This is a genomic window from Lentzea sp. NBRC 102530, from assembly GCF_030269365.1.
Taxonomy (GTDB): domain Bacteria; phylum Actinomycetota; class Actinomycetes; order Mycobacteriales; family Pseudonocardiaceae; genus Lentzea.
In genome coordinates this window covers 1-223811 of the sequence record NZ_BSTF01000011.1, presented here as the reverse complement: position 1 = coordinate 223811, position 223811 = coordinate 1, and the positions used below count along the sequence as shown (strand labels likewise).

Annotated in this window: 228 protein-coding genes, 2 tRNA genes and 1 pseudogene (1 of these 231 running past the window's edge); 124 read left to right on the top strand and 107 right to left on the bottom strand. The window is 68.4% G+C overall.

The genetic code is table 11. The features are described 5' to 3' along the window. On the top strand, positions 1 to 61 hold the final stretch of the coding sequence (locus QSK25_RS28495) for a CapA family protein (RefSeq protein WP_285642785.1). It extends 1031 nt beyond the left edge of the window; only the last 61 of its 1092 coding nucleotides appear in the window; its start codon lies off the left edge, out of view; it ends in the stop codon at positions 59 to 61. A gap of 44 nt (positions 62 to 105) precedes the next feature. Beyond that, complete coding sequence (locus QSK25_RS28490; RefSeq protein ID WP_285642784.1) at positions 106 to 651, top strand: Uma2 family endonuclease; 546 nt, start codon at positions 106 to 108, stop codon at positions 649 to 651. Here the strand turns inward: QSK25_RS28490 and QSK25_RS28485 are convergent. The 4 genes from QSK25_RS28485 to QSK25_RS28470 form a co-directional block, all read right to left on the bottom strand. After that, entirely contained in the window at positions 641 to 1558 is a 918-nt protein-coding gene (locus QSK25_RS28485; RefSeq protein WP_285642952.1) for an o-succinylbenzoate synthase, read from the bottom strand. The genes QSK25_RS28490 and QSK25_RS28485 overlap by 11 nt on opposite strands. Positions 1559 to 1566: 8 nt before the next feature. After that, positions 1567 to 2298: a GerMN domain-containing protein gene (locus QSK25_RS28480; RefSeq protein ID WP_285642783.1), complete on the bottom strand. Its 732-nt coding sequence runs from the start codon at positions 2296 to 2298 to the stop codon at positions 1567 to 1569. A 206-nt stretch (positions 2299 to 2504) separates the two neighbouring features. Next, a complete protein-coding gene (locus QSK25_RS28475; RefSeq protein ID WP_285642951.1) occupies positions 2505 to 3860 on the bottom strand; it encodes an ATP-binding protein in 1356 nt (451 codons plus the stop codon). A gap of 26 nt (positions 3861 to 3886) precedes the next feature. Next, positions 3887 to 4570: a response regulator gene (locus QSK25_RS28470; protein WP_285642782.1), complete on the bottom strand. Its 684-nt coding sequence runs from the start codon at positions 4568 to 4570 to the stop codon at positions 3887 to 3889. Between the two features lie 129 nt (positions 4571 to 4699). Between QSK25_RS28470 and QSK25_RS28465 the strand changes: the two genes are divergently transcribed. Next, entirely contained in the window at positions 4700 to 6205 is a 1506-nt protein-coding gene (locus QSK25_RS28465; RefSeq protein WP_285642781.1) for a trypsin-like serine protease, read from the top strand. Here QSK25_RS28465 and QSK25_RS28460 read toward each other — a convergent pair. After that, the gene (locus QSK25_RS28460; RefSeq protein WP_285642779.1) at positions 6129 to 6728 is read right to left on the bottom strand and encodes a PhnE/PtxC family ABC transporter permease; all 600 of its coding nucleotides are present in this window, start codon (positions 6726 to 6728) and stop codon (positions 6129 to 6131) included. The two genes, QSK25_RS28465 and QSK25_RS28460, sit on opposite strands and share 77 nt — an antisense overlap. 63 nt (positions 6729 to 6791) lie before the next feature. On the opposite strand from QSK25_RS28460, the gene QSK25_RS28455 reads away from it, so the two are divergent. Next, on the top strand, positions 6792 to 7340 hold the full coding sequence (locus QSK25_RS28455; RefSeq protein ID WP_285642778.1) for an HAD hydrolase-like protein: 549 nt from the start codon (positions 6792 to 6794) through the stop codon (positions 7338 to 7340). Here QSK25_RS28455 and QSK25_RS28450 read toward each other — a convergent pair. Both QSK25_RS28450 and QSK25_RS28445 read right to left on the bottom strand, forming a co-directional pair. After that, positions 7302 to 7730, bottom strand: a complete 429-nt coding sequence (locus QSK25_RS28450) for a hypothetical protein (RefSeq protein WP_285642775.1) — start codon at positions 7728 to 7730, stop codon at positions 7302 to 7304. The two genes, QSK25_RS28455 and QSK25_RS28450, sit on opposite strands and share 39 nt — an antisense overlap. Further along, positions 7727 to 9367, bottom strand: coding sequence for a DNA repair helicase XPB (locus QSK25_RS28445; protein ID WP_285642773.1), 1641 nt, complete (start codon positions 9365 to 9367; stop codon positions 7727 to 7729). Before QSK25_RS28445 ends, QSK25_RS28450 begins: the two co-directional genes overlap by 4 nt. Positions 9368 to 9476: 109 nt before the next feature. On the opposite strand from QSK25_RS28445, the gene QSK25_RS28440 reads away from it, so the two are divergent. From QSK25_RS28440 to QSK25_RS28425, 4 genes are all read left to right on the top strand, one after another. After that, entirely contained in the window at positions 9477 to 10058 is a 582-nt protein-coding gene (locus QSK25_RS28440; protein ID WP_285642772.1) for a hypothetical protein, read from the top strand. A 50-nt stretch (positions 10059 to 10108) separates the two neighbouring features. Then, the gene (locus tag QSK25_RS28435; protein WP_285642771.1) at positions 10109 to 10591 is read left to right on the top strand and encodes an LppU/SCO3897 family protein; all 483 of its coding nucleotides are present in this window, start codon (positions 10109 to 10111) and stop codon (positions 10589 to 10591) included. Between the two features lie 55 nt (positions 10592 to 10646). After that, positions 10647 to 11156, top strand: coding sequence for an LppU/SCO3897 family protein (locus tag QSK25_RS28430; protein WP_502881903.1), 510 nt, complete (start codon positions 10647 to 10649; stop codon positions 11154 to 11156). Positions 11157 to 11511: 355 nt separating this feature from the next. Continuing rightward, positions 11512 to 12393 (top strand): LppU/SCO3897 family protein, encoded by an 882-nt coding sequence (locus QSK25_RS28425; protein WP_285642767.1) that lies wholly within the window; start codon positions 11512 to 11514, stop codon positions 12391 to 12393. Between the two features lie 58 nt (positions 12394 to 12451). On the opposite strand, the gene QSK25_RS28420 is transcribed toward QSK25_RS28425, so the two are convergent. Further along, on the bottom strand, positions 12452 to 13429 hold the full coding sequence (locus QSK25_RS28420) for an ABC transporter substrate-binding protein (protein WP_285642765.1): 978 nt from the start codon (positions 13427 to 13429) through the stop codon (positions 12452 to 12454). 484 nt (positions 13430 to 13913) lie between these two features. Here QSK25_RS28420 and QSK25_RS28415 point away from each other — a divergent pair, with 484 nt between their 5' ends. From QSK25_RS28415 to QSK25_RS28400, 4 genes are all read left to right on the top strand, one after another. Beyond that, on the top strand, positions 13914 to 17258 hold the full coding sequence (locus tag QSK25_RS28415; protein WP_285642763.1) for a sensor histidine kinase: 3345 nt from the start codon (positions 13914 to 13916) through the stop codon (positions 17256 to 17258). After that, on the top strand, positions 17255 to 17674 hold the full coding sequence (locus QSK25_RS28410) for a roadblock/LC7 domain-containing protein (RefSeq protein ID WP_030470879.1): 420 nt from the start codon (positions 17255 to 17257) through the stop codon (positions 17672 to 17674). Before QSK25_RS28415 ends, QSK25_RS28410 begins: the two co-directional genes overlap by 4 nt. A gap of 216 nt (positions 17675 to 17890) precedes the next feature. Continuing rightward, entirely contained in the window at positions 17891 to 18475 is a 585-nt protein-coding gene (locus QSK25_RS28405) for a DUF742 domain-containing protein (protein ID WP_285642758.1), read from the top strand. After that, positions 18456 to 19061 (top strand): GTP-binding protein, encoded by a 606-nt coding sequence (locus QSK25_RS28400; protein ID WP_030470877.1) that lies wholly within the window; start codon positions 18456 to 18458, stop codon positions 19059 to 19061. Before QSK25_RS28405 ends, QSK25_RS28400 begins: the two co-directional genes overlap by 20 nt. Before the next feature lie 145 nt (positions 19062 to 19206). Here QSK25_RS28400 and QSK25_RS28395 read toward each other — a convergent pair whose 3' ends face one another. Together QSK25_RS28395 and QSK25_RS28390 are read right to left on the bottom strand one after the other, a co-directional pair. Continuing rightward, positions 19207 to 20016 (bottom strand): hypothetical protein, encoded by an 810-nt coding sequence (locus tag QSK25_RS28395; RefSeq protein ID WP_285642752.1) that lies wholly within the window; start codon positions 20014 to 20016, stop codon positions 19207 to 19209. A gap of 119 nt (positions 20017 to 20135) precedes the next feature. Beyond that, positions 20136 to 22382, bottom strand: a complete 2247-nt coding sequence (locus QSK25_RS28390; protein ID WP_285642751.1) for a helicase-associated domain-containing protein — start codon at positions 22380 to 22382, stop codon at positions 20136 to 20138. Between the two features lie 85 nt (positions 22383 to 22467). Between QSK25_RS28390 and QSK25_RS28385 the strand changes: the two genes are divergently transcribed. From QSK25_RS28385 to QSK25_RS45615, 4 genes and pseudogenes are all read left to right on the top strand, one after another. After that, complete coding sequence (locus tag QSK25_RS28385; protein ID WP_285642749.1) at positions 22468 to 22653, top strand: hypothetical protein; 186 nt, start codon at positions 22468 to 22470, stop codon at positions 22651 to 22653. Between the two features lie 102 nt (positions 22654 to 22755). Then, positions 22756 to 24138 carry an NAD-dependent malic enzyme gene (locus QSK25_RS28380; protein ID WP_285642747.1) on the top strand — a complete coding sequence of 461 codons (1383 nt, stop codon included), beginning with the start codon at positions 22756 to 22758 and terminating at the stop codon, positions 24136 to 24138. 48 nt (positions 24139 to 24186) lie between these two features. After that, positions 24187 to 24660 (top strand): cyclic pyranopterin monophosphate synthase MoaC, encoded by a 474-nt coding sequence (gene moaC / locus QSK25_RS28375; RefSeq protein ID WP_285642746.1) that lies wholly within the window; start codon positions 24187 to 24189, stop codon positions 24658 to 24660. Continuing rightward, a pseudogene (locus tag QSK25_RS45615) lies at positions 24657 to 25549 on the top strand (molybdenum cofactor biosynthesis protein MoaE). Before moaC ends, QSK25_RS45615 begins: the two are co-directional and overlap by 4 nt. 612 nt (positions 25550 to 26161) lie before the next feature. Here the strand turns inward: QSK25_RS45615 and QSK25_RS28365 are convergent. Next, positions 26162 to 26803: a transglycosylase family protein gene (locus tag QSK25_RS28365; protein WP_285642744.1), complete on the bottom strand. Its 642-nt coding sequence runs from the start codon at positions 26801 to 26803 to the stop codon at positions 26162 to 26164. A gap of 545 nt (positions 26804 to 27348) precedes the next feature. Here QSK25_RS28365 and QSK25_RS28360 point away from each other — a divergent pair. After that, complete coding sequence (locus tag QSK25_RS28360; RefSeq protein ID WP_285642743.1) at positions 27349 to 29790, top strand: ATP-binding protein; 2442 nt, start codon at positions 27349 to 27351, stop codon at positions 29788 to 29790. Here QSK25_RS28360 and QSK25_RS28355 read toward each other — a convergent pair. After that, a complete protein-coding gene (locus QSK25_RS28355) occupies positions 29754 to 30020 on the bottom strand; it encodes a MoaD/ThiS family protein (protein ID WP_285642742.1) in 267 nt (88 codons plus the stop codon). The two genes, QSK25_RS28360 and QSK25_RS28355, sit on opposite strands and share 37 nt — an antisense overlap. Further along, the gene (gene moaA, locus QSK25_RS28350; RefSeq protein ID WP_285642741.1) at positions 30017 to 31075 is read right to left on the bottom strand and encodes a GTP 3',8-cyclase MoaA; all 1059 of its coding nucleotides are present in this window, start codon (positions 31073 to 31075) and stop codon (positions 30017 to 30019) included. The genes QSK25_RS28355 and moaA overlap by 4 nt, the downstream gene beginning before the upstream one ends. Positions 31076 to 31190: 115 nt before the next feature. On the opposite strand from moaA, the gene QSK25_RS28345 reads away from it, so the two are divergent. Continuing rightward, positions 31191 to 31637, top strand: coding sequence for a MarR family winged helix-turn-helix transcriptional regulator (locus QSK25_RS28345; RefSeq protein ID WP_285642739.1), 447 nt, complete (start codon positions 31191 to 31193; stop codon positions 31635 to 31637). Positions 31638 to 31641: 4 nt separating this feature from the next. Further along, complete coding sequence (locus tag QSK25_RS28340; RefSeq protein ID WP_285642737.1) at positions 31642 to 32430, top strand: HAD-IIA family hydrolase; 789 nt, start codon at positions 31642 to 31644, stop codon at positions 32428 to 32430. Here QSK25_RS28340 and QSK25_RS28335 read toward each other — a convergent pair. Continuing rightward, complete coding sequence (locus QSK25_RS28335) at positions 32427 to 32699, bottom strand: hypothetical protein (RefSeq protein WP_285642736.1); 273 nt, start codon at positions 32697 to 32699, stop codon at positions 32427 to 32429. The genes QSK25_RS28340 and QSK25_RS28335 overlap by 4 nt on opposite strands. A 310-nt stretch (positions 32700 to 33009) precedes the next feature. Between QSK25_RS28335 and QSK25_RS28325 the strand changes: the two genes are divergently transcribed. From QSK25_RS28325 to QSK25_RS28315, 3 genes are all read left to right on the top strand, one after another. Continuing rightward, on the top strand, positions 33010 to 33795 hold the full coding sequence (locus QSK25_RS28325; protein ID WP_285642950.1) for a metallophosphoesterase: 786 nt from the start codon (positions 33010 to 33012) through the stop codon (positions 33793 to 33795). A 14-nt stretch (positions 33796 to 33809) separates the two neighbouring features. Continuing rightward, positions 33810 to 35405, top strand: a complete 1596-nt coding sequence (locus QSK25_RS28320) for an AMP-binding protein (protein WP_285642735.1) — start codon at positions 33810 to 33812, stop codon at positions 35403 to 35405. 100 nt (positions 35406 to 35505) lie between these two features. After that, complete coding sequence (locus QSK25_RS28315) at positions 35506 to 35892, top strand: VOC family protein (RefSeq protein WP_285642734.1); 387 nt, start codon at positions 35506 to 35508, stop codon at positions 35890 to 35892. A gap of 3 nt (positions 35893 to 35895) precedes the next feature. Here the strand turns inward: QSK25_RS28315 and QSK25_RS28310 are convergent, their stop codons facing one another. Further along, positions 35896 to 36270 carry a YccF domain-containing protein gene (locus QSK25_RS28310; protein ID WP_285642733.1) on the bottom strand — a complete coding sequence of 125 codons (375 nt, stop codon included), beginning with the start codon at positions 36268 to 36270 and terminating at the stop codon, positions 35896 to 35898. 22 nt (positions 36271 to 36292) lie between these two features. Between QSK25_RS28310 and QSK25_RS28305 the strand changes: the two genes are divergently transcribed. Further along, complete coding sequence (locus tag QSK25_RS28305; protein WP_285642732.1) at positions 36293 to 37246, top strand: Gfo/Idh/MocA family protein; 954 nt, start codon at positions 36293 to 36295, stop codon at positions 37244 to 37246. Here the strand turns inward: QSK25_RS28305 and QSK25_RS28300 are convergent. Further along, a complete protein-coding gene (locus QSK25_RS28300) occupies positions 37225 to 38430 on the bottom strand; it encodes an Nramp family divalent metal transporter (RefSeq protein WP_285642730.1) in 1206 nt (401 codons plus the stop codon). The genes QSK25_RS28305 and QSK25_RS28300 overlap by 22 nt on opposite strands. Before the next feature lie 50 nt (positions 38431 to 38480). Next, positions 38481 to 39023, bottom strand: coding sequence for a TetR/AcrR family transcriptional regulator (locus tag QSK25_RS28295; RefSeq protein ID WP_285642729.1), 543 nt, complete (start codon positions 39021 to 39023; stop codon positions 38481 to 38483). Between the two features lie 52 nt (positions 39024 to 39075). Here QSK25_RS28295 and QSK25_RS28290 point away from each other — a divergent pair, with 52 nt between their 5' ends. Then, a complete protein-coding gene (locus QSK25_RS28290; RefSeq protein ID WP_285642728.1) occupies positions 39076 to 39693 on the top strand; it encodes an HAD family hydrolase in 618 nt (205 codons plus the stop codon). Here the strand turns inward: QSK25_RS28290 and QSK25_RS28285 are convergent. Beyond that, positions 39665 to 39868 carry a hypothetical protein gene (locus tag QSK25_RS28285; RefSeq protein ID WP_285642727.1) on the bottom strand — a complete coding sequence of 68 codons (204 nt, stop codon included), beginning with the start codon at positions 39866 to 39868 and terminating at the stop codon, positions 39665 to 39667. The two genes, QSK25_RS28290 and QSK25_RS28285, sit on opposite strands and share 29 nt — an antisense overlap. Positions 39869 to 39993: 125 nt before the next feature. Between QSK25_RS28285 and QSK25_RS28280 the strand changes: the two genes are divergently transcribed. Continuing rightward, entirely contained in the window at positions 39994 to 40383 is a 390-nt protein-coding gene (locus QSK25_RS28280; RefSeq protein WP_285642948.1) for a cold-shock protein, read from the top strand. Between the two features lie 301 nt (positions 40384 to 40684). After that, complete coding sequence (locus QSK25_RS28275; protein WP_285642726.1) at positions 40685 to 41269, top strand: HD domain-containing protein; 585 nt, start codon at positions 40685 to 40687, stop codon at positions 41267 to 41269. On the opposite strand, the gene QSK25_RS28270 is transcribed toward QSK25_RS28275, so the two are convergent. Genes QSK25_RS28270 through QSK25_RS28260 form a run of 3 tightly spaced genes read right to left on the bottom strand, consistent with a single transcriptional unit; the run spans position 41270 to position 43980 of the window. Continuing rightward, positions 41270 to 41704, bottom strand: a complete 435-nt coding sequence (locus QSK25_RS28270; protein ID WP_285642725.1) for a DUF2771 family protein — start codon at positions 41702 to 41704, stop codon at positions 41270 to 41272. Between the two features lie 31 nt (positions 41705 to 41735). Beyond that, positions 41736 to 43223 (bottom strand): MFS transporter, encoded by a 1488-nt coding sequence (locus QSK25_RS28265; protein ID WP_285642724.1) that lies wholly within the window; start codon positions 43221 to 43223, stop codon positions 41736 to 41738. A 4-nt stretch (positions 43224 to 43227) separates the two neighbouring features. Continuing rightward, positions 43228 to 43980 carry a glutaminyl-peptide cyclotransferase gene (locus QSK25_RS28260; protein WP_285642723.1) on the bottom strand — a complete coding sequence of 251 codons (753 nt, stop codon included), beginning with the start codon at positions 43978 to 43980 and terminating at the stop codon, positions 43228 to 43230. Positions 43981 to 44038: 58 nt separating this feature from the next. On the opposite strand from QSK25_RS28260, the gene QSK25_RS28255 reads away from it, so the two are divergent. Further along, positions 44039 to 44866, top strand: coding sequence for a DUF3027 domain-containing protein (locus QSK25_RS28255; RefSeq protein WP_285642722.1), 828 nt, complete (start codon positions 44039 to 44041; stop codon positions 44864 to 44866). Next, positions 44863 to 47637, top strand: coding sequence for a sacsin N-terminal ATP-binding-like domain-containing protein (locus QSK25_RS28250; RefSeq protein ID WP_285642721.1), 2775 nt, complete (start codon positions 44863 to 44865; stop codon positions 47635 to 47637). Before QSK25_RS28255 ends, QSK25_RS28250 begins: the two co-directional genes overlap by 4 nt. Positions 47638 to 47993: 356 nt before the next feature. On the opposite strand, the gene QSK25_RS28245 is transcribed toward QSK25_RS28250, so the two are convergent. From QSK25_RS28245 to QSK25_RS28235, 3 genes are read right to left on the bottom strand one after another with little or no spacing between them, the layout of a single operon-like run. Next, entirely contained in the window at positions 47994 to 49259 is a 1266-nt protein-coding gene (locus tag QSK25_RS28245; RefSeq protein ID WP_285642720.1) for an MFS transporter, read from the bottom strand. A gap of 58 nt (positions 49260 to 49317) precedes the next feature. Beyond that, positions 49318 to 49743, bottom strand: a complete 426-nt coding sequence (locus tag QSK25_RS28240) for a MarR family winged helix-turn-helix transcriptional regulator (protein ID WP_285642719.1) — start codon at positions 49741 to 49743, stop codon at positions 49318 to 49320. Positions 49744 to 49783: 40 nt separating this feature from the next. Continuing rightward, the gene (locus tag QSK25_RS28235) at positions 49784 to 51217 is read right to left on the bottom strand and encodes an NCS2 family permease (protein WP_285642718.1); all 1434 of its coding nucleotides are present in this window, start codon (positions 51215 to 51217) and stop codon (positions 49784 to 49786) included. 16 nt (positions 51218 to 51233) lie between these two features. Between QSK25_RS28235 and QSK25_RS28230 the strand changes: the two genes are divergently transcribed. Beyond that, the gene (locus QSK25_RS28230; protein WP_285642716.1) at positions 51234 to 51500 is read left to right on the top strand and encodes a DUF2530 domain-containing protein; all 267 of its coding nucleotides are present in this window, start codon (positions 51234 to 51236) and stop codon (positions 51498 to 51500) included. 6 nt (positions 51501 to 51506) lie between these two features. After that, on the top strand, positions 51507 to 52271 hold the full coding sequence (locus QSK25_RS28225) for an ABC transporter permease (protein WP_285642714.1): 765 nt from the start codon (positions 51507 to 51509) through the stop codon (positions 52269 to 52271). Positions 52272 to 52408: 137 nt separating this feature from the next. Here the strand turns inward: QSK25_RS28225 and QSK25_RS28220 are convergent, their stop codons facing one another. Further along, positions 52409 to 53035 (bottom strand): superoxide dismutase, encoded by a 627-nt coding sequence (locus tag QSK25_RS28220; protein ID WP_285642712.1) that lies wholly within the window; start codon positions 53033 to 53035, stop codon positions 52409 to 52411. 86 nt (positions 53036 to 53121) lie between these two features. Between QSK25_RS28220 and QSK25_RS28215 the strand changes: the two genes are divergently transcribed. The 3 genes from QSK25_RS28215 to QSK25_RS28205 all read left to right on the top strand — a co-directional run bounded on the left by QSK25_RS28215 (position 53122) and on the right by QSK25_RS28205 (position 55495). Beyond that, positions 53122 to 54774, top strand: a complete 1653-nt coding sequence (locus tag QSK25_RS28215) for an ABC-F family ATP-binding cassette domain-containing protein (protein WP_285642711.1) — start codon at positions 53122 to 53124, stop codon at positions 54772 to 54774. Then, positions 54771 to 55181, top strand: coding sequence for a hypothetical protein (locus tag QSK25_RS28210; RefSeq protein ID WP_285642710.1), 411 nt, complete (start codon positions 54771 to 54773; stop codon positions 55179 to 55181). Before QSK25_RS28215 ends, QSK25_RS28210 begins: the two co-directional genes overlap by 4 nt. Before the next feature lie 62 nt (positions 55182 to 55243). Next, positions 55244 to 55495, top strand: coding sequence for a hypothetical protein (locus QSK25_RS28205; RefSeq protein ID WP_285642709.1), 252 nt, complete (start codon positions 55244 to 55246; stop codon positions 55493 to 55495). On the opposite strand, the gene QSK25_RS28200 is transcribed toward QSK25_RS28205, so the two are convergent. Further along, entirely contained in the window at positions 55492 to 56988 is a 1497-nt protein-coding gene (locus tag QSK25_RS28200; RefSeq protein ID WP_285642707.1) for a glutamate-cysteine ligase family protein, read from the bottom strand. The two genes, QSK25_RS28205 and QSK25_RS28200, sit on opposite strands and share 4 nt — an antisense overlap. A 209-nt stretch (positions 56989 to 57197) precedes the next feature. Between QSK25_RS28200 and QSK25_RS28195 the strand changes: the two genes are divergently transcribed. Further along, the gene (locus QSK25_RS28195) at positions 57198 to 57989 is read left to right on the top strand and encodes a TrmH family RNA methyltransferase (RefSeq protein WP_285642704.1); all 792 of its coding nucleotides are present in this window, start codon (positions 57198 to 57200) and stop codon (positions 57987 to 57989) included. A gap of 30 nt (positions 57990 to 58019) precedes the next feature. Here QSK25_RS28195 and QSK25_RS28190 read toward each other — a convergent pair whose 3' ends face one another. The 3 genes from QSK25_RS28190 to QSK25_RS28180 form a co-directional block, all read right to left on the bottom strand. Further along, positions 58020 to 58619 carry a DUF2537 domain-containing protein gene (locus QSK25_RS28190; protein WP_285642702.1) on the bottom strand — a complete coding sequence of 200 codons (600 nt, stop codon included), beginning with the start codon at positions 58617 to 58619 and terminating at the stop codon, positions 58020 to 58022. Positions 58620 to 58989: 370 nt separating this feature from the next. Continuing rightward, positions 58990 to 60831 carry an ABC transporter ATP-binding protein gene (locus QSK25_RS28185; protein WP_285642700.1) on the bottom strand — a complete coding sequence of 614 codons (1842 nt, stop codon included), beginning with the start codon at positions 60829 to 60831 and terminating at the stop codon, positions 58990 to 58992. Beyond that, complete coding sequence (locus QSK25_RS28180) at positions 60828 to 62567, bottom strand: ABC transporter ATP-binding protein (RefSeq protein WP_285642699.1); 1740 nt, start codon at positions 62565 to 62567, stop codon at positions 60828 to 60830. The genes QSK25_RS28185 and QSK25_RS28180 overlap by 4 nt, the downstream gene beginning before the upstream one ends. A gap of 157 nt (positions 62568 to 62724) precedes the next feature. On the opposite strand from QSK25_RS28180, the gene QSK25_RS28175 reads away from it, so the two are divergent. Further along, positions 62725 to 62949 (top strand): hypothetical protein, encoded by a 225-nt coding sequence (locus QSK25_RS28175; protein WP_285642697.1) that lies wholly within the window; start codon positions 62725 to 62727, stop codon positions 62947 to 62949. Here QSK25_RS28175 and QSK25_RS28170 read toward each other — a convergent pair. The 8 genes from QSK25_RS28170 to QSK25_RS28135 all read right to left on the bottom strand — a co-directional run bounded on the left by QSK25_RS28170 (position 62936) and on the right by QSK25_RS28135 (position 67882). Next, positions 62936 to 63358: a hypothetical protein gene (locus QSK25_RS28170; protein ID WP_285642695.1), complete on the bottom strand. Its 423-nt coding sequence runs from the start codon at positions 63356 to 63358 to the stop codon at positions 62936 to 62938. The two genes, QSK25_RS28175 and QSK25_RS28170, sit on opposite strands and share 14 nt — an antisense overlap. Before the next feature lie 45 nt (positions 63359 to 63403). After that, positions 63404 to 63802 (bottom strand): hypothetical protein, encoded by a 399-nt coding sequence (locus QSK25_RS28165; RefSeq protein ID WP_285642693.1) that lies wholly within the window; start codon positions 63800 to 63802, stop codon positions 63404 to 63406. Next, positions 63796 to 64206, bottom strand: a complete 411-nt coding sequence (locus tag QSK25_RS28160; protein ID WP_285642689.1) for a hypothetical protein — start codon at positions 64204 to 64206, stop codon at positions 63796 to 63798. The genes QSK25_RS28165 and QSK25_RS28160 overlap by 7 nt, the downstream gene beginning before the upstream one ends. 42 nt (positions 64207 to 64248) lie before the next feature. After that, positions 64249 to 64641 carry a hypothetical protein gene (locus QSK25_RS28155; RefSeq protein ID WP_285642688.1) on the bottom strand — a complete coding sequence of 131 codons (393 nt, stop codon included), beginning with the start codon at positions 64639 to 64641 and terminating at the stop codon, positions 64249 to 64251. 14 nt (positions 64642 to 64655) lie between these two features. Then, positions 64656 to 65018, bottom strand: a complete 363-nt coding sequence (locus tag QSK25_RS28150) for a hypothetical protein (RefSeq protein WP_285642687.1) — start codon at positions 65016 to 65018, stop codon at positions 64656 to 64658. A gap of 16 nt (positions 65019 to 65034) precedes the next feature. Then, positions 65035 to 65967: a septation protein SepH gene (gene sepH, locus QSK25_RS28145; protein ID WP_285642685.1), complete on the bottom strand. Its 933-nt coding sequence runs from the start codon at positions 65965 to 65967 to the stop codon at positions 65035 to 65037. Positions 65968 to 66068: 101 nt separating this feature from the next. Further along, on the bottom strand, positions 66069 to 67226 hold the full coding sequence (locus tag QSK25_RS28140; protein ID WP_285642683.1) for a sensor histidine kinase: 1158 nt from the start codon (positions 67224 to 67226) through the stop codon (positions 66069 to 66071). Then, positions 67223 to 67882: a response regulator transcription factor gene (locus QSK25_RS28135; RefSeq protein WP_285642682.1), complete on the bottom strand. Its 660-nt coding sequence runs from the start codon at positions 67880 to 67882 to the stop codon at positions 67223 to 67225. Before QSK25_RS28135 ends, QSK25_RS28140 begins: the two co-directional genes overlap by 4 nt. A gap of 89 nt (positions 67883 to 67971) precedes the next feature. Between QSK25_RS28135 and QSK25_RS28130 the strand changes: the two genes are divergently transcribed. Genes QSK25_RS28130 through QSK25_RS28120 form a run of 3 tightly spaced genes read left to right on the top strand, consistent with a single transcriptional unit; the run spans position 67972 to position 70174 of the window. After that, entirely contained in the window at positions 67972 to 68478 is a 507-nt protein-coding gene (locus QSK25_RS28130; RefSeq protein ID WP_285642681.1) for a hypothetical protein, read from the top strand. Continuing rightward, positions 68475 to 69527, top strand: a complete 1053-nt coding sequence (locus tag QSK25_RS28125; RefSeq protein WP_285642680.1) for a peptidoglycan-binding protein — start codon at positions 68475 to 68477, stop codon at positions 69525 to 69527. The genes QSK25_RS28130 and QSK25_RS28125 overlap by 4 nt, the downstream gene beginning before the upstream one ends. Further along, positions 69524 to 70174, top strand: a complete 651-nt coding sequence (locus QSK25_RS28120) for an ABC transporter ATP-binding protein (protein WP_285642679.1) — start codon at positions 69524 to 69526, stop codon at positions 70172 to 70174. Before QSK25_RS28125 ends, QSK25_RS28120 begins: the two co-directional genes overlap by 4 nt. 6 nt (positions 70175 to 70180) lie before the next feature. On the opposite strand, the gene QSK25_RS28115 is transcribed toward QSK25_RS28120, so the two are convergent. Continuing rightward, positions 70181 to 71389 carry an RNA-guided endonuclease InsQ/TnpB family protein gene (locus tag QSK25_RS28115; RefSeq protein WP_285642678.1) on the bottom strand — a complete coding sequence of 403 codons (1209 nt, stop codon included), beginning with the start codon at positions 71387 to 71389 and terminating at the stop codon, positions 70181 to 70183. 95 nt (positions 71390 to 71484) lie between these two features. Between QSK25_RS28115 and QSK25_RS28110 the strand changes: the two genes are divergently transcribed. Beyond that, entirely contained in the window at positions 71485 to 72597 is a 1113-nt protein-coding gene (locus QSK25_RS28110; RefSeq protein ID WP_285642947.1) for an ABC transporter permease, read from the top strand. 50 nt (positions 72598 to 72647) lie between these two features. On the opposite strand, the gene serC is transcribed toward QSK25_RS28110, so the two are convergent. The 6 genes from serC to QSK25_RS28080 form a co-directional block, all read right to left on the bottom strand. Next, positions 72648 to 73775 (bottom strand): phosphoserine transaminase, encoded by a 1128-nt coding sequence (serC, locus tag QSK25_RS28105; protein WP_285642676.1) that lies wholly within the window; start codon positions 73773 to 73775, stop codon positions 72648 to 72650. Between the two features lie 268 nt (positions 73776 to 74043). Then, positions 74044 to 74940, bottom strand: a complete 897-nt coding sequence (locus QSK25_RS28100; RefSeq protein ID WP_285642674.1) for a hypothetical protein — start codon at positions 74938 to 74940, stop codon at positions 74044 to 74046. A gap of 142 nt (positions 74941 to 75082) precedes the next feature. Continuing rightward, positions 75083 to 75685 carry a response regulator transcription factor gene (locus QSK25_RS28095; RefSeq protein ID WP_285642672.1) on the bottom strand — a complete coding sequence of 201 codons (603 nt, stop codon included), beginning with the start codon at positions 75683 to 75685 and terminating at the stop codon, positions 75083 to 75085. Next, positions 75682 to 76737 carry a sensor histidine kinase gene (locus QSK25_RS28090; protein WP_285642670.1) on the bottom strand — a complete coding sequence of 352 codons (1056 nt, stop codon included), beginning with the start codon at positions 76735 to 76737 and terminating at the stop codon, positions 75682 to 75684. Before QSK25_RS28090 ends, QSK25_RS28095 begins: the two co-directional genes overlap by 4 nt. Further along, the gene (locus QSK25_RS28085; protein WP_285642668.1) at positions 76716 to 77546 is read right to left on the bottom strand and encodes an ABC transporter permease; all 831 of its coding nucleotides are present in this window, start codon (positions 77544 to 77546) and stop codon (positions 76716 to 76718) included. The genes QSK25_RS28090 and QSK25_RS28085 overlap by 22 nt, the downstream gene beginning before the upstream one ends. Continuing rightward, positions 77543 to 78367: an ABC transporter ATP-binding protein gene (locus tag QSK25_RS28080; RefSeq protein ID WP_285642666.1), complete on the bottom strand. Its 825-nt coding sequence runs from the start codon at positions 78365 to 78367 to the stop codon at positions 77543 to 77545. The genes QSK25_RS28085 and QSK25_RS28080 overlap by 4 nt, the downstream gene beginning before the upstream one ends. A 144-nt stretch (positions 78368 to 78511) precedes the next feature. On the opposite strand from QSK25_RS28080, the gene QSK25_RS28075 reads away from it, so the two are divergent. The 8 genes from QSK25_RS28075 to QSK25_RS28040 all read left to right on the top strand — a co-directional run bounded on the left by QSK25_RS28075 (position 78512) and on the right by QSK25_RS28040 (position 87621). Further along, the gene (locus QSK25_RS28075) at positions 78512 to 79111 is read left to right on the top strand and encodes an urease subunit gamma (protein WP_285642664.1); all 600 of its coding nucleotides are present in this window, start codon (positions 78512 to 78514) and stop codon (positions 79109 to 79111) included. Continuing rightward, positions 79111 to 80790, top strand: coding sequence for an urease subunit alpha (locus QSK25_RS28070; RefSeq protein ID WP_285642946.1), 1680 nt, complete (start codon positions 79111 to 79113; stop codon positions 80788 to 80790). The genes QSK25_RS28075 and QSK25_RS28070 overlap by 1 nt, the downstream gene beginning before the upstream one ends. Next, complete coding sequence (locus tag QSK25_RS28065; protein WP_285642945.1) at positions 80787 to 81398, top strand: urease accessory protein UreF; 612 nt, start codon at positions 80787 to 80789, stop codon at positions 81396 to 81398. Before QSK25_RS28070 ends, QSK25_RS28065 begins: the two co-directional genes overlap by 4 nt. Further along, complete coding sequence (gene ureG / locus QSK25_RS28060; RefSeq protein ID WP_502881899.1) at positions 81361 to 82023, top strand: urease accessory protein UreG; 663 nt, start codon at positions 81361 to 81363, stop codon at positions 82021 to 82023. The genes QSK25_RS28065 and ureG overlap by 38 nt, the downstream gene beginning before the upstream one ends. Before the next feature lie 25 nt (positions 82024 to 82048). Further along, positions 82049 to 82750, top strand: a complete 702-nt coding sequence (locus QSK25_RS28055) for an urease accessory protein UreD (protein WP_285642661.1) — start codon at positions 82049 to 82051, stop codon at positions 82748 to 82750. 155 nt (positions 82751 to 82905) lie between these two features. Further along, positions 82906 to 83562 carry a pyridoxamine 5'-phosphate oxidase gene (gene pdxH, locus QSK25_RS28050; RefSeq protein ID WP_285642659.1) on the top strand — a complete coding sequence of 219 codons (657 nt, stop codon included), beginning with the start codon at positions 82906 to 82908 and terminating at the stop codon, positions 83560 to 83562. An 802-nt stretch (positions 83563 to 84364) separates the two neighbouring features. Beyond that, complete coding sequence (asnB, locus tag QSK25_RS28045; protein WP_285642656.1) at positions 84365 to 86299, top strand: asparagine synthase (glutamine-hydrolyzing); 1935 nt, start codon at positions 84365 to 84367, stop codon at positions 86297 to 86299. 59 nt (positions 86300 to 86358) lie between these two features. Then, positions 86359 to 87621 (top strand): MFS transporter, encoded by a 1263-nt coding sequence (locus QSK25_RS28040; RefSeq protein WP_285642653.1) that lies wholly within the window; start codon positions 86359 to 86361, stop codon positions 87619 to 87621. Here the strand turns inward: QSK25_RS28040 and QSK25_RS28035 are convergent. Then, positions 87605 to 88402 carry a hypothetical protein gene (locus QSK25_RS28035; RefSeq protein ID WP_285642651.1) on the bottom strand — a complete coding sequence of 266 codons (798 nt, stop codon included), beginning with the start codon at positions 88400 to 88402 and terminating at the stop codon, positions 87605 to 87607. The genes QSK25_RS28040 and QSK25_RS28035 overlap by 17 nt on opposite strands. Before the next feature lie 80 nt (positions 88403 to 88482). Here QSK25_RS28035 and QSK25_RS28030 point away from each other — a divergent pair, with 80 nt between their 5' ends. Then, on the top strand, positions 88483 to 89877 hold the full coding sequence (locus tag QSK25_RS28030) for an APC family permease (protein ID WP_285642649.1): 1395 nt from the start codon (positions 88483 to 88485) through the stop codon (positions 89875 to 89877). Between the two features lie 4 nt (positions 89878 to 89881). Here the strand turns inward: QSK25_RS28030 and QSK25_RS28025 are convergent, their stop codons facing one another. Continuing rightward, on the bottom strand, positions 89882 to 90598 hold the full coding sequence (locus QSK25_RS28025) for an AAA family ATPase (protein ID WP_285642646.1): 717 nt from the start codon (positions 90596 to 90598) through the stop codon (positions 89882 to 89884). Next, positions 90595 to 91371, bottom strand: coding sequence for an MBL fold metallo-hydrolase (locus tag QSK25_RS28020; protein WP_285642643.1), 777 nt, complete (start codon positions 91369 to 91371; stop codon positions 90595 to 90597). Before QSK25_RS28020 ends, QSK25_RS28025 begins: the two co-directional genes overlap by 4 nt. Before the next feature lie 38 nt (positions 91372 to 91409). On the opposite strand from QSK25_RS28020, the gene QSK25_RS28015 reads away from it, so the two are divergent. Together QSK25_RS28015 and QSK25_RS28010 are read left to right on the top strand one after the other, a co-directional pair. Beyond that, positions 91410 to 92294 (top strand): aldose 1-epimerase family protein, encoded by an 885-nt coding sequence (locus QSK25_RS28015; protein WP_285642641.1) that lies wholly within the window; start codon positions 91410 to 91412, stop codon positions 92292 to 92294. Positions 92295 to 92371: 77 nt separating this feature from the next. Further along, positions 92372 to 93583 (top strand): amidohydrolase, encoded by a 1212-nt coding sequence (locus tag QSK25_RS28010; protein WP_285642638.1) that lies wholly within the window; start codon positions 92372 to 92374, stop codon positions 93581 to 93583. Here QSK25_RS28010 and QSK25_RS28005 read toward each other — a convergent pair. Then, complete coding sequence (locus QSK25_RS28005) at positions 93580 to 94719, bottom strand: acyl-CoA dehydrogenase family protein (RefSeq protein ID WP_285642636.1); 1140 nt, start codon at positions 94717 to 94719, stop codon at positions 93580 to 93582. The two genes, QSK25_RS28010 and QSK25_RS28005, sit on opposite strands and share 4 nt — an antisense overlap. Positions 94720 to 94802: 83 nt before the next feature. Here QSK25_RS28005 and QSK25_RS28000 point away from each other — a divergent pair, with 83 nt between their 5' ends. The 5 genes from QSK25_RS28000 (at position 94803) to QSK25_RS27980 (ending at position 99549) form a co-directional block, all read left to right on the top strand. After that, a complete protein-coding gene (locus QSK25_RS28000; protein WP_285642635.1) occupies positions 94803 to 95393 on the top strand; it encodes a TetR/AcrR family transcriptional regulator in 591 nt (196 codons plus the stop codon). 5 nt (positions 95394 to 95398) lie between these two features. After that, entirely contained in the window at positions 95399 to 96331 is a 933-nt protein-coding gene (locus tag QSK25_RS27995; protein ID WP_285642634.1) for a carbohydrate kinase family protein, read from the top strand. 225 nt (positions 96332 to 96556) lie between these two features. Next, the gene (locus tag QSK25_RS27990) at positions 96557 to 97870 is read left to right on the top strand and encodes a citrate synthase (protein ID WP_285642631.1); all 1314 of its coding nucleotides are present in this window, start codon (positions 96557 to 96559) and stop codon (positions 97868 to 97870) included. An 80-nt stretch (positions 97871 to 97950) separates the two neighbouring features. Beyond that, positions 97951 to 98295 (top strand): hypothetical protein, encoded by a 345-nt coding sequence (locus tag QSK25_RS27985; protein WP_285642630.1) that lies wholly within the window; start codon positions 97951 to 97953, stop codon positions 98293 to 98295. A 9-nt stretch (positions 98296 to 98304) separates the two neighbouring features. Further along, a complete protein-coding gene (locus QSK25_RS27980) occupies positions 98305 to 99549 on the top strand; it encodes a cryptochrome/photolyase family protein (protein ID WP_285642628.1) in 1245 nt (414 codons plus the stop codon). Here QSK25_RS27980 and QSK25_RS27975 read toward each other — a convergent pair. Together QSK25_RS27975 and QSK25_RS27970 are read right to left on the bottom strand one after the other, a co-directional pair. Then, on the bottom strand, positions 99539 to 100720 hold the full coding sequence (locus QSK25_RS27975) for an ABC transporter permease (RefSeq protein ID WP_285642626.1): 1182 nt from the start codon (positions 100718 to 100720) through the stop codon (positions 99539 to 99541). The genes QSK25_RS27980 and QSK25_RS27975 overlap by 11 nt on opposite strands. Then, positions 100717 to 101625, bottom strand: a complete 909-nt coding sequence (locus tag QSK25_RS27970; protein WP_285642625.1) for an ABC transporter ATP-binding protein — start codon at positions 101623 to 101625, stop codon at positions 100717 to 100719. Before QSK25_RS27970 ends, QSK25_RS27975 begins: the two co-directional genes overlap by 4 nt. A gap of 129 nt (positions 101626 to 101754) precedes the next feature. Here QSK25_RS27970 and QSK25_RS27965 point away from each other — a divergent pair, with 129 nt between their 5' ends. Genes QSK25_RS27965 through QSK25_RS27955 form a run of 3 tightly spaced genes read left to right on the top strand, consistent with a single transcriptional unit; the run spans position 101755 to position 104211 of the window. Continuing rightward, positions 101755 to 102207 carry a YbaB/EbfC family nucleoid-associated protein gene (locus tag QSK25_RS27965; RefSeq protein WP_285642624.1) on the top strand — a complete coding sequence of 151 codons (453 nt, stop codon included), beginning with the start codon at positions 101755 to 101757 and terminating at the stop codon, positions 102205 to 102207. A gap of 19 nt (positions 102208 to 102226) precedes the next feature. Continuing rightward, the gene (locus tag QSK25_RS27960; protein WP_285642622.1) at positions 102227 to 102532 is read left to right on the top strand and encodes a hypothetical protein; all 306 of its coding nucleotides are present in this window, start codon (positions 102227 to 102229) and stop codon (positions 102530 to 102532) included. Beyond that, positions 102532 to 104211 (top strand): WXG100 family type VII secretion target, encoded by a 1680-nt coding sequence (locus QSK25_RS27955; protein ID WP_285642620.1) that lies wholly within the window; start codon positions 102532 to 102534, stop codon positions 104209 to 104211. Before QSK25_RS27960 ends, QSK25_RS27955 begins: the two co-directional genes overlap by 1 nt. A 57-nt stretch (positions 104212 to 104268) precedes the next feature. On the opposite strand, the gene QSK25_RS27950 is transcribed toward QSK25_RS27955, so the two are convergent. Together QSK25_RS27950 and QSK25_RS27945 are read right to left on the bottom strand one after the other, a co-directional pair. After that, complete coding sequence (locus QSK25_RS27950) at positions 104269 to 105666, bottom strand: glycerol-3-phosphate dehydrogenase/oxidase (protein WP_285642619.1); 1398 nt, start codon at positions 105664 to 105666, stop codon at positions 104269 to 104271. After that, entirely contained in the window at positions 105663 to 106238 is a 576-nt protein-coding gene (locus QSK25_RS27945; RefSeq protein ID WP_285642618.1) for a TetR/AcrR family transcriptional regulator, read from the bottom strand. Before QSK25_RS27945 ends, QSK25_RS27950 begins: the two co-directional genes overlap by 4 nt. On the opposite strand from QSK25_RS27945, the gene QSK25_RS27940 reads away from it, so the two are divergent. Beyond that, positions 106237 to 107799: an FAD-binding oxidoreductase gene (locus tag QSK25_RS27940; protein ID WP_285642616.1), complete on the top strand. Its 1563-nt coding sequence runs from the start codon at positions 106237 to 106239 to the stop codon at positions 107797 to 107799. The two genes, QSK25_RS27945 and QSK25_RS27940, sit on opposite strands and share 2 nt — an antisense overlap. 172 nt (positions 107800 to 107971) lie before the next feature. Here QSK25_RS27940 and QSK25_RS27935 read toward each other — a convergent pair whose 3' ends face one another. The 11 genes from QSK25_RS27935 to QSK25_RS27885 all read right to left on the bottom strand — a co-directional run bounded on the left by QSK25_RS27935 (position 107972) and on the right by QSK25_RS27885 (position 116930). After that, positions 107972 to 108979: an NADP-dependent oxidoreductase gene (locus QSK25_RS27935; protein WP_285642614.1), complete on the bottom strand. Its 1008-nt coding sequence runs from the start codon at positions 108977 to 108979 to the stop codon at positions 107972 to 107974. Positions 108980 to 109060: 81 nt separating this feature from the next. Beyond that, entirely contained in the window at positions 109061 to 109774 is a 714-nt protein-coding gene (locus tag QSK25_RS27930) for a GNAT family N-acetyltransferase (protein WP_285642613.1), read from the bottom strand. Further along, positions 109775 to 110218, bottom strand: coding sequence for a hypothetical protein (locus tag QSK25_RS27925; RefSeq protein WP_285642610.1), 444 nt, complete (start codon positions 110216 to 110218; stop codon positions 109775 to 109777). It abuts the gene before it with no gap. Continuing rightward, positions 110218 to 113034: an FtsK/SpoIIIE domain-containing protein gene (locus tag QSK25_RS27920; protein WP_285642609.1), complete on the bottom strand. Its 2817-nt coding sequence runs from the start codon at positions 113032 to 113034 to the stop codon at positions 110218 to 110220. Before QSK25_RS27920 ends, QSK25_RS27925 begins: the two co-directional genes overlap by 1 nt. Beyond that, complete coding sequence (locus QSK25_RS27915; RefSeq protein WP_285642608.1) at positions 113034 to 113285, bottom strand: hypothetical protein; 252 nt, start codon at positions 113283 to 113285, stop codon at positions 113034 to 113036. Before QSK25_RS27915 ends, QSK25_RS27920 begins: the two co-directional genes overlap by 1 nt. After that, positions 113285 to 113545, bottom strand: a complete 261-nt coding sequence (locus tag QSK25_RS27910; protein ID WP_030481403.1) for a hypothetical protein — start codon at positions 113543 to 113545, stop codon at positions 113285 to 113287. Before QSK25_RS27910 ends, QSK25_RS27915 begins: the two co-directional genes overlap by 1 nt. Positions 113546 to 113784: 239 nt before the next feature. After that, entirely contained in the window at positions 113785 to 114216 is a 432-nt protein-coding gene (locus QSK25_RS27905) for a hypothetical protein (protein ID WP_285642605.1), read from the bottom strand. 16 nt (positions 114217 to 114232) lie between these two features. Beyond that, complete coding sequence (locus QSK25_RS27900) at positions 114233 to 114709, bottom strand: alpha/beta hydrolase (RefSeq protein ID WP_285642604.1); 477 nt, start codon at positions 114707 to 114709, stop codon at positions 114233 to 114235. After that, positions 114710 to 115306: a DUF4232 domain-containing protein gene (locus QSK25_RS27895; protein ID WP_285642602.1), complete on the bottom strand. Its 597-nt coding sequence runs from the start codon at positions 115304 to 115306 to the stop codon at positions 114710 to 114712. It lies immediately after the preceding gene. A 66-nt stretch (positions 115307 to 115372) separates the two neighbouring features. Beyond that, a complete protein-coding gene (locus QSK25_RS27890; RefSeq protein ID WP_285642601.1) occupies positions 115373 to 116242 on the bottom strand; it encodes a gamma-glutamylcyclotransferase in 870 nt (289 codons plus the stop codon). Positions 116243 to 116585: 343 nt separating this feature from the next. Then, complete coding sequence (locus QSK25_RS27885) at positions 116586 to 116930, bottom strand: winged helix-turn-helix transcriptional regulator (RefSeq protein ID WP_285642600.1); 345 nt, start codon at positions 116928 to 116930, stop codon at positions 116586 to 116588. A gap of 74 nt (positions 116931 to 117004) precedes the next feature. Here QSK25_RS27885 and QSK25_RS27880 point away from each other — a divergent pair, with 74 nt between their 5' ends. After that, positions 117005 to 117766, top strand: a complete 762-nt coding sequence (locus QSK25_RS27880; RefSeq protein ID WP_285642599.1) for an NmrA family NAD(P)-binding protein — start codon at positions 117005 to 117007, stop codon at positions 117764 to 117766. Between the two features lie 250 nt (positions 117767 to 118016). Here QSK25_RS27880 and QSK25_RS27875 read toward each other — a convergent pair whose 3' ends face one another. The 5 genes from QSK25_RS27875 to QSK25_RS27850 all read right to left on the bottom strand — a co-directional run bounded on the left by QSK25_RS27875 (position 118017) and on the right by QSK25_RS27850 (position 124783). Further along, the gene (locus tag QSK25_RS27875; protein WP_285642598.1) at positions 118017 to 118967 is read right to left on the bottom strand and encodes a LysR family transcriptional regulator; all 951 of its coding nucleotides are present in this window, start codon (positions 118965 to 118967) and stop codon (positions 118017 to 118019) included. 222 nt (positions 118968 to 119189) lie between these two features. Continuing rightward, entirely contained in the window at positions 119190 to 120464 is a 1275-nt protein-coding gene (locus QSK25_RS45460) for a PhzF family phenazine biosynthesis isomerase (protein WP_352236428.1), read from the bottom strand. Positions 120465 to 120479: 15 nt separating this feature from the next. After that, positions 120480 to 121874, bottom strand: a complete 1395-nt coding sequence (locus tag QSK25_RS27860; RefSeq protein ID WP_285642597.1) for a P-loop NTPase family protein — start codon at positions 121872 to 121874, stop codon at positions 120480 to 120482. Beyond that, entirely contained in the window at positions 121871 to 123670 is a 1800-nt protein-coding gene (locus tag QSK25_RS27855) for a dynamin family protein (RefSeq protein ID WP_285642943.1), read from the bottom strand. The genes QSK25_RS27860 and QSK25_RS27855 overlap by 4 nt, the downstream gene beginning before the upstream one ends. A 213-nt stretch (positions 123671 to 123883) precedes the next feature. Next, positions 123884 to 124783: an IniB N-terminal domain-containing protein gene (locus QSK25_RS27850; protein ID WP_285642595.1), complete on the bottom strand. Its 900-nt coding sequence runs from the start codon at positions 124781 to 124783 to the stop codon at positions 123884 to 123886. 221 nt (positions 124784 to 125004) lie between these two features. Here QSK25_RS27850 and QSK25_RS27845 point away from each other — a divergent pair, with 221 nt between their 5' ends. From QSK25_RS27845 to QSK25_RS27835, 3 genes are all read left to right on the top strand, one after another. Continuing rightward, positions 125005 to 126228, top strand: a complete 1224-nt coding sequence (locus tag QSK25_RS27845; RefSeq protein WP_285642593.1) for an Hsp70 family protein — start codon at positions 125005 to 125007, stop codon at positions 126226 to 126228. A gap of 2 nt (positions 126229 to 126230) precedes the next feature. Then, positions 126231 to 128546 carry a helix-turn-helix transcriptional regulator gene (locus QSK25_RS27840; protein ID WP_285642592.1) on the top strand — a complete coding sequence of 772 codons (2316 nt, stop codon included), beginning with the start codon at positions 126231 to 126233 and terminating at the stop codon, positions 128544 to 128546. Between the two features lie 227 nt (positions 128547 to 128773). Further along, a complete protein-coding gene (locus QSK25_RS27835) occupies positions 128774 to 130819 on the top strand; it encodes a diguanylate cyclase domain-containing protein (RefSeq protein ID WP_285642590.1) in 2046 nt (681 codons plus the stop codon). Here QSK25_RS27835 and QSK25_RS27830 read toward each other — a convergent pair. The 4 genes from QSK25_RS27830 to QSK25_RS27815 form a co-directional block, all read right to left on the bottom strand. Continuing rightward, positions 130794 to 131291, bottom strand: coding sequence for a DUF2165 domain-containing protein (locus QSK25_RS27830; RefSeq protein ID WP_285642589.1), 498 nt, complete (start codon positions 131289 to 131291; stop codon positions 130794 to 130796). The genes QSK25_RS27835 and QSK25_RS27830 overlap by 26 nt on opposite strands. A 72-nt stretch (positions 131292 to 131363) precedes the next feature. Beyond that, a complete protein-coding gene (locus tag QSK25_RS27825; RefSeq protein WP_285642587.1) occupies positions 131364 to 135158 on the bottom strand; it encodes an nSTAND1 domain-containing NTPase in 3795 nt (1264 codons plus the stop codon). Between the two features lie 260 nt (positions 135159 to 135418). Further along, complete coding sequence (locus QSK25_RS27820; protein WP_285642585.1) at positions 135419 to 136318, bottom strand: LCP family protein; 900 nt, start codon at positions 136316 to 136318, stop codon at positions 135419 to 135421. Positions 136319 to 136364: 46 nt separating this feature from the next. Next, a complete protein-coding gene (locus QSK25_RS27815) occupies positions 136365 to 137306 on the bottom strand; it encodes a nucleoside hydrolase (RefSeq protein ID WP_285642583.1) in 942 nt (313 codons plus the stop codon). Between QSK25_RS27815 and QSK25_RS27810 the strand changes: the two genes are divergently transcribed. Together QSK25_RS27810 and QSK25_RS27805 are read left to right on the top strand one after the other, a co-directional pair. Next, on the top strand, positions 137305 to 137805 hold the full coding sequence (locus QSK25_RS27810; protein WP_285642582.1) for a GNAT family N-acetyltransferase: 501 nt from the start codon (positions 137305 to 137307) through the stop codon (positions 137803 to 137805). The two genes, QSK25_RS27815 and QSK25_RS27810, sit on opposite strands and share 2 nt — an antisense overlap. Positions 137806 to 137861: 56 nt before the next feature. Continuing rightward, the gene (locus tag QSK25_RS27805; RefSeq protein WP_285642579.1) at positions 137862 to 138341 is read left to right on the top strand and encodes a hypothetical protein; all 480 of its coding nucleotides are present in this window, start codon (positions 137862 to 137864) and stop codon (positions 138339 to 138341) included. Between the two features lie 700 nt (positions 138342 to 139041). Here QSK25_RS27805 and QSK25_RS27800 read toward each other — a convergent pair. The 4 genes from QSK25_RS27800 to QSK25_RS27785 all read right to left on the bottom strand — a co-directional run bounded on the left by QSK25_RS27800 (position 139042) and on the right by QSK25_RS27785 (position 142821). Then, a complete protein-coding gene (locus QSK25_RS27800) occupies positions 139042 to 140070 on the bottom strand; it encodes an ImmA/IrrE family metallo-endopeptidase (RefSeq protein WP_285642577.1) in 1029 nt (342 codons plus the stop codon). 23 nt (positions 140071 to 140093) lie between these two features. Then, positions 140094 to 140756, bottom strand: coding sequence for a hypothetical protein (locus tag QSK25_RS27795; protein ID WP_285642576.1), 663 nt, complete (start codon positions 140754 to 140756; stop codon positions 140094 to 140096). Between the two features lie 152 nt (positions 140757 to 140908). Continuing rightward, a complete protein-coding gene (locus QSK25_RS27790) occupies positions 140909 to 141451 on the bottom strand; it encodes a hypothetical protein (protein WP_285642574.1) in 543 nt (180 codons plus the stop codon). After that, the gene (locus QSK25_RS27785) at positions 141391 to 142821 is read right to left on the bottom strand and encodes an RNA-directed DNA polymerase (protein WP_285642573.1); all 1431 of its coding nucleotides are present in this window, start codon (positions 142819 to 142821) and stop codon (positions 141391 to 141393) included. The genes QSK25_RS27790 and QSK25_RS27785 overlap by 61 nt, the downstream gene beginning before the upstream one ends. Positions 142822 to 142983: 162 nt before the next feature. Between QSK25_RS27785 and QSK25_RS27780 the strand changes: the two genes are divergently transcribed. Beyond that, positions 142984 to 143544 carry an HD domain-containing protein gene (locus tag QSK25_RS27780; RefSeq protein ID WP_285642942.1) on the top strand — a complete coding sequence of 187 codons (561 nt, stop codon included), beginning with the start codon at positions 142984 to 142986 and terminating at the stop codon, positions 143542 to 143544. On the opposite strand, the gene QSK25_RS27775 is transcribed toward QSK25_RS27780, so the two are convergent. Together QSK25_RS27775 and QSK25_RS27770 are read right to left on the bottom strand one after the other, a co-directional pair. After that, on the bottom strand, positions 143529 to 144002 hold the full coding sequence (locus QSK25_RS27775) for an NUDIX hydrolase (protein WP_285642572.1): 474 nt from the start codon (positions 144000 to 144002) through the stop codon (positions 143529 to 143531). The two genes, QSK25_RS27780 and QSK25_RS27775, sit on opposite strands and share 16 nt — an antisense overlap. Before the next feature lie 10 nt (positions 144003 to 144012). Beyond that, positions 144013 to 144756 (bottom strand): DUF5919 domain-containing protein, encoded by a 744-nt coding sequence (locus QSK25_RS27770; protein ID WP_285642569.1) that lies wholly within the window; start codon positions 144754 to 144756, stop codon positions 144013 to 144015. Positions 144757 to 144914: 158 nt separating this feature from the next. Here QSK25_RS27770 and QSK25_RS27765 point away from each other — a divergent pair, with 158 nt between their 5' ends. The 10 genes from QSK25_RS27765 to QSK25_RS27720 all read left to right on the top strand — a co-directional run bounded on the left by QSK25_RS27765 (position 144915) and on the right by QSK25_RS27720 (position 152769). Then, positions 144915 to 145370, top strand: coding sequence for a hypothetical protein (locus QSK25_RS27765; protein WP_285642568.1), 456 nt, complete (start codon positions 144915 to 144917; stop codon positions 145368 to 145370). Between the two features lie 3 nt (positions 145371 to 145373). Then, a complete protein-coding gene (locus tag QSK25_RS27760; protein ID WP_090066052.1) occupies positions 145374 to 145574 on the top strand; it encodes a hypothetical protein in 201 nt (66 codons plus the stop codon). Then, positions 145574 to 145834: a hypothetical protein gene (locus QSK25_RS27755; protein ID WP_285642567.1), complete on the top strand. Its 261-nt coding sequence runs from the start codon at positions 145574 to 145576 to the stop codon at positions 145832 to 145834. The genes QSK25_RS27760 and QSK25_RS27755 overlap by 1 nt, the downstream gene beginning before the upstream one ends. Further along, complete coding sequence (locus tag QSK25_RS27750; RefSeq protein WP_285642566.1) at positions 145821 to 146081, top strand: AMED_5909 family protein; 261 nt, start codon at positions 145821 to 145823, stop codon at positions 146079 to 146081. The genes QSK25_RS27755 and QSK25_RS27750 overlap by 14 nt, the downstream gene beginning before the upstream one ends. A 651-nt stretch (positions 146082 to 146732) precedes the next feature. Next, entirely contained in the window at positions 146733 to 147962 is a 1230-nt protein-coding gene (locus QSK25_RS27745) for an FtsK/SpoIIIE domain-containing protein (RefSeq protein ID WP_285642565.1), read from the top strand. Between the two features lie 26 nt (positions 147963 to 147988). Continuing rightward, positions 147989 to 149563 (top strand): replication initiator, encoded by a 1575-nt coding sequence (locus QSK25_RS27740; RefSeq protein WP_285642940.1) that lies wholly within the window; start codon positions 147989 to 147991, stop codon positions 149561 to 149563. 45 nt (positions 149564 to 149608) lie between these two features. Continuing rightward, positions 149609 to 149785, top strand: a complete 177-nt coding sequence (locus QSK25_RS27735; RefSeq protein ID WP_285642564.1) for a helix-turn-helix transcriptional regulator — start codon at positions 149609 to 149611, stop codon at positions 149783 to 149785. Further along, positions 149782 to 151179: a tyrosine-type recombinase/integrase gene (locus QSK25_RS27730; RefSeq protein WP_285642562.1), complete on the top strand. Its 1398-nt coding sequence runs from the start codon at positions 149782 to 149784 to the stop codon at positions 151177 to 151179. Before QSK25_RS27735 ends, QSK25_RS27730 begins: the two co-directional genes overlap by 4 nt. A gap of 148 nt (positions 151180 to 151327) precedes the next feature. After that, complete coding sequence (locus QSK25_RS27725; protein ID WP_285642560.1) at positions 151328 to 152272, top strand: DUF6414 family protein; 945 nt, start codon at positions 151328 to 151330, stop codon at positions 152270 to 152272. An 8-nt stretch (positions 152273 to 152280) separates the two neighbouring features. Further along, on the top strand, positions 152281 to 152769 hold the full coding sequence (locus QSK25_RS27720) for a hypothetical protein (protein WP_285642558.1): 489 nt from the start codon (positions 152281 to 152283) through the stop codon (positions 152767 to 152769). A gap of 591 nt (positions 152770 to 153360) precedes the next feature. Here the strand turns inward: QSK25_RS27720 and QSK25_RS27715 are convergent. Further along, complete coding sequence (locus QSK25_RS27715; protein ID WP_285642557.1) at positions 153361 to 155547, bottom strand: CHAT domain-containing protein; 2187 nt, start codon at positions 155545 to 155547, stop codon at positions 153361 to 153363. Positions 155548 to 155680: 133 nt separating this feature from the next. Between QSK25_RS27715 and QSK25_RS27710 the strand changes: the two genes are divergently transcribed. Next, positions 155681 to 156253, top strand: coding sequence for an NUDIX hydrolase (locus QSK25_RS27710; RefSeq protein ID WP_285642554.1), 573 nt, complete (start codon positions 155681 to 155683; stop codon positions 156251 to 156253). Here QSK25_RS27710 and QSK25_RS27705 read toward each other — a convergent pair. Further along, the gene (locus tag QSK25_RS27705) at positions 156221 to 157312 is read right to left on the bottom strand and encodes an NsdA family TPR-like regulatory protein (RefSeq protein ID WP_285642552.1); all 1092 of its coding nucleotides are present in this window, start codon (positions 157310 to 157312) and stop codon (positions 156221 to 156223) included. The genes QSK25_RS27710 and QSK25_RS27705 overlap by 33 nt on opposite strands. A gap of 227 nt (positions 157313 to 157539) precedes the next feature. After that, positions 157540 to 157914, bottom strand: coding sequence for a hypothetical protein (locus QSK25_RS27700; protein ID WP_285642550.1), 375 nt, complete (start codon positions 157912 to 157914; stop codon positions 157540 to 157542). A 104-nt stretch (positions 157915 to 158018) separates the two neighbouring features. Here QSK25_RS27700 and QSK25_RS27695 point away from each other — a divergent pair, with 104 nt between their 5' ends. Genes QSK25_RS27695 through QSK25_RS27675 form a run of 5 tightly spaced genes read left to right on the top strand, consistent with a single transcriptional unit; the run spans position 158019 to position 162000 of the window. Continuing rightward, entirely contained in the window at positions 158019 to 158351 is a 333-nt protein-coding gene (locus QSK25_RS27695; protein ID WP_285642549.1) for a helix-turn-helix domain-containing protein, read from the top strand. Continuing rightward, the gene (locus tag QSK25_RS27690) at positions 158348 to 158686 is read left to right on the top strand and encodes a WhiB family transcriptional regulator (RefSeq protein WP_352236421.1); all 339 of its coding nucleotides are present in this window, start codon (positions 158348 to 158350) and stop codon (positions 158684 to 158686) included. The genes QSK25_RS27695 and QSK25_RS27690 overlap by 4 nt, the downstream gene beginning before the upstream one ends. Continuing rightward, entirely contained in the window at positions 158683 to 159012 is a 330-nt protein-coding gene (locus QSK25_RS27685) for a hypothetical protein (RefSeq protein ID WP_285642546.1), read from the top strand. The genes QSK25_RS27690 and QSK25_RS27685 overlap by 4 nt, the downstream gene beginning before the upstream one ends. Beyond that, on the top strand, positions 159009 to 159854 hold the full coding sequence (locus tag QSK25_RS27680) for a hypothetical protein (RefSeq protein WP_285642545.1): 846 nt from the start codon (positions 159009 to 159011) through the stop codon (positions 159852 to 159854). The genes QSK25_RS27685 and QSK25_RS27680 overlap by 4 nt, the downstream gene beginning before the upstream one ends. Further along, positions 159841 to 162000, top strand: coding sequence for an FtsK/SpoIIIE domain-containing protein (locus QSK25_RS27675; RefSeq protein ID WP_285642544.1), 2160 nt, complete (start codon positions 159841 to 159843; stop codon positions 161998 to 162000). The genes QSK25_RS27680 and QSK25_RS27675 overlap by 14 nt, the downstream gene beginning before the upstream one ends. Before the next feature lie 241 nt (positions 162001 to 162241). Here QSK25_RS27675 and QSK25_RS27670 read toward each other — a convergent pair whose 3' ends face one another. From QSK25_RS27670 to QSK25_RS27660, 3 genes are all read right to left on the bottom strand, one after another. Continuing rightward, positions 162242 to 163123 carry a helix-turn-helix domain-containing protein gene (locus QSK25_RS27670; protein WP_285642543.1) on the bottom strand — a complete coding sequence of 294 codons (882 nt, stop codon included), beginning with the start codon at positions 163121 to 163123 and terminating at the stop codon, positions 162242 to 162244. Positions 163124 to 163209: 86 nt separating this feature from the next. Beyond that, positions 163210 to 164097: a helix-turn-helix domain-containing protein gene (locus QSK25_RS27665; RefSeq protein WP_285642542.1), complete on the bottom strand. Its 888-nt coding sequence runs from the start codon at positions 164095 to 164097 to the stop codon at positions 163210 to 163212. Positions 164098 to 164101: 4 nt separating this feature from the next. Beyond that, complete coding sequence (locus tag QSK25_RS27660) at positions 164102 to 164404, bottom strand: AMED_5909 family protein (protein ID WP_285642541.1); 303 nt, start codon at positions 164402 to 164404, stop codon at positions 164102 to 164104. Between the two features lie 149 nt (positions 164405 to 164553). On the opposite strand from QSK25_RS27660, the gene QSK25_RS27655 reads away from it, so the two are divergent. Continuing rightward, entirely contained in the window at positions 164554 to 165711 is a 1158-nt protein-coding gene (locus QSK25_RS27655) for an NsdA family TPR-like regulatory protein (protein ID WP_285642537.1), read from the top strand. Between the two features lie 709 nt (positions 165712 to 166420). On the opposite strand, the gene QSK25_RS27650 is transcribed toward QSK25_RS27655, so the two are convergent. Beyond that, on the bottom strand, positions 166421 to 167995 hold the full coding sequence (locus QSK25_RS27650; protein ID WP_285642535.1) for a site-specific integrase: 1575 nt from the start codon (positions 167993 to 167995) through the stop codon (positions 166421 to 166423). 136 nt (positions 167996 to 168131) lie between these two features. Beyond that, positions 168132 to 168207 (bottom strand) — tRNA-Arg (locus QSK25_RS27645). Between the two features lie 172 nt (positions 168208 to 168379). On the opposite strand from QSK25_RS27645, the gene QSK25_RS27640 reads away from it, so the two are divergent. The 4 genes from QSK25_RS27640 to QSK25_RS27625 are packed head-to-tail and all read left to right on the top strand — an operon-like array spanning position 168380 to position 171222. Continuing rightward, positions 168380 to 169216, top strand: coding sequence for a hypothetical protein (locus QSK25_RS27640; RefSeq protein WP_285642533.1), 837 nt, complete (start codon positions 168380 to 168382; stop codon positions 169214 to 169216). 10 nt (positions 169217 to 169226) lie between these two features. After that, positions 169227 to 169964, top strand: a complete 738-nt coding sequence (locus tag QSK25_RS27635; RefSeq protein WP_285642532.1) for an FkbM family methyltransferase — start codon at positions 169227 to 169229, stop codon at positions 169962 to 169964. A 47-nt stretch (positions 169965 to 170011) separates the two neighbouring features. Next, entirely contained in the window at positions 170012 to 170794 is a 783-nt protein-coding gene (locus QSK25_RS27630; protein WP_285642531.1) for a hypothetical protein, read from the top strand. A gap of 8 nt (positions 170795 to 170802) precedes the next feature. Then, positions 170803 to 171222 carry a hypothetical protein gene (locus tag QSK25_RS27625; protein WP_285642529.1) on the top strand — a complete coding sequence of 140 codons (420 nt, stop codon included), beginning with the start codon at positions 170803 to 170805 and terminating at the stop codon, positions 171220 to 171222. Between the two features lie 46 nt (positions 171223 to 171268). Here the strand turns inward: QSK25_RS27625 and QSK25_RS27620 are convergent, their stop codons facing one another. Further along, positions 171269 to 174469 carry a penicillin acylase family protein gene (locus QSK25_RS27620; RefSeq protein WP_285642527.1) on the bottom strand — a complete coding sequence of 1067 codons (3201 nt, stop codon included), beginning with the start codon at positions 174467 to 174469 and terminating at the stop codon, positions 171269 to 171271. 451 nt (positions 174470 to 174920) lie between these two features. Here QSK25_RS27620 and QSK25_RS27615 point away from each other — a divergent pair, with 451 nt between their 5' ends. Continuing rightward, a complete protein-coding gene (locus QSK25_RS27615) occupies positions 174921 to 175568 on the top strand; it encodes a response regulator (RefSeq protein WP_030481367.1) in 648 nt (215 codons plus the stop codon). 18 nt (positions 175569 to 175586) lie between these two features. On the opposite strand, the gene QSK25_RS27610 is transcribed toward QSK25_RS27615, so the two are convergent. Both QSK25_RS27610 and bluB read right to left on the bottom strand, forming a co-directional pair. After that, entirely contained in the window at positions 175587 to 177029 is a 1443-nt protein-coding gene (locus tag QSK25_RS27610; protein WP_285642520.1) for a GGDEF domain-containing protein, read from the bottom strand. Between the two features lie 86 nt (positions 177030 to 177115). Continuing rightward, positions 177116 to 177748: a 5,6-dimethylbenzimidazole synthase gene (bluB, locus tag QSK25_RS27605; protein ID WP_285642519.1), complete on the bottom strand. Its 633-nt coding sequence runs from the start codon at positions 177746 to 177748 to the stop codon at positions 177116 to 177118. Between the two features lie 84 nt (positions 177749 to 177832). Here bluB and QSK25_RS27600 point away from each other — a divergent pair, with 84 nt between their 5' ends. Beyond that, on the top strand, positions 177833 to 178189 hold the full coding sequence (locus QSK25_RS27600; protein ID WP_285642518.1) for a hypothetical protein: 357 nt from the start codon (positions 177833 to 177835) through the stop codon (positions 178187 to 178189). Here QSK25_RS27600 and rpsR read toward each other — a convergent pair. The 4 genes from rpsR to rpmB are packed head-to-tail and all read right to left on the bottom strand — an operon-like array spanning position 178137 to position 179059. Further along, positions 178137 to 178367, bottom strand: coding sequence for a 30S ribosomal protein S18 (gene rpsR / locus QSK25_RS27595; RefSeq protein WP_285642516.1), 231 nt, complete (start codon positions 178365 to 178367; stop codon positions 178137 to 178139). The genes QSK25_RS27600 and rpsR overlap by 53 nt on opposite strands. Then, positions 178367 to 178660, bottom strand: a complete 294-nt coding sequence (gene rpsN / locus QSK25_RS27590; protein WP_285642515.1) for a 30S ribosomal protein S14 — start codon at positions 178658 to 178660, stop codon at positions 178367 to 178369. The genes rpsR and rpsN overlap by 1 nt, the downstream gene beginning before the upstream one ends. Before the next feature lies 1 nt (position 178661). Next, the gene (gene rpmG / locus QSK25_RS27585) at positions 178662 to 178829 is read right to left on the bottom strand and encodes a 50S ribosomal protein L33 (protein ID WP_090097319.1); all 168 of its coding nucleotides are present in this window, start codon (positions 178827 to 178829) and stop codon (positions 178662 to 178664) included. Next, positions 178829 to 179059, bottom strand: a complete 231-nt coding sequence (gene rpmB, locus QSK25_RS27580) for a 50S ribosomal protein L28 (RefSeq protein ID WP_502881898.1) — start codon at positions 179057 to 179059, stop codon at positions 178829 to 178831. The genes rpmG and rpmB overlap by 1 nt, the downstream gene beginning before the upstream one ends. Before the next feature lie 49 nt (positions 179060 to 179108). Between rpmB and QSK25_RS27575 the strand changes: the two genes are divergently transcribed. The 3 genes from QSK25_RS27575 to rpmF are packed head-to-tail and all read left to right on the top strand — an operon-like array spanning position 179109 to position 180402. Beyond that, positions 179109 to 179993, top strand: a complete 885-nt coding sequence (locus tag QSK25_RS27575) for a GTP-binding protein (RefSeq protein WP_285642508.1) — start codon at positions 179109 to 179111, stop codon at positions 179991 to 179993. Continuing rightward, a complete protein-coding gene (locus tag QSK25_RS27570) occupies positions 179990 to 180241 on the top strand; it encodes a type B 50S ribosomal protein L31 (protein ID WP_285642506.1) in 252 nt (83 codons plus the stop codon). Before QSK25_RS27575 ends, QSK25_RS27570 begins: the two co-directional genes overlap by 4 nt. Beyond that, on the top strand, positions 180241 to 180402 hold the full coding sequence (rpmF, locus tag QSK25_RS27565) for a 50S ribosomal protein L32 (protein WP_285642505.1): 162 nt from the start codon (positions 180241 to 180243) through the stop codon (positions 180400 to 180402). Before QSK25_RS27570 ends, rpmF begins: the two co-directional genes overlap by 1 nt. On the opposite strand, the gene QSK25_RS27560 is transcribed toward rpmF, so the two are convergent. Then, positions 180399 to 181046 carry a histidine phosphatase family protein gene (locus QSK25_RS27560; protein WP_285642502.1) on the bottom strand — a complete coding sequence of 216 codons (648 nt, stop codon included), beginning with the start codon at positions 181044 to 181046 and terminating at the stop codon, positions 180399 to 180401. The two genes, rpmF and QSK25_RS27560, sit on opposite strands and share 4 nt — an antisense overlap. A 74-nt stretch (positions 181047 to 181120) precedes the next feature. Here QSK25_RS27560 and QSK25_RS27555 point away from each other — a divergent pair, with 74 nt between their 5' ends. From QSK25_RS27555 to lepB, 9 genes are all read left to right on the top strand, one after another. After that, positions 181121 to 181441 carry an EthD family reductase gene (locus tag QSK25_RS27555; protein ID WP_285642501.1) on the top strand — a complete coding sequence of 107 codons (321 nt, stop codon included), beginning with the start codon at positions 181121 to 181123 and terminating at the stop codon, positions 181439 to 181441. Then, positions 181438 to 182259: a 3-hydroxyacyl-CoA dehydrogenase family protein gene (locus QSK25_RS27550; protein WP_285642498.1), complete on the top strand. Its 822-nt coding sequence runs from the start codon at positions 181438 to 181440 to the stop codon at positions 182257 to 182259. The genes QSK25_RS27555 and QSK25_RS27550 overlap by 4 nt, the downstream gene beginning before the upstream one ends. 10 nt (positions 182260 to 182269) lie before the next feature. Then, positions 182270 to 183427 carry a GNAT family N-acetyltransferase gene (locus QSK25_RS27545; protein WP_285642938.1) on the top strand — a complete coding sequence of 386 codons (1158 nt, stop codon included), beginning with the start codon at positions 182270 to 182272 and terminating at the stop codon, positions 183425 to 183427. Further along, positions 183427 to 184212 (top strand): class I SAM-dependent methyltransferase, encoded by a 786-nt coding sequence (locus QSK25_RS27540; protein ID WP_285642496.1) that lies wholly within the window; start codon positions 183427 to 183429, stop codon positions 184210 to 184212. The genes QSK25_RS27545 and QSK25_RS27540 overlap by 1 nt, the downstream gene beginning before the upstream one ends. Before the next feature lie 11 nt (positions 184213 to 184223). Then, on the top strand, positions 184224 to 185207 hold the full coding sequence (locus QSK25_RS27535) for a nucleotidyltransferase domain-containing protein (protein WP_285642493.1): 984 nt from the start codon (positions 184224 to 184226) through the stop codon (positions 185205 to 185207). A 19-nt stretch (positions 185208 to 185226) separates the two neighbouring features. After that, a complete protein-coding gene (locus QSK25_RS27530) occupies positions 185227 to 185838 on the top strand; it encodes a trimeric intracellular cation channel family protein (RefSeq protein ID WP_285642492.1) in 612 nt (203 codons plus the stop codon). Positions 185839 to 185907: 69 nt separating this feature from the next. Then, positions 185908 to 186603 carry a response regulator transcription factor gene (locus tag QSK25_RS27525; protein WP_285642478.1) on the top strand — a complete coding sequence of 232 codons (696 nt, stop codon included), beginning with the start codon at positions 185908 to 185910 and terminating at the stop codon, positions 186601 to 186603. Continuing rightward, positions 186600 to 187985, top strand: a complete 1386-nt coding sequence (locus QSK25_RS27520; protein ID WP_285642476.1) for a sensor histidine kinase — start codon at positions 186600 to 186602, stop codon at positions 187983 to 187985. The genes QSK25_RS27525 and QSK25_RS27520 overlap by 4 nt, the downstream gene beginning before the upstream one ends. 10 nt (positions 187986 to 187995) lie before the next feature. Continuing rightward, complete coding sequence (lepB, locus tag QSK25_RS27515) at positions 187996 to 188853, top strand: signal peptidase I (protein WP_285642475.1); 858 nt, start codon at positions 187996 to 187998, stop codon at positions 188851 to 188853. A 366-nt stretch (positions 188854 to 189219) separates the two neighbouring features. Here the strand turns inward: lepB and QSK25_RS27510 are convergent, their stop codons facing one another. The 3 genes from QSK25_RS27510 to QSK25_RS27500 are packed head-to-tail and all read right to left on the bottom strand — an operon-like array spanning position 189220 to position 192310. Further along, positions 189220 to 190116 (bottom strand): carbohydrate ABC transporter permease, encoded by an 897-nt coding sequence (locus tag QSK25_RS27510; RefSeq protein WP_285642472.1) that lies wholly within the window; start codon positions 190114 to 190116, stop codon positions 189220 to 189222. Beyond that, entirely contained in the window at positions 190113 to 191069 is a 957-nt protein-coding gene (locus tag QSK25_RS27505; RefSeq protein ID WP_285642471.1) for a carbohydrate ABC transporter permease, read from the bottom strand. Before QSK25_RS27505 ends, QSK25_RS27510 begins: the two co-directional genes overlap by 4 nt. Further along, positions 191066 to 192310, bottom strand: a complete 1245-nt coding sequence (locus QSK25_RS27500; RefSeq protein ID WP_285642470.1) for an ABC transporter substrate-binding protein — start codon at positions 192308 to 192310, stop codon at positions 191066 to 191068. The genes QSK25_RS27505 and QSK25_RS27500 overlap by 4 nt, the downstream gene beginning before the upstream one ends. Positions 192311 to 192616: 306 nt before the next feature. Here QSK25_RS27500 and QSK25_RS27495 point away from each other — a divergent pair, with 306 nt between their 5' ends. Genes QSK25_RS27495 through QSK25_RS27480 form a run of 4 tightly spaced genes read left to right on the top strand, consistent with a single transcriptional unit; the run spans position 192617 to position 198142 of the window. After that, on the top strand, positions 192617 to 194599 hold the full coding sequence (locus tag QSK25_RS27495) for a beta-galactosidase (protein WP_285642468.1): 1983 nt from the start codon (positions 192617 to 192619) through the stop codon (positions 194597 to 194599). A gap of 1 nt (position 194600) precedes the next feature. Beyond that, positions 194601 to 195398, top strand: a complete 798-nt coding sequence (locus QSK25_RS27490; protein ID WP_065914902.1) for a DeoR/GlpR family DNA-binding transcription regulator — start codon at positions 194601 to 194603, stop codon at positions 195396 to 195398. Further along, the gene (galT, locus tag QSK25_RS27485) at positions 195395 to 196483 is read left to right on the top strand and encodes a galactose-1-phosphate uridylyltransferase (protein WP_285642461.1); all 1089 of its coding nucleotides are present in this window, start codon (positions 195395 to 195397) and stop codon (positions 196481 to 196483) included. The genes QSK25_RS27490 and galT overlap by 4 nt, the downstream gene beginning before the upstream one ends. Positions 196484 to 196534: 51 nt before the next feature. Further along, complete coding sequence (locus QSK25_RS27480; RefSeq protein ID WP_285642460.1) at positions 196535 to 198142, top strand: trypsin-like peptidase domain-containing protein; 1608 nt, start codon at positions 196535 to 196537, stop codon at positions 198140 to 198142. 133 nt (positions 198143 to 198275) lie between these two features. Here the strand turns inward: QSK25_RS27480 and QSK25_RS27475 are convergent, their stop codons facing one another. Beyond that, on the bottom strand, positions 198276 to 198716 hold the full coding sequence (locus tag QSK25_RS27475) for a hypothetical protein (RefSeq protein WP_285642459.1): 441 nt from the start codon (positions 198714 to 198716) through the stop codon (positions 198276 to 198278). A 216-nt stretch (positions 198717 to 198932) separates the two neighbouring features. Here QSK25_RS27475 and QSK25_RS27470 point away from each other — a divergent pair, with 216 nt between their 5' ends. From QSK25_RS27470 to QSK25_RS27455, 4 genes are read left to right on the top strand one after another with little or no spacing between them, the layout of a single operon-like run. Continuing rightward, entirely contained in the window at positions 198933 to 199616 is a 684-nt protein-coding gene (locus tag QSK25_RS27470) for a response regulator transcription factor (protein ID WP_285642458.1), read from the top strand. 23 nt (positions 199617 to 199639) lie between these two features. Then, positions 199640 to 200500 (top strand): sensor histidine kinase, encoded by an 861-nt coding sequence (locus QSK25_RS27465; protein ID WP_285642936.1) that lies wholly within the window; start codon positions 199640 to 199642, stop codon positions 200498 to 200500. A gap of 5 nt (positions 200501 to 200505) precedes the next feature. Beyond that, positions 200506 to 201006 (top strand): MogA/MoaB family molybdenum cofactor biosynthesis protein, encoded by a 501-nt coding sequence (locus QSK25_RS27460; RefSeq protein ID WP_089909148.1) that lies wholly within the window; start codon positions 200506 to 200508, stop codon positions 201004 to 201006. Then, positions 200993 to 201175, top strand: coding sequence for a hypothetical protein (locus QSK25_RS27455; RefSeq protein ID WP_285642963.1), 183 nt, complete (start codon positions 200993 to 200995; stop codon positions 201173 to 201175). Before QSK25_RS27460 ends, QSK25_RS27455 begins: the two co-directional genes overlap by 14 nt. A 521-nt stretch (positions 201176 to 201696) precedes the next feature. Here QSK25_RS27455 and mscL read toward each other — a convergent pair. From mscL to QSK25_RS27435, 4 genes are all read right to left on the bottom strand, one after another. After that, positions 201697 to 202137 carry a large-conductance mechanosensitive channel protein MscL gene (mscL, locus tag QSK25_RS27450; RefSeq protein WP_285642452.1) on the bottom strand — a complete coding sequence of 147 codons (441 nt, stop codon included), beginning with the start codon at positions 202135 to 202137 and terminating at the stop codon, positions 201697 to 201699. Continuing rightward, the gene (locus QSK25_RS27445) at positions 202137 to 202691 is read right to left on the bottom strand and encodes an SAF domain-containing protein (RefSeq protein ID WP_285642451.1); all 555 of its coding nucleotides are present in this window, start codon (positions 202689 to 202691) and stop codon (positions 202137 to 202139) included. The genes mscL and QSK25_RS27445 overlap by 1 nt, the downstream gene beginning before the upstream one ends. Before the next feature lie 90 nt (positions 202692 to 202781). Then, on the bottom strand, positions 202782 to 203111 hold the full coding sequence (locus QSK25_RS27440; RefSeq protein WP_285642449.1) for an FmdB family zinc ribbon protein: 330 nt from the start codon (positions 203109 to 203111) through the stop codon (positions 202782 to 202784). Between the two features lie 94 nt (positions 203112 to 203205). Further along, positions 203206 to 203772: a 5-formyltetrahydrofolate cyclo-ligase gene (locus QSK25_RS27435; RefSeq protein WP_285642447.1), complete on the bottom strand. Its 567-nt coding sequence runs from the start codon at positions 203770 to 203772 to the stop codon at positions 203206 to 203208. Positions 203773 to 203810: 38 nt separating this feature from the next. Here QSK25_RS27435 and QSK25_RS27430 point away from each other — a divergent pair, with 38 nt between their 5' ends. The 9 genes from QSK25_RS27430 (at position 203811) to QSK25_RS27390 (ending at position 211941) form a co-directional block, all read left to right on the top strand. Then, the gene (locus QSK25_RS27430) at positions 203811 to 204695 is read left to right on the top strand and encodes a UTP--glucose-1-phosphate uridylyltransferase (protein ID WP_285642446.1); all 885 of its coding nucleotides are present in this window, start codon (positions 203811 to 203813) and stop codon (positions 204693 to 204695) included. 17 nt (positions 204696 to 204712) lie between these two features. Next, positions 204713 to 205936: a molybdotransferase-like divisome protein Glp gene (gene glp / locus QSK25_RS27425; protein WP_285642444.1), complete on the top strand. Its 1224-nt coding sequence runs from the start codon at positions 204713 to 204715 to the stop codon at positions 205934 to 205936. Continuing rightward, the gene (locus QSK25_RS27420; protein ID WP_285642443.1) at positions 205933 to 206586 is read left to right on the top strand and encodes a GNAT family N-acetyltransferase; all 654 of its coding nucleotides are present in this window, start codon (positions 205933 to 205935) and stop codon (positions 206584 to 206586) included. Before glp ends, QSK25_RS27420 begins: the two co-directional genes overlap by 4 nt. A gap of 156 nt (positions 206587 to 206742) precedes the next feature. Beyond that, on the top strand, positions 206743 to 207465 hold the full coding sequence (gene sepX / locus QSK25_RS27415) for a divisome protein SepX/GlpR (RefSeq protein WP_285642442.1): 723 nt from the start codon (positions 206743 to 206745) through the stop codon (positions 207463 to 207465). A 58-nt stretch (positions 207466 to 207523) separates the two neighbouring features. Then, positions 207524 to 207596, top strand: a tRNA-Ala gene (locus QSK25_RS27410). Positions 207597 to 207853: 257 nt separating this feature from the next. Next, complete coding sequence (locus QSK25_RS27405; protein WP_285642441.1) at positions 207854 to 208573, top strand: hypothetical protein; 720 nt, start codon at positions 207854 to 207856, stop codon at positions 208571 to 208573. A gap of 95 nt (positions 208574 to 208668) precedes the next feature. Then, on the top strand, positions 208669 to 209043 hold the full coding sequence (locus QSK25_RS27400; protein ID WP_285642439.1) for a cupin domain-containing protein: 375 nt from the start codon (positions 208669 to 208671) through the stop codon (positions 209041 to 209043). A gap of 145 nt (positions 209044 to 209188) precedes the next feature. Further along, entirely contained in the window at positions 209189 to 209731 is a 543-nt protein-coding gene (locus tag QSK25_RS27395) for a hypothetical protein (RefSeq protein ID WP_285642438.1), read from the top strand. Between the two features lie 245 nt (positions 209732 to 209976). Further along, positions 209977 to 211941 (top strand): serine/threonine-protein kinase, encoded by a 1965-nt coding sequence (locus tag QSK25_RS27390; protein WP_285642437.1) that lies wholly within the window; start codon positions 209977 to 209979, stop codon positions 211939 to 211941. A 555-nt stretch (positions 211942 to 212496) separates the two neighbouring features. Here QSK25_RS27390 and QSK25_RS27385 read toward each other — a convergent pair. Further along, positions 212497 to 213084 (bottom strand): hypothetical protein, encoded by a 588-nt coding sequence (locus QSK25_RS27385; protein WP_285642436.1) that lies wholly within the window; start codon positions 213082 to 213084, stop codon positions 212497 to 212499. A 64-nt stretch (positions 213085 to 213148) separates the two neighbouring features. Here QSK25_RS27385 and QSK25_RS27380 point away from each other — a divergent pair, with 64 nt between their 5' ends. Next, the gene (locus QSK25_RS27380; protein WP_285642435.1) at positions 213149 to 213670 is read left to right on the top strand and encodes an RNA polymerase sigma factor; all 522 of its coding nucleotides are present in this window, start codon (positions 213149 to 213151) and stop codon (positions 213668 to 213670) included. Continuing rightward, the gene (locus tag QSK25_RS27375) at positions 213660 to 214313 is read left to right on the top strand and encodes a hypothetical protein (protein WP_285642434.1); all 654 of its coding nucleotides are present in this window, start codon (positions 213660 to 213662) and stop codon (positions 214311 to 214313) included. Before QSK25_RS27380 ends, QSK25_RS27375 begins: the two co-directional genes overlap by 11 nt. On the opposite strand, the gene QSK25_RS27370 is transcribed toward QSK25_RS27375, so the two are convergent. Then, a complete protein-coding gene (locus QSK25_RS27370; protein ID WP_285642430.1) occupies positions 214300 to 215838 on the bottom strand; it encodes a dolichyl-phosphate-mannose--protein mannosyltransferase in 1539 nt (512 codons plus the stop codon). The two genes, QSK25_RS27375 and QSK25_RS27370, sit on opposite strands and share 14 nt — an antisense overlap. A 24-nt stretch (positions 215839 to 215862) precedes the next feature. Here QSK25_RS27370 and rsmI point away from each other — a divergent pair, with 24 nt between their 5' ends. Next, complete coding sequence (rsmI, locus tag QSK25_RS27365; protein WP_285642427.1) at positions 215863 to 216708, top strand: 16S rRNA (cytidine(1402)-2'-O)-methyltransferase; 846 nt, start codon at positions 215863 to 215865, stop codon at positions 216706 to 216708. Here rsmI and QSK25_RS27360 read toward each other — a convergent pair. The 3 genes from QSK25_RS27360 to QSK25_RS27350 are packed head-to-tail and all read right to left on the bottom strand — an operon-like array spanning position 216700 to position 218960. Further along, on the bottom strand, positions 216700 to 217428 hold the full coding sequence (locus QSK25_RS27360) for an ABC transporter permease (RefSeq protein ID WP_285642425.1): 729 nt from the start codon (positions 217426 to 217428) through the stop codon (positions 216700 to 216702). The two genes, rsmI and QSK25_RS27360, sit on opposite strands and share 9 nt — an antisense overlap. Next, positions 217418 to 218350: an ATP-binding cassette domain-containing protein gene (locus QSK25_RS27355; protein ID WP_285642423.1), complete on the bottom strand. Its 933-nt coding sequence runs from the start codon at positions 218348 to 218350 to the stop codon at positions 217418 to 217420. The genes QSK25_RS27360 and QSK25_RS27355 overlap by 11 nt, the downstream gene beginning before the upstream one ends. Before the next feature lie 58 nt (positions 218351 to 218408). Beyond that, positions 218409 to 218960, bottom strand: a complete 552-nt coding sequence (locus tag QSK25_RS27350) for a PadR family transcriptional regulator (protein ID WP_285642420.1) — start codon at positions 218958 to 218960, stop codon at positions 218409 to 218411. 54 nt (positions 218961 to 219014) lie between these two features. On the opposite strand from QSK25_RS27350, the gene metG reads away from it, so the two are divergent. From metG to QSK25_RS27335, 3 genes are all read left to right on the top strand, one after another. After that, positions 219015 to 220808 (top strand): methionine--tRNA ligase, encoded by a 1794-nt coding sequence (gene metG, locus QSK25_RS27345; RefSeq protein WP_285642418.1) that lies wholly within the window; start codon positions 219015 to 219017, stop codon positions 220806 to 220808. Between the two features lie 26 nt (positions 220809 to 220834). Then, positions 220835 to 221629, top strand: coding sequence for a TatD family hydrolase (locus tag QSK25_RS27340; RefSeq protein ID WP_285642416.1), 795 nt, complete (start codon positions 220835 to 220837; stop codon positions 221627 to 221629). Positions 221630 to 221933: 304 nt separating this feature from the next. Beyond that, the gene (locus tag QSK25_RS27335; protein ID WP_285642415.1) at positions 221934 to 223343 is read left to right on the top strand and encodes a resuscitation-promoting factor; all 1410 of its coding nucleotides are present in this window, start codon (positions 221934 to 221936) and stop codon (positions 223341 to 223343) included. Positions 223344 to 223811: the final 468 nt, after the last annotated feature.

Genomic DNA, 223811 nt, shown 5'->3' with positions numbered 1-223811 from the left:
CGAGGGCATCGTGTTCAGCCTGGGAGCGGCCGAGCAGGGCCTCACCCGAGGCAAGCCGTAGACCGCTCGAAGGTGTGAAGTCGGGCTCCTGATCGGAGCTCCTCCATGTGCGACGGTCGTGTGGTGCTCACCGTCGCTCAATACGCCGCTCTGGGAGCTGCCGAGTCCGGGTACCGCGAGCTCGTGGAAGGCCGCCTGGTCCAGTCACCGGCCGCGTCGACCGACCACAACCACGCCTGCGGCAACCTGATCTCCCAGCTCGCCGCCCAGCTCCCGGCCCACCTCCAGGTCACGTACGCCCCGGAGGTCGACCTGGAACTCGCCCCCGCGGACGCCCCCGGTTTCGTCCGGCGCCCCGACCTGGTGGTGTGCCACCCCGGTCAGGACCTGGTCCCGGCGTCGCGAGTGGTCCTCGCGGTCGAGGTGGTGTCGCCGCACTCGCGCTACACGGACCGCCGGTGCAAGCGCCTCGACTACGCCGAGGCGGGCATCCCGTTCTACTGGCTGGTCGACCTGACCGCGCCGGTGTCGCTGACCGCGTTGCGCCTCACCCCGGAGCGTTCGTACGAGGAGGCGCCCCCGGCCGTCGAGGTGTTCGAGGCGCGCGACCCGTTCCCGTTACGACTGCACCTGGACCGGCTCAGCGGCTGAGCACGCGCTGGAACCGTTCCACCCAGGCCTGGTCGCCGGTCTCGAACTCCGCGATCCGGTCGGGCACCGGCGCCTTCGTGAGCACGGGCAGATACCCGTCCTGCGGCAGCAGCGAATCCGAGGTGACGTCGCCGTCCAGCAACTGCAGCGTGGCCAGCCCGCACGCGTAGTCGAGCTCCGGCAACGCGGCGGCGAGCGCGACCCCGGCCGCCATCCCGACGGACGTCTCCAACGCCGACGACACCACGCACGGCAACCCGCACGCCTCGGCGACCTCGAGAGCCCTCCGCACCCCGCCGAGCGGCGCCACCTTGATCACCGCGATGTCCGCTGCCCCCGCCACGGCGACCTTCACCGGGTCCTCGGCCTTGCGGATCGACTCGTCCGCGGCGATCGGCACGGTCACCTTCCGGCGCACGGCGGCCAGTTCGTCCAACGTGTGACACGGCTGTTCCACGTACTGAAGCCCACCGGCGGCCCTGTCCATCGCCCTGATGGCCGTGACAGCCGTGTCGACGTCCCACATCATGTTCGCGTCGACCCGGACGAACCCGTTGGGCCCCAGCGCATCCCGCACGGCCTCAAGCCGCGCGCAGTCCTCTTCGAGCGTCGACTCGGCCACCTTCACCTTGGCCGTCGAACACCCGGACCCGCTGACGATCTCGTGGGCCCGCTCCGGACCGACCACGGGCACGGTGCAGTTGACCGGAACGCGGTCCCTGACCGGCTCCGGCCACCCGACGTTCGCGGCCTCCACCGCACAGGCCAGCCAGGCCTGCGCCTCCTCGTCGCCGTACTCCTCGAACGGGCAGAACTCGCCCCACCCGGCCGGACCTTCGAACAGCAGCCCGGTCCGCGCGGTGATGCCGCGGAACCGGGTGCGCATCGGAATGGAGTAGACGTGCACGCCCCGATTCAAGCGCACCGCTGGAACTCCAGCGAATGCCCACCCCCGCGCAGGTTGACCGTCCCCACCGGCTGCAGGGCCAGCAACGTGCACACGATCTGCTGCACAGCGGCCGCGCTGAGCTGCGACACGTCACTGGCGACGGTGACGTCCAACCCGTTGCCGACGCGGTCGACCGTCGCGGGCGCGGCGTCGAACGGCACCTCACTGGTGAGCCCGCGCGCCTGCTCGTCCGCGCTCGGCCCCTGGGCGAGCAACGCCACGACGTCCCGCCCGCTCAGACTGCCCTGGGGGCGCGGCACCGGCACGACCTGGCCGCCGAGGAGCCAGAAGAGCGAGGGCGAGGTGTTCTCGACGGGCCCGCTGGGGGCTTCGAGGCCGGGGATCGGGTCGGTCGGGCGGATGCCGCACGCCGTGAGCACGGCCAGCACGAGCGCCACGACCCCCACAGCCCGCCCGAGCCACACCACGCGCTCGACCCGAGCCGCCTGCGCAGGCGGGACGGCCCGCCCAGACCTGGCTCGCTGCCCAAGCCGGACCGCCTGCCGGAGTCCGGCTGCCTGCCCAAGCCCGACCGCCTCCCCAGGCCTGGCTCGCCGCCCGAGCCGAGCCAGCCGCCCGAACCCGACCGCTTGCTCGACTCCGGCCTCTTGCTCGAGTCCGGCCTCTTGCACGACTCCGGCCTCTTGCACGACTCCGGCCTGCTGTTCGAACCGAGCCGCGTGCCCAAGCTCGGCCACCTGCCCGAACCTGACCACCCGCCGGGGCCGGGCCTGCTGCCTGCGCCCGGCCTCTTTCCCACGCCCGACCGCCTGTCCCAGTCCATTCACCTGCCCAGGTCCGCCGCGCCGCCCGAACCGGGCCATCCGCCCAAGCTCGCGCAGGCGTCCCCTCCAGGGGGTCCCCCTGAATTCATCCTCCCAGCCACCACCGACAGTCCCCGGCTTCACTCCTCACCACCCAGCGGCAGCCGCAGCGTGAACAACGCCCCGCCTCCAGGCCGGTTCGCCGCCGTCAGCGTCCCCCCGTGCAGCCGCGCGTTCTCCCACGCGATCGCGAGTCCCAGCCCCGACCCCTCCGACCGGCCGCGAGCCGAGTCCGCCTTGTAGAACCGCGCGAACACGTGCGGCAGCACCTCCTCCGGCAGCCCGGGCCCGGCGTCCGCCACGTGGATCACCAGCGACGACCCCGCCACCGACAGCACCAGCGACACCGGTGGCGCGCCGTGCCGAAGGGCGTTGCCGACCAGATTCGCCACGATCACGTCGAGCCGGCGCGGGTCCAGCCGCGCCCGCACGCCGTCCGGCAGGGTCGCGGTGACGTCGGAGAACCCGCGCATCCGCAGGCACGTCCGCACCACCTCGGCCACGTCGACGTCGTCCAGCGCGAGCGCAGCCGTGCCGGAGTCGAAGCGGGTGACCTCGATCAGGTCGTTGACCAGGCGCGTCAGGTTCAGCGTCTCGCGGTTCACCAGGCGGGCGGCCTGGCCCGCGACGCCCGGCAGCGAGGCGGTCTCGGCGTCCAGGACGTCGGTCACGGCCGTCATCGCGGCCAGCGGGGTGCGCAGTTCGTGCGACACGTCCGCCACGAACCGGCGCGCGTCCGCCTCCATCCTGGTCAGCTCGCCGACGTGGTGCTCGAGGGCAGAGGCCGTGGTGTTGAAGGTCGACGCGACCAACGCCAGTTCGTCCCGCCCGCGCACCGGCACCCGCGCGGTCAGGTCGCCCTGGCCGAGCTTCCACGCGGCCAGTTGCAACTCGCGGACAGGCCGCAACACACCCCGCGCGGCCAGAAAACCCAGGCCCAGAGCCAGCAAGAGCACCGCTGAGCCGATCAGCCACGCGTTGCGGGCCAGTTCGTCGACGACCTGGATCTCCGACGTGAACGGCCGCAGCACGTACACCTCGGCGCCGGACGCCCGCGACGAACCGTCCGCCGCCACCCGCAGCTGCATGCCCACCACGAGCCACACTCCGTCGCCGTAGGACACGCGCTGCCAGCCGACGCGTCCGGACGACACGAGCGAACGCAGCTCGGCGGTGATCACCGACGGGTCCATGCCGCCGGCGGAGATGCCGTCGCCGTAAGCGATCGCGGAACCCTCGCGGCCCGACACGCGGCCGGCGATGCGTTCCAGGGCGGCGTGGTCGAACGCCCGCGCGGGCAGCGGGTAGAGCTGCTCGACGCGGTTCGTGGTCTCGATGACGGCGTTGTCCTGGGCGCGTTGCACGATCGCGTCGCGGGCGCGCACGTACCCCGCGCCGGCGACGGCCGCGGCCGTCACGATGGTCAGCAGGCCCATCGCCAGCAGCAGCCGCAGGCGGAGCGTCACAGCGGTCCGAAGCGGTAGCCGAAGCCCCGCACGGTCTGGACGTACACGGGCGCCGCAGGGTCGTCCTCGATCTTCGAGCGCAGCCGCTGCACGCACGCGTCCACCAGCCGCGAGTCACCGAGATAACCCTGGTCCCACACCGAACCCAGCAGTTGCTGCCGCGACATCACGCGGCCCGGTGACGACGAGAGTTCCAGCAGCAGGCGCAGTTCCGTGGGCGCGAGCGAGACCGGCCGGCCGAAGCGCGTCACCACGAGGCCGTCGCGGTCGATCGTGAGGTCGCCGTGGCGTTCGGCCACGACCTCGGCGACCGGGGCGGCGGACGAGCGGCGCAGCACCGCGCGGATGCGGGCCTCCAGCACGCGGGCCTGGGCCGGCTTGACCACGTAGTCGTCGGCGCCCGCCTCCAGGCCCGCGACCACGTCGATGTCGTCGTTGCGCGCCGTCAGCATGATGATCGGCAGGTCACCGGTGGCGCGGATGCGGCGGCACACCTCGAACCCGTCCACGCCCGGCAGCATCAGGTCCAGCACCACGACGTCGGGCGTGACGCTGCTCAACAGGTCGAGGCCCTCCTCGCCGGTGGGCACCGCGTCCACGGTGTGGCCCTGGTAGGTCAGGGCGAGCGACAGTCCCTCGCGGACCGCCTCGTCGTCCTCGATCAGCAGTACGCGCGGCATGCCCTCCAGCTTTCCGGACGGGTCTCATGGGGACGTTCTTGCGACGTCATCGTTGCGTAACGACCTCCCGTGCGCAGTTGTTGCCCGGCCATCACGCCGTGCGGACACGCATCCGACAGCCTCTGCGACATGCGAAAATCCCTGTTGACGACGATCTTCGCGGTGGCTGCGGTGATCACCGCCGGCACCCCGGCGCACGCCATCAGGGGAGGCGACGAGGCCCCGCAGGCCTACCGCTTCTCCGGCTCCCTGCAACGTCCCGACTCGCCCCGCCCGGACGGCCACACGTGCGGTGTCACGCTGGTCGCGCCGCAGTGGGCGGTCACGGCGGGTCACTGCACCCGCAACAACCCGAGCCTCGCCCAGGTCGGCAGGCCGAAGGACTGGTCGGTGCGGCTCGGCACGCTCGACGCGGGCAGCGGCGGCGAGGTGATCGCGGTCGAACGCTTCATCACCTACTCACCGCACCCGGTCCAGGACGGCGACATCGGCCTGCTGAAGCTGAAGCGACCGGCGAAGACGGAGCCCGTGGCGTTGCCGGACGCGAGGCCCGCCGACGGCACGCGGGCGCGCATCCTCGGCTGGGGCATGACGTGCGACCGCCGCGTCCCCGAGTGCTACCCGCAGAAGCTGCGCGAGGCCGACACGGTCATCCAGCCCGCGTCCGCCTGCGACGGCATCCACGCCGACCGTGAGCTGTGCATCGGCGCGCTGGACGGCAGCGTCGCCGCCACCAACATGGACTCCGGCGGCCCCGCACTCGTCCGCGACGGCGCCCGCTGGGTGATGGCGGGCCTGGTCAGCGGTTCGGGTGGCGACGACCGGCCCGTCATGTACACCGACGTGCACCACTTCAAGGGGTGGGTCGCCGACGTCGTCACCGGCCGCCTGAACCCGCCGGACACCCCGGTGCCGAACCTCGAAGGCGCCGCATCGCTCGGTGGCGTCTGCTCGGGTTCGGTCGTCCGGACCTCGAAGACCAGGGAGGACGACCCCGCGCTGCTGCTCACCAACGGCCACTGCGTCCCCGAACGCCCCGCACCGGGCGAGACCCTGCGGAACGTGCCGCTGGAGATCCCCGTGACCATCGGCGACCGCCAGGGCTACCCGCAGGCCGAGGTGAAGACGACGCACCTGCTGCGCGCGTCCATGTCCGGCACCGACACCGCGCTCTTCCAGCTCGACCGGACCTACGCGCAGCTCAGGGCCGCGCGCGTGAAGGTCTTCACGCTCGCGGACCGGTCCGCACGGCCCGGCGAGCGCGTCGACGTCATCTCGGCGGGCAACGGCAACCGCTTCCAGTGCACGATCGAGGCTGTTGTCCCGCATCTGCGCGAAGAGGGCTACACGCAGGACAACGCCTATCGCTACAACCCCGAGTGCACGCCGTCGCACGGTGGTTCCGGTGCGCCGATCGTGCTGCGGGACGGCGTCACCGTCGTCGGAGTGCACAGCACCGGCAACGACAGCGGTGAGCAGTGCACGGCCGACAACCCCTGCGAGGTCGCAGCGGACGGCTCGGTGACCGTGCGCCAAGGCGCCCGCTACGGCCAGCAGGTCAAGCACCTAGCCTCTTGCGCACCAGTGCGGACGCCTGATCGACCACGACCACCAGCACCACGAGGATGTGCGTGACCATCTCGTCGAACCGGACCAGCTTGATCGACTGGTTGACGAGGAACCCGATGCCGCCCGCGCCGACCGGGCCGAGGACGAGCGACGACCGCACGTTCACGTCCAGCCGGTAGAGCAGGAGTCCCGCCGGCGACGGCAACACGGTCGGGAGCACCGCGTGCAGCGCGACCTGCGGACCGGAAGCACCGGTCACCCGCACCGCGTCGCGCGGCCCGCGGTCGCTCTCGTCCATCGCCTCGGCCCAGAGCCTGCCCATGACGCCGGTGTTGTGGAACACCAGCGCCGGCACGCCCGCGAACGGCCCGAGCCCCACCGCCGTCACGAAGATCAACGCGAACACCACGTCCGGCACCGCCCGCAGGAACGACAGCGCCGCGCGTGCCGACTGCTGCGCCCACGCGGCGGAAGTCGTTGCCCTGGAAGCGAGAAGTGCCAGTGCGAGCGCGAACGGGATGGAGAACGTGGTGCCCGGCAGTCCGATGTGGAGCGTGATCACGGCTGCCTCCGAGGACTTCCCGAGCATCGAGAACTCCTCGAGATCGCTTTGGGAGCACCACTTCCGCGGGAACACCCTTGCGCGTCCGGAGTGGACGGACGGCCCGTCGAGTGCTCGGACGACCGCTACCGGACCGACCTGGTGAGCTTTTCGATCGAGAACTCCCAGCAGGCGCACCCGGCCCTGCTGCGGGACTGGAGGGCTACGCCGCCGACCCCGATCCCCGGCGTGCCGGAGACGTTGGCACAGCTGCGGAACAGCGGCATCAAGGTCGCGCTCACCACCGGCTTCGACCGCTCGGTCGGGGACGGCCTGCTCGCCGTCCCCGGCTGGGGGGACGAGCTCGACGCCGTCGTCTGCGTGGACGACGTGCGGGCGGGCCGCCCGGCGCCGTTCATGATCCACCGGGCGATGGAGTTGACCGGCGTCCGGAACGTCTGCAGGGTGCTCACCGCCGGGGACACCGTCCGCGACCTGGAGGCGGGCACGAACGCCGGGGCGGGGTTCGTCGTCGGCGTGCTGAGCGGCAGCCAGACCGAGCAGGAACTGAGCACCGCCGACCACACGCACCTGCTCGGCAGCGTCGCGGAGATCCCGGCGCTAGTCCAGAGCGGCGGTGTGGCGCAGCTGCTCCGGTGACGGCGAGGTGACCAGCACGCGCAGGGCGTCGGCGAACTGGTCGAAGCGCCGGTCGAACTCGGCCAGCTCGCGGGACGGTTCCGCGACCAGGGCGGCACGGCCGGCGCGTCCCACCGAGGTCGCCAGGGCGTCGCGCACGGGCTGAGCCCGCCGCAACGCCACGAGCAACGTCCACAGCCGTTGCTCGACCAGCGCCACCTGCACCGGGTCACCGGTCACGGCCAGGAAGTCGGACCGCACGGCCGTGGCCCGGCGGCGCTGCACGGGGCAGGTGAAGTCGGAGGACCGGACGACCTGGGAGGCAGGTGCGGACGAAGCCAGCGACTCCTCCGACCGGAAACGGCGCGACGGCACCGTTCCGGCCGGGTCCCACATCCACCAGCCGGTCATCCGACCAGGTCGTCCGCGTCGACGATCTTGTACGCGTAGCCCTGCTCGGCCAGGAAGCGCTGGCGGTGCGCCGCGTAGTCGGTGTCGAGGGTGTCCCGCGCGACCACCGAGTAGAAGTGCGCCTGCCGGCCGTCGCCCTTGGGACGCAGGATGCGGCCGAGGCGCTGGGCCTCCTCCTGGCGCGAGCCGAACGTGCCGGACACCTGGATCGCGACGGACGCCTCGGGCAGGTCGATCGAGAAGTTCGCGACCTTCGAGACCACCAGCGTGCGGATCTCACCGCGGCGGAACTGGTCGAACAGCTCCTCGCGCTCCTTGTTGCGGGTCGACCCCTTGATCACCGGTGCCCCCAGTTCCTCGCCCAGTTCGTCGAGCTGGTCCAGGTAAGCACCGATCACGAGGGTCGGCTCGTCGGGACGCTGGTCGATGATCCGCCGCACCACCGGGATCTTGGTCCGGGCGGTCGAGCAGAGCTTGTAGCGCTCCTCGGGCTCGGCCGTCGCGTACTGCAGGCGCTCGTTGTCCGTCAGCGTCACGCGGACCTCGGTGCACTCGGCGGGCGCGATCCAGCCCTGCGCCTCGATGTCGCGCCACGGCACGTCGTACCGCTTCGGCCCGATCAACGAGAAGACGTCGCCTTCCTGACCGTCCTCGCGCACCAGGGTCGCCGTGAGCCCCAGCCGGCGGCGTGACTGCAGGTCGGCGGTCATCCGGAACACCGGCGCGGGCAGCAGGTGGACCTCGTCGTAGACGATCAGGCCCCAGTCGCGCGAGTCGAACAGCTCCAGGTGCTTGTACTCGCCCTTCGACTTGCGGGTGATCACCTGGTAGGTCGCGATCGTGACCGGCCGGATCTCCTTGCGCTCACCCGAGTACTCGCCGATCTCGTCCTCGGTGAGCGACGTGCGGGCGATCAGCTCGCGCTTCCACTGCCGTCCGGCCACCGTGTTGGTGACGAGGATCAGCGTGGTCGCCTGCGCCTCGGCCATCGCCGCCGCGCCGACCAGCGTCTTGCCCGCGCCGCACGGCAGCACGACGACGCCGGAGCCGCCCGCCCAGAACGCCTGGGCGGCGAGGCGCTGGTAGTCGCGCAGCTTCCAGCCGTTCTCCTCGAGCTCGATCGGGTGCGCCTCGCCGTCGACGTACCCGGCGTGGTCCTCGGCCGGCCAGCCGACCTTGAGCAGCAGCTGCTTGAGGCGGCCGCGTTCGCTCGGGTGCACGATGACCGTGTCGTCGTCGATGCGGGCGCCGAACATCGGCGCGACCTTCTTGTTGCGCAGGACCTCTTCGAGGACCGCGCGGTCGTTGGAGTGCAGCACCAGCCCGTGGGCGGGGTTGTTGGTGAGCACGAGCCGGCCGAACCGGCTCATCGTGTCGACCACGTCCACCAGCAGCGGCTGCGGCACCGGGTAGCGGCTGAACCGCACCAGGGCGTCCACCACCTGCTCGGCGTCGTGCCCGGCCGCGCGCGCGTTCCACAGCGCCAGCGGCGTCACGCGGTACGTGTGGACGTGCTCGGGAGCCCGCTCCAGCTCGGCGAACGGCGCGATGGACGTGCGCGCGTCGTCGGCGAGCGGGTGGTCGACCTCGAGCAGCAGCGTCTTGTCCGACTGGACGATCAAAGGGCCATCGGTCACGCCGACAAGTCTCCCTGACGACGCCAAATGCGTTCGACCTGCGTCAATTGGCGACGACAAGTGTGAGGCGACACACGAAGCCCACACGCGGTGTCGTACGTTCTCGCCCATGAGCACCGAGTCGACTGATCCCGTCGAGCCTTCGGCCGTGGTGAACCCCGCGGAGGAGCCCGAGACCGACGAGTCGCCCAAGAAGAACAGCTGGCTGAAGTTCGCCATCGTCGGCGTGCTGGCGATCGTGCTGGTCGGCGGTGGCGTGTGGGCGCTGACGGCGCTCAACACCACCGGGGTCGGCGACTGCGTGAGCGCCTCGCCGAAGGACGTGGACAAGCCGGACGGTGACTGGAACATCTCCTCGGAGGGCTGCGACAGCACCTCGGCCACGCACCGCGTCGCCTCGGTGCTGAACAACGCCGAGGACCCCTGCCCGGCCGAGGGCATCTACGAGCCGGTGAAGGACGGCAGCAGGACGATGTGCCTGATGCCGAACCTCGCCGAGGGCAACTGCTACACCTCGGGTGACGACGGCGCCTTCAAGAAGGAAGCCTGCACGACCGAGTCCCCGGTCAAGATCGTGAAGAAGGTCGACGGCCTGCCCGAGGAGGGCACCGTGTGCCCCGAGGGCTCGAGCGAGCTGCGGTTCAGCGAGCCCGCCTCCGTCTACTGCATGGGTGTCCACGAAGGCTCCTGATCGGGTGAACCCGGTTGAGTTCGACCCCGTATGACGCCGATACCCAGGCCATGAAGAAGGTCGGCCTGGGTATCGCTGTTGTTTTCGCGTTCGTCCTCATCGGCGGGTTCGTGGTGAGCCAGCTCGGCGACGTGGCGAAGGCGGCGCGCGCGGGCGACTGCGCGCGGATCTCCGGCGCGCTCGACAACCCGACCTACGAGGCGCTCGACTGCGGGTCCGAGCAGGCGAACGTCAAGATCGCCAAGGTCCTGCAGTGGAACGAGAAGACCTGCCCGTCCGGCGGCATGGACTACTCGACGTACACCGGTGACGCCACGCTGTGCCTGATGCCGAACTTCGTCGAGGGCGCCTGCTACGGCCAGAGCGCCGAGACCGGCATCGCCAAGGTCGACTGCGCCACCAAGGACTCGGTGAAGGTGGCCAAGGTCGTCTCCGGCAAGGCCGACGGCGCCGCCTGCGGTGACCAGCGCGCGGCCGTCTTCCCGGAGCCCGCCGTCACGTTCTGCCTGGAGCGCGGCGACCAGCGGCAGTGATCTTGCCGGATTCCGCACCACAGCCCCGCGGCGACGTGGAACGCTTCCCGGCGTGATGATCGAAGAGCCGCCCGCGCCCAGGAAGAGCCTGGCCAGGCGAGTGCTGACCTACGCCCTCACGGTGCTCGTGGCGGCGGTCGCGATCTACGGCGTCTCCGAGTTCCTCACCCCGGTCCAGACGCCGAAGGCCGGCGACTGCGCGGACGTCACCGGCTACTCCAACGAGCCGGACTTCGATGCCGTGAGCTGCGGTTCCTCCAGCGCGAACTACGTCGTCACCGGCGTCGTCGCCAGGTCGGAGGGATGTCAGAACGCCTACGGCGACATGGTCACCCGACGCGCGCAAGATCCGTCGATCCGCATCTGCCTCGCCCCGCTGTGGGAGCAGGGCGCCTGCTACCCGACGGCGTTCTCCCGCATGGAGCTCACGACCGTCGACTGCGGCGAGGGCGCGTTCCGGGTGAACCGGGTCAGCCGGGACGTGCCGGCGCCGTCCTGCGCCGTCTACGAGAAGCGCTACAGCTACCCCGAGGTCGGCCTGACCTACTGCACCCAAGCCGTCTAGGCCCTGTCCTGCAGGTCTGTCAGGTGGCAGGCGCGGGTGAGCGAGCCGGAGGCGGTGCCGCCACGATGTCCTCATACCGGAGGTATTCGGGCGTCGTGGCGGTGCCGCCTCCGGGGCCCTCAGCCGCCACTGCCGCCCGACGGACCTGCAGGACAGGGCCTAGGTGATCCAAGCCGCCGTAACGTTTCCGTAAAGCGCGAGCGGTCCGCAGCCGCGCGTGGCACGCTCTGCTCCGGCCGTGTCGGGGGACATGGGCCGTCTGGGGTAATCCCGACTTCGACCTGACGAGACCGGAGGCGCATCCCAGCGCTCCGGTCTTCGCGGTCTTTCGCGCGACCCGTCCGAGAGGAATCCAGTGACCGACCCCCAGTACCCCCAGCAGCAGCCTGGGCCTTACGGCCCACCTCCCGGAGGTCAGCCGCAACAGCCGTACGGCCAGCCGAACCCGTACGGAACGCCGCCCCAGGGCTACCCCGCGCAGCCCGGTCAGCCGGGTGACCCGTACGCCCAGCAGCCCTACCCGGGCCAGCCGGGACAGCCCGGTCAGCCGGGTGACCCCTACGCCCAGCAGCCCTACGCGGGCCAGCCGGGCCAGCCGGGACAACCGGGCCAGCCCGGCCCGTACGGACCGCCGCCGCCCGGGATGCCCGGCCAGCCCATGCCCTACGGCGCGCCCGTGCCGCCGAAGAAGAGCAAGGCCGGCAAGGTCATCGGCGCGATCCTCAGCTTCGTCCTGATCGCCGGCGTCGTCATCGTGGTGAAGATGCTGGTCAGCGGCGGTCTGAGTGGCCTCACCGAGCCGTCGGCCAAGCCCGGCGACTGCGCGAGCGTCACCGGCACGACCTTCAGCCCGAAGTACAAGAAGGTCGACTGCTCCTCGCCCGAGGCGAACTACTTCATCGCCAAGGCCATGAAGTCCACGTCGGAGTCGTGCCCGAGTGACGAGTACGCCGAGTACACCGAGTCCGGCAGGCGCACCTCGTCGCTCAAGCTCTGCCTCGTCGAGAAGCTCGAAGAGGGCAAGTGCTACGAGGAAGAGCTCGTGAAGATGAACATGGAGGGCATGAAGCCCGTCGACTGTTCGAAGGGCGGTAACGAGTTCGCCGTCCAGAAGGTCTTCAAGATCGAGAAGGTCGTGCGCGAGGGGAACGCCCAGTGCGCCGCCGGCAACCCGATTTCGTACGCGGAACCGGCGCCGGGCATCACTTACTGCGTAACGGCGCTCGGCGGACAGTGATCGAACGAGAAATGGCGGGCCGGAAAACCGGCCCGCCAATTCTCATGCCCGAAAGCAACTAATTCGTCGTGCCGGGCGGTAGCAGCTGCTGCACGTCGAGACGCCCGGACAGCACGTCCTCGGTGTCCATCATGTCGGCGACGCGCTGGAGCCGGATCGGGTTCAGCGACAGCGGGAACGTGCCCACGGACACGAGGGCCGCGGTCGGCGCGTCCACGTCGGCGTAGCTGGTCAGCGAGTCCTGCACGGCGAGCTTGTTGCTCTGCGCGCGCTGCTGCGCCTGGCGCAGCACGTCCCGGAACAGCTTCATCGTCTTCGGGTTCTCCTCGGCGAACTTCTTCGACGAGGCGTACCCGGACATCGGGAAGTCGAGTGTCGGGCCGCGCGCGGTGTCCGTGACGATCTTCGCGCCGATCTTGCGCTGCGCCTTCGTGATGAACGGTTCGATCATGAAGGCCGCGTCCACACTGCCGCCGATCAGCGCGGCTTCCATGTCCGCGAACGGCATGTTGGTGAACTTGATCTTCTGCTTCTCGACCGCGGCGGTGTCCAGCACGGCACGCGTGGTGAGCGCGCCGATGTCGGTCTCGCTGTTCACGGCGATGCGCGGCGCGTCCTTCTTGCCGGGATCGTCGTAGTCCGAGTCGGACTTCGCGACCAGCGCCATCGAGTTCGGGCCGGCCTGGTAGGCCTCGCCCTGCAGCTGGAGCTCGGTGCCCTCGGCGACCGCGCGGAAGATGCTGACGTGCGTCGCCCACGTGAGGTCGAGCGTCGTGCCCAGCTGCTTGATGGCTTCTTGCTCGCTGGGCTGCGTGACCAGGTTGACCTGGAGTCCGGCCTTCTCGAACAGCTTCTCGGTCAGCGCGATCCGCAACGGGGCCACGTCGACGACCGGCAGCACGCCGATGCGCAGGACGTTGCGTTCGATGTCCGCGTTCGCGCCGTCGGAGGAACCTCCGAACAGGCCGCAGCTCGCGGTCAGAACACACGTGGTGAGCACTGCGACAAGCCGCAGAGCTTTGGCTCGGGTAGCCATGGCACCTCTCGCCGGTAGGCCTTGGGTAGCTTCGATTTGATCAGTGAGTGTCGCCACAGACCAGGGCGTCCGCAGTCCGAACTGCGCGTTCGGACGGACATGGGGTGTGCCGACAACCGGGGATGTTAACCACCTGAACGTATGAAACGACACCCCATCTCGATACGGTGAGTGCTTCTGGAGACTTCCCCAACACAGGGGGTGCCCATTACCCTTCCGGCTCGGGTGGCACAGGTTGTAGTAGACCGACGTGTCTTCAGACGGGGTAGGGCGCCTCACCGGGCGAACGACCTCTGTGCTGCAATTCGGCCCGTTTGACGAGTCCATGCTCGGTCCTGGGGAGAGACCGGGACACTGCTGCTGGAAGAGGAAGCCCAGAGTGGCCCGACGTGAGAGAGGTCCCAGCCAGTTTGGCGTGGGTGACACCACACGCTCCGAAAGGCCCGAATCGGGTGACGGACTGGCTGCGCTGGGTAACGGACCGATGGACGTGACACCGGACCCGGTGAAGCACGACACCGGTTCCGCACCCGGTTCAGGATCTGCCCGATCCGCGGGATGGCGCCTGCGCAACTGGCGGCTGCGCACGAAGCTGCTCGCCGTTCTGCTCATCCCGACGGTCTGTGCGCTCGCCCTGGGTGGTCTGCGCGTGCGCACCGACCTCCAGGCCGCGACGGAGTTCAACAACCTCGCGAACCAGATCCGCCTCGAGACCGCCGTCGCGGACCTGGTGCAGCAGCTGCAGCGCGAACGCGACCTGTCGGTCAGCTACGTCGCGTCGAACAAGAGGGTCGACAGGGTCGTCCTCGAACGCCAGCTGCGCCGCGTGAACGACACCACCGAGGCGTTCAGCAACCGCATCGCCGAGCTCAGCTCCGACCTGAACTCGACGGCCGTCGAGCGCTTCCAGGTCGCCGCCAAGCAGCTCGACCGCCTCAACAGCCTCCGCAACTCGGTGCGGGACACGCAGTACCCCGCCGAGGCCGTCCAGCGGACCTACTCGGAGTCCATCGAGACGCTCATCAACCTCGGTGAGCAGACGATCGCCGAGATCAGCGACCCGGAACTGGTGCGACTGCACCTCACCACGAACGCCATCGCGCGCATCAAGGAGCAGGAGTCGCTCAAGCGGGCGATCCTCCTGGACGTCTTCCAGCGCAAGGCGTTCACGCCGTCCCAGCTGCGTTCCCTGCAGGCGGCGGACGCCGAACTCGGCGCGGCCCGCAACGACTTCCGCAAGTCCGCGACGCCCGAACAGGCCAAGATCTACGACGACACCGTCACCGGCCTGATCGTCGACAACGCGAACGACATGCAGGAATCGGCGATCAACGCGCAGGCCGGCCAGAAGGCCTTCACGCAGGTCACGCCCGAGAAGTGGGACATCGCGGCCACGCTGACGGTCAACCTGACGCGCGACGTCGAGAACCTGCTCGTCGAGCAGCTGCAGACCAAGACCGACCAACTGGCCGCGGACACCCGCACCAGGGCGTACGTCGAGTCCGGCCTCGTCCTCGCGATCCTCGCGCTCGCGTTGCTGATGGCGCTGTTCGTCGCCCGCTCGATCCTGAACCCGCTGCGCACGCTGCGCCGCACCGCCCTCGACGTCGCCGACCACGGACTCCCCGACGCGGTCGAGCGCATCCTCGCGGACCCGAACCCGGAGGACGCGGCCAAGACCGCCGTCGAGCCGGTGCCGGTGCACACGCGGGAAGAGGTCGGCCAAGTGGCGCGCGCGTTCGACGCGGTGCACGGTGAAGCGGTGCGACTGGCCGCCCAGCAGGCCCTCCTGCGTGACAACGTCAACGCGATGTTCGTCAACCTGTCCCGTCGCTCTCAGGCCCTGGTCGAGCGCCAGCTGAACCTGATCGACCGGCTGGAGCAGGACGAGCAGGACCCGGACCAGCTGGCCTCGCTGTTCGAGCTCGACCACCTCGCGACCCGCATGCGCCGCAACTCGGAGAACCTCCTGGTCCTCTCGGGTACGGACCTCTCGCGTCGCCTGACCCGGCCCGTCCCGGCCGCCGAGGTCCTCGGCGCCGCGGTCTCCGAGGTCGAGCAGTACGCCCGCGTGCAGGTCGGCCAGACTCCGGACCTCACCGTCCAGGGTCGCGCGGTCAACGACCTCGTGCACCTCATCGCCGAGCTGCTGGACAACGCCACGGCGTTCTCCGACCCGGTCACCAAGGTCACCGTTCGCACGGCCAAGACCCGCAAGGGCGAGCTGGCGATCGAGATCCAGGACCGCGGCGTGGGCATGGGCGACCAGGAGATCATCGACGCCAACGAGCGCCTGGCCGACCCGCCGGACGTCGACGTCGCCGTCTCCCGCCGGATGGGCCTGTACGTGGTCGCGCGGCTCGCCAAGCGCCACGACATCAAGGTCCGCCTGCGCGGCAACGAGGACATCGAGGGCGGCACGACGGCACTGGTGATCGTGCCGGAGACGCTCATCGCGATCCCCGGCCAGGCACCGACCTCGACGCCGCCGTCCGGTTCCGGTGGGCTGGCGTCCGCGTTCGGCATGTCGCCGACCGCGTCCTCGCCCTCGATGCCGCCCGTGTCGATGCCGATGGCACCGGCCGAGCACACGACGGAGATCGGCACCACGGCGACGAGGGCCAGCGGCATCGCCGGCGCGTTCGGCGGTTCGACCGGCATGCAGCCGCGCATCGACGAGTCGAGCCCGAGCAACCCCGGCATCCCGGTCAGCTTCGTCCCGAGCGGCATCACCGACACCGGTGCGGGCGCGACGGCGATCCCGGTCTACCAGGACCCGCCGCCGGTCGAGGACGTGACGCCGTCCGAGCGGTGGCGCCGCGACCAGCTCTCCGCGGTGGAGCCCGAGGGGTCGTTCGGAGAGCCCACGCTCTTCACGGCCTACGAGGACCGCAACGAAGAGGCCGGCGAGATCTCCTTCGAGCCCGGCTACGAGACCACGCAGTTCGTCCCGATCCCGCCGATCGACGACGACCGCTCCTCGACCAACGGCGTGTCGCACGCCTCGGCCGACGAGGGCCGCCTCGACATCGGGATGGGTCACCGCAACGGCTCGTCGAGCAAGAAGGTCGAACACGACCTGGACGCCCCGACCGAACGCCTCCCGATCTACGAGGCCGTCCTGTCGCAGTGGTTCCAGGCCGTGGGCAGCGAGACGTCCGCTTCGGCCGCTCAGCCGGTCCCCGCGAACGCGGAGGACGACGCGCCGGCCACCACCAACGGGCACGTCGAGTCGAGGCTCGGCGGGACCGACAAGGGTTCGGTCGAGTACATCGACGAGCCGCCGACGACCCCTCCGCTGTCGGACGGGCCGGAACCGGAGCTCCCGACCCGAACCCGCAAGCCTGTCCCGGCGGTGGCACCCACCACCACGTCGGCCGCTGGTCTTCCCGTGCGCACGCCGCGCTCGAAGATCCAGCCGGCGGCCGAGGAAGTACCCGCACCCGCCGAGCAGGAGCGAGTTGTGGAACCGGAGCCCGTTGTGGAGGAGACTCCAGCGGCGGCATCCACTTCCGAGTCGGCCTGGCAATCGCCAGCCGATGAGGGATGGCACGCGGCTCAGGCGTTGTTGAACAAGACGCCGGAGACGAAGACCACGGCAGGATTGCCGAAACGGACACCGAAGGCTCAGCTCGTGCCAGGATCTGCTGCACCCAAGCCGCAGTCCCTGACATCGACAGCGCAGCGCCCGCCGCTGCCGCCCCGCACCGCCGACGCGGTGCGCGGACGGATGTCGAGCCTGCAGAGTGGTGTCAAGCGAGGCCGGCACGCATTGATCGAGGCATACGCTGGTGACCAGTCGAGCCGGCAGAACGAGGAGCAGGAGTGACGACCGCAGCGCAGCCAGGCAGCTTTGGTTGGCTTATCACCGACTTCGTGCGGAGGGTGCCCGGTGTGGCACATTCCGTTGTGGTGTCCGCGGACGGGCTGTTGCTCGCCGGTTCCCAGGGCTTGCCCAGGGACCGCGCAGAACAGCTTTCCGCGGTCGCGTCCGGACTGGTCAGCCTCACCCAGGGTGCTGCCCGCTGCTTCGAGGCAGGCGGGGTCAACCAGACGGTCGTCGAGATGGAGCGGGGTTACCTGTTCCTCATGTCGATCAGTGACGGCTCTTGTCTTGCCGTTCTGGCGGCACCCAACTGCGACATCGGCCTCGTGGCCTACGAGATGACGCTGTTGGTGGAGAGAGTCGGTCAACAACTCACCCCTGAGCTGCGCGCGCAGCTTCAGGGCGTGGTCCGTCGCTAGACCTCATCTGAAGTTCAGGGGTGAGAACAAATGGCTGGTAGATCTGGCGCTAGAGGCCGTGGCTTCGGTAGGAACTTCAACTACCAGGAGTGGGCTTCTGGTGGGTTCCAGTTCGAAGAGCCTGATGCGATACCCCAAGAACCAGAGGAAGCCGAGGACACCCCCCACGATGAGCGGGTTACAGGGCAAGGGCTAGGCGATATGTCTCAGCGTGAGGTGGATGACTCGTCGTCGTATCCGTACGACGACGTGCCGAACAGGTTCGACATAGACGGGTACGGCACCGGGTTGTTCGGTGGACCCGGTGCGGACCTCTTCGGCCAGCACGAGATGCCGGACGCGGTACCGGAGCAGTTGCCGTACACAACCGGTTCGCATCCGGTGTACAGCACCGGTGCGCAACCGGCGTACAGCACCGGTGCACAGCCTTCGGTGCGTCCGGAGGAGAATGCTTCTGCGGACTCGGGTTCACTGGTGCGGCCTTACACACGCACCGGTGGACGCACACGGCCCGACTACGACCTTGCTATCGAGGCGCTCATCTCCACCAGTGAGAAGGGCCTCGAACGGGATGCCGCAGTTCTTCCCGAGCACAGGTCGATCTGCGGGCTGTGTGTGGACACGCGGTCGGTGGCCGAGGTCGCGGCACTCCTACGCTTGCCACTTGGCGTCGTGCGGGTGTTGATCGGCGACATGGCAAGCATGGGTTTGGTTTTGATTCACCAGGGCGGTCTGGTCGTGGGGGACCGGCCTTCCATGGAATTCCTGGAGAGGGTGCTCAGTGGGCTTCGCAGGCTCTAGTCCCCAGGGCGCCGAGGGCGCACGGAAGCCGACGACCTCCGCCAAGATCGTGGTGGCGGGTGGCTTCGGTGTGGGCAAGACGACGTTCGTCGGCTCGGTGTCCGAGATCGTCCCGTTGACCACCGAGGCGGTGATGACCGAGGCCAGCGCGGGGGTGGACGACCTCTCCGCCACGCCCAACAAGGTCACCACGACCGTCGCGATGGACTTCGGCCGCGTGTCGCTCGACAGCGACCTGATCCTGTACCTCTTCGGTACACCGGGTCAGCACCGGTTCTGGTTCATGTGGGACGACCTGGTCCGTGGTGCCATCGGCGCCATCGTCCTGGTCGACACCCGCCGCCTGGCCGACGCGTTCGCCTCGATCGACTTCTTCGACGACCGGCAGCTGCCGTACGTCGTCGGCGTCAACTGCTTCGACGGCCTCCTGCACCACAGGCTGGAGGACGTGCGCGAAGCGCTGACGATCGACGAGTCGGTGCCGATCGTGACGTGCGACGCGCGCAACCGGCAGTCGACGAAGCAGACGCTCATCACGCTGGTGGAGCACGCGATGCGCCAGTGGATGTCCGTCCGCGCGGGCTGAACTCCTTCCGCCGGAGTTCTCGCACCGCACGACAACTGAACGAGGCGAGCGCCACCTTCGGGTGCGGCGCTCGCCTCGTCGTTGCGGTCTGACTCAGTCCGGTTCCGGTGGGTCCAAGCGGTCGTCCTTTCGCCGTGCGGCCCTGCTACCCGATGGTCAGGCCGACCCCGACGAACGCACCGATCGACACGTCACCACTGCCGAGGTCCACATCGGCTCCCGCGCCGACGCCGGCGCCGATCCCGATGTTCAGCAGACCGTCCAGCAGGCCGTGGTGGTAGTGGTGGCAGTCGTGGTGCCCGTACGACCCGATGCCGATGCCGATGCCGATCCCGGCGTCGACGTCCGCGTCGATGTCCGCGTCGACCACGAGGCCGGCGTCGACACCGACGTCCGCCACCGCGTCCGCGGTGACCGCGGCCGCCGCGGTGAGGGGAGCCTCGGCCGGAGCAGCCGCGGGCACCGGTTCGACGGTCGGCATGACCGGCTCGGCCACGACGGCGGGTGCGGCAGCGGGTGCGCGGTCCCCGTCCGCTTCGCTCACGTCGGCAGCGACATCCGTGTCAGCTACCACCGCGGCGTTCACGGCCGGTTCCACTTCCACTTCCGCGTCGACCACCGAGTCGAGTTCGATCTCGATCTCGGACTCGTAGGCGTCGACCTCCACCTCAGCGCCGACACCCGCGTCCACCTGGGCCGCGAGGCCGAGTGCGACCTGGATGCCACCGTTGCTCATGACGCTGATGCCGGGCCCGGTGTCGATCGCGACGTGGGCGCCGGCGGCGACGTCGAGCATGTCGACGTTGCCGCTCACCCCCACCGTCGCGTTGACGTTGTTGTCACCCAGGACCTGGATGATCGGGTCGGCGTTCGCGGTGCCGGTGCCGAACGGCAGGGCGAACGCCAGGGTCGTGACGGTGGCGGCGGCTCTCAAAGCCCACCGGGAGCTGACCATGTGCGAGTGACCTCCTTGGTCGGCGGACGTGTCTCGGGTACGTCCACGTCAACCGACGCTAGGTCGCGCTTCGGCCACGCAAGGGTGATCGGGAGAACCGACCGGGGGATGACCGACCGTCAGTCCTCGTCCACCAATGCGGCGGACGTGACGCGATGGAGGGGGAACCTCAGCACCTCTCCGTAGCTGTGGTCGTAGCCCTCGAGCACGCCACCCCCGACGACGTGCGGCTCGATCACGCGCTGTGCCGCCGTGCCGTGCGAGTCGACGAACCCCACGAGCACCCGCCGCCGGGCGCGTGCGGCCTGCTGGAGCAACGACAACGTCGCCGACGGGCCGGCGCCGAGATGACCCGGGACAGCCACGCGTTCACCCCGTGGTGTCGCCGCGGCGCGATCTCCGGCCCGGACCAGCCGGACGAGTTCACCCAACCGCTCGTCGGCGGGCACGGCCGGTGACGCCGGTTTTCTGGCCGTCCGCTGCCTCGGGGTGGTCCGGCGGCCACCGGGCCGCAGGTCCAGCACCTGCCCGTCCGGGCCCTCCGCGGCCGGGGCGAACCCGGCCGCGCGCAGCCCGTCCAGGACGTCGGCCAGCGGCACCGGGCTGACGATCACGGTCGGCGCGATCCGGCGCAGTTCCAGCCGGGCGGCCTCGGGGTGGGCGAGGACCTCGGTGATCAGCACCGGGTCGTCGCAGCGCAGGAACGAGCCCGCGGCGCCACCGCGCAGCCTGCCGTGGCGGCGGGCGGCGTCGTCGATCAGGTACGACAACGACTGCGGGACCGGGGTGCGCGAGCGTTGCGTGAAGAGTTCGCGCAGGTCGTCGGCGGTGCGTCCGGCGTCGAGGGCACGGCGGACGGTGGCCTCGCTGATCCGGTAGACCGTGGCGCTGCCCGCCGACTCGACGTTCGCGACCAGCGCCATCTCGTCCGCGAGGTCGGGTTCGAGCCTGCCGGGCGCGACGACGGTGAGGTCGGCCTGCACCAGCACGTGGTCGAGCGGCTCCGGCAGGGCGTCGCCGAGGGTCTTGGCGGCGTGGCCGGGGCCCTCGTCGAGCAGCACGCGGCCGGCGGCGGTGATCGCGCCCAGGGCCAGCACGCCGACGGCGGTGCCCTCCTCGACGGTCCAGCGCACGAGCTCGTCGCGCTGCCTGCCACCGCGCCTCGGCGCCCGCCAGCCGAGCAGGGCCGCGAGGTCGGCGGGGTTCGCGATCGCGGTGCCCTTGGGGAACGCGGCCAGCGTCTCGAGGACCCAGCGCCGGTCGCGTGGGGCCTGGGCGCGCCGGATCTCGTCCGCCAGGGGGTTGAAGAGCTTGTCCTTCTCGTCGCGGCGGCCGATCAACGCGGGCAGCCGCGGCAGCTCCAGCCAGGCGTTCGCGAGCGTGGCCCAGCGGACCTCGGCGGTCGCGGCGAGCCAGACGTCGGCCTTGGTCGTCGGCACCCACTCGGGCTCGGTGGCCTCGGTGTTCGCGGCGAGGTCGGCGCCGACGACGAGCTCGATCAGCAGCGCGGCCCTGCGTTCGTCGACGTCGAGGTCCTTGGCGACCTTGCGCAGCTCCCGGACGCCGAGGCCGCCCGTGCGCAGCACCGGCGGGGGCTCGGCGGACCAGCTCGCGATCAGGTTCTCGACGTGCCGGACGAGTTCGAGCGCCTCGCCGCCGCCGGTCGCGTCGACGCTCGTCTGGGCCAGCGCGCTGGTCTTGGGCTTCGGCTCGGTGACCTGGATCGGGCCCAGCGGCCGCTCGCCGCGCAGGGCGAGGCCGATCTCGCGGGGGAGTTCGACGGTGCCGGGGTCGCGGCGCAGCAGCAGGCCACGCGCGAGCAGCCGTTGCACCGGGGTGTCGGCCTTCTCCAGCGGGATGACGCGGGAGGCGTCCTTGGTGTCGCCGATGGGCGGTCCGGCGGCGAGCTTCTGCATGACCCGCTGCTCACCCTCGGTGATACCGGTGAGGTCGTAGGTCTGCCCGGTTCTGCGGCCGAGGCCACCGGGATAGGCGCCGAACGCCTCCCTGGTGACGGGCGGAACCGACAACGCGTCGTCCTCGCCCCAGGCCAGCGCGAGCGACTTGAGCCGTGCGACCGCCTGCTTCAGCGGCTTGGGCTTCACGTCCGGCCCGAGCAGCTGTGTGGGCAACGCCACGGGAGCGGCGTCCGCACCCTCGACCACCAGGGCCTCGAGGACGGCCAGCGTGAACGTGTCGAGGTCCTCGCAGGCGCGCGCGATCGACGCCCTGGTGCCGATCCGCGTCGCGAGGACGGACATATCGGCAGGTGGGGGCGTTGCCAGGTCAGGACGCGCACGCAGCAGCGCGACGAGAGCAGCGTCGTCCTGGGCACGCAGCCAGTCGGCGAGTGTGATGCCGGACATTCTCACCACGGTATATGGGCCGCTTCGGATCCCGACGTGCTCTGTCACACTTGTCGCGTCATCTGACACCACCGAGGAGGAGAACGTGGCGAAAGGACGCCCTGGACGGGTCGACCCGCACTGGCCGGAAGGTCCGGAAGGCGGTCACCCCGTCACCGAACTGACCAGTGACCTGCAGGGTGCGCTCTCCCCGTTCGGCACGGTGACGTTCCCGCTGCCGTCGGAGGACCTCCCGTACCGGCACCCGGTGACCGAGATCAACAAGTCCTGAGTGGATTGTCAGGCCGGTCTTAAAACTGGCCGAGTCGCGTGCGTACCGCAAAGGGCCCGGGGATAGGCTCGTTTCCCGCTTGTACTTCGTGGGAGGACGACGATGCCGGTCCCCGGCCCTGGTTACTCGATCACCGTTCGTCTGGAGGCGCCGCCGTCAGCGAGCGCCGCGGGTGACCTCACCTCGGCCGTCGGCCGCGCCGGCGGTGTGATCACGGCGTTCGACGTCGTGGAGTCGCACAACGACCGCGTCGTCATCGACCTCACGTGCAACGCGCTCTCCGCGAACCACGCCAAGGACATCACCGACACGCTGGAGACGTTGCCCGGCATCGTCGTCCGCAAGGTGTCGGACCGCACGTTCCTCGTGCACCTCGGCGGCAAGATCGAGATCGCGTCGAAGGTGCCGCTGCGCAACCGTGACGACCTCTCCCGCGCGTACACGCCCGGTGTGGCCCGTGTGTGTGAGGCCATCGCCAAGAACCCGGACGACGCGCGCCGCCTGACCATCAAGCGCAACACCGTCGCCGTGGTGACCGACGGCTCCGCCGTGCTGGGCCTCGGCAACCTCGGCCCCGCCGCCGCTCTCCCCGTGATGGAGGGCAAGGCCGCGCTGTTCAAGAAGTTCGCCGGTGTCGACGCCTGGCCGGTCTGCCTGGACACCCAGGACACCGAGGAGATCATCCGCGCGGTCGAGCTCATCGCTCCCGTGTACGGCGGCATCAACCTCGAGGACATCTCCGCGCCGCGCTGCTTCGAGATCGAGGCCCGCCTGCGCGAGAAGCTCGACATCCCGGTGTTCCACGACGACCAGCACGGCACGGCGATCGTGGTCGTGGCGGCCCTGCGCAACGCGCTGCGGGTCGTCGGCAAGGACATCAAGGACTGCCGCATCACCGTGTGCGGTGTCGGTGCCGCCGGTTCCGCGATCATCCGCCTGCTGCAGGCGCAGACGCCCGGCGACATCATCGCCGTGGACGTCGACGGCATCGTGCACCGCGACCGCCCCGGCCTCGACGCGAACCTGAAGTCGATCGCGTCGTCCACCAACAAGGACAACCAGGCGGGCCGCCTGCATGACGCGCTGGTCGGCTCGGACGTGTTCATCGGCGTGTCCGCGCCCAACCTGTTCGGCGCCGAGCAGGTCGCCACGATGGCCAAGGACGCCATCGTCTTCGCGCTGGCCAACCCGGACCCGGAGATCGACCCGATGGAGGCCCAGCAGCACGCCGCCGTCGTCGCGACGGGCCGTTCGGACTTCCCGAACCAGATCAACAACGTGCTGGCGTTCCCCGGCGTGTTCCGCGGCCTGCTGGACGCGCACGCCCGCACCATCACCGACGCGATGCTCCTGGCCGCCGCCGCTGCCATCGCCGACGTGGTGGACGGTGACCGCCTGAACGCGTCGTTCATCGTGCCGTCGGTCTTCGACAACACCGTCGCCCCGGCCGTGGCCGAGGCAGTGCGCAAGGCTGCGACCTCTTAGGGGCTTTGCGCACCGGTCGGTTCGCGTGCGCAGGCATACGATCGCGGTATGACCAAGCAGTTCACCCACCTGGACTCCGCCGGCGCGGCCCGGATGGTCGACGTCTCCGGCAAGGAGCAGACCACCCGGACCGCCGTCGCCACCGGAGTCCTGCACACGACCGCAGAAGTGGTGGAGTTGCTGGGCGCCGACGGCCTGCCCAAGGGCGATGCCCTCGCCACCGCCCGCATCGCGGGCATCATGGCGGCGAAGCGCACGTGGGAACTCGTCCCGCTGTGCCACCCGATCGCGTTGTCGTCGGTGGTGGTGGACCTGGCACTGGCCGACTCGGCCGTGCTGATCACCGCCACCGTCCGCACCACCGACCGCACCGGCGTGGAGATGGAAGCCCTGACCGCCGTGTCGGTGGCCGGGCTCACGCTGCACGACATGGTGAAGTCGGTCGACCCCGCTGCTTCGCTGGACGCGGTCCGGGTGGAGCGCAAGGAGGGCGGCAAGTCCGGTCTGTGGGAGCGCCCGTGAAGGCTGTCGTCGTCGTGGCCTCGAACCGGGCTTCCGCCGGCGTGTACGAGGACCGCAGCGGGCCGGTCATCGTGTCCTGGCTGACCGACCGCGGGTTCTCGGTGTCCTCGCCCTTGGTGGTGCCGGACGGAGATCCAGTTCAGTCGGCCCTGACGGATGCGGTGGCTTCCGGCGCCGATCTGGTGTTGACCACCGGCGGTACCGGGATCAATCCCACCGACCGGACTCCCGAGGCGACCCGTGCCGTGCTCGACTTCGAGGTGCCCGGGCTCGCCGACGTCATCCGGATGTCCGGGTGGCCTCGTGTGCCCGGGTCCGTGTTGTCGCGCGGGGTCGCCGGGGTCGCCGGGCGGACGTTGATCGTGAACCTGCCCGGGTCCACCGGTGGGGTTCGGGACGGGTTGTCCGTTCTGGAGTCGGTGCTGGAGCATGCGCTCGACCAGTTGCGTGGAGGGGATCACAAGTGAGCGTGGTGCTGCGGGCCGTCGTCACCGAATCGCTGCTGTCGGTTTCGGAGCACGCCTCGCTGGTCGAGTCCGACCGGGCCGGTGCGGTGGTCACCTTCTCCGGCGTGGTCCGGGACCACGACGGTGGGCGGTCGGTGCTGGAGTTGGAGTACCACTCGCACCCGTCCGCTTCCGATGTGGTGGCGGAGGTCGTTGCCTCTTTGGCGGAGAAGTACTCCGGGGTGCACGGGATCGCCGTGTCGCACCGGGTCGGGCCGTTGAAGATCGGGGACGTCGCGCTTGCCTGTGCGGTGGCTGCCGAGCACCGGGGGGAGGCGTTCTCGTTGTGCGCCGACCTGGTTGACGAGGTCAAGGCTCGGTTGCCGGTGTGGAAGCGGCAGGTGTTCTCGGACGGGTCCGACGAGTGGGTCAACTGCCCCTGAGCCGGTTGCGTTGGCTGGTTGCGGTTCCAGCGGGGTTGGTCGGGCTGCGGTCGCGAGGGTGCTCGCGCGGGTCGGTTCGAATGATGTGGGGTGCGATTGGGGCTTGACCTTGAGCCTCTGGCGGGATGCGTTCGCGGCCTCACAAGCCGGGGATAAGAGCGCCCCGGCCGGACCGGACAGGTTGGCATCCCGCCCCCTCAAGGTAAAGCCCCAATCGCCAAGGCAGGGGAACCGGCTGGCCTGGTGTGAAGCAGCCCGTTCGGGCTCGCTGCGCTTCGCCACGCCAGGACCCGTAGGTGGCTGGCTTACGCATTCGGCGGTCCGGTTGGCACCGCGCGCCGGGCCTGCGTGCGTGGTCGGCCTGCGTTGACGACTGCGGTTGGCACCGCGACCAACCCTGCGGCAGTCCCGCAGCTCGCCTCATCCAGCAGCCTCGTCCAGCAGTTCCGTATCCCGCTGCCACTCGCCGCACCCCACACACGCAGGCAGGGACCTCACCGTCGGGGGGATAACGGTGAGGTCCCTGGTTCTGCGTCAGCCCGCACGAAGCGGACTGGCCATCATGCGACCGATCGAGGTGCGCTGACTGAGTCGAAGGCTCAGCTCAGGGGCTCAGATCAGGATCTTGTCGCCCGGGAAGATCAGGTCCGGGTTCGTGAGGAAGTCCTTGTTCTTCTCCACGATGGCCTGGTAGCCGCCGGCGACCTTGTTGGCGTCCGCGATCTTCGACAGGGTGTCGCCCGCCTTGATCTCGTAGTTGCCGTTCGGGTTCGACTTCGAACCCGCGAGCTGCACGACCGGTGCCTGCTGGACCGGGGCGGCCTGGCGCTGCTGCTGCGGCTGCGCCTTGCGCTGCTGCGGGGCCGGGGCGGTCTTGGGCGCCGCGCCCGTGTAGTTGCCGATCCGCTTGCTGCAGGAGGGCCAGGCGTTCGCGACGCCCTGGCCGGCGGCGACGCGCTCCGCTACCGCGATCTGCTGTTCGCGGGAGGCGTTGGCCGGGTTGCCCTGGCCGCCGTAGGCGTTCCAGGTCTGCTGGGTGAACTGGAGGCCGCCGTAGTAGCCGTTGCCCGTGTTGGCGCCCCAGTTACCACTTGCCTCGCACTGCGCGAGGGCGTCCCAGTTGACGGGGGCCGCGTTGGCGGTGCCAACGGCCAGGCCCAGAGGGGCGCCGGCGATGATGCCGACTGCCGCGACCTTGGCGATGGTGCGAGCGACGGAACCCTGCTTGCCCTCGTTGCCACGGTTGAAAGCCATGTGCCTCTCGGTCCACCGCGCCTCCGGACAGGAACTCGGGTTCGGGGCCCGGTGCGTTCCTGCGTCCCAGTCCGGCGGTTTCTCTCGCTCGGGGTAGGTGCCGGAGAACCCTCGGACTGGGTTCGGTGCTCGGTCCTCCGGATCGTGCTTGCGGCTGGTTCGGGCCAGCCGAGGAGCGACCGTACGTAACCGCCGGCGCCCTCACCAAATGTTTCGAGCTGTGACGCGCGTCACAGTAACGACCCAGGGTGTTGGTGGGAGCCTGCAAAAGCGCAGCTCAGTGGTGTCGTTATCGGTTCGTTTCCATCCTGAGATCGACCGAGATCTATCACGGAAAGTGAGGCGTGGCTCACGCGTGTTGCGCCATCTGAGAGCCTCCGTCACGGTCGTGGGAGGTCCGCTCGGGCAAGCGGGAGCGGCCCTCCGGGGACGACTTCGGACTCGGTTCCACGACCCGCCCGAGGCACGCCGAGGAGGCGCCGGAAGCAGCAGGACCGCGGGCACCAACGCGCCTGAGCGTGCGCGGGCCCATACGATCGAACGCGATGACGAGGATCGACGCACTGCGCGCCGCGCTGGCCGCCCGGCCAGGTCTGCCCGTGTCGTTCGACGAGCTGGTCGAGGCCGTCTGGGGCCCTGCGGACACGCCCGCGAACCCGAGAGCCTCCCTGCGCAAGCTCGTCCAGCGCCTGCGGGTCACCGACCACGTCGTCACCGAGCCGTACGGCTACCGGCTGGTGCCCCGTCCGCGCGGGCCCCGTCAGCTCCCCGCCGACCTGCCCGACTTCGTGGGCCGCGGCCAGGAGATCGACGCCGCGCTCGGATCGGGGGCGCGGGTGCTCGCGATCACCGGCCCGCCCGGCGTCGGCAAGACCTCCCTGGCCGTGCACCTCGCGCACCGGATGAGCGAGCGGTTCCCGGACGGTCAGCTGCACGTGAACCTGCGCGCCTTCTCCGAGGGCGACCCGGTCACGGTGGCGCAGGCGCTGTCGCGGTTCCTGCGCGCGCTAGGGGCCGAGCAGGTGCCCGCCGACCTCGACGCCCAGACCGCGCTGTACCGGCGGATGACGGCGGACCGCGCGGTGCTCGTGGTCCTCGACAACGCCGGCCGCGACCAGATCGCGCCGCTGCTGCCGGAGGGGAGCGGGTCCCGGCTGCTCGTCACCAGCCGCACCGACCTGCCCGAGCACGAGCAGATCCGCGTCGGCGTGCTCGCGGACGCGGAGGCGCAGGCGTTGCTCGGCGGCATGGGCGTCGCGGGCGAGGAGGACGAACGCGCCGAGCTCGTGCGGTTGTGCGCAGGCCTGCCGCTCGCGTTGCGCATCGCCGCCGCGCACCTGGCGGACCGCGACCTCACCGACTACCTCGCCGACCTGCGCGGCGAGGACAGGCTGGACGCGCTGGAGATCGAGGACGACCAGGCGGTCCACGCCACGTTCGAACTGTCCTACCGCGCCCAGCCCGAACTCTCCCGCCTGCTGTTCCGGCTGCTGGGCCAGGTGCCGGGAGCCGACTTCGGGGCCGAGGCCGCCACCGCGCTGCTCGGCCGGGACGCGACGGCCCCGCTCGCCGGTCTCGTCACGGCGAACCTCGTCCAGCGCGCCGGGGACCGGTACGCCCTGCACGACCTGCTCGGGGTGTACGCGCGTCGCTTCGGGGCTCCACCGCCGGTCCGCCTGTACGAGTACTACCTGGTCAACGCGCACGCCGCAGGCCGCATGATGAACCCGGAGCTGCACCGGCTGGCGTTGCCGCGGCTGCCGGAGGACCTGCCCGTGCACGACGTGAGCGACATGCCGCGCGCGCTCGCCTGGCTGAACGCCGAACACGCGAACGTCGTCGCCGCGGCGGTCGCGGCGGGGGACCAGCCGATCGCCTGGCAGCTGGCCGACGCGATGCGCGCGTACTTCCTGCACCACGCGGCGAACGTCGTCGACTGGTACGTCGCCGCCCGCGCGGGGTTGAAGGCCGCGCGGCACCTCGGCGACGTCGCCGCCGAGGCGAGCATGCGCGGCACGATCGGGCTCGCGCACTGGCGGGCGGGCAGGTTCGCCGACGCGCTGCCCGAGTACGAGCGCGCCGTCGCACTGGCCCGCCAGGCGGACGACCTGACCTCGTTGACGTCGTACGTCGGCAACCTGGGCATCATCCACTGGGAGCTGGGCAACCTCGCCGAGGCGGCGGACGCCATGCACCAGTCGCTCGCCATCACCCGCACGCCGAACACGTTGTTCAACCTGAGCTGCGTGCTGCAGGACCTCGGCCCGGTGGGGCTCGCGGTGTCCTACTGCGAGGAGGCGCTGCGCAGTTCGGTCGAGCGGAACCTGACCGCGGGCATCGCCTTCTGCCTGCACGGCCTCGTGATCACCCACCTCTTCGGCGGCGACCTCGACCGGGTCGAGCGGTACCTGGACGAGGTGGAGCCGCTCACGACACCCGAGCTCGGCCCGACGTTCCAGTCGCGCGTGCTGGACGCCCGCGCGTTCCTGCTGCTCGAACAGGACCGGCTCGACGAGGCCGAAGTCGTTGCGCGGCAAGCGGTCGAGGTCGCCTCCGGCAACGCGAAGGACATGGCCGAGTGGGACGCCCGCTGCACGCTCGGCGTGGCGCTGCGGCGACTCGGACGGCCGGACGAGGCCGCGGCTCAACACGAGCAGGCGCTGGCCGGGTGCCGGACGGCGGCGTTCGCGCGCGGCGAGGTCCAGGCGCTCACCGGGCTCGCGGCCGACCACCGGGTGCGCGGGAACCTCGCGGAGGCGCTGCTGTGCGCCGACGAGGCGAACAAGATCGCGGAACGCGGCCAGCTGCGGGTCCGCCAGGTGCAGGTCGAGGCCGAACTCGCGGAGGTCCACCGGGCGGCGGGCGCGACCGCGGAGGCGGAACGGCACCGGCTGCTGGCACTGGAACTGGCGCGCGAGACCGGACGCGTGGCGTGGGAGGCGAGGCTCGCTCAGCCGCCCGCGAACGGAGGCAGCACGTCCAGCTGAGACCCGGCGGGCACGCGCACGGACGTGTCGCGCACCGCGACGCCGTCCAGCAGGAAGCTGGACGCGGCGAGCACCTTGCCCAGCTTGTCGCCGTGCTTCGCCCCGATGGTGCTCACGACGAGCGCCACCGTGGGCTCGGAGGCGTCGAGCAGCAGGTCCTCGTCGGCCACCCCGGCCGCGGCCCGCGCACCCGCGAAGTAGCGGATGTTCACGGCGGTGCTCACTGTCATCCTCCGATGGCGCTCATGGGACGGTCGGGCTGTTCGAAGCCCGCCTCGTTGATGCCGTGCCCTGCCTTCTTGGCCCACATGTTCGCGCGCCAGGCGTCGGCGATCGCGGCGTCGGGGGAGCCGTCGCGCAGCAGCGCGCGCAGGTCGGTCTCACCCTGGCTGAACAGGCAGTTGCGGATCTGGCCGTCCGAGGTGAGCCTGGTGCGGTCGCAGGCGGCGCAGAACGGCCTGGTCACCGACGCGATCACGCCGACGACCGCGGGGCCGCCGTCGACCAGCCACTTCTCGGCGGGCGCGCCGCCGCGCGGGGTCTCCGACGGCGTGAGCGTGAACGCGGACGCGAGCATCGTGAGGATGTCGTCGGCCGTGACCATGTTGGTGCGCGTCCAGCCGTGCTGCGCGTCCAGCGGCATCTGCTCGATGAACCGCAGCTGGTAGCCGTTCTCGACGCAGAACCGCAGCAGCGGGACGGCCTCGTCGTCGTTCATGCCGCGCATCAGCACGGAGTTGACCTTCACCGGCTCCAGCCCGGCCGCGCGGGCGGCGTCGAGGCCGTCCAGCACGTCCGTGATGCGATCGCGCCTGGTCAGCGTGGCGAACCTGGCCGGGTCGAGCGTGTCGAGCGAGACGTTGATGCGGTTCAGCCCGGCGTCCTTCAACGACTGCGCGCGGCGGGCGAGCCCGATGCCGTTCGACGTCATCGACATGCGCGGCCGGGGCTCCAGCTCGGCCGTCGCGGCGATGACCTGCTCCAGCCCGCGCCGCAGCAACGGCTCGCCGCCGGTGAACCTGATGTCCGTGACGCCCAGGTCGACCACGGCGATGCGCATGAGCCTGATCAGCTCGGCGTCGGTGAGGAGTTCGTCCTTCTTGAGCCAGTCGAGGCCCTCGGCCGGCATGCAGTAGGTGCACCGCAGGTTGCACCGGTCCGTGAGCGAGACCCGGAGGTCCTTCGCCACCCGCCCGAACCTGTCGAGGAGCAGCGGCGTGTCCGGACGTGCGGACGCGTCAGGCGTGCCGCGCACGACCGGTAGTCCCAACTCCACTGCTGTCACCTTATTTAGCTTAATGAACAACCCGTTGTAGGTGACTCCACAAAAGAGGTTTCTCACGTTCCGCCCGTTTGGAGCACTCTGACGAGGAATTGTCTTAGTCGCTAAGATGTTCGACATGGAACCTGAGGTCCTGGAGAGGTTCACCCTGTACATGAGGGAGCAGAGCGCGCTCACCGTCATGTTCCACGCGCGGGTGGCCGAGAAGATGGGCCTGTCCGCGACCGACGAGAAGTGCCTCGATCTCGCCATGCGGGCGGAGGGCCCCGTCACGGCGGGCCGGATCGCCGAGCTGTCCGGCCTCTCCACCGGAGCCGTCACGGGCGTCATCGATCGCCTCGAGCGCGCCGGATATGTCCGCCGTGTCCGAGACCCGCACGACCGCCGCAAGGTCCTCGTCGAGGTCACGCCGGGTGACCTGGAGAAGTTCGGCGCGATCTTCGAGGTCGCGCGGCAGAGCATGATCGAGGTCCTGGACCAGTTCTCCGAGACCGAGCTCGACGTGATCGATCGTTATCTCAAGCTCCAGATCGAGACGTTTCGCAAGCGCGTCATCGATACTTAGGCCCATGTGGCACTACTTGATGGACATGGACGGCGTCCTCGTGCACGAGGAGCACCTGATCCCCGGAGCGGACGAGTTCGTGGCCGAGCTGCGGGCGTCGGAGACCCCGTTCCTCGTGCTCACCAACAACTCCATCTACACGCCACGGGACCTGCGCGCCCGCCTGCAGCGCACCGGCCTCGACATCCCGGAGCAGTCCATCTGGACCTCCGCCCTCGCCACCGCCAAGTTCCTCGACTCGCAACGCCCCAACGGCAGCGCGTTCGTCATCGGCGAGGCGGGCCTCACCACCGCGCTGCACGAGATCGGGTACGTGCTGACGGACCGCGACCCGGACTACGTCGTGCTCGGCGAGACCCGCACCTACAGCTTCACCGCCATCACCAAGGCCATCCGCCTGGTCGAGGAGGGTGCGAAGTTCATCGCGACCAACCCGGACGCCACCGGCCCGTCCCGCGAGGGCTCGCTGCCCGCGACCGGCGCCGTGGCCGCCCTGATCGAACGGGCCACCGGCCGCGAGCCGTACTACGTCGGCAAGCCCAACCCGTTGATGATGCGCTCGGCCCTGCGCACCCTGGGCTCGCACTCCGAGCAGGCGCTGATGATCGGCGACCGGATGGACACCGACGTGCGCTCCGGCCTCGAGGCGGGCCTGTCGACCATCCTCGTGCTGTCCGGCGTCTTCAGCGCCGAGACCGCCGAGATGTACCCGTACCGGCCGACGCGCGTGCTGAAGTCGATCGCGGAGCTGGTCGGTCACGCGGCGGACCCGTTCGGCGACTGGACCGCCTAGCGCGTCCGGCGAGGCGACGACGTGGGCGCGCAGAGCAGCGCGTCCGCGTGGTCCCCGGCGTCCGGGTTCAGGCGGTAGACGAACTCCGGACGGCCGTGCCGACGCTGCCCGCGGGGCGGCCGGATGCCCGCGAACCGCTCGGCGAGGTGCTGGACCGGCTTGCGCCGAGCGGCAACCTCACCGGCACGGGACGTGACCAGGCCGCCGGACCGCGGTACGCGTTGCGCATCGCCGGCCACCGAGAGGGACAGACGAGGCAGCGGTCGCACTCGCCACCTTCGGCTACGAGCTGGGCATCCCCAAGCGCATCCGCCGCGCCGGCTGGTGGCACGTGGGCGTGCGTGACCCGGAGTCCGTCGCCGAGCACACCACGCGGGTTGGGCAACTCGGGCATCAACCGGGTCGACGGGTGGATCGATTCGGCCCTCGAGGGCGTCAAGACCGAAACCGCACGCAAGGTCGCCGAAGCAGCACTCACAGTGTCCCCGCTCGCCTGGCGCGACCGCTGATTCGGGCGGCCCACTGACGCGCGGGGGTTCATCACCTATCGTCGCGGAGGTGGACACGGATCGACGCCCGATGTACGTCGTGGGTGACGTGCACGGGCACCTCTCGGAACTGATCAGAGCCCTGCACGTCGCCGAGCTGTGCGACGAGGAAGGGCACTGGATCGGTGGCGAGAGCGAGCTGTGGTTCCTCGGCGACTTCGTGGACCGCGGGCCCGACGGCGTCGGCGTGATCGACCTGGTCATGCGGCTCGGCGACGAGGCGGCCGAGGCCGGTGGCACGGTCAGCTCGTTGATCGGCAACCACGAGGTGCTGCTGCTCGGCATGTACCGGTTCGGGGACGAGCAGGTGCCGGACAGCCTCGGGCCGCGGTCGTTCGCGCGCAGCTGGCTGCTCAACGGCGGCCTGCGCAGCGACCAGGACCGGCTCACCGAGGCGCACGTCGAGTGGCTCACCAGCAGGCCCGTGCTGAAGTTGCGCGACGACCACCTGCTGATGCACTCCGACACCGTGGCCTACCTCGAATGGGGGGCCTCGATCGAAGAGGTCAACGAGTCGGTCCGGCAGGTGCTCAAGGGCGACGACCTAGTCGACTGGTGGGAGTGCTGGCGCAAGATGACGACCCGGTACGCGTTCCGGGGGCCGCAGGGGCCCGAAATCGCGGACGAGCTGCTCGCGACGCTCGGCGGCAGCCGGATCGTGCACGGGCACAGCGTCATCGCGGACCAGCTCGGGGTGACGCCGGACCAGATCGACGGGCCTCTGGTGTACGCCGACGACAAGGTGCTGGCGATCGACGCGGGCCTCTACAGCGGTGGTCCGTGCCTGGTAGTGCCCTTGCCATACGCCGGAGCCTGACTACCGTCTGGGGGATGACCTCCAGCTATTCCTCGGGCACGTCCGCCGCCCCGCTGCTGGGCGACACGATCCACGCGAACCTCGCGGCCACGGTCGCGCGCTTCGGTGATCGCGAGGCACTTGTCGACAAAGCCACTGATCGACGGTGGACGTACGCGGAGCTCTCGGCCGAGGTCGACAAGGCCGCGGCCGGGCTGCACGCGCTCGGGGTGCGCAAGGGCGACCGGGTCGGGATCTGGGCGCCCAACTGCGCCGAGTGGGTCTTCGTGCAGTACGCGACGGCCCGGATCGGCGCGATCCTCGTCAACGTCAACCCGGCGTACCGCGTGCACGAGCTGGAGTACGTGCTGAACCAGGCGGGCATCCACACGCTGGTGTCCGCGCGGTCGTTCAAGACGTCGGACTACGCGGGCATGATCGACGAGGTCCGGCCACGCTGTCCCCAGCTGGAGCACGTCGTCTTCACCGACGACCCCCGGTGGACCGGCGACGAGCTGCCGGACGTCGAGCTGGACCGGGACGACCCGATCAACATCCAGTACACGTCCGGCACCACGGGCTTCCCCAAGGGCGCGACGCTCTCGCACCACAACATCCTCAACAACGGGTACTTCGTCGGCGAGCTGATCAACTACACCGAGCACGACCGCATCTGCGTGGTGCCGCCGTTCTACCACTGCTTCGGCATGGTGATGGGCAACCTCGCGGCGACCAGCCACGGCGCGTGCGTGGTGATCCCGGCGCCCGCGTTCGACCCGGCGAAAACCCTTGCGGCCGTTCAGGAAGAGCGCTGCACCAGCTTGTACGGCGTGCCGACGATGTTCATCGCGATGCTCGACCTGGTCGACGGCTACGACCTGAGCAGCCTGCGCACCGGCATCATGGCGGGCTCGCCGTGCCCGGTCGAGGTGATGAAGCAGGTCGTCGACCGGATGGGCATGCGCGAGGTGTCGATCTGCTACGGCATGACCGAAACCTCGCCGGTGTCCACGCAAACGCGCGTCGACGACTCCCTCGACCGTCGTGTCGGGACGGTCGGCAGGGTCGGCCCGCACCTCGAGGTGAAGATCGTCGACCCGGAGACCGGCCTCACCGTGCCGCGCGGCGTGCCGGGGGAGCTGTGCACGCGCGGCTACTCGGTGATGCTCGGCTACTGGAACGAACCGGAGAAGACCGCAGAGGCCGTCGACCGGGCGGGCTGGATGCACACCGGCGACCTCGCGGTGATGGATGACGACGACTACGTCAACATCACCGGCCGCATCAAGGACATGGTCATCCGCGGCGGCGAGAACATCTACCCGCGCGAGATCGAGGAGTTCCTCTACACGCACCCGGACGTGCTCGACGCCCAGGTGATCGGCGTGCCGGACGCGCGGTACGGCGAGGAGCTGATGGCGTGGGTGCGGCTGCGCGAGGGCGCGTCCGAGCTGACCACCGAGGCCGTGCGCGAGTTCTGCGCGGGCAAGCTCGCCCACTACAAGATCCCGCGGTACGTCCACGTCGTGGAGGAGTTCCCGATGACGGTCACCGGCAAGATCCGCAAGGTGGAGATGCGGGCGAGGTCGGTGGAGCTGCTCGGCCTCGACGACAGCGCGCGACACGCCTGAGCGTGGTCGCCGCACTACGGCGCGATGAGGCGTAAAGACCCTGGTCGAACGGGTGCGGTGAGCGGAGGATCGGCGGTCTCCGGAGTCGAAGGAGGCGAGCATGCTCACCGCCACCAGGACCACGACGATGCTGCCCGTGGAGGACGCCGACCGCGCCGGTCGCTTCTACGAGGACCAGCTCGGTCTCAAACCCCTCGCCACGCAGCCGGACGGCACGCGGATCTTCGCGCTCGGCCAGGGCGACGCGCTCGGCCTGATGCCCGCGGAGAAGGGCGCGCAGACCGGCCACACGGTGCTCAGCTTCGAGGTGCCCGACCTCGAAGGCGAGATCCGCGAGCTCGAAGGCAGGGGCGTCCGCTTCGAGGACTACGACCTGCCGGACTTCAAGACCACGAACCACATCGCGGTCATGGGCACCGAGCGCGCCGCGTGGTTCCACGACTCCGAAGGCAACATCCTGTGCCTGCACGAGCTCGTGGAGGGCTGACCGTCACGGCAGCTCGATGATCTCCTTGCCCAGCGGGACGAGCGAGACCTTCACGAGCTTGAAGTTCGCGACGCCGAGCGGGATGCCGATGATCGTGACGCACAGGGCGATGCCGGTGACGATGTGGCCGATGGCGAGCCAGAAGCCGGCCACGACGATCCAGATGATGTTGCCCAGCAGCGACCCGGCACCCGCGCCGGGCTTGTCGACGACCTCGCGGCCGAACGGCCACAGGGCGTAGTTCGCGATCCGGAACGACGCGATGCCCCACGGGATCGTGATGATCAGGATGCAGCAGATGATGCCGGCGACCGCGTAGCCGACGGCCATCCAGAAACCGGCGAGCACCAGCCAGATCACGTTCAGGATGAGGCGCATGCCTCCAATCTAAGCTGATCCCATGACGTGGGGTGTGATCGCTACGGGCGGAATCGCGCATGCCGTGACCGCTGACATGCTCAAGGCGGGTGTCCAGGTGGGCGCCGTGTCGTCGCGGGACATCGCGAAAGCCCAGCAGTTCGCGGAGAAGTTCGGGATTCCGCGCGCGTACGGCAGCTACCACGAACTGCTCGCGGACCCGGATGTCGACATCGTCTACGTCGCCACGCCGCACGGCCAGCACCACGAGGTCGTGCTCGCCGCGCTCGACGCCGGCAAGCACGTGCTGTGTGAGAAAGCCCTCGCGCTGACGGTCGCGCAGGCCGAGGAGATGGTCGAACGGGCAAGGTCCACGCAGCAGTTCCTCATGGAGGCCATGTGGACGCGCTTCAACCCGTTGATCCAGAAGATCGCGCAGGCCGTCGCGGACGACGAGATCGGTGACGTCCGCCTGATCCGCGCCGACTTCGGCTTCCGGCACGCGTTCGACGCGAACGACCGCCTGTGGGCCAAGGAGGCGGGTGGCGGCTCGATCCTCGACCTCGGCGTCTACCCGGTCTCGCTCGCGCACCTGCTCCTGGGCGTTCCCACCGAGATCCACGCGCACGGCAGCCTCGCGCCGACGGGCGTGGACGCCGACGCGGGCATCCTGCTGGGCTACGAGGACGGCGCGCAGGCGTTGCTCAGCTGCTCGCTCACCGCCGACACCGGCGCGAGCGCCACGATCGTCGGCACCAAGGGGCGCATCGACATCCCCGAGTCGTTCTTCAACCCCACCAGGGCGATCATCAACGGCGTCGAGCACGTGATCGAGGACGGCGGCTACACGCACCAGATCGAGTCGGTCGAAGCCTTCTGGGTGATGGGGTTCATCGAGCACACCGACATGACGTGGACCGACTCGCTGGAGATCATGCGGATCCTCGAGACCGCGCTGGGACAGCTCGGCGTCTCCTACGCGGACGTCACCAGGTAGATCAGCACCACGTTCAGCGAGACGACCGCGGCCGTCACGATCCACGCGGCGATCGTGACGGCACGCCGGTTCGCGTGGGACCCCATCACGGACCGGCGTGCGGTCAGCCACACCAGCGGCACCAGCGCGAACGGGATGCCGAACGACAGCACCACCTGCGAGAGCACGAGCGCGAACGTCGGGTCGACCCCGAGCGCCAGGACCGCCAAAGCGGGCACCAAGGTGATCAGACGCCTTGCCAGCAAAGGGATTCGGACGCGCAGCAGGCCGTCCATCACCACCGCGCCGGCGTAACAGCCCACGGCCGTCGAGGCGAACCCGGACGCCAGCAGGCCGAGCGCGAACAGCAACGCGATCCCGCCGCCCAGCGTGGCGCCGACGGCCGCGTGCGCGCCTTCGAGCGTGTCGACGTTCTCCTTGCCCTGCAACGAAGTCGCTGCGAGCAGCAGCATCGCCATGTTGACCGCGCCCGCCAGCACCATCGCGACGACGACGTCGACCTTGGTGGCCTTGAGCACCGACGGGTCCCGGCCGTGCCGGTCGCGCGCCAGTGCCGAGTGCAGGTAGACGGCGTGCGGCATCACCGTCGCACCGAGCACGCCCGCCGCGAGCAGCACGCTGTCCGTGCCGTCGAAGCGCGGCACCAGACCGGCTGCGGCGTCCGGAATCGACGGCGGCGCAACGAAAAGCCCCGCCATGAACCCGACCGCGATCACGACGAGCATGGTCGTGATCACCCGCTCGAACGGCCGCTGCCCGCGCTTGTCCTGCACCAGCAACAAAAGCGTCGACACCACGCCCGTGATCACACCGCCGAGCAGCAGCGGCAGGTCGAACAGCAGGTGCAGCGCGATCGCCCCGCCGAGCACCTCGGCGAGGTCGGTGGCCATCGCGACGACCTCGGCCTGCCCCCAGTAGGCGAGCCGCACCGGCCGCGGCAGGTGGTCGCGCACCGCCTCCGGCAACGACTTCCCGGTCACCAGGCCGAGCTTGGCCGAGAGGTACTGCACGAGCCCCGCCATGACGTTCGCGACGACGAGCACCCAGACCAGCAGGTACCCGTACGTCGCGCCCGCCGCGGTGTTGGTGGCCACGTTGCCGGGGTCGACGTACGCGATCGCGGCGACGAACGCCGGACCGAGCAACGCCGCACCCGCGCGCAGCCGCGCCGACACAGCAACCACCAGGACACCTCCCCGTTGTTGCCAGAGTATGGCAACAACGGGGCTTCAGATCATGTGTCCATCGTCGCTCTGGCGACCTTGACCACGGCGTCCATCGCGCCGTCCAGGTCACCGCTCGGCATGATCAGGTGGCTGAGCGCGAGCCGGACCGTCGTCTCCGCCGTGAACCGCACGTGCCGACCGGGGAAGTGCCTGCTCAGGTGTTGCTCGACGACCTCGGTGGCGTGGAAGAGGATCGGATGGCCGCGGATCGTGATGAACGGCAACAGGTCCTCGGCGTTCTGGCCGGTCAGCACGGCCGAGACCAGCCTGTCCTTCTCGGTCTGCTCGAACGTGAAGCGGAACGCCGACCGCATCGCCTCCCACGGGTCGGGGTCGTCCTGGAGCCGGGTCATGACCCCGCTCAGGTACTCCTCGGTCTTGTGCACGGCGACGGCCTGGACCAGGCCCTCCTTGTTGCCGAACTCGTTGTAGACGGTCTGTCTGCTCACCCCGGCGCGACTGGCGACCTCGATCATGCGCAGCCCGTGGAATCCCCGGGCCGCCAACAGGTCGGCGGCCGCGTCCAGTAAGAGCTCGGTGATGTCGCTCACCACCTCACCTTTACACGTTTATTGCTTTTGTAAAGACGTAGAGTCAGGTTCCGTGCCGTTCACCGTGGGCTTCGACCTGGACATGACCCTCATCGACCCGCGACCGGGCATGGCCGCCGTGATGAACGAGGTGGGCGTCCGCAGCGGCTACGACCTCGACGGTGAGCACTTCGCGTCGAACCTCGGCCCGCCGCTCGACATGACCTACCGCGAGATGGGCGTGCCCGAGGCCGAGATCCCGGACCTCGTCGCGCTGTTCCGCTCGCTCTACCCGGAGGTCGTGATCCCGGCGACCGTGGCGCTGCCGGGCGCCTCCCTCGCGTTGCAGAGCGTTCGCGAGCTGGGCGGCTCGACCATGATCGTGACCGGCAAGTACCGCAAGAACGCCGCCCTGCACCTCGAGGCGCTGGGCTGGGAGGTCGACCACCTCTACGGCGAACTCTGGTCGACCGGCAAGGCGGAGTCCCTGAAGCTGCACGGCGCCGCCGTCTACGTGGGCGACCACGTGGGCGACATGAACGGTGCTCTCGCCGCTTCGGCGTTGGGCGTCGGCGTGGTCACGGGCCCGTGCTCGCGCGCGGAACTCCTCGAAGCGGGCGCGGCCGTGGTCTTCGACGACCTCCGCGAGTTCCCGGAGTGGCTCAGGACTTCTTCTGGCGTGCTTTCCTGATCACCGCGATGATCCCGAGTCCCAGCCCGACGGCCGGCAGGTAGGTGGCCGCGACGTTGAGCCACACGGGCAGGTCGCTGTAGCCGGCGATGAAGAGCACGAAGACCGCGACGATCGCCAGTACGCCCACGGCGAACAGGCCGATGGCCAGCGGCATCAACTTCGGAGCGGTCATGACCGGGACTGTAGTCGCGCTAACGGAGGTGCCTTCCGCCTGGTCTTCTGGCTACTCTGGTGGAACGCGTCTCGGGTACGCCTGGGGCGCGTTCGTTGTGCAGAGGTAAGGGAATGGTGAGCGCGGTGCCGACCGGCAAGGTCAAGTGGTACGACACGGAGAAGGGCTTCGGATTCGTCACCCAGGACGGTGGCGAGGACGTCTACGTCCGCAAGGCGGCGTTGCCCCCCGGCGTCACCGGCCTGAAGGCCGGCCAGCGCATCGAGTTCGGCATGGCGGAGGGCCGCCGCGGCCCGCAGGCGCTGTCCGTGCGGCTCATCGACCCGGCCCCGTCCGTCGCCGAGGCACGTCGCCGTCCCGCCGAGGAGCTGCACGGGCTGATCGAGGACATGATCAAGCTGCTCGAGAACAAGGTGCAGCCCGATCTGCGGCGGGGGCGGTACCCGTCGGACAAGAAGAGCATGAAGCTGGTGGCGGAGGTCGTTCGCGCGGTGGCGCGGGACCTCGACCCGTAAACGCACGCTGTTCTGGCTTGAGTGCGCGCGCCCGCAGGTTGTGCGGGTAGCGCGCACTTTCGTTTCACGCCCGTGCGCACCCAACGCGCGCATGCGCCGGACACAACGGCATGAGCGGTGACGCGCGGTCGCCGCCCGCAACTGATGAGGCGTGGCGCGGGCCGTGACTCGCAAGCGTTTGCCTCTGCCGCAACGAGTGCGTGTGCCTTGAACGCCCGTACGCGTCCAACACGCGCACGAACCCGACACGACACCCCACGGGCGCTGGCGCCGCACCCCGATCCGTAAAAGGATCAGCGGCATGTCTGACGCTGACAGGATCGTCGAGTTCGTCTACGAGGTCGGCCAGCTCAAGCGCCTCCCCAGAGCGGGCTGGCTCTTCGCCGGCGTGCAGAACCCGGAGACCGTCGCCGCCCACTCCTTCCGGGTGGGCGTCCTGGCCCACGCCATCGCCGTCCAGGAGGGCGCGAACCCGGACCGCGCGGCCACCCTGGGCCTCTTCCACGACGTCCCGGAAACCCGGATCGGCGACATCCCGTACGTCGGCAAGCTCTACCTCGACGTGAAGGTGCCCCCGGAGGCGGTCGCACGAGACCAGGTCCGGCACCTGCCCCCGCAACTGGCGACCCACATCGTCGGGCTGATCGCCGAACACGAAGCGGCCAAGGACCTCGACCACACGCCGGAGGCGAGGTGCTCCAGGGACGCCGACAAGCTCGAACTCCTGTTGCAGGCCAGGGAGTACCAGACCAACGGCATCGCCAAGATGGACCGCTTCATCCACACCATGCAGGCGTCCGTGGTCACCGACACCGGCAAGGCGCTGATGGAGGCCGCCCAGCGCATCGCCCCCACCGAGTGGTGGGAGGCGTTCGGCAGGCGCTGATCAGCGCGTGATGTCGACCACCCAGGAGCCGCGCATCAGCGGCTGCCCGTTCTCCAGCACCGCGCCGGCCGCCTCGTGCACCTCGATGCGCACCAGCTGGTCCGAGTCGTTCGGCACGGCCAGGGTGTAGGAGTAGTCGTCACCCTTGCCGAGCAACGGGGACGTGCAGCCCTCCTGGACGCGCGCGGCGTTCTCGTACACGCACACGACCTCCCAGAGGCCCTTGGCGAGCTGGCCGTCCACGGAGATCTGCACGACCTTGCCCGCCGGCACCTTCAACGAGCCCGGCGGGTTCTTCTCGGCGCAGTCGGAGCCGTCGAGGGCGCAGTAGATCGTCGGCTCGAGCCGGATGGTCTTGCCGTTCGCGTAGAACGTGACCTCCGGGTCGTGCTGCTGCAACGAGCAGCCGGACAGCACGAGCACGCTGGCAGCCATCAAAGAAGCAAGTCGACGCACGTCAGGCAGCCTACGGGGTCACCGGCGCGGGCCTGCGCAGGACCAGCCTGTGCAGCGAGGTGCCGTTGCGGTACATCCAGGTCTGGGTGAGCCCCAGCGCCAGCAGGACGGAGAGCACCGTGAAGCCGATCCAGAACGTCGCGGGCAGCAGCACGCCCAGCGCACCGCCGAAGACCCAGGCGAGCTGCAGGATCGTCTCGGAACGGCCGAACGCCGATGCGCGCGACTCCTCCGGCAGGTCGTCCTGGATCACCGCGTCGAGGCTGATCTTGGCCAGGGACGAGGCCGTGGCGCCCAGCAGTCCGACGATGGCCGCGGTGACGAGGCCGGGGAAGACGGCGGCGCCGATCGTGGCGGCCAGCGCGGTGACGACGCAGGCCAGCACGACCTCGTCCGGCTTGCCGAAGTGCTGGCGTGCGCCGATCGCGTTGCCGAGGAAGCTGCCGACGCCGGCCGCACCGGCGATCACGCCGAGCAGCAGCAGCTGGCGCACGGCGTCACCCTCGGTCTGCTCGCGCACCACGAAGGCCGCGAACAGGGTCAGGAACCCGGTCAGCATGCGGATGGAGCCGTTGCCCCACAACGACACGGCGACGTGCTGCGAGATCCGTTGCCTGGCGGGCTTCGACGTCAGCGTCGCCGGGACCTCGCCCTCGGTCACCTCGACCCACGACGGGATCTTCATGCACAGCCAGGCGTTCACCCCGCACAGCACGGCCGTGAACCACAACGCGCCCGGCGAGCCGAAGAGGTGCGCGAACCCGGCGGCCAGCGCACCGAACACCGCACCCGCCGCGAGCCCGAACACGGTCATGCGCGCGTTGGTCTTGGACAGCGTGATCTCCGGCGGCAACACGCGCGGGGTGATCGCGGACTTCAGCACCGTGAACGACTTCGACAGCACCATGCTGCCGAGCGCGGCGGGGTACAGCAGCCAGTTGTCGAAGTTCAACGCCATCACGACGGACAGGCCGATCCGCAGCACGCACGACGCGGCGAGGGCCAGCCGGCGGCCGCGCTGGATCTTGTCCAGCAACGGCCCGATCACCGGCGCGATCAACGCGAACGGCGCCACCGTGATCAGCAGGTAGAGCGCGACCTTCGTCTTGGACTCGGCGGACGCGGCCGAGAAGAACAGCGTGTTCGCCAGCGCCACGGCCATCGCGGCGTCGGCGGCGTAGTTCATCATCACCGCGTAGGTGACCGAGGTCATGCCGGACTTGCCGGCCCCGTCCGCGCGCGCCGCCCGCCGGAACGCCGCCACGGCCTGCGCCGAGATCTGCTTGCTGCGGAACCACGCCACGCGCGTGACGGTCAGCTTGCGCGGCGGCTTGGGCGTCGGGGTCGTCTGCTGGTCGGAGTTGGGCAGCGGACGGGTCTGCTGCGGCGGGGGCTGGAAACCGTGCTCGGACGGCACGCCTCGGCGACCTCGCGGCTGGTACTCGTCGTCCTGCCACGGGTAGCGCTTCGGCGGCTGGTCCCCGCGGTCGCCCGTCACACCGTCAATCCTGCCCCATCCCGTTGAACCTCACCCGGAAGATGGTCGGCCAGTTCTTGCCTGTGACCAGGAACTCGTCGGTTCCGGGGACGTGCGCGATGCCGTTGAGCACGTCCACGTCGCCGGAGGGCTTCAACGACGACAGGTCGTAGGTGTTCAGCACCTGACCGTTGCCGGGGTCGATGCGGACGATCTCGTCCGTCTTCCACACGTTCGACCAGACCTTGCCGCCGACGCACTCCAGCTCGTTCAACTGCGTCAAGGGCTGCCCGTCCCGCGTGACCTGCACGCTGCCGGTCTCGGCGAACGTCTTCGGGTCGCGGAACGTGAGCTTCGCCGTGCCGTCGCTCATGATCAACCGCTTGCCGTCGTCGCAGATGCCCCAGCCCTCGCCCTGGTAGGAGACGCGGCGGAGCTCGTCGAGCGTGCGGCGGTCGCGCTCGATGGCGACGCCGTTCTGCCACGTGATCTGCCAGATGGTGTCGCCGACGACGGTGATGCCCTCGCCGAAGAACTCCGGCGGCAGGTCGACCTTCTTCTGGACGTTCCCGGTCGCCGGATCGAGGGCGCGCATCGTCGACTCGCCCTCGAGGCCGGTGCCCTCGTAGAGGACGCCATCGACCAGTTCCAACCCCTGGGTGAACGCCGACGTGTCGTGCGGGATTTTCTGGAGGACTTCTACCTGCGGTTTTGCGGCCTCGGGAGCAGAGCAGGCGGCCAGGACCGCGACGAGGACCAGCCAGACGGGTGAGCGCACCCAACGGAGGGTGGCACGAGTTTTCGTCCCGGCGAAGTCCTGCGGCACAATTCAGTTCGTGAACGCCACGCAACTGCTCGCCGACGCCGTTGACCTCGCTCGCACCGCCGCGCAGGACGAAGCCGGCATGGAACGCGTCGGTGCTCATGTGGGGGTGCTCGGCGAAGACGAGTACTCCGTCACCCACCTCTTCGAAGCCGAGCACGCCGGCTACCGCGGCTGGACCTGGGCGGTGACCGTCGCCTACGCGGGCGAGGGCTCCCCGGTGTCGGTCAGCGAGGTCGTGCTGCTGCCCGGCCAGGACGCGCTGGTCGCCCCCGAGTGGGTCCCGTGGAGCGAACGGGTCCGCGCCGGTGACCTGGGCGTCGGCGACCTGATGCCGCCCCGCGAGAACGACCCGCGCCTCGTCGAGGCGTACGTGCAGTCCGACGACCCCGCGGTCGAGGAGGTGGCGCTGGAGATCGGCCTCGGCCGCACCCGCGTCCTGTCCCGCGAGGGCCGCCTGGACGCCGCCGACCGCTGGGCCGCCTCCGACTTCGGCCCGCGCTCCGACATGGCCCGCAGCGCTCCCGCGCACTGCGGCACCTGCGGTTTCTACACGCGGGTCGCCGGTGCGTTCGGCTCGGCGTTCGGGGTGTGCGCGAACGAGATCGCGCCTGCCGACGGCCACGTCGTGCACGTCGAGTACGGCTGCGGCGCGCACTCGCAGGTCGAGGTCGAGATGGGGTCGCTCGTGCCCGTCGCGGACCTGGTCTACGACGACGCGCAGCTCGAGGTCGTGGAGTCCGTGCCGGCTCCGGCAGCCGCTCCGGAGGCCGCCTCCGAGTCCGCCGCTGAGCCCGTCGAGGCCGCTCAGACCATCGAGGCAGCGAGCGTCTCGGAGTGACCGACCCGTTCGGCACCGAGGTCCTGCGCGCCTCGGTCCTCTCGGCGTGGCGTGGTTCGCCCACCCGCTTCCGCGAGGACGCCAACGCCGAGGAGGACCTGCGCCTCGGCGGCTACCGCGACCGGTTGCTGGTCGAACTCGCCCAGAACGCGGCCGACGCGGCGGGCGACGAGCCCGGTGTGTTGCGAATCACGTTGGTCGACGGTGAGCTGCGCGCCGCGAACACCGGTGCCCCGCTGACCGAGGCCGGTGTCGCCGCGCTGGCCTCGCTGCGGGCGTCCTCCAAGGAGTCCGGCGTCGGCCAGTTCGGCGTGGGCTTCGCGGCCGTGCTGGCCGTGTCCGACGCCCCGCGCGTGATCTCCACGTCCGGCGGTGTCGAGTTCTCCGCCGAACGCACCCGCGCCGAGGTGCCCGAACTCGCCTCCGAACGCGGCGGCGACGTGCCGGTGCTGCGCCTGGTGTGGCCGGTCTCCGAGACCGTGCCGGACGGCTTCACCACCGAGGTCAGGCTGCCGCTCAAGGTCGACCTCACGCTCCCGGACCTGGCCGAGGAGGTCCCCGACCTGCTGCTGGCGCTGCCGGGCCTGCGCCGCATCGAGGTCGGCTCCCAGTCGTGGGAGCGGTTCGTCACCGCGGACGGCGTGGTCACCGTCGGCTCGGCGCGCTGGCTGGTCGAGCGCACGGTCGGCGAACTGCCGGACGAACTCGTGCAGGGCGTCGAACACCGTCCTCAGTGGACGGTCTCGTGGGCGTACCCGCTGGACGAGCCGCTGGGTGAGGACGTGCTGCACGCGCCGACCCCGACCGACGAACGCCTGTCGCTGCCCGCCCGCCTGATCGCCACGCTGCCGGTCGAGCCGTCGCGCCGCCGCATCCTGCCGGGCCCCGCCGCGTGGTCGGTCCTGGACGCCGCCGCCGAGGCCTACCCGGCCCTGATCGCGCGGATCCCGGCCGTCGAACGCACCGCGCTGGTGCCGCTGCCCGGCTTCCCGCTGTCCGAAGTGGACGATCGACTGCGCACCGCGCTGCTGCGTTCGTTGCGCGCCGCGGCCTGGCTGCCGCTCGCCTCCGGCGAGTGGATCGAACCGTCCCGCGCCCGCGTCCTCGACGTGGGCTCCGAGGAACTGGTCGACCTGGTCGAGGACGCCCTGCCGGGCCTGCTCGACGCCGAACTCTCCGCGCCCGTGCACGCGAAGGCGTTGGCAGCACTGGAAGTCCCGCGCGTCACGACCGCCGAGGTCGTCGCCGCACTGGCCGGCGTCTCCGGTGACCCCGGCTGGTGGCGTGACGTCTACGCCGCCTTCGCGCCGCTCGCCGAGGTGGACCCGGACGTCCGCGAGGCACTCCAGTCCCTGCCCGTCCCGCTGGCCGACGGCCGCACCGTCACGGGCCCGCACACCACGCTGATCGCCGACGAACCGCTCCCCGGCCTGCGCGTCGTCCACCCGGACGCCGTGCACCCGCTGCTGGTCCGCCTCGGCGCGGTCGAAGCAGGCGCCACCGAACTGCTCGCGGACCCTTCGTTGCGCGAGAACGTGGCGCGCTCGCTGGAGGACGCCGAGGCAGGCCTCGACGGCGAGGACCTGATCGAGACGGTCCTGCGCCTCGTGGACCGCGCGGCCGTGCGAGCCGGCGAGGAACCGTGGCTCGGCGCCCTGGCCCTGCCCGACTCGGCAGGTGAATGGCACCGCGCCGACGAACTGCTGCTGCCCGACTCACCGCTCGTCGGCGTGGTCGAGGCGGACGCGTTCCCGTTGCTGTCGAAGGAGATCGCCGAGACCTACCCGCGCGCCGCCCTGGTGGCCGTGGGCGTCGTCGACGGCTTCTCCCTGGTGATCGACGACGAGCCCGCCGGACCCGACCACGACCTGCCGGACGAGTCCGCGTGGTGGTCGTCCGTCCCGGACGAACCGCGCCGCGTCGTGGCCGTGCGCGACCTGGACCTGGTCGCGGACTGGCCCGCGGCCCTGCGCCTGCTGGCGTCCGACCCGGTCACCTGGCGGGCCGTTTCCGAGCCGGACGGCTACACGGGTTGGTGGATCGCCCGGCACGCGTCGCTGGCCGGCAAGGCCCCACGCGAGTACCGGCTCGCCGAGGCGACGCTGCTGGACGGACTCTTCGACACCGTGCCTGACCTCGAGTTGGCGGAGCACGTGCTGCGCGCGGCCGGCGTCCGGTCCCGGCTGGAGATCTGGGACGACGACGATGCCGAGTTCGTGCTGGACCGCCTCGGCGACGCCGACCGCGTGATCGCGGACGCGGTGGTGCTGCGCGCCTACGCGGCACTGCCCGAAGGTGATTTCGCGCCGCCGGAACGGGTGCGCGTGCTGTCCGGTGCCGTGGCCGCCGCGGACGACGTCGTGGTGCTGGACCACCCGTGGCTGATGGGCGTCGCCCCCGCCGACCGCGTGCTGCTGGCGGACGGGTCGGAGGAACTGGCCGACCTGCTGGACCTGGCATTGGCCTCGGAGGAGTTCGACGGGTCGCCTGACCACGTCGGCGAGGTCGTGTCGTGGCGGGATCTCGGAGCTGTTCGGAAAGCCTGCGAACTGCTGGAAGTCGAGCTGCCCGATGGGGTGGTCGTCGTGCACGACTCGCTGTTCGTGGACGGTCAGCGGGTCGAGTGGTGGATGGTGGACGGGGTGCCGCACGCTGCCGACACGCCTGAGGGGTTGTCGCGGGCGTTGGCCTGGGTTGCGGGGCGGTGGGATGACCGGCACGCGTTCGCGGCGCTGATCACCGATCCGACGGCCGCGACTCTGCTGGGCTGATCACCGATCGGGGACGCCTGCGTCAGCTTGCGTTCCCTGGGGGGCGCGTTCCCGGGGTGCGTTGGCGGCTGGCGCTTGCGTGCTTCCCCTGGGGGCTCTGCCCCCAGACCCCCGGCAATCTGATCAGGGGGCCAGCGCTGCGAGCGGGCTGATGGCACGCCTGTTGCGTAGAGCGGCTGCCGGTTTCGTAGTTTGGTTGCGTTGGCGGTGGGTCCCATCACAAGTCGAGCCAAGAGCGAGCCACACCTGCCTGGGTGTGTCAAACCGCCGAAAAGCGTGGCGGTTTGACACACCCAGGCAGGTGCAGCAAGAGCTGTGGCGCGACTCGTGATGGGACCCACCGCCGAAGCCGCGCGCTAAGAGCGGCTGGCCAAGGACGGCTCGCCTTCGGCTTCGCGTTCGGTCAGGCGTTGCCTGCGCAGCCGTGGCTTCGGGATGTCGCCCCGCTTCACGAGGATGATCCACGCGGTGATCGTCACCATCATCGACACCGCGCCGCCGATGATGATCGGTGCACGGCCGTTGATCTCTCCCAGCCACCCCATCAGCGGGCCGCCCACGGGGTTCCCGCCCAGGAACACCAGCATGTAGATGCCCATCACCCGGCCGCGCATCTCGGGCTCCACGGCCAGTTGGACGGTGGCGTTGGCGGTCGTGTTGAACGTCATCATCGCGACGCCGACCGGGATCATCATCAGGCCGGTGAGCAGCATCGTCGGCATCATCCCGGAGATGATCTCCAGCACGCCGAACACCACGCCCGACCCGATGAACACGGTCATCCTGGGCGTCTTCCGCTTGGCCGCCAGCGTCGCACCGGCCAGCGTTCCCACGGCGATCAACGTCGACAGCAACCCGTACGCGTCGGCATCGCCGCCGAAGACGTTGCGGGCCATGATCGCCAGCGTCATGTAGAAGTTCATGCCGAACGTGGCGATGAAGAACACCAGCAGCATGACCGTCATCAGGTCCGGGCGGCCGCGGACGTAGCGCAGGCCCGACAGCAGTTGGCCCTTCTCGCGTGGCAGGGGGTCGGAGCGCAGCAGTTGCGCGGTCCGCATCAGCCAGATGCCGCCGACCACGCCCACGAAGCTGATGGCGTTGGCCAGGAACACCCAGCCGGTGCCGATGGCCACGATCGTCACGCCCGCGACGGCCGGGCCGATGATCCGCGCGAGGTTGAACATCATCGAGTTGATCGCCACGGCGTTGGTCAGCTGATCGCGGCCGACCATCTCCACGACGAACGACTGCCGCACGGGCGTCTCGACCGCGGAGAAGGCGCCGAGCAGCAGGCACAGCAGGTAGACGTGCCAGAGTTCGACGACCCCGAAGACGTCCAGCAACCCCAGGGCCAGGGCGCAGAGGCCCAGTGCCGACTCCAGCCAGAGCAGGAGCTTGCGCTTGTCCATGCGGTCGGCCAGCACGCCGCCCCACATCGACAGCAGCAGGACGGGCAGGAACTGCAGCGAGGCGGCGAAGCCGAGGGCGACGGGGGAGCCGTTGGACAACTCCAGGACCAGCCAGTCCTGGGCCACGCGCTGCATCCACACGCCGACCAGCGAGATGATCTGGCCGGAGGCGTAGAGGCGGTAGTTGTATATGCCTAACGATCCGAACATTCCGGTACGACGAGGTGGCGAACTGTCTGCTCCACCACCCGCGTAACCCGTCACGTTCTTACTGACCCGCCATCCTGTCGATGATGTCGGCGGCCCGTGTCAGCAGTTCCCGTTCCTCCGGGTCCAGTTCGGCCAGCCGCTTGTCCAGCCACGCTTCGCGGGCCGTGATCTCGTCCTCCAGGTACGACAAGCCTTCGCCCGTGAGCTCGACGATGGCTTGACGGCCGTCGGTGGGGTGCGGGCTGCGCGTGGCGAACCCGAACTCCTCGAGGGCGGCGATCACGCGCGTCATCGACGGCGGCTGCACGCCTTCCTTGGCTGCTAGCTCTCCCGGGGTCAGCGGCCCGCACTTGTGCAGGGTGGACAGCGCTGACACCTGCGTGAGCGACACCGAGGAGTTGGTGCGCTGCGCCCGCAGGCGACGGTTGAGGCGAACGACGGCAAGCCTCAGCCTGCTCGCCAGTCCGTGCTGATCGGTCGCCACGTAGTTAGCATACCTCACGAAATAGTTTCCTGCCGAAAGGTCAGCTCAGCAGGGCCTGGATCGGTCCCAACGAGAAGTAGACGACGAAAGCGGCCGCCACGATCCACATCAGGACGTGAATTTCGCGGGCCTTGCCGGTGAGGGCCTTGAGCAGCACGTAGCTGACGAAGCCCGCGCCGATGCCGTTCGCGATCGAGTAGGTGAACGGCATGACGACGATCGTCAGGAACGCCGGCAGGGCGATGGTGAAGTCGGTGAAGTCGATCTCACGGACCTGCATCATCATCAACGCGCCGACGATGACCAACGCCGGTGCGGCCGCCTCGATCGGCACGACCTCGTAGAGCGGCGTGAAGAACATCGCGAGCAGGAACAACACACCGGTCACGACGTTGGCCAGACCGGTCCGCGCGCCCTCCGCGATGCCGGACGCCGATTCGATGTAGACGGTGTTGGACGAACTCGAAGCCGCACCACCGGCGACGGCGCCCAGACCGTCCACGAACAACGCCTTGCTGACGTTCGGCAGCTGGCCGTCCTTGTCGATCAGGCCGGCTTCCTTGCCCAGACCGGTCATCGTGCCGACGGTGTCGAAGAAGTCGGTGAGGACCAGCGTGAACACGATCAACGCGGCGGCCAGCGCCGGAATCCGCGTCCACGCGCCGAACGACACCTCGCCGAGCAGCGACAGGTCCGGAATCCCGAAGACCTGGTCGGGCAGCGCCGGGTAGCCGAGGTTCCAGCCCTTGGCGTTGACGCCCGCCGACGGCCCGGCCTTGACCAGCGCCTCGAGGACGATCGCGAAGATCGCCGTGGCGACGATGCCGATGAGGATCGCGCCCTTGACCCGCCGCGCGAACAGCACGCCCGTGAGCACCAGGCCGACCACGAACACCAGCGTCGGCCAGCTCGCGATCGACCCGTTGATGCCGAGCCCGACCGGCACGGTGGTGTTGGCGGCGTCGGGCAGGCGGCGCACGAAGCCCGCGTCCACGAGGCCGATGAAGCAGATGAACAGACCGATGCCGACGGCGATCGCGGCCTTCAGCTCGTTCGGCACGGCGTTGAACACCGCGGTCCGCACACCCGTGACGACCAGCAGCAGCACCACGAGGCCGTTGACCAGGATCAGGCCCATCGCCTCGGGCCAGGTGACCTTGGCGGCCACCGACACGGCGACGAACGAGTTGATGCCCAGGCCTGTGGCCAGCGCGAACGGGTAGTTGGCGATCAGTCCGAAGAGGATGGTCATGACACCGGCGACCAGCGCCGTCACCGCCGCGACCTGCCCGACGGGAAGGATGTTGCCGAGCACGTCGGGGTGCGATCCGGGACCGGACGGCGCGAAGCTGCCGATGATCAGCGGGTTCAGCACGACGATGTACGCCATCGTGAAGAAGGTCACGACGCCACCGCGGACCTCGCGCGCCACGGTCGATCCGCGCTCGGAAATCTTGAAGAACCCGTCCAGCATCTGGTCTCCTAACGATGTGTCCGAACGCGACTCCACCCCACCGCACCCGCCGGCGCTGCCGCACAGGCTGGCAGACCCCGTGCCCGTAGTGCTGGGTGGTACCGCGCTGTGGTTCCTCGGACTCCTGGTCGTGGTGATCTTCGACCGCGAGAACAGCACACTGCTCTGGACGACCCTGTCCGGCGGTCTGCTCGGGATCATCGGGTACGGAGTCTTCTACTGGCAACGCCGGGCAGCGAGGCGAGGGTCACGCGGCGCCCAGCAGGGCCTCGAAGACGCGTAGCCGCCCGTGGTCCTCGTCGCCGACTGGGTCCGGCTGCTGATCGTCTGCGTCGTGTTCGTGGCCGCCGCGGCCGCGATCGCGCACTACACCGGCCTCACCAGCCCGAAGCCGTTCCTCAGTGCCGCCGTCCGCGCCGTCGTCCAGCTCGCGGCGGTCTCGGCGGTGATCACCGTCGTCCTCTCCCACCTCGGCCTCACCTGGGCGTTCCTCGTGGTGATGGCCGTCGTGGCCACCCTCACGTCGGCCCGTCGCACGGGGGCGGGGCGGAAGGGCGGCTGGGCCGCGCTCCCGATCCTCGTGGGCACCGTGCCCGCGCTCGGCCTGCTGCTCGCCATCGGCCTGCTCCCGGTCGAGGGCATCGCGCTGATCCCGGTGGGCGGCATCCTGATCGGCGGCGCGATGACCGCTACGACGTTGTCGGCGCGGCGAGCCCTCGACGCCTTGGAAGAGCGCTACGGCGAATACGAGGCCGCGCGCGCGTTGGGCTTCCACGAAAGGGCCGCGGTCTACCTGGTCATCCGGCAGCCGGCTGCCGAGGCGCTGCTGCCGCCGCTCGACCAGACCAGGACGGTCGGGCTGGTCACCCTCCCGGGTGCCTTCGTCGGCATGCTGCTCGGCGGTGCGCCGGTCTGGCAGGCCGGTGCCCTCCAACTCGTGGTTCTCCTGGCCCTGCTGGCGGTCGAAGCGGCCGCCGTGGCGACCGTGGTCGAGCTGATCGCGAGAAGTCTGATCAGGAGGACTTCCCAAGGTAGCGAAGTTAGGCTAACCTAAGTCTCGTCGCTTCGTGGTGGGAGCGGCAGTCAGTTCGGGAACGGACGAGGCCCCCCTCTGGGCAGAGGGGGGCCTCGTCGTGTTCGGCAGCGGGAGCTTGTCGGAGCATCCACTGCCGAAGCATCAGTGCCGCGGCATCATCCGGGCAGCAGCAGGCCGTTCTGGCCACCGCGGGCCGCCTCGAAGCGGGCGGAGACGTCCTCCCAGTTGACGACGTTCCACAGCGCCGAGATGTAGTCGGCCTTCAGGTTGCGGTACTGCAGGTAGTACGCGTGCTCCCAGATGTCGAACGCGAGCAGCGGCGTGACCGCGATCGACAGGTTCGAGTGGTGGTCCTTGAGCTGCAACGTGATCAGCTTCTGCGCGATCGGCTCCCAGGCGAGGATGCCCCAGCCGGAACCCTGGATCGACGACGCGGCGGCGTTGAGCTGGCCGCGGAACTTGTCGAACGAACCGAAGTGCTCGTCGATCGCGGCCGCGAGCTCGCCGACGGGCTTGTCGCCGCCGTTGGGCGAGAGGTTCTTCCACCACACCTGGTGCAGCGCGTGGCCCGCCAGGTGGAACGCCAGCGTGGTCTCGAGGCCGACGATCGAGCCGAAGGCCTCCTTGTCGCGCGCCTCCGCGATCTGCTCGATCGTGTCGTTCGCGCCCTTGACGTACGCGGCGTGGTGCTTGCCGTGGTGCAGCTCGTTGATCTCACCGATGATCGCCGGCTCGAGGTCGCCGTAGTCGTAGTCGAGATCCGGCAGCACGTACTGGCCCATGACAACTCCTGCAATCTCTTGGTACTTGCAACTTACTAGCAATAAGGGTGAGTAAACCAGTTGCGGGCGTCCGTAGCGTCGTGGGCGTGTCCGTGCTGACAGCCAGGAACATTTCGCTGTCGTTCGGTCCGAGGACCGTGATCTCGGAGGTGGATTTCGATGTTTCGCCTGGTGACCGCGTCGGCCTGATCGCGCCCAACGGCGTCGGCAAGTCCACGTTGCTCCGTCTGCTCTCCGGTGAGCTGTCACCGGAAGCCGGATCTGTCTCAACCACCGGGACCGTGGCGCACCTGACGCAGGAGACCCTCCACATTGGTGGGGAGTCGCTGCGCGACCACCTCGCCCGCCGCACCGGCGTCGCCGAGGCCGAGCAGTGGCTGCAACGCGAGGCCGAAGCGCTCGCGGACGGTGGCGGCGCCGGGTACTCCGACGCCTTCGACCACTGGACCGCCATCGGTGCCGGTGACTTCGACGAACGCGCCGAGGTCGTCTGTGGGCGCCTCGGCCTGCCCGCCGACCTGCTCGTCCACCGTGCGCCGGACGAGCTGTCAGGTGGCCAGCAGGCACGGCTGCGGTTGGCGGCCGTGCTGCTCACGCGCGCCGACGTGCTGTTGCTGGACGAACCGACCAACGACCTCGACGCGGCCGGGCTCGACCTGCTGGAGTCCCACGTCACCGGCTACCAGGGCGCGATCGTGCTGGTCAGCCACGACCGGGAGTTCCTCGCGCGCACCACGACCGCGATCGCCGAACTCGACGAGTTCAGCCACGGGCTCACCGTCTTCGGTGGCGGCTGGGACGCCTACGTCGAGGAGAAGGCGAACGCGGACCGTCGCGCCCGCGAGGACTACGAGGCGTACGAGACCAGGCGCTCCGAGCTCACCCAGCGCAGCCGCCAGGTGAAGGAGTGGTCGCGCAAGGGCGTCCGCAGGGCGACGAGCGCCAAGATGCTCAACGACGAACCGGACCGCAACGCGCGTGCGGGGCACAAGCGGGGCGCGGAGAACACGGCCGCGCGATCGTCCGTTGTGGACCGTCAGCTGGCCCGGCTGGAGGAGGTCGAGGAACCGCGCGAGGCCTGGGAACTCCGGCTCACCCTGCCGTCCGCCGGGCGGGGCAGCGCGATCGCGTTCACCCTGCGCGGGGCCGTGGTCAGCCGCGGCGACGTCACGCTCGGACCGATCGACCTCACGATCGGCGCGGGCGAGCGGTGGCGGATCTCGGGCCCGAACGGCGCGGGCAAGTCGACGTTGCTAGGCGCGCTGCTCGGCCGGATCCCCTTGCGGGAAGGTGACAGGTCCATCGGGCCGGGTGTCGTCGTCGGCGAGGTGGACCAGCTTAGGGCCGAGTTCGCGAGCGACGCCAGCGCGTTGCGGATCGTCGCGGACGCCACCGGCCTGCAGGACGTGGAGGTGCGCACGTTGCTGGCGAAGTTCCGGCTCGGCGCCGACGCGGTGCTGCGACCGGCCCGCGACCTGTCACCGGGCGAACGCACCCGCGCGGGCTTGGCGTTGCTCCAGGCCCGCGGCACGACCTGTTTGGTCCTCGACGAACCGACCAACCACCTCGACCTGCCGGCCATCGAACAGCTCGAACAGGCCTTGGAAACCTACGAAGGAACGTTGCTGCTGGTCACGCACGACCGACGGCTCGCTTCGGCCGTGCGGGTGGATCATGAGATAGAGGTCCTCGACCTTCTCACGTTTCCTCGTGTGAAGGGTGGAAGATATGACGCATGACCACCGAGGAGGACTGGCCGGTCGAACAGACCTGGTCGATGCGCAACACCCACTGGCACGCCTATGTGGAGCACACGTCACTCGATCACGCCTCTCCTCGGCAGGTTCGGCTCGAACGCACCCCTGAGGAAGTCCTGACGTCGCCGGCCGAGGTCGCCGCGTGGCTGGAGGTCAACCTCCGCAGCGCCACGCGGCCCGAGGAGACCGGCAAGAAGCGGGTCAAGGACGAACGCGACTTCACCGACTCCAACCGCGTGCACGCCTCACTGGCGTCGCGCGGCGAGTCGATCTACACGGGGGTGAAGGGCGAGCTGACGCTGGCGGTCGAGGCCGTCACGCCGGAGGAGTGCCGGACGTCCCACGACGGTGCGGACGTGGCCCCGCTGAAGTCGGGCCGCCGCCGGTAGTTCCGTGGCTCAGGACGTGCGCGGATGCACCGGCGGCGTTCTGGGCCACCCCGCTGGCCGCGGTGCCGGAACGCGGCGGCGTGCACCACGACACGCACTTCGTCACCCGCGTCACGGGAGGCGGAGAGTCCCGGCCCGACGTGCAGGGCAGGCCGGTCACGGGGACGGGCCTGCCCAGCGAGATGCCGCGGTCGTTCCAGGACGAGCTGATGACGTGGCGACTGGTCCCCGTCCTGCGAGTCCGCAGGGCGACAGTGGCAGCCGGGTCGCTCGCCCGTGCCTCTCACCGAACGAACTTGCAGGACAGGGACTAGCCGACGTGCCACGTGTGCACGGGCTCGCCCGCGTGCATCAGCTCCATGTACCGCTTGAGCATGCCGGACAGTGCGGCTTCCCTCGACATGCCCCGTTCCTCCAGCAGCGCAACGGTTTCCCGCTGCCACGACGATCCGGTGCGGCGCGCGAGGCAACGCTGCTCGATCACTCCGAGGTAGCGTTCGCGGGCCTCGTCGGAGACACCGCAGTCGCGCAGGCCGTCGTGCGCCATCGGCAGCAGGCGGCGCAGCACCAGCTCGTCCGGCGGGATCCAGCCGATGCCCGGCCAGTACAGCTGGGCGTTCATGCCGTGCCGCGCGCCGGTGTAGAGGTTCTCCTCCGCCGCCTGGAACGACATCTGAGTCCACAGTGGACGTTCCTGGGCGGTGAGCGCGCGCTGGGCGCCGTAGAAGAACGCGGCGTTGGCCATCGTGTCGAGCACCGTGGGCCCGGCGGGCAGGACCCGGTTCTCGACGCGCAGGTGCGGCACCCCGTCGACGACGTCGTAGACGGGCCGGTTCCAGCGCCAGATCGTGCCGTTGTGCAGCCGCAGCTCGGAAAGTCTCGGCGCACCGCCGGCTTCGAGGACCTCCAACGGGTCCTCGTCGTCGGTTTCCGGGAGCAGGCTGGGGAAGTAGCGCACGTTCTCCTCGAACAGGTCGAAGATCGACGTGATCCACCGTTCACCGAACCACACGCGCGGCCGGACGCCCTGGTTCTTGAGCTCGTCCGGACGGGTGTCGGTGGCCTGCTCGAACAGCGGGATCCGGGTCTCGTGCCAGAGCGCCTTCCCCAGCAGGAAAGCCGAGTTCGCGGCGATGGCGACCTGCACCCCCGCGAGGCACTGGGCGGCGTTCCAGTGCGCGGCGAAGTGCGTCGGCTCGACCTGCAGGTGCAGCTGCACCGAGGTGCACGCGGCCTCCGGCAGGATCGACTCCGCGTAGCTCAGCAGCTTCTCCGGAGTCTTGCCCGGCATCGCCGGGCCTTCCATGCGCAGCACCATCTCCTCGCCACGGGCCTTGAAGATGGTGTCGTTGAGCAACGCGTAGCGCGGCGCCTCGGAGAGCCACTTGCGGTCGAAGTGCCGCTCCCGCAACGTGGGCAGCACTCCGATCATGGCGAGGTTGGCGCCGACGTCGTTGGCCTTGGAGTCCGCGTTGTCGAGCGACTGCCTGAGTTCTTCCTCCAGGCCGAGCATCTCGCCCCCCGCGAGCTCACGAGGGGGAACGTTGATCTCCAGGTTCTGCTGACCCAGTTCCAGCGTGTAGGACGGGTCGTCGATCTTCTCCAGCACCTCCGAGTTCGCCATCGCCGGCCGCATCGCGTCGTCGACGAGGTTCAACTCGATTTCGAGCCCCATCTGCCGACGGGGAAAGGAAAACGTGTCTTCGGCCAGCATCGTGGCCAGTGCGTCGAGACTCCGCTGCATCTTCTCCCGGTAACGCTGGCGGTCGTCTCTGGTGAAAGTGCGGCTGGACACTTCACTTCCCATGCCGCTACCCCTTCGCTCGGCGCCGGTGGGCGCGGGCCAGGCGGAACGCCCAACGTGACACAGCGGAAACCTCCTTTACATCGCCCAAATCGGTGCTCTCTGTCACGTCGAGGTAACAACCAGCGATCATCCGCTGGTCGGGCGTGCGAGGTTCCGCCCTCCGGACTACCTCGCCTGTTCCACACCGGCCAGGATGCGAAACTTCCGGCGTGGCAGACGTGATCGAGATCAACGACCCGGCCGACCCCCGGCTCGACGACTTCCGCGACCTCTCGACGGCCGACCGCAGGCCGGACCGCCCGGGAGGACGAGGCCTGGTCATCGCCGAGGGCGTGGTGGTCGTGGAACGTCTGCTGGCGTCGCCCTACCCCGTGCGCGGGCTGCTCGGGGTGCGCCGCCGAATCGAGGCACTCGACCTTTCTGACCTGGACGTTCCCGCCTACGTGACCTCAGCAGAGGTTATGGCGTCGGTCGTCGGTTTCCACTTGAACCGGGGTGTACTGGCGGCCGCCGACCGGGCACCAGCGGTCTCGTTCGACGCGCTGGTGTCCTCGGCTCGCCGCCTCGCCGTGCTGGAGGGCGTGGGGGACCACGAGAACCTCGGATCGATCTTCCGCAACGCCGCCGCCCTGGGCGTGGACGGGGTGGTGCTGGGGCCCGGCTGCAGCGATCCGCTCTACCGCCGCAGCGTGCGCGTCTCGATGGGGCACGTGCTGCGCGTGCCGTTCGCTACCACGGATGAGTGGCCCGCGGCGCTGAACCTGTTGCGGCAAAAGGGTTACACGGTTGCCGCTCTGACGCCCCGGGCATCCGCTCTGCATCTTGCAGATGCGGGGTTGCGCGGGCGGAGAGTCGCCGTGTTGCTGGGGTCCGAGGGGCCGGGGCTGACCGACGAGGCCATCGATGCCGCCGACCTGGCGGTGCGGATCCCCATGTCGTCCGGGGTGGATTCGTTGAACGTGGCCACGGCCGGGGCCGTGGCGTTCTACGCGTTGCTCTGAGATCTGTGGTCGGGGTTCGGGGTTCGGGGTTCAGAGCAGAGTCAGGATCAGGGAGAGCCAGGCCACGACGACTCCCGTCACGACTCCGTAGGCGACCCAGCGCCACACCGGGACCTTGCGGCCCAGCCAGACGCTCGGGGCGAGGCCGCCGACCACGAGGACGTTCGCCACCAGCGCCAGCCAGCGGCTCGTCTCGCCCAGACCGAGCGAGAGGGACACGACCGTCACCGTGACGATGGCCGCGGTGATCAGGCTGACCGTGAGGCCCGTGCCCCACGGGGTGGGTTCCGGGGCCGGCTCGGGCTCCGCGACGTGCTCGGGTTCTTCCGGCTGTTCGGGGGCGTCGACGCTCACCAACTCGCCGCTCACCGGGTCGGTGTAGCTGACCTGGGAGTTCATCACGGTGGCGATCCGGATCGCGAGTTGCTTGCCCCGGCGGGCGATCAGGGCGTTCGCCACGCCGTCCTGCGGGGTTTCGGTGCGGGTGACCGCTTCGGCCACCTTCGCCCACTCGTGGAGGGCTTCGGCCAGATCGGCGCCCAGGGGCAGGCTGTGCGGGTCGACCTCGCGTTCGCCGGACTCGTCTTCGCCGGCGAGCACGGCGCGGCCGTCCCGGACTCGCAACTCCACTGGGCCCTCCTCGGGGGTCTGTCGCGTTCGTGGCAGAACCTATCGGACGGTGGTGGTGGGGTGCGTCGCCAATGCGGTGGTCGGGTTTGGTGCAGGGCCTTGAGCCGAGCTGTGGTTTCGGCATCGCCGCTGGCGCGTCGGATGGGGATCGGGGCTTGACTTTGGGCCCTTGCGAGGCGCTGGGTGCTCACGTCACCGATACCGGCTCGACGGTTCAGCCAGGACCGACGCCTCGCCTGCGGCATTGCCGTTGGGCCTTGGCGGGCTCGGCTGCGCCGTCGCGATGCTTGTGCTCGGTCGGCCTCGGCTCGGGTGAGCGTGAGGTCGCGTTCGCGCCAGATCCCCATTGGCGCGAACGCGACCTGCAGACCTAGGCGAGCGAGTCGCTCCAGGCCGTGTGCAGGGCCGCGAAGCGGCCCCGCTCACCGATCAGCTCCGCTGGGGAGCCGTCTTCCACCACAATGCCACCATCCAGCACCAGTACGCGGTCCGCGATCAGGACCGTCGACAGGCGGTGGGCGATGATGAACGCGGTCCGGTCCGCCAGCACTGTTTCCAGGGCCGCCTGCACGGCGCGTTCTGTGGGCACGTCCAAGGACGATGTTGCCTCATCCAGGACCAGTACGGCCGGGTCTGCGAGGAATGCGCGCGCGAATGCCACCATTTGGCGTTGGCCCGCGGAGAGGCGGCCGCCTCGTTTGCGGACGTCCGTGTCGTAGCCGTCGGGGAGCGCGCTGATGAAGCCGTGCGCGCCCACCTCCTGCGCTGCCGCCTCGATCTCCTCGCGGGTGGCGGTGGGGCGGCCCAGGGCGATGTTGTCCGCCACCGAGCCGGAGAACAGGAAGTTCTCCTGGGTGACCATGACGACCGCTCTGCGCAGGTCGGTGTCCGCCACGGAACGCAGGTCCGTGCCGTCCAGCGAGACGGCGCCCGCCGACGGGTCGTAGAAGCGGGCCACGAGCTTGGCGACCGTGGTCTTGCCCGCCCCGGTGGCGCCGACCAGGGCCACGGTCTGGCCCGCCGGGACGTCCAGGGAGAAGCGCGGGAGCACCAGGCGGGTGGTGCCCGGGTACTGGAACTCCACGTCGGTGAAGCGGACCGCGCCGCGCGGCTCGGCCAGGGGGACCGGGGTCGTGGGTTCGGGGACCGAGGGCCTCTCCTCGAGGACGCCCGAGATCTTCTCCAGGGCCGCGGTGGCCGAGGAGTAGGAGTTCGCGAACATCGCCAGTTCGTCGAACGGGTCGTAGAAGCGGCGGATGTAGACCGTGAACGCCGTCAGGACGCCCAGTTCCAGGGACCCGCCCGCGACCCGGTAGGCGCCCCAGGCGAGGACCACGGCCAGCGACACGTTGCCGATGGCGCGGACCGTCGAGACGAACATCGCCATGACGCCGAGGGCGTCGGTGTTGGCGTCGCGGAACTGGCCGTTGAAGCCCGTCATGATCTGTTCGTTGCGGGGCTGGCGGCGGAACGCCTGGACGGCGCGGATGCCGTTCATCGACTCCACGAACTGCACGATGATCTTGGCGATCGCGCCGCGCGTGCCCCGGTAGGCGTCCATCGAGCGGCGGCGGAACCAGCGCCAGATGAAGTAGATCGGGATGAAGCCCGCGATCACGACCAACGCCAGCGGGACGTCCAGGTAGAGCAGGATGATCGCGATGCCGGTCACCGACAGGGCCGCGTTGAACAGGCTGTCGATGCCCTCTTCGAGGAGGTCCTGCAACGAGTCCACGTCGCTCGTCAGGCGGGCGATGACCTTGCCCGACGTGTACGACTCGTGGAAGCCCACGGACAGGCCCTGCGAGTGGCGGAAGATCCGGCCGCGCAGGTCCAGCAGGACGTCCTGGCCCACCCGGCCGGCGAGCCGCAGGAACGCCCAGCGCAGGAACGTCATCAGCACGGCCGAGACCGCGTAGCCGATGACGCACCACACCAGGATCGACGCGCTGCCGCCGATCGCGGCGGGGATGCCGTTGTCGATCGCGGCGGCGATCAGCAACGGGCCCACGAGCGCCGCCAGGTTGCCGCAGACCACCGCCGCGATCGCCAGCGACGTGAGGCCGATGTGGGGACGCAGCAACGAACCCAGCAGCCTGCGCGACCGGGCCTGCAGGCGCAGGCCCGTCGAGTGCGAGATCTCCTCGATCTCCTCGGCGGCGACGCCGCGCCATTCTTCTTCTGCCGCAACGGGTGCGGTCACTTCACTCACGACGCCACCTCCTCTTCGACCAGCTCGTCGTCCATGCTGGACAGCAGATGCCGGTATTCCTCGTTGGTGTCCAGCAGTTCCCGGTGCGAGCCGATGGCCGCGATCCTGCCGTCGGCCAGCAGCGCCACCCGGTCCGCCAGCTGCACCGTCGACGAGCGGTGCGCCACGACCAGGGCCGTGGTCTCGCTCAGCACCCGGCGCAGCGCGGCCTCCACCTCGGCCTCGGTGTGGACGTCCAGCGCCGACAACGGGTCGTCGAGCACCAGCACGGCGGGCTTGCCGACGACCGCACGGGCCAGCGCCAGCCGTTGCCGCTGACCACCGGACAGCGACAGGCCCTGCTCGCCGATGCGGGTCGCGAGCCCCCACGGGAGCGCGTCCACGAACTCCTCGGCCTTCGCCACCCGCAACGCCTCGCGCACCTGGGCCTCGGTCACGTCCGGCACGCCCAGGCCCACGTTCTCGGTCACGGAGGCCGAGAACAGCACGGGCTCCTCGAACGCCGTGCCCACGACGGTCCGCAGGTCCTCCAGCGAGAGGTCCCGCACGTCGACGCCGTCGATCGTGATCCGCCCGCCGGTCACGTCCGCGAGCCGCGGCACCAGTGCCGTCAGCGTCGTCTTGCCCGAGCCCGTCGCACCGACCAGCGCGACCGTCTCACCGGGACGCAGGTCGAGGTCGACGCCGGACAGCACCTCGCGGCCGTCCTCGAACGCGAACCGCACGCCCTCGAAACGGACGTGCCCGCGCAGCGGCGTGGGCAGCGGCGCGGGCGTGGCGGGGCCGGTGATCGTGACGGGGGAGTCGATGACCTCCCAGTAGCGTTCCAGCGCCGAGGCGGCCTGGTTCGTCTCCGCCAGCAGCCAGCCGATGGAGTCGATGGGCCACCGCAGGTACGCGCTCACCGCGACGGCCGCGACCAGCGTGCCGACCGTCATCCAGCCCTGCACGATGCCGATCGCGCCGACGCCGAGCATGCCCGCGATCGACAGTTCGGGCAGGACGATCAGCACCGACCACAGCGACGCCAGGATCGAGATCTTGTTCAGCTCCGTCGAGCGCAGCTCACGGGCCTGCGCCAGGAACCGCTTCGACAGCTCCGGCCCGCGGCCGAACGCCTTGAGCACCCGGATGCCGAGCACCGACTCCTCGACCGTCGTGGTCAGGTCGCCCGCCTGGTCCTGCGCCTGGCGCGCCACGATCTTGAACTTCGACTCGAAGAAGTACGAGATGACGATCAACGGCAGTGCGCCGCACAACGACACGATGAGCAACCACGGCGAGAGCGACGCGATGATGCCCAGGCCGATCAGGACGACCAGCGAGTTGACGATCAGGAACACGATGGCGAACGCCACGAAACGCCGCACGGTCGTGAGGTCGTTCGTGGCGCGAGAGAGCAGCTGGCCCGACTGCCAGCGGTCGTGGAACGCGACCGGCAGCCGTTGCAGGTGCTTGTACAGGTCGAACCGCATGCGCGCCTCGACCTCGGCGGCGGGCCGCGCCACGACCTTGCGCCGGATGTAGAACAGCAGCGCCTCACCGAGCCCGAGCGCCAGCACGCCCAGGATCAGCCAGGGCAGCGGACCGGTTTCCTTGTTCTGAATCGGACCGTCGACGATGCGCTGCGTGAGCAGCGGGATGCCGAGACCGCACAGCATCGCGAGCATCGTCGCCGACAGCACGACACTCATCCGTGCGCGGTGCGGCCGCACGTACGGCCACAACCTCCGCAAGGTCTGAATCGTCGAGTTACGTTGATCGCTCACGCGATGAGCCCCCTCCAGGTCCTCTCCAAAGTACGAAGGAGGACCGACACTCAGCATCCGGTTTTTCTCCCCACCGGAGCCTGCTGTCTCGACTTAGGTCGAGGTCAAGGGCACGATGACCACCATGACGCGGTTTCTGCGAACCGAGCAGACCATGGCGTTTCCACACGGACGGCTCATCGCCTCACGCGACGGGGTGAACTTCGTGCTCGCCCCCGACGGCTGGGACCACCTCGCGGGTCCACGGCCACGGCACGCGATGCTCGTGTCCCGGGAGGACGCCGAGGACTGGTGCGAACGAGAGGGCTGGAACCTGGACCTGCTCGACGAGGTGCCTACGACCTCTTGAACGTGACCAGCCCGACGAGTCCGTAGGCGACGGCCGCGAGCAACGCCTCGGCGTGGTGCCTGTTGGCGAACCACCCGAGCACCGGCTCGTGCACCTTGAAGTACAGCCCGATGCCCAGCACGATCGGCCCGAGCAGGATGATCGGCCACACCGGCCGCACCCCGAAGACCCACAGCACCGGCCCGGCCAGCACCAGCGACGACACCAGTGCGAGCGGCAGCCCGACCAGCACGAGCAGCAGGAACGTCGACATCGACGTGCTGTCGAGCCACGACTTCAGGAAGCCCGACTCGTAGGCCCACGTCCACCCGAGCACCAGCCCGGCTCCGACGGCCATCGACAGGACGACCCGGAAGAGAAGCCGGCGTCCTGCCCTGCCCGTCCTGCCCGCGGTGCTCTGCTCGGTCACGCCGCCCACCGTAACCAGCGCCTGCCGCGTGAGCCAAGGGCTCGATCACAGACCGTTGCGCCCGAGTCCGGTGAGCACGCCGGCCAGCGCGAACGCCAGCGCGGGCACGAGGACCAGCCCGACCACCCCGGTGAGCGTGCCGAAGAACGTGAACACGAGCACCAGCCCGATGCCCGGTGCCACCACCGACGACGGCCTGGGCTGCCCGCGCAGCCGCAGCAACCACACGTGCATCAACGCCGTCCCGGCCAGCCCGCCCAGCAGCACGACCGGGATCAGCAGCAGCCCGTACTCGGCGTAGTCGCCGACGAGACACCGTTCATCGGACCACGGCCGCGGCTTCTCGAACCCGCAGAACCCGATGACCAGCCCGATGCCGGCCAGACCCGTCGCCAGCACCCCCACGAGCCCGGCGACCAGGCCGGTGACCGCCCGCGTCAGCACCGTCGCGCCTGACCGGCCGAGGACGTCGCGACCGCGTAGGCGACGCAGGGCACGACCACCGCCGTGACCCCGAGGACGAGGTGCCGGTCTTCGGGGTGGACCTCCAGGCAGCCGATCTCGAACCAGACGACCGCCACGATCAGCACGAGCCAGAGCCCGCTGCCGATCCCGGTCGCGACCCACCCGCGCTCCTGCCGCCCGACGCGGAACCCGGCCAGGATCACGGCGGCCGCGACGACCATCCAGAACGCGAAGACCGGCGGGTGGAGGAGGGGAAGCGTGACGCCGCACCCGGTGCGGCCGGGCCTCAGGTAGCAGTACCGGGAGAAGCCGTCGAGCGTGAGGAAGAACCCGGTGCCGGCGACGGCTCCGGCGACCGCCCCCACCACGGTGCGCAGGACCATGCGCCCACAGCTACCTGATCGAGGACGACGGGAAGCCGTCCTTCACGAACCCTCCACAGCACCTTCACCGCGCGCCCCGGTCACCACCGAAGCCAGCGCGTAACCGCACGAGGTCCCGAACGCCACCACGAGGCTCCCGCTCCACTCCGGCAGCGGGAACCGCACGAACCTCAGCCCGAACGAGATGAGTACGACCAGCAGGACCGCCCCCGCCGTCCCCAGCGCGGCGGTTCGCCCGGCCGAGCCGAACCGGACGAGCCTCAGCAGCCCCCACCCGGCCAGGCCCCACAGCACCACCAGCGCCGGGATGAGGATGAACAGGACCAGGAGCGCGCACCCGATGCCGCTCTCCGGGCAGGTCAGGTCGCCGGCGGGTTCGATCGACGCGAACCACCCCGCCCCGCACAACGCTCCCGCCGCGGCAGCGGTCGGCACCCTCCAAGGACCTGTCACGGCGATTCGCGGCGGGCCTCGACCGATCCGGTCAGCACGGCGATCAGCACGTACAGCGCCGCGAACACCGCGAACGCGAGGAAGGTGACCCCCATCAACAACACCATCGCGACCACCGCCATGAGGGTCGCGGGCACGGCCACCAGCCACGCCCGCGACACCTTCAGCGATCGCAACGCCAATCCACCCAGCACCGACCCCACCACGGCGAAGATCGGTATCGAGGTCACGAAGACCCCGAGGCAGCCCCACTCGTCCTTCGTGCAGACCGCACCCGAGACGTAGAGCTCGAACATTCCCCACCAGGCCAGGCCGAGGAGTGCACCCACTCCGGCAGCCAGCGCGACACGACGTCCCACGGCGTCAGCTTCTCACTCAGCGGTTCGACCGCACGCCCAGTAAAACGTCTTCCCACGAAGGCACGATGGGGTGGTTCTTCTTCCCCCGCTTCGGAGGAGGGTCCTTGCGGACCGGCTTCTCCGCGACGGGCTCCTGCTCCTTCACCGGGGGCGGCGGCGGAGCAGGGGCGGGCTCGGGTTCGGGCAGCTTCTCCTGGGCGGGCTTCTCCGCGACCGCGGGAGCAGGCGTCGCCACGGGGGCGGGTGCCTGCGCCGGGACCGGGATCGGCTCCTCGAGCACGGGGATGGCGGGCAGGACCGGAGTCGCCTCCAGGGCCTGCCGTGCCAGCTGCGTCACCGGCCGCACCGTGCGCAGCGTGCGGTTCGGGTTCGGGTCCATCAGGTCGACGGCCGCGTCGTCGAGCGCCGTGACCGTGCCGCCCTGCGCACCGGGGTGGAACGCCCAGTGCGCGCGGTTGTCCGAACGCCCGGTCGTCCAGTGCAGCTGCACGATCCAGCGGCCGTCGTCGCCCTTCCACGAATCCCACTTCGTGTCGGACAGGTCGTGGCCGCGCAGGCCGAAGGAGTGCGCGACGACCTCGCCGAGCGTCTGCACGTCCGGACCGTCCTCACGGACCGGGTGCGCGCGCTGCGCGAGGTCCGCGGTGCGCGAACGCTCCAGCAGGACCGGGTAGGCGAAGCGCTCGATGCGGTGCGTCTGCATCCCGGAGGCGGCGGCGACCTGTTCGATCGACTCGCCGGCACGGATGCGGGCCTGGATCTCGCGCGGCCGCATCTGGGCCTCGCCGGACTCGATCTGCATCTGGCCGAGGCGCGCGAGGTCACCTCGCAGAGCCGCTCGAAGACGCTCGTCCGCGGGGAGCGTGAAGCGCTCGCCGCGGTTTTCGGGGTCTTCGAGGATGACGGACTTACCGTCCTCGTCGAGCCCGATGACTCGCAGCGCTCGCATCGTGGCCTCCCTGAATTCGCACCTCGCCAGCAGACAACGTTAGGACAACGAGCGGTCCACGAGTGGGAGGCTCGCCGATATCTCTACGTGATCTTGCCAGTTCACGAGGCCTGTCGCACGCCCGTTTCCGGAAGGTTCACCTGGACCACCAGCCCGCCTCCCCCGTTCGGACGAGCCTTCGCGGAGCCCTGATGAGCGCGCGCGACGGACTGCACGATCGACAGCCCGAGGCCCGATCCGGCCGTTCCCGTGCGATCGCGGAGACGTCGAAAGGGCTCGAACAAGCCGGGTACTGCCTGGGCAGGCACGGTGGGCCCCGTGTTGGAAACGATCAGCTCTTGATCAAGTTCTACGGTCACCGTTCCGCCCGGCTGGTTGTACAGAAGCGCGTTGCGCAACAGGTTGCCCACGAGCTGGGCAAGTAAGACCGGATCACCGTCGACCAGATACCTGCGAGTCCGAACCTCAAACGTGACCTTTTTCTCCAAGGCCAACGCGCGACACGACTCCACTTCGTCCTCGACGACCTCGTCCAGCCACACGAGCTCACGCGCGGCGAGCCCGCGGTCACTGCGAGCGAGCAGCAACAGCCCGTCGATGAGCTTCTCGCTTCGCTCGTTCGTGTCGAGCAGGTGCGCTCCGAGACGGCGCATGTCCTCGGTCGCGTCCGGGGCGGCCACCGCCACCTCGATCAGCGTCCGCTGCACGGCCAGCGGCGTGCGCAGCTCGTGCGAGGCGTTCGCGACGAACCGCTTCTGGCTGTCGAACGACGACGCGAGCCGGTCGAGCATGCCGTCGAAGGTGTCCGCGAGCTCCTTGAGCTCGTCCGGCGGCCCGTCCAGCTCGATGCGCTGGTCGAGGCGTTCGGCCTCCAGCCGGTGCGCGGTCGAGGTGATCGAGTGCAACGGCTCCAGCACGCGCCCGGCCACGACCCAGCCGAGCCACACCGCGAACACCGCCGCCACCAGCAACGCGATGATCGACCCCCACAGGACCGTGCTCATCACCTCGCTCTTGGCCTCGGCGCCGGACACCACCAGCGTGTCGGTGGGCAGCTCACCGGCGGGCACCGCCGAGAAGTCCGCGTAGCCCGGGTACACCGCGCCCAGCTCGGTGGTGGGAATCGCCCGCGAGACGGCGATGCCCGCGTCCACCGGCGCGAACGACGCGAGCAGCCAGTAGTTGAGGCCGATCAGCGCGACGCCCGCGATCAGGAACACCCCGGCGTACCAGGCCGTCAGCCTGGTCCGCAGCTTCACGAGCCGAACCGGTAGCCGGCGCCGGGCACGGTCTGGATGACCTGCGGCGCGCCCAGCTTGCGGCGCAGCGTCATCACCGCCACCCGCACGGCGTTGGTGAACGGGTCCGCGTGCTCGTCCCAGGCCTTCTCCAGCAGCTCCTCCGGGCTCACCACGGTGCCCTCCGCCCGCATCAACACCTCCAGCACGGCGAACTCCTTGGGGGACAGCGGCAGGAACGTCCCGTCCCGCGACGCCTGGTGCCGCGGCAGGTCGAGCGTGACCCCGGCGCGTTCGAGCACCGGCGGCAGGGCGGGACGAGCGCGGCGGCCCAGCGCCTGCACGCGGGCCACGAGCTCGGCGAACGCGAACGGCTTGGTCAGGTAGTCGTCGGCGCCCAGCCCGAGGCCGGCCACCCGGTCGTCGACCTCGGCCGCCGCCGTCAGCATCAGCACCCGCGCCTCTCCGCCGGTCGCGTGCACCGCCTTGCACACCTCGTCACCGTGCACGAGCGGCAGGTCGCGGTCGAGCACCACGACGTCGTACGCGTGCACCCCGACGCGTTCCAGCGCCGCCTCGCCGTCGTAGCAGACGTCGACCGCCATCGAGAACCTGCGCAGTCCCTCGACGATCGTGTCCGCGAGCAGCTGTTCGTCCTCGACCACCAGCACACGCATGACGCCCATTTTCCGCGCGGAGGGCATAAGCGCCGGATAAGGCCTTTCGCTTAACGCCCCCGAACGGGCGCCTCCGTAGACCTGTCGCCATGAAATCCACCATCGCGGTGCTGCTGGGCCTGCTGCTGGCGCTCACCGCCTGCGGGTCGAAGGACCAGGCGGCCGACGGCAAGAAGGACGAGAAGGGCGACATGCTCGCGTTCGCCAAGTGCATGCGGGAGAACGGCGTGAACATGCCGGACCCCAAGGACGACGGCAGCGGCGGCGTGATGATCGAGGCCATGCCCGCCGACGGCGGCGAGGCCGGCGCCCCGGACATGGACAAGATGAGCGCAGCCAACGAGGCCTGCAAGAAGCACCTCCCCAACGGCGGCGAGTTCAAGCCACCGTCGCCGGAGGTGCAGGACAAGATGCGCAAGGACGCGAAGTGCATGCGGGACAAGGGGTATGACTGGCCCGACCCGAACTTCGACGGTACCGGCCCCGAGGGCAACCAGGTCCAGGAACTGCCCGACATGTCCGACGAGAAGGTCAAGCAGGACATGAAGGACTGCGGCATGGGCGAGGGCATGATCGCTGTGAGGCCGGCCGGATGAAACGCCGCGTGAACCGCAAGGTCGTCATCGCGGCCCTGGTCGCCGCCGTCGTGCTCGGCACCGGCGGGGTCGTGGTCCTCACCAGGATCGCGGCCGACCAGGCCAACGCCGCCCCGCTGCAGAACGACCCGTCGAAGACGGCGCCCGTCAGGAAGACGAACCTCGCCGACCAGCAGTCCGTCACCGGCCAGCTCGGCCACGGCTCGGAACGAGCTCTGGCCAGCCGGAAAAGCGGCACCGTCACGGCACTGCCGAAGCAGGGCGACGTCATCGAGCGCGGCAGACCGGTGTTCCACTCGGACGCCAAACCGGTGCCGCTGTTCTACGCCGACATGCCGCTCTACCGAGACCTCGAAGCGGGCATGTCGAACGGACCCGACGTCAAGGTGGTGGAGGAGAACCTCGCCGCACTGGGGTTCAAGGACTTCGGCGCCCCCGACGAGAAGTTCACCTCGTACACCGCCTCGGCGCTGAGGAAGTGGCAGAAGGCGCTCGGCCTCGAACAGACCGGCAAGCTCGGCGCCGGTGACGTGATCATCCAAAGTGGAGCGATCCGCGTCTCGTCGCTGACCGCCCAGCTCGGCGCGCCGGCGGGCGGCGACCTGATGAAGGTCACCGGCACCGAACGCGCGGTGACCGTCGAACTGGACCAGGCCAAGCAACGCCTCGCCAAGCAGGGCGAGAAGGTCGAGCTGTCCATCTCCGGCGGCAAGCCCACCACCGGCACCATCAACGGCATCACCCGCACCACCGGCGACCCGAACCAGGGCTCCAAGCCGAAGATCGTGCTGACGATCTCCGTCGACGACCCCAAGGCCGCCGAGGGCATCGAGAGCGGCAGCGTCACCGCGCTGTTCACCGTGTCGAAGAAGCAGAACGTCCTGGCCGTGCCGATCGGCGCGCTGCTGGCGTTGAACGAGGGCGGCTACGGCCTCGTCACCGACGACGGCAGGACCATCCCGGTCACCGTCGGCATCTTCGCCAAGGGCCAGGTCGAGGTGCAGGGCGAGGGCCTGCGCGAGGGCATGAAGGTGGTGACCACCGAGTGATCACCGTCGACCACGCGAGCCGGACGTACCCCGGCGGCGTGCAGGCGTTGCGCGACGTCTCCCTGACCGTCGGGGGCGGGGAGATGCTCGCGATCGTGGGACCGTCCGGCTCGGGGAAGTCGACGCTGCTGCACCTGATGGGCACGCTCGACAAGCCGACCGCAGGCAAGGTCGAGATCGACGGAAACGACGTCTCGGTGATGTCGGACAACGCCCTGTCCGCGCTGCGGGCGCGCACGATCGGGTTCGTGTTCCAGCAGTTCTTCCTCACCGACGGGCTGTCCGCGATCGAGAACGTGGCCTCGGGCCTGGTCTACGCCGGCGTGCCGCGCTCGAAGAGACGCGCTCTTGCGATGTCCGCTCTGGACAGGGTGGGGCTGATCCACCGGGCGCTGCACAAGCCGCACGAGCTGTCCGGCGGCGAACGCCAGCGGGTGGCGATCGCCAGGGCCGTGGTGAACTCGCCGGGCATCCTGCTGGCCGACGAGCCGACCGGGAACCTGGACACGAAGAACGGGGCCGGGGTGCTGGAGTTGCTGGAGAGCCTCAACTCCGACGGCACGACGATCGTGATGATCACGCACGACCGGGACATCGCGGCGTGGGCTCCCCGTCGCGTCGAGGTGCGGGACGGGGTGATCGTTTGACTTCGCTCACGCGCCGAGCCTCACGGCATCGGGTCCCTGCTTCGCAGCCGATTGCGGAAGGGGTGTTCCTTGCCGTCTGACATCAGCTCCACAGGCATCACCCGAGACGTCTCGGGTCACGGCTCGACCAGCCGCAAGGATGTTCTTCGCCGCGTTGAGGTCCCGGTCGTGCCGGGCACGGCAACCCGGACACGTCCAGTGCCGGGCGGACAGTTTCATCTCCGCGAGCAGGTGCCCGCACTGGGAGCAGGTCTTGCTGGAGGGAAACCAGCGGTCGACGACCACCAGCGTTCGGCCGGCGCGTTGGCACTTGTACTCCAACTGTCGGCGGAACTCGCCCCATCCGGCGTCGCCGATGGCATGGGAGAGCCTTCGGTTGCGCATCATGCCGCGTACGTTGAGGTCTTCGATCGCGATCACGTCGGCAGATCGCACCAGCCGGGTGCTGGTGCGGTGAAGGAAGTCCTGTCGGGCGTTCCGGATCTTCCGATGCGCGCGGGCCACCTTGGCCTTCGCCTTGAGGCGGTTGTTGCTTCCGGCGCGGCAGCGAGCCAGCCTGCGCTGGTAGCGCGCGAGGTTTCGCGCCTTTCGGGTGAGAAGCCGCGGGTTGGCCACTCGGACGCCATCGCTGGTCACGAGGAAGTTCGTCAGTCCGAGATCGACTCCAATCGCGTGGTTCGCCACCGGGGCTGGGGTGGTTCGCGCGGATTCCACAGCGAAGGACACGTACCAGCGTCCATCGGGTTCGCGGGAGACGACGACCATGGTCGGGGCCAACTCGGTGACGTCCACGTCACCGAACGACCAGGTGAACTGCAACGGGGTAGTCATCTTGGCCAGGACCAGCGAGCCACCGCGCATGCGGAACGCCGATCTGGTGTAGTGCGCACTCTGACGGCACTTCCGCGATTTGAACCTGGGATGGCGGGAACGTCCCGAAAAGAAGTTCTGGAACGCAGTGTGTTGATGCCGCAGCGTCTGCTGCAGCGGCACGCACGACACCTCCGACAAGAACGCGAGCTCGTCACCTCGCTTCCACTCGGTCAGCGTCGCGTCTGTCCTTCGATACGAAGTGCGCACGTTTTCGTTGCGGTAGCGGTGAATCCGCTCACCGAGCGTCTTGTTCCACACGAGACGTACACAACCGAAGGTTCGGGAAAGCACTGCGGCTTGATCGGAGGTCGGGTAGGCCCGGCACTTGTAGGCCGTTCGCACGAACGACAACTTATCGGCAGCGACATGACAGATCGGACGAGGGCTGTTGAAGGGAGGGCATCGTGATCGACCTGCTGCGCCTCGGGTTCTTCGGCATGAAGACCCGGCCGATCCGCGCGGTCCTCTCCGCCCTGGGCATCGCGATCGGCATCGCCGCCGTGGTCGCCGTCGTCGGCATCCCGGCCTCCAGCGCGGCGGCTCTGAGCGAGAAGATGTCCAAGCTGGGCACCAACCTCCTCACCGCCGCACCCGGACAGGACCTCTTCGGCCAGGACGCGAAGCTGCCGGAGACCGCGGTGCCGATGGCCAAGCGGATCGGGGCGGTGTCGGCGGCGAGCGCCACCGGCAAGGTCAGCGCCAGCGTCCGCAAGAACGACCTGGTGCCGTCCAGCGACACGCTGGGGTTGCAGGTGCAGGCGGCCGAGCAGGACCTGCTGAAGGTGCTGAGCGCCGAGGTCCGCGAGGGCCGGTGGCTGTCGCCGGGCGAGAAGTCGGTGGTGCTCGGGGGCACCGCGGCGGCCAGGCTCGGCATCGAGAAGCCGGGGGTGCAGCTGTGGATCGACGGCCAGTGGTTCACGGTCGTCGGCATCCTCGGGCCGTTGCCGCTCTCGCCGGAGATCGACCGGTCGGCGCTGGTCGGCTGGGACGCGGCCAAGGAGGCGTTCGGGTTCGAGGGCCACGCGAACACGGTCTACGTGCGCACGTCGCCGGACCAGGTGGACAACGTCCGCACCCTGCTCGGCCCGACGCTGAACCCGCAGAAGTCCAACGAGGTCAAGGTTTCCCGGCCGTCTGAGGCGCTGGAGGCGCAGCAGCTGGCCGAGAGTTCCTACAACGCGCTGTTCCTGGGTTTGGGCGGAGTCGCGTTGTTGGTGGGTGGCGTCGGCGTGGCGAACACGATGGTGATCTCGGTGCTGGAACGCCGCAGGGAGATCGGTCTGCGGCGGGCGCTCGGGGCGACCCGGCGGCAGATCCGGTGGCAGTTCCTCACCGAGTCGGTGTTGTTGTCAGGTCTGGGCGGGCTGGTCGGCGTGATCGTGGGCATCGCGGTCACGGCCGGGTATTCGATCAGCCAGCACTGGCCTGCGGCACTGCCGTGGCCGGCCCTGCTCGGGGGAGTGGGCTCGGCGATCCTCATCGGCGCCATCGCCGGCGTCTATCCCGCGGTGCGGGCGGCCCGCCAGTCGCCCACGGAAGCACTTGCCTGAAAAGCCCTGGGGCGCACCGGGAACTCGGTGCGCCCCAGGTTGCTGTCGGGTCAGAGCTGGCCGACGACCCAGTCGATCGCCTGCGTGAGGATCGTGACGTCGTTCGGCTCGATGGCCGGGAACATCGCGACGCGCAGCTGGTTCTTGCCGAGCTTGCGGTACGGCTCCACGTCCACGATGCCGTTGGCGCGCAACACCTTCGCGACCGTGGCCGCGTCGACGTCGTCGGAGAAGTTGATCGTGCCGACGACCTGCGAGCGGTCAGCGGCCTTCTCGACGTACGGCGTGGTGTACGCGGTCTTCTCGGCCCACGAGTACAGCCGGTCGCTGCTGTCCTTCGTGCGCGCGACGGACCAGTCGAGGCCACCGTTGCCGTTGATCCAGTCGATCTGGTGCGCCAGCAGGAAGAGCGTCGCGACCGACGGCGTGTTGTACGTCTGGTCCTTCGTGGAGTTGTCGAGCGCGGTCGGCAGCGACAGGAACTCCGGCACCCAGCGGTCCTTGAGCTCCTCGACGCGTTCCAGCGCCTTGGGCGACATCAACGCGAGCCACAGGCCACCGTCGGACGCGAACGACTTCTGCGGCGCGAAGTAGTAGACGTCGAAGTCCTCCGCCTTGACCGGCAGACCACCCGCACCCGACGTGGCGTCGATGGCGATGAGCGCTTCGCCGGAGCCCTCGATGCGCGTCACCGGCATCGCGACACCGGTCGACGTCTCGTTCTGCGCCCAGCCGACCAGGTCGGCGCCCTCGGCGTAGAACAGCTCGGGCGAGGTGCCCGGCTCGGCCTTGGTGACCAGCGAGTCCTTCAGGAACGGCGCGGTCTGCGTGACCTTCGCGAACTTGGACGAGAACTCGCCGTTCGTGAAGTGCTGGGCCGTCTCGCGGACCAGCCCGAACGACGCCGCGTCCCAGAACGCCGTGGTGCCACCGTTGCCGAGCACGACCTCGTACCCGTCCGGCAACTGGAACAGCTCGCGCAGACCGGACCGCACGCGGCCGACGAGGTTCTTGACGGGCTTCTGCCGGTGCGAGGTGCCGAGCAGCGCGGCACCCTCGGACGCGAGGGCCGCGACGGCCTCGGGACGCACCTTGGACGGTCCACAGCCGAAGCGGCCGTCAGACGGCTTGAGCTCGGCGGGAAGCACCAACGAGGTCGGATCGGCGGTCTGGGTCATGTGGTCACGCCTCCGGGGCGATTGACTGAGCTTCAGGGACCTGACCGGCGCCGTTGCCGGAGTTCACAGTGTTGCAGGCCGGTGTACCGGAGGTGACAGCCGGGTGTCCTGGGTCACTGTGGAGCCCCACCCGAAGTTGATCATGGTCTGTCCGATTTGTAATCCTCTGCGACCGAGCCCGGCAAGATCGCGGAGGGTGTTCATGTCAACAATTGGTGCTTGCAAGGGTGGAGACAGCGGCACGAGCGACGAGGACGAATGGTCAGGATCAGGGCGACGCCATCTTGTAGCGGGCTTCCTTCAGTTGCAACCGCATACCTGCGCGGTGACGGATCGGCAGTTCGGACAGTCGGCAGATGATCATTTCCCGGCCGTCGTCATCGACTCTCCTGAGCAACTCGACTCCGGCGAATGACTCGGTCCTGCCGACCGGCTCGGCGTAAGCCTCCACGCCTTTCGGCAGCAGAACCCGGTAGGTGGCGCGATGTGTCGGTTCCCAGAACATCAGCCCGAACTCGTCGGGCGCGCCCTCCAGGAGCGGCGCGGATCTTTTGGGCCAGTTCAGGTCGACGGTGAAGGACACCTCGGAGTTCGCCGTCAGGGGCGTGTGGAAATGCGCGATCGCCGCCATCGATCCGGCGCGCGGCCACGAGACGGTCGTCCGCAGCGTGGTTCCGGGGGATCCGTCGATCAGAAGGTTGCGCACGGTCATCCTGATAGCGCGCCTGTAGCGCGCCGGTTGGGGCCAGCCGCAGCCGAATCGCAACCGGATGAAGCGCACGTCATCGCGGGTCGCACGCAGCTTGATCTTCAGCTTGCTGTTCGTGTCACCGCGCTCGCCGATGACGGCGGTCTCCTCCCAGCTGATGACCTCGAACGAGGGCCATCTGTCGTTGATGAACTTGCAGTACTGGGCTACGAGGTACCTGTGGTCCTCCAGTTCGCGCCGCTCCGCACGCCGGCGGGTCAGCAAGGCGATGCCGGTGGCGACGATCAGCAACACCGCGGTGACCAGGGCGCTGGCTTTGATCGCCGAGCTGCCGAGCACCGCGCCGATCACCACCGCGAACGACATCAGGCCCACTGCGGCTTTGGCGACCGCGGGTGGACCATGACCACGGAGGAATTCCTCCAGGAACAGAATCGTCTCCCGCAGCACCCGCACCCCCGGCTGATGTCGCGAGCAGAATGCGATGACTGCCCGTCGAGTCAGCAGATTGTCGCGCCGTTCCCGGCCTGGACCGTCGCACGTGCTCGAATGGCCGAACGCGGTTCACTGATGTGTAGCAACGCCGCGTTCCGGAAGGTTACCGGAGCATTCCCCGATCCATCGCCGTGGTGACCGCCGCTGTGCGGTCCGACACCCCGAGTTTGTTGAACACCCGCAACAGGTGCGTCTTCACCGTCGCCTCGGAAATGAACAAAGTCCGTCCGATCTCAACATTGGACATCCCTTTGGCGACCAGTTTCAGCACCTCGGCCTCCCGGGCCGACAGCGGCGGCGTCCGCACCTGCCCCACGACCTTGGCGACCATCGACGGCGCCAGCACCGTCTCCCCGCGGGCGGCCGCCCGGATCGCCGCGATCAGGTCCTCGGTCGTCGAGTCCTTCAGCAGGTAACCCGAGGCCCCGGCCTCCACCGCGCGGAGGATGTCCGAATCGGTCTCGTAGGTCGTCAGCACCAGCACCCGAGGTCCGGTCCCGACGATCCGCGCGGTGGCGGCCACACCGTCCATTTCGGGCATTCGCAGGTCCATCAGCACGACGTCCGGCTTCAACGAGGCGGCTTGCGAGATGGCTTCCTGCCCCGACCCCGCGTCCCCGACGACCTCCAGGTCGTCCCCCACGAGCATCCCGCGCAGCCCCTGACGCACCACGGGGTGGTCGTCCACCAGCAGAATCCTGATCACAGCGGCACCTCCACCAGCACTGACGCCCCCTCGTCGGACGACAACGAGAGCGTCCCACCCACCTGTTCCAGTCGCGCACGCATGCCCCGCAGCCCGAAGCCCTCGGGTGCGTCGCCGAAGCCGCGGCCGTCGTCGCGCACCTCCAGCGAGATGCCGTCGGTGTCGAACCTCATCGTCACGTCCACGCGGGACGCCTCCGAGTGCCGCGCCACGTTGTTCAGCGCCTCCTGCACGGTCCGCAGCAGCACGACCTCGACCGAGGTGGCCAGCGGCCGGACGTCCCCGATCACCCGGAAGGAAGACGGCAGCGGAACCCCGGACACCAACCGCCGCACCGCGTCCTCCAGCGACGAACCGTCCAAAGGCGACGGTGCGTTGGCGGCGACCAGGGCGCGGGCCTCGCGGAGGTTCTCGCGCGCGGTCCGCAACGCCAGGTCGACGTTCGGCTGCGCGCCCTGCAGCAGGGTGATGATCGACGTGAAGCCCTGCGCGAGCGTGTCGTGGATCTCGGCCGCCCAGCGGGCCCGTTCGGCCTCCAGCGTCAAAGCCTCGATCTTGTCGAGGAGTTCGGCGCGTTGCCTGCTCTGGTCGGACATGCGGCCGATGGCCCAGCCGAACGCCTGCGAGAAGCCCGCGATCAGCATCGCGGCGGGCCACTCCAGCGCGGGCACGGCGCCGGCCAGCCAGGTCAGCACCTGCGGCGTGAAGACGAAGACCACCATCGGCACGAACGCCCACGCGACCGGCAGCACCATGTAGATCTGCGGGACCAGGCCGAACAGGGCGAAGGTCGCGTTGCCGCTGAACCACACCGCCGGGGCGAAGGTGGCGAGCGAGCCCGCCGCGTAGACGAGGCCGCGCCAGTCCTGGTGGTCGCGCCGGACGAGCTTCACGCCGTAGAACAGGAACCAGAGGGCGTTCAAGAGCAACAACCCCGCCGCCGAGAGCCGGTCGGCGAGGGTGTTGTCGTCGATCAGGATCAGCACGAGCGCGGTGACCTGGGTGACCGCGAAGAGCACGTACCAGGTGATCAGCGACTGGTGTTGCTCCACTTGAAAGTCCTGCTGACGAGAACCAGACCCACGATCGTCCAAGCGCCCAGCACCAGCGCGATCTTGCCGAGCTCCCATGATCCCGCCGCCTCCATGACCGCGTAGTCGTCGTTCAGAGCGAACACCGAGCGGAAACCCTGGCACACCCACTTGAGCGGGAAGAGCGATCCCGCCGTGCGCAGGGACTCGGGCAGCGCCGACTGCATGATGAACACACCGCTGAGGAACTGCAGCACGATGTACGGCAGGTTCAGCACGCCGGCGGCGTTGCGGGGGGACTTCGCGATCGCGCTCAGCGCCACGCCGATCAGCGAGCAGGAGATCACGCCGAGCACGAACACCCAGCCGAACGTGAACCACTTCTCCGCGCTCGAAGGCAGTTCCACGTCGAACCGCAGGATGCCCACGGCCAGCAGCAGCACGGCCTCGAAGAGGCTCGACACGAAGACCAGGATGATCTTGCCGAGGAAGTAGGACGAGAACGGCATCGGCGTGCCGCGCAGGCGCTTCAGCGTGCCGTCCTCGCGGTCGGCGACGACGCTCATGCCGAGTCCGACGAACGACGTCGAGATGATGCCGGCGCCGATCATGCTGGCCGCGAACATCTGCGCGGCAGCGGGTTCCTGCACGTACACGGTGCCGAGCAGCAGCATCAGGAGCGCCGGCAACGAGATCGTGAAGATGAGATTTTCCTTCTGCCGGAAGAACTCCCGCAGTTCGGTGCCACCGCGGGCGAAGCCGAGGGCGAGAGCGGACGGCAGGGCGGCGGTCGTGGATCGGGCTGCGGTGGCGAGCACGGGGGTGGTCACTTGATCAGCTCCAGGTAGACGTCTTCCAGCGACGGGCGGGTGACGGTGAGCTCGGCCAGTTCGCCGTGCCGGGACGCCTCGGTGATCACCTTGGTGGGCTCGGAGGTCAGGACCTCCTGGTAGCCGCGGTCGGACCGCCAGCGGACGGTGGCCTCGGCGTGTGCGCGGCCCCCGAGCGTCTGCGGCGTGCCCTCGGCGACGATGCGGCCACCGGCGAGCACGGCGACGCGGTCGGCCAGCGCCTCGGCCTCGTCGAGGTAGTGCGTGGTCAGCAGGATCGTGGTGCCCTCGGCGGCGAGCAGCCTGATGAGGCCCCAGAACTGGCGCCGCGCCTCGGGGTCGAACCCGGTCGTCGGCTCGTCCAGGAACACCAGCTCGGGGCGTCCGATGATGCCGAGCGCCACGTCGAGACGGCGCCGCTGCCCACCGGAGAGCGTGCCCGCGCGGGCCTTCGCCTTCTCGGTGAGCCCGACGAGGTCGATGACCTCCTCCGGGTCGCGCGGGTCGCCGTAGTACCGCGCGTAGTGGTGCACGGCCTCGCGGACGGACAGCGTCGCGGCGTCGGTCGCGCTCTGCAGGACGATGCCGAGCTTCGAACGCCACTCGCGGCCGCCCCTGGCCGGGTCGACGCAGAGGACGCTGACCTCACCGGAGTCGCGGTCGCGGTGCCCCTCCATGATCTCGACGCTGGTGGTCTTGCCGGCGCCGTTCGGGCCGAGCACCGCGAACACCTCCCCGCGGGCGACGTCGAGGTCCACCCCGGCCACCGCCTGGTGGTCCTTGTAGGCCTTCTTGAGGCCCCTCACTCGGATCGCGTTCATGTCGTGAATCCTGCGTTCGGGAGGGGGCTCCGCGGGACGACCGCACCGCCGACCCCGGTTGTCAACCGGTCGGTGGACACGCGGTCGTGTTTCGGCCGTGTTTCCACTCCGGGAAAGCGCCCTTCCGCGTGTTAGAACGGCGGGGTGCATCTGACGCCGCATGAACGCGACAAGCTCCTCGTGCACGTCGCCGCCGACGTGGCGCGCCGCCGCCTCGAGCGCGGGGTGCTGCTCAACTACCCCGAGGCCGTCGCGTTGATCACCGACCACGTGCTGGAGGGCGCGCGGGACGGCCGCACGGTCAGCGAGCTCATGGAGAGCGGACGTGCCGTGCTGGCTCCCGAGCAGGTCATGCGGGGTGTGCCGGAGATGATCGACTCGGTGCAGGCCGAGGCCACGTTCCCGGACGGCACCAAGCTCGTCACCGTCCACCACCCGATCGCGCCGTCCGCCGGACCGGCGCCGGGGGAGGTGGTCGTCGGGGCCGAGCCGGTCGAGCTGAACCCCGGACGGCCGCGGGTGACGCTGGTCGTGGCGAACGTCGCCGACCGGCCCGTGCAGGTCGGTTCGCACTTCCACTTCGCCTCGGTGAACACGGGGCTGCTGTTCGACCGGGAAGCCGCGTTCGGGTACCGGCTCGACATCGCCGCCGGGACGGCCGTGCGGTTCGAGCCCGGCGTCGAACGCGAGGTCACGCTGGTTCCGTTGGCGGGGCTGCGAATCGTGCGGGGGTTGCAGCGGTGATCGATCGTGAGCGTTACGCGGAACTGCTCGGGCCGACGGTCGGTGACCGGATCCGGCTCGCCGACACCGACCTGTTCATCGAGGTCGCCGAGGACCGTTCACGCGGCGCCGGGTCCGGCGACGAGGTGATCTTCGGGGGCGGCAAGGTCGTCCGCGAGTCGATGGGGCAGGGGATCGCGACCCGGGCCGAGGGCGCTCCCGACCTGGTCATCACGGGTGCGGTGGTCCTCGACCACTGGGGTGTCGTCAAGGCCGACGTCGGCGTGCGGGACGGCCGGATCGTCGGCATCGGCAAGGCGGGCAACCCGGACACGATGGACGGTGTCGACCCGGCGCTGGTGATCGGCCCGTCCACGGAGATCCTGTCCGGCAACGGGAAGATCCTCACCGCCGGCGGGATCGACTGCCACGTGCACTTCATCTGCCCGCAGATCGTCGACGAGGCGCTGGCGTCCGGGCTGACGACGCTGATCGGCGGCGGCACCGGCCCGGCCGAGGGCACCAAGGCCACGACGGTCACGCCCGGCGCCTGGAACCTCGACCGGATGCTGACGTCGATGGACCACATGCCCGTCAACGTCCTGTTGCTGGGCAAGGGGAACACGGTTTCGCTGGAAGGCCTGCGCGAGCAACTCGCCGGTGGCGCGGGCGGGTTCAAGCTGCACGAGGACTGGGGCACCACGCCCGCGGCGATCGACGCCTGCCTGCGGGTGGCCGACGAGTCCGGCGTGCAGGTCGCGATCCACACGGACACGTTGAACGAGGCCGGTTTCCTGGAGTCCACCGTGGACGCCATCGGGGGCCGGTCGATCAACGCCTACCACTCCGAGGGCGCCGGCGGCGGGCACGCGCCCGACATCATCCGCGTGGTGTCGCTGCCGAACGTGCTGCCGTCGTCGACGAACCCGACGCGCCCGCACACCGTGAACACGCTGGAAGAGCACCTCGACATGTTGATGGTGTGCCACCACCTCAACCCGTCGGTGCCGGAGGACCTCGCCTTCGCCGAGTCGCGGATCCGCCCGACGACGATCGCGGCCGAGGACCTGTTGCACGACATGGGCGCCATCTCGATGATCTCGTCGGACTCGCAGGCGATGGGACGCGTCGGCGAGGTGATCATCCGGACCTGGCAGACGGCGCACGTCATGTCGTCGCGCCGGACGCTCGAGGCGAACCTGCGGGCGCAGCGGTACGTCGCGAAGTACACGATCAACCCCGCGGTGGCGCACGGGATCGCGTCCGAGGTCGGGTCGGTCGAGGTCGGCAAGCTCGCCGACCTGGTGCTGTGGGAGCCCAAGTTCTTCGGGGTGCGGCCGTCGGTGGTGCTCAAGGGCGGGTTCATCGCCTGGGGTCAGATGGGCGACGCGAACGCGTCGATCCCGACGCCGCAACCGGTGTGGGCGCGGCCGATGTTCGGGGCCACGGCCGGTGCCGCGTCCTCGGTGTTCTTCGTGTCCCCCGAGGCGGTCGAGGCCGGGATCGGGTCGCGGTACGCGCGCCGGGTGCTGCCGGTGGACTCGACGCGGTCGGTCACCAAGGCCGACATGGTGCTGAACTCGGCGATGCCGGACGTCCAGGTCGACCCGGACAGCTTCGCCGTGCACGTCGACGGGGACCTGGTGGAGCCGTCTCCGGTGGCGGAACTGCCGATGGCGCAACGGTACTTCCTGTTCTGATGCTGACAGCGCTGATCCTCTCCGACTCCCGGTTCCCCGGCGGCGGGCACGTGCACTCCGGCGGGCTGGAGGAGGCGGCCGCGCGCGGGCTGGTCGTCGACGAGCCCACGCTCCGGTCGTTCCTGCACGGGCGGTTGGTGACGGCCGGGTTGCTGGCGGCCGGGTTCGCCGCGGCGGCGGCCCGCGGGGAGGACCTCTCCGAGCTCGACGCCGAGCTGGACGCCCGGACGCCGTCGCCTGCGCAGCGGGAGGCCTCGCGGGCGCAGGGGCGCGGGATGTTGCGGGCGGCGCGGCGGGCCTGGCCTTCGGCGAGGCTGGACGCGCTGCCCCGGGACCCGCACCAGCCGCTGGTGATCGGGGTGCTGGCCGGTGATCCGTTCGAGGCGGCTCTGACCTGCGCTTATCTGGCGGTCAGCGGGCCTGCGTCGGCGGCGGTGCGGTTGCTGGGGCTCGATCCGTTCGGCGTCAACGCGATCGTGGCCGCGCTGCCGGTCGAGGACGTTGCTTCGCGGGCGTGCGCCGAGCTTCCCGCTTTGGGTTCACCTGCCTTGGACCTGCTGGCCGAGGCACATGTTCGACGTGAAGGGGTGCGTCTCTTTGGGAGCTAACCACGGACCCGATCCGCACGGGCACCACCACGGGGTCGCGCCGCGCATCGGCATCGGCGGCCCGGTCGGCAGCGGCAAGACCGCGCTGACCGCCGCGCTGTGCCACGCGTTGGGGTCGCAGCTGTCGTTGGCGGTCGTGACGAACGACATCTACACGACCGAGGACGCGGACTTCCTGCGTCGTGCCGGCGTGCTGGACCCGTCGCGGATCGAGGCGGTGCAGACCGGGTGCTGCCCGCACACGGCGATCCGGGACGACATCACGGCGAACCTGGACGCGGTGGAACGGCTGGAGCACCGGTTCGACGACCTCGACCTGGTGATCATCGAGAGCGGCGGGGACAACCTGACCGCGGTGTTCTCGCGCGGCCTGGTCGACCGGCAGATCTTCGTGGTGGACGTGGCCGGTGGCGACAAGGTGCCGCGCAAGGGCGGGCCCGGCGTGACGACCGCGGATCTGTTGGTGATCAACAAGGTCGACCTGGCGCCGCACGTGGGCGCGGACATGGACGTGATGATCTCCGACGCGCACCGGATGCGCGGGGAACTGCCCGTGATCGCGCAGTCGTTGGTGGAGACGCCGGACGCACCCGAGGTCGCGAAGTGGGTGCTGGCGGGGCTGTGAAGGCATCTCGGGTGAAGGCGTTCCGGTGAAGGCCTCGGCACGGCTCGTGGTGGCGTTGGACTCGCACGGCAACAGCGTCGTGCGAGTGCTGCGCTCCATGACACCGTTGACATTGGTCCCGGCGCGGCGCGTGGGCCCGGTTGCGTTGGTGCACCTGGTTTCCTCGGTCACCGCGCCGCTGGGCGGCGATTCGTTGTGCCTGACCGTCGAAGTCGGTCCTGGGGCGACATTGGACCTTCGAGGCGTTGCGGCGACGCTGGTGCTGCCCGGTTCGTCCGGTGAGCCTTCTTCGTCTCTTGTGCGGTTCTCCGTCGAGGGCACCGTTTCCTACCTGCCCGAACCGACGGTGGTGACGGCGCGGGCGAACCACACCGCAGTGGTGGAGGCTGAATTGGACGGTCACGCAGAGTTGCGGCTGCGCGAGGTCCTGGTGCTGGGCCGCGCTCGTGAGCCGGCCGGTTCGTTGTCGTCGTCGGTGCGCGCAACCCGTTGCGGCAAGCCGTTGTTGCACCAGCAGCTGGTCGTGGGCGACCCGTCGGTCGACGGATCTGTCAGCGGACTGGCAGGACGGCGTGTCGTGGGGAGTTCGCTGGTGCTGGACGGCATCGAGCGAAAGGCCGACGGCGGTGAGTGGTGGAGCGTCGTTCCGTTGGCAGCGGGCGGAACCCTTGCTACCGCACTGGGTGACGACGTGGTCACCGTCACACGTGTGCTCGACGCCATCTGACTCGATCACGGACTCGATCCAGAACTGTTCTTTGCACGGACAGTCACCGTTCAGGTGGTGGTCATCACCGCGCAGGCGGTTTCGGGATCGGTTCGCCGTGCGTATGGTCGCGGGTCCAGGGACCACGAGTTCTGCCGCCGCTTGGAGGTTCGCCGATGACGGAGACCACGAACATCGCACTACCGGCGATGCGCGTGTCATACGAGCAGGGCTCGCTCAGCGAGACCGAGCTTGCCGCCACCTGGCACGAGCAGCTCCAGCTGTGGCTGGACCAGGCCAACGGCGCCGGGCTGCCCGAGCCGAACGCGATGGTGCTCGCCACCACGGACGTGAAGGGCCGTCCGTCGTCGCGGACCGTGCTGGCCAAGGGACTCGACGCGCGCGGGCTGGTGTTCTTCACCAACTACACGTCCAACAAGTCGCACGACCTGATGGCCACCCGGTACGCCTCGGCCACGTTCCCGTGGTTCGCGATGCAGCGCCAGGCGCACGTGCGCGGGACCGTCGAGAAGGTCGGGCCCGTGGAGACCGCCGAGTACTGGAACTCGCGGCCCCGCGGCTCGCAGATCGGGGCCTGGGCCTCGCCGCAGTCGCGGGTCGTGACCGGACGGTCCACTCTGGATTCGGCGTTGCACAAGATCGAGCGGCAGTTCGCCGAGACCGAGAAGATCCCCGTGCCGCCGCACTGGGGCGGGTGGCGGATCCGGCCCGAGGAGGTCGAGTTCTGGCAGGGGCGGCGGGATCGGATGCACGATCGGCTGCGGTTCCGGCTCGGACGGGACGGGTGGGCTTTGGAGCGAGTAGCTCCGTAGGACTTGGCTTTTTCGTGGGGCGTCTTCCTGTGGGCGGGGAGGCGCCCCGTTTTTGGTTGCGTTTTGTTGGTTGGGCTGCGGTTGCGAGGGTGGTCCCGTTGGGTCGGGACGAAGATGTGGGGTGCGATTGGGGCTTGACCTTGAGCCTCTGGCGGGATGCGTATCGGCCTCAAAAGCCGGGGATGGAAGCGCCCCGGCCGGTCTGAGATGGTGGCATCCCGCCCCTCAAGGTCAAGCCCCAATCGCCCAGAGCGGTGGAACCGGCCAGGTGGTGGGGATCGGCCCGTTCGGGCTCGCCTTCGGCTTCGCCACGCCAGGTTTCGTAGGTGGTTGGCTGGCGATGTCGGCTGTCCGGTTGAGTGCGCGCGCCGAGCCAAGACGGTGGTCACCCTTGCGTTGGCGACTGCGGTTGGGGCTAGAGCTCGGCTGCGCCGTCGCGATGCTCGCGCTCTGTCGGGCTCGCCTTCGGCATCGCGTCTCCTCAAGCCACTGCTGGAGCGCATCGCTGCCTAGCTCTTGGCTGCCACACGCTCAGCTACCCAACGCTCGGCTGGCTCGTGCCCGGCCTACTTCCCCTCGCCCCCGCCTCTGCGCCGCCACCTCTCCGCCCACCTCTGCGCCGCCGCCTCTCGGTCCACCTCTTCCGCCACCCTCGTGGCGGCCCCTGCACCTCCACCCCCTGCGCGGCCCCGTGCGGAACCTGACCTGGGGGTCGGGCGTCCTTCGGGTGGCGAGAAGGTCCGGATCCCCGCTTCGGCATACTGGGATTTCAGCAACAGCTAGCTACGAGGTGCGATTTCACGTGTGCGGAGTGCTCGGACTCATCTGTTCTACGGAAGCCGGTGCGGCCTCCGCGCGTGACTCCGTCGCTGCGGCGCTGCGCTGCCAGCGGCACCGTGGGCCCGATGAGCAGGACACCTGGGCCGACGCTGAGGTCATCTACGGGTTCAACCGGCTCGGGTTCATCGACCTCGAGCACTCGCACCAGCCGCTGGTGTGGGGGCCGCCGGAGAACCCCACCCGGTACACGTTGAACTTCAACGGCGAGATCTACAACTACAAGGAGCTCCGGGCCGAGCTCATGCGGAAGTTCGGGGCCCAGTTCAAGACGAAGGGCGACGGCGAGTCCATCGTCGCCGGGTACCACTACCTCGGTGCCGACTGGGTCAAGATGTTGCGCGGCATGTTCGCCTTCATGATCTGGGACGCGCAGGAGCGCGTGGTGTTCGGGGCGCGGGATCCGTTCGGGATCAAGCCTTTGTACTGGGCGGCGGGGCCCGGCGGTGTCGGGTTCTCGTCGGAGAAGAAGAGCCTCCTGCAGCTGACCGGCGTGCTGGGGATCAGCCAGGAGCTGGACCAGACGGCGTTGCAGCACTACCTGGTGCTGCAGTACGTGCCGGAGCCCGAGTCGTTGCACAAGGCGATCCGGCGGGTGGAGTCCGGGACGTCGTTCAAGGTGTCGCCGGGTGGGCAGGTGCTGTTCAACCGGTACTTCAAGCCCGTGTTCAACCCGCGGCCGGTCAACGGGGCGCACGAGGCCGAGGCGTTGCACGAGCGCATTGCCGACGTGATGCGGGACTCCGTCGCCAAGCACATGATCTCGGATCCTGAGGTGACGGTCGGGGCGTTCCTGTCGGGCGGCATCGACTCGACGGCCACGGCGACGCTGGCCAAGCAGCACAACCCCAACCTGATCGCCTTCACCAGCGGGTTCGACCGGGACGGGTACTCCGAGGTCGACGTCGCCGCGGAGACGGCGGCGGCCATCGGGGTGCGGCACGTGGTCCGGACGGTGTCGGCGGACGAGATGATGAACGAGTTGCCGCTCATCATCTGGTACCTGGACGACCCGGTGGCGGACCCGGCGTTGGTGCCGTTGTACTTCATCGCGAAGGAAGCTCGTAAGTACGTCAAGGCCGTGCTCAGCGGTGAGGGTGCTGACGAGCTGTTCGGCGGCTACGTGATCTACCACGAGCCGTTGTCGCTGGCGCCGTTCGAGAAGGTGCCCGGCGGTGTGCGCAAGTTGATGGGCGCGGTGTCCAAGTCCATTCCGGAGGGTGTGCGCGGCAAGGACCTGCTGCGGCGCGGCTCGCTGCGGCTGGAGGACCGGTACTACGGCAACGCCCGCAACTTCAGCGACGACCAGGTGCGCGCGGTGTTCCCCGGCTACGTCGAGGGCATCGGCTTCAAGGACGTCACGGCGCCCTGGTACCGCGAGTCCGAGGACTGGGACCCGGTGGCGCGCATGCAGCACATCGACCTGTTCACGTGGCTGCGCGGCGACATCCTCGTCAAGGCCGACAAGGTGACGATGGCCAACTCGATCGAGTTGCGCGTGCCGTTCCTCGACCCCGAGGTGTTCCGGGTCGCGTCCGAGGTGCCGCTCGACCAGAAGCTGACCGAGGGCACGACCAAGTACGCGCTGCGCAAGGCGTTGGCGAAGATCATTCCGCCGCACGTGTTGAACCGGCCCAAGCTCGGGTTCCCGGTGCCGATCCGGCACTGGCTGCGCGCCGAGATGTACGACTGGACGCGCGCGATCATCAACGACTCGCAGACCGGGCACCTGCTCGACAAGAACGCGGTGCTCGACCTGCTGGCTGAGCACAAGTCGGAGCAGTTCGACCGCAGCCGGCAGCTGTGGTCCGTGCTCTGCTTCATGATCTGGCACGGGATCTTCGTCGAGGGCCGGATCACGCCCAAGGTGCCCGAGCCGGTGTATCCCGTCCGCCTCTGACGAGTGGTCTTGGCGACACATCCACATGAAGGGCTTGTTAGTTGCCATAGGCTAACCAAGTGGCCACTGTGGGGAGAAGCGCGCGTTCGACGTTCGTGATCGACACCCGACCGTTGAAGATCGTCGCGTATCGCCGGTTGTGGCTCTCCACGATCGTGACGGCGGTGGGCTCCCAGCTCACCGCCGTCGCCGTGCCCAAGCAGGTCTACGACCTCACCGGCTCGTCCGCGTGGGTCGGCATCGCCGCCGGTGTGGCGCTCGTGCCGCTGCTGGTCTTCGGGCTGTGGGGCGGCGCCATCGCGGACACCGTCGACCGGCGCAAGCTGCTGCTCGTCACGAACACCGGCATCGCGGTCTCGTCGGTGCTGCTGTGGGCGCAGGCGGCGATGAACGTCGGCTCGGTGTGGCTCGTCATCGCGTTGCTCGGCCTGCAGCAGGTGTTCTTCGCGGCCAACGCGCCGGCCCGCTCCGCCTCCATCGCCCGGCTCGTGCCCGCCGAGCTGCTGCCGTCCGCCGGTGCGCTCGGGTCGACGGTCATGCAGTTCGGCGCCGTGCTCGGGCCGTTGCTCGCGGGTGCGTTCATGCCGATCGTCGGGCTCTCGACGCTCTACCTGGTGGACGCGATCGCCCTCACCGTCACGGTCTACGCGGTGTGGAAGTTGCCCGCCATGCCCCCGCTGGACGGCGTGATCCGGCGGGCGGGACTGCGGGACGTGCTCGACGGGTTCGTGTACCTGTGGGCGCAGAAGGTGCTGATGGCGTCGATGCTGCTGGACATCATCGCGATGGTGTTCGGCATGCCGCGGGCGCTCTTCCCGGAGATGGCCCAGCACACGTTCGGCGATCCCGCCGGCGGTGGGTTCGCGCTCGGCGTGCTGTTCGCGGCCATCCCGGTCGGCGCGGTGATCTGCGGGCTCACGTCCGGCTGGATCTCGAACGTCAACCGTCACGGCGTCGCGCTCACCCTGGCCGTCGTCGGCTGGGGCGTCGCGATCGCGGGCTTCGGGCTCGCCGGGTCGCTGTGGATCGCGGCCGCGTTCCTCGCGCTCGCGGGTGCCGCCGACATGGTGTCGATGGCGTTCCGCGGCGCGATCCTGCAGTCCGCCGCGACCGACGAGATGCGCGGACGGATGCAGGGCGTGTTCATCGTCGTCGTGGCCGGCGGACCGCGGATCGCCGACCTGCTGCACGGCACGGGTGGCGCGGCGTTCGGCACGGCCGCGGCGGTGTCGGTCGGCGGGTTGCTGGTGGTCGTGGCCAGTGTCGCGATGGTGGCGGCGCTGCCGGCGATCTGGCGCTACAAGGTCAACCCCGCGGGCTGATCTCGGCCGGGTTCGGCTCGGTGATCGTGACGGGGGAGCCCCAGTCGGTGAACCGGGTCGCGTCGACGATCCGCTTCCCCTGGAACTCCGTGTAGAAGCCGATGCGGGTGGGCAGGCCGCTGCCGTCCAGTTCGACCTCGGCGGTCGTGCCGGGCACCTTCTGGTCCAGCGCGAGCTTGATCTCGGCGCGCAACGCCTCGTCCTTGAGAGTGTCGTACGCCTTCCGGTAGTCGACGGAGATCGAGTAGCGGGTGCTGCCACCGGCCTGCGTGGTCAGCTTGATCTCGCCGCCCGCCTCGATCACCGGCAGGTGGTAGGTCGTGAAGACGGCCTGCTGGTAGACGATGTCGTGGAAGCCCAGCACGGTCGTCGTGAACTCGTCGTCGACCCCGCGGTCGAGCTTCACCCACGGCTTGCCGGCGGGCAGCCCGAAGACGTCGGCGGGCAGCCGCACGAACGCGGTGTCCTTGGTGGTCGAGACCAGCCGGAGCTCCACGGCGTCGCCGTCGGTCTGCACAGGACGGTTCGTGGTCGCGTCCATCGCAGGGACCTCGCCGCCCAGCCGCACGTTCCCCTTCGCCGGTGCGCGGCCGGACGTCCCGGCCAGCGGCGGGTCGATGGTGAAGCGGTAGGAACCCTTGTCGTTCACGGACTTCTTCACCGCCGCCACGAGACCCGGCACGTCGCGGTGCTGGGGGCCGCCGGTGTCGCTCGCGGGGTCGGACGAGGAGCAGGCGGTCAGCGCCAGGGCGGCGGTGATCGCGGTTGCCGCGAGTCTCATCGGGCGATTGTTACACCAATTGGGTGAGGTCAGCGTCCGTTCCCGCAGGTAGCCGATCAAGAGGAGCAGAATCTTCGGGCATGGCTGAAGCGACTCCACAAACGGAGCAACCAGAGCTACATCGGGCAATCGGCCCGAAGCTGCTGCTGTTCTTCGTCGTCGGCGACATCCTCGGCACCGGCATCTACGCGCTCACCGGCAACGTGGCGGGCAAGATCGGCGGCGCGCTCTGGTTGCCGTTCCTGCTCGCGTTCCTGGTGGCGTTCCTGACGGCGTTCAGCTATCTGGAACTGGTCGGGAAGTACCCCAAGGCAGCGGGCGCGGCGCTGTACACGAACAGAGCGTTCAAGATCCACTTCTTGACGTTCATGGTCGCGTTCGCGGTCATGTGCTCGGGCATCACCTCGGCGTCGTCGGCGGCGCTGGCGTTCGGTCGCACGTACCTGCGGCAGCTGCTGGTGGAGTTCTTCGACGTCTCGCTGCGGCCGGAGTCGCTCGTGTTCACCGGGCTCGCGATCGTCTTCATCGGCGGCCTCGCCCTGATCAACTTCCGCGGCGTCTCGGAGTCCGTCAAGGCCAACGTGGTCCTGACCTGCATCGAGCTGTCCGGCCTGCTGATCATCATCGCGATCGGCGCGTACGCGGTGGCGGTCGGCGACGGAGAACCCTCACGGCTCACCGAGATCCACGTGCCGTCCGGGTCCAACATCATGCTCGCGGTCACCTCGGCGACGGCGCTCGCGTTCTTCGCGATGGTCGGCTTCGAGGACTCGGTCAACATGGCCGAGGAGTGCAAGAACCCGGCCAAGATCTTCCCGCGCGCGATGCTGATCGGCATGGGCGTCGCGGCCCTGATCTACGTGCTGGTCGCGATCACGTCGTCGCTGCTGATCCCGTCCGACGAACTCGCGAAGGCGAGCAGCGGCGCGTTGCTGAAGGTCGTCACCGTCGGCGCGCCGGGCTTCCCGCTGTGGATCTTCGCGCTGATCGGTCTGCTGGCCGTCATCAACTCGGCGCTGATCAACATGCTGATGGCGTCCCGCCTGCTGTACGGCATGGCGAACGAGAAGATCATCCCGCAGTTCTTCGGCACCGTGCACCCGTTCCGCCGCACGCCGTGGATCTCGATCGTCTTCACGACGGGCGTCGCGGTGATCCTGGTGTCCACAGCGGACATCGGCAAGCTCGGTGGCACGACGTCGTTGCTGCTGCTGATCGTCTTCACCATCGTCAACGTCGCGTGCCTCGTGCTGCGCCGGGAGAAGGCCGAGCACAAGCACTTCCGGGCGCCCACCTGGGCACCGGTGCTCGGCGCGATCACCTGCGCGTACCTCGCGATCCCGGGCCTGTCGGGTCGTCCGATCGACGACTACAAGATCGCGGGTTACCTGCTGCTCGCCGGTCTGGTGCTCTGGGGCATCAACCGCGTGCTGCACGGCAAGGTCGAGACGCACCCGGAGAACCTCGGCAAGTGATCTCCTAGTCCAGCAGGTGTTTCAGGAACCGGTCGGGATCGCCCAGGAAGTTGCGGGTGAGCCTGACCGGTTCCGCCGTGTCGTAGGAGATCTCGTCGATCGTGTCGGTGATCTCCAGGATCGTCGCGCCGGGCGCCGCGAGCAGGATCGGCGAGTGCGTGGCGATGATGAACTGCGAGCCCTCCTCGACGAGTTCGTGCATGCGCCGGAGAACGGTGAGGCAGCCCTTGACCGACAGCGCGGCCTCCGGCTCGTCCAGCACGTAGAGGCCACGACCGCCGAACCGGTGCGTCATCAGGTCGATGAAGCTCTCGCCGTGGGACCGCTCGTGCAACGACTTCCCGCCGTACGAGGCGTGGATCCCCTCGCCGATGCGGTCGATCTCGGTGGCGACGTTGTAGAACGACTCGGCCCGGAGGAAGAACCCCGTGCGCGGCTTCCTGGTGCCCCAGCTCAGGATCAGGTGGTCACCGAGCGACGACTCCGTCGCCTTCGTCGCGAACCGGAACGACTGCGTGCCGCCCTCGGCGTTGAACCCGGCCGCCACCGCGATCGCCTCGGCCAGCGTCGACTTGCCCGCGCCGTTGTCCCCGGTGAGGAACGTGACGGGCGTGCGGAAGTGCAACGGCTGCTCGATCAGGTGCCGCACCACCGGCAACGTGAACGGGTACCGGTGCGTGTCGCCGGCCTGGTCGAGGCGGACCTGGTGGATGAACGTCACGCGAGCCGCGCCAGCTCGACCGGGTCGTGGGCGCAGAAGACCTCCACCTCACCCGACGCCTTGAGCTCCCTGAGGCGTTCCACATTGGACAGCCGCTGCTCGCGGATCGTCTCGGTCTGCCGCGCGGTCAGCTTCAACGCGAAGATGTTGCTGGGCGGCGTCTCGACCTCGCCGCGGTAGAAGTAGGCGTCCCCGGCGTGCAGCAACCACCCGTCGTCGCCCTTGACCGCGATGCCCGTGTGCCCGCGCGTGTGGCCGATCAGCGGCACCATGAGGATGTCGTCCGGCAGCCCATCGACGTCCTTGACGGCCTCGAACCCGTTCCAGCTCTCCCCCTCGGCCTTGTGCGTCCGGAAGTTCACCCCGTCCCGCTGGGCCTTCGGGTACCGCGCCTTCTCCTTGGTCCCCTTGGCCCCGACCGCGGCCTCCAGTTCCGCGTCCAGCACGTGCACGGTCGCCTTGGGGAAGTCCCGCAACCCACCGGCGTGGTCGAGGTCCAGGTGCGTCACCAGCACGTGCCGCACGTCGTCCGCCGTGTACCCGCGCTTCTCGACCTGGCTGATCGCCGTCTCGGTGATGTCGAGCACCGGCCGCAGCAACGTGCGGCTCATCGGGTCGATCGTCCCCTTGGGGTTCGTCACCTCGTTCATCCCGAAACCCGTGTCGACCAGCACCAGCCCCTGGTCGGACTCGATCAGCAGGCAGTGCGCCACCAGCCCACCGGCCACCAGGGGCGGCCGGAACGTGGCGCAGTTGAGGTGATGAACCTTCATGGGCAAATCCTTTCGCCGGCCCCGTAGGCTTCAGCCTCATGTTGGGGATCTCGTACGAGGGTGCCACCGCCGTGATCACGACTGTAGGGGCGGGCCTGCGCTCCTTCGAGGTCGACGACGTCCCATACGTGGAAACGTTCGGCGCCGACGAGAAACCTCCGATGAGCGCGGGCGCTGTCCTCGTCCCCTGGCCGAACCGGACCGCGGGTGCCACCTGGGTGCTGGACGGCGTCCGGCAGGAGCTGGAGATCACCGAGCCGGCCAGGGGCAACGCCATCCACGGCCTGGTCCGCCGCCGTCCGTGGTCGGTCCTCGAACACACCGGCTCCCTCGTGTCGCTGCGGGCCCTGATCGAACCCCAGCCGGGCTGGCCGGCGGCCCTCGACGTCACCGTCTCCTACGCCCTCGACGACAACGGCCTGACCGTCACCCACGGCGTGAAGAACGTGGGCGACGTCCCCACCCCGTTCGGCGTGGGCACCCACCCGTACCCCCGAGCGGGCAACGCCGCGACCGACGCGTGCACCCTGACCCTCGCCGCGACCACCGTGCTGCCGCTGGACACCGACCGCATGGTCCCGTCCGGCCCGGCCACCCCGGTCGAGGGCACGCAGTTCGACTTCCGCGGGGGCCGCCCGCTGGAGGGCGCGAAGCTGGACACGCCCTTCGGAGGCTGCGAACCGGCGTCCGACGGCCTGATCCACCACACCCTGACCTCGAAGGACAGTGGTGTGGAGGTGTGGGCGGACCCGGCGTTCCGCTGGGTGCAGGTCTACACCCCGGACTCCTACCCGAACCGGGGCCGCGCGGTGGCGGTCGAGCCCATGACGTGCCCGCCGGACGCGCTCAACTCGGGGGTGGACCTGATCTGGGTCTCGCCGGGGGAGTCCTGGGGCGCACGGTGGGGCATCCGCCCGCTCTGACCACCTGCTGAGCCGAGCGGGACCAAGGTGACGTACCGGGTGGCCACCACCGACCAAAACCGTTAGCGTCGCTAACCATGAACCTCGCGATCACCAGCGGCTACGTCGTCCCCGTGGACGGCGCCCCGATCGAAGGCGGCACCGTCCTGATCCAGGACGGCAAGATCGCAGCCGTGGGCCAGAACGTCGACATCCCGGACGGCACCAGAACGGTCGACGCGAACGGCGCCTGGGTCCTCCCGGGCTTCGTCGAGGCCCACGGCCACATCGGCGTCCACGAGGAGGCCGAGGGCTGGGCCGGCCAGGACACCAACGAGATGACGGACCCGGTCGGCGCGAGGATGCGTGCCCTCGACGCCATCAACCCCGCCGACCTGGGCTTCGCGGACGCCCTGAGCGGTGGCGTCACCACCGCGGTGATCAAGCCGGGCAGCGGCAACCCCATCGGCGGCCAGACGGTCGCGATCAAGTGCTGGGGTCGCACGGTCGACGAGATGCTCGTCAAGGAACCGGTGAGCGTGAAGAGCGCCCTGGGCGAGAACCCCAAGCGCGTCTACGGCGACAAGGGCAAGCTGCCGTCCACCCGCCAGGGCGTGGCGGCGGTCATCCGCGACCAGCTGACCAAGGCCCAGGACTACGCGGCCAAGAAGGCCGAGGCGGAGAAGGACGGCAAGCCGTTCGACCGCGACAACACCATGGAGATCCTCGGCAAGGTGCTCAGCGGCGAACTCGGCTGGTGCCAGCACGCGCACCGGGCCGACGACATCGCCACGGCCATCCGCCTGTCGGAGGAGTTCGGCTACCGCCTGATCCTCAACCACGGCACCGAAGGCCACCTGATCGCGGACGTCATCGCGGACAAGCGGATCCCGGTCATCATCGGCCCGCTGTTCACCAGCAGGTCCAAAGTGGAGCTTCGCAACCGGGGCCTGCGCAACCCGGGCATCCTCGCGCGCGCCGGTGTCGAACTCGCGATCACCACGGACCACCCGGTGGTGCCGATCCACTTCCTGGTGCACCAGGCCACCCTCGCGGTCAAGGAAGGCCTCGACCGCGACACCGCCCTGAAGTCCATCACCACCAACCCCGCCAGGATCATGGGCCTGGACGACCGGGTCGGTTCGCTCAGGCCCGGGCTCGACGGCGACGTGGTGATCTGGTCCGGTGACCCGCTCGACGTGATGAGCCGCGCCCTGAACGTCTACGTCCAGGGCCGCGAGGTCTACACGTGGAACGAGCAGAAGGGCGAAGGGGCCGTGGCCGACCCCTTCTACCGCGAAAGCGACTAACGCAGTCCGCGCCCGATCACCAGGCGCTGGATCTGGTTGGTGCCCTCGAAGATCTGCAACACCTTGGCCTCGCGCATGTACCGCTCGACCGGGAAGTCACGGGTGTAGCCGGCACCGCCGAGCACCTGCACGGCGTCGGTCGTCACCTTCATCGCCGCATCGGTGGCGATGAGCTTGGCGATCGACGCCTGCTGCCGGAACGGCAACCCGCGGTCGCGCCGGCGCGCGGCCGAGATGTAGGTGGCCCGAGCGGACTCCACGGCGGCGGCCATGTCGGCGAGCAGGAACTCCAGGCCCTGGAACTCGATGATCGGACGGCCGAACTGCGTGCGCGTCTTGGCGTACGCCACGGCCTCGTCCAGGGCGGCCTGCGCCAGACCCACCGCACAGGCGGCGATCCCGAGCCGGCCGGAGTCCAAAGCGGACAGTGCGATCTTCAGGCCGTCGCCCTCGTTGCCGATCAGCCGGTCCGCGCCGAACCGCACGTCGTCGAACGCCAGCTGCGCGGTGATGGAACCGGTGAGCCCCATCTTGCGCTCAGGGGTGGCGGCCACGAGACCGGACGCCTCACCCGGCGCGAGGAAGCACGAGATGCCGCGGCCCGCGTCGGGGGACGTGCGGGCCATCAGCGTGTAGAAGTCGGCGGCGCCGGCGTGCGTGATCCACGCCTTGGTGCCGTTCACGACGTACTCGGAGCCCTTGCGGACGGCGCGGGTCGCCATGGCGGCCGGGTCGGAGCCCGCCTGCACCTCGGACAGCGCGTAGCCGCCGAGCAGTTCGCCCTCGAGCATCTCGGGCAGCCAGCGCTCCTGCTGCTCGCGGGTGCCGAACTGCGCCAGGCCGTAGCAGGACATGACGTGCACGGAGAGGCCGACGGCGACCGTCATCCACGCGGAGGCGACCTCCTCCAACGCCTGCAGGTACACCTCGTAGGGCTGCTCGCCGCCGCCGAACTCCTCGGCGTACGGCAGGCCCAGCAGGCCCGACCTGCCCAGCAGGCGGAACGCGTCGCGGGGGAACTTCTCGTTCTCCTCGGCGTCGGCCGCGTGGGGCTTGAGTTCGTCCCGCGCGATCTCCCTGACCAGCGCGATCAGGTCCTCGGCCTCTTGGGTGGGGAGCAGCCGCTCGGCGGGCATCGTCGACCTCCGGTGGTGTACTGGTAGCTGTACTCTAGTGCGTTGTGCAGTACAGCAGCCAGTGACTGTGGCAAGGTCCTCATATGACGCGGGCTCTCACGCAGCGGCAGGCCGAGCTGCTCACCCGGTTGGAGGCGTTGTTCCTCACCGAGGGCTTCGGGCATCTCACGCTGGACGACATCGCGGGCAGGCTGCACTGCTCGAAATCCACGCTGTACGCGCTCGCCGGCAGCAAGGAGCAGCTCGCGGTCCGGGTCGTCGGCCGGTACTTCAAGGGCGCCGCCGAACGCATCGAGAAGCGCATCGCGGGCCTCAACGACGTGCGCAAACGCATCGGCAGCTACCTCGCGGGGGCCGCGGAGGAGCTGAACAAGGCCTCGGCGGCGTTCATCGCGGACGTGTCCGAGTTCCCACCGACGAGGGCCACCTACGAACGCAACGCGCGCGCTGCGGCCGAGCGCATCAAGGCGTTCATCCAGGACGGCGTCGAACGCCACGTGTTCCGCGAGGTGCACGCCACGCTGTTCGCCGAGATGGCCGGTCTGCTCATCGAGGGCATCCAGACCGGGGTCCTCACGAAGCGGGCAGGCGTTTCGGACGCCGAGGCGTTCACCGCCCTGGGCGAACTGTTGTTGGATGGGCTCCAGAGGAACGGGGTCTCCCAGAAGGAGTAGAGCGCGTGATCGTGGTTGCTGGTGAGGCTCTGGTCGACATGGTGCCGGTGGGCGAGGACGAGCTCACCCCGCTCGCGCCGAAGCTCGGCGGCGGGCCGTACAACGTGGCTGTGGCGCTCGGACGGCTGGACGTGCCGACGGCGTTCCTGTCGCGGGTGTCGACCGACCACTTCGGAGAGCAGCTGGTCAAGCGGCTGCACGCGGCGAACGTGACGACGGACCTGGTCCAACGTGGACCGGAGAACACCACGCTCGCCGTCGTGGGCCTCGCGGACGACGGCAGCGCGCGCTACGCGTTCTACGTCGACGGCACGGCAGACCGGCTCGTCGAGGACCCCGGCCCGTTGCCCGCGGACGCCAAGGCGGTGTCGTTCGGCACGCTGTCCCTCGTCCTCGAACCCGGCGCCTCGGTCTACGAGACGGTGCTGCGGCGCGAGGGCAAGCGCTTGCTCACGGCGCTCGACCCCAACATCCGGGCCGGTCTCATCGACGATCCGGGCGCCTACCGCGCGCGGTTCCGGTCGTGGCTGCCCGACGTCGGCCTGCTCAAGCTCTCGGTCGAGGACGCCCAGTGGCTCGCCGAGTCCGACGACGTGATCGAGATCGCAAGGACGTGGATTTCACAGGGGCCGGCCGCCGTCGTCCTGACGAAAGGTGGCGACGGTCTGTCAGTGATCACGGCCACCGGACAGGTCGACGTGCCACCCGTGAAGGTGGACGTGGTCGACACGATCGGGGCGGGCGACACCGTGCAAGGCGCCCTGCTCGCGTGGCTGCACGACCACGACGCGCTCAGCGCCGAGAAGATCCGCGGCCTCTCGGACGAGGAATGGACCACCGCATTGACGTACGCCGGTGCGGCCGCCGCGATCACATGTTCCCGTGCGGGTGCCGAACCGCCCTTTGCGAGCGAACTCACCGCCGCCTTGGGTGGATAAAACGGAGGATCGGACTACCGTGGGGTAGCCGCGCTAGAAACTGGCATTACGGATGTGATGCCGGTCCCATCTCACAGAATCGGTTCACACCGCTGCTGCGAGGCGGGCCTTCCGCCGACTAGCGTGACTGGACTTGAAGACTCAGATCCCAACGGGGTGGTCCGAGACGACGGCAGGCCCGGCGTGGCCTGCCGCCACCCCGTCCGAGCGTTGAGAGGGACTTGAATGCCCGACGCGACGACTGCGCCGACCGACCCACAGACCGTCGCGCTGCGCCACGGGGACGCAGAGCTCGAGATGAAGGTGGTGCGGGCGTCCGAAGGCGCGTCCGGCATCGATCTCGGCAAGCTGCTGTCGACCACCGGTCTGGTAACCCTGGACACCGGTTTCGTCAACACGGCCTCCTGCTCCTCCGAGATCACCTACATCGACGGTGACGCCGGAATTCTGCGTTACCGCGGGTACCCGATCGAGCAGTTGGCCGCGCGCTCGAACTTCGCGGAGGTCTCGTACCTCCTCATCTACGGTGAGCTGCCGACCGCCGCGCAGCTCGAGGACTTCAACAAGAAGATCAGCCGGCACACGCTGCTGCACGAAGACCTCAAGCGCTTCTTCGACGGCTTCCCGCGCGACGCGCACCCGATGCCGGTGCTGTCGTCCGCGGTCTCCGCGCTGTCGACCTTCTACCAGGACTCGCTGTCGCCGTTCGACGCGAACCAGGTGGAGATCTCCACGATCCGCCTCCTCGCCAAGCTGCCGACCATCGCGGCCTACGCGTACAAGAAGTCGGTCGGCCAGCCGTTCCTCTACCCGGACAACTCGCTTGGCCTGGTGGAGAACTTCCTGCGCATGACGTTCGGCTTCCCGGCCGAGGCCTACGACCTCGACCCGGACCTCGTCCGCGCGCTCGACCTGCTCTTCATCCTGCACGCCGACCACGAGCAGAACTGCTCCACGTCGACCGTGCGCCTGGTCGGCTCCTCCGAGGCGAACCTCTTCGCCTCGATCTCCGCGGGCATCAACGCCCTGTTCGGCCCGCTGCACGGCGGCGCGAACAGCGCGGTGCTGGAGATGCTGGAGAAGATCAAGAACGACGGCGGCGACGTGCAGTCGTTCGTCAACAAGGTGAAGAACAAGGAGGACGGCGTCCGCCTGATGGGCTTCGGCCACCGGGTCTACAAGAACTACGACCCGCGCGCCGCGATCATCAAGAAGACCGCCGACGAGATCCTCGGCAAGCTCGGCGCCGACGACCAGCTGCTCGACATCGCGAAGCAGCTGGAAGAGGCCGCCCTGAGCGACGAGTACTTCATCTCCCGCAAGCTCTACCCGAACGTGGACTTCTACACGGGTCTGATCTACCGGGCGATGGGCTTCCCGACGAAGTTCTTCACCGTGCTGTTCGCGCTCGGCCGTCTCCCCGGCTGGATCGCGCACTGGCGCGAGATGATCAACGACCCGGCCACCAAGATCGGCCGCCCGCGGCAGATCTACACCGGCCCGACCGAGCGCGACTTCGTCGCGATGGAAAACCGCTGATCACTGGCTAGTTCTTCAGGCAGTATGAAAGGCGCGTCGCCACGGGCGGCGCGCCTTTCGCGTTACCTGGGGGTGAGGACGTGCGAGCGGAAGTCGAACGGATGTACGCGCTGCACCGGAAGTTGAAGTTCCCCCACGGCCTGCGGGGTGCCGACATCGACGGCGTCTGCATGGTCACGGTCGACGCCGATGCTTCGGGCTGCACGCAGAACTGGCTGGTCAATCGCGGTGTCCTCAACGACGACATCTTCGGCACGGCCGCCCGCTGCCTCGACGACCTGCACCGGGTCGTCCCGCTCTTCGCCGACCCCGCGTCGCCGCACCACCGCCCGTACGCCGCGCACTACTACGGCAGGCTGCGCGAGATGGTCCGGCTGATCGTGCTCGACGGCGCCCATCATGCAGACCCGTCCCGCTCGCCTTAGCGTCGGAACGTGAGTTCTTCCCCGTCACTCGTCTGGTTCCGCCGTGATTTGCGGACATCCGATCATCCCGCCATTCTCGCCGCGGCGGAAAGATCTCCCCGCGCACTCGCGTTGTTCGTTCTCGACGACCGGTTGCTGAAACCGTCGGGGCAGGCGCGAATCGATTTCCTGCATCGCTGTCTGCACGCCCTGAACGACGAACTCGGCGGGCGCCTGATGGTCGTGCACGGCGATCCGGTGAAGACGGTTCCCCGCATCGCCAAGGAGATCGGCGCTCAAAGCGTCCACATCTCCGCGGACTACGCGCCCTACGGCAGGCGCAGGGACGAGGCCGTCGAGGAAGCGTTGGGGGACGTCGAACTCGTCCGCTCCGGCTCGCCGTACGCCGTCGCGCCGGGACGGGTGCGCAAGCAGGACGGCACGCCGTTCAAGGTCTTCACGCCGTTCCGCAACGCCTGGCTGGAACACGGCTGGCGCAAGCCCGCGGACACCGACGCGTCCACCCTGGACTGGATCGAACCCGCGCACAGCGCCGAGATCCCGAAGACGGAGGAACGACTCGGGGACGCCCTCGCGCTCTGGGAGAAGTTCCGCGACGAACGCCTCGACGACTACGACAAGACGCGCGACCGCCCCGACATGGACGCGACCAGCCGCATGTCGGCGTTCCTGCGGTGGGGTGTCCTGCACCCCCGCACGCTCCTGCAGGACTGTGACGGAACGTATCGCAGCGAGCTCGCCTGGCGGGAGTTCTACGCCGACGTGCTGTGGCACAAGCCCGAGACCGCGCGCGAGAACTACGACCGCAAGTTCGACCGCATGGAACTCGACCACGACGAGGAGCTCTTCGAGGCCTGGAAGGAAGGCCGCACGGGGTTCGGCATCGTCGACGCCGGCATGAGGCAGCTGCTGCAAGAGGGCTTCATGCACAACCGGGTGCGCATGATCGTGGCCAGCTTCCTGGTCAAGGACCTGCACCTGCCGTGGTGGTGGGGCGCGCGGCACTTCATGAACCACCTGGTCGACGGCGACATCGCCTCGAACCAGCACAACTGGCAGTGGGTCGCGGGCTGCGGCACGGACGCGGCGCCGTTCTTCCGCGTCTTCAACCCGACCACGCAGGCCAAGAAGTTCGACCCGGACGGCGCGTACGTCAAGAGGTACGCACCGGACTCCCACACCATCACGCCGATCGTCGACCACGCGGTCGAACGCCAGATCGCGCTCGACCGCTACCAGGCGATCAAGTCCTGAGCGCCTCGCGGAGCTTGACGCGAGCGCCGGTCCGCAGCACGGCGTTCGCGTAGACCTTGCCGCCCAGCCACGTGATGGCCGCGATGGCCAGCAACGCGAGCGCCACGGCCAGCAGCACCTGCCAGGCCGGTGCGACGCCGAGCGCCATCCGGCCGGGCATCAGGATCGGGGCGAACGGCGGCAGCAGCGACAGGACGGTGACCGTCGAGCCGGAGGGGCTGCCGATCATCAGGTTGATGCCGGCCACGAACGCCACGATGATCGTCATGCTGATCGGCGTCAGCACCGACTGCAGCTCCTCCTGCCGCGACACCAGGGACGCGGCGGCCGCGAACACCGTGGCGTACAGGAAGAAACCCAGCAGGTACCAGAGCACGCCGGTCAGCAGGACCGCGCCGCCGAACGCGCTGACGTCGATCACGTCGAACGCCGACGACAGCCCGAGGCCGACCGTCGAGATCACCAGCAGCTGCAGCAGGCCGACGGCGCCGAGGCCGATCACCTTGCCCAGCAACAACTGCCACGGTCGCAGCGTCGCGAGCAGGATCTCCACGACCCGGCTGGACTTCTCCTCGACCACGCCCTGCGCGACCATCGTCCCGTAGACCAGCAACGAGTAGTACAGCAGCGCGGCCACGATCAACCCGATCGCGAGGCGCTGACCCCGTTGTGGGTCAACGGGTTCCAGCGCGGTGACCTCCACGCCGACCTTCGCGAGGCTCTGCGCGACCTCCTGCGGCGCAATGCCTGCCTCCGCGAGCTGCGCGACCAGCACCTGCTGGCGCAGCACGTCGTTCAGGACGGTCGTCAGCACCTCGTCGCCGGAGCCCTTGACGATCATCTTCAGCACCGGTGGCGCACCGGTCACCAGCGCGTCCAGCGAGCCGTCGCGGACCTGGTCCTCCGGGTTGCCGCCGGTGGTGACGTCGCGCGTCTCCAGCTCGATGCCGAACGCCTTCGCCTTGTCCTTCAACGGATCGGCGAGCTGCGTGGCCTGCCCGGACAGACCCACGACACTGCGCTGCTGGTCGTCGAACAGGACGGACTGCAGCACCACGTACCCGGCGAGCACGGCGATGATCACCGCGGTGCCGATGAGGAACGACCTGGTGCGCACCTTCGTGACGAACTCGCGCTTCGCCACCAGCGAGACCGCTCGGGCCGACGTCATCCAGTCCTGCCCTCGGTGGTCACGACGTTGCGGAACAGCTCGGTCAGCGACGGGCGCTGCCGGGAGAACTCGTGCACGGGACCGGCGGCGAGCGCCGCGTGCAGCACGGCCTGGTCGTCGACGCCGTCGGCGAGGTCGAGGACGCACCGCGTCCCGTTCCTCTCGATCACCCGCACACCGTCCAGCGTGGCAGCCCAGTCGGTCGTTGGCGACTCCACCACGAGGCGAGGTGTGCCACCCGACCGGAGTTCGTCCACCGTTCCGCTCGCGACCATCGAACCGGCGCTCACGATGCCGACCCGGTCGCACAGCCGTTCCACCAGGTCGAGCTGGTGGCTGGAGAACACCACCGGCACGCCCGCGGAGGCCTTCTCACGCAGCACCTGGCTCATCACGTCCACCGCGACCGGGTCGAGGCCCGAGAACGGCTCGTCGAGCACCAGCACGTCCGGCTCGTGCACCAGTGCGGCGGCCAGCTGGACGCGCTGCTGGTTGCCGAGGCTCAGGCGCTGCACCTCGTCGGAGCGGCGGTCGCGCAGGCCGAGGCGCGCGATCCAGTTCTCCGCGTTCGTGTGGGCCTCGTTGGTGCCCATGCCGTGCAGCTCGGCCAGGTAGACGAGCTGGTCGAGCACCCTCATCCGGGGGTACAGCCCGCGCTCCTCCGGCATGTAGCCGATGCGGCGCCGGGTGTCGAGGTCGACGGCTCTCCCGTTCCACCGCACCTCGCCGGAGTCGGCCACGAGCACGCCCAGCGCGATGCGCATGGCCGTGGTCTTCCCGGCGCCGTTGCTGCCGACGAATCCGAAGAGCTCGCCGGCGCGCACGTCGAAAGACATGTCCCGCAGGGCGACGACCTCCCCGTAGCGCTTGGAGATCCGGTCGATCTCCAGCACTCCCTCAGGCACGGTGAACCCCTTCGTTAGCCCGGATGGCGGTAATCGGACTGAAAGTATCGGTGAGCAGGGAACGAGTGAAACGATACGGGCGTCTACGGCGAATCGAACGAACGACCAATTCACTCAACGGGGGTGACCATGCAGCCCATTGACCCGGATCAGTGGCTCAAGCAGTACGGGGCCAAGATCGAGCAGGCCAAGCAGCACGCCGAACAGGCCCGCGACCAGCTCGGTGGTGTGGGTGGCAGCGCCAGCTCGCCAGACGGCCTGATCACGGTGACAGTTAACGCAACAGGCGTGCTGACCGATCTCCAGATCAAGCCGGAAGCGCGCGGCATGGACCCCAGCGAGATCGCCTCCGCGGTGCTCACGGCCTCGTCAAAGGCCCAGCGCGACGCCTCCGGGCGGGTGGTGCAGATCATGACGGACTTCGTCGGCGACAGCCCGGCCCTCGAGTTCGTGAAGGCGCAGATGCCGAACGGGTACAAGGGCGACGGAACCGACGAGGACGAACCGAAGTCGGAGTTGGAGCGCAAGGACACGCGGCCTGACGACGACTACTTCACCAACCCGCCCGACGTCATGGCCTGAGTGCAGGAGGGGGTAAGTCGTGCAGCAGCACTTCAACATCGATCTCGACGAGCTGAGAACCCACGCCGCCAGCGTGGACCGGCTCATGGAACGGATGCGCAAGGCCACCGAGACGTGCGATCCGGGTGCCCTCACCACTGAGGCGTTCGGCGTCTTCCTCGGGTTCCTGGCGTCGAAGGTCCTCCAGGAGGCGGGCCTGTCGCAGGACATGCTCGGCAAGGCCGCGAACTCGCTGATGGACATGGGCAACGGCCTCAAGAAGACCGTTGAGCAGTACGAGCAGGTCGACCTCGACAACATGTTCGGCTTCAAGGGAGGCCGCTGATGAACGCGCCTGCGACGCAGTCCAGTGGTGACACCGCGCAGCTGTTCAACAACGTCTCGAACGCCTACAGGTCGATCGAGAGCGGCGACTGGGTCAGCGGCGGCCTCGGCATCGCGAACGCGGCCATGAGCATGGTCGGCAACGGCTCGAACCCCCTCAGCGGCTTCCTGGCCGCGGGCTTCAGCTGGGCCATCCAGCACGTCGACTTCCTGCGGGAGCCGTTCGACGTCCTGCTCGGCAGCCCCGAGTCCATCGCCAAGATGTCCGAGTCGTTCAAGAACGCGGGCAAGCAGGTCAAGGACATCGCGACCGAGTACGAGAAGATCTGCGTCTCGCAGACCCGCGAGTGGCAGGGCAGGGCGGCCGACGGCTACCGCGCCGCCGCCAAGCGGCACGCGACCGGCCTCGAGACCCTCGCGAAGTCCGTCGACGGCATCGCGGGCGCGGTGAAGGGCGCCGGTGAGCTGGTCGGCACCGTCCGCAAGATGATCATGGACCTGATCAGCCAGGCCGTGTCCGACATGGTCATGAAGATCATCCAGTGGCTCGCGGCGTCGTTCCTGACGTTCGGCGCGGCCATCGCGGGCGCGATCGCGGACATCGTCACGACCGCGGTCAACTACGCGAAGAAGCTCTCGGACTTCCTGCAGAAGCTCGTCGGCTCCGTGCAGAAGCTGCTGAAGCTGATCCAGTCGGTCTCGCAGATCGCCAAGGCCGCCGAGTCGATCATCGACGCGATCTCGACGATGGCGAACCAGGGCAAGGGCGGTGGCGGCGGCGGTTCGGTCCGCAACACCGCGGGTGGCTTCGACGGCATCCGCGGCGGCGACCAGGACCGTGCTTCCGCGGGCGCGGGCGGCACGTTCACCAGCGGCGCGGGTGGCGGCTACGCCGGTGGCCCGCTGACCGCCGGTGACGGTGTCGGCAACGTCCGTCCCGGCTACCAGGGCGGCAACACCGACGGCTACCAGGGCCCGTACCCGGGCACCGGCGCGGGTGCCGGGACGGGCGGGCGCCCTCCGGCCTACACGCCTCCTCGGGGTGGCCAGGGCGGTTACGCCGGCGGTGGCGCGGGTTCGGGCTCGGGCGGCGTCTCCGGCCCCGGCTACGTGCCGCCGGGCGGCAGCGGCACGGGTGCGGGCACGTCCGGCCCCGGCCGTTGGGTGCCCGGTCACTGGGAGCCGGCCGACACCACGACGACGGCCGGTGGCGGCACCGGGACCAAGCCGCCGTCGATCGGTTCCCCGACCACGCCGAACTCCGACTGGTACCGGCCGGCGACCACCGACCACGCCGCGACGGCGTCGGCGGGCGGCGGCGGTGGCGGTGGTGCCGGTAAGGGCATGGGCGGCGGCGGAGGTGGCGGCATGCCCGCCGGCTTCGGTGGCGGCCCGGCCGGTGGCGGTGGTGCCGGTGGCACCTCGGCCACGCAGTTCGGTGGCGCTGCCGGTGTCATGGCCTCCGGCAGCGGTGCGGCCGGTGCCGCTCCTGCCGCCGCGGCCGGTGCCGCGGGCAAGGGCGGACCCGGTGGTGGCATGGGCGGCATGATGGGTGGTGCCCCGATGGCCGGTGCGGGTGGCCAGCAGGGCGGCAGCAACGAGCACAAGCGGAAGGTGCGGATCGAGGGCGAGTCCCTGGTCGAGCCGCCGAAGGCCGCGAAGCCGGTCATCGGCGAGTGATCCTGCAGTCCTTGCGCTGAGCTGTGAACGGGGCGTCCCTTCGGGGCGCCCCGTTTTCTACGCGGGTTCCTGTGCGGTGGCCAGGAGGTTCGCGATCGCCGGCTCGGCCTCGGCGCGGTCCTGCGGCACCAGACCGGTCCGGGTGCGCCGGTCGAGGACGTCGTCGATCGTGAGCGCGCCTTCGTGGCGGATCGCGTGCAGGACGTCGGCCTCGGTGATGCCCGGTGCGATCGGCGCGGTCGGGGCCGGGGCGTCGTCGACCAGGCGGATGTCCCTGGTGCGGCAGGGGATCTGCGTGATGTTCGTGGCGTCGACCGCGTCCTCCGCCATCCTGCGGTACGTGGTGAGCTTGCCGCCGACGATCGTGATCACGCCGTTCGGTGCCTTCAGCGTGGCGTGGTGGCGGGAGAGGTCCGCCGTCGTGCCTTCGGCTTCGAGCAGCGGGCGCAGGCCGGCGTAGCTGCCGATCACGTCCTTCTGGGTGAGTTCCCGGTGCAGGAAGCGGGAAGCCGTGTCGAGGAGGAAGTCCACATCGGACTGCGGGACCCGCGGCACGTCCGGGATCTCGTCCACCGGCTCGTCGGTCAGGCCCAGGTAGACGCGCCCGTTGCGTTGGGGCAGCAGGAAGGCGTAGCGGTTGCGTTCGCCGGGGACCGGGATGGTCAGGGCGGTGCCGGTGATCCCTGCCCGCTGGGCGTCGAGCACCAGGTGCGAGCCCCGGGACGGGCGCAGGCTGACCGGGGCGAGGGTGCCGGCCCAGACGCCGGTCGCGTTGACCACCGCCCTGGCCCTGACCGTGAACCTCGTGCCGGTGAGCGTGTCCTCGGCTTCGGCGCCGTCACCGTGCAGGGTCAGGACCTTCGCCCTGGTGATGATCTTCGCCCCGAGGCCGGCCGCCGTCCTGGCCAGTGCCACGACGAGCTTGGCGTCGTCGACCAGCTGGCCGTCGTAGCTGAGCAGCCCGCCCGTGAGGTGCCGGGTGTCGAGGCCGGGGACCAGCGTGTGGGCCTCGTGCCGGGAGACCCGGCGCGGCGGCGGGAGGACGTCGGCGGGGGTGCGGGCGGCGACGCGCAGGGCGTTGCCCGCGCGGAAGCCCGACATGACGAAGTGCCCGGCGGTGCCGTGCAACGGGAACAGCATCGGCAACGTGCGGGTCAGGTGCGGCGCGGTCCTGGTCATCAGGATGCCCCGCTCGACCGCGCTCTCGTGCGCGAGCCGCACGTCGCCCTTGGCGAGGTAGCGCAGGCCGCCGTGGACGAGCTTGCTGGACCACCGCGAGGTCCCGAACGCCAGGTCGTGCGCCTCCAGCAGCACCGTCCTGAGGCCGCGCGACGCCGCGTCCAGCGCGACCCCCGCGCCGGTCACGCCACCGCCGATGACGAGGACGTCGGCGACTTCCTGTTGTGCTGCCTCGAGGTCCTGCGCGCGCCTGCCGGCGTTCAGGGACGTGTTCACGGCTTCAGAGCTCCGTCCAGTTGCTTGGCGAGTTCGTCCAGCAGGGCGCCGAAGTCGAGCCCGGAGGTGGCGGGCCTGGTGCTGAGCACCATCGACTGCGTGCTGAGCAGCACGACCCGCGCCTGCGTCTTGGCGTCCCCGAACCGGATCGACCCGTCCAGGTGCCCCGCCTCGACCTGGGCGACGAGGAACTGCTCGACCAGCCGTTGCGTGCTGCCCAGCCGGTCCGTCAGGTACGGCAGCATCAGGTCGGCGTCGAGCTGCAACACCCGTTGCATCACCGGGTTGGCCTCCAGCAACCGGATGGCGTCGACGGCGCGCCGGACGAGTTGCTCGCGTGCGTTGCCGCGGCCGCTCGCCTGTTCGACCTGCTCCAGGATCGCGGCGAACTCCCTGGTCATCAGGGCCCTGACGAGGTGGTCCACGTCCGGGTAGCGCCGGTAGAGGGTCATCCGGCTCACGCCGGCGCGCTTGGCCACGTCGGTGAGGGTCGTCCGGCGCACCCCCACCTCGAGAACACACTCACGGGTGGCGTCGAGCAGGGCGTCGTGGGTGTGACGTTGAGACGTCATGTGTAACACTGTAGCAGTGACCAGAGCCCGATGGACCACCGAAACCGTGCCGCTGCCCCCGCACGCCCTGGCCTGGCTGAGCCAGCGGGTGGGCCTCGGGGAGCCGTTCGCGGAGGTGCCGGTGTCCGCGCCCGCCTCCGCGCTGTCGGCGGACGCCTTCACCGCCTTGGAGGCGGTGTGCTCCGTGTCCGTCGACGCCCCTGACCGGCTCGGGCGCGCCGGCGGCTTCTCCTACCTCGACCTGCTGCGTCGTCGCGGGCACGGGACGCTGGCCGTGCCGGACGCTGTCGTGTCGCCTTCTTCGCACGACGAGGTCGCCGAGGTGCTCCGCGTCTGCGTCGAGTACGACGTCGCCGTGGTGCCGTTCGGCGGAGGGACGTCGGTGGTCGGCGGCGTCGAAGCGTTGCGCGGGTCCAAGTCCGCCGTGGTGGCGCTGGACCTCGCCGGGGTGAACCGGCTCGTGTCCGTTGATCCGGTTTCCCGGGTGGCCGTGTTGCAGGCCGGGCTGACCGGGCCTGAGGCCGAGAAGCTGTTGAGGGAGCACGGGTTCACGCTCGGGCACGTGCCGCAGTCCTTTGAGCGGGCGACCATTGGCGGGTTCGCCGCCACCCGGTCTGCTGGGCAGGCCTCGTCCGGGTACGGGCGGTTCGAGGACATGGTCGAGTCGGTGCGGGTGGCCACGCCTGTCGGTTCCTGGGTTGTCGGTACTGCTCCTGCTTCGGCTGCCGGCCCTGATCTGAAGCAGCTGGTGCTGGGGTCGGAGGGGCTCTTCGGGGTGATCACCGAGGTGTCCGTGCGGGTGCGTCCTGTGCCTGTTTCGCCTCGGTACGAAGGCTTTGTCGTCGACGGCTGGGAGTCCGGGGTCGCGTTGGTGCGCGACCTGGCTCAGGCCGGGGCGCCGGCCGACGTCACCCGTCTGTCCGATGTGGACGAGACCGAGGTTGCCCTGGCGTTGGCCGGGGGCAAGGCCGAGGTGGTGAAGAAGTACCTGCGGGTGCGGCGGGTTGCTGCGCCTTGCCTGGTGATCCTCGGGTGGGAGTGCCGGGATCGACTTGCCACCTTGAAGGTGTTGCGGCGGCACAAGGTCGTCCGGCTCGGGCGGGCCATGGGGGAGTCCTGGCTGCACGGGCGGTTCAACGGGCCCCGGCAGCGGGACGCTCTGCTGGACGCCGGGGTGTGTGTGGAGACCCTGGAGACCGCCACCCGCTGGTCCTCGGTGTCCGAGCTGCGTGATGCCGTGCGGCAGGCGTTGGTCGCGGAGCTCGGGAACCCCGTGGTGATGTGCCACGTCTCGCACGCCTACGAGACCGGGGCCTCGTTGTACTTCACCGTGCTGGTGCCCCGGGACCTCGCGGATCCGGTCGCGCAGTGGGAGAAGGCGAAGATCGCGGCCTCTGACGCGATCTCCCGGCTCGGCACGATCACCCACCACCACGCTGTCGGGCGGGATCACCTGCCCTGGCTGGAGAAGGAGATCGGCGGGGTCGGCGTGTCAGTGCTGCGCGCGGTCAAGAACGACCTCGACCCGACCGGGATCCTGAACCCGGGCAAGCTGGTCTGAGCAGCTGGCCGGAAGACGGACCCGCCGCCGGCGCGAGCCCGCTTCACGTTTCTTGCCGCACGCGGGGCGCTTTCGTTCGCGCTGAACGAACGAAAGCGCCCCGCGTGCGGTCCAGCAATGTGAAGCGGGCTCGCGACAGTGGGCACGACTGCTGGTCGGGCGTGCCCGGCTGTTAGAACTTCACCAGCATCTTGCCGGTGTTCTCGCCGCGCAGCATGCCCAGGAACGCTGCCGGTGCCTGGCGAGCGCCGCCTTCGACCACCGTCTCGGAGTACTTCAGCTCGCCGGAGGCGATCCAGGCCGCGACCTCCTTGATGAACTGCGGCTGCAACGCCTTGTGGTCTCCCACCAGCATGCCGCGCAGCGTGAGGCGCTTCGCCAGGATCTGGATCATGTTGCTCGGGCCCGTCGGCTTCACGGACTCGTTGTACTGCGAGATGGCACCGCACATGGTGATGCGGCCGTTGAGGTTCATGACCTCGATGGCTGCCTCGAGGTGCTCGCCGCCCACGTTGTCGAAGTAGACGTCGATGCCGTCGGGGGCCGCGGCGGCCAGCTGGTCGAGGACCGGGCCGTCCTTGTAGTTGAAGGCGGCGTCGAAGCCGAGCTCCTCGGTCAGGTACTTGACCTTGTCGGCTGATCCCGCGGAGCCGATCACGCGGGCCGCGCCCTTGAGGCGGGCGATCTGGCCCACGATCTGGCCCACGGCGCCTGCCGCGCCCGAGACGAAGACGGTGTCGCCCGGCTTGAACTCCGCGGTGGCGAGGAGGCCCGCGTAGGCGGTGAGGCCCGGCATGCCCAGGACGCCGAGGTACGTGGAGAGCGGGGCCAACGAGCCGTCCACCTTCACGGTGTGGGCGGCGTTCACGACGGCGTAGTCGCGCCAGCCCAGGCCGTGCAGGACGTGGTCGCCCGGCTTGAAGTCGGGGGAGTTGGAGGTCACGACCTCGCCGACGGCGCCGCCCTCCAGCGGGGCGCCCACCTGGAACGGCGGGACGTAGGACTTGACGTCGTTCATGCGGCCCCGCATGTACGGGTCGACGCTCATGACCACGTTGCGCACGAGGATCTCGCCGTCGCCCGGGGTGGGGACTTCGACCTCGGCGATCTCGAAGTTCTCGTCGGTCGGCCAGCCGGTCGGGCGGGAGGCCAGGCGGACTTCGAGTGCGGTGCTGGTCATGATCGGACCATCTCCCTCGTGGGTTGCGGATCAGTTATCCGTTTCAACCGACCGTCGGGTCCGACTGTTCCGCACTGTGACTCAGACCGCAGGAAGAAGTGTCGTGACGTCGCGGTATTCGAAGCCGAGCTTGCGGTAGACGGCGATGGCCGGCGCGTTGTGGTTCTCCACGAACAGGGCGCAGCAGCCGTAGAGGGTCAGCAGGGAGGACGTGACGAACTGGCAGATGCGGCGGCCCAGGCCCTGGTTGGTGTGCGACGGGTGGACGGCCACGCCCATCATGAAGCCGACGTCCGCCGACGACCAGGCCTCTGCGGCTGTCGCCACGAGCTCGTCGCCCACACGAAGGCCTGCCCAGCGGGTCACGCCCTTCTCGCCCGGCCACGCCCACGAGTCCGGGTTCGCCGTGCGCAGGAGCGGTTCCACGTCGTCCAGCGAGGAGAGCCAGGAGGCGTCATCGGGCAGGTCCAGCGCGCCGGTGCGGTCCATCCAGCCGAACGGCTTGTCCTCGATCCACGGCGTCGGCATCAGGGGCTCGACGACGGAGGCGAGCTGACGTTCCATCAACGGGCGCAGGTTCACGCCACGGCCGTGTGCGGCCAACAGCGACGCCACGCCCTCGGCGGGGCCCGACAGCACCAGGCGGCGGCGTCGGGTCAGGCACGGGGCGTGCACCGCTACCGCGCCGTTGTGCTCCCAGGCGGCACCACCGGCCGACAGTGCCTGGGCCGCCCAGCGGACCAACGGGTCCGTGCTGGCGTCCTGCACGTCGGCGGGGGTGCGTAAGCGGCGCACTCAGTCCTTCTGCTTGCGGCGCAGCAGGGTTCGCTTCTGCAGCGACTCCTCCAGCTCCTGGTACGCGAGGTCCATCGCCCGGTTGTACTCGCCCTGCGGGCGGGGCGGGACCGACTCGTCGGGCTGCGGGGGCGTGACCATCTGGAGCCAGCGTTCGTTCCAGAGCTGCTCGACCGCCGCCTCCCAGTGCAGCGCGGCGCCCATCCGCACGACCCGCTCGCGATCGCGCACCTCGGCGATCTCGTGCTGGGTCGCCGCGATCCGCTCGGCCAGTTCGGTGCACCTCACCTCGTCCAGCTTGCGCTGGCGGGCTGCCGCGTCCGTTGCGATGGCGATGATCTCCTTGTAGCGCTCGACAGCGGAGATCGTCGGCACCTCGATCACCTCCTCGCTCTGACGTTGCGACGGGACCGACTCGAACATCGAGGTCATCATCGGGTTCATCACGCTTCTCCTGTGTCGAACGGGATGATCACTTGCGGTCGCGAGTGCTCGAACCGGTCGAAGAACAGGCCGCGGCGCGGTCTCGGCGACCACGACATCACCTGCTCCGGTCCGAGCGACAGCAGCTCCTTGCCCTGGACGTCGAACGCCACCCAGGCGCCGATGTCGTCGTACACGCCGGGCGGGAGGCTCGCCTTCAGCCTCGTCACGCCGCGCCACCAGCCCAGCACGTGCGTCCGGTTCTCGGGGCCGTGCTTCAGCACCGTGCGCAGACTGTCCACACCGGACGTTCGCGTCGTCGGATCCTTCTGCTCCAGCAACGTCTGCGCGGCGTCGACGCCGTACAGCACCAGGTAGTGCGGCTTCAGCGGCGCGTCGGCCTGGCCCGTGTTGATCGCCTGCAGCCGGGCCGCGGTCTCGCCCAGCACCTCCTTGATGCGGTCGATCTGGATCACTTCCGCATCATGCCCGTCGTTGTTCAGGCGTTTCATCAGATGCAACGCCGAGGGCATCGCTTCCTCGACCAGGCAGGCCAGCGTGAACACCGCCTCGTGCGGGTGGTGCTGCCTGCCCAGTGACGCGGCCGCTCCGCCGAGCACCGCGGCCGCGTCCTGGACCACGGAGCCGATCACCGCGATGTTGCGGCCCGGCGTGCGGGCGAACCGCACCCGTGCCGCGCTGCCCGCGACGTCGATCACCTGTCCGAGGAGCACGGTAGGCGATGCGTCGCCGGGCCGCAGATCGAGGAAGTCCGGCGTCGCGTCGAGCAGCGGGATCTTGCTGCCGTCGAACAGGCCCGGCGCCTGGCCCGGCTCACGCCGCCACAGCTCGTTCTGCAGGAAGTCCATGGTGCCCTTGGACGTCGAGTCCGGGACGCGGCAGATCTCGTTGCCGGGCTTGACGCCCGACTCGTGGTTGATCACCGCGTGCCAGCGGGGGAGCTCGACGGCGGCGTCGTTCTGCGGCTCCGCCAGCACCCGCCGCGCCTTGGGCAGCGCGATGCGGACCGTGAACTGCTCGAAGATCGCCGACTTGCCCCAGAAGCCCTCGATGCCCGAGACGTCCTGGGACGACAGCACGAGGTGGATGCCCTGCGAACGGCCGCGGCGCGCCACGTCCTCCAGCAGCTGCGTGGCGGCGGCGGTGACCTGGTCGCGTTCGCCGAACAGGTACTGGAACTCGTCGATCACCGCGATGATCCGCGGCCAGCGGCCGGACGGGTCCTCGGCGCGCAGGTCCTGCAGCTTGGTGACCTCGTGCTGCTTGGCCGCGTCCGCCCGCCGGCGCATCTCGTCGGACAGGAACCTCAGCAGCGCCACGCCGAACTCGCGGTCGGTGTTGACGTTCACGCCGACCAGGCGTGCGTGCGGCAGCCACGACGGGTCCTTGCGGCCCGGCGCGAACTGCGCGAACGACACGCCTTCCTTGAAGTCCAACAGGTAGAGCTCGAGCTCGTCGGGCGAATAGCGCGCACACAACGAACCGAGCATCGCGTAGAGGAAGTTCGTCTTGCCCGAACCGGAAGGGCCGCCGATCAACGCGTGCGGCGACGTGTCGCCGAGCTGCACGCAGACCTGCTCGCCGTCGTCGAACCCCACGGGCGCAACGACTCCCGCCGCCGAGTTCTCCGTCCACGGCCGGTCCGGCAGCAGGTCGCCGAACGTGCCCATGCGCGACCGGCGTTCCTCGCGCTTCTCCGCGATGGCGGCGCAGGCGCGCGGCACCAGCGTCCTCGGCAGTGCGGGGTCCAGCGTCACGGTCACGTGCTTGCCGGTCATGGTGCAGGTCGCGGAACCGTCCCCGCGCAACGACACCGTCTCGACCGGCGAGTTGATCGTGATCGGGATGTCGACGATGAACAGCTGCACACCGCACGCCAAACCGTTGCGCGCCACGCGTTGCAGCTGCTGCTGCTGGTCTTCCTTCAACGCCTTGCGGTTGCCGAACAGCACGGCGATCCGCCACGGTTCGGTCCGCCTGCCCTCACCGCTGACCGCGCGAACGGTCAGGTGGCCGTCGACGAGGACCTTGGTGTGCACCTGGCGGATGTGCTCGGACAGTTCGTCCAGCAGCTCGTGCAGCCGGGCGGGGTCGTGCACCGTCAGCAGGTTCGCGCGGGTCAGCGGGTACAGCCCCGGCAACGACCCGGTCAGCTGGCCGACGTCCCACACGTGCACGTGCACGAGACCGGGCTGGAAGTGCGAGAGCACCCGCAGCAGCAGCGACTCCACCAGGGTGTCCGCCTGCTGGCGACTGTCCGGAGTGGACGAGATGTGCAGGTGCGCCTGGTCCAGCAGCGGCACGGCCACCGGGAACGGCACGGGTTCCGGCGCCGACGTCACCACGCCGGTGCCGATCCGCCACAGCTCCGGCACGCCCTCGCTGCCGTCGTGCGTGCCGGGGTGCCCGAGCCACGACTCGTGCGGCCACGACGCGGGCCCGGCGGCGACCGAGTTCACCAGTTCGGTCAGCTGGGCAGGGCCGGAGGACGTCCACTCGTGGAACGACTGCTGCCAGTCGTAGCGGATCTGGTCGAGCCGCTCCTGGAACTGCGCCATCGACAACGGCGCCTGGCGCGGGTTCTTGGCGCGCTTCTCGTCCACCGTCAGGAACGCGGTGACGTCGCGCAGGGCGACGTCCTGCAACGCCTTGTCGACGCCCATGCCACGCACGGTGAACTCGAACATGTCCTTGGCGTGCTCGGTGGCGAGCGCCCGGTGTTCGCGCGCCACGGAGCCCAGCGCGGCCGAAACGGCGCGCTGGAACTCCGCGAAGGCGTTCTCGATCTTCGCCCGCCGGTCGTCCCGCCTGCTCATCACAGCTCCACGGTGAGTCGTTGGATGCGCTCTAGGGTTCCCACCATCAGCTCCAGCTGATCAGGAAATCTTTCCTTCGCGCGCACGAACTCGGGTGGAAGAAGCGATTCGTGGTGGTTCTCACTCGACTCGGCGAGGATGGCGACCGCCTCGTCGAGGTCCTCCTGCGCGGTGCGCACACTGCGGTACGACTCCCGCAGGATCTCGCCCGCCTGCTCGAGCGCGGCACGAACCTCGCCGATGGACGCCATCAAAGCCTGCTGTTGATGCCCTCGGCCCCGGAGATGCCGGCGCCGAGGTAGTTCTGCAGCTCGCTCACGCCGGACACGACCTGGGCGAACTGGGCGTTCGTCGTCTCGACGTCCGCCTGCACGGAGCCCTGCGTGACACTTGTCAGCAGTTGCTGCGCGTCCTCGGCGAGCTCAGCCGCCTGTTGGAGGGCCGACTGGCTTTGAGCCGCCTTGTCGATCGCCTGGGCAATTGCGGCACGGACCTCTTCGATGCTGGCCATGTCGGCTCCCGAACCCTCCGGAACAAGATGGTCTGACGACCACCCTTAGTAGAGATTGTGCCCAGATTTTCACAGTTGAGAGCGAAGATCGGCTAACCGGGTGGATGCCTGAATCCACTCGAACGGGCCTTGATTTAATGATCAGTTGAGCGCGCTGCTGGCCCTTTGCTCACGCGTGTCATGACTCTCACAATGCCGCCTACAGCCCGTCGTGGAGAACTGCCGACCGGCCGGGTGAATCAAGACGGCCTGCTGGGCGAGTTGTCACGCGGAGTGCCTGCACCGAACGGGTCATCTCCGGCCCACACCTCGACCATGACGCGTTCCGCGCCCGGCACGAGCGTGCTGATCAAGGCCGGTTCGTCCAGCACGGTCCAGGCCGTCGGGGGCTCGCACGCCACCCGCGGCGTCGGGAAGTCGTCACCCAGTCCGCGCACGAAGGTGCGAACGGCCCGCGCGAGGGCCGCGGAGACGTTGTGGGTGGCCTTCTCGGTGCTCGGCCGCGTGATGACGACGGCCCAGCAGCCGGGTTCCTCGTCGGAGCAGTCGCGGGCGTCCACGATCTGGGCACCCGCACGGGTGAGAAGCGCGTCGCACGCGGCGCGCGCCTGGTGCTCGTCCGCCGCCTCGACCACCACGGTGATCAGCAGCACGAGGTCGTCTTGGTCCATGGCACCCGAAATGGTGTCAGATGACCTTTCGGGCGAACTCCAGCACCTGGGTGACGGCCTCGCCGTCGCTCAGCAGTCCGTCGACGACGTGCTCCTCGAACGCCGAGCCGCGGACGCGGTCGGTGCCCGCGCGGGTGTCGGAGATCGGCACGATCTCGTCGTCGGACCCGTGCAGCCACAACGTCGGCAGGGTGCCCAGCGGGGGCCCGGAGCTGACCTCGTCCATGAGGTCCGCGAGATCGGCGGACGCGCCGTCCCACGTGCCGAGCACGGGGGAGATCAACGCGAGCGCGGCGAGCCCGGAGTGCGTTTGTGCGAACCGGACCGCGGCGGGTGCGCCGGTGAAGTGTCCAATGAGGACCACGGGCCGGTCGGCGGTTTTCACCACCGCCGCGATGTCGTCGGAGACTGTCGTGGGCACACCGGCCGAGCGCAACGACAGGGCGATGCGCTCGCCGTGCGGTAGCACGGCGAGCCATCCGGGTGCGTCCATCTACGAAGCGTAGAAGGCGCTGATCTCGATCCGGCCACCGGAACACACGGGGCCAAGCGTCCACGGCACGGTGAGCGGTGCCGTCTCGTCAGGTGGAATCGCCGCCGCCTTCGAAGGCTCCGGCTGGCACGGCCCCTCGACGGGTTCGTTGCCCGACGGCACGACGCCCCAGTGCAGGTTCGCCGACGCCTTGCCGCCCGGTGCGAGCGTCATCTGGACGGGCCCGGGGTCTGCCTTGCGCTCCAGCTTGGTCGGCACCGCGCCGGAGGCGTTCTCCAGCTGGAAACCGCTGTAGCCGCTGAGCGTGCACGGCATCGTGCTGGAGTTCGTGACGACGAACTTGCCGTACCGGTTGCCGGCACCGGCGTCCGTGGGCGTGATCTCGCCCTTCAGGACGGTCGAGTCACACCGTTTCACGGCCGGTGCCGCGGCGCCCGTGTTGGCCGCGGCGACGGTGGTGGACGGCGAGGTCGACGACGGTGGCGTCGAGGTCGGCAACGTCTCCGCAGAGCCGCTTCCCGAGGTTCTCTCACCGCAGGCCGTCACGGAAGCGAGCACCAGCAGTCCCAGTCCGCAGCCGATCAACCGTCGATTCATGGGTGCACCTCCTACCACCGAAGGATGTGCCCAACTATCGATCAACCCACACAACGTGCCGGAAATTCACCGGATCTGGTGGACGTCCCATCCGTCCGGAAGTTCCGCCATGCCCTGCACCGCCGCGGTCCAGATGTACGTCCAGGCGATCCGCCCGTCGGGCAGCACGACGCGCACGCGGCGGTAGTCGTCGCCCTCGTACTCGTCGAGCATCGGCAGGGACTCCTCGGGCGACCTGAGGCGCAGCACGTGCCCCGGCACCCCGAGCCCGGAACCGGGCCGCAACGCCGGGTAGCCCAGGCCGGTGTCGAACAACGTGCCGGGCAGGTGCGTCTCCTCGGTCTCGACGACGTGCGGCTCCATCAGGTGCCAAGCGCTTGCGCCGGGCTTCAGCGTCCCGTACACGAAGAGCAGCTCGGGCCAGTCGTCCGCCGACGGGTCCCCTTGGATCTCGGTCACGTCCAGTCCGTCGGTCATGGCAGGCCTCTCGCCCAGCACGCGCGCACCCCGTTGCGACACGTCCGCGCACCGGACCATACGGCCGTTGAAGAGCACCGGCATCCGCTTCTTGGAACCCGCCGTGTACGCCAGAACGCTGTCGATGACGCCACCGTTGTAGAGCACCACCCGGCCGGTGTGAACACGCACGAGCCGATACCGCAGCCCGCGCCCCTCGCACCGGTCGAGCACCCGCAGTTGCTCGGGCGTCGCGAACCAGATGGAGTGCTCCTCCACCACACCGGGCGCGCCGGCCAACGTCGCCGGGCGCTGCCCGTCGCGCATCCGCAAGCCCGCGGCCCAGACAGCAGAAAGGCCCTCGCACCGTGCGCGCAGCACGACCGCGGGGCCCTCAAGTCCGAGCTCTTCGCGAAGCCAGGTCAGCTTGCTCGGATTCGCGTTGCTTCCATAACCCAGCACCGGCATCCGACCGGCCAACGGCGGCTCACCATGGTCAGCGAGCCATTGGTCTAGATCGACGTTCTCCGGCTCGACACGCCACCCCGACTCCATCGTGAGGTCCGGGCGCACTGGCCAGCCGGTTTCGTCGACGTGGACGAAACAGTGGTCTGGACGAGTGCCCGGATAGGGCTCCGCCGGATGGCTTTCGTCGGTGAACGGTTGGGCCATTGGTCCATAATGCCAGTCCCAGGGGCCGGATGGCGCCCCCTAATCGTGACCCATCCGATCTCTTGCTCGTGATTCCTGGCTTGGAGTGAGAACTTTCACTGCGCAAACGAGTGGCTGACCCGACCTCTGACCGGCCGATCTCCGGTCGGACTCAGGACTCGTCATAGGTCAGTTGCGCCTCGGCGACCTCGCTCCGGTGCGTGAAGATCCACTCGGCCAACGCCACGAGGTGCGAGGCGGCCCCCTTGCCCAACGGCGTCAGCGTGTACTCCACGTGCGGCGGGATGACGGGCAACACCTCCCGGTGCACGAACCCGTCCCGCTCCAGCGTGCGCAACGTCTGCGTCAGCATCTTCTCGCTGGCCAGCGCCAACTCCCGCTTGAGCGCGCTGAACCGCCAAGCCTCCCCGTTCGACAACGCCTGGAGCACCAGCACACCCCACCGGCTTGTGACGTGCTCCATGATCGCCCGCTCCGGACACATGGTGACCTGCATGCTCACCTCCACGTAAGTACCCCACTCCAAAGTGGGTACTTTCCAAAAGTTAGCACTTTCCGCAACCTGGGGACATGACGATCCTCATCACCGGAGCCACCGGCCAACTCGGCAACGCGGCAGTCCGCCACACCCTCAAGCGCACGACCGAGCCGGTCATCGTCTCGGTCCGCACCCCGGCCAACTTCACCCTCGAGGGAGTCGAGGTCCGCCAGGGCGACTTCAACGCCCCCGAAACCCTGAACTTCCGCGGCGCCGACAAGCTCCTGATCGTCTCGGCCGACGACCACGACACCGCCACGCGCATCCAGCAGCACGAGAACGCCATCGCCAAGGCCGTGGAACACGGCGTGGGCCACATCTTCTACACGAGCCTGACCGACGCGACCACGTCCCCGTCCCTCGCCGCCGAGGTCCACAAGGCCACCGAAGAGGCCATCAAGGCCACCGGCATCACGTACACGTTCCTGCGCAACGGCATGTACCACGAGAACTACCTCGGCGCCCTCGCCGCGGACACCGTCGCCCTCTCCACCAAGGACGGCCGGGTGGCGAGCGCCCCCAGGGACGAGTTCGCCGAGGCCGCCGCGGTCGCCCTCACCACCCCGGGCCACGAGAACCAGACCTACGAGCTCACCGGCTCGACGAGCTGGTCCTTCCCCGAACTGGCGGGCGACAAGTTCCAGGACGTCACCGACGAGGACCTGATCGCCGCAGGCGTGCCGGCCTTCCTGGTGGACTTCTTCAAGAACATCCGCATCGGCACCTTCGCCGAGGTGCGCCCGGACCTCGAGAAGCTCCTGGGCCGCCCGACCACCCCGATCAAGGTCGGTTGACGCACGCACGGGACCGCAGTCGTCAACACAAGGCGACGGGCTGCTTCACGCCACGCCAGCCGGTTCCGCCTGCCTCGGCGATCGGGGCTCGACCTCGAAGGGCGGGAGGCCGACCCGCAGAGGCTCGAGGTCAAGCCCCAATCGCACCCCAACTCGTCGAACCGACCCGCGCGAGCACCCGCGCAACCGCGGCCCGACCAACCCCACTGGAACAGGAACCCACCAACGGCACCCGCGCCCCAGAACCAGCTCAGTTGAACTCCGGATGTGCCTCCGGATGCGCGTCCCACCACTTCCGGTACTCCGGGTTCCGATCCAGCACCGACCGATAAGCCTCAGCCGCACAAGCGAAAACCTCGTGCGCCCGCCCGGCCACCGGCGAATCCCGCCGCATGGCCACGAAGATGTCGGTCATCAACGGCATCCCCCGCAGCCGCCGGATCACGATCCCCTCCCCGCCCCGGGACGGCGCGGCGGCGAACGAGACACACCCGCCGGCCACCAGCCCGCGAGCCATGCTCGCCTCGCCGGTGTGGTGGGTCAGCCGAGGCACGAACCCGGCATCAGCGCAGACCTGGAACATCTGCGTCCGGCTGCCGATGTGCTGGGGCGGCGGCGTGACCCAGTCCCGGTCTGCCAGCAACGCCAGGTCCACCTCCTCCAGCGCCGCCAACGGATCCGTCTCCGGCAACGCCACGAAAGCCGGTTCCGTCACCAGCTTCCGCAGCTCGATCCCGGCCAGGTCCCGGGCGTGCATGCCGTCGAAGAACTCGAACAGCGCGACGTGGACCTGCCCGCCCTCCAGCATGTCCACGATCTCGGCGGACGAAGGCCGGACCTCGGCCCGGACATCGGAGTTCAACGCCCTCAGCCCCGATACGAGCGAAGCGAAGTAAAGGATCGGCACCGACCCGACCACCAGCGGCCCGCGCCGGTCCGACGACCGCGTGTTCGCCATCAGCTGGGCCATCTCGTCCAGCACGAGCCGGGCGGTCCCCAGCACGCGCCGGCCCAGGTCGGTGGGCACGCAGCCGTTGCGGGTCCGGTCGAACAGCTGGCCTCCGACCAGCCGCTCCACCGTCCGCAGTTGCGCGGACAGCGCAGGTTGGGTGAGGCCGAGTCGTGTGGCGGCCTTGGTGACGCTGCCTTCCTCGGCGATGGTCCGTACCGCGCGGAGGTGGCGTAGCTCCAGCTCGGGCATAAAGACCTTGTATCCCCCTTCTGAATGCGCCACCACCCTTCGATCGGGGCATAGTGGCTTTCGATCGATCTTCCGGCCCGGCGCTTGCGGCAGCGCTCAACGGGTCCGGTGCGGGAGGGTGCGCACCCCTCGGTTCGACGCTGCTGTCACGTACCCTGCGCTGCGGGGCAGCGGCGTCGAGCCCAAGGAAAACCGAAGAAACCCGGAGAGCCAGGGGGAAACCTAGGGGATCACCACGGCCGCGCCCGTCACCGACACCCGGCGATCCGGCCGTGTCGCGTCGACCTCGAGGCGCGACGGCCGCCCCATGTCCTCGCCCTGCGAGATCACGAACCGCTGCGGCCCTTCGAGATCCCGCAGGTAACCGCCGAACGCCGCGGCGGCAGCCCCGGTCGCCGCGTCCTCGACCACCCCGCCGACGGGGAACGGGTCGCGCGCGTGCACCAGACCGTCGGGCGCGCGCCAGAACAGGTGCACCGTCGTCAGGTCGTGCGCCAGCATCAGATCGCGCAACGCGTCGAAGTCGTAGGACAGCGAACGCAACTGGTCGCGGTCCTTCAACGGCACCACCAGATGCCGCGCTCCGCCGAACGCCACGTGCACGGGCAGCGAGCCGATCTCCTTGTACCCCAAAGCGTCCAACGCGGCGGACACCAACGCGGGATCAGCCGGAGCAGAACTCGTCGGCACGCTGGTCAGCGTCGCCGTCCCCGCGGCCGTGGCCACGCTGATCTCCCCGGCGGGCGTGTGGAACGTGAACGGCCCGTCCCCGAGCCGTTCGGCCAGCGCCACGGAGGTCGCGATCGTCGCGTGCCCGCAGAACGGCACCTCGGCCACCGGGCTGAAGTACCGGACGTCGAACTCCCGCGGCCCGCCGGGGAACACGAACGCCGTCTCGGAGTAACCGACGCGCGCCGCGATCCCGAGCATCTCGGCCTCGCTCAGCTCGGACGCGTCCAGCACCACCCCGGCGGGGTTGCCGCCGGCCGGATCGGTGGAGAAAGCGCTGTACCGCAGGACACCCTTGTCGCTCATACCCCGGTCCAACGCGAAGCAGTGCTGAAGCCTTCCATCGATCACCTTGCTGGTGAAGTACCGCAGCCCGGCCTTCTCCAGCACCCGCTGCGAGGCGGCGTTGCGCTCATCCGTCCCCGCGATCACCCGGTCGGCGATCGCCAGCGCCTTGTCCCGCAGTTCCACGGCAACGGCGGACGCGATCCCGCGCCCCCACCACGCGGGGTCGATCCAATAGCCGATCTCGATCTCGCCGAGATCCCCGTCGAGCATCTGCGCGAGCCCGACCACCACGTCGTCCAGGACGACGACGTGCAGCCCGAACCCGTGCACCTCCCAGTGCTCCAACGCCTGCGCGTGCCGCAACGACACGTACTCGCCGCTCCACGGCATCCCGTTGCCGACGAACGCGGTGATCCGCGGATCGGAGGCCCACCGGAGCATGTAGCCGAAGTGCGAGTCCTCCCAGCGCACGAGTTCCATGGAACCCATCGTGCCTCAGGAGAACTGCGGCAGCAGGCCCTCACACGTGCGAACCACGATCTGGGCGGCCTTGCGGTGGTCGAAGGACGCGTGCACGTCCAACGCCTGGGCCTGCCAGCGCAGCAGCGCGTCGAGCAACGCCTCGCGCAGCTCACCGGGCTCGGCCTCGTACTCGAACCCGAGCCGGGCCGACGGCGCGACGCCCTCGGCCCCGACCAGCCGCAACGCCTCGGTCTGCAGGTCGGCGGGCAGCTTCGTCCGGCCCGACTGCAACGCCGCCACGAGCCGGAGTTCGCGGAAGTCGTGCGCCGACGCCACGACCCGCTCCAGGTCGGCCATCAGCTTGCGGGAGTTCTGCCGCGGTTCCATCCGGAACAGCACGTCGAGCGCCAGCAACGCCGACCGCGCCTTCAGGACCTCGCGCCGTTCGGAGAAGTGGACCGCGATCGAGTCCCGCAGCTCGCCGAGACCGCTGCGCTGCACCAGCTGGCCGGTCAGCTTCACCTGCGAGTCGAAGCCCTGCCGGATCAACGCGGTGATCAGCCGGACGCCGAAGATCCCGAACCGCTCCAGCAACGCCTGCCGCACCGCGGGTTCCATGACCACCGGGAACTGCTCGCCGACGAACCGGTCGGCCGACAACAGGTGGTCCTCGAGCTCCTCGCGGCCCAGTGACGACAGGGTCCGCAACGCCGCGAACTCGTCCTCCCGCAACGTCTTCGCCGCCACCGCGAGCAGCCCGGCGACCGAGACCACGTTCTGGCACAACGGTTGCACGGCCGGGTCACGTCGATAGCGGCGCGCGATCTGCTTGGCCGACGACAGGGCGTCGATCCGCCCGGCGCCGATCTCGTCGGCCCGCGCGAGCACCGCGACGGTGTGCACGGCGGCGGTCCGCGCGATCGGGTGGTCGTTGGCGGACTGCAGGAACTTCAGGTCCTCGTCCTGCACGTGCCGCATCAGATACAGCAACGCGTCCGCGTCCCCGAGCACCTGCTCCGGCGTCGCCTCGGCGGGCGTGTCGATCAGCACGACGTCCCGCAACGTCCGCGCGGGCCAGTCGACGACGACCCGGTCGGACCTGTCGAACTGGCCGGTTTCCACGTGGTTGCGGCTGCCGCGCCGGCCGATCGCGACCTCGTGCGGGCGGCCGGGGCCGGAGAACACGTGCGCCCGTGGCTCGGCGCCGCCGCGGTACCAGACGAACGAGTGCTGCGGCGTGAACTCGTCGCCGATCAGCGCGTTGACGACGGTGGACTTGCCGATCCTCGACCGCCCGGCCACGGCGATCCGCACGGGCTCGGTGTAGCGCTCGACGTGCGAGCGCAGCCAGGCCGTGGCGCGCGGGCTGTCGCGGTAGACGCCGAGCGCCTCCTGAAGCATCGACCAGACGACGCGGTCCAATGTCACGCGGTGAGCTCCATAGCGGGACCCCCGAGTGCCTGCACCCTCTTGTACAGCGTGACGAGCCGGTCCAGCTCCTTGCGCCCCTCGCGCAGCCGGCGCTCGCGTTCGGTCTGGTCGTCCTGCACCGCGCGCTTGGCGCTGCGGGCCGACTCGAGCAACGTCTCCTGCAGCTCCTCGGCGAGGGTGCTGAAGTGGTTGCGCAGCGAGCGCTGGATGTGGCGGCCGGAGTCGCGCACGTCCTTGGAGAACTTCATGAAGAAGTCGTCCACGTGCCGTTGCGCGGCGGCCTTCGCGGCGGCCTGGCGCCGCTTCAGCCGCTGGTCGGACTCGTCCAGGATGGACTTCCCGCCGAACAGCGCACCGGCGCCCAGCGAGATCACGTTGATCAGCGGCATGCCGGCCAGCGAGGTCACCAGACCGAACATCAGCACGCCGCCGTAGGAGCCGCGCAGACCCGTGAAGAGCTTCTGCGGCACCGAGAACGGCTCGATCTTCGGCTTCTCCAGCTTGCTCGCGGGCTCCAGCAGGTCGTCCGGCAGCACCGATCCGGGGATCAGGTCCTCGCGGTAGACGGGGAAGTTCCGCGCCACCTTGGCCGCGACCCACTCCGCGCGTTCCATCAGCCAGGCGAAGTTCGTGGTGGCGGCCTCGTTGAGGTTGTCCTCCAGCCACTGCTCGAACTTGTCCCAGCCGATCGCGGGATCGGCCTCGTCGTAGGTCTTGTCGACCTCGCGCAGGATCTTGCGGGTCCGGTCGCGCAGGTCGTACTCGACGTCGGAGATCAGGTCGGCCATCTCGTCGTTCAGCACGTTCTGCCAGCGCGCGGAACGCCGCCGCAGCTCGTCCACGCGCCGCTGGGCCTCCTGCAACGTCGAGATCGTGGCGACGGTGCGGGACGAGTCGTGCGCCGTCAGCTCCTCGCGCAGCGGCGTGACCAGCTGCGTGATCGCGCTGGACGCCACCACGGCGACGGCCCGGCGGGCCAGCAGGTCGGCGGAGGCCACGATGTCGCTCTGCACGCACGACACCAGCTCGGGGAACCCGGACTCGGCGTTGAGGCGTTGGTCGCCGGTCTTGGCCGCCCGCAGGCGCAACGCCGAGGACACCGGGATGAGCTTCGCGCGGACACCGGCCCGCGCGAGCAGCGCCCGGTTGCGTTCCACGACGGCACGCCACGACGGCACGAGATCGATCTTGGTGACGACCACCGTGACGTTCGGGCAGGCCTCCATGACCTTCTTGAGCAGCGTCATCTCCGCGGCCGTCAGCTCGCCGGTCGCGTCGGAGACCATCAGCACGGCGTCAGCCTGCATGAGCGTCGCGAACGTGCTGGCGGTGTGCGCGGAGCGGGTGTCGCCGACGCCGGGGGTGTCGATCAGGACCAGTCCGCTGTCGAGCAACGCGCGCGGGATGCCGATCTCGGCCCGCACGACGTGCTGCGCGGCCGCCTGTTTCGTCACCTGGTCGATCGGCACAGCGATGCGCTCGGTCGGGGTGTGGAAGATCGAGCCGCCCGCGGACGCGTTGCGGACCAGCGCCGCCGACGGGGTGTCGGCGTGCTGGACGAAGGTCGGCACAGTCGTCGTGATGTCGTCGCCCACCGCGCAGACGGGGGCGTTGAGCAACGCGTTGACGAGCTGGCTCTTGCCTTGTTTGGACTCGCCGACGACGAGAACGCGCAACTTGGGGTCGAGTTGCTGTGCCCGCTTTTCGCGCAGCCGGGCCTCCAGATCGGGCCTCCGGTGCGTGACGCAGGCCCCGATCGTCTCGTCGAGCACGTCGAGCCAGGGCGGTGCCATCACCTGACTCATAGTGCCGTGTTCACCCCCTTGGGTGAAAGCCTCGAACGCAATACCGGTTTTGTTCGAGGGGATGGGGCAGTTCGGGAGGACGGTGACGTTGCTCACCGAGCAAGACGTGAACCGTTTTCAGACTTTTGTCACCACTGCGCCGAGACGACGAACCGGCCCTGACCGCGTGGGTCAAGGCCGGTCCGCGTGGGGGAGGGTGGCTCAGCCGAGCAGGCCCAGGTCCAGGTCGCCGACGACCGGGACGTTGTGGGCCACGTCGGTGACGGTGCCGAGCACGTTGCCGACGCCGGCGGTGTCGCCGACCAGGCCGGTCGCGTGGCCGGCGAGGCCGGTGGCGGTGTCGACGACGCCGGTCGCGGTGCCGGTGACCTGCGTGATGGTGTCGTGGGACTGCACGCCGAGGTCGCCGGTCGCGAGGTCGCCGAGGCCCGAGACGTTGACGGCGCCGAGGTTGGCGTCAGCGCCACCCAGCACGCCCAGCGCGTCGTGGGCGAGGCCCGTCACGCCGCCGAGCTGACCGAGGACGCCGTCGAGGCCGGGCACCGCCGAGGTCACGCCGTCGAGCGGCGCGTCCACGGTCGCGGTCGCGGTGTCGGCCACGTCGAGGACGGTGCCGGTCAGCGGGGACGCGGTCTGGTCGAGGACCGAGGTCACGTCGGTGACGGCGGAGAAGTCGCCGCCCAGGCCCAGGCCGGCCGAGGTGAGCTCGCCGAGGGTGTTGTTGGCGACGAGCAGGTTCAGGCCGTCCACGTCCGCGGCGAGCACGCCGGCCGACGAGGTGTGCAGGTCGCTGAGGCTCACGCCCGACGAGGTCAGCTGCGACGCGACCGCCTGCAGCTGGCTGATGGCGCCGAGCGGGCCTTCGGCGAGCAGGTCGTCGGCCGGCAGGTTCAGGTCCAGGCTCTCCACGGTGGGCAGACCGTCGACGGCGGGGACCAGGTCGAGCACCAGCGGGATGACTTCCTGCACGTCGAGCGCGGTGATGTCAGCCAGACCAGCCTGCTCCAGGGTGCCCTGGGCGTCGTTCGCGAACGCGGCCTTGAGGGTCGGGTCGCTCAGGAGGGTGAGCACGAAGTCGTGGAGGTTGCTGGGCTGGGTCATCGAAGGAGCTCCTGTTGGGGCACGTCGTAGCAAGTGGGGTGTGCGGCCAGAAAGTTATGGGAATCAGGTTTGCACCGGCATCGGGGATCACTCCCAGTCAATCCCCGTTCCCCAGACGGGTGACGCTCGTTGACCCCCTAAGGGATTAGGGGCCTCGCTTGAGCGTCTCTCGTTCACCCGTGTAGGTACTGGTCGCTGCTGCGAACAGGTGAGGAAGAGCTTTGGCGTACGTACTCGGAGTCGATGTCGGGACCACCCGCACGACGGCTGCCGTGTGCCGCCTCGACGGCGCCAGGGATGCCGAGATCGTCCTGGTGGTGCCGTCGTTGTTGCAGCTCACGGACGCGGGGACGTTCTCGGTGGGCGATCGCCCGGTGCCCGGCTGGAGTGCCTCCGGCTTCGCCCGCCGGGTCGGCGACGCGGTGCCGTTCTCGCTGGGTCCCGAGCTGTGCCCGGCCGAGGAGCTCACCGCGCTGCTGATCATGTGGGTGGTCGGCGAGGTCGTCGCCCGGGAGGGTGAACAGCCCCGTCACCTCGCGGTGAGCCACCCGGCAGGGTGGGGCCCCTATCGCCGGGGACAGCTCTACGCCGCACTCCGGGCCGTCGGACTGCACGACGCGACGCTCGTGTCCGAGCCGTTGGCGGCCGCGGAGAACCACGCCGTGCGGTCCCGCGTGACGCCGAACGCGTCGCTCGCGGTGTTCTCGCTGGGCAGCCACGCGTTCTCCGCCTCCGTGGTCAGGCGCGCCCAGAACCGGACGTTCGAGCTGGTGAACCACGTCGACGGGGTCGACCACCACACCGGTGCCGACTTCGACGACCTGCTGCTCGCGCTCGTCCGCGGACGGGCGGGCAAGGACGTGCCCGTGTCGGCCGCCGAGTGCGAGGCGGCGAAGCGGGCGTTCTGGCCGTCCGGTCAGTCCGTGGTGGTCAGCGGCGTGGAGGTCGGGCGCGACGAGTTCGTCGACGAGCTCCGTCCCGCCGTCGAACACCTGGTCAGCACGTTCGTCCGCGCGGTCGGGACGGTGCAGCCCGACGCGGTGCTGCTGATCGGCGGAGGCTGCCGGATGCCGGTGATCGGCGACGTGCTGTCGTCGACCGTCGACTGCCGGGTGCTGGCCGAGGCCGCGCCCGAGCACTCCGTCGCCAAGGGCCTGGCCGTCGCGGCGCGGCTCGTCCTGCTGGGCCCCGAGGTCGAACCCGAACCGTTCGACACGTCGGTCCTGGTCCACACCCGTGAATCCGCCCTGCGCTTCCCCGTCGGCGAGGTGCCGAGCCCCGACGACGACGAGTTCTCCGCTCCACCGCCCCGCCCGCCGGTGGACGTGTCCCCGCTGGAGCTGCCGCCGAGGCGGGTGAAGCGCGTGACGAGCGTGCTGAAGCCCGTCGGACGCCGTTCGAGCTCCAGCTCCCGATCCCGAGATGACGATGAGGACGGCCGTTGAGCGTGACCACGCGAGCCAGGTTGGTGCTGGACGCCTCCGTGCGAGGTGTGCTCGACCGGATCAACGACGCGGAAGCGGGCACGAGCCTGCGCGTCGTCGTTGCGGCGCCTGGTGGTTACGGCAAGACAGCGCTGCTTTCGGAGATCACCAACTCTGCCGTGCGCGTCGTCGACGACGCGCACCTGCTGGATGATGCCGCTCTGCGCGCGCTGACCGCCGAACCGCTGTTGGTGCTGGCTTACCGCCCTTGGCCGCGACAGGCGGTGCTGGCCGAGTTGACCCGTGGCGCCGTCGTCGTGCCCTTGGCACCGTTGACGCGCGATCAGGTGCGTGAGGTGCTGAACGCGCCGAAGCCCGTGGCGGACTTCGTGTTCGCCCAGACCGGTGGCGTTCCTCGGTTCGTGGAACGCCTCGGGGCCGTGTCCGAGGTGTCCGCCGAGGTGCTCGGTGCGTTCCGGGCCGAGCTCGACTGGCTGGACGCGGACCTGCAGAAGTTCCTGCTGGCCGCCGAAGCCGGTGCGGCCCAGCGGCTGGACCTGCTGTCGGCGTTGCTGGACAAGGACTTCGACGAGGTCAGCGACATCATCGAGGCCGCCCGCGCGACCGGGTTGCTGGCCGAGGACGGAACCCTGCTGCCGCTCGCGAACCGCGCGGTCGGGGCGTTGACCAGGGCCGAGCGGCGGATCGCGGTGCGGCAGAAGCTGGCGCAGCTGCAGATGCAACGCGGCGGGCCGGTGCTCGACCTGGTGCGGCCGTTGCTGGACACCGGGATCGGCGGGCCTGTCTTCGTCGCCGCCGCGCGTGAGGCGTTGTCGTCCGATCCCGCGCTGGCCGCGCGGTTGTTCAAGGCCTCGACCGGTGGTGGCACGCCGTCCGCCGAGACCGCGGCCTCGTGGGCGACGGCGTCCGCGATGGCCGGGGACCTCGACGGTGCGTTGCGGCTCGCCGACCAGGTCATCAGCGTGCCGGACTCGCCACACCGGCGGACCGCGGCCGAGGTGGCGGCCGTCGCGCTGGCCCACCGCGGTCAGCTGGCCCGCAGCACCGAGTTGTTCCGGTGGGCCGCGACGCCGTACGCGTCGGCGTTCGCCGGCATCGGGTTGATCGGCACCGGGCACCTGCACGAGGACAACCCGCCGCAACCGCCGACGATGCTCGGCGGTTCGGCTTCCCTGATGCTGCAGGGCGTCCGGCAGTCCGTCGTCGGCGCGGAGACCACCGCACTGTCCACTTTGGTGCGTGCTTCGTCGATGCTCGAACCGGCAGGGGGAGCGGTGCTGCTGCCGGACAGCCCCGCCGCGCTCGCCGCGCTGGTCGCGGTGCACTGCGGTGAGCCGAACGTGGCCGAGTCCGTGCTGGACCGGGCCGTCGAGACCGGGACCGGCGGCGTGCTGATGTCGGTGCGGCACCGGTTGTTGCAGGCCTGGCTGCACATGCTGCGCGGCAACCTGGCCGTGGCACGCGAGACGCTGATGTCGGTGCGCGGGGCGTTCGAGCCGCGGGACTGGATCTTCGCGGTGGCGCTCGAGGTCGGGGTGGCGCGGCGCAACAGCGACCTCGCCACGTTGCGGCGCACCTGGGAACAGGCCTGCGAGGCCGTGCTGCGGCACCCCGTCGACCTGTTCAGCCTGCTGCCGCTGGGGGAGTTCGCCGCCGCCGCGGCCCGGTTGCGCGACCAGGAACGGCTGAGGCCGCACCTCGCGCAGGCCTCGGCTCTGCTGCGGTCGCTGGGAAATCCGCCGTTGTGGGCGACGCAGCTGCACTGGAGCCTGCTGCACGCGGCGATCATCGACGAGAACACCGCCGCGGCCGAGGAACACGCCGGCGCGTTGAGTGCCGTGCGCGACCGCAGCCGGTACTGCGCGACCCTGTCCGCCGCCGCCGAGTGCTGGCTGGACGTCGTCGCCGGCGAGGTCGACGCCGACCGGGTCGAGGAGGCCTCGCGCGGCCTGCACGCCGTGGGGCTGTGGTGGGACGCGTCCAGGCTGGCAGGCCAGGCCGCGATCCGCACGGCCGACCGGCAGGCGATGGTCCGGCTGCTCGACTGCGCCCGGTTGCTGCAGGGACGGCCGGTGTCCGCGCGCAGGGCCGCCGAGGCCGACGTCGTGCCGATCGTGGAGGACGCGGGCAAGCTGAGCGACCGCGAACGCGAGGTGGCGCAGCTCGTCGTGGAGGGCATGACCTACAAGCAGGTCGGCGACCGGCTGTTCATCTCGGCCAAGACCGTCGAGCACCACATGGCCCGGATGCGGCAGCGGCTCGGTTCCACCTCGCGCTCGGACCTGCTGGCCCAGCTGCGCCACATCATCGGGTCCTGACGCCCGTTCACCGTCGCCAACCCTCCGCTGACCGCCTGTCCCTCGATGGAGAGGTGAGGGTTTGGCGTGGTCATGAGAAAATTAGTTCGATCGTGCGCAGGGAAGCGGTAACGCTATGAGGCGGCTATACCCCCGTTGGGGGGAACGGGGCCGTGCAAGGGGACGGTGCGGGTTGCTGGCTGTAGGCTTCCGGACCGTTGCTCGCCGAGCAGGTCAGGTGGATCGATTTGCCGAGCCAGGACGACGCGAGACCGTCACGCCCGCGGGGCCGTGACGAGCTGGCGCGCGACTGGGCGCACAAGGTCAGTCGTACCGCGTACATCCCGTTGTCGGCCGCGAAGCTGACCGAGGAACTGCACGAACTGCTCAACGTCGTCGCCGAGGCGCTCACCGAGGAACCCGGCGTCGCCTCGCTCGTCGGCACGCGGCTGGTCGAGATCCACTGCGTCGGCGCCGAAAGCCTCAGCGTCTCCGTCGACGTCCTCGCCGAGTTCGTGGTGCAGGAGGGCGCGGACGCCTCGTCCGCCGCACGGGTGATCGGTGCCGTCTCCGCCGCGTACACGGCGGCGATCCAGGCGTTCGTGCTGGAGCAGCAGGAGAGCGTCAGCCAGGCGTTGCTGCGGGCGAACCGCGCGGTCCAGCTCGACCTGCAGGCCAGCGAGGAACGCTTCGAGGACATCTTCGCCCACTCGTCCACGGGCATCGCGATGGTGAGCCTCGACGGCGAACTGGTGCGCGCCAACGAGGCGTTGTGCGCGATCCTGCGCCGCGAGGACGTCGACGGCATGACGCTGACGGACCTGATCGCCCCTGCCGACCTGCCGTTGATCAACGACGCCCTGGCCGGGCTGCGCCACGGGCGGATGCGCCGGGTCGAGGAACGGCCGCGCCTCATCGACCGCGACGGCGAGCACTTCCGCGTCCTGCTCGCGGCCACCGTGCAGAAGGACGCCGAGGACAACCCGCGGCACTACGTCGTGATGATCGACGACGACAGCCAGCTGACGTTGCTCGGCGGCCGCCTGCAGTACCAGTCGCTGCACGACGCGCTGACCGGCCTGCCGAACCGCCAGTACCTCACCACGCGACTGGAATCGTTGCTGCACAGCGACATCGAGCACGGCGTGACGCTGTACCACCTCGACCTGGACGCGTTCGCGGTCGTCACCGACGGCCTGGGCAGGGAGATCGGCGACCGGGTGCTCAAGCTCGTCGCCGAACGCCTGAGCGCCGTCTTCGCCAGCGAGAAGGCCATGGTCGCCCGCCTCGAAGGCGACGAGTTCGCCGTCCTGGTCGAGAACGGCCCGGAAACCCCGGACGTGGACACGACGATCCGGACGATCGAACACGAACTGGCCGAACCGACCTACTTCGGCGACCAGGGCGTGGCCGTCTCCGCCACCATCGGCGTCCTGCCCCGCCTGCACCCCGGCGACCACCCGGCCGAGGTCCTGCGCGCGTCCGACATGACGTTGCGCCGCGCCAAGCGCAGCGGCCGCCGCCAGTGGGGCCTGCACGACGCCACCCAGGACAAGCGCGAGCAGGAGGAGTTCGCCCTCGCGGCGGTCATGCCCGGCGCCTGGGAGAGCGGCGAGATCGAGGTCGTCTTCAACCCGGTGATGCGCCTCGACGGCACCGCCCGCGTCTGCGTGGAGGCCGAACTCAACTGGCGCCACCGCGACGCGGGCCTGATCCCGCACGAGAAGTGCGTCTCGATGGCCGAGCACACCGGCCTGATGCTCCCGCTCGGCGAGTGGATGCTCCGCACCGCGGCCGAAACCGCCTGCGCCCACGACGAAATGCTCGCCGTCTGCCTGACCGAGAGCATGGCCAACAGCCCGGACCTGGTCCGCGACGTCCGCCGGATCCTCGCCGACACCGGCCTGCAGGCCAGTCGCCTGCTCCTCGGCTTCCCGGTGCACGTCCTCGCCTCCGAGGACAGCGAGGCCGCCGACAACCTGGACCTGTTGTCCGACATGGGGATCCACATCGGCGCGAGAGACTTCAAGGGCGCCACGGCCGAGATCGAACTGGTCCGCTCCCTGGGCGTGCGAGCCGTGCGGATGAAGGGCCGCTGCCAGAAGCCGGACGAACTGGTCTCGCACGTGCTCAGCGACCTGATCGGCTTCGTCCACGAGGCGGGAGGCCTGGTGGTCGTCGAGGCGATCGAGGACGCCGAGCAACGCGACTGGTGGACCGAACTGGGCGCCGACGCGGGCGTCGGCGCCGCCTTCTGCGTGGAACCGACTACGGAGTGGCCTTCTCCCGCCTGAGGTGCACCAGCACCAACGCGAACCCGGCGATGGTCACCATCCGCAGGGCGGCCGTGATCCCGTTCCAGTCCTTCGACTGCCACATGGCGAACCATTCACCGCCGATCGTGATGAACCCGCCCAGGAACAGCGCCACGACCATCATCAGCCCGGCGGAGGCGAACCTCCGCGCGCTCTCTTCCTTGTCGCGGAGGTACGCGATCGTGCCGGCGGTGAGCAGCACCGCGGCGATCGCCTCCCACCCGATGATCGCGACGTAGACGATCGTGACCACGACGGGGCTGGTGATGGCCCGCCACTTCAGCCCCTCGCCGAACGTGGTGTCCATGGCGAGCACGTGCTGGACGAACGCCTCGTTGGTGCCGTAGTCCGTGACGTTGCCGAGGACCACCAGAATCATGTTGAGGGCGATGAACCCCACGGTCACCGCCACGACCGCGCGCAAGCTGCCGACCCGAGCAAGAAGACGCATGCAGCGGACAGTAACCGATGGGGTGCGGCGCGTGAGACCAGTTGCGCGGGACCGGTCAAGCCGCCCCGCCGCTCAGCAGGGGTCCTGGAACTCCACCTGCGGCAGCCGCGACTGCCACAACTCCTCGGTCAACGCGCCCCGGGTCGTCGCGCAGATCCGCTCGGCCTCGTGCTCGGCGTCGATGTCCCAGAACCGCAGCACCCCGTCCCCGCCGCTGGTCAGCAGCACCCGGCTGTCCGGTCGGAAGTGGACGGACGGCTCGGCCCCGGAGGCCAGCGACATCTGCTGCCCGAGCGCCCTCGCCTTCCCCGGATCGCTGATGTCCCAGAGCCGGAACGTCTTGTCCGCGCTGGCGCTGGCCAGCGTCCTCCCGTCCGACGTGATCGACAGCGAGCTGACCTGCTGCCCGTGCCCGGTGAGCACGCCGATCGCCCTCGGCTTCCCGCGCTCGCGGACGTCGAAGAGCCGGATCGTCTTGTCGGTCCCGCCGGTGATCACCGTGTTCCCGTCCGGCGTGAAGACGATGCGCTGCACCGGTTCCACGTTGCCGGTGACCGGATCGCCGATCGGTGCGGCCTTCGCGGGATCGCTGACGTCCCACAGGCGGAACGTGCGGTCGGTGCTCGCCGTCGCCAGCGTCCTGCCGTCGGGGCTGAACGCCACGTCGTTGACGTACTCGCGGTGCCCGGTGAGCGGTGCGCCCAGGGGCTTCGGGTGCGCCGGATCGCCCACGTCCCACAGCCGCACCGACTTGTCGTCGTTCCCCGTCACCATGATCCGGCCGTCGGGCGAGAACCCGACCGTGGAGCTGAACCGGGTGTCGAGCACGAGCGGTGAGCCGAGCGGGGTGACGGCAGCGGGATCGCGCGTGTCCCACAACCGCACCGACTGGTCCGTCAGCCCGTTGGCGGTGGCGAGCACCTTGCCGTCCGGCCGCAGCTTGGGCCTGATCGTGCCGCGGTCCGGCCCGACCACCACCGTGCCCAGCGACGTGATCGGGTCCTTGCCGCTCCACAACCGGGCCGTGCGGACGCCGTCGCCCGCCACCAGCAGACCGCCGTCCGCGCTGAACACCGGCTGCACCAGGTTCGTCGCGCGGACCAGGACCATGTTCTGCGGCAACGACCACAGCCGCACCGCGTTCTCCCCGGAACCGGTGGCGAGCGCCCGGCCGTCCGGCGTGAAGCCGACCGCGAACACCCCGCCGCTGGGCGCCGTCAGCGGCCTGCCGATCGCGCTGGGCGCCGACGGATCGCTCAGGTTCCACAGCCGGGCGGTGCCGTCCGCGGCCCCGGACGCGAGCACCTGGCCGTTGGGGCTGAACTTCACCGACCACACGCCACCGGTGTGGCCCACCAGTGCGTCGCCGACCGGCTCCTGCGTGGCCGGGTCCCACAGCCGCACCGTCGAGTCGTCGCTGCCCGAGGCGAGCAGCGTGCCGTCCGGGCTGAACGCCACGGAGTGCAGCCCGTCGCTGTGGCCGGTCATCGGTTTGCCGACCGGCGACCTCGACGCCACGTCGTACAACCGGATCGTGCGGTCGTCGCCCGAGGTGGCGAGCGTCCGGCCGTCCGGGCTGAACGAGAGGGTCCTGACCGCCGCGGCCGCGCCGGCCAGCGGTTCGCCGAGCGGACGCAGCGCGGCCGGATCGCTCACGTCCCACAGCCGGGCGGTCTTGTCGTCGTTCGCCGCGGCCAGCGTGCGGCCGTCCGGGCTGAACTCCAGCAGGTAGGTGATGCCGTTGCCGGTGTCGACTGTCTCGAGCAACCGGGGGTTCGCCCGGTCCGCGACGTCCCACAGCTTGATCGTCCGGTCCTCGCCGGTGGTGGCGAGCACCCGGTCGTCGGGGGAGAACACAGCGGAGCTGAGCCATCCGGCGTGGCCGGGGAGCACCGCCAGCGGCTTCGGGTGCGACCGGTCGCGCACGTCCCACAACCGGGCGGTGCGGTCGTAGCTCGCGGTCGCGAGGACCGCGCCGTCCCTGGTGAACGACGTCAGGTAGACGGCGCCGGTGTGGCCGTGCAGCGGTACGGCCAGCGGGGTCTGCTGGTTCGCGAGCAGCTTCGAGCCCACGTCCAGGTCGTCCGGCCGCATCCGGTGCGCGGCGAGCAGGAGCTGGGCCGCGACCGACGGGTCGGTGTCGGCGAGCCGGTCCGCCTCGGCCACCACCTGCCGGAACACCGCGTCGTTGCGCTGCCTGACCGCGATCACCGCGGCGGTGGCGGCGATCAGCGCGAACACCACCACGAGCGACACGGCGCTGCGCCGCAGCCAGACGCTCTTGCGGTGCTGGCGTTCGGACGCCCGCACGAACTCCTTGGCGACCGTGGTGACGTTCTGCTGCTGACGCACGCCCTCCAGCCGTGCGCCGCGGTAGAGCAACGACGAGTCGTGCCCGTGCTCGGACCACGCCGCCGCGTCCTCCTCCAGCCGTTGCCGGGTGAGGTTGCCCGCCCGGTCCTCGTCGATCCAGCTGCGCAGCCGCGGCCACGCCTGGAGCAACGCCTCGTGCGTGATCTCCACCGAGCCGGCGTCCGCGGTGATCAGCCGGGCGTGCGTGAGGACCTCGAGGGCGCGTTCCGTGGCGGGCAGGTTCGCGCTCGCCTCCAGCAGGCTGTGCCGGCTGCCGCGGCGGCGCGTGTCCTGCGTGTCGTCACCCACCCTGACCAGGCGCAGGAGCAGCTGGCGGGCGGCGGCGCGGGCCGGTTCGTCGAGGTCGGACCAGGCCCGTTCCGCGGTGGCGGCGACGGCGCCCTGGATGCCGCCCGCCGCCCGGTAGCCCGCGGTCGTGAGCCTGCCCGCCTGCCTGCGTTGCCAGGTGGCCAGCAGCGCGTGGCTGAGCAGGGGGAGCGCGCCCGCGTCGTAGGCGTCCTTGCCGCGCCTGTTGTGCGTGCCGAGGTCGCGCAGCATCACCTCGACCAGACCGGCCTCCAGGTGCAGGCCCGCGGCCTTGGCCGGGTTCGCCACGGCCTCGCGCAGTTCGGCCGCGGACATCGCGCCGAGCACCATCTGCCTGGTCTGCAGGGCCTCGGAGAGCTCGGGGAAGTCGAGGCAGCGGGCGTAGAAGTCGGCCCGGACGCCGAGCACGACCGCCGTCCCGCCCGCGGCCGCGTGCAGGGCCTGCACGAAGATCCGCAGCCGGTCCTCGTCGCCGCCGAGGGTGAAGGCCTCCTCGAACTGGTCGACGATCACCACCCGGTCGCCGACCGCGTGCTGCACCTGCTGCGCGAAGGAGTCGGTGTTCTCCAGCGCGGGGACGAGTTCCGGCACCTGGAGCGTGAACTCCTTCAACGGGTCGGTGCCCGGCGAAATGACGACCGCCTCTTTGCCCAGCCGGGGGAGCACGCCCGCTTTCAGCAAACTCGACTTACCGGCGCCCGATGCGCCGACGAGCATTGTGATGCCGTTTTCGCTCAGCTTTTCCAGAAGCGCGTTCGTCGCCCTTTCCCGCCCGAAGAACCAATTCGCGTCCTCGGGACCGAACGCGCTCAGGCCCATGTACGGGCAGACGGCGTTGTCCTCCTGCGGTGGCGGGCCCTGGTCGGTGACGGGGCTCGCCAGCGCCTCTTCCCAGAGCACGCGCCACGCGTCGAGTTCGTACAGACCGCCGATCGCCGGCTGCGGCCTGCGCTTGCGGGCCTCGCCGATCAGGACCTCGAGGACGGCGCTCAGGCCGCTGAACCGCGCGGGCACGTTACGCCCGCGCCGCCAGTCGCTCACCCGTTGCGCGGGCACCCGCAGCGGCCTGCCCCGTTCATCCGTTCGGCGGGCACGCGCGACCGACTCCGTGACTCGTTTCAGCGGAGGGTCGCCTGCCTCCGCGTAGAGCAGCGCGAACCGCTCCGCGAAGACGCCACGGGGTCCCAAGCGGCCTCCTCCCCGTCCGGACCGGAAAACTCCGACCGCACGTCTGAGCTGCGGCGCACGCACCGCACAGGCAGTCGAAGACCCACCATAACGAGGTGGTCTGACAACCTCGACCGGACGTCCTTTCAACCGGCGGGAGACCGTGGGAGTGGCAGTGACCGACTGGGGCAGGGCAACCACGGCTGAGGAGCGCTGGGGGTCTCCTCAGCCGTGGTCCGCGGGGATGGTTCCGGATGACTGGCAGGGCGCGGCCTGCTGACTCACGCTGCTTGCCAGAGAGCGTCCGCCTCCGGCTGCTTCGGCTGGACCCGGTTCGGGTCGGGCAGATAGGTCTCGGTCGGCAGCGTCACGTAGGTGATCGCGTCCGGTTTCAACGCGGTGAGCTTGCCCGCGAGATCGGCCAGTTGCGCGATCGATCCGATTTCGGAGTCCGTGACGATCGACCTCGTGAGGATGTCGGCGAGTTCGAGCGTTTTCTGCGGGCTCGCGAGCCAGTTCTCGTTCGCGAGTTTCTCGCTCAACGCCCGCATGAACAACTGCTGGTTCTTGATGCGGTTGAGGTCGCTGCCGTCACCGATGCTGTAGCGGGTGCGCACGAATGCGAGCGCCTGCGTTCCGTCGAGTTTCGTCGGACCGGCCGGCACGTGCAGTCCGCTCTTCTCGTCGTCGATCGCCTCGGGCATGGTGACGTCGATGCCGCCGAGCCGGTCGATGACGTCGCGGAAGCCGTTGAAGTCGATCTGCACGAAGTGGTCGATCCGCATGCCGCTCATCTGCTCGACCGTCGCGACCGTGCAGGCGGCGCCGCCCGTGGAGAAGGCGCTGTTGAACATGGCGAGCGCGGCGGGAGGGTTGTTCCCGCACCGCGGCCTCGGCACCATCGTGTCGCGCGGGATGCTGATCACGCGGGCCGTGTCGCCCTTCGCGTTCAGCTGGACGACCATGGCGGTGTCGGACCGGCCGTCGTCCTTGCCGATGAGCAGGATGTTGAGGGGGCGGCCCGGCGTCGACGGAGGCCTGGGGTGGGTGATCTCCTTCGCGAGGTCGACGGTCTTGAGGTTGCTCTCGAGCCGCCAGTAGGAGCCCCCGACCACGACGCCCGTCGCGATGACCACGGCGGCCCCCGAGACCACGAGCCATCGTTTCAAGTGGACGTTCATGCTCCCTACGGTCCCCGGCGATTGTTCGGTTCCCGTAGGCGAATTGTCATGGTTGTGTCACAGCGTGCCTCAGCTGGTCGAGGAAGGTGGCGTGGTCGGCCGTGACGGCGTACCTGGCCTTCGTGCGTTCGGGCGCGACGTCACGGCCGAACGGGCTGTCCGGGGCGAGGAACCGTTGGTCGGCAACGATCTTGCCCCGCGTGTAGCGCCCGGTGAGCTCGATCGCGAACCGGTCCTCGTGGTAGGAGGCGAGGTGTGGTTGTGCGAGGATCGCCGCCGCCAGGGGGTCGTGCGGCACGAACCCCTTCTTGCCGAGGAAGCTGCCGTAGAAGTCCGCGTAGAAGCCGAGGATCCGCCGCGGATAGCAGTCCAGTGGGAGCGCTTCCAACCACTCCTGCGGCGCGTGGCTCGCCATCGTGACGTCGAGGCCGACGATCGTGAGGTCCTCGAAGCCCGCCGCGAGCACCAGGTCGGCCGCCTCCGGGTCGTGCCAGAAGTTGGCCTCGGCGTGGGAGGTGATGTTGCCGGGCACGTTCAGCGCCCCGCCCATGACGACGACCCTGCGCAGCAGGTCCGGCAGCCGAGGCTCGATCTGCAGCGCCAGCGCCACGTTGGTGAGCGGCCCGATGGCGAGGAGGTCGAGTTCATCCGGGTGTGCGCGAGCCAGGTTCGCCAACTGCTCGGCAGCGCTCTCCTGCGTGTGCGTGGTCGCGGGTTCGTCGCCGGCGTACCCGCCCAGCCCGTCCTGGCCGTGCACGTCCTCGGCGGTCATGAGCGGCTGGGCCAGCGGTTTCGCGGCACCCATGGCCACCGGCGCCTCGATGTTCAGCCGCTCGACGAGCCTCAGCGCGTTCTTGGTGGCCTGCTCCACCGGCACGTTCCCGTGCACCGTCCCGATCGCCACTATTTCGATGTCGGGTTGCGCGCGCAGGTAGTACAAAGCGAGGGCATCATCGATGCCGGGGTCCGCGTCGACGATGATCCGCATGCGTTCGATCTTGGGGGAAGCCGTGACAGTCCGTCCAGCGGTCGTGACCGACGCACCCGCCGTCGCCCACGTGCACGTGCAGGCGTGGAAGGACGCGTACCGCGGCCTGGTGCCGGACGAGGTGCTGGACGGCCGCTCGATCGAGCGCAGCACGGAGATGTGGGAGCGCGACATCCCGCACGGCGGCGTCTGGGTAGGCCTGGCCGGCGACGAGGTGGTCGGCTTCGCCTGCGTGGGACCGTCCCGCGAACCGGACGCGGAACACGAGCTGTACGCGATCTACGTGCTGGCGTCCGCCTACGACACCGGCCTCGGCTTCGCGCTGGCGTCGGCGGCGCTCGAGGGCAAGACCGACGTGGGGCTGTGGGTGTTCGAGGACAACCCGCGAGCGCGCCGCTTCTACGAGCGGTTCGGCTTCCGCACCGACGGCCTCGTGAAAACCGAGACCATCGGCGGTGTGGCGTTGGCCGAGATGCGCTACCGCCTCACCGCCGACTGACTTCGGCACCACCCCGGCTTACCATCACCTCTGTCGCCGAGCCGGGAGCCGCAACGATGTTCCGACCAGCCTTCCGCCGCAACCTGGAGTCCACCGAGATCTCCATAGCCGCCAAGGTGTTCGGCGACGCCCTGGACCTCAGCGCCCTGACCCTCGCCGAGGGAGGCCTGCTGGGCAGCTTCGGCGTGGCCAGAACCCTCCCCAGACTGGTCACCTTCCCCAAGGGAGTCCTGACCACACCGCAACACCAGGCGCGGTACGAGCGCTGGCTGGTCCACGAACTGACCCACGCCTACCAGTACCAGCACGGCCGCAGCGTCCTGAGCCTGCTGCCCACCGCCATGGCGGGCTTCTTCAACAAGAGCCTCTACGACTACGGCGGCGCAGAAGGCCTGCGCGACAAGACCTTCGCCGACTTCAACACCGAGCAGCAGGCCAACATCATCGCCGACTACTACTACCTCAGCACCTATGAGCCTCACCGCGACCTGACGGCCTACGAGCCCTACATCGCGCACGTCCGCTCAGGAGCCTGAGCCCGCCGGCCAAAAAGATCAAGCTCCGACCGCGTTGCCGCTGGTCAGAGCTTGATTTCACCCGGCGAAAGGTGGTGCCCCAGGCAGGATTCGAACCTGCGACACACGGTTTAGGAAGGCACGACAGACCTAGGTCCTATCACGTCCGCTGACCTGCCGCTTCGGCTGCTTTCGTTGTGGCGCTTGGGTTCCGCGTTTCGCGATGGTTTCGCGGTTCGCGTCCTGCCATTTCGCGGCCATCAACCCGATCCCCAGCCTGCACGCGGCCGGTGCCGTCGCGTCAAGGTACGCCCTCCAGCCTTGACGCGTCGGTGCCGGCCGTTCGTCATGCTCGCGGGGGTGGGTTGGTGGCGCGCCGTCTCCTTGTCGACATGGAGCCTCGTCGACGCGTGCTCATGATCGGTGGCAAGGCGGCGAAGCCGGCGCGGCAGTCGAGCGCCAGGACCGGCAAGTCCGCGGTGACCCTGACGGCGCTCGTAGGGAGCTGCTGGCCAGCATGGCTCTGCGGGTGAACTCGTCGCGTGGGCAAGGCCGGAGGACGGCGCGCAGCGCCGCCCGGCCGACCGGCGCAGCGAAGCGGATGCCGGGAGTGCCGGGATGGAAGGTGTTCGCCGTGCGCGCGGAGCGTGCCGCCAGCGGCGGCCTTGATCCCATAGAGCCCAATTCGGCAGCTTCGTGATGTAGAGGCGTAGTGCTACAGCTAGGCGGCGACTGGGACCAGGTCGCGAACAAAGTCGCGGATGTCATTTTGGTGGAGGGAAAGACTGGCGGCCGCATCGCGGATGCTCACTTTCCCTGTCGGGCCGAACATCACTTTTCGAAGTAGCTGAGACGTCTCGGGGATGATGCCCCCCGGTTCTGATGAGCGATATCCCTGATCTGAAAAATTCATGCAAGTATTTCGATATTGCCAGTCTGAGAGGAGGTGCAGTTCGTGCAGGCGATGTGTCATTGCCATCGCGGACACTTTCCAGTATGAACGCGCGGCAAGAATGCGAGCTATGCTGGCGCTTCTCATGGATTGAGTCAGAACCGCGCTGCGAGGCATCAGGAAGCTGGCCGCGAAGCGGTTGGCCTCGGACTCCCGCTCCTTCGACGTGCTCAGTTCCATGTCCTGCTCGCTGTGTAGGACCAAGTGTGCAAGCTCATGCGCGAGGTCAAAGCGTTGACGTTCCGCTGACTTGGAAGTGTTCAAAAAGACGTAAGGCGTGCTATCTCGGATGAAGCAGAATGCATCCACGTCAACGAAAGAGTGCTGGATGGCTGCTACTCGAACTCCATTGGATTCGAGTAGATGAACCATATTTGTGATGGGGCGGTCGCCAAGGTTCCATCGGCGGCGAACAAACTCGGCGGCAAGTTCAGGAGAAAACTTGTCCAGTGATGGAACGCTGGATTCGGGAAGCTTGAACTTCTGCTCGATCACTGAGAAGAATTCGACAGCAAGGCTAGCGCTGGCCAGTACGGCATCACGTCGTGTCGAAGTTGTCTTGCTCAGCTTACGGAAGCTTGCGGCCTCAACCGGAACAGGTTCAACCGACTCGCGTTCGAAGAACTCAGGCGGGACCGCCAGGGTGTTCGCGAGTTTAAACAGGATCTCGTCGCTAGGTGTCTTGCCGTTCTCGTAGCTGGTCAGAGAGCGAAGTGATACACCGCTTTCGCTGGCCAGCCTTGTGAGGGTCCACGCGAGTCGTTGGCGCGCGACCTTGAGGCGAGATGGATTGAACATGTGTGGGGTGGGTTGTGTTGCGGTCAGTGGGGCTCGACAGTGACGTTGTAGGGGCCGGTGCCATCGTCCGGATCGTCGAAGATCGACAGGTCCCCGTCAAGATCCAAGAACCCGATGATGATCCGGTCGTCCCACTCTGTCACAACGCCGCTGAAGGTCATCTTGGCGGGGCGGGACAGTTCAAGGTTGAGACCGCGCTCTGTGCGTTCGTGGACTAGCAACCACAGCGGTGCCGCTTCAGCTGTGGCAACCAGGTCTGGATCCTGTGGAGTTGCAGGCACCTCAAACAGCGCCTCCATGAGTTCTGCCCGCGGTCCGGCCAGCGAATCGCGTGTCGCTTGGCCTTTGCGTCGAGTGCGGGGCTGCTGGCGCCGGTCGGGATTCGCAACGTTGGTGCCAGAAGCGATGGTGAAGGAGCGGATGCCCTTCGGGTGGAGCAGGCGTGGCTGCTGTTTCACGTACACCAGTTGCCAGCCGGCGTCGGCGAGCAGCAAGTGAAACTGCTCCATCGCGTCGTGGTAGACGTCGGTCCCAGGAGTGGAACGCAGCGCCATCGACGTGCGGTTAGCCGCACGCGAGAGTCCAGGACGTAGCGCGGTGTGGACGAGGTCAGTGGACAGGCCGAAGGCGCGCAGACGACGTTCGCCGTCCGGAGGCGTCGCAGAGGTGGGGACCGACTGTGTCATGGCAACCCCTTCTGGCAGGTTGCGTGAAACGCTACCACGATCGTGGTTGGATTTCGCGCAACCCACGAAGGTGGCAGTTCGTTTCTGCTGGTCGCACCGGTGCGGCGCTCGTATGCTGAGCTGAGGATGCCTGGTGGCGTCGAGGGCGCTGCCTAGACGGTGCCAGCCTTGATCCGTTTGCTGGCCTTGTCGAAGTGCCGGTTGGGTACGGGCTCGTCGCGAGATGCGATCGCTTGGTACTGGTCGGTGAGGCTTCGCAGGGTCTGTCGTACGACTTCGGGCGACTCTGCCTCGCCGGCGAGAGTGACTGCGAGCTGTACCTCGTGTTTAAGCGTCGTATACTTGCGCGCGGATTCCTTATATGACGGTGCTTTTCGTTCCGCGCCCAAGAACGAACCGGTCGCTGCCATTAGTCCTGCCATGGCTGACGCCACGCCCCAGCTCTTGTCCCATCCGAGTGCTACAAGTGTGCCGGCTGCGGCTGAAAGAATTGCTGGGATGAACACGATCGTCTTGCCCCAGAACTCGGCACTCTTGGCGGCCTCAAAGTATGCCTGAGCGTTATATTTACAGCTTTCGGCCAGGGATCTCAAAGCTTCTGTAGCTGGGATGTCGGCCTGACTGGAGGTTGGCACTAGAGGCTCTCCTTGGGCAATGGAACCTTGGGTTCTTGGAGAAGATACGACGCGGTCCATCGAAGCAGTGTAGATTCCTTGGTTAAGCCACTTAGCATCCGTGTCGGGCAGTATCGAGACTCATACATTGCTATCAGGAGTGCTCGTCGCATGTATAGGTTGGACTCGGACTCGTATGCATGTTTTATGCGAGGTCCGTCACCGAATTTTGATGTTCTTCCGATGTATCTCGTCGCAAACTCGCGAACGAAAGTTTCGGTGTTTTGGTCGTCAAGTGCCAACCAAGCCAGTTCCCGGATGGCACGATCGTCGATCTGCGCGGTTAGGAAATACCTAAAGATCTCCTTCTTTAGGTGCGGGTTCAGCCATGACGTGTCTTTTGCGAGCTTCGAGAGGTGTCGAGATATTTTCCCTGTCTCGCTCGGGAAGTAGTGCAGATAGTCGAATATTGTTCGTGCTAGATGTGGGCTTCTGACCAGGTTGTCGAAAGCCCATCCGATCGCATAGTCAACCCCAAATTGGCCCAGTCGCCTGAGTGACCAGCGAATATCCCTTGCGGACAACGGGTCAGCCTCTGATGCCTTGATGAAGAACGCCTTTACTTCGTCTGGGGATGAAGTTGATCCAATGTCGATGTTGTACTGGAGTGCTTCTTTCTCGGTGTCGTCGAACTTGCGTAGGGCTTCGTCCGGTTCGTAGATTCGAGTTTTCGCGGCAGACATCGATAGGCGCTTTGCTCGAAGGATCTTGTTTATATCGGAGATGGCCTCTCTTAGTTCCTCCCAGTCTCTGCTGAAGATGTCTATGTCATCGGAGTATCGGAAGTATTGAAGCTTCCTGCGTCTCAGGTATTCGTCTACGGGTGTGAGGTAGAGATTGGCGAGCAGGCCGGAAGCGTCAAGTCCTTGGGGGAGCCCCCATGCGTGATGGGCCTCTTGAAACCCATCTAGGAAGCCGCGCAATCGCCCGGGATTGTAGTTCCCGATATCTAGGTAGTCGATATCGTCGACAAGGGTGTCAAGGTCGACTCCCTCGTAGAATGATGAGATATCAGTTTTGGCGAGTTTGAGGGTCCCGTCTTTTTTGAGTAGGGAGCGACAGCGGCGTTGCATCCTTATCCAGGATCGAACAGGCGCGCGAAATCCATTGTCATTCCATAGCCATCGGTAGCTGTGTACGGCTCGGCCGATCGTGTTATCTATGGACCTAGCTATCTGGAATACTAGTGTGCTGTAGATTAGATGGTCGTCGATTGTAAATCTAGCTAGCGGCCGGACGTTAATTACGTCCTTAGGGTAGTCGACGATTTGTACGCCTGTTGGGCGGACGTTGTCGTCATGAATTCGAGCCAGTACATGTGGAGTGATTTGCTCCCGGAGGGATCGGGCATCGTGCCAATCGGCAATGTCATTGATGTCGCCGATTCTCATTTCCCAATCAAGGCAGGACCATGCGGATTGCACGCTGGACTCAACGGTCCTGGCGGATGCTCTGCGAATCACGCGATCCTGCCTTCGGTCAGAAGCTGTTATCTACCTCTATCGGCCTCCGGCGTAGGGGCGTTAACCCGCTACTCTGCCGTCGTGGGATCGATGGTGGAGCGAGCTGAGCAGGTCGCACGAGAGCTACTCCAAGACGAGCTTCCTAGGCGATGGGAGCATGTCCAGGGTGTTGCCAGGCGTGCCGCTCTGGCGTCGCCTCTTTTCTCGGTTGACGATGCTGACCTGCTCGTGGCGGCCGCGCTGCTGCATGACATTGGGTATGTCAGCCGCTTGTCGACGGCCCGTTTTCATCCCCTGGATGGCGCTCGGTACCTTCGCGCGCAAGGGTTTCCCCGGCGTCTATGCGCGCTCGTTGCCCATCACTCGTGTGCGTACCGGGAAGCAGAGCTCCGCGGCTTGGCTGCTGACCTCGCGGAGTGGGTAGACGAGGCGTCAGACCTGCGCGACGTGTTGTGGTGGGCTGACATGACTACTACGCCTGATGGCAAGCCGACCAACATCGATGATCGTATCGAGGAGATTCAGAAGAGGTACGGTCCTGAGGACCTGGTGACGTTCTTCATCCGGCAAGCCAAGTCAGAGCTGGCTGGAGCAGTTGAACGCACGGAGGAACGGTTGCAGGCTGCTGGCATCGGCTACATCGCGAAGTAGGGCGTCGTGCGCTCCTGGAACCCGTGCTCGATCCGAAGCCGGATGGACGGGTGGATGTTGAGCGCGTCGAGGTCTCCGCGGCTTACCCAGTGAACTTCGCTGGACTCGTCGCTGGTCCGCAGTTCGCCGCCGATCAACCGTGCCCGGAAGCAGATAGAGAACTGCTGCCGCACCTCGCCGTCCGTGTAGGCGATGACGTGCGCGGGGTCGGAGTACACGCCGATGATGTCGACGGGTTCGACATCGATCCCGGTTTCTTCCTTAATCTCGCGGATGACGGTGTGGCCGATGGTCTCGCCGACGTCCTGGGCTCCCCCCGGGATCGAGTACAGGTCATTGTCGGTCCGCCGGATCATCAACAGCCGGCCGTGCTCGTCCTGCACGAACGCGGTCACCGCCACGACGATGTTGGTCGCCTTCGGTGCGTTCGGGTCGTTGTAGTGATCAGTGCGAGCCATGTTTACCTGCCTACCACTTCGGTGGCTTCGCGCCATCCCAGATGCCTTGGAAGCTCTCGGCGTACGTCTCGAACAGGTCGCCGCCGGACAGCCGTCGTAGGTGCAGGACCGGGGCGTGAGCTGCCATGAAGCCGTGCACGTGCGTGTTCACGAGCATCTCGTCATCGAACCGGTAGATCGAGTTGTAGAGCGTCGTCCCGTGAATCCGGATCTCCACGCCGGGCACTTCGGCCAACGGCTTGTAGACCGCGAGAGCGTTGCGGATCTTTGCGCCAAGCGTGGTCTTGCCGATGCCCTCTTCTTCGCTGCGGCGCGCGACCTCGCGGCTTGCCGGGTCCCCGAGTAGCAACCGGATCCGGACGCCGCTCTCTGCCTTCTGACGCAGCGTCTTGATCAGGGCTGGGTTGTCCACGAGGAACATGCCGGCGTAGACCAGGATCGAGATGCTGATCTTGGACTGCTCGATCAGGTGGCCCCAGATGTCGTGCGATACCGCGTGGCGGTGCGCGTAGACCTGCACGACCTCGGACTCGTTGATCTCTTTCTTCTTCTCCGGCGCGACCGCGTCCGGCCAGAGGTAGGTCTCGGTCTCGCGGACCATCGCGGCGATGGCGTGCCGGTGGCGTGGGTACGGCGTCCGGTCCTGCGTGATCCACCGTTCGACAGTCTTCGGGTCTACGCCGGTTGCCTTGGCAACTTCATCGAAGCCCAAAGTGTTGCGCAGCAGCGCATCCCGTAGGCGTTGGTTCGGCATGACCCACCCTCCGTACAACTAGGGACGACTTCAATGTAGCTGAGACGTCTGTAGTTGTCCTGTTGTGTGGTGTTGACGTCCTCTCGATTCGTCGAAAGTCGTAGGTGTCGAGATGTCGGGGAGTGGCCCCGACCGGCACAAACGTCAGGAGAACGACGATGGCGATCACAGGTGGGAGCAGGTTCCCGGCGGGTCACGACTTCGTGTTTCCGAGGGGCGCGCTCGTGATGGGCGTCGAGCCCGTGCTCAAGTTCCAGTCGGCTGAGGAGCGCGCCAAGGGGCTCCCCGCTGAGCAGGAGAAGGATAAGGAGACCGGTCAGCTCGTGTGGTCCGTCCTGGTGATCGACCAGGCTGCGGAGCGCAAGGCGGACGCTGCGGTCACGGTCAAGATCTCCGCACCTCACCAGCCCGTGCCGCCGGAGGCGATTCCGGGCACGGACATCCGCCCGGCGATGTTCGAGGGCTTGACGGTGACGCCGTGGATCGATGACAAGGGCTGCCGTGGTGGTCACGTCGGTGAGCGTCACCGCTGCCGGGCGAAGCTGGGCTACAGCCTGCGGGCCACCGGCATGAAGACCATCGTCGCGGCCAAGCCCGCACCTAAGGCGGCGTGATCCGTGCCCGATTTGATGCGCCTGCACCTGACGGCGAACCTGCCGATCCGGGTGGAACCGCTCGTCTTCGCTGGACGGGTCGAGTTCCGGTTGGGCAACGCGTTCCCGGCTGTGCTGGTGGTCGACGCGGAAGCGCTGCCCCGGCTTGCTGAGGCTGTGGCTGAGGGGCAGACGGCTCTCGATGCGGCGCGGGGTGGTCAGTGATGGGGTTCAACGCCACCTGTACGCCTGGGCAAGACGCGGGCGCGGCCATGATCCGGGTGACGCCCGAGGTTCCGGCGCTGGCCATCTACCTCGACCCGGTCAACATCGCGATCCAGCTCCCGCCCTTCCCTGGCGGCTCGGACGTGCTGATGCGGTTCTGCCGGGAGTTGTCGCGTGAAGCTTCCAAGCTGGCGGATCACCTCGGCAGCCAGGAAGGCCGGCACGCCCTGGCGGAGGGAGATCCTGATGTCCGCGGTTGAGGCGATGCACTGGGGCCTTGCTGAGCAGGCTCGAACGCTGAGCGAGGCACATGACGTGCTGAGCAAACTCCTCCCCAATCCCAAGTCCGCGCCCGCCGTGCTGAAGGACTACTACCTCCGGTCCGCCGCCATCTACGCCCGCGTCGCTGAGACCGATCGCAGCCACCACCACGAGGCCATGTACTGGGCGAACCGTGAACGCGAGAAGGGGGAGGCGATCAAGGTCAACAAGACAGCGAAGAAGTAGCAGAAGTCCTCATTGGACAGAGCGCGTGACTCTGCTGGGTCACGTGGCGATGCCGCACGTCTTGTTGCGGTGCAGAGAGAACGTGAGACGCAGGAGCGGAACCCGGCTACCAACCTCGCCGCTCCTGCGTTGTCCACCCAACTCAGGAGTGAACAACGATGAGCGTAGAGCCTGAGCGCATTCGTGCGCTAGACGGGGATCGGATGATCTCCATCAGGCAGACCGTTTCCAGCTATGCCGTGATGCTCGATGGCGGCTCGCTGGAGACGATGGAACTCACGGCGGCGCAGGCTCGGGGCTTCGAATGCCTGACCTGTCGGGCGCAGCACACCGCCGCTTCGGGGGCTTTCCAGCCTGTTGGACGCATCCCGAGCGTGGGAAGCGTCTTCCAGTGCCCGAGGTGCGCTGGCGGTGCGCGATGAAGGGAAACCGTTGGGTTGATCCCGCACCGTTCGAGGGTGCACGTCCGCAGGTTCCTTGGTGGGTATGGCTTCCAGGCTGGGTCAAGCTGGTGCTCGCGCCTGTTGCCCTACTGTGGCTCGCGGTCCGTCTGGTCGTGCGGTTGGTCGTTCTGGCCATTCGATACCGGTTGCGGTCACGGCCGGCCTCGGCGGCTACGTTGCCTATCACCGGTTCGGACTCTCGCCGCTGGTGCTCGCCTTGCTGTCGTTCGTGTGCGCCTTGGCGGTCTGGTACGGCCTCGACCGGGACTCGTTCCTCCGGCACGGCTGGTACCGCGTGCTGACTGAGTGGCGGCGGCTCACCGTGTACGTGCCGCAGTGGCGGACCGTGGTGCGGCTTGCTGAGCTGACGAAGGAAGTCCGCGGGAAGGAGTACCTTCCGAAGCTGCGCCGCATCCGGTCTGAGGGCTGGCGGGACAAGGTGCGTGTGCGGATGATCCCGGCGCAGTCTCCTGAGCAGTGGGAGTTGCGGCGAGACAACCTGGCGCACTCGTTCAACGCTCGGTCCTGTCGGGTGCGGGTGCTGAAGCCTCGTGTGGTTGAGCTCGACTTCATCCACGCTGACCCGCTGGCGCGTTCGGTTGCGGTGCCGCAGCTCGCCGACCCCGGAGAGGTTGACCTCAAGCGCGTCGTCGTCGGTCGTACGGAGACGGGGAAGCCCTGGCGGTTGAGGCTGCTCGGGTCGCAGGTCCTCGTGGTCGGCGTTCCCGGTGCTGGCAAGGGCTCGGTGCTGTGGTCGATCGTCTGGCAGCTCGCCCCGGCCATCAAGGCCGGCATGGTCCGGCTCGTTGGGATCGACCCCAAGGGAGGGATGGAGCTGGGGCAGTGCCCGGACGCGTTCGAGAAGGTCGTCTACGACAACGGGCCTGAAGCTGTTGCCCTGCTTGAAGAAATCGCCGCAGAGGTGAAGGAGCGGGCCACCCGATACCGGGGCGTTCGGCGACTGTGGGCGCGAAGCACGGGGGAGCCTTTCACGGTCCTGGTCGTGGATGAGCTGGCGGACCTGATCGCCTACCAGTCGGACCGGAACCTTCGCGAACGGGCGACGCGGGCAATCCAGACGATCACCTCTCAGGGACGTGCTCCTGGTTACGCCGTCGTCGGCCTGGTCCAGGACCCGCGCAAGGAGATCGTCGGTTTCCGGCATCTGTTCACGACTCGGGTGGCGCTGCGCCTCGATGAGCCGGTGCAGGTGGACATGGTCCTGGGCGACGGCGTCCGTCAACGCGGTGCAGCTGCTCACGAGATCAGCGAGAACACGCCCGGTGTCGCGTGGGGCAAGGAGGACGGGCAGCGCGAACCCGAGCGTGCGCGGGCCTTCAACGTTACGGATGCGGACCTGGTCGAGCTGGGTGCCTACCTCGCTCCGGCCACCGTGCACGAGTTCCCCGAGCTGACGGACGGGAGGGCGGCGGCGTGACTGAGTACCTGACTCGATCCGAGCGGATGAAGCAGCCGGCCGCGCTCGACGTTGTCCGGGCCGTGGCTGAGGAACACGGCGTCTGTGTCCGGCCATTGGCTAAGGAGCGGATCGATCTCGACACCGGGCGCGTGGACATCGTGCCAGTGCCGTGCGGCTCGACGGTCGCGAGTGTCTGCCCGACCTGCGCTGAGAAGAACCGGCGTCTGCGGATGGCGCAGTGTCGTGAGGGATGGCACCTGACCGAGGAACCGGACTTCGCTCCGGACGCTCCGAGCGACGAACAGCGGGAGCTGACCGAGTACCGGGCTGACCTGGTCAAGGCCTTCCGCCTGGCCCTCGATGAGGGCGACGAAGTGGGCGCGGAGGAGGTTCGGGAGGAGGTCGCGGAGGTCGACGCCGAACTTCGGCAACTCGGAGTCCGCGGTTCGCTTCCTTCTCTGGAAGTTCCGCTCAAGGGCGCGCGCAAGCGGTCCACCAGGCGGCGGCAGGACGCGCCCAACCTGCCTCGGCGGCCGGTCAGCAAGCGCACCGTGGGCAAGGTGTTCGGAGGCAAGTACCAGCCCTCGACCTTCCTTACGCTGACGCTCGACACCTACGGCAAGGTGCGCAGCGACGGCACCCCGGTTGACCCGGCGAAGTACGACTACCGCCGTGCGGCTCGGGACGCGGTGCACTTCGCGGCGCTGCTTGATCGGTTTGTCCAGAACCTCCGGCGCTGCGTCGGCTGGGAGGTCCAGTACTTCTCGGCGGTCGAGCCACAGCGTCGGCTTGCTCCTCACTGGCACGCGGCGGTCCGGGGCTCGATCTCGCGGGCGGAGCTGAAGGCGGTCACCGAGGCCACGTATCACCAGGTCTGGTGGCCCGAGCATGACGAGATCAAGTACAGCGGCGATCAGCTGCCGTTCTGGGATGTGCGGGTCAAGGGCTTCGTGGACCCGCAGACTCGAAGGGCCTTGCCTACCTGGGAAGAAGCCCTGGACGAGGTCGAGCGTCCGGCTCATGTGGCGCGGTTCGGGGTACAGGTGCACTCCAAGGGAATCTTGGGCGGCACTGAGGAGGCCGGCCGTCACATCGGCTACCTGACGAAGTACCTCACGAAGAGCATCAACGAGTGCTTCGATGCCCAGACTGCGCGGCAGGAAGACCACGCCGAACGGTTGTGCGCGGAGCTGGCCGTGACGCCCTGCTCGCCGCAGTGCGCGGTGTGGCTGCTGTACGGTGTCCAGCCTCGTGGGGCTCGGCTGTCCACGGTGCCTGGGAAGTGCAAAGGCAAGGCGCACAAGCGAACCACGCTCGGGGTGGCTGGTCGCCGAGTGCTCGTTTCGCGGAAGTGGTCGGGGAAGTCGTTGGCGGACCACAAGCACGACCGGAAGACGTTCGTTCGGCAACTGCTCGCGGACGTCGGGATCAAGCCTGAGGACCGGGCGCAGCGCGTCGTCTGGAACAACGTCCAGCCCGGTGATCCGAACGTGCCTCCACGGGCGCATCTGCTCTTGAGCGCTGTCGCTGAGCGGCGGAGGTGGAAGGCCGAATACACGGCCGCGCTGCTCGCATCTGCTGGACCGCCAGAAAGTTCGGCAACTCATCTAGCTGCGTAAACGGGGGGAATCATGAACGGCAAGGCGCGTGAGATAGCTGAACTGATGTCTGTTCCGGAGATGCTGGAGGCGCTCGGCGGGGACGTCTCTCGGGACACGTTCTACAAGTGGCGGCAGACGGGGAAGGGACCTCGTTGCTTCCCGCTTCCGAACGGGGAGCTGCGGTGCAGGCGCTCGGACTTCCTGGACTGGATGGACGACCTCTACGGGCGGGCCGCATGAGCGAGACGACGCTGAAGGTCACCTTCTGGGAGATCGCCGACTGGACGAAGAAGAAGACGGCCAAGGGGAAGAAGCGGCCGAAGCCGTGGGGCGTCCGGTGGGTGACGGAGAAGAAGAGCCACTCGGAGTGGTTCGCGAACAAGGCCCAGGCGATCAACCGGCGTTCCGACCTGATGAAGGCGGCGCGGCTCGGTGAAGAGTTCGATGTGGAGACTGGGCTTCCGCTGTCGGAGCTGAAGCGGAAGAACTCCTTCTCATTCTTGGAGTTCGCACAGTCCTACGTGGACATGAAGTGGCCCGACTCAGCTGCGAAGACGCGGAGCAGCACGGTGGATGCGTTGGCGACTGCCTGTGCTGCGTTCGTGAAGAACGGGCCTGGCCGGCCGGAGGTGACAGAGCTGCGTGGGGTGCTGACGCGTCACCTGTTGCCGCCGACGACTCGTGACGATCAGCTCGACCGCGAACAACAGGAGGTCGTGGACTGGCTGGTTCGGTACTCGCGGCCGTTGTACGACATGACGGACGCGGTGGCGGTTCGGGAGGTCCTGGACGCGCTGGCGACGAAGCTTAATGGGAAGTCCGCGGCTGCAACCGTCTATTCGCGGAAGCGGGCAGTGCTGTTCAACCTGCTGGCGTTGGCGGTCGAGCGAGAGTTGATCACGGACAACCCGTTGAACCGGATCAAGCGCAAGGTCGCGAAGCTGGTCGAGCAGGTTGACCCGCGTGTGGTGGCCAATCCTCGGCAGATCGAGGAGCTGCTTACGGCCGTGTCGTACGTCGGACGGCGGAACGCGGATCGAGGCGCGCACCTCGAAGCGTTCTTTGCCACTTGCTACTACGCGGCGGCGCGGCCGGCTGAAGGGCTTGGGCTGAAGTTGGACGACTGCACGCTTCCTGAGGAGGGCTGGGGGCTTCTGATGCTTGGTGAGTCCCGGCCGTCTGCGGGGAAGCGATGGACGGACTCGGGGGAGGTGCACGATCAGCGCGGGCTGAAGCACCGGGGAGCGAAGGACGTGCGGCCTGTGCCCATCCCTCCGGTGCTGGTGCAGCGGATTCGGAACCATGTCGACCGGTTCGGAGTCGCGACAGATGGTCGGCTCTTCTGGTCGCCGAAGGGTGGGGTGGTGTCGTCTTCGACGTACTACAGGGTGTGGCAGGACGCGCGGCCCTACGCGCTCACACCGGCACAGGTTGCTTCGCCGCTCGCCGCTCGGCCTTACGACCTGCGGCACGCGGCCGTGTCGCTCTGGCTTAACGGAGGTGTGCCTGCAACAGAGGTCGCGGAGCGGGCGGGACATTCGGTTGAGGTGCTACTCAAGATCTACGCAAAGTGCATCGATGGGCAGCGAGAGACGATCAACGCGACGATCGAGCGACTATTTGATGCGGCGTAGCTGCACTGTTCGATGCGGCCCTCTGGTTGAGTGCGAGCCAGGGGGCTGAACGCGTTGCGGTCATTTAGACGGGCCGTTCTTGATCATCAGCGGTAGTTGTTGTTGCATGTATGATTGTGACACCAATCTCGCGCCGGAAGTAGGACGCATGTTTAAGCGCAAGAAGAAGCCGATCGAATCGGTCTGCCGGGTTGCCGACCTGGTGCACCCTACCTATCTCAACACGCCGATGCTGATTAACTTTCTTGCGAGCATCGATGATGGGGTGTCGTTCTCAAGTGATGTGGCGCAGAAGTATGACCGCATCCGGAAGACGACCGGCGAAGGCACCGCATCGGGGGCTGTGCCAAGTGTTGCAAGCTTGCTTGGCTTGAATCTCTCTGCGTCCGGAAAGCTGTCGCATGAGCGAAATAATCAGGAAACCACCGAAAGCAAGTTCGTTCGACAGCACACTGCGGCTTCGCTCTTCAACCGATTGCGAACGACGCTCGATAAAGCGAAGCTTATCAAGGTTGTGACATCAATTGAAGACCTCCAGAAAGTGCAGCCTGGAGCGCTCATTGAGTGCGCTGGGGTCATTGAGAAGAATCCGATGGATGTAGTCGCGGATCTTTACGAGGATGCTCGCCCGTATTTTCTCCAGCAGAAACGGATGGAAATACGCAAAGATGATGAGTCTCTGTCTGAGGACGAGGTGCGAGAGGAAGCGGACAGAGAAATCATCGACATGGATGAGATCTTCAAGGTAGTGGCTGAGGATGTTCGAAAGTCGAAAGTTGTCGATCTTCCAATGACTATCGCCGGCGTGCAAATTCGAGCGGTGCTTGCTGCTAGTCGCGAGTATTTTACGGATGAGGTTGAAGCGTCGCTTCTCGGCGGCGAGTTCAAGGTGCTCGGCAAGGTCACGCGTGCTGAAGTTGTCGAGGGTAAGAAGCTCACGACGGTTCGCCGAGGTGTGATCGGCTTGATTGGCGAAGAGCGGCTTGAGCTTTTGATGAACTCTATGGCGAACACTGATATCGAGCTGAAGATCCCAGAAGTGGCAGTAAAGAGCCCTTGGGTGCAGATTGTTCCGCTTGCCATCTATATCTAAGAGGGTCAATGGATTACGAGTCGACCGAGGATAGTGGTGACGATGGGAAGCGTGATCGACAGAGTCTCAATGGGGATTCTGAAAAACTCTCTGAGCGCGAGGAGCTGCTTGAGGAGTGGTTTCGCCATGCTTCTCTGATTGAAAGGCATGAAAACTCGGTTAGGTCATGGAATTTTCGGATGAGGCCCGTTGGCTTCAGTGCCGCGCTTGGCAGCATGCGCATCATGCAATTTTTCGTGTGCTGGCACCTCGTTGCGGGAGTTTCTGGCGTGCTCATCACGGTGCTCTGGGTGAGCAATCGAGCGCTTGGTATTGCGTTGATCGTCGGTTCGCTCTTTGCTTTTGGTAGCTTTATGTCACAGGTGTGGGCTCAGGCGGTAACAAGGGAGCGCGAATTTATTGCAAAAGTGCGAATGGAAGAAAGTCTAGAAGAGGTGCGTGAGGCGTTGAAGAAAGAGCAAGAGCTACGTCGGCGAATACTCGACGAAGACTTTTGACTCCTAGAGCGTTTGTGTTGGCCGATTTTCGACCCTTATAGAGTTATTCGTTCAGTCTGCGCCGGACGAGACGTCCGGCCACCGGAGGGCTGTTGGCGAGCTAGGTCTCATGGTTCGAGATCTTCGAGCGGCCGACGTCCGGGCTCATCTGGTCAAGTGGTGTCGCGTAGGGGCCGGCGCTCAGGCTTCCGCTCGCGCAGGAGTTCTCGGCGAGCGTTGGTTGGTCCTGGATGGCAAGGGCCTGGTCATGGGTTGGCTGGTTTCGCGATGGTTTCGCAGACGGCGGCAAACAGGGGCGGATTCCCGCTGACGCTGACTGGTCAAAAAGATCAAGCCCTGACCGCGTTGCCGCTGGTCAGAGCTTGATTTCACCCGGCGAAAGGTGGTGCCCCAGGCAGGATTCGAACCTGCGACACACGGTTTAGGAATGTGCTGATCAAGGGTGGATCGCGCTTCTACCTGCGTCGATAGGTCGGCTCATGCTCGCACCATGGGCTGCGTGGTCTCGATTTAGCCACAGTTCGCACCACGAACCGCACCATGGCTGGAGGTCATGGCGTGACTTGCCGGCCGAGGGCGTGCCTGTGCGACTCACGACGACTGTGCCCGCTGATCCTTGCTGCCATCCTTGGCTGTCTGCGGGGACATGCGATCGCGGAGATAGACGCGCTCTGGCCATCCATAAAATGTGTAGAACATTGACTCTGGGACGTAGCGCGGGGATCGCATCCAGGTTCTGAATTTATCGCCGATTCCGTGCTCCACGGCGATTTCTTCAAGCACCTTCTCGGTGTCTTCGTATATGTGAGTCATGCGTAGTCGTCCGTTTGCGCGATTGTTCATGAACTCAAATACGGCGGACTCGCCCCGTGTGCCGCCGCCTAGCCAGGAAAGCAAACCCTTTGCGCCTCGTGCGATATCATTTATTGCGTTTCCGGCCTGAGTGTATTGCCATACGTCGAGTAGACTAGCAAAGCTGTCTTCCTGTGCAGCATGTGATGCAGCGATGTTGACGAAGAACCGACCCATGAGAATTGCGTTGTGGAAAACGTCAACCGGAACCTGTGTTCCGAGCACCGCTGTTGCGCCTTCTCGGATGAGAAGATCGGCAATGCTGACAGTGCCCGTGCCTCTTGGGGAAACCTGGCACGCGCTCAGAATTACTACGGGCGGGAGCGGGTCCAACCCTAGGCCGAGATAGAGGTCTCCACCTATCTCGATCCCCGCTGCGTTGGTCTCTTTGCTTGCGCCGCCATGCGCGCTGATCACCAGTATGTCCGGCTTGTGCTTGTCAATTGCTTCTCGAAGTTTGGCGACTGACGGAGTTTCGGCAATCTCGATTGATAGATCAAAGCCGAAATTTTGCAATCCCTCTTGTGACGCTTTCCAGCCTGCCCTGGAGACTCTGCCGACAGGGTCAGAGTCATCGATGCATTCTGCAACCAGGATCTTTGGGTTTTTCCTAAGCTGTCGCGGCAGGACGTGGCCCAGTTCCAGTTGAAGCGCGCGGGTCAACGGCAGTATCGGCCTGTATGAAATAGGCTTCCAGCATTGCAAAGGGGAGGAACCGACAGGTGGAGTGAGTAGGCCGATTGGAAAGTTCGTGAATGCGGTGATGTGGGAAGCGCGAGCGACTGCGCCGATGAGGGGCTCGGTCCAAATGGAGGCCGTGGCGGCGTTTAGTCTTTCAAGCAGCTTCCAGACTTTGATCCCCTGGATACGTCTAGAACGCATAGCGTCGACGAAATGTTGCTCGATCTGCGATAGAATGACAAAGGCTTCTTGAGGAACACTACCTAGCATCAGCCCAACTCCACCGCGGGCGATCGATTGATGTGTGGCGAGGAGCTCAATGGTGGCTCTCTCGATCATAGAGTCAGAACGCTCTGCCATATCTGTAGACCAGGTGTCAGTGGCGTCGATTGCCGCGAGTGGAACGATTCGCTCGTGCAAGCTGCGGTCAAATGCGATCCGGTGATACCGGGCGGGAACTCCGGGCAGCGCAATAGTGACCGGAAAGTGCAGATCCTGGATCTCGCGGGCTATGTAACTCTTGATGAGTTCCTCGTGCTTCTCTTCTGGTACTGAGTCTGCTTCCATCCGTGCTGTTGCTGCCGTGATGAGTTGAAGGTTTAGCGTGAGGTGGAGCCGATTGTCTTCATCATTCTCTGGAGGGTCAACCTCGAAATGCATTTGGCGTGCAAGAAACTTATGCGGAAGATCCGCCGGCGCAAGGTCCATTCTTCGAGTCAATTTGATCGACTGTTCTAGAGGCTCCCGCTCTGGAACAAGCTTTTTGTGAAGTTCGGACCAGTGATGGTCAAGTAGTTCCTGGCTTAGTTCGGATTGAGTCTTCAGCGGGAGGAGGAAGTCAAGCCCTTCAATTTCCTGACTGACCTTATCGCGATCTTCGTCTAGGCATATTGCGAGCGTCGGTACATACGAGCTTGTGAGATTCTTGATTTGCTCGCCATTGATCATTCCGATTGGGATGATTTTGATATGGTGGTCGAGATGAAGCGCTTGGCTCCTGATGAGATCGAATGCGGGTATGTCAATGAGCTGGTAGAACGTGTTTGGAAGATGCAGGCAATACCAGAGCGATGCGAGTATCTTGGCCACATCAGTGTCGAACCCGTGTGGCGCCGTAACGCCCGTTTCGGCTGTTACTTGCTCGTATGCGAGAGCGGAGTAGAGGTTTTCGGCGTTCTTGCCTGTAGGGAAGAACACCAAGTACAGAGGCGGTCGCTCGAACAATGCGCGCGTTTCGTCGTTCATCGGACGAGACCTCTTCTGTGGGTGTCGGGTGTCCAGGCTGCTAGCTCGCCAGCGAGTCGGTGATGACCTAGTGGCACACTGTGTATCGCCTGTTCGCCTGGTTTCGTAACTCTGCGCCTAGTACGCTCTCGGAGTGACGGAGCCACCTGAGGAACTGAAATGGAAAGTGCATGGTCGACGGTCGGTTTACGACAATCGGTGGGTCAAAGTTGATCTCGTCGACGTCGAGCCGCCGGATGGCAGTAGGTTTGAGCACCATGTAGTGCGGCTTGACCACGTAGCGGTTGCGCTTCTCGTGAATGAGCGCGATGAAGTACTAACACTCTGGCGATACAGGTTCGCTGTTGACCAGTGGGGCTACGAGCTAATTGGTGGCCTGGTTGAAGAGGGTGAAGAGCCAGAGGTCACTGCGGCCCGTGAAGCTGTGGAAGAAACCGGCTGGAAGCCAATCGGTGAGCCGGAACACATTGGTACATTTCAGCCGTTGCCAGGGATTATCGATTCACCGGTCGATGCGTATGTTTGGCGGGCGGCTGAGAAGGTCGGGGAGCCGACGGACGGTGAGGAGGCAGCGCGCATCGAGTGGATTCCGGTTGATCGCGCTCTTGACCTGGTTCGTCGCGGCGAGGTGCTTGGCTCTGGGGCGATTGTGCCGCTGTTGTACTACCTAGCTTCACGTGCTGGGGCCTCGTCTGGGAGCAGGTAGTTCGAGGTTTGCAAGCCGCCGTTGCTGGCGATCGGACTTGATGCGGGACGCGAGTTGTCGTGCTGTACGCGCGTACCTGAGTGCTCCCCGACTGTCGCCGGCAGCGGCGTATGCGAACGCAAGATCCACATAGAGGTTGGTCTGACCGCGCACCGCGTTGAGTCCGGGCGTGGCAAGACCTCGAACTGCGGCTTCAAGTTGGTTGATCGCGTCCTGATCCCCCAGCCGGAGAAGCGAGCTGCCGCGCCAACGCACGAGCTGCCCATCGTTAAGGAGCAGGAAGGGCATCTCGGGATCGACGGGATTTGCTGGCAGCAAAGCGCTTGCGTCATCGAACGCGCGCAGCGCAGCGTCCCGTTGACCGTCAGCGGCGAGCCCTTCGCCGTGTGCCGCGGCGAGCCATGATTGGAGCAGCGACGGTGCGCGGTTCTCCGCGACGTACCGCGCGTACTCCAGTAGTTCGACGGCTTCGGCAGGCTGTCCGATGTCGAGCAGGATCACCGCTTGCTGGGCGGCCGCGTGTGCCAAGAGGTGTGGCGAGTCGGCTTCACGCGCAGAGACTTTCGCGTCCTCGTGGTACTGCCACGACTGAAGCTGTGAGCCCCTGTCGAGGGCTGTCCAGCCGGCGAGCGTTCGCGCGTCCGTGAGGATCGCGGCGAGGCGTTCACGGTGACGTGAGCTCACGCTGAACGTGCGGTAGTCCTCGATCTGGCGCACGAGGCTGTTCAGCTGGTCCAGGACCACGACGGCGCCGAACTTGTGGTCTGAGCTTCGCAGGTCGTTGACCTGTCGCTGGAACATGTCGAGCGTTGCGGGATCGATGCTGCGCGCGACGATCAGTCGTTCGCGTAGCTCTTCCGCGCTGTGGTTCTCGACCTCGGGCGGGAAGCCCAGCTCTTCGTTGGTTCGTCCGTAGAACTCGCGGAACAACCGTTGGTAGGCAGGATCGGTCACCTCTACGTGGCTATTCTCCCAGCGCGACATCATGATGAGCATTGATTGCTCTGTCGCCTGAGTGCTGCCGATCTGCTGCCCACGCGCCAGGAAGAACCTGACCACCTGCGCCTGCGTGTATCCGAGTGAGTCGCGGACTGCCCGCAGCCTCGATCGAGGCTGCTCACCGCGCTTCCTTGTCGCCACGTCCCCCCGTTCCCCAACGGTCGTGACCTGCGGACCTAACTCCTCCTAACAAGCGGCGTGATAGCCGCTGGCAATTATTTCGACCCCCTCTCCGGCTGTCTTCTGTTCACATGACAGCGACACCGAAACAAATCAGCGAAGGCGACCTAGTCCTTTCGATGACTCCCGTCATCGAGACGATTTGTCAGCGCTCCGACCTGGGCGCGAAGGCCGCGGAGTTCTCGAATAATCGTGTTGAGAAGTGGAACGAGCGGGTCCTCCGCGGCCGTGACCAGGGGTTCGGCTTCAGGCGGCGTCTTTCCTTGCAGCACCGCGGTCAGGTGCTGGGGGTGCCAGTCGAGGGCGATCGAAAGCGCTTCGAGCGTTCGACGGTTGCGGCGCCGTTGGATTCGTCCCTGTTGCATCTCGCGGACGATCGCAAGGGACACCCCGGATCTCGTCGCGAGTTCCTTCTGCTTCAAAGCCAGCTCTGCCGCGCGGGCATTCATTGCCTCCGCGACTGCCGACCAGTCCTCTGTCACGTACGCCTCCGGGCTCCGCCTTCAGCGCCGACGTTAGCGCGCGATCTCGCCTAAAAGCGGATCTAGCGCTGACATCGGCGGTGAATCGGCAAGAATCAACGCCAATGTCAGCGCTTTCGGAGAAGAAATCAGTTCTTTCGAAAGGGCTACATCTGATGAGTACTTCAGCTGTGGCGGGAAGCAACCCGCCGATCTTCTACACAGTCGCAGAGGCAGCGCGCATCCTGCGCGTGGACGTCGCGACCATCTACAGGGCGATCCGGGAGGACGCGTTTCCGGCGGTGCGCCTGCGCACTCGCTACGTGATCCCTGCACGTGCCGTTGAGGAGATCGTTCGGCAGGCGTCGGAGTCCGGCAGCGTCGTTGACGTCGCCCGGATGACGGCCGAGCGCCGGTCTGCTCGCGAGTTCGAGGCCAAGACCGGGGGTGCGTGGTGAACCCGGAGAACTACTACGAGGTGATCGCGGCCGAGCTCGACCGCTACGCGAAGGTCCCGGATGACGTGCTGCTGGAGATCGTGACGCGTGACGGCGCCTGCATGTGGTTGTGGGCGAACGAGGAAGAGCCGGAGTGGCAGAACGAGAACCTGACCGATCGGGAGTTGGCCGTGCGGCTGTGCGCGGGCTGCCCCATCCGCAACGTGTGCTTGGAGCTGGAGTTGCGCACGGCCGGTGCGGAGACGGTCGGGGTGTGGGGTGGGCTGTCGCAGGACGATCGACGCGCGCTCTACCGCGTGTGGAGGGCTCGCCGTGAAGGCGGTGAGCCGTCATGACGATCAACCTGACTCCCACGCAGATTCTCGCGGTACTGGGTGCGGTTGTTGTGGTGCTGTGGATCTGGCGAGCAAGCGCCCGTAGGGCGAAGGCCGCTGCGAGCGCAGCACGTACGGGTGCCCGGTTGCTCTCGCTCACCGGGCGGGTGCTCGTGATGGCCGGCGTCATCGTCGGGGTTCAGTGGGTGGTGATCACGCACCGGGGCGACACCGTGTTGTTGCTCGTGGTGCTTGGTCTTCCCGCGCTGTTCGCCGCGTACACGCTGACCCGTGCCCTCACGATCACGTCCTACGACAGTCCGCGTGGCAAGGGTGATCGGCGATGAGTGCGGTCACTCGGGTTCGGGAAGGGGTAGCCGCCTTCGGGCGGCTGCCCGCCGCCCCGGCGGCGCAGCAACTCGCCGCCGACGCTGCGGAGGCTGCGGAACTGAGGGCCTACGCGACGCATCCGGACGTGGTCGCTCTTCGCGTGGAACGGGTCCGGGCGGAGGTCGACCGGCTGTGCTGGGCGGGGATCGTGCTCGGGCTCGGGTTCACGATGACCAACGTGCAGAGCTTTGCGGCAGCGGGTACGCCGGCGTGGTCGTTGCCGTGGCTCGCTGCGTGGTTGCTCGATCCAACGGTGTCGCTGGTGCTGCTGGCGATCCTTCGGGCGGAGCAGGTGACGGCGCGGTACCGCGTGCGCACGGGTTCGTGGACTCGTCGTGCGAAGTGGTTCACGCTCGCCGCTACGTACGTCATGAACACGTGGCACTCGTGGGCGACTGGTTCGGTGTCCGGGGTGGTGCTGCACTCCGTTCCGCCGCTCGTGGTGTTTGTCGCGGCGGAGGCTGTCACGGACCTGCGGGACAAGCTCACGGAAGCCGTCACCGCGGCGTTCGCGGAAGCGGAACAGCAGGCGGTGCTGATCCCCGCGGTCAAGCCTCTGGCGTCCGCCGCTGCGGAGCCTGAGCCGCCGAAGGCCAAGCGCACCAACAAGAAAGTGTCTGCGCGCGTGTCCTCTGCGGACTATCTGGCCAAGGCTCGCGAACTGTGGACGCCTGAAGTCACGGTTAGTCCAGCGTGGGTTCGCGAAGTTACCGGGTGCTCTCGTGGCCTCTCGTCACGGCTGGCGTCGGTGCTGGCCGCGGAGATCGCCGAAGGTGGTGACGGCCATGAGCACCGATGATCAGGAGTTGGCTGTTACGGACCCGCGTCTGCCGGTGCGCGCGGTGCTCGAAGGTGAGTTCGTGAACGACGGTCCACGGGCGCCGCGCGCCACGTGGGTGCGCCGGTTCATGAACTGGTGGAAGCGTTCACCGCGCGTGCCGCTGTGGGCGAAGGATCGCGTTCACGCGGTGCAGGCCGCGAAGGATCTCGTGGTGGCTCTGCTGCGTTCACCGTTCCGGTTCCTCGGGGCGGTAGTGGGTGGCCTGATGGTCGCCGTCCGCTGGTGGCGGTCGTGGGTCACCGTGCGGGATTACCGGGAGGCAGCCGAGCAGTCGGAGAAGCTCGCGGACAAGTTCGGAGACATCCGTGAACTGACGCTCTTCCGGTGGAAGGTCACCGCGGCCGTGCTCGCAGGTGCGGCGATCGTCGGTGCCGTCGCCGATCTCGTGTACAGGCACCGAGCGCTGTGGATCGGTGGCGGTGTCGTTGCAGTGGCGCTCGCTGTCCTCGGTAGGAGGAAGGACGGCAGTCCTGGGCGTAAGGCGGTGCTTGCCGGACCGCGCACGTTGACGTGGACGATGGACCCTCAGGTGCTCGTGGACGCGTTCCGGGACGCGAAGCTGATCGGGAAGGACGAGACGCTGCGCCTGGTCGAGCGGGCGACCAGGCAGGGCGACGGGTGGGCCATCACCGTGGACCTACCGGCCACCCGCAAGGCCGCGGACGTCGTGAAGAACCGGGACGCTTTGGCCTCCGCGCTCGCGGTCGATGAGGTGCAGCTCATCGTGGAACGAGTCCGGGGAAACGGCGGTCACGCCGGCCGGGTGGCGATGTGGGTTGCTGATGAAGACCCGTACGCGGCACCTCCGTTGCGGACGCCCTTGCTCGCCGTGCAGAGGTGGGACGCCTGGCGGCCGTTGCCGTTCGGGCGGGACGCTCGTGATCGGCGGATCGACCTTCCGTTGGTGTGGACGTCGCTGCTCATCGGTGCGATTCCCCGGCAGGGCAAGACGATGGCTGCTCGACTGGTCGCTGCGGCCTTGATCTTGGACCCACACGTACGGCTGTACGTCGCTGACTTCAAGGCAGGAAAGGACTGGATTTCAGCGGCGCAGGTGGCGCACCGGTTCATGTCCGGCGACGACACAGAACACGTTCTGGCGCTCATTGACTGGCTCGTGGAACTCGTAGGTGAGGTCCAGGGGCGCTACCGACGGATGCAGGAGTTGGACGACCTCACGTGCCCGGAATCGAAGGTCACGCCGGACATGTCCCGTGATCGAGCGCTCGACATGCCGATCACGGCCGTGTTCATCGATGAGGTTCAGCTACCGCTGGAGGACCGGACTCCTGTTGAGGTGCAGGGAAAGAAACTCACGGCGGGGGAGTACATCGGCGAGTTGCTGACGTGGCTCGCCAAGAAGGCGCCGGCGGCCGGGCTGGTCCTGGTGCTCGCCACGCAGCGGCCGGACAGCAAGACCATCCCGTCCAAGCTGCGCGCGGTGCTCGGCTCACGGTTCGCGCTGCGGGTCATCGACTGGCGTGACAGCAACATCGTTCTGGGCGAGCAGATGAACACCCGCGGCTACGACAGCAGTCGACTGCTGCCGTCGCACAAGGGCGTGGGCATCCTGCGGCCGGACGGCGAGACGGAGGCAGGCGCCGATGTGCTCGCGCTGACCGTGCGCACGTTCTACATGCCGAACGAGGACTGGAGGGAGTTGTGCGAGCGCGGCCGTGGGCTGCGTGAGGCAGAGGGGACGTTGACTGGGCACGCGGCAGGGCAGGAGGCACGGCCGATGCTCGATCACGCTGCCGTCGCGAAGGCGATCGGTAGCGGAGTGTCGATGGCAGCAGAGGCTGTTCGCGCAGAGGAAGTTGAACTTCCTGAGCCTTTGGCGTCCGTTGTGGACTACGTAGCGGACGGAGGTGATAGCCGCGACTTCGTTCCCACGTCTGAGCTTGTGGAGGCGTTGGGGCTGGAGATGACCACGTTCGGCCGCGACATGGTGGAGTTGGGCTGCCGGTCGACTCGGGACCGCGTGGCTACGGCTGAAGGTGTGAGGCAGGTGCGCGGTTACGCCGTCGCCGATCTGCTCGCGGTTGCCGAGCGTCTGCGGGGCGCGGCTGTCATTGAAGGCGAGGTGATCGACGGTGAGCGCTGACCCGTCACAGCCTGTCCCGCGGACCCGTCACGCTGTCACAAGCTCTGTGACGGGTTCGAAACGGTGCTCTACCTGCGCGAACGATCCACCGTGACGGGTGTGACGCGTGACGGGTCGTCCCGTCACATGCGGCCGTCGCGGTACCCGATGACATGAAATCGGGTACCGCGACGGCCTTCGGGTGCCAGCCTTGGCGGGGCATGTGACGGAGGATGCCAAGGCCGGCCGTTCAGGGTGCCGCCTACGGCACTGGTGGGTGAGGCGCCTGCAACCCTGCGCTTAGGTCCGCAAGAGTCCATGCGTTCTCAGACAACTCGGCGATCAACTCCTTGGATTCGGCTTCGCTCAGGCTCGCGGCGGTGAGCGCGCTGATGACCAGGTGATAGCCCTCCACTGCGTCACTGGTTTCGGCGAACAGGCTTGAGTTCTCCGTGTCCACCCACACCAGCGGCTCGAACTTCCCGAAGGTCAAGAGGGTGAACGGTCCGGCCATACCCGCGTGTGCACCGCGTGCCGCAGGGACGATCCTGACGGTGGTGTTCGGTTGGTTAGCGGTGACGGCGAGGTGCTGCATCTGCCACGCGTGCACCTCGGGTCCGCCAACTTGCAGGCGCAACGCGGATTCGTGGACGAAGAACAGACGCTTAGCGTTGCTCGGCAGGGCCTGTTGCGTCTCAAGTTGTGCTTTGGCGCGCTCTTCGAGTTCTTCGCCGGGGATCGTGGCGGAGGCGCGCAGCACTTCGCGGAGGTAGTCGGCCGTCTGAAGGAAGAACGGGACCATGCTCGCGTGCCAACTGACGAGTGTCTTGGAGGCCTTCAGGTTCTCGAAGGCCGTGCGCAGCTTGATGGGCGGGCAAGCGCCGTGCTGCTGCCACCAACCACGGCCGTCGTGTCGTTGGGGGAACAGGTTCATCAAGTGGTCGGCTTCTGGCGACTTGGCGCGACAGACTCCCAGCAGTACAGCGACCTCGACCTGAGTGACCCCACCTTTGCCGTTCACGACATCCGAAACCTTGGACTCGTGACAGCCCATGATCGTTGCGATCTCACGTGAGCTGAGCCCGGTGCGTTCGATCAGCGCTCGAACTCCTGCCCCGAACTCGCGACCGCGTGCGGTGGACATTCTCTTTGGCATGTTTGGGTTCCCGCCTGGGCAGTATCCGTGCGCAGCCGACGCTGGCGACGTTCAGAGTTGTTGTCAGGCAACGGTTATTGCAGGGCCAGTGACGCTCGGCTGAGCCAGTGCGAAGAGTCTTGCCGCGACCTGACGACGTCGTTGAGCGCGAGAAGCGCGCGTTCGTACGGTGCGCGTTCAACGGCAGACTCAAGCCATACGTCGCCGTCGTGCAGCGTGCGGGTGAGGACGACGTCATCGAAGCGTGGTGCTCGGAAACGCATGACGGTGAACGACTGGTTCATCCCGAAGTACGGCCCTGCGCTGCTGTCCACTACGCCGAACTCGAAGCTTGTCCGTTCGGTGAGGTCTTCCAGGTGTCCAAGCTGTTCGATCATGGTCCGAGCTCCGCCGACGTTGTCCGTGAGAACAGCTTCGGTCACAAGAAGACGCACGTGTAGCGGTCCGTGGTTGCCCGGTCGTGCTGCTTCCTTGGCGTCCATGTCCAGCCGTGCCTGCACGCTCTGCTGCTGATCGAGATTGAGGCCGGTGGTTGCCGCACCTGCCTGGCACAGCGCCTCGTGATATGTGCTGATGCGGAACAGTTCGGGCACTACCTCGGACGCGATGATCAGTAGTTCGTTGGCCTCCGCCATGACGTCCCAAGGTGTCCACGTCAGACGAGCCCATGCGTCGCCGTTGATCCGGTCCCACATCAGAGGGTCGTTCGCCCGCTGTGCCACGCGGATGCAGAGTTCGATCTCGTCTTCCGGTGCGTGACACGCAGCGCCGATCCTCAGGACGTCGCTCGGGGATGGTCGTATCACGGCCCTGCTGATTTCGGAGATCGTTGCGGTGGAGTAGCCGACCAGTTCGCCCAACTCGGCGAGAGACCAGTTCCGGATGTGGCGCCATCCCAGGACGGTTCGGCCCAACGCACGTAGCTCCAGGCTTGCTCTGCCTTTGACGAGTTTCTGTGCCATGTCGTCAGCTCGCTTTGTCCACTGAGGATGAAGCCGCTGCCGTCTCCGTCTTCTTGGACTTGATCTGCTTGTCGAACTCTTCGCCGCGTTGCCGCTCGCACGTGGCCCACGCCGTTGCTTCGTGGAAGTGACCCCGGTCGATCTGGGCAACTTCGGTGTAGATGGCCGCGCTGCGTAGGTGGTAGTCACGCCACACGCGCGGGTCGGCCGTGCCTGGCCGCGGACGTGCACGGCTCAGTGCCTCGTGGGCCTGCATCAGCGTTTCTGCGCGTGCGGCTTTGGCCCACCAGTCTTCGTTCGACTTCACTGCTCATCACCTCAGATCATCACCTCGGAACCGCAGACATCAGCTTTCACGCGACTGACCTGAGGTGTAAATGACCTGGTATTGCCCTGGCATGCCATGATTGGACCTGAGCTAAGCAACGCTGACATTGGCGCATGAGAGGTCGACCGATGGGCTCGGCACGCGGGCAGGAACGGGCACAGACGCTGTTCGGCGAGCTGCTGCGGCAGCGCAGGCAGACCGCCGAAGAGTTCAGCGAGGCTGCCGAGGTGTTCGCGCGCGACCACGGACTGAAAGGCACGATCAGCCCTCGACACGTGCGCCGCTTGGCATCCGGCAAACGCGATGACGGCCGCGACCTTGGACCCGTCACGGCTGCGACTGGGCGTCTTCTCGAAGAGATGTTGGGCGTGCCGATCGAACGTCTGCTGGAGTCGGTCGAACAGGTCGCTCCCACGGCCACGGAAGATGAACTCGCGTTGCGTGCAAGGTTCGCGGCGAGTCGTGCCCTCGACCTGGGCACCGTGGGCTTGATGCGGCAGAAGCTCGACATCACTCGGGTCATTGACAGGAAACTGGGCGCGTCTGCTCTGCGCAGTGAGTTGTGCGCACAGATCGATCACATGGAGCGCGCACTCCGGGACGTGCTCGACCAACCGATTCGTGCAGCGTTGGCCGAACTCTTGGTAGACGCGGCTGCGCTTGCCGGGTGGCAGTCGCTCGACCAGGCACTGGTCAACGATTCTTGGAACCACTACGACACCGCGAAGGCCGCCGCTCGGGAAGCTAGGTCGGTCGAGCTTGAGGCGTATGCGTGCGCTGGGCAGGCCGTGGTTCTGCTTGACATCGGTGAAGCGGATGCCGCCGTGCAGTTGACGCGGCACGCGCTCGAACTTGCTCGTGGTCGAGTGCCGAGTCTGCTCTACTCGTGGCTGTCTGCGGGCTACGGCGAAGCGTGCGCCGCGAGCGGCGAGCGTGCACGATGTCTGATCGCGTTCGATGACGCTCTTCGGGCGATGCCGGCGCAGGTCGATGTATCGGAAACGCCGTACCTGGTGTTCGATTCCACGCACCTTGCACGGTGGCGCGGAAACGCGCTTGCTCGACTTGGCGACCCGGAAGCTATCGAGGTGCTCTCGGACGTTCTTGAGCGCCTCGATCCGACTTTTGCTCGCGCCGAGACCACACTCCGAGTGGATCTTGTCGAGGTGTTCACGGCAATCGGTGCCAAAGACGCAGCAGCCGCACACATTGAGCGTGCGCGGCTGCTAGCTGCTCGGGTTGGCTCGCGGAGGCAACAGAAGCGGCTTGCTGCACTCGCGGGCTGACGGCACATCAGATAGCAGCTGCCGAACGCGGCCGCGTATCACATCGCTGATGACTCACCTGGTTGTTGAGCTTGATCTACAGCGGGTCTCGCTTGTGTCCAATGAGGCACGACTGAACGCAATCGAGGGAAGGCGCGAACAGCCGGAGGGATCGCACTCTTGACGGCATTGGGTCCGTGAGTGTCGAGCACATGTTTGACAAGCAACAAATACACGACCCATCGCAGCAGCGCGCACACCGATGGAACTACAGCCGTGATCATTAAGAAGGTCGACATCCTCGTCCTTTGTCTCAACGAGGGTCGAGCCGAGAAGCTTTGACGATCTCAGGCGTCCTCAGCTCGACCAGCTCATGCTGGTTGAACCGAGGTCCGCCTCCGACGGGCTAGAACTCAAGTCGGCTCGCTAGGCCGATATCAGATCGCGGGCAAGGCTCACTCACGGGACGTATCCCAGTGCAGCCCCAAGCCGATCTGGCCTGGGTGGCAGGCGAGGCGTCGTCGGAATCCACCTGGCCCTAATGCCGAGACTCGGAAGTCCGCAGCTACTCCATTGTCCCGCAGTGAAGGGCGCGCGGCAACATTTTGTGTGCGACGCGCGTCACAGCCTCGCTGGTGCAACGGTGCTTGGAGCAACAGACTGTGCTTCGAGAGGAGGGCGGTGCGCAAAAGATCAACTAGCAGGTGAGTCGCAGGCGAGATCTGGTAGGTCACTCGGCCTTTCGCTTGCGTTTGATGATCACGACGTCTGCCACGTCAGGTTCTTCTCCTGGTGCGAGCACCACGGCACGTTTGCCGCGACTGGCGGTTACGAGTCCGGACGCCTTCAGTTCGGCTATGGCGCGGTTGGCAGTGCCTGCTGACACCCCATACCGCGCTTTCAGTTCGATGACCGTAGGGAGAAGGTCTCCGGGCTTGAGAGCGCCGCAGGTGATCGCTCCGCGCAAGTCGGCCGCGATCTTCTGGTACGGGTTGTCTGCTGCTGGTTCAAGAGTGGAGACCGGGGCACCGGAAATGTCGACCTTGATCGGCGGGGTGGGCATCCGTCCGCCGATGGTTCCTGCCGCGCGCTGGTCTGCTTCTGAGACCCATGCGGAATAGACGCGCAAGGTGGTTGCGCCTCCTCCGCCGTGGCCAAGTCGTCCGGCGACCGTGCGGACGTCCACACCGGACGCGATCAGTTCCGTCGCGGAGTAGTGGCGGAGCGAGTGAATGTGCATGTCCCAACCGAGCCGTGCGCACATACGGCGATATCGCTGCGTCACGGTGTCTGGCTTGATCCAGTCCGCGTGATCGAAGCCGGGGGAGAAGAGGCGACCGTCCTTCGCGACCTTCACGCCCAACTCGGCTGCCTTCGTCCCGCGGTACTGGAGGTACGCGCGTAGAAGCCCGACGGTTTCTTGGTCAAGTGCGATTCGGCGTTGCTGGTGGGTCTTGGTGTCCTTCTCCTCCGTGGCTGCGCCGTCCTGACTGATGCTGGTCTTGACCGGCAGTACGGCGTTCTCCAGGTCGAGCAGATCGAGGCGCAAGGCGCACATCTCGCCGCGTCGGGCGCCCGTGGTCATTGCCAACCACACGAACATTCCCCAGGAGAGGTCTTTGAAGGCCTCGTTGACGATGGCCGCCGCCTGTTCCGGCGTGGGTGGGTGAGGGTCGGCTGCGACGGGCCTAGGCGTCTCTGCCTGTGCGAGCGGATTCGTTGCGGTCCAACGCCATTTGACGGCCCGCTTCAGCGCACCGCTTAGACACCAGTGCACTTGTCGGATGGACGACTTCGCGAGTGGGTTGCACACGTGCGGCTTGCACTGCTGCTCCGCGCAGTCGTGGGGGTCGGTGGTCTTGTGCTTCTCGATGTACGGCCTGCCGTCGCAGTGGGCGCGGCAGCGGCGGAGCACGCTGTAGAACGAGTCCAGCGTCTCGCCGTTGAGCTTGCCTACCTGAAGCTTCCCGAGGATCGGCCGGATGTGGTTGCGGATATAGCCCTCGTAGCTCCTCCGCGTCTTCTTGTCGACGTCGAGCAGTTCGAGGTAGCGATCCATGAGCCGGTTGACCGTGGCCTTGGTCTTCGAGTTCCGCTGCTCATCGATCTCGTTGATGATCCGAGTGCGTGCCTTCTCGGCTTCTTTGTCAGCGTTCGGACCGGCCGGGATGGTCTCGGTGATGTAGTGCCGACGACCGCTGATCGGGTCGATGCCGGCGTAGACCTTGACGCGCAGCGAACCGCTCGGGAGGGGCTCGATCTCCCCTCGCTGGCGGCCCTTGGCGGGGCGCTTCGGGGTGCTCATGGTGCGAAACTACGCCGAACTCGCACCACGTCTAGCCCCACGAACGGGCGACGAGATCAACTTCAGTCCCGGCTAAAGACCAAGGGCTCCGACCTGTTTGCACTGGTCAGAGCCCTTAGTTTCACCCGGCGAAAGGTGGTGCCCCAGGCAGGATTCGAACCTGCGACACACGGTTTAGGAAACCGATGCTCTATCCCCTGAGCTACTAGGGCTGGCGACAGCAGTCTAGCGGGGTGCCGCTACCGAGTTGACCAGCGCCCCCGGCTAGCCGGCCGGCAGGGCTGCTCACGCACCGTGAGGAGTGCTGTCGGGGGCCTGCGGCCGTTGGAGGGAAGTGAGCCAGGCCACCTTCTGCCGGGCACAAACGTCAGGTAGGGAGGGCTTGTGAGCAGACCCTGGCCCGACTTCCGTCCTGGACCCCTTGGCGCCCTCAAGGCTTGGTGGCGGCGGCGGGTGCCGAGGCGTGGTGACGACATCACGTTCGTGCCGCCGGTGAGCAGCCATCAGCAGGAGTTCGAGACGCCCTTGGCCAGTGCGGTCTACGGGCTGGACTTCCAGCTCAAGCTGACGGTGGTGTGGCGGTTGGATCTGGCTACCGGGTTGCGGCACAACTCGCCCAAGAGTGCTGCCATCCACCACGTTTTGCAGCGGGCCAAGGAGATCAGCGGCAAGGCGATGTTGGTGCATCACGCCGCCCTGCAGGTGCAGTTGGGGGATGAGCTCGCCACTGAGCGGCAGGTGCCCGGCACTCATGTGTGGGCTCGGGCCGAGCAGGTGAAGATCAGCGTTGACGGCGACGACCTGGAGATGGCCAAGAAGCACGTCGAGCTGCTGCGCAACTCCACGCTCAAGTTGGCCGAGCGGGACGTCGAGCGGGCTGAGATCCGGTACCTGAGGGACGAGGTGCTGACGGACGTCGGCACGGCGACGATCTGGTGGTTGCAGCGCAACGGGTATCGGGTCGAGGAGGCCGTGCGGCTGGCCGATCAGCTGGGTGAGCTGGTGAAGATCGCGCAACGGGAGCCCAGTGCTCATTGGGCCGAGTCGTTGGTCAGCAGCGTGGAACGGGCCATGCCTGAGCTCGAGGACGCTCATCGGCGGGACCTGAAGGTGCACCTGGTCAAGGCCCTCAGCGTGTACGGAGGGGCTCGGGTGGCTGCCGAGTTCGCTGATCGGGTCGGGTTGCCTGCGGGCGAACGGCACTCGAACGGGCACGTCTAGGCTGGACCGGGTGTTGACCCAACTTCGCAGTGCCGCGGTTGTCGCCGGGTTGCGGGCGCTGGCCCGGCTCACGCCCTACGCCGAGGCGGAGCTCATCGGGCTCCGCAAGGTCGTCAAGCCTGGAGACGTCTGCGTGGACGTCGGGGCCGCGTTGGGGCTCTACACGGCGACGTTGTCCAGGCTGGTCGGTCCACAAGGGACTGTGCACAGCGTGGAGCCCCTGGTTTTCGCGCACCCCGCCCTTTCGTACGTCCTGCGGCCGCGGGAAGGGGCCAACATCGTGCGGCACTCGGTTGCGCTCGGGGCCGAGAAGCAGGGGCGCGAGGTCATGTCGGTTCCCGTGCGGCACGGGAGTCCGGTCACCGGGCGGTCGTTCCTCACGGTCGGCGCGAACGGGCTGGGGTCCAACGAGGAGTTCGACCAGCACCTGGACGTTCTGGTCAAGACGGACACGCTCGACCACTTCGTCGAGGAGCAGGGGATCACGAAGCTGGACTTCGTGAAGGCCGACGTCGAGGGGGCCGAGCTGAAAGTGCTCGAAGGGGCCGTCGAGACGATCGCGCGGCTCAAGCCGGCGTTCCTGCTCGAGATCGAGGAACGGCACGTGGAGCGCTTCGGGTACCACGCGAAGGACGTCGCGGACTTCCTCACCGGCCGCGGGTACCGGATGAGCACGTGGCACGGCAGCGAGTGGGTGCCCACCAACGTCATCGGGGACGACGTCAGGAACTACCTCTTCCGCGCTTAGGCCAGGCGAGCGAACCTGGGGTTGTCGTTGCACGGCGACGATCCGGGGTGCGTCTGACGGGTGTGCAGGAGAACTTGGAGATCGCCCGGCTGAGCCTCGGGCTGCTCGTCGCCGTCATGGTGCCCGTCGGGGTCGCCAGGCGTGGGCAACGGCTGTGGGTGTGCACGATCGTCGGCTTGGCGTACGCGGCTTACGTCGTGTTCCCGGTGGTGGACGGGGTGGCCGGCGTCGTCTGCTGGCTGTGTGCCGGCGTGGCGACCGCGCTCCTCGGCGTGCTGAGCCGCCGCGCCGGCGAGAAACCGGTGGTCGTACGGCCGCGGCGGTCGGCCCGTGACGTCGCACGGTGGTTCCGGCGGCAGTGGTGGCCGGTCACCTTGACGCTGGCCCTGGCCGGCACGTTGTTCGCGGCGCTGCTCACCAGCCGGGGTGCGAAGACGATGGACCTCGTGACCGGGGCGCTGGGCAACGACCGCTGGTCGGTCGTGCTGTCCGGGTTGATCACGGCCGTGTTCGTCGGTGACGACCTGATCCGCGCTGTGCTGAGGCCTTTCGTGCGGCAGCTCAAGGAGCACGGGGTCGACGTGGCCTCGCTCGCACCCACCAGCGCGCACATCGGATGGATGGAAAGGGCTCTGGTGTTCATCCTGGTCGCGGGTGGACAGGCGGATGCGGCGGCGCTGGCCATTACGATCAAAGCGTTGTTCCGGATCAGTACGGATCGCACCCGTGACTTCACCGAGTACTACCTGGTCGGCACGCTGACCAGCGTGGTGCTCGCGACGACCGTGGCGATCGTCGTGCGGCTCGGGCTGGGACTGTCGCCGCTCTGAAGGTTGTGATGAACAGGTTCTGGGAGCACGAGTACTTCCGCGCCCTGCTTGCCCTCGAGCTGCCGGTCGAGGACTTCGCGGTCACGGGAAGCGCGGTGCTGTACGCCCACGGCCTGATCGACGATCCCCGGGATCTCGACGTGCTGGCACGCGGCGCCGCGTGGGAACGGGCACGGAGGCTGGGTGAACCGAAACCGACTCCGCTGGCCGTGGGAGCCGAGATCACCTTGGGAGACATCCAGATCCTCGACAGGTGGTTTCCCGGCTGGAACACTGCGGCGCTCATCGACGAGGCGGATGTCCTGCACGGACTGAGGTTCGTGCGGCTCGGCGTCATCCGCGCGACCAAGGCGAGGTTGGGGCGACCGCGGGACCTCGAGCACGTCGCACTCATTGACGCGCACTTCGCAAAGTGGCCGGAAAAGTAGAGGACGCCGACCCCTGGGGGTGGATCGGCGTCCTCATCTCGAAGGCCTACAAGCTGTAGACCTCAAGCTCGTACAGGGAGTATCCGTACTGACCCGACCGTTGGGTACCGGTCATCCGGAGGTATCTCGCGTCCTGTGGTGAGAACGCTACGACATCCTCGCCGCCATCGCCAGCACTTGTGGAGAAAACGTTCCGCCAGTTCGTGCCGTCATTGGAAATCTCGATGCGGTAGCTCTTGCCGAACGCCGACTCCCAGCGCAACACGGCGCGACCGATCCGTTGCACAGAGCCAAGGTCTACCTGGATCCATTGGTTGTCGTTCCAGTCGCTGGCCCAGCGGGAGGTCGGGTTCCCGTCGACCGCGTGCGACGGCGGCAGGTTGTTCCAGCCCGTTTCGTGCGACGACGCGGTGGCCGCGCGACCCGCTGCCAGGTTGGTGGTGTTCTGGCCGCGGCGGGACGGGAACTGCGCGACCTGCTGGTACGTCGGGCGGTTCTGCCAGTGGATCTTGTCCTGGGTGATGCCGCCCATGGCGCGGTGGATGATCGTGTCGGCACACCACTGGTCGCCTGCGGCGCAGTCGGCGTCGCCCGGGTAGACGGTCGCAGCGGGCTTGGCCACGGCGGCGGACAGAGAAGCCACCAGGGCCGTGCGGCAGCCGGACAACGCGCCGCCACCGCAGTAGGACTGCGGGAACGCGCCCTGCACCGGGTCGCCCAGGACCTTGCGCAGGTCCTTGTCCACGTAACCCCACCAGCCGTACTGGAACGAGGAACCCTTGTGCGGCGCGGCACCGTGCGTGTCGGACGGTGACTCGTCCACCTGCTGCGCCGCCACGACGGCGTTGTACAACCCATCACCCAGCGATGGTTTGAACTGCGCCTCGACCAGCAACGGCCACCAGGCATCGAGAATCCGGATGGCTTCGGCGTGCCCGTAGGTCTTGCTGCCCTTCGCGGTCTCCTTGCGCAACGAGCCGGAGGCCTGCCACGCCTTCAACGCGCTCACGGCCGGGGCCAGCGAAGGATCGACGGGAGCGGACTCCACGACCCTGAGCAACTCGGGCAACACTTGCTCGGCCCGCAGGTCGGCCACGGCCGCCTCGGCCATCACGCGGGTCAGCGCGGCCCGGGTCACCTTCTGCCCGGACGCGAGCAGTGCCTTGACCCGGCGGTCCAGCAGGTCACCGCGGTGCACGGCGCTGTGACCGAACCCGCCGAACGTGAAGTCCTTGGCCTGCTTGTTGTTCCACGAGACGTAGTAGTCCTGGTTGATCGAGTTCGGGTGCGCGGCGAACGGCAGCACGGCGCTGACGTTCTCCTCGCCGTTCCAGTCCACCCACTCGTACTCGGCCCGGCCCCAGGTCGGCAGGTTCGGATCCACAGTGGACCGGCGCAGCGGGTTCAGGCCCGAGTTGAAGTACGCCGTGTCGCGGGAGTCCACGTAGAACCAGTTGAACGCGTACCCGATCTTGTGCGCCGCCCGCTGGAAGTCCGCGGCCGAGCGGATCGCCGAAGGATCGTTGAGCTCCTGGAACCCGATGATCGAGTCGACCTCGTGCATGTACGTCGACCGCAGTGTCGTGTACGCCACGACCTTCCCGCCCACGGTCGCCCGCGACGTCACCAGCCCGTACTTGGTCCGGTACATCACCAGCGTGTACGACCCGGCCGGCGTCCCGTCCGCGACGGTCGGCTTCCAGGCGTTACGACGCTCCAACCGCTCCATCGGCACACAAGCACCGTGGAACACGTACGACGTGGAAGCGGCAGAAGCAGGAGAACCATCGGCGTTGCACAGCTCGACGGCGTAGGTGTCGATGATGTCCTGGGCGGAGGAGGTCGCGCTCCACGAGTAGTCGACACCGCGGCCGAGCTGCACGTACATCGAGACGCCGGCGAACGACACCCCGCGCGAACGGATGCCGGGCCCGTTGAGCTCCTGCAGCATCAGCAACTGCGGCGCGAAGTACCCGGTCTGCGGCCCCCACACGGCGACGGGGTTGCCGGAGTCCGTGTGAGCACCCGACACCGCGAGGGCGTTCGACATGCCGTGCTTCTTGTTCAGCAGGTCGGGCGGCAACACCCCGTCCTCGAAGATCCCACGGGCCTTCGCGACCTCGGCGGACGCCGGAACGGCGACGGAGGCACCCGTCCCGCCCACCTCGTCGTAGACCATCCGCTCCGGCGTGACCGAACCGCCGTCCGGCAGCGCCACGCCCTGGGGCGAAGCAGGCGAGGCGGAGTACGGGAACGACTGTCCGTCGTGGAGGGTCAGCACGGCCTCGGGGTCGTTCTGCGCCCGGAACGCCCGCCACACCTGCTCACCGACCGCGGCGCCGTACCGGTTCTGCGCGGCCAGCTTCACCAGCGCCGACTGCACCTCACCGCCACCGCCCGCGCCGAACAGGCCGCCGACCACCGCGGCGATCGCCACCATGTCGGTCGACTTGAACGGCTGGATGTCGTTCCAGTTCGTGATCGCGTCGGCGTGCCCGGTCAGCACGTACTCGCCGGGGAAGTTCCGCGCGGCCACCGAAGCCGTCAGGTACGCGTTGATGCCCGAGATGTAGTCGTTGACGTCGGCCAGCGCCTGCCGTCCGCGCTCACCGCCGTTCGCCGCCGCCGAGTCGATCTGCCGCTGCAGGTCCTCCTCGGTGTACGGGATCTGGTTGTAGAAGCTCTGCTCCAGCACCCGGTTGGACGGCGCGCCGCCCGCGAACCCGGTCAGCTGGCCGCGGCCGAGGTGGCGGAACAGGTCCATCAGCCACAGCCGGTCCTGGCCGGCCGCGTACCCGGCGCCGAACATCGTCCCGGACCTCGTGGTGCCGGTGATGTGCGGCATGCCGATCTTCTTGTCCCGCACGATCGTCACGTCCGACCGCGGCTTCAGGGTGCTCTCCACCTGGTCCGACGGCACCCCGAACGACGCGTCGTTGAAGAAGTCGGTCAGCTGGGAGTTGGTCAGGCCGGAGTAACCGGACACCAGGGCGTCGTACTTGCCCAGCTGGTCGGCCGAGTGCGCGGGCCTGGTGCCGAACGCCTTGTGCGTGAGGATCTCGGCCAGCGTCGCGTTGCCGTTGTTGCCGGGCGGCACGATGTCGCCGCACTGCCCGAGACAGTAGTCGTCGGCGGCGAACGCGGCCGCGCGCGGCGGCTCCTCGGCGGCGGCGGTGGGAACGATCAGAAGGGAGGCGGTGACGGTGGCTGTCGCCAGCAGGGACGTCACCGGATTGGCTCTCCGCATCGCGCGAAGCTCCTCTCCGTGCAGGGCAGGGCTGTTGTGACGCACGTTACTTTCCGGTACAGCTATTGCGAAAGACCTTCGCGTTTTCCGTGACCCAGCTGACGCTTCTGTATCGGTACGGGAGCCCATTGAAAAGCCATATGGGCAGAAACGAGGCGAAGCGAGACATCTGAATCGGATTACCGAGGGTGGACTCGTGTTTCTGGTACGCCATTCCACTCAGTGGGATTTCCAGTTTTGGTCACACACAGTTCCGATGGCCCCTCTAAAGCCCTGGTGGCATGCCTACGCAGCGAAGTCGGGCGCCAATTCCGGTAACTGTGAACGTTGCGGGTGATCTCGAAAATCCGTTACCACATGATGAGATAACTGAGAATTAACGTGACCTTCGGCGTGCGTACGCGAAGATCACGAACATGAGGGAGCACGGAACGCCAATGCGGGAGGCGTCGTGATCAAGGTTCTGCTGGCCGACGACGAGGATCTCGTCCGTTCCGGCCTTCGCATGATCCTGAGCAGCGTCGGAGACATCGAAGTTGTTGCTGAGGCCGATGACGGGCACCTGGTAGCCGACCTGGCGCGCCAGCACCGTCCGCACGTGGTTCTGCTCGACATCCGGATGCGCACCTCGGACGGGCTCGTGGCTTTGCGGAGGCTGCGGACCCTGCCGGACCCACCCAGGGTCTGCATCCTGACCACGTTCGACGTCGACGAATACGTTTCGGAAGCACTGCGCCTCGGCGCGGCCGGCTTCCTTCTCAAAGACACCGAACCGGAACAGCTCGTCAAAGCCGTGCGCGATCTCGCGCGCGGAGGAGCGGTTCTCGACCCCGGCGTCGCGGCGAGAGTTCTCGCGGCGGTGGCCGACGGCGAACGAATGGCGGAGCCGGCGCGACGGCTCCTGCAGAGCCTGTCCGAACGCGAGCGCGAGGTGCTCGTGCTGATCGGCCAGGGCATGTCCAACGCGGAGATCGGCGGCACCCTGCACCTGTCGGAGGCGACGGTGAAGGGCTACGTCTCGTCCGTGCTCGGCAAGATCGGCGCGGTCAACCGCGTGCAGGCCGCGCTGGTGGCCTACCGCGGCGGCCTGATCGCCTGACCTGCCGCTGGTGCTGCACTAGGGAACGACCTCGTCCACCGAGGGCTCGACCTCGACCCTGTTGCGGCCGTGGCGCTTGGCGCGGTAGAGCGCCATGTCCGCGGCCGCGAACAGCTGGTCCAGTTTGGCCGGTCCCGCCGCCACGCCGATGCTCACGGTCGGGCGGCGGACCGCGCCCAGCACCATCGTCCAGTCGTGGCCGTCGACGGCCGCGCGGATCCGCTCGGCCACGTTCGGGCCGACGTCCATGTTCGGCCCGGTGTCGCCCAGCAGCACCACGAACTCGTCACCGGCCCAGCGCGCCACCAGGTCGTCCGCACGGCACTCGCGCCGCAGCAGCGTCGCGATCTCGCGCAACGCTGCGTCGCCCGTCGCGTGCCCGGCGTCGTCGTTGACGTTCTTGAACCAGTCCACGTCGACCAGCACCAGCCACGGCACCCGCCCGCGCGCCGCCGTCGACTCCAGCAGCGCCGCGGCCGCCCGTTCCAGCCCGAGCCGGTTCGCGAGGCCGGTCAACGGGTCCCGCGCCGCGGCCTCCTGCGCCGCCACCGCGAGGCGTTGCGCCTGAACGGCCACACGCCGCTGTTCCAGCGCCTGGCCGAGGCCCTCCTGCAACGTCTCCCTGGCCGTGCGGGACGCCTGCATGGACCGGCGCAACGCCTCGGCCTCGCCCTGCGCGTCGTCGAGCCCGTGGCAGATGTCCGCGAGCTCCGTGGAGAACCGCAGCAGCAGGGACGTGTCGTTGATGCGTTCGGCGTGGGACACCGCACGGGACGCGAGTGTGCGTGCCTCGTCGAGATCGCCCTGTTCGCGGCGCACGACGGACAGGACCCAGTTGCCGACCGAGATGCCCCACAGGTCCTCGGCGTCGACCGACAGCCGCAGGGTCTCCTCGCCCATCTCCTCGGCCTTGTCCAGCTGGCCGACACCGGCGAGCGACCGCCCGCACGCTCCGAGCAGGGCACGCCGGTGCCCCTCGTCCTTGACGATGCCCAGGCCTTCGTCCAGGTAGGCCAGGGCCTCCTCGAAGATCGCGGGCGCCGCGGCGGGAGGTCCGGAGCAGGCGCGGAAGTTGAGGGAGCCACCGAGGCGTTGCAGGCACTGGGCCAGCACGTCGGTGTTGCCCGCGCGCCGCGCCACCTGGACGGACAGCCGCAGCATGTCCAGGGCGGCGCGGCGGTTGCCGATGCCCTCCATCAGATAACCGAGGGAGCCCATCGTGTGGGCCACGGCCGGGCTGTCCGACCGTTCGGCGTCGAGGTCGGTCCAGCCCTCGGCGGCCAGTTCCAGGGCGAGGGGGATGCGGCCGAGCCGCCACGCCATCACGGCCCGGTTGACCAGCACGGCGGACCGGACCCACCGGTCAGCGCCGGGGGACACCTTCGTGACCACCTCGTCGAAGAGGCTGTTCGCCTCCGGCACGCGGCCAGCGTTGTACAACGCGCGGACTTCGAGGTCCAATCGCGGAATCTGGCCCGCTACCAGCGGATCGCGCTGCTCCACTCGTTCATCGACTCCGTTCCGACTCGCCGAGCGGCCCGCACAGGCTACCGGGTGTGCCGCGCCCCGTACCGATCGTGGTGCAGGACGTCGTCGAGGGGTAGCCGGTTGCGCCATCCGTGACGTTCCAAATCGGGCGCATCGGGCAGCGATCGAACCGGTCCCACGCACAACCACGCCACCGGGCGGACTCTGGCAGGGATGTCCAGCAGGCGGCGCAGCACATCTTCTCGGTAGAAGCTCACCCAGCCGACACCGAGGCCCTCTTCGGTGGCGGCGAGCCACAGATTCTGGATGGCCAGACACACCGAGTACAAGCCCGCGTCCGAAATCGCGTGCCGGCCGAGCACCGCCGGCGAGCCCCGGTCGGGGTCGTAGGTGACCACGATGCCGAGCGACGACTCCATGACGCCCTCGACCTTGATCCGCGCGAACGTCTCCGCGCGCTCCTCGTCGAGCTGCGCCGCGAAGACGCTGCGCTCGGCGTGGACGTGGTCGCGGAACGAGCGCCGGATCGACTCGTCCCGCACGAGCACGAAGTCCCACGGTTGCGACAACCCGACGCTCGGGGCGGCGTGCGCGGCCGTCAGCACGCGGCGGAGGACGTCCTCCGGGATTTCTTCACCGGAGAACTCGGCGCGGGTGTCCCTGCGGCGGTGGACCACGTCGTACAGGCTCATTCGACCGATCGTGCCTCACTCGAAAGCACCAACTTCACGCCTGGGAGGTGGCGCTGATCTCACCTGACGCGATACACCGATCGGATGCGCAGAATGAAGGGTGGTTACGGCTCCGCGCTCGGATTCGGCGGCGGAGTCGGCGTGACCACGTTCACCGGGGCCTGGCCGCTGCCGGCCCTGATGCTCCTCGCCGCGGTCGTGGTCGTCGTTTCGCTCAAGACCACGATCGTCGGAGCCGGACTGGCCGCCGTGCAGTGCTGGGGCCTCTACGCGACCTTCTTGGTGGGTGTTCGTGGCGATCTGACGGTCGACGAACACACGACCTGGGCGCTCGCGTTGCTGGTGCAGCTCGCCGCGCTGGCGTTCCTGGCCAGCGCGGCGATCCGCGTCATCGCCCTTGTGACGGGTACGGCAGCAGGGCCATCTCCCGTGCGTTCTTGATGGCCGTGGCGACCTGGCGCTGCTGCTGCGGCGTCAGGCCGGTCACCCGGCGGGACCGGATCTTGCCCCGGTCCGAGATGAACTTGCGCAGCAGCGTGACGTCCTTCCAGTCGACGACGGCCACGCCCTCCTTCGCGAGCAGGTTGACCCTGCGCTTGAGCGGCTTCCGTTCGCGCATCACCAGCTCGCCTTCGACACGCCGGGCAGTTCGCCGCGGTGGGCCATTTCCCTGAGCCTGACGCGGGACAGGCCGAACTTCCGGTTGTAGGCACGCGGCCGTCCGTCCACGACGTCCCGGTTGCGCAGCCTGGTCGGGGACGCGTCCCGCGGCAGCTTCTGCAGGCCCCGCAACGCTTCCTCGCGCGTTTCCGGGTGCCGCAGCTTCTCCTTGAGCTCGGCCCGCCGCTCCGCGTACCTCGCCACGACCTCGCGGCGCCGTTGATCCGCGGCGATCTTCGACTTCTTCGCCACGTCAGCGCTCCTCTTTGAACTCGACGTGCTTGCGCGCGACCGGGTCGTACTTGCGCAGCACCAGGCGGTCGGGGTCGTTGCGGCGGTTCTTGCGGGTCACGTACGTGTACCCGGTGCCGGCGGTCGACCTCATCTTGATGATCGGCCGGACGTCCGTGCTCTTGGCCATCAGACCTTCACCCCTTGTTGCCTCAACTTCGCCACGGCGGCCTCGATGCCGATCTTGTCCACGGTCTTGATGCCCTTCGCGGACAGCGTGAGCGTCACGAACCTGTTCAGCGACGGCACGAAGTACCGCTTGCGCTGGACGTTCGGGTCCCACCGGCGCCGCGTCTTGCGTTGCGAGTGCGAGACGCGGTTGCCGAAGCCCGGCTCCCGGCCGGTCAGCTGGCAGCGCACGAGTACCTCCAGATTGAAACGACTTTCGTTTTCATCTACGGTACCCCACATGGAAACCGTTGTCGTCATGGTGGCGGGGCTGGTGGACCACGACGTCGCCGTGCGGGTGTGGCGCGACCGGCCCGGTTCGGTGCTCGTGCGGCACGTCGCCGAGGAAACGTGCGTGCGGCGGTGGGTCGACGGCATCGCGACCGACGTCGAACTGCTGCACGGCTGCGTGTCCTGCACGGTGCGCGAAGACCTGCGTGAGCTGCTCGAGAGCCTCGAGGGCCACACGGTCGTGCTGCACCTGGACCCGCTGCTGGAACCCGACGCGGTGCGGCGCAAGCTCGACGTCGACGTCGAGTGCGTGATCACCGTGCTCGACGCGGCCACCTGGCTGGACGACGCCCTCGGCGACGCGTCCATGGTCAGCGACCAGCGGACGGTGGCGCAGGTCGTCGTCGCGCAGGCCGAGGCCGCGGACGTGCTGGTGCTGCAGGGAGAAGCGGACGAACGCACGATCGCCGTGCTCGACCGGCTCGCTCCCGGCGCGCACCGCTGCACGCCGGACACGGTGTGCGTGCGGCGGTCCGCACGGCCGCGACTGGTGCCGTTGACACCGGAGTGCGGTGTCTCGACGGCGGTTTTCACGGCCGACCGGCCGTTCCACCCGGCCCGGTTGAACGACGCGCTCGACTCGTTGCTGGACGGAACGGTCGTGCGCTCGCGCGGCCGGCTCTGGGTCGCCGACGAACCGGACGTGGCGCTGCACCTGGAATCCGCGGGCTGCGGCCTGCACGTCGGCGAGGGCGGGCCGCGCGGCGGCAAGACCACCCAGATCGTGGCGATCACCCTCGGCGAGCCGGACACGATCACGGCGGCGTTCGCCCAGGCTCTGCTCACCGACGACGAACTGTCCTTCGTGGACTCGATCCGAAAGCTGGACGTATGAAGCCAGGAATCCACCCCGACTACCACCCCGTCGTCTTCCAGGACGCGTCCACCGGCAAGACCTTCCTGACCCGGTCGACCGCGACGTCGGCCAAGACGATCGAGTGGGAGGACGGCAACTCCTACCCGTTGCTGGTCGTCGACATCACCGCCGACTCGCACCCGTTCTGGACCGGTACCCAGCGGGTCATGGACACCGCGGGCCGGGTCGAGAAGTTCAACCGCCGCTATGGAAAGCGAGAGCGCTGATGGCCGTTCCCAAGCGCAGGACGTCCCGGTCCAACACGCGCCACCGCCGGTCGCAGTGGAAGGCCGTCGCCCCGGACCTGGTGACCGTGCGGACGCTGGACGGCAAGGAACTCCTCGTGCCTCGCCGGCTCGTGGCGGCCTACCAGCGGGGCCTGATCTAGACCGGGTGCTGGACCGTTCCGTCCGGTGAGTCGCGCCACTGGTCGAAGGGGCGGTCCAGCCTCCACCCGGCACCGTCGTGGTCGATCACGCGGTGCTCGCAGGTGTCCGGATTGGACAGCGACTCGAACAGGTCGATGCTCCAGTCGAAGAACCTGCGGCACAACAACCTCATCGTCAGGCCGTGCGTGACGACCAGCACCGTCTTCGGGTGGTGGTCGTCCTTGTGCATCCGCACGGTCAGGCCGTCGAGGAACGCCGCCACCCGGTCGTCCACGTCCGCGCCCGACTCGCCGTTGGGCAGCCGGAAGAAGAAGTGCCCGAACGCGTGCCGCTGGTGCTTGAGCACCTCCTGCTGCACCGGGTCCTGCAGGTTGCCCCAGTCCTGCTCGCGCACCCGCGGCTCGGTGACGATCCGCTCCGCGTCGAGGCCGAGCAGTTCGAACGTCCGCTTGGTGCGCTTGTACGGCGAGACGTAGGCCGCGACCGGGCCGGCGCCGACGAGCTCCTTGATCGTCGTTCCGGCCGCCCGCGCCTGGTCCTCGCCCACCGCCGTCAGCGGGAGGGCGTGGTCGGGGATGCGGCAGTAGGCGAGCTCGTCGACGTTGCCGAGGCTCTGTCCGTGGCGCAGCAGGATGATCCGCACTCCACCATCGTGCCTCAGCTCGCCGGGTGCTCCGGGCGTTACAGTGCTCGGCGAGTCGAGGAGGATGGTGTCACATGATCAAGTACATCGCGCTGTACCGGCGGCCCGACGACCCCGAGGGCTTCGACCGGAAGTACTTCGAGTCGCACCTGCCGGTCGTGAACTCCGTTCCCGGCCTGGTCCGCGCCGAGGTCGCCAAGGTGCAGCAGGTGTTCCTGGCCGGGTTCCTCGGGGACACCGAGCCGCACCTCATCGCCGAGATGTACTTCACGTCCGAGGAGACCTTCAAGGCTGCCCTGAAGTCCCCGGAGTGGGCCACGTCGGGCGCCAACCTCGCCGAGATCGGCGGCATGGAGCTCGTGGCCATGTTCGCCGCCGAGGTGGTCGAGTCGTGAAGGCCGTCGTCATCGGCGGCGGCACGATGGGCGCGGGCATCGCGCATCTCCTGCTCGCGGGTGGCCACCACGTCTGGCTGGTGGAGGCCGACGCGGAACGGGCGCATGCCGGTTTCCTGGGCGTGAAGTCCTCGCTGCACAAGGCCGAGGCGAAGGGCAAGCTCAACGGTGGTGACGCCGACGAGCTGCTGGAGAACCTGACGGTGGGCGAACCGCCGGCCGACGCCGAACTCGTCGTCGAGGCCGTGCCGGAGAACGTGCCGCTCAAGCAGAAGGTGCTGGGCGACGCGGCGGCGAAGTGCCCGGACGCGGTGCTGACGTCCAACACGTCGTCGCTCTCGATCGCCGACATCGCCGAGGGACTCCCCGGCGAACGCGTGCTGGGCATGCACTTCTTCAACCCGGTTCCCGTGCAGCAGCTCGTCGAGCTCGTGCACCACGACGGCGTCGACCCGGCGAACGTGGCCAAGGTGCGGACCTGGGCTGAAGAACTGGGAAAAACCGTGATCGAAGTGCGTGACTCTCCCGGGTTCGCGACCTCGCGGCTGGGCGTCGCCGTGGGCATGGAAGCGATCCGGATGGTCGAGGAGGGCGTCGCCTCCGCCGCCGACATCGACACCGGCATGAAGCTCGGTTACCGCTGGCCGATGGGCCCGCTGGAGCTCACCGACCTGGTCGGACTCGACGTCCGGCTGGCGATCGCCGAGAACCTGGCGGAGCAGCTCGGGCCCCGGTTCGAGCCGCCTCGGTTGTTGCGCGACAAGGTCGCGCGCAACGAGCTGGGGAAGAAGACGGGCCAGGGCTTCTTTTCCTGGTAGATAGTTGTCCGTGCACATCCGCGAGTACACCGAGGACGACCGCGACGCCGTGTTCCGGCTCCGCAAGGTGGCGTTCAACGCGACCGAACTGCCGGAAAGGCTCGTGCGCGAGGGCACCCGCGGTCTCCTCGCCGAGATCGACGGCCAGGCCGCGGGTGTGCTCGGCATCGGTGCGTTCGCCCAGTTCTACGGCGGCGCCGCGGTCCCCATGGGCGGGATCGGCGGCGTCGCCGTCGATGGCTCGTTCCGCGGCAGGGGAGTCGCGAACGCGTTGCTCGACGCGGCGCTGCACGTCATGCGCGAGCACGGCCAGCCGATCTCCGCGCTCTACCCGACGGTGCCCGCGCTGTACCGGGGCCGCGGCTGGGAGAAGGCCGGGGTCTTCGAGTGGGTCGAGCTGCCGATGGACAGGCTGCTCTCAGTTCCGAAGCCCTCCGAGCTGATAGCTTCGCGCCCGGCGACCGGGAGCGATCTCACCGCGCTGCACGACTGCTATCTCGAAGTGGCCAGGACGATCGACGGCATGGCGGACCGCCGCCCACCGCGCATCGACGTCGAGAAGGTGCTGGAGATGGACCTGGTGACGGTGCTGCCCGGCCCGAACGGCCTGCGCGGGTACCTGACCGCGAAGCGTGAGCCCGGCGGTGACATGGGCCGCCTCAAGGTGTTCGACCTCATCGCCGTCGACGTGGACGCCCAGCTGACCCTCCTCGCCTCGCTCGCGTCGTGGGCGGGCACGCTGGAGGCGATCGACGTGCGGATCACCGACCCGGCCACGGTGAACTTCCTCGGCAGCACCCCGATGCGCCACTCGGTGTGGAGCTCGACGTGGATGCAACGCGTCGTGGACCTGCCCGCCGCCGTGGCCGCCCGCGGTTGGCCACGGCTCGCTGACACCGTGGTGGACCTGGAGGTCGTCGACGCCCACGCGCCGTGGCACGCCGGCCTGCACCGGCTCGTCGTCGAGGACGGCGCGGTGCGCCTCGAACCCGGCGGCACCGGCGCGGTCCGGCTGCACGCCCGCGCCCTGGGGCCGTGGTTCTCCGGCGCGCAGAACACGCATGCGTTGCGGCGCGCGGGTTTGCTGGAGGGCGACCCGGCCGACGCGGTGGTGCTCGACCAGCTCACCGGCACGTCCGGTGGTCCCCGGCTCGCGGACTTCTTCTGATGGCCGACGTCTACCACGAGGTCATGCGGACGATCTGGGACCACAACCTCCACTTCGGCCTGTGGACGTCCGAAGAGGACGACTCCTCCAACCGCATCGCCGCCGAACGCATGACGGCGCTGCACATCGACAAGCTCGGCGCGTGGCACGGCTCGCGCGTGCTGGACCTGGGCCGGCGCGTCGGCACGTCCGCGTTCCGGCTGGCCGAGGCCTCGCACGCGGACATCGTGTCGGTGTCGCCGTTCGCCGAGCACGTTTCGGCGGCCAACTCGCGGGCCGAAGCGTTGTTCGTGGACGAGCAGGTGCGGTTCGTGCACGCCGACCCGCACGCGATGCCGTTCCCGGACGACGCGTTCGACGCGGCGTGGGCCTTGGAGACGTTGCCGCACTTGGGGGACCGCGTCGGCGTGTTGCGCGAGTTCGCCCGTGTCGTGAAGCCGTCCGGTCTGGTGGTGGTGTCGGACTTCGTGCAGCGCAGACCGGTTCCGGACGGCCTGATCGACGACATCCAGTCCATTTTGACCACGTACGACATCGACGAGCTGCCGACGTTCGCCGGATATCCGAAGCTGTTGGCGGCGGCCGGTTTGCAGGTGGTCGAGCTGCTGGACCTGAGCAACGAGACGCGCAGGACCGTGCCGCGGATGCAGGAGGGCGCACGCAGGCATTACGACGCTCTCGTTGCGGCGCACGGAGAAGAAGCACGACGCTATTTGGACGAGATCCTGTCGCCGCTCGCCATCCAACCGTCACTGGGGTATTTGCTGGCGGTTGCACGCGTGTGAACAATGGCCTTGTGGCGGGGGACCAGGACGAGGTCAGGCATGCCTACGGCGACAACATGGGTTGGCGCCTGAAGGGCTATGCCAGGCACCTCAGTGGCGCCCCCGTCAGCGTGCGGGAGATCTCGCGCACCGAGTTCCTGATGATCAGGCCGTTCTTCGACGCCGAGGACAACCCCTGGCTCGTCGACCTGAACGAGGTGCTGCCGGCGATCCGGCCGTGCGTCGAGCACGTGCTCGGCCCGCTGAACCCCGACGAGGACTACTACGTCACCGGCCACCCGCTGGACTGGGACAAGGACCCGGTGCAGGTGGCGCGGGACCTGCTCGACACGTACTACCCGCTGGCGACGGCGGCGTTCCTCGGCGGCAGCGTGGCGGCCGGCACCTACACGGCCAACTCCGACCTCGACATGATCGTCATCGTGCGCGACCTGCCCGGCGCGTTCCGCGAGACGCTGCGGCACCGGGGCTGGCCGGTCGAGCTGTTCTGTCACACGATCGAGTCGTTCTGGGACTTCGTGGCCCGCGACGCCGAGGGCCGCCGGCCGCCGTTGCTGAACATGTGCGCCGACGGGTTCCTCATGCTCGACTCCGACGGCACCGGGCAGCGCATGCGGGCAGAGGCGCGGTCGTTGCTCGACGCCGGACCGGCGCCCGCGAGCGCGTCCGAACTGGAGGACCGCCGGTACGGCGCCACCGACCTGCTCGAGGACCTCATCGGGGCGCGGGACGAGGACGAACGGCTGTTCGTCGCTGCCCAGCTGCTGACCCGCGCGGGCGAGCTGGCGCTGGTCGTGCGGAACCGGTGGCTCGGGCACGGCAAGTGGCTGCTGCGGCGGTTGCGGGACGCGGGGGAGGACGAGCTCGTGGACTCCTACCGGGAGTTGGTGCGCGGGTCCGGTGCCGACCGGTTCATCGCGGCCGTGGAGGGGATCCTCATGGCCGCGGGCGGGCGGATGGAAGCCGGTTACCGCCGGGAAGCGCTGCCCAAGTAAGGCACTATTCTCTCCGTTCGTGCTGCTCATCGTCCTGGAGCTGATCGGTATCGCGGTCTTCGCCGCCTCCGGAGCGGTCGCCGCGGTGCGGGCCCGCCTGGACGTGTTCGGCGTGATCATCCTGGCGCTCACCACGGCGTTGGGCGGCGGCATCATCCGCGACGTGCTGCTCGGCGTGCACCCGCCGACATCGCTGCGGAACTGGCCGTACCTGCTGGTCGCCGGCGGCACGGGCCTGATCGTCTTCTGGTTCCACCCGCAGGTCGCCAAGCTCCGCCGCTCCGTGCTGCTGCTCGACGCCGTGGGGCTCGGTCTGTTCGTGACGTCCGGAACGTCAACTGCCCTCACACTTGGCGCGACTCCTTACGCGGCGTGCCTGATCGGTATGACGACCGGAATCGGCGGTGGCGCGCTGCGTGACCTTCTTCTTCGGGAGATCCCGTTGGTCCTGCGGAGAGAGATCTACGCCGTGGCCGCGCTGTCCGGTGCGGTCATCGTCGCTGCTGGTGAATGGGCCGGATTCCCGAAAGGCCTGGTCGCGCTGATCGGTGCGTCAACAATCATCACCATCAGGCTGATCGCGCTCTGGCGGAAGTGGAACGCACCGGTCGCGCGTGGCTTGGAAGGTTAACGCCGAACTCACACCCGCTGTTGAGGCCCTTCTCAGGCACTTCTCAGATGCCTCGGCAAGACTGCCCTCATGCGCATCCTCGTTGTCGATGACGATCGGGCGGTCAGGGAGTCACTCCGCCGCTCGCTCCAGTTCAACGGCTACCAGGTCGAGACTGCCGGAGACGGCATGCAGGCCCTGGAGTCGGTGACCGCCGCCAGGCCGGACGCGATGGTGCTCGACGTGATGATGCCCCGCCTCGACGGCCTCGAGGTGTGCCGCAGGCTGCGCAGCACCGGTGACGACCTGCCCATCCTCGTGCTGACCGCGCGGGACGCCGTGAGCGACCGGGTGTCCGGTCTGGACGCCGGCGCCGACGACTACCTGCCCAAGCCGTTCGCTCTGGAGGAGTTGCTGGCCCGGTTGCGCGCGTTGCTGCGCAGGGCCGCGCACGACGACGACGCGGCCCAGCAGTCCGCGGCCGCGCTGAAGTTCGCCGACCTGGAGCTGGACCCGTCCACCCGCGACGTCCGCCGCGGCGAGCGTCCGATCAGCCTCACCCGCACCGAGTTCGCGCTGCTCGAGCTCCTGCTGGCGCACCCGCGCCAGGTGCTCACCCGCAGCCGCATCCTGGAGGACGTGTGGGGATACGACTTCCCGACCTCGGGCAACGCTCTCGAGGTCTACGTGGGCTACCTGCGCCGCAAGACGGAGCTGGAGGGCGAGCCGAGGCTGATCCACACGGTGCGCGGGGTGGGCTACGTCCTGCGGGAGACCCCTCCGTGATCGAACCGCAGGGGCGCCTGCAGAGGGCGTCGCTGCGGGCCCGGGTCACCTGGCTCGCGGCGTTCTGCGTCGCCGGCGCCGTCGCGTTGGTGTCCCTCGGCGCGTACGTCGTGGTGCGCAAGAGCACGTACGACGCGCTGGACGACGGTCTGCGCCAGCGCGCCGCCACGGTCGCCAACGGCAAGAAGGTCAACGACCCGAACGAGCTCATCAACTACCCGGCCGCGTTCCTCGCGGCCGGCGACGTGAAGATGGGCGTGCTGATGGCGGACTCCGGCAAGCTCTCGTACCCGAAGGAGTCCGAGCCGCCGCCGACGGTCCAGGAGGCCTGGGACGTCGCGGACGGCGACCGTCTCGAGTTCATCTGGACCGACCACAAGACCGAGTCGCGCGTCATCGCCGTGCCGTACCAGTCGGGTCAGGCGATCATCATCGCCCAGTCGATGGTGCCGCAGCGGACGACGCTGGCGCAGCTCAGCGTGGTGTTGTTGCTGATCGGCGGCGCGGGCGTGCTGCTCGCGGCCATCGCGGGCACGGCCGTGGCGAGGACGAGCCTGAGACCCGTCCAGCGCCTCACCGAAGCCACCGAGCGCGTCGCCAACACCGGCGACCTGACGCCGATCCCGGTGTCGGGCGACGACGAGCTGGCGCGGTTGACGCACAGCTTCAACGCGATGCTGGGCGCCGTCGCCGAGTCGCAGGAACGGCAACGCCGGCTGGTCGCCGACGCGGGCCACGAGCTGCGCACGCCGTTGACGTCCATGCGCACCAACCTCGAACTGCTGCTCGCCTCGGAACGCCCCGGCTCCCCGACGTTGTCGCAGGAGGACAAATCGGAGATCCAGGCCGACGTGCGCGCCCAGATCGACGAACTGACCACGCTGATCGGTGACCTGGTCGAACTCGCCCGTGAGGACGCCCCGCAGGTCGTGCACGAGCCGGTCGACCTCGTCGAGGTGGTAGAACGGTCCCTGGACCGCGCGCGCCGCCGCGCCTCGAACACCGTGACGTTCGACGTGCAGCTGCAACCGTGGACACTTCTGGGTGATTCCAGTGCCCTGGAGCGCGCCGTGCTGAACCTCCTCGACAACGCGGTGAAGTTCAGCCCGTCGGGCTCGGCGGTGCGCCTGACCCTTCGGCAGATGGGTGACGGCAGCGCCATCGTGGAGGTCGCGGACGCGGGCCCCGGCATCGCGGACGCCGATCTACCTCACGTTTTCGAGCGGTTCTACCGTTCGTCCGAGGCGCGGACCCTGCCGGGTTCCGGACTCGGACTCGCCATCGTCAAGCAGGTGGCACAACGGCACGGCGGCACGGCCACGGCGGGCAGAGCCCCCGAGGGCGGGGCCCTGTTCACGTTGCGCCTACCCGGACGTCCGTAAGGTGGGGCGTGTGAGTCATCGCGTGAACGACGATTCGTCGACCTGGGAGACCACCCCTCCCTCCGGAGACGGCCCCGCCGAGCCCACGTCACGCTTCTCGACGTCCGCTTCGCGCGCTTCGTCGTACGAGGACCGTTCGTCGCGTTCCTCCGCCTACGAGGAAGAAGCCCCGGAACCCCGGTTCCGCAAAAAGAAGAAGAAGCAGCCGTTCTGGAAGGAACTGCTGGTCATCTTCAGCGTGGCGCTGCTGCTGACCGTCGTCATCCAGACGTTCGTCGCGCGCGTCTTCGTCATCCCGTCCGCCTCCATGGAGACGACGCTGCACGGGTGCACCGGGTGCGTGAACGACAAGGTGCTGGTCGAGAAGATCACGTACCTGTTCAACGACCCACGGCCCGGTGACGTGATCGTGTTCCGCGGTCCGCCGAACTGGACCGGGGGCCAGGAGCCGCCCAACTTCGTCGTCGGGACGCTGCAGGACCTCGGGTCGATGGTGAACCTGTCGGAGCCTTCCGGGACCGACTTCATCAAGCGCGTGATCGCGGTGGGTGGGCAGACCGTGGAGTGCTGTGACGACCAGGGCCGGGTGATGGTCGACGGGAAGCCGTTGGACGAGCCCTACCTGAACTTCGGTGGTGGTCCCCGGCAGCAGGAAGCGTTCGAGAAGGTCACCGTGCCCGCGGGCAAGTTGTGGGTGATGGGTGACAACCGGAACAACTCGTCGGACTCGCGCAAGCACGGGGATCCGACTCCGGCCGATGGTGCGATCCCGATTTCGAACGTGGTCGGCAAGGCTCGGGTGATCGTGATCCCGGTCGGCCGGTGGGGGACGATCTCGGACTACAACCCGCAGACCGGCGGGAAGTAGCCAAGAAGCAGACACGAAGGGCGCAGGACCTGGCGGTCCTGCGCCCTTCGTGTTGTCACGTCACCTTGGGCGGGTGGTTGCGTTGGGGAGCAAAGACTTGAGACGAGCCGGGTCAATTCATCGCCGCTTCGCGACGACAGAGATCGGGGCTTGACTTCGGGGCCCTTGCGAGGCGCTGGTCGACCGGAAAGGCCGGGCTGAAAAGCGCCCGGCCGATCCGCGAGGGGTAGCACCTCGCACCCGAAGTCAAGCCCCGATCCCAAGCGTGCGTGGCTGGGTTTGTGCTGGCACGTCACCACACCGCTGGTTCGATGTGCGGTGCTCGTTCGGGCTCGCCTTCGGCTTCGCGTGGGTCTGGCTTGCTGGTCAGCCCTTGGTGGAGCCGAGGGTCAGGCCGCCCACGAACTGCCGTTGCAGCACGAAGAACACCACCAGCGTCGGCAGCGCGACCAGGAGAGAGCCCGCTGCGATCAGGTTGTTGTCGGTGAAGAACGTGCCCTTGAGGTTTTGGAGTGCGGAGGTGACCGGCATCTTGTCGCCGTCCTGGATCAGCACCAGCGCCCAGAGGAAGTCGTTGTAGATCCAGGTGAACTCCAGGGTCGCCAGGGCGGCCAGCACCGGACGGCACAGCGGCAGCGTCAGCTGCCAGTACTGCCGGAACACCGACGCCCCGTCCACCCGGGCCGCCTCGGTGAGTTCGTACGGGATGGTCTTCATGTAGTTCGACAGCACGAACGTGCAGAAGCCCATCTGGAACGCGATGTGGATCAGGATCACGCCGAGCTGCGAGTCGATCAGCGAGCCGCTCTCGGAGACCCATTCCGGCACCACGATCAACCGGTAGAGGCGCCAGAGCGGCGTCACGATCACCTGTTGCGGCAGCAGGTTTCCGGCGGTGAACAGCATCAGCAGCGCGATGTTGAACTTGAAGCTGAACCGCGAGACGCCGAACGCCACCATCGAGCTCAGCAGCAGGGTGACGACGAGCGCGGGGATCGTGATGAGCAGCGTGTTCCAGTAGAAGTGCGGCAGGTCGCCGATCTCCCACGCCTTGGCGAAGTTCTCGAACGTCAGCGACTTGGCGATCGAGAAGTAGCCGTTGACCGACGTGTCCTCGTAGGTGCGCAGTGACGCGTAGACGGCCCACAGCAAGGGGGCCAGCGTCATCAGGCACGTAAGGACCAGGAACACGTGCAGGGCGATCCGGGCAGGCGTCACCGTGCGCTTGCGGGCTGGTGCTGGGCGTTCCAAGGTGGCCGTCACGTCCGGTTCTCCTTGCTGAACACCTGGTACAGGTACGTGATGATGAAGCCGAGCGAGATCGTCAGCAGGACCACGGCGACCGCGGAGCCGCGGCCGATGCGGGAGGCCTCGCCGATGATGTTGTCGGTCACCAGGACGGACAGCAGTTCCAGGCCGTTGCGGCCCTTGTTGATGACGTAGACGATGTCGAACGCGCGCAGCGCCTCGATGACCGTCACGACGAGGACGACGATGTTGACGGGCTTCATCACCGGGAACGTGACGCGGAAGAACGTCTGCGCCGAGGAGGCGCCGTCCAGGGCCGCTGCTTCCTTCAGGGCCGGGTCGACGGACTTCAGGCCCGCCAAGTACAGCAGCATGATGTAGCCGGTGTGCCGCCACGCGGCGGCCACCAGGACCGCGTACAGGTTGATGTCCGAGTCGCCGATCCAGTCGACCGGGTTGGCGCTCAGGCCCAGCAACGAGTTCAGCAGGCCGCCGTCCGGGGTGTAGATCAGCTGCCAGATGAAGCCGACCAGGGCCAGCGACAGCACCATCGGCAGGTACAGCGCGCTCTGGTAGATGCGGCTGAACCGGAGTTCGCGGTCCAGCAGCACGGCCAGCAGCAGGCCCGCCGAGGTCGGGACGACCAGCAGGAAGACCAGCCAGATCAGGTTGTGCTGCACCGCGGGCCAGAAGCGCGGGTACTCGGTGAAGATCTCCACGTAGTTGCCGACACCGATCCACTCGATGTCCTCGAAGCCGCCGATGCCGTTCCACTCGCTGAACGACAACGCGACCGAGCCCAGCGTCGGGATCCACACGAACAGCAGGTGCACGATCGTGGGGATGCCGAGCATGAGCGCCAGCACCAGTTTGTCCGTGCCGGCGAGGGCCGTGGCACGCTTTCCACGCCGACGAGGCGGCGGCCCGGAGGGGGCCACCGCCTTCGGCTTCTCCTGCACCGCGGTCACTTGAAGATGTTCTTCGCCTGGTCAGCCATGCCCTTGAGCACGGAGTCGACGCTGTTCGGGTCCTTGATGAACGCGATCAGGCCGTTGGTGGCCGCCTCGCTCGCGAAGCCGGGGTCGGTGTCGCGGTCCAGGAACTGCGTGATGTGCTTGGCGTTCTTGATGGTGTCCGCCACCTTCTTCTGCAGCGGGCTGTAGCTCGCCTGGTCCGCCTTCTGGTTGGTCGCGACCGCGGTCGGGTCGGCCTTCAGGTAGGCGAGCTGCGGCTCGGCCGAGGACAGGTACTCCAGCAGCTTCAGGCCACCGTCCGAATTGGACGGCTTCTTCGCCATCATGTAGCCGTCGATCGGTGCCTCGACGGTGTCGGTGCCGTGCTCCGGGTTGATCTCCGGGAACGGGAAGAAGTCGAGGTCGTCCTTGTCGGCGTCCGGGAACTGCTGGCCGACGAACGCGCCGAGCAGGTACATGCCGGACTTCTTCTGCTGCAACGTCTGCGCGGCTTCCTGCCACTCGCGGCCCAGCGCGTTCTCCTGGTGGAACGGCAGCAGCCGCTTCCAGGTGTCGAACACGTCCTTGACCCGCTTGTCCTGCCAGTCCTCCTTGCCGGCCAGCAGGTCGACGTGGAACTGGTAGCCGTTGACGCGGAAGTTGAGCTGGTCGAACGTGCCCATGGCGGGCCAGCCCTGCTTCTGCGCGAAGGCGATCGGGATGAGGCCGTCGGCCTTCATCTTCGTCGAGAGCGCCACGAGTTCGTCGAGCGTCTTCGGCACCGCGTAACCGCGTTCCTGCCAGAGGCTCTTGCGGTAGAACATGCCCCACGCGTACTGCGTGAACGGCACGAAGTACTGCTTGCCGTCGGTGCCGGTGGAGGCCTGCTTGAGGGCGTCGGAGTAGTTGCCGCCGACCTTGCCCCACAGGTCGCTGAGGTCGCTCGTGAGGCCCTTGTCCGCGAAGAAGCGCATGCGGTAGCCGGCGAACCACGCGAGCACGTCGTCCGGCTTGCCCTGCAGGTAGTTGTTGATCTGCTCCTGGTACTGCTCGTGCTGCTTCGTGTTGATCGTGACGGACAGGCCGCCCGACTGGGCCTCGAAAGCCTTCACCGCGGCCGTGATCGCGTCCTTCGGCACCTGGTCGGACAGGTTGTTGCCGAAGGTGACGACCTTCGAGTCACCGCCCGAGCTCGCGCCGCCGCCGCACGCCGACAGAAGACCGCTGGTAGCGGCGACGCCGGCACCGGCCAGCATGACTCGCAGCATGGTGCGCCGACCGAAGTGCGGTAACGGAGTGGAACCAGGCGTGTGCAGAACCATCATCGCTCCTACGGGTGACACTCGCTCGTGCGAACCGAACAGGACTCAAACAAAGTTGCGCACAATGTGGTCCCAGGCACACATCCTGTCAAGTGTCGTTACGGAGCTGTTAAACCAGTGCGTAGCACCGTTCTGGGCGGTTCCCGGTACTCGTACCGGGAACTTTATGAACAGACCTCAACGCAGAGTTATGTTTGCTTGTGTTGACGTTGGGGGTTGTTGTCGGCCACGCTTGCGGCCGTGACGACATGGCCAACGGACCTGCCCGGGCTCGGCTGGGGGGCCGACTACAACCCCGAGCAGTGGCCCGAACACGTCTGGGCCGAGGACGTCGAGCTCATGCGGCGGGCCGGCGTCACCATGGTCAGCCTGGGCATCTTCAGCTGGGCCAAGATCGAGGTGAGCAAGGGCGAGTACCGGTTCGACTGGCTCGACCGCGTGATGGACCTGCTGCACGAGGGCGGCATCCGGGTCGACCTCGCGACCGCCACCGCCGCGCCCCCGCCGTGGCTCACGACCGAGTACCCCGAGATGCTGCCCGTCCGCGCGGACGGCGTGCGGCTCTCGCACGGTTCACGGCAGGCGTACTGCCCGACGTCGCCGATCTACCGCGACCGGGCGACGGCGCTCGCCGCCGAGATGGCCGCGCACTACCGGGACCACCCCGCGCTGGCCGCGTGGCACGTCGGCAACGAGTACGCGTGCCACGTGAAGCGCTGCTACTGCGACACGTGCGCGGCCTCGTTCCGCGAGTGGCTGGCGGCCCGGTACACGCTCGACCAGCTCAACGACGCGTGGTCCACGGCGTTCTGGAGCCAGGGCTACACCGACTTCGCGCAGGTCCTGCCGCCGCGCGTGACGCCGACGTTCTCCAACCCGGCGCACGTGCTGGACTACGACAGGTTCTCCGACGACGCGATCCTGGAGCTGTACAAGGCCGAGCGGGACGCGCTGCGGCTGATCACACCGGACGTGCCGATCACCACGAACTTCATGGTCAACTGGACGTTCGGCGACCTCGACTACTGGAAGTGGGCGCGCGAGGTCGACTTCGTCTCCAACGACCACTACACGCAGGCCCAGTCACCGGACCGGCACGTCGAACTCGCCATGTCCGCCGACCTCGTGCGCGGCCTCGCGGGCGGCAAGCCGTGGCTGCTCATGGAGAACTCGACCTCGGCGGTGAACTGGCAGCGGCGCAACATCGCCAAGACGGCGGGCGAGCAGCGCAGGCACTCGTTCCAGAACGTCGCGCGCGGCGCGGACGGCACGTTGTTCTTCCAGTGGCGGCAGTCGCGCGGCGGCAGCGAGCGCTACCACTCGGCGATGGTGCCGCACGCCGGCACGGACACCAAGGTGTACCGGGAGGTCTGCGAGGTCGGCGCCGAGTACGCGAAGCTCGCCGACGTCGTCGGTTCCACTGTGGACGCTCAGGTCGCGGTCCTGTTCGACTTCCAGTCCGGCTGGGCGCTGCGCCAAGACGCCCACCCGACGCAGGACTTCGACTACTGGCAGCACGTCCTCGGGTACTACAAGGCGCTGTGGGACCTCGGCGTCACCGTCGACTTCGTGGCACCCGGCACGAACCTCTCGAAGTACGCCCTCGTGGTCGTGCCCGCGTTCTATGCGGTGTCCGACGCGCACGCGGCCGTCGTCGCGGACTACGTGGCGGGCGGCGGGCACGTCGTCGTCACGTACCTGTCCGGCGTCACCGACCAGTACACGCGGGTACGACTCGGCGGGTACCCCGGCGCGTTCCGGGACGTCCTCGGCGTGTGGTCGGAGGAGTTCCACCCGCTGAAGGAGGGCGAGACGGTCTCGTTGAGCGACGGCTCGACCGCCTCGTTGTGGACGGAGCACCTGCACACCCGCACCGCCGACGTCGTTGTCTCCTATGCGGACGGGCCGTTGCCCGGTGTGGCGGCGGTGACACGCAACGCGTTCGGCAACGGCACCGCCTGGTACGTGGCCTGCGATCTCGACGGGGCAGGTCTCGGCCGAACGGTGGAAAACGCGCTTTCCGGTGCGGGCGTTGCGGTGTCGCGTTCGCCGATCGAGCTCGTGCGGCGCAGGGGAGACGTATCGTTTCTCTTCGCCGTGAACCACACGGACGCCGACGCGGAGATCGAAGCGACCGGCGTCGACGTGTTGTCCGGCACGCAGGTCTCCGGACGCCTCACCGTGCGAGCCGGGGACGTCGTAGTCCTCAGGGAAGAGGTGTGAGGTGCTGGCACGTCAACGGCAAGCCGTGATCATCGAAGAGGTCCGCCGCACCGGGGCGGTGCGCGTCAGCGACCTCGTCGTGCGGCTCGGCGTCTCGGACATGACCGTGCGCCGCGACCTCGACGTGCTCGCCGCGCGCGGCCTGGTGGAGAAGGTCTACGGCGGCGCCACGTCCGTCGTCGGCCGCTCCACCGACGAGCCCGGGTTCGAGGCCAAGTCGGTCCGCCAGCTGCCGGAGAAGGAGGCGATCGCGGCCGCCGCCGCGGGCCTCGTGCGTCCCGGCACCGCCATCGGTCTGTCCGCGGGCACCACGACGTGGACGCTCGCCCGGTTCCTCGACGACATCCCGGACCTCACGGTCGTCACGAACTCCATCCGCGTCGCCGACGTGTTGCAGCAGAGCGGGCGCACGGACCGCACGGTCGTGCTGACCGGTGGCGTGCGCACGCCGTCCGACGCGCTGGTGGGCCCCGTGGCCGTGCAGGCGTTGCGGTCGCTGCACCTCGACGTGGTGTTCCTGGGCGTGCACGGCATGGCCGAGCGCTCCGGCTTCACCACCCCGAACCTCAACGAGAGCGAGACGGACCGCGCGCTCGTCGACGCCGCCGGGCGCGTCGTCGTGGTGGCGGACCACGAGAAGTGGGGCACCGTGGGCATTTCCACGATCGCCGACCTCGACGAGGCGCACGTCCTGGTGACGGACGAGGGTTTGCCGGACGACGCACGGGCGATCCTCTCCGAGCAGGTCGGCGAGTTGGTGTTGGCTCATGTACCGGGAAGTGGCGAGGAGTTGGCGTGAGGCGTACCGCGGGCAAACTGGCGGACGGCCGGGAGATCATCTACTTCGACGACAGCGCTGAGGCGCCACCGAGAGTCGCGGTGGACACCCGGGACCTTCCCGAGACCCAGCCGATGTCCGAAGCACGGCTGGACCCGTTGACCCGCGAGTGGGTCGTCATGGCGGCCCACCGCCAGACGCGCACCTACAAGCCACCGGCGGACCTCTGCCCGTTGTGCCCGTCGACGCCCGGTCGTCCCACGGAGATCCCCGAGGCCGACTACGACGTCGTGGTGTTCGAGAACCGCTTCCCGTCGCTGGCGCAGAACGTGCCCGACGTGCCGTCCACTGTGGACGGCGAGTCGGTGTTCCCGCGCGCGCCGGGGCGTGGTCGTTGCGAGGTCGTGTGCTTCACCTCCGACCACAACAAGTCCTTCGGTGAGCTGTCCCAGGAGCGCGTGCGCACCGTGGTGGACGCGTGGGCGGATCGCGTTGCCTTCTTGTCAACGTTGCCAGGGGTCGAACAGGTCTTCCCGTTCGAGAACCGCGGCGAAGAGATCGGTGTGACCCTGTCGCACCCGCACGGCCAGATCTACGCCTACCCGTTCGTGACGCCGCGGACCGAGCGCATGCTCTCCGCGGCCCTCGACTACCACGCCGAGCACGGTCGGCCGTTGTTCGGCGACGTGCTGGAGGCCGAGCTCCGCGCGGGCGCGCGCGTGGTGGAGACGTCCGAGCACTGGGTCGCGTTCGTGCCCGCCGCCGCCCGCTGGCCCGTCGAGGTCGTGCTGGCACCGCGCCGGCAGGTGCCCGACATCGCCGCTTTGTCCTCTGTGGAGCGTGACGACTTCGCGTCGCTCTACCTGCAGGTGCTGCACCGCCTGGACGCGCTCTACGACCGGCCGTTGCCCTACATCGCCGCGTGGCACCAGGCGCCGGTGAACGCCGGGCGCGAGGAGATGTGGCTCCACCTGCAGGTCTTCTCGGTGCTGAGGACGAAGGACAAGCTCAAGTACCTCGCCGGGTCCGAGTCGGGCGAGGCCGTCTGGATCAACGACGTGACGCCGGAGCAGATCGCCGAGCGCCTCCGGGGAACACACAAGTAGCTCCCAGGCTGGTTTAAGGGTTCTCTCAGGACGGGCCGCGAGACTATGGCCATGACCGAGAGCAACAAGCCCGCGCCACAGCCGGAAGACGCCAACTCCGTGCCGACGAGCGCCGGTCAGACAGACTCCGGTGCGCGGGAGCAGGGCCCGTCGCAGCCGGAACCCGGCCAGCCGGATCCTTTGCAGGGGGGATCCGGCCAGGCTGGGGCACCTTCCGCACCAGCAGCGCAGCAGGCGGCGGCTCCGGCCGCGCCGGCGGGGCTGGGCGACGTTCCCGCCTCCTTCACTTCGGCTCAGCCGCAGGTGCCCTCACCTGACGCGGGCCAGACGCAGCTCGGCGGGTCCGGACCCGGCCGGCAGCACTCCTCACCCTCCGGGTCCGGCCAACCTCACCCGCTCGGCCTCGGCGCCACGACCGCGCAGTTCGGCGCGGAGCCGGGACCGCACTCCGGTCCGTTCGCGCAGCAGCACGCGGGACCGCACTCCGGGTCGTTCGAGCAGCCCAACCCGTTCGCCGCGCCCGGTCAGCAGGGCACCCAGACGGGGCAGTACTACCTCCCGCCCGGCCAGCTGCCGCCCGCGCCCGCACGTCCCAAGGGCCGCGGCAAGGTCGTGGCCGGTGTGGCGGCCCTCGTGCTGCTCGTCGGAGGCCTCTCCGGCGGCATCGGCGGCTACCTGGGCTACAACTTCGCGAACGAGTCGTCGTCGGTGAGCTCGCTCGACTCGCCGCGCCCCGCCTCGCAGACGTCCAACGCTCCCGCGGGCTCGGTCGAGGAGGTGGCGAACAAGCTGCTGCCGTCCGTCGTGCAGATCCGCGTCACCACGCGCTCCGGCGCCGGCGAGGGCTCCGGCTTCATCATCTCCAGCAACGGCCAGATCGTGACGAACAACCACGTCATCGAGGGTGCCGCGACCGGCGGCGACATCAAGGTCGTCTTCCAGGACGGCAAGACCGTCTCCGGCAAGATCCTGGGCCGCGACCCGAGCTCCGACATCGCCGTCATCCAGGCCGACGGCGTCTCCGGCCTCCCGGTCGTGGACCTCGGCAACTCCGGTGACATGAAGATCGGCCAGAACGTCGTCGCGGTCGGTTCGCCGTTCGACCTGGCCGGCACCGTCACCTCCGGCATCGTCAGCTCGCTCGACCGCCCGGTCTCCGCCGGCGGCGACCGCAACTCGCAGGCCACCGTCCTCAACGCCATCCAGACCGACGCCGCGATCAACCCCGGCAACTCGGGCGGGCCGCTGGTGAACATGAAGGGCCAGGTCATCGGCATCAACTCGGCGATCTACAGCCCGAGCCAGGGACAGGGCCAGGCCGGTTCCGTCGGCATCGGCTTCGCGATCCCGATGGACCAGGCGCGCCGCACGATCGACGAGATCGTGAAGACCGGCAAGCCGAAGCAGACCGTGCTCGGCGTGAAGGTCGAGAACACCGAGCAGGGCGCGCGCATCTCGGAGATCACCTCCGGTGGCGCGGCCGAGAAGGCCGGTCTGAAGGCCGGTGACGTGATCACCAAGTTCGGTGACCGCCGCATCGACGAGTCGGACACGCTGGTGGCCGCCGTCCGGTCCAAGGCACCCGGCGACAAGGTCACGATCACGCTGTCCGACAACAAGACCGTGGAAGCCACCCTCGACGGTGTCGAGGTGGGATAGGTCGGGGGAACGCCTCGTCTCGGACAACCGCCGCCCGTCCGAGCCGAGGCGTTGCGACCCCAGCTGAGGCCCGGACCTGTGCGCACCTGCCCCGCACACAGGCCCGGGCCTCTTCTCACGTCCTCGCGGCCGGTCACGCGCAGGCCGCGCTGCCCCACTCGACGTAGGAGCCGTCGCCCTGCCTGAGCATCACGCGGGCGCAGATCTTGAGGCTGTCATCCGCGTACACCTTGTCGGCCATCTTGTTCCAGCTGTCGACGCAGAGGTACTGGTCGCCGAGGACGATGCGGTTGGGGAAAGACCGTTCGCGCCACCACTCCCAGCGCCCCACCACGCACTGACCGGTCGGGGTGGTGATCATCTTTCCGCTGAGCTGGCCGTCGTCGCAGTACGAGGTCTGCCATTTGTTGCCGGAGGTGGCACGACGCGGGAAACACGCCTGCGCCGACATTTCACCGGATTGCTGAATCGCCGCACCGGACGGGGTGGCAGGGGCCGGTTCGGCGCCCGCCGGGCTCGCGCCCATGAAGGCGAACGCGACAAAAGCGCACGCCACGGCTAGTTTCGTCTTCACTATGAATCCCCCAGGACACTTTTTTACTTCAGTTCGTTTCAATTCTCGCCGAGGAGATGCGTCCTTCTGTGGAAGTCATCCTCCAAGCGAGAACGGCTTCGACCGTAGCCCTGTGCGCCAGGGCTCGAAGATGCATTGGGAACAAATTGATGTTTTAACTGTTGCCAGTTGATTACGGATCTGAGCCGCCCGTCGCGCGAGGCTTATCGTGGCGACGTGGAACAGGTTCTGGTCGTCGACGACGACACGACGGTGCGCGACGTGGTGCGCCGCTACCTCGAGCACGCCGGCTACGCGGTCGAGCTCGCCGGTGACGGGGAGCAGGCGTTGCGGCTGCTGGCCGCGAAGGAGCCGGACATCGTGGTGCTGGACCTGATGCTCCCCGGCATGGACGGCCTCGAGGTGTGCAGGAGGATCCGGGAGCGCGGCAGCACGCCCGTGGTGATGCTGACGGCCCTGGGCGAGGAGGAAGACCGGATCGCCGGGCTGCAGATCGGCGCGGACGACTACGTCACGAAGCCCTTCAGCCCGCGTGAGCTGGCGTTGCGCGTCTCGTCCGTGCTGCGGCGGGCGCACCGCGCGTTCGAGCCCAGGGTGGTGCGGGACGGGAACCTCGTGCTGGACGTGGCCGCGCACACCGCGACGCTGGACGGGCGGCCGTTGCAGCTGACGACCCGCGAGTTCGATCTCCTGGCGTTCTTCATCGGCAACGCCGGCAAGGCCTTCGGCCGGTCCGAGCTGCTGGAACGGGTGTGGGGCTGGCAGTTCGGCGACCAGTCGACCGTCACCGTTCACGTGCGACGGTTGCGGGAGAAGATCGAGGAGGACCCCGCGAAGCCCCGGCGGCTGAGCACCGTGTGGGGCGTCGGCTACAGGTACGACCCGTGTTCGACCGACTGAGCCGCGTCTCGCTGACCACCGTGATGACCGTGATGGTCATCGTGCCGGTGGTGGCCACCATCGCCGGAGTGGTCGTGGTCAGCGGGTTCATGTTCACGCCGATGCTCGGCGCGGCCCTGATGGTGTGCACGGTCGTCGCCGTCGTCGCGGTGCCGTTCTCGATCATGCTGGGCCGTGCCATCGCGCGGCGGACGATGTGGGAGCGCGAGGCGGAGGCGGCCCGGCGGCAGCTCGTCGCGTGGATCTCGCACGACCTGCGCACGCCGCTGGCGGGGATCCGCGCGATGACCGAGGCGCTGGAGGACGGCGTCGTCTCGGAACCGGGCGAGGTCGCCGTCTACGCGAAGCAGATCGCGCTGGAAGCCGATCACCTCGCGAAGCTCGTGGACGACCTCTTCCAGCTCTCCCGCATCACCGCCGGCGCCCTGAACCTCTCGATGCACGACGTGAGCCTGGCCGACGTGGTCTCCGACGTCGTGGCGGCGTCCCGTCCGGTGGCGGCGCGCGAGGGCGTGGAGTTGCGGGCGGACGCTCGTGAATGGCCGGTCGTGCGCGGTTCCGATCCGGAACTGATGCGTGTCGTGCGCAACCTTGTGTCCAACGCCATCCGCCACACACCGGAGGGTGGCTCGGTGGCCGTCCAGGTCGATGTGGACGGACCCGATGCCGTGGTGCGCGTGGACGACGCGTGCGGCGGCATCTCCGAAGACGTGCTGCCACAGGTCTTCGACGTGGGCTTCCGCGGCTCGTCGGCGCGCAACCCGTCCGGCGCCGGGCTGGGCCTTTCCATCGCGCGTGGCCTCGTCGAAGCCCACCACGGCCGGATCGGCGTCGAGAACCACGGTCCTGGCTGCCGCTTCGAAGTCAGACTCCCGCTACGGTGATCGGTATGGAACGCAGCGCGCAGCGCCTTGGCCGCGCTTTGGTCGTGATCGTGGACGACCGGGTGGCGCACGGTGAGCAGGATGACAACTCCGGGCCTCTCGTCACCGAGCTTCTGGAGGAAGTGGGCTTCATCGTCGACGGCACCGTTGCGGTCGAGGGTGAGGTGGTCGACATCAGGGCAGCCCTCAACACGGCAGTCATCGGTGGCGTCGACCTCGTGGTCACCGTGGGCGGCACAGGTGTGTCCCCGCGCGACGTCACCCCCGACGCCACGCAGGGTGTCCTCGACCGCCCGATCCACGGCATCGCCGAGGCACTCCGCGCCTCCGGCCTGGCCGCCGGCGCGGTCGACGCGGGCATCTCGCGCGGCCTCGCCGGTGTCTCCGGCAGCACGCTCGTCGTGAACCTCGCGGGCTCGCGTTCCGCGGTCCGCGACGGCATGGCGACGTTGTCGGCCCTGGTGCCCTACGTGATCGAGCAGCTGAGCGGTCTTGACGAGGAGTGACGAGCCGAAGCCGTCCGGCGACGACGCTGCCGTGCAGCGCCGTCGCCGGTTGGCAGAGGTGTTCGGTGACGTGCTGCCGGAGACCACATCGGACGAGCGCGGTGAGCGTGGGTCCGATGACCGCGAATCCTGGTACCGCGAGAACCGGCCGCCGCACCACGGCGGGTGAGTCGGCGCCGTGCGCCGGCCGAGACCGCGGCCAGATCTCGCGTCGATGACCGCGGTTGCCGCTGAACGCCTGGTTTTCGGCACTGAGTGCCTGGTGTTGTGTGCGTGGCCGGGCTGGGGTGCCGATCGCGGTTGGTGTCGCCTCCGCCGCGCTGTCTGAAACTTTGAGTCGCGAGCCGTACAACGCGCTCTGGGGCGGCCGCCCCATCTCGTTGCGTGTGGCGGTGCCTGGTTGGTGCGCGCCAGCCGCACGGCAGCTCGTCCCCCGCATCCCGCTGGCGTTGTCTGGGCGGTGCGCGTCAGGTGTGCCGTGGCTCGGCCGCCGCATCCGGTCGCGTGTGGCGCCACTTGGTCGGCCTGCGCCGGTCGCGCGGTTCGGCCCCGCATTCCGTTGCGCGTGGTGTTGCCGGTCGACCCGCGTCGGTCGTACCGCGGTGCGGTCGCCGCATCTCGCCGGCGTTGCCTCGACAAAGCGCGCGGGCCCGGAGGCGGCGCGCTTCGTCTCGGCGGGGACGAGGGTGGTCAGACCGCGGGGCCGCGGCGCTCGGGGTGCTGGGGCGCCGACTGGGTTGCCGCCGCCTGGGCCTGCAGGAGGTCGCGGATCTCCTTGAGCAGTTCGACATCGGTGGGCTCGGACGGGCCCGGCTCCACGCCCTTCTCGCGGCGCTCCTTGATCTTGTTCATCGGCAGCACGAAGATGAAGTAGACGACGGCCGCGACGATCGCGAAGTTGATGATCGCCGTGATCAACGCGCCGAGGTCGATCTTCGTCTTCTCGTTCGCCTCGATGAGCTTGAACGCGAGACCTTCGACGTTGTTGCCGCCGAACAGCGCCACCAAGGGGTTGATGATGTTCGTGGTGAACGCGGTGACGATCGCGCCGAACGCGGCGCCGATGACCACGGCCACGGCCAGGTCGACGACGTTTCCGCGCATCAGAAAGTCTTTGAATCCCTTCAGCATCAGCGGAGAGTAACGGCTAACGCTTGGTCCAGTGACATCGCGGCCACACGAGTCGCATTGAGTCTGGGCAACGTCAGGACCACCACTCGGCCCTGGGTTTCGCGGACCGTGGCGTTTTCGGCCAGCACCTCGCCGGACGGTGAGATCACGTCCACTCGTGCACCCGGGCGGATCACAGCGGCCAGGGCCTGGTCAGCCAGCTGTACGGCGGCCGCGGCCTGGTTCGGCGGGGTGGTGGCCAGGTCGACGTCGGTCAGCGGGATGCCTGCTCTGGTCGGGGACGCGAGCGGTCTGCCCACCAGATCGGTGGAATCCGCGAAAGTCCCCTCTACGGGTGAGGCCAGGGAGACCAGACGCAGGTCTGCCGCGGCCAGGGGTACACCTGCCGGCAGGTCGCGGGTGGCGACCACCGCGGGATGGCCCACGTCGGGCCAGAAGAACGTGACCAGAGCTAGCGAAGCCAGACCCAGCGCCAGGAAACGGCGCCACGCAACGGAAAGCGGGCGGCGGAGGAGGGCGCGGAGGCGGTCGGGGAGGGTGGCGGAAAAGGTCATGCCTCCGACCGTAGGGGGGTCGGAGGCATGTCAGACCGGGCTGAAGTCCAAGTTGTGGACAACTCGTGAGTTGTGGACAACTTGCGATCTTCAGGACGCGGCGGCCGCCGGAGCGCTCGACGAAGACGAAGAGGACGACGTGGACTTCTTCTCCGACGACGAGGACGAGGTCGAAGAGGACGACGACGAGGACTTCGAGTCCGAAGAGGAGGTCGTCGACGAGGACGTGCTCTTCGACGAGCCCGAGCGGCTGTCCGTGCGGTAGAAACCGCTGCCCTTGAACACGACGCCGACGGCGCCGAAGAGCTTGCGCAGCTTGCCCGAGCACTCCGGGCACTCGGTGAGGGAGGCGTCGCTGAACGACTGCACAGCCTCGAACCGGTGCTCACACGCGGTGCAGGCGTACTGGTACGTAGGCACTGGGTTTGCTCCTAGCTCTGGCACTCGACCGTTGTGAGTGCCAACACGATTTTCGCTCAGGACCTTCCCGGAGCGCAAACACCCCAGGTCAACGTCACAGCCATCGCAGGCCCACCGAGGGGGTCAGCACGCCGTTCATCCGCACGTCGTGGGGCTCGCCGGGGACCTCGGAAAGCACCTCGCAATCCCGGACGACACCCACCAGCGGCGCGGTGACCAGCGGCAACGACCGGTCGTAATGACCTTGCCCCTTCCCCAGCCGCACCCCGGTCACCGACACGGCCAGCGCGGGCACGAGCACCAGCGAGGCTCCAGCGATCGCCGAGGCGCCGAGCCGCTCACCGGTCGGCTCGAGCAACTTGAACCCGGCGGGCGCGAGCGAGGAGGGGCCCGAGTACACCGCCCAGTCCAGCGCGGAAGGCCCGGTCACGATCGGTAGCAGGACGCGGCACCGCAACCCCTCCAGCCAGGACGCCTCACCGGGCTCCGATCCGACCGGGATGAAGGCGCACACGGTCTGATCAGCGGAAACGTCCAGCGAAGCCACGTGTGCGGCCAGGGCGCGAGAGTCAGATGCGCGAACCTCGGGAGGAAGGGAACGCCGAGCGGCCAGCAACTGTGAACGCAACGTGGCCTTCCGGTCACGAAGATCGGACGTCATGTCGGGTACCCCTCGGTATGTCGTTAGCATCGCAGCCCATGAGCAGCGCCTTCCACACCGCTATCGTGCCCGCGGCCGGTCTGGGCACCCGTTTCCTCCCCACGACCAAAGCCGTGCCGAAGGAACTGCTGCCCCTGGTCGACACCCCCGCCATCGAGTACGTGGCGCGCGAGGCGGCCGAGGCGGGAGCGAAGAAGCTGGTCATCGTGACGTCGCCGACCAAGGGGTCGGTCGCGAACTACTTCGACGAGAACCCCGAACTCGAGGAGTCGCTGACCGCCAAGGGCAAGACCGACCTGGTCGAGAAGATCCAGCGCGCCCCGAAGCTCATCAAGGCCGAGACGGCGATCCAGGAGAAGGCGCTCGGGCTCGGCCACGCCGTCGGGTGCGCCGAGGGCAACCTGACCGGCGAGGACGAGGCCGTCGCGGTGCTGCTGCCGGACGACATCATCCTGCCGGGCGACGCCCTGCAGAAGATGGCGAAGGTCCGCGAGGAGAAGGGCGGCAGCGTCCTGCTGGCGTTCGACATCCCGCGCGAGCAGATCTCCGCGTACGGCGTGTTCGACGTCCGCGACACCGGCAGCGACGACGTCAAGCAGGTCGTCGGCATGGTCGAGAAGCCGAAGCCCGAGGACGCGCCCTCGACGTTCGCCGCGGCCGGCCGGTACCTCCTCGACCGGGCGATCTTCGACGCCCTCAAGCGCATCACGCCTGGTGCGGGCGGCGAGCTGCAGCTCACCGACGCCATCGCGCTGCTGATCAACGAGGGGCACCCGGTGCACGTCGTCGTCCACCGCGGCGGGCGACACGACCTCGGCAATCCCGCCGGATTCCTGCGGGCTGCGGTTGACTTCGCACTCAACACCCCGGAGTACGGACCCGATCTGCGCGAGTGGTTGCGGGAACGCCTCGACAACTCCTGAGCGCGAGGACCAATCACATGAGGTCAGTGGACGAGCAGCTCGCTCGGGTGATCGCGGCCGCGGTGCGGCCCGCACCCGTGCGAGTCGCGATCTCGGAGTCGCAGGGCCTGCTCTGCGCTGAGGAGGTCGTCGCGGAACGCGCGTTGCCCGGCTTCGACCAGGCCGCCGTGGACGGCTACGCGGTGCGCAGCGTCGACGTGTCCGGCGCGAACGCGAGCCCGGTGCAGCTGCCGGTCGTGGGCGAGATCCCGGCCGGGTCGCGGCAGCCGCGGCGGCTGCAGCCCGGTCAGGCGGTGCGGATCGCCACGGGCGCGCCGCTGCCGACGCTCGCGGACGCCGTCGTGCCGCTCGGCTACACCGACGGTCACCAGGCCAAGGTGACCGTCAACCGCAGCGTGCCGTCCGCCGGGTTCGTCCGCCGCACCGGCGAGGACGTGCAGACCGGTGACGTCGCGGTGCGCCGTGGCGCGTCCATCGGTGCCGCTCAGGTGGGCCTGCTGGCCGCCGTCGGACGCAACAAGGTGCTCGTGCACCCACGTCCGCGCGTGTCCGTCATCTCGCTCGGCGAGGAACTCGTCGACGTCGACCGCACGCCCGGTCAGGGCCAGGTCTACGACGTGAACTCGTACGCGCTGGCCGCCGCCGCCCGCGACGCGGGCGCCGAGGTCAGCCGGGTCGGCATCATGTCGGCCGACCCGCGCCGGCTGCGCGAGGTGGTCGAGGGCAGGTTGCTGCTCTCGGAGATCGTCGTGATCGCCGGCGGCGTCGGCGGCACCGTCGGCGACGAGGTCAAGGCGGCGCTGGCCGACCTCGGCGACATGGACGTCAACCGCGTCGCCATGCACCCCGGCTCCGCGCAAGGATTCGGCAGGCTCGGGCCCGACGCCGTGCCGACGTTCCTGCTGCCGGCGAACCCCATGAGCGCGCTCGTGGTGTTCGAGGTGCTGGTCAGGCCCCTGATCAGGGCCGCGCTCGGCAAGAAGAACCCGTACCGCCGCGCCGTGTCCGCGCGCCTGCTCTCGCCGTTGCAGTCGGCGAAGGGCCGCCGGGGCTTCCTGCGCGGCCAGCTGCTGCGCGACGCGGACAACGGCGAGTACCTGGTGCAGCCGCTCGGCACGTCCGGGTCGCACCTGCTCGCCTCACTGGCGGAGGCCAACTGCCTGATCATGGTCGACGAGGACGTCACCGAGATCTCCGTCGGTGAAGAGGTGCTGGTCAGCTTCCTAGCGCAGCGTGGATGAACGCTTTCGCCGATCTGGGCAGACACCCCGGCTGGCCTGCCCGGCTGGGGCCCCTCCAGGTGCGCGCGGGCACCGTCGAACTGCGCGGGCCCAGGTTCTTCGACGGCTCGAAGTGGTCGAGGCTGCGCATCCGCGACCGCTCCTACCTCGAAAACTGGGAACCCACGGCGCAGGAGGGCTGGGACGAGCGCAACGCGGCGCTCTCCTGGCCCGCCCAGTGGTCGTCGCTGCGGGGCATGGCCCGGCGCGGCACCACGCTGCCGTTCATGATCCTCGTGGACGGCGAGGTCGCCGGTCAGATCACCGTCGGCAACATCGTGCGCGGCTCGCTGCTGTCCGCGTGGATCGGCTATTGGGTAGCCGCTGATCGGGCGGGAGGCGGCGTCGCGACGGCGGCCGTGGCGTTGCTCACCGACCACGCTTTCCGCGAGGCCGGTCTGCACCGGCTCGAAGCGACCGTGCGACCCGAGAACGGCCCCTCGATCCGGGTGCTGCAGAAGTCCGGCTTCCGCGAGGAAGGCCTCTTCAAGCGTTATCTGGATGTTGCCGGACTGTGGCGCGACCACCTCTGTTTCGCGCTCACGTCCGAAGAGGTCACTGATGGCCTAGTGCGCCGTTTGGTCGCACGCGGAGAGGCCCGTCTTCCCTGATCCGCGCTTCCGTTCGTCGTAATCACTTCACCCAAAAGTGGGTGATACACCACACTTTCGTACGCACCGAGTCCGGCGAGCCTCCGAGACAGGTGTGACTGTTGTGACTAGCGTGGTTGGCAGCACCACGCGTGGGCCGGGGGAGGTGAACGGGGAATGCCGAGTTCGCTGATCATCGTTGCGCTGGTCGTCGCCTGGCTCGTGGTCCTCGTCCCCATGATGGCCCGCAAGCGCCAGGAGAGTGCGCGCAGCGTGGGGGAGGAGTACGACGCCATGCCAGACGCCGAGTACGACGACATCCACGACATCGACGACGACTACTTCGACGAGGAGGAGTACGTCGAGCGCCCGTTCCGGCGTGGCCGCGGTGGCTACGACCCGGAGACCGCGGCGTTGGTCGCCCAGGCCAAGTACGCGTTCCGGCGCAGAGTGGTCGCGTTCCTGTTCGTCGCCGCCGTGGTGTCGGGCATCGTCGCCGGGGTCTTCTTCGCGAAGCTCTGGTACGGCCACGCCGCGATCGACCTGCTGCTCGTCGGGTACCTGACGTACCTGCGCCGGCAGGTGCGGATCGAGGAGGAGATCCGCGCCCGCCGCCTCGCCCGCCTGCAGCAGGTGCGCCGCCGCCGGGCGACGGGCCCGCAGCCGCAGGAGGCGCCGGCTCCGGTCGTCGCGGACCTGCCGAAGCAGGCCGGTGCCGACGAGCAGGAGACCACGCAGGTCGAGGTCGTCGAGGAACGTCCCGCGCTGCCGCCGTTGCCGCGCTTCGAACACCACGTCCGTCCCGGCACGATCCCGGTCGACTCCGACGACGAGGACCCGGTCTTCGTCGAGTTAGAGGGACTGGAGTCGCTGCGGTACAGGGGTGCTGTCGGGGCTTAGAGGGGGTGGTGAAAACACCCCTCTCGGGACTGCTATAGTTCTCTTCGTAAGGCAGCAAGGGGCTGTAGCACAGTTGGTAGCGCGTCTCGTTCGCATCGAGAAGGTCAGGGGTTCGATTCCCCTCAGCTCCACGTTCGTTCCTCGGGCCGAGTACGTCTGCAGAAAGCGCAGACTGCTCGGCCCGAAGTGTTTTCTGGGGGCCGAGCCCCCAGGCCCCACGCCGGGGGCACGCCCCGGACCCCCGTAGGTTGACCGGTGGGTCGGGGTTCTGCGTCCGTCCGATGTGGACGAGTGCTGCGGACCTCGGGAAACCCGTTCGGCTCGGTGCGCTGCGCCGGATACCTTGTGCGGCGTGAACATCCTTGGGGGATTGAAAGCAGCGTGCGTCGTGGCGGTGGCACTCACCGCCGTCGGTTGTTCGGCGGGACCGGGCTCGGGGTCGGGGGACCAGCAGCCCGCGCCGGACAAGAAGGTCCTCGACGTCAGCGGTTTCGGGAAGCTGAAGCCGGGAATGTCCAAACAGGACGCCTTGGCGACCGGCGAGCTCGCCGCGAGCGCCGCGGGCAGGACCGGCAAGTGCGAGGACTACCGGTACGCGGGCGCGCCGCAGCCGGACGCGGCACAGCTCGCGGAAGAGGCCGAGTTCGAGAAGAAGTACGAGGCCGCGCAGAAGGCCGCCGACGACGCGGAGGCGGCGCTGGGCCCGGCGCCGGGCGCGAACGCGGGTGCCGCCGAGTTCGCCGCCTACGCCGAGAAGTCCGCGGCGTCGGCCGAGCTCAGCGCCAAGGCGACCGAACTCATCTCGGAGTCCACGAAGCGGATGGTCGCGCGGGCGGAGGCGAGGGAGGCAGGCGGTGGTGTGCTGTTCGCGGGCGACAAGATCCGCATGATCCTGCCGCCGCCGGGCGTCACGACGACGAAGGACATCGCCAAGGGCGCGACGGTCGAGCAGCTCAAGGCCGCCTACCCGAACGCCGTGGAGAAGGAGTCCGGCAAGACGTTCGAGGTGCCGGTGCCCGACCGGACCGACGTCGTGCTGAGCTTCCACGTCGCCGACGGCAAGGTCACGACGTTCATGCTGTTCAACGCCTCGGCCGAGTGCGTCTGAGCTGACCGGGAAAGGGCCGTTCACCGTAATGTGAGCGGCACTTTCGTCTATATAGAGGCCGTACGTTCCTTCAGCTCCCGCGAAAGGCTGCACCCATGAGCGACGCGCCGCAGGACAAGGTCACGGTCCTGTCCGCCGATGCCCTTGCACAGATGAAGGCGTTCCCGCTGCACGGCGACGAACGGCTGAAGAACAAGCTGCTGTGGAAGTCCCCCGACGGGGGCACCATCGTCGGCCTGCTCCAGATGGCACCGGGCGCGCGCGACGTCGGCCACAACCACCCGTCGGCCACGCAGCACACGTGGGTCGTCGACGGCACGGTGAGCATCGGGGGCGTGGAGGCGACGGCGGGTTCGTACGCGTTCGTGCCGCCGGGCGTGGACCACGAGACCGTCGCGGGCGACGAGCCGGTCACGATGTTCTACATCTACCAGCCGACCGCCGAGCACGACCACGATCACGACCACTGACAGGCCGCCGTTTCCGCGCGGTCCGGACGTCCTGACGGGCGCGGCGACAACCGCGCCCACCTGGGGTAGAACCTCTTTTTCGCGCTCACCCATCTATGGGGTGAAGTTGGGTGAAGAACGCGGCGTCGACAAATAGTTTTCTCTCATGAGATCTGTGGTCGCCGCGTTATTACTCGGGGCCGTCACCTCCAGCGGTGCGACGGCCTCCGAGGCCCCTGCCGCCAGGTGCACGGCCGCCCGCCCCGTCGTCTCCAGCACGGAGACAGCTGTCGAAGCGCGCGTTCTCACCGGCTGCACGGCCGGTGAGCTCGTCGTCTTCCGGGCCGCCCTGACCTTCCGCGCCCACGGCACGCAGTGCAGCGCGCTCGCCGAGGAACTCGAAGCGGACCCGGCCACCGAGCCGCAGTGGATCCGCGCCCGCCTGCAGCTGACCTGTGGACCCGGTGAGAAGGGCCACGCCGGCTCGCAGACCACCGTCGAGATGTTCGACCAGAAGAACACCCGCGTCGCCACCTACGGCCTTTCCGACTCCTACGCGGAGAAGACCGGCTCGCACCTGTGGACCGTCGAGTTCGTCGCCGGCCTCGGTGACCTGCCCGTGGCGCCCGACCCGGCTGTGCAGACCTCCAGCGCGTCGGCGGGGCGGGGGAGCACCCTCACCAGGATCGATCACCAGACCCGTTCCTGATCACCCGTTCGCCACGGCGTCCTTCGGCGTGTCTTCGATAACGAATCGCGCAAAAAGGCCGACTCCTGTCAACGGAGCCGTCCATCGCAACGTGTAAGAGCCAACAGGCCGAACGTGCGCTGGGCGGAGGTACAACGCGGTGATCAAGGAAAGGGTTGCTGTGGCGTCAACCGCAGGCCAATTACGCACCGTAAGCTGACAGGGCGCCTAGGCTGGGGGTGATCTCGGAAGGGGTGGTGTGAGTCGTGGGGCTCGCTGAGTCCTTGCTCACGTGGCTGCACGGCTTCGTGGGTGCGAGTGTCTGCCCCGGTGACTGGGTGTGGACCACCACGGCGCTCGGTGCGGTGCTCGGGTTGTTCCCGACCATAGGTGCGTTGCTGTCCATCGCGGTGCGCCGCGTAGTCGGCAACTCCTACGGACCCGTGACCGGTGCCATCTTCACCGTGCTCGGCGTCGCCAGCTGCCTGGTGCTGCCGTGGCTGATCATGCGCGGGACCGTCGAGGGGTTGAAGGACCGCAGCATCATCGGTGCCGACTCGCTCGACGCGGCCACCTGCTTCGGGACGTTCTCCCAGGGCAACTACCTGGTCGACGGGGCTCCGTCGATCATCGGCGTGATCCAGCGGCCCGGCCAGTCCGTCGTCTTCCTGGTCGCCGCGGGCATCACGATCGTGCTCGCCCTGCTCTGCCTGCTGTTCGTCATGCTGCAGTCGGGCTCGGCGTTCCGGCTCGGGCCGAACTGGCCGCGCCGGGTGTTCTGGCCGATGTTCCTGGTACTGCTGGTGACGACGTCGGCATTCCCCGTGACCCTGGTGGGCCATGTGCTCCTCGGGTTTCTGCCGATTGCGGTAATCGGGTCAATCGTCGTGCGGATTTTCGGGTTGACTACCGCCATGCTCAACCGCCCCGGCCGCGACCGGTCCCAGGACCGGAACTCGCAGAACCCGCCACCGCAGCCGGTGGCGCGCACGCCGCAGCCCCAGAACAACCAGCTGCCGCAGGGTCAGCCGAAGCAGAAGGCGCCGACCAAGCCGATCACGGCCGCGCAGCACCAGCCGCCCGGCCAGAACCCGCCGCCCTACCAGCCGGCGCAGGTGCCGAAGTACCAGCCGGCGCCGATGAACCGGCCGATGCGCCCGGTCACCCAGCCGCAGCAGCCGCCGCAGAACCAGCCGCCGCGCCAGTACCCGCCGACCCGCGTCGCCGAGGTCGTGCCGCAGCCCGGTCCGCCCCAGCCGTCGAACCCGGCGGTGCTCGCGGACACGCCGGGCCCGCTGCCGTTCGGTCCGGGCGCCGCCAACGCCGAGTCACCCGCACCCGTGCAGAAGTCGGGCAAGGTCTGGAACCCGGGCAACGGCCGGTTCCGCCGCGTCCGCCAGCTCGGCTCCGGCGGCTTCGGCACGGTCTGGCTCGCCGTCGACGAACAGCTCGACCGCACCGTCGCCGTGAAGCTCGCGCACGCCCCGGACAACGAGACCGAGGCCCGCATGCTCCGCGAGGCCCGCGCGCTGGCCGCCGTCCGCCACCCGAACTGCGTGCGCGTGTTCGACATCGTCCAGGACCCGGACGGCCTCGCCCTGGTCATGGAGTACATCGAGGGCGCCTCGCTGTCCGAGACGGTGCTGAAGAACGGCCTGATCGACGACAAGCTCGCCGCCCGCCTCTGGCTGAACATGGCCGACGCCCTGGCAGCGGCCCACGACCGGGGCGTCCTGCACCGCGACGTGAAGCCGTCCAACGTGATCGTCGACGGCCAGGGCACCGCGCACCTGATCGACTTCGGCATCGCCCGCTCCAAGGGCGACAGCACCCTCACCGCCACCGGCATGATGGTGGGCACGCCCGACTTCCTCGCGCCCGAGACGGCACGGGGCGAGACGGCGTCACCGGCCTCGGACTCGTGGCAGCTGGCGGCCACCGTGTCGTACGCGCTGACGGGCCACCCGCCGCGCGGCTCCCGCGAGAACCCGATCTCCTCGCTGATGGCCGCGGCCCAGGGTGAGCCGATCACCAAGCTGCCGCAGAACAGCGCGCACGCGCGGCTGTTGCTGGCGGCGATGGACCCCGAACCGGGTCGTCGTCCGTCGCTGGCGCAGGTGCGGGGGCAGTTGTCCTCGTTCCTCGACCAGCAGGGGATGAGCAAGGAGGGCCCGGTGACCAAGATGATCACCAAGCCGGGTCCGCCGCCGACGAGGCACATGCCGATGTAGGCGAACGGCTCGCGCGGCCGTCAGCGGTGCCGAAGGGAAAGAAGGACTCGGCACCGCGACGGCTGTCGTGGCGGTGGCGCGGCAACTCGACCGTGGCGTCGGCACGGACGTCAGGCCGGCGTTGTCTCGCAAGGACCTCGCCGAACCCCGGGTCCGGCTTCCCGGCGGCTCACGCAGTTCGTGGCGCACGGTAGGGGAGCCGGCGCGTCCGAACTGCCGGCTGCGGTCTGGGCGAACCCCGCGCTGCTCATCGCCGACCCGCAGTAGAAGATCCGAGGAATCCGGGTGGAGATCACGATGCCATGCGGAGGCCGCGTTCGTGCTGCCCGCCGTCGTCGCAGGACGGGCCCGGACTCCACCCGCCGGTCGCGGTTCCGGTGCAGGAGTCGTCCGACGTTCCGGTCGACGCTTAGGCGAACCGGGTGAACGTTGGACCGGTCCGTAACGGTGGTTCAGCCTTCAACGACCTAGGTCGTGGTTCACCCGCAAGCCCCGGCATCTCACGGGATGCCATGCGAAGAGTGGTGAGGCGGTTTCCGCCGATCGCCTCACCACTCACCTTCGGCCGGACGGCCGCAACCTCCTGCGCAGCAAGAAGAACAGCCCTGCCGCGCCGAGGACCACGAGTCCGGCGAGCCACACCGGCAAGGGCTTTCCCGAAGACGGCGACACCGCGGCGGCCGGCGCGGGCGAAGCGGGTTTAGCCAGCGGCGGTGCGATCTCCTGCCACGGCCACCCCGCGTCGTCGAGACCCTGCACCACCTGCGGGTCCACGGGTTTCACCAGCAACGTGCCCGGCACCGTCAACGTCCCGAGTGGGTGCTCCTCGAACCACCCCTGCACCCCGAACACCTCGTAGGTGCCGGCCGGCAGCGCGAAGGTGACGGCGTAGTGCGCGGGTTCGCCGAGGGCGACGCCCACGAACGAACGCGCGTCAGCGCCGGACTGGAAGCGCAGGCCCGTCTTGCCCAGGTCGCCGGACGCCGGGTGCGTGCCGTGTTGCAGCACCCAGTAGCCGACGGTGTGGGCGACGGACGGCTGGATCGACGGGACCGGGTCGAGGTAGGTGACCGCCCAGCCGCCGGCGACCGCGGTGGGTGTGCTGATCAGCAGGAAAGCGCACATCAAGGCGAGAATCCTCATGGTGCGGATACACCGGGAACCGACCGCGGGTTCCCGGTGTAGAGAGGGCATCACGGACGAAGCGGTGGCACGGGCGATCGCAGGCGACCAGGCGGCCTACGGCGAGCTGGTCGTCCGGTACACCGCGCTCGCGCACCGGACCGCGTACCTGCTCGGGGCCGGTGCGGACGCCGGGGACGTGGTGCAGGAGGCGTTCGTGAAGGCGTACCGGAAGCTCCACACGTTCAAGACGGGCGCGGACTTCAAGCCGTGGCTGCTCAAGATCGTCGCCAACGAGACCAAGAACCTGCACCGCAGCAGGAGGCGGCGCAACCTGATGGAGCTGAGGCTCGCCACCATCACCGATACCGTCGACCACGACGATCCCGGCACGCTGGTGGACGACTCGCGCACACAACTCCTCAAGGCCGTGCAGAGCCTGAGCGAGAGCGACCGGCAGGTCGTCACGTGCCGGTATCTGCTGGACCTGAGCGAGGCCGAGACCGCGCAGACCCTGGGGCTCGCCAAGGGAACCGTGAAGTCGCGGCTGTCCAGAGCGCTGCACAAGCTGCGCCCGATGCTGGAGGAGGTGGCCCATGATCGATGACCAGGCGGAAGCCCTGCGCGACCTCGGCCGCCACCTGCACGTGCCGGATCCACCGGACATCAGCGCACAGGTCCTCGCGGAGATCAACGAGCCGAAGCGCCGCACCTGGCTGAGAGCACTCGTAGCGGCGGCAACGGCGTTCGCCATCGCGTTCGCGGTGTCCCCGGCCGTCCGCGCGGGCGTGCAGCAACTCCTGGAGTTCGCCGGCGTCGAGTTCCGCACGGAAGCGCCGCGGAGCATCGCGCCGCCGCTGCCGAGCCAGGACGTCTCACTCGAAGAGGCGCGCAAGCAGATGCCTTTCGAGATCCACCTGCCGCGACAGCTCGGCACCCCGGACCAGGTGACCGTCCACGAAGGACGGTTCGTCACCCTGCACTACGGCGACCTGAGGCTCGACCAGTTCGACGGCACCATCAGCTCGACCGTCGGCAAGCTGGTCCACCAGGACGGCGTCGAGCAGATCGACGACAAGATCTGGATCCCGTACCCGCACGTGTTCTTCTACGTCGACCGCACCGGCGAGTGGCGCACCGAGGAACCGCAGAAGGCGGGCCAAACCCTGCTGTGGCAAAGAGATCAGGTCACCTTCCGGCTCGAAGGTGACCTGACCAAGGAACGAGCTCTCGAAATCAGCGCCAGCTAGGCAACCACAGCTGCTGCTGCCACAGCTCGGGTGTGATCGGCACGCCGTTCAGGATCGGCCACAGCCACACGAAGTTCGCCACCACGATGCCCACGTACAGAGCGACGACGAGCATCCCGGTGCCGCGCCGTTCCGAACCGGCGGACGAACGACCCAGGACCTCGCCCAGCGCCAGCACGATCAGCAGCACCAGGAACGGCGCCATCGGCGTGACGTAGAAGAAGTACATCTGCCGGTCGAGGTTCAGGAACCACGGCAGCAGACCGGCGGCGTACCCGACCAGGACGGCGGCGTAGCGCCAGTCCATCCGGCCGATCGTGCGGTACAGGGCCCAGCCGATCACCGGGAACGCCAGCCACCACATCGCGGGCGTGCCGATGAGCATGATCGCGCCGAGGCACGACGCCGCACCGCAACCCGTGACGGTGTTGTCGTAGTAGTAGAGCATCGGACGCAGGCCCATCGGCCACGTCCACGGCTTCGACTCCCACGGGTGCGTGTTGGTCGCCGAGGTGACCAGGCCGACGTGGAACTTGTAGACGTTCTGGGCGTTGTACCAGAGCGACTGCAGCACGTCGGGGATGTAGGAGACGTCCTTGACCTTGCCGCCGACCACGTGCCGGTCGATGCCGGTCTCGCTGGCCATCCACGGGAACCACGTCACGACGTAGACGAGCACCGGGATCGCGACCAGACCGCCCAGCGACGGCAGCACGTCCTTCACCAGCGCGCCCAGCCACGGTTCCTCGACACCGGCCGCACGGCGGGCCAGCGCGCTCCACACGACCGTCAGAAGGCCGAACGCGGCGATGTACCAGATGCCCGACCACTTGATGCCGCACGCGGCACCGAGCATCACGCCCGCGCCGAAGCGCCACCAGCGGAAGCCCAGCCACGGCCCGAACGCCGAGTTGTTGACGAACCCCTCGCGCACGGCCACGGCCAGTCGTTCGCGCACCTGCTCGCGGTCGACCACCAGACAGCCGAACGCGGCGACGACGAACAACGCCAGGAAGATGTCGAGCATGCCCATCCGCGACTGGACGTGCGACACGCCGTCCGCGATGAGCAACACGCCCGCGAGAGCACCCAGCAGGTCCGAGCGGGTCAGACGGCGGGCGATCCGCACGATCAGCAGGATCGTGATCGCACCGGCCAGCGCCGAGGCGAACCGCCAGCCGAGGCCGTCGTAGCCGAAGAGGTCCTGGCCGATCGCCATCAGCTGTTTGGCGAGCGGCGGGTGGACGATCAGCTCGTAGCCCGGGTTGTCCTCGTAGCCGCCGTTGCGCAGCACCTGCGCCGTCTGCGGCACGTAGTGCTTCTCGTCGAAGATCGGCGTGCCCTTGTCCGTCGGATACCCGACGTTCCAGAAGCGCACGACGGCACCGATGAGGGTCACGACGGCCGTCATGAGCCACCCGCGCATCCGGTCTCCATAAGGAGGCGGGTCGAGCGCGGCCGCACGATCCGTGCGCGGCTCCTCGACGACGACGGGCGCCTCACCTGGCTGCACGAGGACTGTCACGCCGCCGATCGTAGGGTGAACCTTGTGAGTCCTGTATCCGGTTCAGGCCGTCTGGTCCTGGCAGCCACCCCTCTCGGCGACATCCGCGACGCCTCCGCGCGCCTGATCGAGGCGCTCGAGACCGCCGACGTGATCGCCGCCGAGGACACCAGGAGAACGCACAGCCTCGCGGCCGCGTTGCAGGTCAAGCCGTCCGGGCGGGTGCTCAGCTTCTACGACCAGAACGAGGTCGGGCGCGTGCCGCAACTGCTCGAAGCGCTGCACAAGGGCGAGACGGTGCTGCTCGTGACGGACGCCGGAATGCCGTCCGTGTCGGATCCGGGTTACCGGCTGGTCGCCGCGTGCGTCGAGCAGGACATCACCGTCACCTGCCTGCCGGGGCCGTCCGCGGTCACGACGGCGCTCGCGTTGTCCGGCCTGCCGAGCGACAGGTTCGCGTTCGACGGCTTCCCGCCGCGCAAGTCCGGCGAACGCAAGCGCTGGTTCGCACCTTTGGCCACCGAGCAACGGACGGTCGTCTTCTTCGAGGCACCCCATCGGCTCGCGGACACCCTCGCCGACGCCGTCGAGGTGCTCGGGCCGGACCGCCGTGTCGCCGTGTGCCGCGAACTGACGAAGAAGTACGAAGAGGTCGTGCGCGGAACCCTCGAAGAACTCGCCGCATGGGCCGTGGAGGGCGCACGCGGCGAGATCACCGTGGTGCTCGGTCCCGCGCCGGTGCAGGACACGCCGGACCTCGACACGCTGGTCGCCGAGGTCAAGCAGCGCGTCGCCGACGGGGAGCGGATGAAGTCGGCCGCCGCCGAGGTCGCGGAAGCGGCCGGGATCAGCAAGAAGACCCTCTACGACGCGGCGGTCAGGTCAAGCTGACTCCTTGTTGAACGTGCGCACGCCGTAGCAGACGCCGACCAGCACGAGCACCGCGACCGAGACCAGCCCGTACGTCATCGTGCCGGGGTTGAAGATCGAGCGTTCGGCGTCCACGACGTGCGCCAGCGGGTTGATCCGCGACAGCCAGTAGAGCCACTCCGGGCCGTTCGACATCGGCAGCAGCACGCCGCTCAGCAGCATCAACGGCACGATGGACGCCGACAGCACCGACGCGAAGACGTACTCCAGCTTCACCTTCAACGCGATCGCGTACGACACCGAGCCGATCGCGATGCCGAGCACCGCCACCAGCCCGAGCCCGAGCAGCATCTGGCCGGCCGACGCGCGGAACCCGAACAGCATCGCGGCCAGCATGATCAGCAGGCTCTGCACGACCAGCAGCACGACGTCCTTGCCGACCCGTCCGACCAGCAGCGCGACCCGGCTGACCGGGGTGACCCGCAGCCGTTCCATCACGCCCGTGCGGACCTCCGGCAGCAGCGAGAAGCCCGCGTAGGCCGTGCCGAACAACGCCATCTGCACCAGCAGGCCCGGCACGAACCACTGCCAGCCGCCCTCGCCCAGCAGCGGTCCGAAGAGCCCGAGGTAGAGCAACGGCTGGGCGATGCCGAACACGACCGCGACGGGGTTGCGCAGCACCGGCAGCATCACGCGGCAGAAGACGAGCCAGGTGTCGCGCAGAAGGTTCCTATGCGGCATTGCTGCCCTCCCGCAGTGATCGGCCGGTCATGGTCAGGAACACGTCGTCGAGCGTCGGCCGGTGCACCTGGACGGAGTGCAGCTCGACGCCGATGTTGTCGAGGTCGCGCAGCAGGCCCGGCAACGCGCGGTCGCCGTTCGGGATCCGGAAGCTGACCTTCTCGCCGTCGACCACGGCGTCCTCGAACTTGGAGGCGACGACGGCAGCCTGGGCCGTGCCGAGCTCGACCAGGTCGCCGGAGACGCGGTGCTTGAGGTCGTCCGGCGAGCCCTCGCCGACGATCGCGCCGTGGTCGATGACCAGCAGCCGGTCGCTCAGGAAGTCGGCCTCGTCCAGGTAGTGCGTGGTCAGGAAGACCGTGGTGCCGTCCGCCTTGAGCTGGCGGATGTGGTCCCACAGGTTGCGGCGGCTCTGCGGGTCGAGCGCGGTCGACGGCTCGTCCAGGAACAGCAGCCGCGGGTCGTGCAGCATGCCCATCGCGATGTCGAGCCTGCGTTGCTGGCCGCCGGACAACGTGACGACGCCGCGCTTCTCCAGACCCGTGAGGTCGAACCGGTCGAGCAGGTCGGCGACCTTGCGGCGGGCGTCGTGCTTCGCCAGGCCGTAGAAGCGGGCCTGGAACTCCAGCTCGTCGCCGACCCGCTGGTCGAGGCCGCCGCCGCCCTTCTGGCCGACGTAGCCGATGTTGCGGCGCACGCCCGCCGGGTCCTTCAACAGGTCGTGCCCGGCGATCGTCGCCGTGCCCGCCGTCGGTTGCAGCAGTGTCGTGAGCATGCGCAACGTCGTGGACTTGCCGGCGCCGTTCGGGCCGAGGAACCCGACGAGCTCGCCTTCCGCGACGTCGATGTCCACACCCCGCACCGCGTCCACCGGACCGGTCTTGGTCGTGAACCGGCGCGCGAGACCGCGTGCCTCGATCATGACGAAACCCCCTCTAGTCAAGTTTGACTAGAGGCTAGCCCCGACTAATCAAGTTTGACTAGTCCGTCAGCTCGTACTCGCCGGCCTCTAGGCGCTCGATCAACTCCCGAGTCCACCGGACCTGACCTTCGAGATGGACGAGCCACAGTCGAAAGAGCTCGCTGACGTGCGCGGGCTTGCCCATCTCCGGCATCGAGGAGATGCCGTGGCGGGTGGGGGTGAGCTGGCCTTCGAGGCCGGCCAGCCGGTTCTTCAGCAGCACGACGGCCTGCTTGCGGGGGACGAGGTTGAGCATGGCCACGGCCGCGGAGACCTCGTCGTTGCCCGCCGTCGGGTTCGCCAGCGCGTGCCCGATGCGGTCGTCCAGCTCGTGCTCACCGGCGGCCGTGATCCGGTACGTGGTGCGGGCCGGGCCCTCGCCGGACTCGACGCCGACCGGCTCCAGCAGTCCGTCCTTGGCCAGCGACTTCAGCGCGTGGTAGATCGACCCCGGCTGCACGTTCGCCCAGGAGTCGGCCGACCACGACTTGAGCTCGCGGCGCACCACGTAGCCGTGGGCCTCGCCGACCAGCTTGACGATCCCGAGCACCAGCATTCTGGTCGCGGACAATCAGACCTCCCACTCGGTGAAAACCGCCTGGCACCGCCTCCGTAGGCTATGTGCATGAGTGCCTCCGTACTGACCGCGGTGGCCTGGCCTTATGCCAACGGCCCCAGGCACATCGGTCACGTCTCCGGTTTCGGTGTCCCGTCCGACGTCTTCTCCCGCTACATGCGAATGTCCGGACACCGGGTGCTCATGGTCAGCGGCACGGACGAGCACGGCACACCCATCCAGGTGCAGGCCGAGAAGGAGGGCCTGACGGCCCGCGAGCTCGCCGACAAGTACAACCGCGTCATCGCTTCTGACCTGCAGGGCCTCGGCCTCTCCTACGACCTCTTCACCCGCACCACCACCGGCAACCACTACCGGGTGGTGCAGGACCTCTTCCTCGCGCTGTGGAAGAACGGCTACGTCGTGCCCAAGGTCGAGATGGGCGCCATCAGCCCGTCGACCGGCCGCACGCTGCCCGACCGCTTCATCGAGGGCACCTGCCCGATCTGCGGGTACGACGGCGCGCGCGGCGACCAGTGCGACAACTGCGGCAACCAGCTCGACCCGATCGACCTGAAGAACCCGCGTTCGCGGATCAACGGCGAGACGCCGAAGTTCGTCGAGACCGAGCACCTGTTCCTCGACCTGTCGGCGTTCATCGACTCGCTGTCGGGCTGGATGGGCACGCGCGCCGACTGGCGCCCGAACGTGCTCAAGTTCTCGCAGAACCTGATCAAGGACCTGCGGCCGCGCGCGATCACCCGCGACCTCGACTGGGGCATCCCCATCCCGCTCGACGGGTGGAGCGACCAGCCGATGAAGCGGTTCTACGTGTGGTTCGACGCGGTCATCGGGTACCTGTCGGCGTCGGTCGAGTGGGCCCGGCGCACCGGCGACCCCGATGCCTGGAAGGAGTTCTGGACGGGTGACGCCCAGGGCTACTACTTCATGGGCAAGGACAACATCGTCTTCCACTCGCTGATCTGGCCGTCGCTGCTGCTCGGGCAGAACGGCGCGGGCGACAAGGGCGGGGAGCCCGGCCGGTTCGGCACGCTGAACCTGCCGACCGAGGTCGTGTCGTCGGAGTACCTGACGATGTCCGGCTCGAAGTTCTCCACCTCGCGCGGCACCGTGATCTACGTCGGCGACTTCCTGAAGGAGTTCGGGCCGGACGCGCTGCGGTACTTCATCTCCGTCGCGGGCCCGGAGAACCAGGACACGGACTTCACCTGGGAGGAGTTCGTCCGGCGGACGAACTTCGAGCTGGCGAACGAGTGGGGCAACCTGGTCAACCGCTCGATCTCGATGGCGCACAAGAACGTGGGCGCGATCCCGAAGGCCGTCTCGCTGACGCCCGCCGACCACGAGCTGCTCGCGCAGTCCCGCGCGGCGTTCGACACGGTCGGCGCGCACCTGCGCCGGTCGCGGTTCAAGCAGGCCACGGGCGAGGCCATGCGGGTCATCTCGGCGGCGAACAAGTACCTGTCGGACCAGGAGCCGTGGAAGCTCAAGGACGACCCGGACCGCCGCGACTCGGTGCTGCACACGGCTCTGCAGGTCGTGCAGGACGCGAACACGCTGATGACGCCGTTCCTGCCGCACTCGGCGCAGAAGGTGCACGAGGCGTTGGGCGGCACGGGCGTGTGGGCCGCGCAGCCGCAGATGAACGAGGTCCAGGACCTCGACGTCCCCGAGCGCTCCTACCCGGTGCTGACCGGTGACTACGCCGGTGAGCAGGCCAGGTGGGAGTCCACGCCGCTCGAGGTGGGCCGCCCGCTGGAGAAGCCGTCGCCGCTGTTCGGCAAGCTCGACGCGAAGCTGGGCGAGACCGGGCCCGAGTGGGCTCCGATCGTCACCGACTAGTGGCGGACCAGCGCGAACGACCGCCGGTGCCGGAAGCTCTTCCGGCACCGGTGATCGACGCTCACACGCATCTCGACGCGTGTGGCGCCACCGATGCCGCCGGCGTGGCCGTTCTGCTCGACCGGGCAGGCGCCGCCGGCGTCTCGCACGTGATCACCGTCGCGGACGACCTGGCCTCCGCCACGTGGGCCGCCGAGGCGTCCACTTGGGACCCGAGGGTCTACGCGGCGGTCGCCGTGCACCCGACGCGAACCTCCACCTTCGGTGAGGTCGAGAAGGCCGAACTGGAGCGCCTGGCCGTGCTGGATCGCGTCGTGGCGATCGGCGAGACGGGTCTCGACTACTACTGGGACTACTCGCCGCCGGCCGCCCAGCACGAGGCTTTCCGTTGGCACATCGACCTTTCCAAGCGCGTCGGGAAGCCGTTGATGATCCACGACCGGGACGCGCACGAGGACATCCTCAAGATCCTCGACGCCGAGGGCGCACCGTCCACTGTGGTGTTCCACTGCTTCTCCGGCGACGCGGACTTCGCCCGGCGGTGCGTCGACGCGGGGTACGTGCTGTCGTTCGCGGGCCCGGTGACGTTCAAGAACGCCCGTGCGCTGCGGGAGGCGGCGGTGCTCGTACCGCAGGACCAGCTCCTCGTCGAGACCGATGCGCCGTTCCTGACCCCTCATCCGTTCCGCGGGCGTCCAAACGAACCCTATTGTGTGAATTACACAATTCGGGATCTCGCTACTCTCCGTGGTGAAGATCTTTCTGAACTCTGCTCCGCTGTCACCCGTACTGCTCAACGAGTGTTCGGACTCGGGGACTGAAATGCGACTTGGAGCGAACGGAGTAGGCGGTTCCTACCCCCACGGGGTGACTGACGTCACAACATTGGTGGGGGTGTTTGCGCAACGTCGGTTGCCCCGTTACTGTCCCGTGACCGTGCCACCAGAGCCGATGTTGTCGGTTCGGTGCACGCCCGCAGTCGGGGCGGGACCGAAGCCAGAAGCGCGAAGAAGCGAGACCACGTAGGAGGAGTTGCCGGGAACCTTCGAGCTCCAACTCGAATGATCTTGTCAACGCCAACTGTGCGGTGGCCTCACAGCTTCCGCAATGGAGGTATCGACCCTGATGTCCGGTAGCGACAGAACTGCCGCGCCCTACGACTTCAACGACGACACCGACTGGTTCACGCCGGTCGGGCAGACGTCGGTGAGCGTCGCCGATCCCCACCCGAGCTTCCCGCCCGGTGCGTTGACCATCACGCCCGCGGACGTGCTCGAGGTGCTCGGCCCGGACGCGGACGACCTGCTCGCCACCGCGAACGTCGACGTCGACGAGCTGATCCGTCTCATCAACGCCGAGACGACGATCATGCCGCCCCTCGTCCTCCCGTCGGAGGAAGAGGAGCAGCAGGACCCGCAGCTCCTCACCAAGACCGTCACCAACTGGAAGCGCCGCTTCCTCAAGGGCACGGTCGCCGCGATCCTCGTCTCGATCTCCGGCGGCGGCGTGACCGCCATGGCGATGGACAAGTCGCTGACCGTCGAGATCGACGGCGCGATGCAGACCGTCCACTCCTACGAGGGCACGGTCGGCGACGTCCTGGCGGAGGAAGGGATCGTCGTCGGTGAGCACGACGCCCTGTCCCCGTCGCTGAACACCCCGATCTCCGACGGCGGCAAGATCAGCCTCGACCGCGGCCGCCTGCTGAAGATGAGCGTCGACGGCCAGGCCCGCGAGGACTGGGTCCGCTCCATCACCGTCGAGGAAGCCGCCAAGCAGCTCGGCGTGAACCTCGAAGGCGCGTGGATGTCCGCCCAGGGCAGCCAGGACATCCCCCTCGAGGGCATGAACCTCGAGGTGAAGACCCGCAAGAGCATCAAGCTCTTCGACGGCGCCAACCCGGTCCGCGAGATCCAGACCACGGCCCTCTCCGTCGAGGAACTCCTCAAGGCCGAGAACATCACCCTGGGCGCCGAGGACTCCATCACGTCCGGCATGGACGTGAAGCTCGCGAGCGGCGCCGAGGTCTACATCTCCCGCACGGGCGTCACGGTCATCAACGTGACCGAGCCGGTCGCCCCGCCGGTCGAGAAGACCAACGACCCGAACATGAACGCGGGCGAGCAGACGGTCACCGACCCCGGCGCTCCCGGCGAGCAGATCTCGCAGTACAAGGTGACCATCAAGAACGGCAAGGAGGTCAGCAAGGAAAAGCTGAGCTCCAAGGTCACCAAGGAACCGAAGCCGAAGAAGATCACCGTCGGCACCAAGCCCCTGCCCGACAGCGACGTCTGGGACAGGCTCGCCAAGTGCGAGGCGGGCGGCAACTGGGCCATCAACACGGGCAACGGCTACTACGGCGGCCTCCAGTTCTCGGCCAGCACCTGGGCCGCGCACGGCGGCACCGCCTACGCCCAGCTCCCGCACCAGGCGACGCGCGAGCAGCAGATCGCCATCGCGACCAAGCTGCGCGACCGCGCCGGCGGCACCTACGGCGCGTGGCCGGGCTGCCGGGCGAAGCTCGGCCTGCCGTAAACCCGCACCACCCTCTCGGTCCCCTGACAAGGCCGCCCAGGTCCGCCTGGGCGGCCTTCGTCGTGTCCGGGAAGGGGAGGGCCGCGCCGGGGAAGGCCTGCGGCGCGTGGGGGCCGCGGCGGAGGATGGCGGTGGAGCGGTGCGGCTCCGGCGAGCTGCGCGGAGCGCAGCGGCCGGGAGATGAGCAGCCGAGCCACCCAAGGCACAAGCGCAATGCCGCAGGCGAGCCGACCGTCTTGGCTGAACCGTCCAGCCGGTACCCGTGACGTGCCAACGAACCCAGCCACGCACCCGAAGGGATTGGGGCTTGACTTCGGGTGCGAGGTGCTACCACTTGTGGCTCGGCCGGGCGCTTTTCAGCCCGGCCTTTTCCGGACGACCAGCGCCTCGCAAGGGCCCCGAAGATGCTCCTATGGATTGTCAAGCTGTGCTGGGTATGGCGGCGAGGTCTGCGATGAGGCGGGGATA

Excerpts from the sequence above, each read along its gene's own strand:
- QSK25_RS28490 (WP_285642784.1), top strand. The coding sequence starts at position 106 with ATGTGCGACGGTCGTGTGGTGCTCACCGTCGCTCAATACGCCGCTCTG.
- QSK25_RS28475 (WP_285642951.1), bottom strand. The coding sequence starts at position 3,860 with ATGGGCCTGCTGACCATCGTGACGGCCGCGGCCGTCGCCGGCGCGGGG.
- QSK25_RS28470 (WP_285642782.1), bottom strand. The coding sequence starts at position 4,570 with ATGCCGCGCGTACTGCTGATCGAGGACGACGAGGCGGTCCGCGAGGGA.
- QSK25_RS28465 (WP_285642781.1), top strand. The coding sequence starts at position 4,700 with ATGCGAAAATCCCTGTTGACGACGATCTTCGCGGTGGCTGCGGTGATC.
- QSK25_RS28460 (WP_285642779.1), bottom strand. The coding sequence starts at position 6,728 with ATGCTCGGGAAGTCCTCGGAGGCAGCCGTGATCACGCTCCACATCGGA.
- QSK25_RS28450 (WP_285642775.1), bottom strand. The coding sequence starts at position 7,730 with ATGACCGGCTGGTGGATGTGGGACCCGGCCGGAACGGTGCCGTCGCGC.
- QSK25_RS28440 (WP_285642772.1), top strand. The coding sequence starts at position 9,477 with ATGAGCACCGAGTCGACTGATCCCGTCGAGCCTTCGGCCGTGGTGAAC.
- QSK25_RS28435 (WP_285642771.1), top strand. The coding sequence starts at position 10,109 with ATGAAGAAGGTCGGCCTGGGTATCGCTGTTGTTTTCGCGTTCGTCCTC.
- QSK25_RS28430 (WP_502881903.1), top strand. The coding sequence starts at position 10,647 with ATGATCGAAGAGCCGCCCGCGCCCAGGAAGAGCCTGGCCAGGCGAGTG.
- QSK25_RS28420 (WP_285642765.1), bottom strand. The coding sequence starts at position 13,429 with ATGGCTACCCGAGCCAAAGCTCTGCGGCTTGTCGCAGTGCTCACCACG.
- QSK25_RS28415 (WP_285642763.1), top strand. The coding sequence starts at position 13,914 with ATGGACGTGACACCGGACCCGGTGAAGCACGACACCGGTTCCGCACCC.
- QSK25_RS28395 (WP_285642752.1), bottom strand. The coding sequence starts at position 20,016 with ATGGTCAGCTCCCGGTGGGCTTTGAGAGCCGCCGCCACCGTCACGACC.
- QSK25_RS28390 (WP_285642751.1), bottom strand. The coding sequence starts at position 22,382 with ATGTCCGGCATCACACTCGCCGACTGGCTGCGTGCCCAGGACGACGCT.
- QSK25_RS28380 (WP_285642747.1), top strand. The coding sequence starts at position 22,756 with ATGCCGGTCCCCGGCCCTGGTTACTCGATCACCGTTCGTCTGGAGGCG.
- moaC (WP_285642746.1), top strand. The coding sequence starts at position 24,187 with ATGACCAAGCAGTTCACCCACCTGGACTCCGCCGGCGCGGCCCGGATG.
- QSK25_RS28365 (WP_285642744.1), bottom strand. The coding sequence starts at position 26,803 with ATGGCTTTCAACCGTGGCAACGAGGGCAAGCAGGGTTCCGTCGCTCGC.
- QSK25_RS28360 (WP_285642743.1), top strand. The coding sequence starts at position 27,349 with ATGACGAGGATCGACGCACTGCGCGCCGCGCTGGCCGCCCGGCCAGGT.
- QSK25_RS28355 (WP_285642742.1), bottom strand. The coding sequence starts at position 30,020 with ATGACAGTGAGCACCGCCGTGAACATCCGCTACTTCGCGGGTGCGCGG.
- QSK25_RS28345 (WP_285642739.1), top strand. The coding sequence starts at position 31,191 with ATGGAACCTGAGGTCCTGGAGAGGTTCACCCTGTACATGAGGGAGCAG.
- QSK25_RS28340 (WP_285642737.1), top strand. The coding sequence starts at position 31,642 with ATGTGGCACTACTTGATGGACATGGACGGCGTCCTCGTGCACGAGGAG.
- QSK25_RS28325 (WP_285642950.1), top strand. The coding sequence starts at position 33,010 with ATGTACGTCGTGGGTGACGTGCACGGGCACCTCTCGGAACTGATCAGA.
- QSK25_RS28320 (WP_285642735.1), top strand. The coding sequence starts at position 33,810 with ATGACCTCCAGCTATTCCTCGGGCACGTCCGCCGCCCCGCTGCTGGGC.
- QSK25_RS28315 (WP_285642734.1), top strand. The coding sequence starts at position 35,506 with ATGCTCACCGCCACCAGGACCACGACGATGCTGCCCGTGGAGGACGCC.
- QSK25_RS28310 (WP_285642733.1), bottom strand. The coding sequence starts at position 36,270 with ATGCGCCTCATCCTGAACGTGATCTGGCTGGTGCTCGCCGGTTTCTGG.
- QSK25_RS28305 (WP_285642732.1), top strand. The coding sequence starts at position 36,293 with ATGACGTGGGGTGTGATCGCTACGGGCGGAATCGCGCATGCCGTGACC.
- QSK25_RS28285 (WP_285642727.1), bottom strand. The coding sequence starts at position 39,868 with ATGACCGCTCCGAAGTTGATGCCGCTGGCCATCGGCCTGTTCGCCGTG.
- QSK25_RS28275 (WP_285642726.1), top strand. The coding sequence starts at position 40,685 with ATGTCTGACGCTGACAGGATCGTCGAGTTCGTCTACGAGGTCGGCCAG.
- QSK25_RS28270 (WP_285642725.1), bottom strand. The coding sequence starts at position 41,704 with ATGGCTGCCAGCGTGCTCGTGCTGTCCGGCTGCTCGTTGCAGCAGCAC.
- QSK25_RS28245 (WP_285642720.1), bottom strand. The coding sequence starts at position 49,259 with ATGTTCGGATCGTTAGGCATATACAACTACCGCCTCTACGCCTCCGGC.
- QSK25_RS28235 (WP_285642718.1), bottom strand. The coding sequence starts at position 51,217 with ATGCTGGACGGGTTCTTCAAGATTTCCGAGCGCGGATCGACCGTGGCG.
- QSK25_RS28220 (WP_285642712.1), bottom strand. The coding sequence starts at position 53,035 with ATGGGCCAGTACGTGCTGCCGGATCTCGACTACGACTACGGCGACCTC.
- QSK25_RS28210 (WP_285642710.1), top strand. The coding sequence starts at position 54,771 with ATGACCACCGAGGAGGACTGGCCGGTCGAACAGACCTGGTCGATGCGC.
- QSK25_RS28200 (WP_285642707.1), bottom strand. The coding sequence starts at position 56,988 with ATGGGAAGTGAAGTGTCCAGCCGCACTTTCACCAGAGACGACCGCCAG.
- QSK25_RS28175 (WP_285642697.1), top strand. The coding sequence starts at position 62,725 with ATGACGCGGTTTCTGCGAACCGAGCAGACCATGGCGTTTCCACACGGA.
- QSK25_RS28160 (WP_285642689.1), bottom strand. The coding sequence starts at position 64,206 with ATGGTCCTGCGCACCGTGGTGGGGGCGGTCGCCGGAGCCGTCGCCGGC.
- sepH (WP_285642685.1), bottom strand. The coding sequence starts at position 65,967 with ATGCGAGCGCTGCGAGTCATCGGGCTCGACGAGGACGGTAAGTCCGTC.
- QSK25_RS28135 (WP_285642682.1), bottom strand. The coding sequence starts at position 67,882 with ATGCGTGTGCTGGTGGTCGAGGACGAACAGCTGCTCGCGGACACGATC.
- QSK25_RS28130 (WP_285642681.1), top strand. The coding sequence starts at position 67,972 with ATGAAATCCACCATCGCGGTGCTGCTGGGCCTGCTGCTGGCGCTCACC.
- QSK25_RS28125 (WP_285642680.1), top strand. The coding sequence starts at position 68,475 with ATGAAACGCCGCGTGAACCGCAAGGTCGTCATCGCGGCCCTGGTCGCC.
- QSK25_RS28110 (WP_285642947.1), top strand. The coding sequence starts at position 71,485 with ATGAAGACCCGGCCGATCCGCGCGGTCCTCTCCGCCCTGGGCATCGCG.
- serC (WP_285642676.1), bottom strand. The coding sequence starts at position 73,775 with ATGACCCAGACCGCCGATCCGACCTCGTTGGTGCTTCCCGCCGAGCTC.
- QSK25_RS28080 (WP_285642666.1), bottom strand. The coding sequence starts at position 78,367 with ATGAACGCGATCCGAGTGAGGGGCCTCAAGAAGGCCTACAAGGACCAC.
- ureG (WP_502881899.1), top strand. The coding sequence starts at position 81,361 with ATGTTCGACGTGAAGGGGTGCGTCTCTTTGGGAGCTAACCACGGACCC.
- pdxH (WP_285642659.1), top strand. The coding sequence starts at position 82,906 with ATGACGGAGACCACGAACATCGCACTACCGGCGATGCGCGTGTCATAC.
- QSK25_RS28035 (WP_285642651.1), bottom strand. The coding sequence starts at position 88,402 with ATGAGACTCGCGGCAACCGCGATCACCGCCGCCCTGGCGCTGACCGCC.
- QSK25_RS28030 (WP_285642649.1), top strand. The coding sequence starts at position 88,483 with ATGGCTGAAGCGACTCCACAAACGGAGCAACCAGAGCTACATCGGGCA.
- QSK25_RS28020 (WP_285642643.1), bottom strand. The coding sequence starts at position 91,371 with ATGAAGGTTCATCACCTCAACTGCGCCACGTTCCGGCCGCCCCTGGTG.
- QSK25_RS28015 (WP_285642641.1), top strand. The coding sequence starts at position 91,410 with ATGTTGGGGATCTCGTACGAGGGTGCCACCGCCGTGATCACGACTGTA.
- QSK25_RS28010 (WP_285642638.1), top strand. The coding sequence starts at position 92,372 with ATGAACCTCGCGATCACCAGCGGCTACGTCGTCCCCGTGGACGGCGCC.
- QSK25_RS28005 (WP_285642636.1), bottom strand. The coding sequence starts at position 94,719 with ATGCCCGCCGAGCGGCTGCTCCCCACCCAAGAGGCCGAGGACCTGATC.
- QSK25_RS28000 (WP_285642635.1), top strand. The coding sequence starts at position 94,803 with ATGACGCGGGCTCTCACGCAGCGGCAGGCCGAGCTGCTCACCCGGTTG.
- QSK25_RS27990 (WP_285642631.1), top strand. The coding sequence starts at position 96,557 with ATGCCCGACGCGACGACTGCGCCGACCGACCCACAGACCGTCGCGCTG.
- QSK25_RS27975 (WP_285642626.1), bottom strand. The coding sequence starts at position 100,720 with ATGACGTCGGCCCGAGCGGTCTCGCTGGTGGCGAAGCGCGAGTTCGTC.
- QSK25_RS27965 (WP_285642624.1), top strand. The coding sequence starts at position 101,755 with ATGCAGCCCATTGACCCGGATCAGTGGCTCAAGCAGTACGGGGCCAAG.
- QSK25_RS27955 (WP_285642620.1), top strand. The coding sequence starts at position 102,532 with ATGAACGCGCCTGCGACGCAGTCCAGTGGTGACACCGCGCAGCTGTTC.
- QSK25_RS27940 (WP_285642616.1), top strand. The coding sequence starts at position 106,237 with ATGTGTAACACTGTAGCAGTGACCAGAGCCCGATGGACCACCGAAACC.
- QSK25_RS27945 (WP_285642618.1), bottom strand. The coding sequence starts at position 106,238 with ATGACGTCTCAACGTCACACCCACGACGCCCTGCTCGACGCCACCCGT.
- QSK25_RS27935 (WP_285642614.1), bottom strand. The coding sequence starts at position 108,979 with ATGACCAGCACCGCACTCGAAGTCCGCCTGGCCTCCCGCCCGACCGGC.
- QSK25_RS27925 (WP_285642610.1), bottom strand. The coding sequence starts at position 110,218 with ATGAACCCGATGATGACCTCGATGTTCGAGTCGGTCCCGTCGCAACGT.
- QSK25_RS27920 (WP_285642609.1), bottom strand. The coding sequence starts at position 113,034 with ATGAGCAGGCGGGACGACCGGCGGGCGAAGATCGAGAACGCCTTCGCG.
- QSK25_RS27915 (WP_285642608.1), bottom strand. The coding sequence starts at position 113,285 with ATGGCGTCCATCGGCGAGGTTCGTGCCGCGCTCGAGCAGGCGGGCGAG.
- QSK25_RS27910 (WP_030481403.1), bottom strand. The coding sequence starts at position 113,545 with ATGGCCAGCATCGAAGAGGTCCGTGCCGCAATTGCCCAGGCGATCGAC.
- QSK25_RS27905 (WP_285642605.1), bottom strand. The coding sequence starts at position 114,216 with ATGGACCAAGACGACCTCGTGCTGCTGATCACCGTGGTGGTCGAGGCG.
- QSK25_RS27900 (WP_285642604.1), bottom strand. The coding sequence starts at position 114,709 with ATGGACGCACCCGGATGGCTCGCCGTGCTACCGCACGGCGAGCGCATC.
- QSK25_RS27895 (WP_285642602.1), bottom strand. The coding sequence starts at position 115,306 with ATGAATCGACGGTTGATCGGCTGCGGACTGGGACTGCTGGTGCTCGCT.
- QSK25_RS27885 (WP_285642600.1), bottom strand. The coding sequence starts at position 116,930 with ATGCAGGTCACCATGTGTCCGGAGCGGGCGATCATGGAGCACGTCACA.
- QSK25_RS27880 (WP_285642599.1), top strand. The coding sequence starts at position 117,005 with ATGACGATCCTCATCACCGGAGCCACCGGCCAACTCGGCAACGCGGCA.
- QSK25_RS27875 (WP_285642598.1), bottom strand. The coding sequence starts at position 118,967 with ATGCCCGAGCTGGAGCTACGCCACCTCCGCGCGGTACGGACCATCGCC.
- QSK25_RS45460 (WP_352236428.1), bottom strand. The coding sequence starts at position 120,464 with ATGGAACTCGTGCGCTGGGAGGACTCGCACTTCGGCTACATGCTCCGG.
- QSK25_RS27855 (WP_285642943.1), bottom strand. The coding sequence starts at position 123,670 with ATGGCACCGCCCTGGCTCGACGTGCTCGACGAGACGATCGGGGCCTGC.
- QSK25_RS27850 (WP_285642595.1), bottom strand. The coding sequence starts at position 124,783 with ATGACCCAGCCCAGCAACCTCCACGACTTCGTGCTCACCCTCCTGAGC.
- QSK25_RS27830 (WP_285642589.1), bottom strand. The coding sequence starts at position 131,291 with ATGCGTCTTCTTGCTCGGGTCGGCAGCTTGCGCGCGGTCGTGGCGGTG.
- QSK25_RS27820 (WP_285642585.1), bottom strand. The coding sequence starts at position 136,318 with ATGAACGTCCACTTGAAACGATGGCTCGTGGTCTCGGGGGCCGCCGTG.
- QSK25_RS27810 (WP_285642582.1), top strand. The coding sequence starts at position 137,305 with ATGCGTTCGATCTTGGGGGAAGCCGTGACAGTCCGTCCAGCGGTCGTG.
- QSK25_RS27815 (WP_285642583.1), bottom strand. The coding sequence starts at position 137,306 with ATGCGGATCATCGTCGACGCGGACCCCGGCATCGATGATGCCCTCGCT.
- QSK25_RS27805 (WP_285642579.1), top strand. The coding sequence starts at position 137,862 with ATGTTCCGACCAGCCTTCCGCCGCAACCTGGAGTCCACCGAGATCTCC.
- QSK25_RS27800 (WP_285642577.1), bottom strand. The coding sequence starts at position 140,070 with ATGTTCAATCCATCTCGCCTCAAGGTCGCGCGCCAACGACTCGCGTGG.
- QSK25_RS27795 (WP_285642576.1), bottom strand. The coding sequence starts at position 140,756 with ATGACACAGTCGGTCCCCACCTCTGCGACGCCTCCGGACGGCGAACGT.
- QSK25_RS27790 (WP_285642574.1), bottom strand. The coding sequence starts at position 141,451 with ATGGACCGCGTCGTATCTTCTCCAAGAACCCAAGGTTCCATTGCCCAA.
- QSK25_RS27785 (WP_285642573.1), bottom strand. The coding sequence starts at position 142,821 with ATGAGAATCGGCGACATCAATGACATTGCCGATTGGCACGATGCCCGA.
- QSK25_RS27780 (WP_285642942.1), top strand. The coding sequence starts at position 142,984 with ATGGTGGAGCGAGCTGAGCAGGTCGCACGAGAGCTACTCCAAGACGAG.
- QSK25_RS27775 (WP_285642572.1), bottom strand. The coding sequence starts at position 144,002 with ATGGCTCGCACTGATCACTACAACGACCCGAACGCACCGAAGGCGACC.
- QSK25_RS27770 (WP_285642569.1), bottom strand. The coding sequence starts at position 144,756 with ATGCCGAACCAACGCCTACGGGATGCGCTGCTGCGCAACACTTTGGGC.
- QSK25_RS27765 (WP_285642568.1), top strand. The coding sequence starts at position 144,915 with ATGGCGATCACAGGTGGGAGCAGGTTCCCGGCGGGTCACGACTTCGTG.
- QSK25_RS27755 (WP_285642567.1), top strand. The coding sequence starts at position 145,574 with ATGGGGTTCAACGCCACCTGTACGCCTGGGCAAGACGCGGGCGCGGCC.
- QSK25_RS27750 (WP_285642566.1), top strand. The coding sequence starts at position 145,821 with ATGTCCGCGGTTGAGGCGATGCACTGGGGCCTTGCTGAGCAGGCTCGA.
- QSK25_RS27740 (WP_285642940.1), top strand. The coding sequence starts at position 147,989 with ATGAAGCAGCCGGCCGCGCTCGACGTTGTCCGGGCCGTGGCTGAGGAA.
- QSK25_RS27735 (WP_285642564.1), top strand. The coding sequence starts at position 149,609 with ATGTCTGTTCCGGAGATGCTGGAGGCGCTCGGCGGGGACGTCTCTCGG.
- QSK25_RS27730 (WP_285642562.1), top strand. The coding sequence starts at position 149,782 with ATGAGCGAGACGACGCTGAAGGTCACCTTCTGGGAGATCGCCGACTGG.
- QSK25_RS27725 (WP_285642560.1), top strand. The coding sequence starts at position 151,328 with ATGTTTAAGCGCAAGAAGAAGCCGATCGAATCGGTCTGCCGGGTTGCC.
- QSK25_RS27720 (WP_285642558.1), top strand. The coding sequence starts at position 152,281 with ATGGATTACGAGTCGACCGAGGATAGTGGTGACGATGGGAAGCGTGAT.
- QSK25_RS27715 (WP_285642557.1), bottom strand. The coding sequence starts at position 155,547 with ATGAACGACGAAACGCGCGCATTGTTCGAGCGACCGCCTCTGTACTTG.
- QSK25_RS27695 (WP_285642549.1), top strand. The coding sequence starts at position 158,019 with ATGTCAGCGCTTTCGGAGAAGAAATCAGTTCTTTCGAAAGGGCTACAT.
- QSK25_RS27685 (WP_285642546.1), top strand. The coding sequence starts at position 158,683 with ATGACGATCAACCTGACTCCCACGCAGATTCTCGCGGTACTGGGTGCG.
- QSK25_RS27680 (WP_285642545.1), top strand. The coding sequence starts at position 159,009 with ATGAGTGCGGTCACTCGGGTTCGGGAAGGGGTAGCCGCCTTCGGGCGG.
- QSK25_RS27675 (WP_285642544.1), top strand. The coding sequence starts at position 159,841 with ATGAGCACCGATGATCAGGAGTTGGCTGTTACGGACCCGCGTCTGCCG.
- QSK25_RS27670 (WP_285642543.1), bottom strand. The coding sequence starts at position 163,123 with ATGTCCACCGCACGCGGTCGCGAGTTCGGGGCAGGAGTTCGAGCGCTG.
- QSK25_RS27665 (WP_285642542.1), bottom strand. The coding sequence starts at position 164,097 with ATGGCACAGAAACTCGTCAAAGGCAGAGCAAGCCTGGAGCTACGTGCG.
- QSK25_RS27655 (WP_285642537.1), top strand. The coding sequence starts at position 164,554 with ATGGGCTCGGCACGCGGGCAGGAACGGGCACAGACGCTGTTCGGCGAG.
- QSK25_RS27650 (WP_285642535.1), bottom strand. The coding sequence starts at position 167,995 with ATGAGCACCCCGAAGCGCCCCGCCAAGGGCCGCCAGCGAGGGGAGATC.
- QSK25_RS27625 (WP_285642529.1), top strand. The coding sequence starts at position 170,803 with ATGAACAGGTTCTGGGAGCACGAGTACTTCCGCGCCCTGCTTGCCCTC.
- QSK25_RS27620 (WP_285642527.1), bottom strand. The coding sequence starts at position 174,469 with ATGCGGAGAGCCAATCCGGTGACGTCCCTGCTGGCGACAGCCACCGTC.
- bluB (WP_285642519.1), bottom strand. The coding sequence starts at position 177,748 with ATGAGCCTGTACGACGTGGTCCACCGCCGCAGGGACACCCGCGCCGAG.
- QSK25_RS27600 (WP_285642518.1), top strand. The coding sequence starts at position 177,833 with ATGCGCAGAATGAAGGGTGGTTACGGCTCCGCGCTCGGATTCGGCGGC.
- rpsR (WP_285642516.1), bottom strand. The coding sequence starts at position 178,367 with ATGCGCGAACGGAAGCCGCTCAAGCGCAGGGTCAACCTGCTCGCGAAG.
- rpmG (WP_090097319.1), bottom strand. The coding sequence starts at position 178,829 with ATGGCCAAGAGCACGGACGTCCGGCCGATCATCAAGATGAGGTCGACC.
- QSK25_RS27575 (WP_285642508.1), top strand. The coding sequence starts at position 179,109 with ATGGAAACCGTTGTCGTCATGGTGGCGGGGCTGGTGGACCACGACGTC.
- QSK25_RS27570 (WP_285642506.1), top strand. The coding sequence starts at position 179,990 with ATGAAGCCAGGAATCCACCCCGACTACCACCCCGTCGTCTTCCAGGAC.
- rpmF (WP_285642505.1), top strand. The coding sequence starts at position 180,241 with ATGGCCGTTCCCAAGCGCAGGACGTCCCGGTCCAACACGCGCCACCGC.
- QSK25_RS27555 (WP_285642501.1), top strand. The coding sequence starts at position 181,121 with ATGATCAAGTACATCGCGCTGTACCGGCGGCCCGACGACCCCGAGGGC.
- QSK25_RS27540 (WP_285642496.1), top strand. The coding sequence starts at position 183,427 with ATGGCCGACGTCTACCACGAGGTCATGCGGACGATCTGGGACCACAAC.
- QSK25_RS27525 (WP_285642478.1), top strand. The coding sequence starts at position 185,908 with ATGCGCATCCTCGTTGTCGATGACGATCGGGCGGTCAGGGAGTCACTC.
- QSK25_RS27500 (WP_285642470.1), bottom strand. The coding sequence starts at position 192,310 with ATGCTGGCCGGTGCCGGCGTCGCCGCTACCAGCGGTCTTCTGTCGGCG.
- QSK25_RS27480 (WP_285642460.1), top strand. The coding sequence starts at position 196,535 with ATGACCGAGAGCAACAAGCCCGCGCCACAGCCGGAAGACGCCAACTCC.
- QSK25_RS27465 (WP_285642936.1), top strand. The coding sequence starts at position 199,640 with ATGACCGTGATGGTCATCGTGCCGGTGGTGGCCACCATCGCCGGAGTG.
- QSK25_RS27460 (WP_089909148.1), top strand. The coding sequence starts at position 200,506 with ATGGAACGCAGCGCGCAGCGCCTTGGCCGCGCTTTGGTCGTGATCGTG.
- mscL (WP_285642452.1), bottom strand. The coding sequence starts at position 202,137 with ATGCTGAAGGGATTCAAAGACTTTCTGATGCGCGGAAACGTCGTCGAC.
- QSK25_RS27445 (WP_285642451.1), bottom strand. The coding sequence starts at position 202,691 with ATGACCTTTTCCGCCACCCTCCCCGACCGCCTCCGCGCCCTCCTCCGC.
- QSK25_RS27435 (WP_285642447.1), bottom strand. The coding sequence starts at position 203,772 with ATGACGTCCGATCTTCGTGACCGGAAGGCCACGTTGCGTTCACAGTTG.
- QSK25_RS27430 (WP_285642446.1), top strand. The coding sequence starts at position 203,811 with ATGAGCAGCGCCTTCCACACCGCTATCGTGCCCGCGGCCGGTCTGGGC.
- glp (WP_285642444.1), top strand. The coding sequence starts at position 204,713 with ATGAGGTCAGTGGACGAGCAGCTCGCTCGGGTGATCGCGGCCGCGGTG.
- QSK25_RS27420 (WP_285642443.1), top strand. The coding sequence starts at position 205,933 with ATGAACGCTTTCGCCGATCTGGGCAGACACCCCGGCTGGCCTGCCCGG.
- sepX (WP_285642442.1), top strand. The coding sequence starts at position 206,743 with ATGCCGAGTTCGCTGATCATCGTTGCGCTGGTCGTCGCCTGGCTCGTG.
- QSK25_RS27400 (WP_285642439.1), top strand. The coding sequence starts at position 208,669 with ATGAGCGACGCGCCGCAGGACAAGGTCACGGTCCTGTCCGCCGATGCC.
- QSK25_RS27395 (WP_285642438.1), top strand. The coding sequence starts at position 209,189 with ATGAGATCTGTGGTCGCCGCGTTATTACTCGGGGCCGTCACCTCCAGC.
- QSK25_RS27385 (WP_285642436.1), bottom strand. The coding sequence starts at position 213,084 with ATGAGGATTCTCGCCTTGATGTGCGCTTTCCTGCTGATCAGCACACCC.
- QSK25_RS27375 (WP_285642434.1), top strand. The coding sequence starts at position 213,660 with ATGATCGATGACCAGGCGGAAGCCCTGCGCGACCTCGGCCGCCACCTG.
- QSK25_RS27360 (WP_285642425.1), bottom strand. The coding sequence starts at position 217,428 with ATGCCGCATAGGAACCTTCTGCGCGACACCTGGCTCGTCTTCTGCCGC.
- QSK25_RS27355 (WP_285642423.1), bottom strand. The coding sequence starts at position 218,350 with ATGATCGAGGCACGCGGTCTCGCGCGCCGGTTCACGACCAAGACCGGT.
- metG (WP_285642418.1), top strand. The coding sequence starts at position 219,015 with ATGAGTGCCTCCGTACTGACCGCGGTGGCCTGGCCTTATGCCAACGGC.
- QSK25_RS27335 (WP_285642415.1), top strand. The coding sequence starts at position 221,934 with ATGTCCGGTAGCGACAGAACTGCCGCGCCCTACGACTTCAACGACGAC.